Origin of the sequence: Pseudomonas cremoricolorata DSM 17059 = NBRC 16634, from assembly GCF_000425745.1 — a bacterium.
In the GTDB taxonomy this organism is placed as follows: domain Bacteria; phylum Pseudomonadota; class Gammaproteobacteria; order Pseudomonadales; family Pseudomonadaceae; genus Aquipseudomonas; species Aquipseudomonas cremoricolorata.
This window is the reverse complement of record NZ_AUEA01000002.1, coordinates 287,176-479,342: the sequence shown is the minus strand read 5'-3', so window position 1 is coordinate 479,342 and position 192,167 is coordinate 287,176. Positions and strand designations below refer to the sequence as shown.

Here is a 192,167-nt window from a genome sequence, read left to right as displayed (position 1 = left end):
ATTGCCTCCAACATGGCTTCCATCTGTGCTGTTGGTTTCAGTGCTTCCAGGCTGGCTGCCAGTTGGGCCATTGGTTTCAGTGCTTCCAGGGTGGCGATCATCTGGGTTGATGGCTTCAGTGCTTCCAGACTGGCTGCAATGTCCGCCATCGGCGTAACTCTAGCTTGAAGCATAGCTTCGAAGATTGGTCTGGCTGAAACGCCATGGTTAGCCCAGGAGCTGGATGGACTCACCCTGACTTCACGTAAAGGCAGTGATTGAACATGACGAGCTGTGGGGCGGAATGCGTCAAGATGCATTAGGCCCAGGGCAGCCGCTACGTACTCTGCTTTTCTCGCTGACAAACCCCAGTAGCGCGATATGCGTAGTGAAATGGGAGCAATGTATTGGGCTATTGCCAGCGGTTGACCGGAATAGAGAGGGCCATTTTGTTTGGCCTGCGAGCGCAGCTCTTCGTATCCACCATATCCCAATATCTGGGCAAAGATTTGCTGCACCGATGACCGCTTTGGCTTAACAGGCTGGCCGGGATGATGCTTGGCAAGCTTGGAAACAGAGCTCTTGACGCGGCCACTTTCGAAGTCGGCCAATGTAACGGGAATACGAACCATGTAAACACCTCATACAGATGCACAAGATTTATACAGCAGCTGGCGGGCCGTGGTGCACCTGACTAGGGTCAAGTTTCGTATCAAAAAGAAGGGGTGAAGCGGTTGTAGCAGGTTGGTCTCGTATCCAAAGAATTCGCGCAAGGCCAGCAGCACCGAACGAGACCAGTCCGGTATGGCTAAATTCTTGAAGGTCTAAAGAAAATTGTCAAGCTAAATCAGAGCTGCGCTTGCCATCGCGCCACGTTGCATATGAGCCTGATAGTTTGCTGCTAAGCCAAAATTGATCCGGCGCCTGGGAAATTGGAAGACAGCTTTTGGCCGGATACCGATGATGTTCGAGTGATTCTGCTAAGAGAAGGTGGTACATAGTTGGTACGAAGGCGGTGCTAAATGCTGGCAGGTCGCGTAGATCAAGGCTGTTAGCATAAGTAGCCCCAATCCATCATGGGGGCGACCGAGAAGCGGCGGGAGGGTTCGAGGCGTTGGGGTGTGGCTGATTTTGGGGACATGCTGGGTCTGCGTGGTTTGCTGCTGGTCTGAGGCAGCAGCGGTGAGCGGGTAGGGGGTTTTGGATGCGGAGTGGAATCGCTGGTTCGTTCGCGACGAAAGACGGAATTCTAGCAAAAAAGGCATGAGTCAGTTAGGGCGCTACGAGGGTGGCGGGTGAAATCGTTGGGGCTTGCGGCTAACGTGTATTTGCAGCGAGGGCCGATAAGTGGGGCTTGAGTTCTAATGAATGTCATGAACATTAGTGACGAAACGTATTGCCAAATCGTGAAATTCAGCGAAGGGTTCGATGTAAATGCCCTGTGGCTCAACCTGGCCCAAGCGTTATCTCAGTCAGGTTTCGAAGAGCGCAAAACGTTTTTTCTACAGATCTTGCGCAGGCTGCTCACCGAGGGACGGGTCAAGCTGGCGGCTGATTCATTTTTGACCGGCAGCGTTGAGGAACAGGTTGACGCCTACCTCCGAGCCTTTCCCGATGAGGATCAGCTGGATGAAGACATATTTTGGCTCAACAGGAATGGTGAGTGTTGGGTGCCGGGAGGTTTCGTTTGGTGCTTTGAGGATGGTCGCGAGGCGTGGACGTGATTCGATGGCACGCATTGAACCAGCAGAATCGCCCACACATGAAAAACGCGGCGGTCCCATCCATCTGAACCCTCCGATCGGCAGAGTTGCTTATTGATGATTGTGCTTATCGACATGTCGCCAGAATATGACCATGGCCGGCAGCAGGCTGATGTACACCACCAAGCCCAACAAAAGCCCATAGCCTTGTAAGATCGTCTGCCAGCCAGCCTCTCCGGGTGTGTAGAGAAGAAGCTTCAGCTCTTCGGCATATCGGATGGCTATGAACGCGGTGAGAATTGCGAAGCCGCCACGCCGAATCAATAGTTTCGTCCGGTCTTTCGAGTCTAGGTAGGCGAGCAGCAAGGTCGCACTGGCCAAGAGAACGCTCGGATCAATCGAAGCAGTCATTTCAGTCCACCTCATAACTATGGACCGGTAAGCTTAGCGTTACCTTCACGAATATGAACCGCACCTTATCCGTCATCCCAGCTGGAACGTCGGGATCGATCAAAAATAAGGCCGGAAGAGCTTGGCTTGTTTGGTTTTCATGCCAGTCACTTGCGTCGTAAGCGTCCGGCGAACTCACCTTGAGTAAGTCAGGCCAATACTTGCCGGCACTGATGCTGCAGCAACTGCTCCCTCGCTGGCCGGCTGCGTTGGCAGCCGCGTCAGCAAACCTTTGAGCCAGTAGGCATATAGATCATGCCCAGTGATGTGAGCCAAATGGATCAGACCATCGATCCTCACCGGCCAACCGAGTTGTTCAGTTGTAACTCCAGCGCATTGTAAGCTCCTGCTGCCCCGTAACTGGATCATGCGACTCAGCAACAGTTGAAAAACCGCCAGCCTGATAAAATGCTATTGCTCGTTCGTTGGCACTATAGACATTCAGTTCAAGAGCCGTACGTAAGCGCTTGGCCTCTTGCAGTAGCTGTCGCCCCAACCCACGTCCTTGGGCGTGAGAACTGACAAACAACGCTTCTAGACGATTCTCATGCAACGACATAAAACCAAGTACCCGACCTTCGCCTTCAATTACAAAATTTTCGGCTTGTGGTAGATAATGGTCGCGCATGGCACCTAATTGCTCCCGCCAGAACGCTTCAGGAATAAAATCATGTGCCTTGATTGAAGCATCCAGCCACAGATCGAGGACATGGTTAATGTCGCAAGGTTGATAACGCCGGATCATACCGAATTCCTTTAATGTTGTGTTAGTGTCTGAGCAGCGTACATTGCGCAGCTAAAAGGGTGCCCACTTGTGCGGCAGCAACTGCTCTATCTTGCTGTACCGCTGTGTCGGCAGCCGCGTCAGTACATCTTTGAGATAGGCATACGGATCATGCCCATTCATGCGCGCCGACTGGATCAAACTCATGATCGCAGCCGCTCGTTTACCACTGCGTAGCGACCCGGCAAACAACCAGTTCGAGCGCCCGAGTGCCCATGGCCGTATCTGGTTCTCGACCTGATTGTTGTCGATGGGCACAGATCCATCGTCCAGGTAGCGCGTCAGCGCTACCCAGCGTTTCAAGCTGTAATCGAGAGCCTTGGCGATGGCCGAGCCTTCGGGCACGAGCTCGCGCTGGGTCAGCATCCAGTCATGCAGTTTTTCAGCGATGGGAACCGCGTCGCTCTGACGTATTCGTCGGCGGTCTTCTTCGCTCATGTCCTTGGCCTGCCGTTCTATCTCGTAGAGCGCGCCAATCGTCAGAAGGGCCTGCTCGGCCAGCTGACTCTTGTTCGCCGCATGCAAATCGAAGAACTTGCGTCGTGCATGGGCCATGCAGCCAATCTCTACGATGCCCTGCTCGAAACTGGCCTTGTAGCCGGCAAAGTCATCGCATACCAACTTGCCGCGCCAGTCGCCCAGGAAGTTGCGCGCATGCTCGCCTGCACGGCTCGGGCTTAAGTCGTAGACCACGGATTTCAATTCTGCGTAAGCCGTGGTGCTGTAGGCCCACACATAACTTCGATGGGTTTTCTTTTCACCGGGTGCCAACATCTGTACCGGTGTTTCATCGGCGTGGATGACCGGTTGAGCCAGCACCGCTTCACGCAGGGCATTAACAAGCGGTTGAAGTTGCACGCCGGTTTGCCCAACCCAACGTGCCAGCGTCGAGCGTGGAATCGCCAGGCCAGCACGGCCAAAGATCTTTTCCTGTCGGTATAACGGCAGATGGTCAGCGAACTTGGCCACCATCACATGGGCCAGCAGTCCTGCTGTAGGGATACCTTTATCGATGACGTATGCTGGAACCGGCGCCTGTATCAGTGTTTCACAAGCCCGGCAGGCCCACTTTCCACGTACATGCTGCTCAACCGTGAATACACCCGGCGTATAGTCCAGTTTTTCGCTGACATCTTCACCGATGCACTGAAGCTGGCAGCCACACGCGCATTGGGTGTTGTCGGGCTCATGGTGGATAACTGTACGTGGAAGCTGTGGAGGCAGTGGTGCACGCTTCGGTTTTTGGCCTGGTTCTTTCGGGGCGGGATCGGGGTGAAGTGCATTCAACTCCGCCTCGATAGCTTCAAGGTCGATGCTGAGCAAATCATCGAGCAAGCGGCCTTGCTCTGGGCTGATTTGTTCGCTGCGCTTGGCGTACTTATGGCGTTTGAGAACGGCGATCTCGTGCGTGAGTTGCTCGATGATGATCTTGTCGTTCTGGATCTTGCGGCTCATCGACTCGACTTGAGACTGCAATGTCAGCGTCTGCTCAAGCAGCGCACGTAGCTCTGCTGGGGTCAGTTTGTCGAGGTCAGATAAAGAAGTCATGCCGCCAATAATGCCAGAGCAACACACTGGCGGCGATTGGCGGTTAGGCCAATAGTCAGTACTAAAGCCGTGTGATGGTGCTGTTGGCACCCATGCGTTGCCAAGGTAACCCTACGATGAGCGCCTGAACTTGCTCGCTGTCCAATTCCACTTGAGCGCCGTGACGAATGCCCGGCCAATGGAATTTACCTTGGTTGAGTCGACGTGCTGCGAGCCAAACGCCAACGCCATCATGCACCAGCACTTTCATCCGGTTGGCGCGACGATTGGCGAAGAGGTAAGCGCAGTGCGGCTTCGCCGCACCGAAGACCGCAACAACACGGGCCAACGCCGTTTCGGTGCCGGCACGCATGTACATGGGCTCGGTGGCGAGCCAGATCGTATCGATGCGGATCATGTGACGAGACCACGAATGAAACGCGCACAGCCGTCGGGGTCGACAGTGGGCCAAGTCACCGTGAATGTTTGCTGTTTGAATGGAATCTCAATACGCGCCAACGTTGCTTCCAAAGGCTCAGACTCAGGCTTCATCGTCAGTGGCAAGAATGCCGGGAGCGCGTCAGGTTGACGGTCGCGATAGAGCGGTATCCATTTGCGCACCAAGTTGGCATTGATGCCATGGCGCAAGGCGATGCTGGCGATCGACACGTCAGGTTGCAGGCATTCCTGAACAACTTGGGCTTTGAACGGTTTCGGATAAGAGGTGCGCTGGCGCATGGTGATCCTTGCGGTAAGGGCGATGGTGTCCACGTATTTTTTAGGTGGACACCATCGCCCTTAATGCTGGGATTCTGAAGGTGTGTTCGCTGGCCGCTTACCTTGCGTCGACACCTCCAACGGACAAACTGACCTCACGCCATCGAATCAGTTAACCTCGAACCCAACACCTTGACGTACCAACGCCTCCAAGGCAGCCCCCGAATTCTGACCCAGCGTGGTGTAATGCAGTGATGAAGGCACTACTAGCAGGTTCCATCCTACTCGCCAGCACATGCTCGACCGTCACGCTGGCGGCCGATGCCGTGCCCGGCGCTCAAGCTGGTTACGGCCAAGAATTGCAAGGCTTCACATACCCCTTCCCCTTGCATCATTTCGAGTTCACGTCCCAAGGCCAGCCCTTGAAGATGGGCTACATGGACGTGCCGGCGGCAGGCAATTCCAATGGCCGTTCAGTGGTGCTGTTGCACGGCAAGAACTTCTGCGGGGCGACTTGGGAGGACACGATCAAGTCGTTGTCGGCGGCGGGTTATCGTGTGATCGCGCCTGACCAGGTGGGCTTTTGTACGTCTACCAAGCCTGCGGCCTATCAGTACTCGTTCCAGCAGCTTGCCTCGAATACGCGTGAACTGTTGAGCAGCCTGGGCGTTGAGAATGCTGTCGTCATGGGGCACTCGACAGGGGGGATGTTGGCGGCTCGGTATGCGTTGATGTACCCGCAGCAGACCGAGCGGCTGGTGATGGTCAATCCTATTGGCCTCGAGGATTGGAAGGCGTTGGGCGTGCCTTGGCGCAGTGTCGATCAATGGTATGAGCGTGAGCTCGAACTGTCGGCGCAAGGCATTCGTACCTACGAGCAGAACACCTATTACGCCGGGCGTTGGAAGCCTGAGTACGACCGCTGGGTGGATATGCTCGCCGGGCTGAACAATGGTCCGGGGAAAAAGCGCGTGGCGTGGAACTCGGCGCTGATCTACGACATGATTTTCAACCAGCCGGTCTACTACGAACTGCCGAACCTCAAGGTTCCGACGCTGCTGCTGATTGGGGATGCCGACACCACGGCCATTGGCAGCGATATCGCGTCTGCTGAGATCAAGAAGACGCTGGGCAATTACAAGGTGCTGGGTAAAAGAGCCGCGCAGATGATCCCCCATGCACGGCTCGTTGAATTCCCCGGACGAGGGCATGCTCCGCAGATGGAAGATGCCGCGAAGTTCAACCGCACATTGGTGGATGAACTGCACAAGCCGCAGCCGTAGATCAGGCTAGGGTTTCGGTCAGCCACCAAACAGTGCTTTCTGACCGGCATCTGAATTGAATATGCCATCGGCGCTGTGGCCGACCCCCGGAACGATCATCAGCCTCTGCCTGTTGATCACATCGGGCTGCTGCTTAACCAAGTGGCTGTAGTAACTCAACCCTCTGGCCAGCCTGAACGGGCCTTGTGCTTGCGCCGCGCAGCTTTTGTCCAGGGCCGGATGGTTGGGGTCGGTGTCGTTCCCGCCCAATAGATAGGTCACATCCTGTTGGATATAGCGACGTAACAAGGTGGACGCGTCTTTGCTCGAGGCGTAACTGGGCAGGTCATCGAGGCCATACTTCCAGGTGTTATAGGCAGGGCAATCTGCGCTGTTCACGGGCTCTGGACGCCAGGCGTCGAAGTACGCGTAGGACGAGGGATTGGCGACCACGAATCGTACCAGCACCGAATCACCCTCGCCTGCGCGGGGCGGGTGTCGTAATACCGCGTAGCGCTGTACCACCTGGCCGCCTCCAGAATGGCCCGCGATGACGATTTCTTTCAGATTAGGAAACCTGGATCTGTCATTGAGTTTGTCGAGAATGGCATCGAAAACATCGAAGCTGCTCAACGCCGCAGGTGCTAGTGCGCTGTCGCCGGCCATCCAGCTCTGCGAGGTCCATCGCAGGGTGCCCGCTGGCAGAGCGTTTCGCTGAACATCCTGCTGTGCCGGAAATTGTGGCGCTATCAGTAACACCTGGCCTTCTTTGTGGGATCGAGCGATCGCCCTGAGTCCGCTTTCGAAGTAGGTATGGGCATTGCGCAGATGCCCATGGACGATAACTACCGCACTGCGTACCGAGGCCTGTTGCGCGTCTAGCGCGCCCGTCGATTCGTACAAGGCGATGCCGGCGATTCCATTTCTATCGATAGCGAGCCTGCCGGGCACGATCTTTAGGGCGGTCGTATCCCGGGATGCCTCTTTGGGTGCAGCATCCACCGCAGCCATCGATCCGAGGCAGAGGGCAACTGCAAGTAGTGTTGTTTTCATACTGCGTCATCTCGCGGTTTCTGCGGGCCGGCATCGACGCCGTGCCCAAGGCGCAGATCGAATCGGGGCTGTCTATCGGCCTGTCGCGCTGACAACTGCTGCGCCACGTGTTTCTGCTGGCCAGGTGACAAGTGCCGCGGTTCAGCCAGCGCTTGAGCCCATGCTTACCCGGAGATTTATCTGATCGTCCCCTTGGTATCAAAGTAACGTTCCGAACTCAAATCGACATAGGCTTGCTTGATGGAGAAGTCACTGGAACGCTGCTGCATCTTGCTGGAGACTGCACTCAACGTGACGAGAAACTCTTTGCATTGAATCCGGTTTTCCTGAACCTTGTAGCTGAGTCTCTTGAAGGCATAAGCGATCACCGTTTCCGATTCGCTAATCATCATTCCCAGCAATGTGTTGAGCAGCGTATTGCGAATATTCTTTTCTTCATCGGTCATGTCAGTGATGGATTTTGCAATCGATTGCTGGAAGAGCTGTTCGTGCTCGGTTTTCAAGAACGACTCCAGGAATGGAAAGTGATCGCTGTCATCCACCACGCGACACAGCTCACTCATGATGTTCGAACCCGACAGCTCGATGCCCTCCGCTTGCAATGCCTTTATTTTGGAGTCGAGGGCGAGGATCGATCTCAGGTAAGACAGGTGCGTCGAATTGCACTGGTTATGGGAATTCATCACGTCGGTGATTTCTTTCTTGATGATCTCCACGGCCTCGTGCTCATCGCCGATCGAGTAGAGCGATGGGAAGATCGTGTACTTCAGCATTTCGCCTTTTTCATAGAACTCGCCCATGGCGGTGACGCTGTTGGAGAACTGCGCGATGATTTCCGCAGCCGATAGCTGTCCCGATTTCAAACGAGCTGCCAAGTAGGTCTCACCGAGGCGAAGCGGTGTATTGATGGTGTCTTCGATTGAAGTGCTCAACCTCACGAACGCGTTGAACGATTGGGCCATATCGGTAATGGAAGCATTGATATTGTCGATGATGGTCGACCTGGCACTGTCGGCAACTCCGATTTTTCGCTCTTTTCTGGCGTTGGCCCAGAAGGTTCCAGCCGCAATCAGGATGGTTACGCTGGTGGCCAGGTCGATACCCACCTGAACCTTGTCTACCCACATATGAAGATCCTTTCGATAGTGTTTGGTCGATCCGTGAACAGCTCGCCTGGGCTGTGCCATGGCGTTTTGATGTTACCTCGGTTTCAGGGCAGTTTTCCAAGCGCCACATCAAGGCTGGCAGCTGATGCCTACCTTCAATAGGATGGCTGCGAACGCGGGCAGTCGATCTTCGTTAATCGTATCGGCCCATCTTGTTCGGCGCAGGCCATCAACCCGCCAAGGACCCACCGCAATGGACAGCCTCCCCACCCTGCGCACCGACCGCCTCATCCTCAGCCCGCTAACGCTCTCGGACGCCCCCACCATTCAGGCACTGTTCCCCCAGTGGGAGGTGGTGCGCTACCTCAATAGCCGTATCCCATGGCCGTACCCAGGCGACGGGGCGCTGGTGTATGTGCGCGATCTGGCCTTGCCGGCCATGGCTGAGGGGCGGGAGTGGCATTGGATGATTCGTCTGCGTGACGATGCCGAGTGTGTTGTGGGCAGCATCAGCCTGTACGACGAGCCGGGCAACAATCGCGGCTTCTGGCTGGCGCCGCAGTGGTGGGGCCGGGGGTATATGCGTGAGGCGTGCCGGGTGGTGAACCGGTATTGGTTCGAAACGCTGGGGCGGCCTGTGATGCAGGTGCCCAAGGCGGTGGCCAACACCGCGTCGCGCAAGGTCTCGGAACATGAGGGCATGCGCAGGGTGGCGGTGCAGGAGGGCGAGTTCGTTGCCGGGTCGATGAGTGTCGAGATCTGGGAGATGACCCGGGCCGAGTGGCTGAGCAAAGCGGCTGCTACTACTTAGTGTTAGCCGCACAAACGTCCATCGCTTGCGCCAGCACTTCATAGAGTTTGCCATTGCCTGCCTGGGCGACATTGAAACGCAGATAATCCCCCGCCGTCAGCGACTGGCTGAATGCATTGCCTGGCGCCAGTACCACACCGTCTTTCAGGCAAGTTCTGGCCAGTACCGCGGCATCCATGTGCTCGGGCAATTGGCACCAGAGGAACATGCCGGCCTTGGGCATCATCCACGGCTCGATGCCGAGGGCGCTGAGTTTCGGGGCAATTCTTTGTCGTTCTTCGTTGAGCCGGCGGCGGACACTTTCCATGTGTTTTCGGTAACCGCTGTCGGTAATCGCTTGGTGGATGATATCGGCCGCCAGGCGCCCGCCGCCGAACGAGGTGGCGATCTTCAGGTCGACCAGGCGCTCGATCCAGTCACCTCGGGCGGCGATGTAGCCGCAGCGAATCGAAGCGGAGACGGTTTTGGAGAAGCTGCCTATCTGGATGACCCGAGACAAGCCATCGAAGGCGGCGAGGCGGGGTGCGGGAGTGGTTTCGAAATCGGCGAAGATATCGTCTTCGACGATGATCAGGTTGCAGGCGTCGGCCAACTTCAACAGTCGATGCGCCGTCACCGGGGACAGTGTTGCGCCGGTGGGGTTGTGGATGCCGGAGTTGGTGATGTAGAGCCTGGGTGAGTGCGCGGCGAGTGCAGTGCCGAAAGCCTCGATGTCTGCGCCCGTTGTGCTGTAAGGCACGCCCACGACATTGACCCGGTGGGCTTTGAGCAGGGCCTGGAAGTTGAAGTAGCAGGGGTCGTCCACCAGCACGGTGTCGCCCGGTTCGAGGAGGAAACGGCAAATCAGGTCGATAGCCTGGGTGCCCGACTCGGTGAGCATGATCTGCTCAGCCGCAGCGTCGATGCCGCTGGCGGCCAGGCGTCGCGATAGAAATTGCCTGAGCGGGCCGTGGCCAAGGGGTGAGGCGTATTCGGTTAGCTGCGCAGCACTGGCGCGGGCCACGTTGCGCAGGGCCTTGCGTACCCCAGCTTCATAGAGCCAAGCCGGCGGCAGCCAGCCGCAGCCAGGTTTCAACGCATCGGTGGCGGTTTCCAGCGACTGTCGCGAGATCCACAGCGGGTCGACCTGGCGATCGAGCTTCGGCCCGAGTTCGGCGAGCGCCAGGGGCGCCACGGGCCCTTCGACGTAGAAGCCGGAGCCCGGGCGAGCATTGAGTACGCCCTCGGCGACCAGCCGTTCATAGGCTTCCAGCACGGTGGACACTGACACTTGCAGGGTTTGCGCCATGGCTCGGACCGAGGGGATTTTCGTCCCGGGCGTGTAGGAACGAGCGGCAATTCTTGCGTGAACCTCATCCATGACCGCTGCGATTCGCGGGGCGCTGCGCTTCATTGTTTCCTCGACTGTGCGGGTATTTTGGGCATAACAGTTCGGCCAAACTGTTAGGGACTGTACATGGCTTCGCCGAAGCTGTCAGTGCTTTACTCAGCGCAGATTTGGCGAGGACTGAGCAATGCAAAACACAACCCGCGGATGGATCAATGGCTTTATCGGGGTGGCGATATTCGCCGGATCGTTACCGGCGACCCGGGTGGCCGTGGCGGACTTCGATCCGACCTTCCTGACCTGTGCCCGGGCGACGATCGCCGCGCTGTTGGGCGCGCTGTTGTTGCTGATGTTGCGCCCACCGCGACCGGCGCGAGGTGATGTGGCGTCGCTGGTGATCACCGCACTGGGGGTGGTGATCGGTTTTCCGCTGCTGACGGCATTGGCCCTACAGCACGTGACTTCCGCGCACTCCATCGTCTTCGTCGGGTTGTTGCCGCTGTGTACCGCAGGGTTTGCCGTGCTGCGTGGCGGTGAGCGGCCTCGAGCGTTGTTCTGGGTGTTTTCGCTGATCGGTGCAGGGCTGGTCGCGGGCTATGCGTGGCTGGCCGGGGGAGAGGGGGCAGCCGTGGGCGACGCGCTGATGGTTGCGGCGGTGGTGGTGTGCGGTCTGGGCTACGCCGAAGGCGCGAGATTGTCGCGGACCTTGGGCGGCTGGCAGGTGATCAGTTGGGCGCTGCTGGTGGCGTTGCCGTTGATGCTGCTGCTGACCTTGCTCAACTTTCCTGCGGCGCAGGCATTGGCCGAGGTCAGCGCGCCGGCCTGGTTCAGCCTCGGCTACGTGTCACTGTTCAGCATGTTGCTCGGCTTCGTGTTCTGGTACCGAGGGCTGGTTCAGGGCGGCATTGCGGCGGTGGGGCAACTGCAACTGGTGCAACCGTTCCTGGGCCTGGCACTGGCGGCGTTGCTGCTGCACGAGCACGTCAGTTGGATGATGCTGATGGTCACGCTGGGGGCGGTGCTGTGTGTCGCGGGGGCGAAGCGCTATGCGCAATAGGGCGTGTCGAGCTTGACCCAGGCTTATTGAGGATGATCCACACTCCAGTGCTCGAACGCTTCTTTCATCCGTCGCAGCGTCGAGGCATCGGCCGGTATCAGATGCTCGATGCGCAGCGAGGCGACGGTGATGTCCTGCGGCATGCCGAAGGTGGTGAAGGTGGACAGAAAACTCAACTCGCCCTCTGCGCTGTGCACGCGGGTCAGCAGCACGGGGCTGGCGTTTTGTCCTGGCACATCGTGCTGCGGGCGAGGCAGGGTGCTCAGGCGCTGGGCGAGGGCGGGGTTGCCGAGCGCTTCCCGCGAGGCGCGTTGCCAGGCCGTGGCGCGGATCTCCTGGGCATTGACCAGGCGATCGCCCAGGCCGCCGGGGGCGAGCAGGGTTTCCAGCAGGTTCAGGCCCGAGGCCGCGTCGTGCGGCACACCGGCCATCGTCAGTAGCAGCCCGGTACTCACATTGGCGGCGGTGATGTCCCAGTTGCTGTCGATGACGATTGCGGGTGCTGGATCATTGGCTTGCAGGATGTGCGCGATGGCCCCATGCACCATCTCCAGGGCAGGGGCTTGAAGCGGCGTTGCGGCATAGCGCGGCGCGTAGCCTGCGGCGAGAAACACCTCGTTGCATTGCTCCAGCGCGACACCGAGTGCCGACAGTAATGCGTGCAAGGTACTCGGGCTGGGTTTGGCGCGCGCGGTTTCGATGCAACTGAGGTGGCGCTGCGAAACCCCGGCGATCAGCGCCAGGTCGAGCTGGCTGAGCCCAGCCTGTTGGCGCAAATGGCGCAACTGCTGGCCCGCCGTGGTGGCCGGGGCGGGCGCTTTATAGTGTCGCGACGTGTCATCCATGCCAGGCCCTTCCTTGGGTGTTGTCGATGACCTCAGAGGTCATTGAGCGCCGCCAACCCTATCACTACTGTGCCGGCAAACCCTATTCAGGAATCGAACATGGCACTTCGCATGATTGCGCTGGCAGCGCTGGCGCTGTTTTCGCTGTACACCGGCTGGACGATGCTGATCGCCGAACAATCGCTGATCGCATTCGGACTGCAATTGATTTCCCGTCCTGATACTGCCCAAGTTCTGATCGACCTTTATCTGATGGCGGCGCTCGCTTGTGCGTGGTTGCTGAAGGACAACCACTCGCGCGGCAGATCATCGATTGCCGTGTTGCCGTACTTGTTGCTGACGGCGGTGTTCGTGTCCGCGGGCCCGCTGTTGTATCTGGTGGTCAATGGTGTTGATCGAGGTCGCCAGCGATGAACAGCGCATTGTCGGTTTATGCCAGTTGTGCAGTGGTGCTGTTTCTCAAGATGTTTGCTTTGTCGTGCTATCAGGGCTTTTACCGCCTGCGGCATAAAGCGTTCATCAATGTCGAGGACGCCGCTATTTTCCGACGCGCTCCGCGAGCCCAGGAACTTGCACCGGTGATTCGAGCGGGCAGGGCGTGGGCGAATGATCTGGAGAACATTCCGGCGTTCTTTGCCTTGGGCGGGTTGGCGGTGGCCTTGAATGTACCGGCCATGCTCACGGTGTGGCTGAGCCTGGTGTTTACCCTTGCGAGGGTGCTGCATACTGTCGCTTACCTGAGCGGCGTGCAGCCTTGGCGTACGCTGTGTTATGGGGCCGGGGTTCTATGTTTGGCAGGGCTTTGTGCGGGCATTACGTGGGTGGCTATCAAGGCTTGATCGGAAGTTGCCGGCGATGGCTGACGGTGCTTGTGCTGCGCTTCAACCGCGTGGGGCTGCAAGGCAGCCCCAACCGATTGGTCAACGACCGCCTCGGCTCAACTCGCCCAGTCGCCCCGAAATCGACTGCATACCCTTGCCCAGTTCGCGCAAGGCATTGGCGTCGCGTGCACCTTGCTCGCTGGAGGTATGGATACGCACCGCCAGTTCGTTGATTTCGTGGGTGACGTGGCTTTGCTCCTGGGCGGCCACGGCAATCTGCTGCGCGCGCCGGACGATATCGTCGAAGCTTCTGACCGTAGTACCCAGGGTGGAGGCGACGCCGACCGCCTGCTGCACCGATGAGCGCGTGCGTTCGGCGCCGTTTTGCATGGTCGCGACCGCCGAACTCGAGGCTTGGCGAAGTTGCGAAATCATCTCCTGAATCTCGTTGGCGGAGGTTTGTGTGCGGCCGGCCAAGGTTCTGACTTCGTCGGCCACCACCGCGAAGCCACGGCCCTGCTCGCCGGCGCGGGCGGCTTCGATGGCCGCGTTGAGCGCCAGCAGGTTGGTTTGTTGCGAGATGGACTTGATCACCTCCAGCACGCTGCCGACGCGCTCGATGTCCGCGCCCAGTTGCGTGATGGCGTCGGCCGCGCCGGAAATGTCCGTAGCCAGTACTTCGATGAATTGGCTGTTGTCGTTGACCTGATTCTGGCTGTGTTGCGCCTCGTCCAGAGAGCGTTGCGCCGTGTCGGAGCAATCTGACGTGTTGTGCGCCACTTCGCTGGCGCTGGCCGACATCTCGGTGATGGCGGTCGCCAACAAGGTGTTGTCCTGCCGCTGGGTTTCAGCGCGCTCGGCCAGGCCGTGGGACAACTGCGCCAGATCGTTGGCCTGACGCTCCAGGGAAACCGACTCCTCGGCAATGCGGTTGAGCATGTCGCGCAGCGAGCCGGCGTAGCGGTTGACCGATTCGCGCAATGCACCGATTTCATCGGCGCGCAGGATGTCCAGGCGCGCCCCGGCCTGACCGCCTTGCCCCAGGCTGTCGATTTGCCGGGTGGTTTCCTCGAGCTGGACCAACAGGCGTTTGCCGGCCAGCCAGGCGAGACCGAGCAGCAGGCCCATCAGCGGCAGGAGGAACAGCAATATTTGCCCGGTCAGATGATTCGCCAGGCCGACCACGCGCGACTCGGGCGTCACCAGGCCGATGCGCCAGCCGGTGTTGTCCATGGTCGCCAGCGTCACGTAGGCCGGCGTGTCGAGCCGTGCATCGTGGTCAAGCCGGAAGGTCGAGATGGCCGGCAACGTGTCGGCCAGGCGCTCGGCCACAGGCTGCAGCCAGGATTGCTCCTTGCTCAACGCGGCCACGGTCAACAGCGCCTTGCCGGCTTTGCTGTCGGGAAAGAACAGCACGTTTCCCGCGGCATCGACTGCGAACGCGTAGCCGCCGGTAATGCCGCCTTTTTCCTTGAGGAAGGTCGCCAGGCCGTCCAGTTTCAAGTCGATGGTCGCCACACCTGCGAACGTGCCTGCACTCTGGTACGGCACGCTGCACGTAGTCATGGCCACACCGCTGACCGGGTCCTGGTAGGCATCGGACCAGACGCAGCGGCCCGGTGCTGTGGATTTGACCCCGGTGTACCAGGACTCGGCCTGATAGGGCGAGGTGCTGGCATCGTTGTATTCGTCGGAGAAGCTCAGTTTATTGTCGCTGCCACGGGCCCAGAAGAAGCTGCGCCGCTCAGTGCCTGGGGTGAAGGCGTTCGGCTCGGGCCAGACGCCGCCCCCGGCGATGGCCGCATCGCCATGGCTATCGATGATGCCCGCCAGGTTGTCCTGGAACAGGGCCACATCACGCGGCAGGGTCTGCGCCAGAAGGGCCATGGCCGAAGCAGTGCCCTCGATGCGGTTGAGTGGCAAGGCCAGTTCGTTGGTCAGCGCCGCGGCCGACTGCTCGGCCGCTTCGGTGCCAGCGGCCAGCAGCCGCGGCTTGCCGCCCAGGGTGATCACGGCATAGATCGCCACCGCCGTAAGAACCAGCAGCCCCAGAATGGCCAACGTCATGCGCTGCGAAATACGTGCGGGAATCAATGACATCGAAAGGCTCCGAAAACCACGGTCTGATGACCTTGTGTCGGCGGGGCAGGGGCAAAGCTGAAGAGCGGTGGGCGTTTATATTTCCGAGGAGTCAGAGGTGGCGGTGCGCTGGTTGAAAGGGTCGCTTAAACGCTGCTCGCCTGACAGCCCTCTGCCCAGCGCATCGAGGTCATGCCACAGTCAGAGGCTGCCAACAAGTCCGGAAAACTCAAACTCTGCTTTGAACGATGCCCCGTTAATGTGGCGTCGTTGCCTGTGTAACCTGTGCGTGACCGGCGAGACGTTGCCATGCGTGCTCATCGGCGAACTGCGGTTTTTATCGGTATCGAGAACACTCGGCACTGCGTCTTGTAAGGAAAGTCATGAATGGAACTTGCGCTGATTGTCGCGATGAGTATGTTTTCGTTGAGTATGTCCATCTCTCCAGGTCCGGTGAATATGGTCATTGTTGCGTCGGGCGCCACGCATGGTTTCTGGCGAACGTTTCCGTTCGTGTCTGGGGCAACCCTGGGTTTTACCCTGCTGCTTATCGTGGTCGGATTCTGGCTCCTTGAAGTCATGGACGCTTATCCTGTTTTTCTTGAATATCTCGGCGTCGCCGGTTCAGCCTTTATTGTCTATGTTGGATGCCGAATCGCGGCGTCTCGGCCTGATGGGTTCGTTGCAAAGAGTCCTATTCCCACCTTCGTGCAAGGTGTACTTCTTCAATGGCTCAATCCAAAAGCCTGGATCGCATGCGCGTCCGGCGCGGCACTGTTCTCCCGCCCGGGTACCCCGACGTCCCTGATCGTCTTCATGGCGATCTATTTTGTGGTCTGCTATTTATCGCTTGCCGCTTGGGCGGTACTCGGGGACAGGGCATCGATACTTCTGAACAGCGCGCGGCGTATTCGTATCTTCAACCTGACCCTGGGTGCAATGTTGATTGCGACAGCGAGCTATATGATGTACCTGCAGTTTTTCACCGCTCATCCAGCGAGCGGGAGCTGAACGCATCGTACAGGCTATTGATGAGGGTATAGGCCACATTGCTCGTCGCGATGTTTGGCGGCCATACCGCATACACTTTCAGCGGATCCAGCATCCACTCGGGTAGCACAGCGACTACTTCTTTGCGGCGAATACCTTCGTCGCTGAGGTAATCAGGCGGCGCTGCGAGTCCGGTGCCCAGCTGGGCAAGTCGATAGGATGCTTCGACGTTGTCAACACGGATACAGGGCGTGTACTTGATCTGCACCTCTTCGCCGGTTTCCGTGTGGCGAAATAACCGGGTGTCTGGCCGCATGCTCAGACCAATCCACTTCAGCGACGCCAAGTCTCGTGGATGCTTGACTGGCCCGCACTCGGAGAGATACTGCTCAGTCGCGATGACCCGGCGTGGCAGTAGAAACAGGTGACGTGCTTTCAGTGAGCTGTCTGGCAGTTCGCCGATGCGAAACGCCACGTCAATACTCTCGCCAATCAAATCGTGGCGTGTGTCATTGCAGGAAATACTCAGGCGGACATCAGGATAGGCTTTGCTGAACGCGGCGATGTGGCGGGTGAAAGCGCTGTTGATGAACACCGCAGGGATGGAAATGCGCAAGTTGTTCTGCGTCGATATTGAGCGTTGCTTGAATTCGATGAAGCCTTGTTCGTAGAGCTTCAACATGGACCCCGCGGTTTCCATCAACCGCGCGCCATCATGGGTCAACGAGAGCTTGCGAGTATTTCGATAGATCAGTGCACTGCCCAGGTTCTTCTCGAGTCTGGATAAATGCAGACTCGCTGTCGCGGTCGTAAGCCCCAGTGCGGCGGCCCCTCCAGAGATTGACCCAACTTCGGCGATTTTCGCAAATACGATCAGGTAGCGTATATCTTCTATCATCACTGGTTCATCTCATCGGCCCATCGCCGAGGGCTAGCATAGAGCAATGCGTGCCGTGACGCTCAACAGGGCGGGCTTGAACCGGTCACCCGCTCAATACCGCCACACCGCCTGACTCAATACTTGCCCTTGGGGCTTTTCTCGAACTTCCACTCGGTCATCTTCTTTGACGCCAGGAAGCTTTTGCAGGCGGCGATGAATTCGTTGCGGTTCGCGTCCTTCGACAGGCTGGCGAGGTTTTTCTCGTACAACTCGGGGCCGCAGTTTTCCGCGGTTGGCTCGGGCACTTTTTCTTCGGTGCAGCCCGCCAGGAGTGTCACGATACTCAGCGCTGCTGAGAACCTTGCCAATGAGTGACGCATAGTTCCATCCTTTATCAGTCTTGAAGGTCGGGCGTAATCCCGGGGAAGGGTTCAATCCCTGCGGTCTGACAATGTCAGTCTTTGCAGGGGGCTTTTCCGCACATGTACCACATCCGTTCAGTCGATCCTGGGTTGAACACCATGGGGTAGTCGAGACTCAACTGGCCACTTTCATCGGTCAGCGGTGGCGAATTATCCATGTGAATATACGAAGCGGCTTTCATGATCCAGCGGTCGACTTCTGCATTGCCCGAACCTTGGGTCATGACGACCTGAGGTTTGCCGCTTTGCGACGTGAAACGGAACGAAAGGGTGACGCCTTTCTTCGAACCGCTGGCATTGACCGCTTCGGTGATTTCCCGAACAGTCAGGCGAGTCCGGAGCTGGCGCTCGAAAGACCGCAACCAGAATGTTCTGAACTGTTGTTGTTGCTCTTCACTCAGGGGCTGGCCCTGTTGGCGCAGACGGTCCATGGCATTCCAGGCGTCGTCGCCGAAATACGTGATATTCGTGAAGTACAGCGCCATCGCGCCCGGCACGTCTACCGCGCCGCCTTGTCCAGCTTCCAGCAACTTGCCTAGTTCCAGTGCACCTGATTCCCCAGCCAGGCCGAACTCGGTGCGTGCCTTGACGTAGTCGACCGGTTCGCCTTCACCGCGTTTGGCCATTTGCCCAAGCAGCGCGTGGGCGGCTGGCTCGGTTTCGGCCGCCTTCGCGAACAGTTTGCGTGCCTTGCTGAAGTCCTGCTCTTCGTCCTGAAGACCTTCTTGGTAGATCTTGCCCAGAACCATCGTGCAGCGTGCATTGCCGTAGTTCGAATATTTCGTGATGTAACTCAGATTGCGCCAGTCGTAGGGTTTCTCACCGGCCAGCAACAAGCAGCGCAGACCTATAATCGGGTCATCGAAATCTGCAGGTCGGAAAAAGCTCTCGCAGCCGCTGAGTGCGGCGATGATCAATAGCAGGGAAAGCGCTTTAGACATGGGGCGGCGGGGTCCTTGGATGAAACGTACAAACTTGGCGTCCATGCGCACAGGCCATTGTTGCTCAATACCACAGTCGTCACTGACAATGCGTTTCAGGGTTAGTTCTGCGCCTCGACTTCCTGCTTATAGACGCGCAAGCCCCGAGCCTGATAGTTGGCCAGCGCCGCCGGGTGATCGAGGCTGCAGGTGTGTACCCAGACCCGCTCGGTGCCCGGCCATTGCCAGGCCGATTCGAGGGCGTGGCTGAGCAGGGCGCCGCCGAAGCCGCAGCCGAGAAACTGCGGGGCCAGGCCGAAGTAGCGAATCTCGGCATTGCGCTGGTCGGGGCGATACAGCTCGTAATAACCGGCGATGGCGCCGCGGTGATAGGCCACCCAGGTGCGATGGCAAGGTTGCTCGACCAGGGCCTGCCACTGGGCGTCGCTCCATGCCAGCAGATCGCCCCAGCCCCATGAGCCGCCGACCAACTGGTAGAGGAAGCGGTTCAAGGCGGGCTGCGCAACTTCACACTCGACGATCTGCAGATCATCACGCGGCGGTTTGGCCTGCAGCTCGCAGGCCGAGGTCATTTCCAGGTAGTAAGTGATGCACGACGCTGCCATGGACTGCTTGCCCTCGTTCGCAAATGAGCGACGGAGCATGCCACATTCCTACAGCTTGAAGCGCACCCGGATCGTGCTGAGGCCCGTCGATGTGTCGAGGGTGATGGCCTGTTCGCCGTAGCCTGAATAGCTCTTGACCAGGCGCATGCCCAGCCCGGTTCCGCTGGGTTTGGGGTACGTTTCGGGGAAACCGTCGCCTTCGTCGCTGACCTCGATCAGCGCGTCAGGGCCTTGCTTGACCACGTTCACGCAGATCGCACCGCGGCCATACTTCAAGGCATTGGTGACCAGCTCGGAGACCACCAGACCCAGAGGCGCCATGCGCTCGGCGGGCAGCGGGAAGGCGTCGACGGTGCAGGTGATATCAGGGTCGCCGAAGGCTTTTTGCATGTCACCGAGCAGGGCACGCAAGTATTCCGGCGCGCTGACGCCCTGCTCATCGGCGTCCTGGTACAGCCGCTCGTGCACGGCGGCGATGGTCAGCACTCGGTTGGCGGCAATTTGCAGTTGCGCCTTGACGCTTTCTTCGTTGGACAGGTTCGCCTGCAACAACAGCAAGGTATTGACCAGGTGCAGGCTGTTCTTCACCCGGTGGTGGATTTCTTCCAGGTGCAAACCGCTCTCGGTAAGTTGTGTGTTTTGCACATCCACCAGGGCGGCGAGACGAAGTTCCTGTTCATGGCGCTCGGTGATGTCGCGGGAAACCGCAATGATCTTGTCGATCTCGCCATTGTCGGCATAAATCGGTGCGGCCGTGACATCCCACCAGCGAGGTTCGCCCTTGAAGGTTGGGCAGAATGACTCGAAGCGCACCGAATCACCCTTCTTTACTTGCGCCAGCGCACCGATCACCACCTGTTTGGACGCCTCGGGCCAGAGATCGACCCAAGGCCTGCCGGCAACTTTGCCGAAGTCGGCTATTTGCATGCGGCACAGGCCCGCCTCATTGAAAAATTCGACTTCGCCCTGGCAGGAGAGAATCTTCACGCAGTCCGGGCTGGCGTTGAGCACGCTCTCCGAATAAGGGTGTGCGTTCCTGCTTTCCAGTTTCGCCGCCAGACGTTCGATGGCCATGGCGATGATGGTGGCCAGGCCTTCGAGAAACACCAGGTCGCTTTCGATGAAGTCATCGCCGTCACGGCTGTCGACCTCCAACACACCGAAGGTGCCGCTGGCGCCGCGAACAGGCACGTTGATCGCGCGTTTGATGTCGTAGTCGCGCAGCAGGCTCGGCGTGCGAAAGCGCAGCTCCTGGCCCAAGTGGTTGGAGATCACCGGACGGTTGCTGGTGAATGCATAGCCTGCGGGGCTTGCGTCGTCGGCGCCGACGGTGGCGTTGCCAATGTCGGCCTTGTTCCAGCCCACACCATGACTGAGGATGAACAGCGCACTTTCGGGAAGTGGCTGAAGCACTTTGGCGAACTGCGTACCCATGCCCTGCGCGGCTATCGCGCACGCCAGTGTCAGCAAGTCGTCGATGTTGCTCATGTTCAACGATTGGACCGCAAAGCCTACGACCAACTCATGTTGTTTGCGCAAACGCTCATGTGAAACCTGTAGCGCAGCGCGAACGACTTCGTCGGGTGACAGAGTAGGCATAGGAACTTCCGGATTGAGCAAGAGGGGGCGCAAATGCCGGCAATTTACACCCATCGCGTGTGCAGGAATAGTCGTTCCCGTACTGGCCGACCAGATGCATGGGCGTTCATTGCAACACTGCAATTACAAACCATGGATAGCGGCTTCAAATCCGCGCGATGTCACCTGACAGCAACTGCCGGGCAGTGGCCACGATTTGCTCGATGCTCCAGGGTTTTTGCAGAAATGCGACGTTGGCCGGAAGTACGCTACCCAGTTCGACGGCCAGGCCGGTGGTCATTATCACCGGCACCGAGGTCCAGCGCTGACGCACCATCAACACGAAGTCTCCACCGTTGAGCTGACCGGGCAAGGTGTAGTCAGTCACGATCAAGTTGTAGGTCACCTGGGATTGCAACAGATGTATCAGCGCGTCGTCTGCCGTGAGGAACGCCTCGCACTGGGCGCCCAGGTCGGTGAAGATTTCCACCAGAATGCTTTGCAGCAATGCATCGTCTTCGACGATGAGCACCCTGCAGCGGGCGGCTGTGGCATCGCGTAGCGTTTCGATCATGTGCAGCGCTCTCTGCCGATGCTGGCGAATGGGAATCAGGTGCGACAGGGTAGCGCATTACGCCGCTGATGAAGACTGTATGCAGAATTCCCGTGTCCATTCATGCCCGTGCTCAGGCTGTGATCGGCTGCGCAAAAAAACACCGTGTCCAGTGAATGTTTCAAACCGTTACTTGTCGATAGCGTGCGCCTCGAATTTATCATCGCGCCGCACTTTCTCGCTTCTGCTCTTGAGCCTGGCGTTGACGCCTCCGTAACCACGGCGGCGGCCACGCCAGGCCGGGCAGGGGCGTCTGGCAGGTTCGTCCCGCGCCGACGACCGCCTCAACCATCCGACCCCCGATAAGGAGATCTTATGCGCACCCTCAAACTGGCCCTCGCGGCACTGCCTTTCTTCGTTCTTGCCGGCTGCGGCAACGATGCCCTGGATGGCACCTACGAACAGACCACCAAGGTCATGGGCTTCGAATCGCCCAAGCAGACCTGGGAATTCTCCAAGGACTACATCACCGTCAATGGCAGCAAGCTCAAGGTCGATGAGTGGGAGCGCAAGGACGATATCGTCACCGCCCGCAACAAGGACGGCCAGGCGCTGATCAACGTGCGTGTGCTCGACGGCGGCAAGCGTCTGGAAACCGTCGGTGGCAACGAGATGGCAAAGAACATCTTCGTGCGCGTCGACTGATTCAGCCGCTTAGCGATCGGGGCTGCAACGCAGCCCCGATTTCATCCGTCAACGCCAGACACACTTGCCTCACTCGCCCTCGCGTGCCGCCGCCATCTGGTCGTTGAAGCGGTTGAAGAACTCCGTGTAATCCTCCCCGCGTTCTGCAAAACGCAGCGGCTTGACCCGCTCCACCAGAATCTCGTCTGCCTCCGGCGTGTGCTGGAAGATGTCCATGACCTCATCGATGAAGGCCTGCAATGGCATGGCATGGGGATCGTTCGCCTGGCGTTCGCCCATCAGGTGGGTCTGCACGTAGGGCGGGGCCAGTTCGTGAACCCGTATCGCGGTGTCCTTGAGCTGGTAGCGCAACGATTGCGTGTAGGAATGAATCGCTGCCTTGCTGGCGCTGTAGCTTGGGGTCAGCGCCAGGGGCAGAAACGCAAGGCCTGACGACACCGTGACCACCGCCGCATGGGGCTGCTTGAGAAAGTGCGGCACCAGCCAGCCATCCAGGCGAATCGGCCCCAGCAGGTTGGTGGCGATGGTCGTCTCAAGCTCGGTGGCGCCTTCGCGCAGCGATTCGCCGCGCATGATCCCGGCGGCGTGGATCACCGCGTTCAGCGTTGGGTAATCGGCCAGCAGCCGCTGCACGGCACGTTCGCTATCGGCAGCGTCGCTGACGTCCATCACCTGATAGTGCAGGCCAGGGCTGGCGGCGACGGCCTGTTGCAGGACGTCTTCACGGCGTCCGGCGATGATCACCTGGTTACCCAGGGCCAGGAAGGCCTTGGCCAGCTCCAGGCCGATACCGCTGCCGCCGCCTGTGACCAGAAGGGTGTTGCCTGTGGTGTGCATGCTCGAGTCCTCTGCTGCGTGTGGGGTGTTCGGGCTGGGGTACGAAGGTCTGACTATAGCCAGCCGTCGATGACTGCATTGCTATGTATCCGCAACGGTCAGGGAACATCGCTTCGATGGCGCGCCTCCAATGCGCAAACCCACCAGGAGACAACCGCCATGCAACCGGAAACCGCAGGCCAGGAAGAGCAGGGCCCAAGCCAGGTGCCGTTCGTCAACGACCCGCTCAAGCCCGCCAACCACGATGTGAAGCCCGCTGAACCTGATGATGAAGACCCTGAGGTGGAGCCTGAATAGAGCGCTCGCGCTGATGGGCTGCAAGCCGCGGATACGCTGCCATGCACAAGCGTGACCTGCCGCAAAAGCAGTGCCCGGTCTGTGGCCGTCCCTTCACCTGGCGCAAGAAGTGGGAGCGCTGCTGGGACGAGGTGCGCTACTGCTCCGAGCGCTGTCGGCGGCAACGCGGGTCAGCTGATACGTAGCGCTGCGCAGACGGTCGCGAAAGCCGATGTGCCGCCGCGTGCCGAGGGTCCAGGTGCAGGTGGATCGTGAACTTTCCACCGGAGTGCACTCAAACAGGGCTATACACACCAGCCCATCACGATCAAGGAAGCGCTCTATGTCCGACCAGCCGATCTTCTCTGCCGAAGGCGACAGCCTGGCCATGCAGACCGCCGCCGCCAACGCCCAGGCGACGTTCAAGTTCTTCTGGCGCGAGCTGTCGTGGGAAGCGCGGCGAATCGTGCCGGCGCTGGAAGTGGCCGCAGTGAAGATGGCGTTTCTGGTCGACAGCGATGATCCGCGCGCACCCAGTGTGGAAAACATGTGGCTCAACGACGTCGACTTCGACGGTGTGTCGATCAGCGGTGTGCTGCTCAACGAGCCGCAGTGGGTACGCGGCGTCAGCCAGTCCGAGCGGGTGACGCTGCCGTTCGGGCAGCTGGATGACTGGCTGTACGTCAGCCAGGATCAGGTCTACGGCGGCTTCACCATCGATGCCATGCGCAGCGACATGGCCGACGCTGAACGGGCGGAGCACGACGCCGCCTGGGGCCTTGAGTTCGGCGCGCCGGGCGTTGTCCAGCTGGTGCCCGCCAGCCCTGCGCAAGCGTTGGGCCGGGACCTGGACAGCGCCGCTGATCGGCAGACGCTGCAAGCCCTGGAAGCGGGCGACCACCCTATGGCGCTGAACATGCAAGAGAAGGTCGAGGAAGGCCTGCGCCAGTTCCCGCAAATGCTCACCGACGCCGATGACGCGGGTTGGCTGCTGCTGCACCGTGAAGCCCTGGCGGGCAACTACCCGGTGCTGCGCCAATTGCTGCTGCATGGCGCCGACGCATCGGCGCGAACCGCTGCCGGGCATACCCCGGCGCAATTGGCCGAGATCGGCGGCTGGCAGCGCGTTGCCCAGCTGCTGCGCGGCGAGACCTGAACGAAGCGAATGTTCAACGCAGGGTCGCAGCCCCAACACCAAAGAGCCTGAGCGATCCAGTTTTCTCGACTCGGTGAGGGCGCTGCTCGCCCCGCAGCAAGGCGCCTGACCATCGCTGGGGGCGGTCACGTGCGCGTCCTCAGCGAATTAATGAACTCCCGATTTGCTCGCCTGCTCAACTGAGAAATCCCACGAGACAGGCAGGCGATGCTCCCACACAGCGAACAAGGCCAAGGGCCGATCACCTTCGTGCTGATGCACTTCCTCGGCGGTTCGCACCGCACCTGGGGGCCGACCGTTCCTTTCCTCGACCGCACGCACCACTGCGTGGCCCTGAACACGCCGGGTTTTGGCGATGCCCACGATGTGCCGGGCTATTCGGTCAGAGAAATGGCCGATCACATCGACCGCACCATTGGCGAACTCAACCTCAAGCGCTGCATCCTGGTCGGCCATTCCATGACTGGCAAGGTCGCTGTGGTGCTGGCCGCGCGTCGCCCAGAGTACCTGCATGGCCTGGTGCTGGTGGCACCGTCGCCGCCCGGGCCGCAGCCGATGAGCGAGCAGGACCGTGACCAGCAGCGCGAGTACGGCGCCACGCGTGCAGAAGCCGAAGCCTTCGTCGACGATTCGAGCTTCCACCGCCTGCCCGAGCCGTTGCGCGAAGTGGCCATTGCCGATGCCCAGGCCGTCAATCTTGAGGCCTGGCGCGCCTGGGTCGACCACGGCAGCCGGGAAGACTGGCAGGCGCGCATCGGCACGCTGGCGTACCCGGTACTGCTGGTGTGCGGCGCCGACGACGCTCAGGTGCCGGCTGCCGACGAACAACGCCGCACCACCCTTGCGCCATTCCCTAACGGCACCTTGCTGACCCTGCCCGCTGCCGGGCACCTGATGCCGCTGCAGACACCCCAGGCCCTGGCCGAGGTGATGCTCGATTTCGCTGACCGTATCGCTGTGACTATCCCTGAAGGAGAACGTTGATGGACTTAGGCTTGAACAACCGTGTGGCATTGATCAGCGGCGCTTCGGGCGGGATTGGCCTGGCCACCGCGCGTCTGCTGGCCGAGGAAGGGGTGAAGCTGGTGCTGACCGACATGGATCAGCACAAACTGGAGGAATCGGCGAAAGAACTGGGCGGCAATCCGCTGCTGGTCGCCGCTGACATGACCGATCAGGCACAAGTCGATGACCTGGTGCGCCAGGCCGAACTGCGCTTTGGCAAGGTCGACATCGTCGTGCACACCGCAGGCGTCACCGGCGCCAAGGGCGACCCGCTGGAGCTGGCCGATGCCGACTATCAAGAAGCTTGGGAAACCGACTTCTTCAGCGCCGTGCGCGTGGCCCGCGCCACGCTGCCAGCCATGCGCAAGCGCGGCTGGGGCCGGCTGGTGTGCATCACCTCGGAAAACGCCGTGCAGCCCTACTGGGAAGAGGCGGTATACAACGTCGCCAAGGCCGCGCTGGCCGCGTTCATCAAGAACCTTTCGTACAAGGAAGCGGCCTACGGCGTGCTGTGCAACACCGTGGCACCAGCCTTCATCGAAACCGGCATGACCGACGGCATGATGAAAAAGCGCGCCGAAGAGCAGGGCGTGAGCATCGAGGAAGCGATTCAGAGTTTCCTCGAAGAAGAACGTCCAGGCATCGTGCAGAAGCGCCGCGGCCAACCCGAAGAAGTCGCCGCGGCCATCGCGCTGCTGGTCTCCGAGCGCGCCTCGTTCATCAACGGCAGCAACCTGCGCGTCGATGGCGGGTCGGTGCAGAGTGTGCAGAACTGAGGCGAGTCGTTTCCGGCTCGTGCTCGTGCCACCACAAAGCACAGGGCGGTCAATATCGCTGAGCGCTCGGCCGAACTCTGGTGTCTTCAGCCAGTCCACTGGCCCATGCCATTGATTCACGCCTGCTATTGTGAGACCGCCCATGAACACGCTGCACAGCCTGATCGACACTAAAGACCCTGGCCTGCCCGTTTTGCAGGCCCTGATCGATGATGCCGAACGACCTTGCGAGCTGCTGCCACCGGCGAGCGATGCTGCCCAGGTACTGCTGCACCTGAATGTCACTACCCGCTCGTTGCTGGGCGCCGTGGCCTTCGAAACCGGCGGCATCCTTGTAGATCACGGCTGGCTGCGCATCCTCGGCAGCGGACATGAGCGTCTGCCGCGCAACCTCAAGAGCTGCAATACCGATCCGAGCCGCGGCTACCTGCTGATCGCCGACGACGCTGGCGGTGGTTTCTTCGCCCTCAACGGCGGTGGTCTGGGCGCCGATACTGGCGCGCTGTACTACTGGTCGCCCGACGACCTGAACTGGGAAGCGCTGGAGATCGGCTATACGGATTTTCTCGGTTGGGCGCTGAGCGAGCAGTCTCAGCTGTTCTACGAAGGGTTGCGCTGGGCCTCGTGGCAGACCGACGTGCGCGCCATGCGCGCCGATCAGTGCGTGACGTTCTTCCCGTTCCTGTGGACCCGCGAAGGCTCACCTGACGGCAGCGCGCGCAAGGTGGTGAGCGTGGACGAACACTTCGCCCTCAAGCAGGAGTTGGCGCGGCAGTTGGGGGCCGTACAACGCTGAACCCAGGTCCTGCATTGATCGCACACGCTTGAGAGCGGCCGGTTTACGCCAGTGCCAGCGGTTCGATCAGCGTTTCACCGTCATTGCGCACATTGCCCACCGCCGCATTCACGGCGTGCCAGCGAAAATCCGCTGCCACGCGGCAGCCGTCGCGGGCGATGGCCTCGGCCCTCTGCGCCGAGGTGCCGGGGTCGAGCCATTCCCGCGCCAGGGCAGGGCTGAGCACCAGCGGTTTGCGGTCGTGGATGTCCAGCAGCCCTTGGTCGGCGGCGGCGGTGAGGATGACGAAGCCGTCACGTTGATCGCCCGTAGCTGTGCCCGGCGGCTCTGCCAGCGCGGCGAAGAACAGCGGTTCATGCTGGGCGCCGTGGATGTAATACGGCTGCTTGCGCGGGCTGCCGGCGCCGCCGGCCACCCACTCGAACCAGCCATTGGCCGGCGCCAGTGCCCGGCCGTGCGGCCATAGGGCCTGGAAGAAACGCGCGCTGCTCACCGTTTCGGCGCGGGCGTTGATCGGCAGCGGACCCTTGCCGGTGGCCCAGGCCGGCGCCCAGCCCCAGCGCAGGCGATCGACGCTCAGCCCGCCAGGCACCTGGCGGATCACCTCGACGCGGCTGCGCGGAGCGACGTTGTAGCGGTTGATCTGCGCATCGTCATAGCCGTTGATCACCACCAGATCCAGCGCCAGCTGGCGCAGGTAGAAGTCCATGCTTTCGTACAGCGAGTAGCGGCCACACATGCATCACCTCGTGCGTTGGTCGGCTGGCGGCGCGGCGGGATTGACGGCGCAGCGGTGCGCGCAGTTAACTGTACGCATATACAGTTTCTGCTGGAATCCGCGTCATGACCATCACCTTCATCGGCCTGCCGACGGGCGGCCGCCTGCGCATGCCCGTCTATGCCTTTCACATTCCTGCCGGCTTTCCCTCGCCGGCCGCCGACCACCTCGACCGGCCCATCTCGCTCGATGAACTGTTCAGCCTGCGCGCGCCGCACGTGTATTTGGTCAAGGTCGACGGCGACAGCATGCGCGGGGCGGGTATCCATTCCGGCGACCTGCTGATCGTCGACCGCGACAAGCAGGCGAAGCATGGCGATATCGTCATCGCCGCGATCAACGGCGAACCGATGTGCAAACGCCTGCACCAGTGCGCCGACGAGCTCAGCCTGCACTCGGAAAACCCGGCGTTCGTGCCGCGCCGGGTGGGCGAGGGCGATGACCTGGTGATCTGGGGTGTGGTGCGCTACAGCGTGCGCGACCATGCCCAGTGAACGCGTGTTCGCGCTGATCGACTGCAATTCGTTCTATGCCAGCTGCGAGCGGGTGTTTCGCCCCGACCTTGCCAACACGCCGATCGTGGTGCTGAGCAACAACGACGGCTGCATCATCGCCCGCTCCTACGATGCCAAGCCCTACGTGAAGATGGGCGAGCCGTACTTCCAGGCCCGTGAGCGTCTCGAGCGTCACGGCATCGTGGCGTTTTCCTCGAACTATGGGCTGTACGGTGACATCAGCGAGCGGGTGATGACCCTGATCGAGTCGATGGTGCCGGCCTGCGAGGTGTACTCCATCGATGAGTGCTTCGCCGAGCTCACTGGCGTGCCGGGCGATCTGGTCGAGTTGGGTCGGGATATCCGCAGCAAGGTACTGCGTTGCACCGGCATTCCGGTCGGGGTCGGCATCGCCAGCACCAAGACCCTGGCCAAGCTGGCCAACCATGTCGCCAAGCAATATCAGGAGCGCACCGGCGGGGTGGTCAATCTCGCAGACCCGCTCAAGCGCGAGTGGGCCCTGCGCAAGACACCGGTGGAAGACGTATGGGGCGTCGGCAAGCGCCTCACCCGGCACCTGCGCCTGCTCGGCATCCACACGGCCAAGGACCTGTCCGTGGCCGAGCCGCGCCTGCTGCGCCAGCAGTTCAGCGTGGTGGTCGAGAAGACCGCGCGTGAACTGGCCGGCCTGTCGTGCCTGGAACTGGACGACGCCGACGCGCCGAAGCAGGAAATCTGCTGCAGCCGCATGTTCGGCGTGCGCCTTGAACAACTGGCGCCGATCCGTGAGGCGGTGGCCAGCTACACCGGCCGCGCGGCGCAGAAACTGCGCGCCCAGGGTTCGTGGTGCAAGCGCCTGCGGGTGAGCATCCGCACCGGCATTTTCAACCCCCATGAACAGCACCATGCCCAGGCCGCGTTGGTCGAGTTGCCGTACCCGACCAACGACACCCTGCTGCTCACCCGTGCCGCGACCGAGGCGCTGGCCCGGCTCTACCGCCCGGGCTATCGCTACAGCAAGGCGGAGGTGCTGCTGCTCGATTTGTGTCCGGCCGGGCAGTTCAGCAGCGATCTGTTCGCGCCTTCGCAGTCGGCCAGAAGCGAGCAACTGATGGCGGTGCTCGACCAGATCAACGCGCGCTATGGCCGCGAAGCACTGCGCAGCGCCAGCGTGCCCCAGGTGGCCGAGTGGGCGATGCGCCGCGAGCTGATGAGCCAGGCGTACACCACGCGCATGGATCAGTTGTGGCGAGTGCGCTGAAACGCGCGGGCGGGAACGCGTATCGTCGTGTGTCGGTCCAAAGCATCTTGCTGCGGTCGATTGCGCCGTGGCGCCCAAACCCGGCACCGACCCCTCGCACTGGAGATCCCCATGAGCACTTCACGCAGCGACGACAAACGCCCAACCCCCGATACCGCAGAGCACAACGCCTTTTTCCCTTCGCCGTATTCGCTCAGTCAGTTCACCTCGCCCACATCCGACCTCGGCGGCGCCGACTACCCCGCGCCCTACACCGGCGGTCGCTGGAAGGTGCTGGTGATCGGCGCTGATGAGCGTTACCTGCCCACCGACAACGGCACGCTGTTCTCCACCGGCAACCACCCGGTGGAAACCTTGCTGCCGATGTACCACCTCGACAAGGCCGGTTTCGCCCTCGACGTGGCGACGGTATCGGGCAATCCGGTGAAGTTCGAATACTGGGCCATGCCCAGTGAAGACGCCGAGGTCAAAGGCTTCTTCGAGCAGTACCGACCGCAGTTCGCCCAGCCGCGCAAACTGGCCGAGGTGGTGGCCGAGGCGCTGGGCGACGACTCCGACTACATCGGCGTGTTCATCCCAGGCGGCCATGGTGCGCTGATCGGTCTGCCGCAAAGCGAAGCGGTCAGGGCTGTGCTGGAGTGGGCCGTGGCCCACGACAAGTTCATCATTTCCCTCTGCCATGGCCCGGCTGCGTTGCTCGCCGCCGGCATCGGCAAGGACCGCGCCAGCTTCCCGTTCAGTGGCTACAAGCTGTGCGCCTTCCCCGACGTCATGGATGCGCAGACCCCGGACATCGGCTACATGCCCGGGCACCTGACCTGGAAGTTCGGCGAGCGCCTGCAAGCGCTGGGGGTGGAGATCGTCAACCAGGACATTTCCGGCGCCACCGTGCAGGACCGCAAGCTGCTCACCGGCGACAGCCCGTTGGCCGGCAACAACCTCGGCAAGCTAGCCGCCAAGGCATTGCTGGAGGCCGCCAAGAGTGCCTGAAGTCATGCTCTGAAGCGCGGGCCGGACTGACCTGTTCGAGGGCGGTGCCGCGCAGGTGCCGCTCCTTTCAAAGGTACAGAGGCGGGTGCGATGGACGTCATGGCATGCCTCGGCTCTGTACCACGATTTGCGCTCTGGACTGTGCCGCGACGGCTGCGGCGGCGGATGATAGGGTGCCGGGTTCCTGTCCTTTGCCGAGACCTTGCATGGAAGCGCTGATCCGCCTTGCCTGCCTTGAAGACATTGCAGCTATTTTCGCCATCCGTACCGGGGTGGTGGAAAACCACCTGTCCATGGCCGAGTTGGAGGAAATGGGCATTACCCCGGCCGCGATTGCCGAGGCCATCGAAGCCGGACCTTGCGCCTGGGTGGCTGAGGTGGCGGGGGTGGCGGTGGGGTTCTCCATGGTCGACGACGAGGAAGCCTGCCTGTTCGCCGCCTTCGTGCTGCCCGAATATGAAGGCCAGGGCCTGGGCCGGCGTCTGATCGCGGCGGCCGAGCAGCAGTTGTTCGAGCTTCACGCGCGCATCTGGCTGGAGACCGCCGCCGACAGCCGCGCCTGTGCGGTGTACCGGCGCCTCGGGTGGCAGGTGGTGGAAGAGTTGGCGCAAGGCGATGTGCGGTTGGAGAAGGCTCGCAGCTAGCGCTTTTGCGGTTGGCGCGTGGGTGCGGCGTGCCTGAGGTTGGCGCATGTTTCGCGCAAGTCATGGTGGTGTGATCGTGGCAAAGGGCGTTGGTAGCCTGCAGTGGGCCGGCGGGGCCGGCCATCGCGGCTGAACCGCAGCGGCGGACCGTCCGCTACTAAAAGAGCCGCGAAGCTGCTGGAAAGCGCGATGAAGGTTTTTCTTACAAAACTTTCAGCCTTGTGACGTGTCTCTGGTCGCTTTCGGTGCACCTCTGGTCGCCACCGAACAACCGTTTTCGGAGAAAGGTGCCATGCTTTGAGGATGCCATCGGACTGGGCGCGCCAAGATGTCCGGCCGCTGGCACGGAGGGCGACCGTGATCCACGTGACCGTGACGGGGCCGGTACGCCGCAGCTGAACACCGCCAGGTGTGTGCCACTGCAAGGTAGGCGCGCCTGGGTTGCCGAGGTCCGCTGTATGCCTGATGAACTGCACCATCTGCCGTTGATCCATCAAGTCCTGGAGCACGAACGCCACAAGCCTGGCGCGCTGCTGCCCATCCTGCATGCCATTCAGAATGGCCTGGGCTATGTGCCCGACACCGCCGTACCGGAAATCGCCCATGCGCTTAACCTGAGCCTGGCCGAGGTGCGCGGGGTGATCAGCTTCTATCACGATTTCCGCACCACCCCCCCGGCACGCCACACTCTGCGCCTGTGCCAGGCCGAGTCGTGCCGCAGCCGCGGCGCCGAGGCGCTGGCCGCGCAGGTGCGCGAGCAGTTGGGGGTGGATGACCACGGCACCACCGCCGACGGTGCGCTGAGCCTGCGTCCGGTGTACTGCCTGGGCGCCTGCGCCTGCTCGCCAGCGCTGGAACTGGACGGCAAGCTGCATGCGCGGTTGACTCCCGAGCGTCTGCGCGAGCTGGTCGCTGGCTGCATGACGGAGGTGACGGCATGAAACTGTTCATTTCCTGTGATTCCCTGGCCCGTGCGGTGGGCGCCGACGATCTGGTCGAGGCGCTGCTGGGTGAAGCCGAACGCCGCCAGGTGAAGCTGGACATCCAGCGCACCAGCTCGCGCGGGCTGTACTGGCTCGAGCCACTGGTGGAAATCGACAGCGAGCAAGGCCGACTGGGCTTCGGCCCAATCGATAGCGCTGACGCTGCCAGCCTGCTCGATGCCCTGGCCAGCGCTGATTGCCAGCACCCCCAGGCCCTGGGCCTGGTCGAAGACATCCCCTACCTGAAAAGCCAGCAGCGCCTGCTGTTCGCCCGCGCCGGCATCACCCGGCCCACCTCGCTGGACGATTACCGCGCCAACGGCGGCTTCGAGGGCCTGGCCAAGGCCGCATTGATGCCCACCGAGCAGGTGGTCACCGAGGTGCTCGATTCCGGCCTGCGTGGCCGTGGCGGCGCGGCGTTTCCGGCCGGCATCAAGTGGCGCACCGTGCGTGAAGCCCAGGCGACGCAGAAGTACATCGTCTGCAACGCCGATGAGGGCGATTCCGGCACCTTCGCCGACCGTATGCTGATGGAAGGCGACCCGTTCCTGCTGATCGAAGGCATGCTCATCGCCGGCCTGGCCGTCGGCGCCAGCATGGGCTACATCTATGTGCGCTCGGAATACCCGGACGCCATCGCCGCGCTGAACGAGGCGATCATCATCGCCCGTGAAGCCGGCTACCTGGACAGCACCGGCAGTGGCGTGGCCTTCGACCTGGAGGTGCGAGTCGGTGCCGGTGCCTACATCTGCGGCGAAGAAACCGCTCTGCTGGAGTCACTGGAGGGCAAGCGCGGCATCGTCCGTGCCAAGCCGCCACTGCCGGCGCTGGAGGGCCTGTTCGGCCTGCCGACCCTGGTGCACAACGTGCTTACCCTGGCCTCGGTGCCGATCATCATGGCCCGCGGCGCGCAGTACTACCGCGACTTCGGCATGGGCCGCTCGCTCGGCACCTTGCCGTTCCAGCTGGCCGGCAACGTGCGCCAGGGCGGGCTGGTCGAGCGCGCCTTCGGCCTGACCCTGCGCGAGCTGGTGGAAGGCTATGGCGGCGGCACCGCCAGTGGCCGGCCGCTGAAGGCCGCGCAGGTGGGCGGCCCGCTCGGCGCCTGGGTGCCGCCGGAACACTTCGACACCCCACTCGATTACGAAGCCTTCGCCGCGATTGGCGCGATGCTGGGTCACGGCGGGGTGGTGGTGGCCGACCACACCCTCAACCTGGCGGGCATGGCGCGCTTCGCCATGCAGTTCTGCGCCGAGGAATCCTGCGGCAAGTGCACCCCGTGCCGGATCGGTTCGACCCGCGGCATCGAGGTGGTCGACCGCATCATCGCCAGTACCGATGCCGGTGAGCGTGAAGACCACGCCAACCTGCTGCGCGATCTGTGCGACACCATGCAGTACGGCTCGCTGTGCGCCATGGGCGGCATGACCGCCTACCCGGTCGCCAGCGCCCTCAAGCATTTCCCTGCTGACTTCGGTCTGGCCACTCAGGAGGCCGCGCAATGATCAACTACTTCGATCCTGCCAGTGATATCGACCTGGGCACCCCGGCGCGCGAAAGCGCCGTGCAGGTCAGCTTGCTCATCGATGGTCGCAGCATCAGCGTGCCGGCCGGCACCTCGGTGATGCGCGCAGCTGCGCTGATGGGCACCACCATCCCCAAGCTGTGCGCCACCGACAGCCTGGAAGCCTTCGGCTCGTGCCGCATGTGCATGGTCGAGATCGACGGCATGCGTGGCTACCCAGCCTCGTGCACCACGCCGGTCAGCGAGGGCATGGTGGTGCGTACGCAAACCAGCCGCCTGGCCGGCCTGCGCCGCAACGTCATGGAGCTGTACATCTCCGACCACCCATTGGACTGCCTGACCTGTTCGGCCAACGGCAACTGTGAACTGCAGACCGTGGCTGGCCAGGTCGGCCTGCGCGAGGTGCGTTACGGCTACGAGGGCGAGAACCACCTGAGCGAAGCCAAGGACGTTTCCAACCCGTACTTCGACTACGAGCCGAGCAAGTGCATCGTCTGTAGCCGCTGTGTGCGGGCCTGCGAAGACATCCAGGGCACCTTCGCCCTGACCATCAGTGGCCGCGGCTTCGAATCGCGCGTCGCGCCTGCCGGTGGCGACGATTTCCTCAGTTCCGAGTGCGTGTCCTGCGGCGCCTGCGTGCAGGCCTGCCCGACCGCCACCCTGACCGAGAAAAGCCTGGTGCAGCTGGGCCAGCCCGAGCGTGCGGTGATCACTACCTGCGCCTATTGCGGGGTCGGTTGTTCGTTCCGCGCCGAGCTTAAAGGCGACCAACTGGTGCGCATGGTCCCGGACAAGAACGGCGGCGCCAACCACGGCCATGCCTGCGTCAAGGGCCGTTTCGCCTGGGGCTACGCCACCCACCCCGACCGCATCACCAAGCCGATGATCCGCAAGCGCCTGGAAGACCCATGGCAGGAAGTCAGCTGGGATGAAGCGGTGACCTACGCCGCCAGCGAGCTGCGGCGCATCCAGCTCAAGTACGGGCGTGATTCGATCGGCGGCATCACTTCCAGCCGCTGCACCAACGAAGAAGCGTACCTGGTGCAAAAACTGGTGCGCACTGCCTTCGGCAACAACAACGTTGACACCTGTGCCCGCGTCTGCCACTCGCCGACCGGCTATGGCCTCAAGCAGACCTTGGGCGAATCGGCCGGCACCCAGAGCTTCGATTCGGTGATGAAGGCCGACGTGATTCTGGTGATCGGCGCCAACCCCACCGACGCCCACCCGGTGTTCGGCTCGCAGCTCAAGCGCCGCCTGCGTCAGGGCGCGCGGTTGATCGTCATCGACCCACGGCGCATCGATCTGGTCGACTCGCCCCACGCCCGCGCCGAGTTGCACCTGCAACTGCGTCCGGGCACCAACGTGGCCATGCTCAATGCTCTGGCCCACGTCATCGTCACCGAAGGCCTGGTGCGTCAGGACTTCGTCGACCAGCGCTGCGAAACCGAGGCCTTCAACCGTTGGCGCGAGTTCGTTGCGCTGCCTGAGCATGCGCCGGAAGTGCTCGGCCCGACCTGCGGTGTGCCGGCCGAGCAGATCCGCGCCGCCGCCCGGCTGTACGCCACCGGTGGCAATGCGGCGATCTACTACGGCCTGGGCGTGACCGAGCACAGCCAGGGCAGCACCTCGGTGATGGGCATCGCCAACCTGGCCATGGTCACCGGCAACATCGGCCGTGAAGGGGTCGGGGTCAACCCGCTGCGTGGTCAGAACAACGTGCAGGGCTCGTGCGACATGGGCTCGTTCCCCCACGAGCTGCCAGGCTACCGGCATATCTCCAACGAGGCGGTGCGTGCCGAGTTCGAACAGGCCTGGGGCGTGACCCTGCAACCTGATCCGGGCCTGCGCATTCCCAACATGTTCGAGGCGGCCCTCGATGGCAGCTTCAAGGCGCTGTACTGCCAGGGCGAGGACATCGCCCAGAGCGACCCCAATACCCAGCACGTCACGGCCGCGCTGCTGGCCATGGAGTGCGTGATCGTCCAGGACATCTTCCTCAACGAAACCGCCAAGTTCGCCCACGTGTTCCTGCCGGGCAGCTCGTTCCTCGAGAAGGACGGCACCTTCACCAACGCCGAGCGGCGCATTTCGCGGGTGCGCAAGGTGATGGACCCGATGGCCGGCAAGGCCGACTGGGAAGGCACCATGGCCCTGGCCAATGCCCTGGGCTACAAGATGGACTACCGCCATCCCTCGGAAATCATGGATGAGATCGCCCGCCTGACACCGAGCTTCCACAACGTCAGCTACGCCGAGCTGGAGCGCCACGGCAGCTTGCAGTGGCCCTGCAACGAGGCGGCGCCCGACGGCACCCCGACCATGCACATCGAGCAGTTCGTGCGCGGCAAGGGTCGCTTCATGCTCACCGGCTACGTGCCCACCGATGAAAAGGTCAACAGCCGCTATCCGCTGCTGCTGACCACCGGGCGCATTCTCAGCCAGTACAACGTCGGCGCGCAGACCCGGCGCACCGGCAACAACGCCTGGCACGCCGAAGACCGCCTGGAAATCCACCCAAGCGATGCCGAGAGCCGCGGCATCAACGACGGTGACTGGGTGGGGATCGGCAGCCGCTCGGGGCAGACCGTGCTGCGTGCGATGGTCAGCCTGCGGGTGGCACCGGGGGTGGTCTACACCACCTTCCACTTCCCCGAGTCGGGCGCCAACGTGATCACCACCGACAACTCCGACTGGGCCACCAACTGCCCGGAATACAAAGTCACGGCGGTGGAGGTGGCGAAAGTCTTCCACCCCTCCGAATGGCAGAAGCGCTATCAGGACTTCAGCGATGAACAGCGCCGTCTGCTCAAGGATCGCCGTCAACAGCAAGGCAAGGAAAAAGCCGAGGTACGCCGATGAGTACGCACGACAACCTGGTCAAGATGGCCAACCACATCGCCCACTACTTCGACAGCGAGCCTGACCGCGAGCTGGCGGTGCAGGGGCTGAACCAGCACCTGCGCAGCTTCTGGACGCCGGCGATGCTCAAGCAGTTGAGCGAGAAGGCCCAAGGTGAGGCGGCCAACGACCTCGATCCACTGGTGCTGCGGGCACTGCACCGCGCCTGAAAGGAGGGAGGGTGAACGACACGAGGGCCGCAGATGCGGCCCTCGTGCTGCCTGGGGTCAGGACTTGAAGCGCCCGACCAGGGTGTCGAGTTCGCTGGACAGTTGCGAGAGCTTGCCCGAATCGCTCTGCGCGCCATGGGCCAGGCGCTCGACCTGCTGGGCTTCGTCGTAGATCTGCTGGATGTGTCGGTTGATCTCTTCGGCCACGCTGTGCTGTTGCTCGGCGGCAGCGGAAATCTGCAGGTTCTGGTCGCGGATCTCGTTCACCGATTGCTGAATGCCCTCGAAACTGCCGCGGGTGCGCTCGATCGAGGCGACGCTGGTGCGTGACAGCTCCAGGCAGCCGTCCATCTTGCTCGACACCTCGTGGGTCTTGCTCGCCAGGGTGTTGAGCAGCTGGTCGATTTCGGTGGTGGAATCAGAGGTGCGCTTGGCCAGCGCGCGCACCTCATCGGCGACCACGGCAAAGCCCCGGCCTTGGTCGCCGGCACGCGCAGCTTCGATGGCGGCGTTCAGCGCAAGCAGGTTGGTCTGCTCGGCGATGGCGCGGATGGTGCCGAGAATCTGGTTGATGCTGCGGCTGCCTTCCTCCAGCTCGAGCATGGCCTGGGACGACTCGCTGAGCCGTGCGCCCAGGCGGTTGACGCTGTCGGTGGTGACGTCGATCTGCTGCTGTCCCTCGGCCACGCGCTGGTGGCCGCTCTCTGCGGCATTGGCCGCGCTGCTGCACGAGCGCGCTACCTCGTTGGCGGTGGCGACCATTTCGTTGAAGGCGGTGGATACAAGCTCCACGGCCTCGCGTTGGCGTCCGGCGGCATCGTTCATGTTGCCGGCCATTTCGCTGTTGAGCCTCGAGGCGTCCTGCAGGTTGTCCGAAGCTGCGCCGATGCGCTGAATCAACTGGCGGATGGCGGCCAGGAACTGGTTGAACCAGCCTGCCAGTTCGGCGGTTTCGTCCTTGCCTTGAATGTGCAGGTCGTGACGCAGGTCGCCTTCACCCTCGGCAATCGATTGCAGGCCGCTGCTGACCTGGCCGATGGGCCGCACGATCAGCCGGGCGAAGGCCGCTGCCAGCACGGCGAACAACAGCGCCAGGGCGCCGACGATGAATACCGTCAGCCAGGTCATGCGGGTGGCCGCGCTCATCACTTCGCTGGCCTCGATCAGGCCGACGAAGCGCCAGCCCAGGCCCGGCGAGGTCCACACGTTGGCCATGTAGCGCACGCCGTCGATGTCGACCTCGGTCGAGCCTCGCTCGGTGGCGGCCAGTTGCGCGTAGGGCTCGCCCAGGCTCTTGAGCGGCTTGAAGTTATGGCTGGGGTCGCGCGGGTCGACCAGCACCACGCCATCCTCGATCAGCATCACGTAGCCGCTGTCGCCCAGCTTGATGCTGCTGACCAGCTGGCTGAGGTTCTTAAGCGAGACACTGACCACGTATACGCCCTTGGCCGCGCCGCTGGCGTCCTGCAAGGTGCGCGCGGTGCCGACCAGGGCGACGTCGTCTTTCTCGTAGTAGTAGGCCGGGGTGCGCACGGTCTTGCCGGGGCTGGCCATGGCCTGTTTGTACCAGGGCCGGGCGCGTGGGTCGTAGCTGGCCAGTTGCGGATCATCCGGCCACTTGGCATAGGTGCCATCTTCCAGGCCGATCGAGATGATCGCCGCCGCCGGGTGGCTGGCGCCGTAGCGGGCGAACTGCTCGATGACCCGCTGGGCCTCGGCGGGCAGCGCCTGGCTGGCGGCGTCGGCCTTGCGGTAGTCCTTGAGCGTGGTGACCGAGGTGTACACGGGGTCGGTGGCCATCTGCTCGACGTTCTGCGCCGTGGCATCGAAGAACTGGCGCATGTTGCCGTCGATCTGGCGAATCTCGCGGGTGCTGCCGTCGATGAATTGCTCGACTGCCTGATTGCGAATGTTCAGCACCGAGATCACCGCCACCAGGCTCACGGGAATCAGGGCGACAAGGACGAAGGCGAGGATCAGTTTGCTTTTTATTTTCATCGTGACACGTCATCCGTGCAGTGGGGCGAAAGAGCCACGGGTGATGGCTCGTTGCTATCGTCACTGTGTCGGCGGCGTATTGGCAAACATTAGGCGAGCAGGTGTGTACAACTGATCTTTCGATTGTATCGGGGAGGCGGGGAGGCAGCGGCTACCCGGCAGTCGAGGGCCGGGTAGCGGGGGACAGCATCAGAAGGCGAGCTTGCAGCCGATCAGCAGCAGCATGCCGGCCAGGCACGGACGCAGCACCGCGTCGGAAATGCGCCCGGTGAGGTGGCTGCCGAGGTAGATGCCAGGCAGCGAGCCGAGCAGCAGGTAACCGAGCAGCGACCAGTCCATGTTGCCCATGCTGGCATGACCCAGACCTGCAACCAGGGTCAGCGGTACGGCGTGGGCGATTTCCGTGCCGACCAGACGGCGGGTGACCAGGAACGGGTAGAGCAGGAACAGCGCCACCGTGCCCAGCGCGCCTGCGCCGATCGAGGTCAGGGTGACCATGATGCCAAGCACCACGCCGGTGATCACCGTGAGGATGTTCAGCGTGCGGTCGCTCAAGTGGTAGTGATCGCCGGCATGACGATTGGCGAAGGCTTGCAGACGGGATTTGAACAGGATCGCCAGCGCGGTGAGGATCAGCACCACCGCCAGGCCTTGCTTGATGATGGCGTTGAGCGCGGAGGTGTCGGTGTGCAGGGTGCTGAGGAACCACAGCGTCAGTGCCGCGGCAGGCACGCTGCCCAGGCTCAGCCAGCCGGTGATCTTCCAGTCGATGTTCTTGTTGCGGCCATGGACCCAGACGCCGCTGGCCTTGGTGATGGCTGCATAGAGCAGGTCGGTGCCCACTGCGGTTGCGGGGTTGATGCCGAACCAGAGCAGGATCGGGGTCATCAGTGAGCCGCCGCCGACGCCGGTCATGCCGACGATGAAACCTACGATCAGTCCTGCAATGGTGAAACCGAAAGAACCTACATCCATACGCTACTCAATCGTCCAGCTGTGCCCGTTATCGGATGGCAGCCAGCATATAGATTTTTTTATAGCTAAATAGACTTGTTGGTTATGAGCTTATAACAGCCACTTTCTTTGTGGTCTTTGCCCGGCGGTGAAGCGGGGCTGGTGTGCCAGCCCCGTCGCCGGTCAGATGCGGAAGCTGCCGACCAGCTGCTTGAGACGCCCGGCCTGTTGGCTCAACGCGTCGCAATGGCGCAGGGTTTCGTTGAGGTTTTCCACCCCTTGCTGGTTGAGGGCGTTGATCTGGGTGATGTCCAGGTTGAGGCTCTCGACCACGGCGGTCTGCTCTTCGGTGGCGGTGGCCACCGACTGGTTCATGCCGTCGATTTCGCCGATGCGCTGGGTCACGCTGGCCAGCCGCTCACCGGCCTGGTTGGCGACCTGCACGGTCTGCTCGCTGGACACCTGGCTGGTGTGCATGGTGTGCACCGCCTCGCGCGAGCCGACCTGCAGGCTGGTGATCATGCGGTGGATTTCTTCGGCCGATTCCTGGGTGCGGTGGGCCAGGTTGCGCACTTCGTCGGCGACCACGGCGAAACCACGCCCGGCTTCCCCGGCGCGCGCGGCTTCGATGGCGGCGTTCAGCGCGAGCAGGTTGGTCTGCTGGGAAATGCCCTTGATCACGTCGAGGATCTTGCCGATTTCGTCGGTGCTGGCGTTGAGCACTTCGATCTGCTGGCACGATTCGCTGATCTTCTGCGACAGGCTGGTCATCGCGCCAATAGCATCGTCGACCACCTTGCGGCCATCGTTGGCCTGCTCGCTGGCGCCGCTTGCGTGCTGCGAGGCATCGGCGGCGTTGCGGGCGATTTCCTGGGTGGCGGCGCCGAGCTGGTTGATCGCCGCAGCGACGCTGTTGGTGCGCATGCTCTGCTCTTCGGAGCCGGTGATCGAGGCGTTGGAGGCGCCGACCACCTGCTCGGACAAATCATGTACCTGGCGGGTGGCCGAGGCCACTTCGCTGATCGAGGTGTGGATACGCTCGACGAAGCGGTTGAAGGCGTTGGCGACTTCGCCGAATTCGTCCTGCTGCTGCACTTCAAGGCGCTTGGTCAGGTCACCTTCGCCGTCGGCGATGTCACGCATGGCGCGGCCCATGACCGTCAGCGGACGCATCAGCAGCGGAATCAGCAGGCTCAGCAGGGCGGCGATGGCGGCCACGGCGACGAGCATGGCGATGATCGCCGAGGTGCGGAACTTGCTCAGCGCGGCGTAGGCTTTGTCCTTGTCGATGGACAGGCCGATGTACCACTGCGCCGAAGGCAGGCCGTTGACCGGGGCGAACGACATCAGCCGTTCATTGCCATCGAGGCTGACATCCTGCAGGCGGCTGGTCAGTTCCAGGTTCTGCCCGGCATAGATGTCCTTGAGCTGCTTCATCACCAGGGTCTTGTCCGGGGCGACGATCACCTGGCCTTCGCGGTCGACCAGGAAGGCGTGGCCGATGCCGCCGAAGTCGACCGAGTTGATGATTTCCACCAGGGTGTCGAGGGTCAGGTCGCCACCGACCACACCGAGCAATTCGCCGTTGCTGCGGCTTTTCACCGGGGTGGCGATGGTCACCACCATGCCACCGACCGCGCCCATGTAGGGCGGTGTCAGCACGGTCTGCCCGGCGTTGGCCGCAGCGCTGTACCACGGCCGCTTGCGCGGGTCGTAGTCAGACGGCATGGACACGTCTGGACGCTGGGTGAACACACCGTTGGCCTGGCCGAAATAGGTGAACAGGAAGTTGCTGGTGTAGGAGGGCTGGTCGACCAGGCCGGGCAGGGTGTCGCCAGCATTCTGCTGGGCGATGTCCTGGGCCAGGTTTTCCAGCACCAGAATGCGTCCGCTCATCCAGTTCTGCACGCTGCTGGCGGTCAGCTCACCAGACTGCTGCATCGATGACTCGAGGTTCTGGGTGATGGTGCTGCGTTGCAGGTAGTCGTTGTAGAGCGTGAACAGGGCAAACGCGAGCACGACCACTGCGCAGGCGCTGAGGAGAATCTTGTGGCGAAACTTCAGGTTCATGTTTCCAGACCTAGCCATGGGAAGGGGAGGTTGCCATGCGCCGGGGCGCATTAACGAAACCTGTCAGAACAGCTATCGGCACCAAGCGGATTTCTTTAAAAGGTTGGCGCACTAATCTTCCCCTGCGCACGACGAACGGTTGCGCCAGAGCGGTTGCTGGCACCTGTGGTGGGGGTGGCCGCGGCCGCTCATGACATGGACGATAAAGCGGGAGTAATCTGCAATCTGTTCCCGTACACTTCGCAACTGTTCCGGTAATCTTTCCAGGCCTTTTCGTCACACAAGAACAACGACACCTGCGCTTCGAGAACCCGTCATGACCAACCTGCTGCTGTACCAGAAAATCGCCCAGCAACTGGCCGAAGACATCCGCCGTGGCGTCTACCAGCCCGGCGAGCGCGTGCCCTCGGTGCGCAAGATGAGCGCCCAGCTCAATGTCAGCCACGCCACGGTGTTGCAGGCCTACGCCAATCTCGAAGACCAGGGCCTGATTCGCGCGCGTCCGCAGTCGGGCTACTACGTTCACCAGACCCCGGCGCTGACCGCGCAGACCCCCGACATCGCCCGGGTCGAGCGCCCGGGCCTGGTGACCCGCGCCAGCATCATCCAGCAGGTCTTGGCCGAGGCCCGCCGCGATGGCGTGTACGCCTTCGGCGCGGCGGTGCCCAATGTCGACTATTTGCCGGTGCGGGCGCTGCATCAGCAGTTGGCGAAAGTCACCCGCTTCCACAGCCCGCGCGCCTTCAGCTACATGTTCAGCCCAGGCTTCGAGCCCTTGCGCCGGCAGATCGCCATTCGCATGCGCGACGCCGGCGTGCTGGTCGACCCGCGCGAGGTGGTGGTCACCCATGGTTGCGTCGATGCCCTGCAGATGGCCTTGCGCGTGCTGACCCGTCCGGGCGATCTGATCGCCGCCGAATCACCGACCTACTACGGGCTGTTGCAACTGGCCGACCTGCTGGGGCTCAAGGTCATCGAGATTCCCAGCGATCCGTCCACCGGCATCAGCCTGGAAGCGCTGCAACTGGCGGCCAACCAATGGTCGATCAAGGCGTTGGTGCTGACCGCGCGGCTGAGCAACCCCCTGGGCGGCACCATCCCCGAAGAGCGCCAGAAGCAGCTGCTGCGCCTGGCGTCTGACTTCGACATCCAGATCGTCGAGGACGATATCTACGGTGAGCTGATGTTCGAGCAGGGCCGCAGCAAGGCGCTCAAGGCCTTCGACCGTCTCGACCGGGTGATCTACTGTTCGAGCTTCTCCAAAACCCTGTCGCCCGGAGTACGGGTAGGCTGGATGATTCCTGGGCGCTATCAGGATGAAGTGCAGCGCCTGCAAACCTTCACCACCCACTCGGCCTGCAGCGTCACGCAGATGGCGGTGGCCTCGTACCTGGAAAACGGCGGCTATGACCGCCACCTGCGCTATATCCGCCAGGAGTACCGCAAGAACCTCAGCGCCTACCAGCTGGCGGTGCAGCAGCATTTCCCGGAAGGCACGCAAATGACCCGGCCAACCGGGGGCTTCATTCTCTGGGTAAGTTTGCCGGGACGGGTCAATACCCAGGAGCTGCATGTGCGTGCGCTCGAGCAGGGCATAAGCATTGCGCCGGGGTTGATCTTCAGTAATACCGAGCAGTTCAACCACTGTATTCGTATCAACTGCGGCATTCCGTGGAACAAGGAATCGGAGCGGGCGCTGATTACCCTGGGGCTGCTGGCCTTGCAGTTGTGTAAAGAGACGACCGGCGCGGTGGCCTAGGCTTTTTCATAAAGAGCTTGGACTTGCCAGCGCGCGCGCCAGGATAGAGCATAGGCACTTTGCTATTGTGCTGCGGGTGACCATGAAAACGCTACGTTGCATTGCCTTGCTGGTGGGTCTTTCCTCTTTGGCTTCGCTGGCTGGCGTGGTGCAGGCTGCGCAGCCCAGTGGCCAAGGCAGTGCGGCCGTGCAGCCTGCGCCGGCCAAGACGACCTCCAAGGCCAAGCCGGCAGCGTCAGCCAAGACCAATGCCCCGGCCCAGAAGAGCAAGAGCGCGCGCAAGCCGGTGGCCAAAAAGCCGGTCAGCAAGGCTGTCACACAGCCGGTGCCGGCTGCCAAGCTCGACCTGAGCCTGCCCAAGGACATGGTCAAGGATCTCAAGCCCGAGGTGGATTCCTCGCCCGTAGCGCGCACCGCGCTGCTGCCGGCGATGTTCCCTGATACCCCGGGCGGCAGCGACAGCAATTTTCAGCTCAACGGCCGCCTGATCAGCAACGAAATGCAGTTGCAGCTACGCAATGAGTCGCGCCGCGATCTGGAAGGCGCGGCCATCGAGTTCGAATTCAAGCAGTGATCCAGCTGCCGCAGGTCAGAGCGCCGAACTGACTCGGCAGTCACCGGCGGCAGGCGATTTCAAACGGCTGTTTGCCCGGTTACTATCCGGGGGCGCGCGTGCCCCTTCCACTCCAGGAGTTTAGGTTTCGATGAAATGCCGTGAGGGCTGTGGCGCCTGCTGCATTGCCCCTTCCATCAGTTCCGCCATTCCCGGCATGCCCGAGGGCAAGCCTGCGGGTGTGCGGTGTTTGCACCTGTCGCTGGAGAACCTCTGCCAGTTGTTCGGTCAGCCGCAAAGGCCGGCGGTGTGCGGGGGATTCAAGGCTGAGGTGCAGGTGTGCGGCAGCGATCGAGACGAGGCCATCAAGCTGATTGGCTGGCTGGAGCGGATGACCGCAGCGTAAGCGAGTAGATCTTCGACAATAAGGAACAACAGGATGAGATCAGTCAAACGCATTGCACTGCTGTTGAGCGTCGGCGTACTGCTGTCGCCCCTGGCCCAGGCAGAGAACTGGGAAGTGAAGAAGGATGAGGACGGCATCAAGGTATCGCTCAGCGATGTCGCCGGCTCCAAGTACAAGGCCTATCGAGGCGAAACGGTGATCAAGGCACCGTTGGCCAGGGTCGTCGCCGAGCAGGAGAGCGTGACCGCTGCCTGCGCCTGGATTCATGAGTGCAAGATGCAGAAGTTGCTCAAGCATGAAGGTGATCAGGCCTGGACCTACACTCAGTTCAATACGCCTTGGCCGGTGACACCGCGTGATTCGGTGTTGCACATCACCACCTCGCGCGCCGCTGACGGCAGCGTCACGCGAGCCTTCGAGGAAGCGTCCGACTATCTGCCCGAAGAGAAAGGCTTCGTGCGTGTCGCCGAGGTCGAAGGGTTCTGGAAGTTCGTACCCCAGGGCGATAAAACCCAAGTGATCTACCAGGTGCACACCGAGCCGGGCGGCAGTGTGCCGGCGCTGGTGGCCAACAAGTTCGTGGTCGATGCGCCGTTCAATACCCTCAAGCAACTGCGCGCCAAGGTCGAAGGCGGCAAATAACCGGCGAACTGCCCATAAAAAAACCGGCGCTCTAGGGCGCCGGTTTTTTTGGTCTCGAAGAAGCGCTTACTTGCGGTCTTTGAGTGCGGTGATGTCGCGTTGTTGCTCACCGGTGTACAGCTGGCGCGGACGGCCGATCTTGTACGGGCTCGAGAGCATTTCCTTCCAGTGCGAAATCCAGCCGACGGTACGCGCCAGGGCGAAGATCACGGTGAACATGCTGGTTGGAATGCCGATGGCCTTGAGGATGATCCCCGAGTAGAAGTCGACGTTCGGGTATAGCGAGCGCTCGATGAAGTACGGATCGGTGAGGGCGATCTCTTCCAGGCGCATGGCCAGTTGCAGCTGCGGGTCGTTCTTGATGCCGAGCTCGGCGAGCACTTCGTCGCAGGTCTGCTTCATCACGGTGGCGCGCGGGTCACGGTTCTTGTAGACGCGGTGACCGAAGCCCATCAGCTTGAACGGATCGTTCTTGTCCTTGGCCTTGGCGATGTAGGTGTCGATGTTCGACACGTCACCAATTTCATCGAGCATGGTCAGCACGGCTTCGTTGGCGCCGCCGTGAGCCGGACCCCACAGGGCAGCGATGCCCGCGGCGATACAGGCGAACGGGTTGGCACCCGAGGAGCCCGCCAGACGCACGGTGGAGGTGGAGGCGTTCTGCTCGTGGTCGGCGTGGAGGATGAAGATGCGGTCCATCGCCTTGGCCAGCACCGGGCTGATCGGTTTGATCTCGCACGGGGTGTTGAACATCATGTGCAGGAAGTTTTCGGCGTAGGTCAGGTCGTTGCGCGGGTACATCATGGGCTGGCCCATGGAGTACTTGTAGACCATCGCGGCCAGGGTCGGCATCTTCGCGACCAGGCGCACTGCGGAGATTTCCCGGTGCTGCGGATTATTGATGTCCAGCGAGTCGTGGTAGAACGCCGACAGGGCGCCGACCACACCGCACATCACCGCCATCGGGTGAGCATCACGACGGAAGCCGTTGAAGAAGGTCTTCAACTGTTCGTGAACCATGGTGTGGTTCTTTACATTGCTGACGAACTTGGCCTTCTGCTCTTCGTTCGGCAGTTCGCCGTTGAGCAGCAGATAGCAGGTTTCCAGGTAGTCGGACTGTTCAGCCAGTTGCTCGATGGGATAGCCGCGGTGCAGCAGCACGCCCTTGTCGCCATCGATATAGGTGATCTTCGATTCACACGAGGCGGTGGCCATGAAGCCAGGGTCGAAGGTGAAGTGACCGGATGCCCCCAACCCGCGGACGTCGATGACATCGGGACCAACGGTGCCGGTTAAAATCGGCAGCTCGACGGGGGCAGCGCCCTCGATGATCAACTGCGCTTTTTTGTCAGCCATGTGGCCTCCTATTAATGCTTGAAATCATCTGACAGACCCCCCACGCAGGGCCCGCACCACTATAGAGGGATAAATTCAGATGTCAATTTGCCTAAAGGCTGCTTGAAACACTGCCTGAGCCTTGATTTTTCAAGAAATTCCCGCCCATTTACGCCTTTTGCAGGAAGAAGGCAATGCGCTCTTTGGGCGAGACCCTCACGTTGTCATGAGCAGCCTAACTGTCTATACTCGGCAGCCGACTCCCAAGGGCTTTCCCAGGCCCGCTGTGATGGGTGTCGTGCTCTCTGAATGGTGGGTACCTGACCAGTACACTTACCAACAACTTTGCCCTGCTTGCTAGGGGCTCTTCAGTGTGAAAAAAGCCGTGAAAAGCCAACGACCTGTAAACCTAGACCTAAGGACCATCAAACTCCCCATTACCGGCATAACGTCATTTCTTCACCGCGTCTCCGGCATCATCCTCTTCCTGGGACTGGGCATCATGCTTTATGCATTGTCCAACTCGCTGGGTTCCGAGGAAGGCTTCGGCGAAGTGAAGGCGTACATGACCAGCCCGCTGGCCAAGTTCGTGGCGTGGGGCCTGCTGTCTGCCCTGCTGTATCACCTGGTTGCCGGTGTGCGCCACTTGATCATGGACATGGGCGTCGGTGAAACGCTGGAAGGCGGAAGACTGGGCTCGAAAATTATCATCGCCGTTTCCGTGGTGTTGATCGTGCTGGCAGGAGTTTGGATATGGTAACCAACGTCACGAACCTATCGCGTTCGGGCCTCTATGACTGGATGGCGCAGCGTGTTTCTGCGGTCGTTCTCGCGGCTTATTTCATCTTCCTGATCGGATACCTCGTCGCGCACCCGGGCATCGATTATGTCCAGTGGCACGCGCTGTTCTCCAACAACGCGATGCGTATCTTCAGTCTGCTCGCCCTCGTGGCCCTCGGCGCTCACGCCTGGGTCGGCATGTGGACCATTGCCACCGACTACCTCACGCCGATGGCGCTGGGCAAATCGGCAACGGCGGTACGTTTCCTGTTCCAGGCGGTCTGCGGCGTCGCGATGTTCGCGTACTTCGTCTGGGGTGTACAGATTCTCTGGGGTATCTGATTCATGGCTAGTGTTCCTACTATTTCGTTCGACGCCATCATCATCGGTGGTGGCGGCGCCGGCATGCGCGCTGCGCTGCAGCTGGCCCAGGGTGGTCACAAGACTGCCGTGATCACCAAGGTCTTCCCGACTCGTTCGCACACCGTTTCGGCCCAGGGTGGCATCACCTGCGCCATCGCTTCGGCCGACCCGAACGATGACTGGCGCTGGCACATGTACGATACCGTCAAGGGCTCCGACTATATCGGTGACCAGGACGCCATCGAATACATGTGTCAGGAAGGTCCTGCCGCGGTGTTCGAGCTCGACCACATGGGTCTGCCGTTCTCGCGTACCGAGACCGGCCGCATCTACCAGCGTCCGTTCGGTGGTCAGTCCAAGGACTTCGGCAAGGGCGGCCAGGCGGCCCGTACCTGTGCAGCTTCCGACCGTACCGGTCACGCGCTGCTGCACACCCTTTATCAGGGCAACCTGAAAGCCGGCACCACCTTCCTCAACGAGTACTACGCGGTCGATCTGGTGAAGAACCAGGACGGCGCGTTCGTCGGTGTCATCGCCATCTGCATCGAAACCGGTGAAACCCTGTACATCAAGGCCAAGGCCACTGTACTGGCGACCGGCGGTGCTGGCCGTATCTACGCCTCGACCACCAACGCCCTGATCAACACCGGCGACGGTGTCGGCATGGCGCTGCGTGCCGGCGTACCGGTGCAGGACATCGAGATGTGGCAGTTCCACCCGACCGGCATCGCTGGCGCAGGTGTACTGGTCACCGAAGGCTGCCGTGGTGAAGGTGGTTACCTGATCAACGCCCACGGCGAGCGCTTCATGGAGCGTTACGCCCCGAACGCCAAAGACCTTGCCGGTCGCGACGTCGTCGCCCGTTCCATGGTCAAGGAAATCATCGCCGGTAACGGTGTCGGCCCGAACAAGGACCACGTCCTGCTCAAGCTCGACCACCTCGGCGAGGAAGTCCTGCACAGCCGCCTGCCAGGCATCTGCGAGCTGTCCAAGACCTTCGCCCACGTCGACCCTGTGGTCGCGCCGGTTCCGGTCGTACCGACCTGCCACTACATGATGGGCGGCGTTGCCACCAACATTCATGGCCAGGCCATCACCATGGACGCCGAAGGCGTCGACCACATCATCCCGGGCCTGTTCGCGGTCGGTGAAGTGGCGTGCGTATCGGTTCACGGTGCCAACCGCCTGGGCGGCAACTCGCTGCTCGACCTGGTGGTGTTCGGTCGTGCTGCCGGCCTGCACCTGGAGAAGGCGCTGACCGAAGGCATCGAGTACCGCGACGCCAGCGACACCGACGTCGACGTTGCCCTGAACCGTCTGGCCAAGCTCAACGAGCGCACCACCGGCGAAGACGTGGCGACCCTCAAGCGCGAACTGCAAAGCTGCATGCAGAACTACTTCGGTGTGTTCCGTACCGGCGAATACATGCAGAAGGGCATCGCCCAGCTGCAAGGTCTGCGTGAACGAATCGCCAACGTCAAGATCAATGACAAGTCCCAGGCCTTCAACACCGCGCGTATCGAAGCGCTGGAGCTGCAGAACCTGCTGGAAGTCGCTGAAGCGACGGCGATCGCCGCTGAAGCCCGTAAAGAGTCCCGCGGCGCCCACGCCCGTGAAGACTTCGAAGACCGTGACGACGAGAACTGGCTGTGCCACACCCTGTACTACCCGGGTGAGAAGCGCGTCGCCAAGCGTGGCGTCAACTTCGCGCCGAAGACCGTCCCGGCCTTCGAGCCTAAAGTCCGGACTTACTAAGGGGTGGCCGCAATGTTGAAAGTTGAAGTGTATCGCTACAACCCGGATACCGATTCGGCGCCTAAAACCCAGGTGTTCGAAGTCGATACCGGTGGCAAGGACCTGATGGTGCTCGACGTGCTGGCGCTGATCAAAGAGCAGGACGAAGGGTTCTCCTACCGTCGCTCCTGCCGTGAAGGCGTCTGCGGTTCCGACGGCATGAACATCAACGGCAAGAACGGCCTGGCCTGCATCACCCCGCTGTCGGCGGTGGTCAAGGGCAACAAGCTGGTGGTTCGCCCACTGCCTGGCCTGCCGGTGATCCGTGACCTGGTCGTCGACATGAGCATCTTCTACAAGCAGTACGAGAAGGTGAAGCCGTTCCTGCAGAACGACACCCCGGCGCCGGCGATCGAACGCCTGCAGACGCCGGAAGAGCGCGAGAAGCTCGATGGTCTGTACGAGTGCATCCTGTGCGCCTGCTGCTCGACCTCCTGCCCGTCGTTCTGGTGGAACCCCGACAAGTTCCTCGGCCCTGCTGCGCTGCTGCAAGCCTACCGTTTCCTGGCTGACAGCCGTGACACCAAGACCCAGGAGCGTCTGGCTTCGCTGGACGATCCGTTCAGTGTGTTCCGCTGCCGCGGGATCATGAACTGCGTGAATGTCTGCCCGAAAGGTCTGAACCCGACCAAGGCAATCGGTCACGTGCGCAACATGCTGCTGCAAAGCGGCACCTGATTCAGCAAGTGTTGTAACCGCAAGACGCCGAAGCGCGGGTGTTGAACCCGCGCCGAGGTGAAACCCGAGCAAGGGCCCACAAAGCCCCGGCTCGTACCTATGAAGATATGAGACCAGCAGGGGCTTCCGGGCTGGTACCCGGAAAATCTGCAGGATCTTCGGTGGCGTGGTTCAGCCGCGGTATTCGGCTTTCCATGTTTGCTGAGGCGCTTGCCGATCAGTCCCCTAACCGAGGGTGACCAAGCATGCAAGAAAGCGTGATGCAGCGCATGTGGGATAGCGCCCACCTTTCAGGTGGTAACGCTGCATATGTGGAAGAGCTCTACGAGCTTTACCTGCACGACCCTAACGCTGTGCCAGAAGAGTGGCGCACCTACTTCCAGAAGTTGCCCGCCGACGGCAGCACCGCTACCGATGTCTCGCACTCGACGATCCGCGACCATTTCGTACTGCTGGCAAAGAACCAGCGCCGCGCCCAACCGGTATCTGCCGGGAGCGTGAGCAGTGAACACGAGAAGAAGCAGGTTGAAGTGCTGCGACTGATCCAGGCCTATCGTATGCGCGGTCATCAAGCTGCCCAGCTTGACCCGTTGGGGTTGTGGCAGCGTCCCGCACCTGTAGACCTGTCGATCAATCACTACGGCTTGACCAGTGCCGATCTTGATACGACCTTCCGTGCCGGCGACCTGTTCATCGGCAAAGAGGAGGCGAGCCTACGGGAAATCTTCGATGCCTTGGAGAAGACATATTGTCGCACCATCGGCGCCGAGTTCACCCACATCGTCGATTCCGAGCAGCGCAGCTGGTTCCAGCAGCGTCTGGAAAGCGTGCGTGGCCGCCCTGATTTCTCCGCCGACGCGCAGGCGCACCTGCTCGAGCGCGTGACCGCTGCCGAAGGCCTCGAGAAGTACCTGGGCACCAAGTACCCAGGCACCAAGCGCTTCGGTCTGGAAGGCGGCGAGAGCCTGATTCCGATGCTGGACGAAATGATCCAGCGTTCCGGCTCCTACGGCACCAAGGAAGTCGTCATCGGCATGGCCCACCGCGGTCGCCTCAACGTGCTGGTCAACACCTTCGGCAAGAGCCCGCGCGAGCTGTTCGACGAGTTCGAAGGCAAGAAGATGAACGAGCTGGGCTCCGGTGACGTGAAATATCACCAGGGCTTCTCTTCGAACGTGATGACCCCGGGCGGCGAAGTCCACCTGGCCATGGCGTTCAACCCCTCCCACCTGGAAATCGTCTCGCCAGTGGTGGAGGGCTCGGTACGTGCCCGTCAGGACCGTCGCAACGACACCTCCGGTGACAAGGTTCTGCCGATTTCCATCCACGGTGACGCGGCCTTCGCCGGTCAGGGCGTGGTCCTGGAAACCTTCCAGATGTCGCAGACCCGCGGTTTCAAGACCGGCGGCACCGTGCACATCGTGATCAACAACCAGGTCGGCTTCACCATCAGCAACCCGCTGGACTCGCGCTCCACCGAGTACTGCACCGACGTTGCCAAGATGATTCAGGCGCCGATCCTGCACGTCAACGGCGATGACCCGGAAGCGGTGCTGTTCGTCACCCAGCTGGCCATCGACTATCGCATGCAGTTCAAGCGTGACGTGGTGGTCGACCTGGTCTGCTACCGTCGCCGCGGTCACAACGAGGCCGACGAGCCGAGCGGCACCCAGCCGCTGATGTACCAGAAGATCAGCAAGCAGCGCACCACCCGTGAGCTGTATGCCGACAAGCTGATCCAGGCCGGTCGCATCGACGCCGAACGCGCCCAGTCCAAGATCGACGACTACCGCAGCGCGCTGGACAACGGCCTGCACGTGGTCAAGAGCCTGGTCAAGGAGCCGAACCGCGAGCTGTTCGTCGACTGGCGTCCGTACTTGGGCCATGCCTGGACCGCGCGTCACGACACCGGCATCGAACTCAAGACCCTGCAGGAGCTGTCCGGCAAGCTGCTGGAAATCCCTGAAGGCTTCGTGGTTCAGCGTCAGGTCGCGAAAATCTACGAAGACCGCCAGAAGATGCAGGCCGGTGGCTTGCCGATCAACTGGGGCTACGCCGAAACCATGGCCTACGCCACGCTGATCTTCGAAGGCCACCCGGTACGTATCACCGGTCAGGACGTGGGTCGCGGCACCTTCTCGCACCGCCATGCGGCGCTGCACAACCAGAAGGACGCCAGCACTTACCTGCCGTTGCAGAACCTGTACCCGGGCCAGCCGAAATTCGACCTGTACGACTCGTTCCTCTCGGAAGAGGCCGTGCTGGCGTTCGAATACGGTTACTCGACCACCACGCCGAACGCGCTGGTGATCTGGGAAGCACAGTTCGGCGACTTCGCCAACGGTGCGCAAGTGGTGATCGACCAGTTCATTACCAGCGGCGAGCACAAGTGGGGTCGTCTGTGCGGCCTGACCATGCTGCTGCCACACGGTTATGAAGGGCAGGGGCCGGAGCACTCCTCCGCGCGCCTTGAGCGCTACCTGCAGCTGTGCGCCGAGCACAACATTCAGGTGTGCGTCCCGACCACGCCGGCGCAGATCTACCATCTGCTGCGTCGTCAGGTCATTCGTCCGCTGCGCAAGCCGCTGATCGTGCTGACGCCCAAGTCGCTGCTGCGCCACAAGCTGGCCATTTCGACCCTGGAAGATCTCGCCGAGGGCTCGTTCCAGACCGTCATCCCGGAAATCGACACCCTCGAGCCGTCCAAGGTCGAGCGCATCGTGCTGTGCAGCGGCAAGGTCTACTACGACCTGCTGGAAAAACGCCGTGCCGAAGGCCGTGAAGACATCGCCATCGTGCGTCTGGAGCAGCTGTATCCGTTCCCGGAAGACGACCTGGTGGAAATCCTCGCGCCGTACAGCAACCTCAAGGCTGCGGTGTGGTGCCAGGAAGAACCGATGAACCAGGGCGCCTGGTACAGCAGCCAGCACCATATGCGTCGGATCCTCGGTCGCCACAATGCGTCGCTGGTTCTGGAATACGCCGGTCGCGACGCCTCTGCCGCACCTGCCTGTGGTTATGCTTCCAAGCACGCCGAGCAGCAAGAGAAACTGCTGCAAGACGCGTTCACCGTCTAACGCTTAGCGCACTGAAACCGAATTTAAGGAAACACTGCTAATGGCTATCGAGATCAAAGCCCCAACCTTCCCGGAATCGGTTGCCGACGGCACCGTTGCCACCTGGCACAAGCAGCCGGGCGAAGCCGTCAAGCGTGACGAGCTGATCGTCGACATCGAAACCGACAAAGTGGTCCTGGAAGTGCTGGCCACCGCCGATGGCGTGCTGGGCGATATCGTCAAGGCCGAAGGCGACACCGTGCTGTCCGACGAAGTCCTGGGTTCCATCGTCCAGGGCGGCGCTGGCGCTGCGGCACCGGCCGCTGCTGCCCAGGCCTCCGCCGCTCCGGCAGCCGCTGCTGGCGCTGACGCCGGCGAAGACGACCCGGTTGCCGCCCCTGCGGCACGCAAGCTGGCCGAAGAGAACGGCATCGACCTGGCGTCGGTCGCCGGCACCGGCAAAGGCGGTCGTGTCACCAAGGAAGACGTCGTCGCTGCCGTCGCCAACAAGAAGTCGACGCCTGCCGCTGCGCCGGCTGCCAAGCCTGCCGCTGCCGCCCCGGCAGCCGTGGTCACCGCCAACGGCGACCGTACCGAGAAGCGCGTGCCGATGACCCGTCTGCGCGCCAAGATCGCCGAGCGTCTGGTCGAAGCCCAGTCGAACATGGCCATGCTCACCACCTTCAACGAAGTCGACATGACCGAAGTCATGGCCCTGCGTTCGAAGTACAAGGACCTGTTCGAGAAGACCCACAACGGCGTGCGCCTGGGCTTCATGTCGTTCTTCGTCAAGGCGGCGACCGAAGCGCTCAAGCGTTTCCCGGCAGTCAACGCTTCGATCGATGGCAACGACATCGTCTACCACGGTTTCGCCGACGTCGGCGTTGCGGTTTCCAGCGACCGTGGCCTGGTGGTGCCGGTACTGCGTAACGCAGAATCCATGAGCCTGGCGGAAATCGAGAACGGCATCGCCACCTTCGGCAAGAAGGCCCGCGACGGCAAGCTGTCGATCGAGGAAATGACCGGTGGCACCTTCACCATCACCAACGGCGGCACCTTCGGTTCGATGATGTCGACCCCGATCGTCAACCCGCCGCAGGCTGCTATCCTCGGCATGCACAACATCATTCAGCGCCCGATGGCGGTCAATGGTCAGGTCGTCATCCGCCCGATGATGTATCTTGCGCTGTCCTACGATCACCGCCTGATCGATGGCAAAGAGGCGGTCACCTTCCTGGTTACCATCAAGAACCTGCTGGAAGATCCGTCCCGCCTGCTGCTGGACATCTAAACGCTCAGCTGCAAGCTGCAAGCGGCAAGCCCCAAGTTGGGGCTCGCCCGTCTTGGAGCTTGCAGCTTGCTGCTCGAAGCTAAAAAGGAATCTTTTATGACCCAGAAATTCGACGTTGTTGTCATCGGTGCCGGCCCTGGCGGCTATGTGGCCGCTATCAAGGCCGCTCAACTGGGCCTGAAAACCGCCTGCATCGAGGAATACACCGACGCCGAGGGCAAACTGGCCCTGGGTGGCACCTGCCTGAATGTCGGTTGCATTCCGTCCAAGGCGCTGCTCGACAGCTCCTGGAAGTACAAGGAAGCCAAAGAGTCCTTCAACGTCCACGGCATCTCCACTGGCGAAGTGAAGATGGACGTCGCCGCGATGATCGGCCGCAAGGCTGGCATCGTGAAGAACCTGACCGGTGGCGTCGCCACCCTGTTCAAGGCCAACGGCGTGACCTCGATCCAGGGCCACGGCAAGCTGCTGGCGGGCAAGAAGGTCGAAGTCACCAAGGCCGACGGCAGCACTGAAGTCGTCGAAGCCGACAACGTGATTCTGGCTTCCGGTTCGCGTCCGATCGACATTCCGCCGGCTCCGGTCGACCAGAAAGTCATCGTCGATTCCACCGGCGCCCTGGAATTCCAGAGCGTACCGCAGCGTCTGGGCGTGATCGGCGCTGGCGTCATCGGTCTGGAGCTGGGTTCGGTATGGTCGCGTCTGGGCGCCCAGGTGACCGTGCTCGAAGCACTGGACACCTTCCTGATGGCCGCTGACAGCGCCGTCTCCAAGGAAGCGCAGAAGACCCTCACCAAGCAGGGCCTGGACATCAAGCTGGGCGCTCGCGTCACCGGCTCCAGCGTCAATGGCGATGAAGTCGAAGTCACCTACACCGATGCCAATGGCGAGCAGAAGATCACCTTCGATCGCCTGATCGTCGCGGTTGGCCGTCGTCCGGTCACCACCGACCTGCTGGCTAGCGATTCGGGCGTGGACATCGATGAGCGCGGCTACATCTATGTCGACGACCAGTGCGCCACCAGCGTGCCGGGCGTATTCGCCATCGGTGACGTGGTCCGCGGCCTGATGCTGGCGCACAAGGCGTCGGAAGAGGGCATCATGGTGGTCGAGCGCATCAAGGGCCACAAGGCACAGATGAACTACGACCTGATCCCGTCGGTCATCTACACCCACCCGGAAATCGCGTGGGTCGGCAAGACCGAACAGGCTCTGAAAGCCGAAGGCGTCGAAGTCAACGTCGGTACCTTCCCGTTCGCCGCCAGCGGCCGTGCCATGGCTGCCAACGATACCGGTGGTTTCGTCAAGGTCATCGCCGATGCCAAGACCGACCGCGTCCTGGGCGTTCACGTGATTGGCCCGTCGGCGGCCGAGCTGGTTCAGCAAGGCGCGATCGCCATGGAATTCGGCACCAGTGCCGAGGACCTGGGCATGATGGTCTTCAGCCATCCGACCCTGTCCGAAGCGCTGCACGAAGCAGCGCTGGCGGTGAATGGCGGTGCCATTCACGTCGCCAACCGTAAAAAGCGTTAATTATAAGAAACCACGGCGGGCTGCCCGTCGTGAGTCTTGCGTGCACGACTCACCGCGGAATTTTCGCCGGACCAGGTCACCGGGTTTTTCCGGGACTGAGGGTCACAGGTGGCGCGGCACCGGAAACGGCGCAGCGCCGAAGCGCAGTACCTAACGAAGACGGTAAAAAGCATGAATCTTCACGAGTATCAGGGCAAACAGCTGTTCGCTGAATACGGCCTGCCAGTTTCCAAGGGTTTCGCAGTCGACACCCCTGAAGCTGCAGCAGAAGCCTGCGACAAGATCGGTGGTTCGGAGTGGGTCGTCAAAGCCCAGGTCCACGCTGGTGGTCGCGGTAAGGCGGGTGGCGTCAAGCTGGTTCGCAGCAAGGAAGACGCCAAGGCGTTCGCTGCACAATGGTTGGGCAAGAACCTGGTCACCTACCAGACTGATGCCAACGGTCAACCAGTTTCCAAGATCCTGGTCGAGTCCTGCACCGACATCGCCAAAGAGCTGTACCTGGGCGCTGTAGTCGATCGTTCCAGCCGTCGCATCGTGTTCATGGCCTCCACCGAAGGTGGCGTGGACATCGAGAAAGTGGCTCACGAAACTCCCGAGAAGATCATCAAGGCCACCATCGACCCGTTGGTCGGTGCGCAGCCGTTCCAGGGCCGTGAGCTGGCATTCCAGCTGGGCCTGGAAGGCAAGCAGGTTGCCCAGTTCGCGAAAATCTTCGTGGGCCTGGCCAAGCTGTTCAAGGACCACGACCTGGCCCTGCTGGAAGTCAACCCGCTGGTGATCAAGGCCGACGGCGATCTGCATTGCCTCGATGCCAAGATCAACATCGACGCCAACGCCATGTACCGTCAGCCGAAGCTGAAAACCTTCCACGACCCGTCGCAGGACGACGCCCGTGAAGCCCACGCTGCCAAGTTCGAACTGAACTACGTTGCCCTGGAAGGCAACATCGGCTGCATGGTCAACGGTGCCGGCCTGGCCATGGGTACCATGGACATCGTCAACCTGCACGGCGGCAAGCCAGCCAACTTCCTCGACGTAGGCGGCGGTGCCACCAAAGAGCGCGTGACCGAAGCGTTCAAGATCATTCTGTCCGACAGCAACGTCGCGGCCGTTCTGGTCAACATCTTCGGCGGCATCGTTCGTTGCGACATGATTGCCGAAGGCATCATCGGCGCGGTGAAAGAAGTTGGCGTTAAAGTTCCAGTGGTCGTTCGCCTCGAAGGCAACAACGCCGAACTGGGCGCTAAAGTACTGGCAGAAAGCGGTTTGAACATCATTGCTGCAACCAGCCTGACCGACGCTGCTCAACAAGTTGTCAAAGCTGCGGAGGGCAAGTAATGAGCGTCCTGATCAATAAAGACACCAAAGTCATCTGCCAGGGCTTCACCGGCTCGCAGGGCACTTTCCACTCCGAACAAGCCATCGCCTACGGCACCAAGATGGTTGGCGGCGTGACCCCAGGCAAAGGCGGCACCACTCACCTGGGCCTGCCGGTGTTCAACACCGTCAAGGAAGCCGTCGCTGCCACTGGCGCCGACGCCTCGGTCATCTACGTTCCGGCTCCGTTCTGCAAGGACTCGATCCTGGAAGCGGCTTTCGGCGGTATCAAGCTGATCGTCTGCATCACCGAAGGCATCCCGACCCTCGACATGCTCGACGCCAAGGTCAAGTGCGACGAGCTGGGCGTGACCCTGATCGGCCCTAACTGCCCAGGCGTCATCACTCCGGGCGAGTGCAAGATCGGCATCATGCCAGGCCACATTCACTTGCCAGGCAAGGTCGGTATCGTTTCGCGTTCCGGCACCCTGACCTACGAAGCGGTCAAGCAGACCACCGACGCCGGCTTCGGCCAGTCGACCTGCGTGGGTATCGGTGGCGACCCGATTCCGGGTTCGAACTTCATCGACATCCTCAAGCTGTTCCAGGAAGACCCGAAGACCGAAGCGATCGTCATGATCGGTGAGATCGGCGGTTCGGCTGAAGAAGAGGCGGCTGCCTACATCAAGGCCAACGTCACCAAGCCTGTGGTTTCGTACATTGCCGGTGTAACTGCACCTGCTGGCAAGCGCATGGGCCACGCCGGCGCGATCATCTCCGGCGGGAAAGGTACTGCCGACGAGAAGTTCGCTGCCCTGCAGGACGCCGGTGTGAAAACCGTGCGTTCGCTGGCTGACATCGGCAAGGCACTGGCCGAGCTGACCGGCTGGGAAGTGAAGCACTAATACGCAGCACCCCCCACGCAACACAGAAACCACCTTCGGGTGGTTTTTGTGTTTTAGGACGGCCTGTTAGGACGGCCTGTTAGGACGGCCTGTCAGGACAGCCTGTCAGGACGATTCGCCAGTCGTATCGATTGCACCGATCAGCACGATAAGAATTTTCGTACAGACCTTTTCTGCAGCGAAGAGTAGATTTCCCACAGCTTCAGTCGTTTAAACGACAAGAAGAGTCGCACAGCGGACAGGTCGCTCGCTCGCAGTGCGTTCTTGGTGCAAATTCGGTAATCTACGCGCCATTTTGTGCCCGATCCCCAAAAGGGACCGACACGCTAAACGGGTCTGGCTCACCAAGCCGGGCAGCATTTCCCTCATCCATAGGGCAATCCCTTCTCGAATCCCGATTTCAGCAGTGTGGTACTTCCCCAAATGAAAGTGTTAAAAGGCCAGGACATCCTGGCACTTGGCTTCATGACGTTTGCCCTTTTCGTGGGCGCGGGCAACATCATCTTCCCACCCATCGTCGGCCTGCAGGCCGGGCCCAACGTATGGATGGCGGCGCTGGGCTTCCTGGTCACCGCGGTCGGCCTGCCGGTCATCACCGTCGTGGCGCTGGCCAAGGTCGGCGGTGGCATGGACGCGCTGAGCAGCCCGATTGGCAAGTTCTTCGGCGGCCTGCTGGCGGCGGTGTGCTACCTCTCGGTCGGCCCACTGTTCGCCACGCCGCGCACGGCCACTGTGTCGTTCGAAGTCGGTGTCGCGCCGCTGGTCGGTAGCAGCATCGAAGGCTGGTTGGCGCTGTTGATCTACAGCGTGGTGTATTTCCTGATCGTGCTGGCGGTGTCGATGTATCCCGGCAAGCTGCTCGATACCGTCGGGCGTTTCCTGGCTCCACTGAAGATCATTGCGCTGGCAGCGCTGGGCGTCGCCGCCTTCATGCTGCCGGCCGGCGATATCGGCCAGGCGAAGCAGGCCTATGTGAGCGCACCGTTCTCCCAGGGCTTCATCAATGGCTACCTGACCATGGATACCCTCGGCGCGCTGGTGTTCGGCATCGTCATCGTCAACGCCATTCGTTCCCGTGGCGTCGAGTCGCCCAAGCTGATCACCCGCTACGCGATCATCGCCGGGCTCATTGCCGGTGTCGGCCTGGCGCTGGTCTATATCAGCCTGTTCCGCCTTGGCTCGGGCAGCCACTCGATCGCCATGGACGCCGCCAACGGCGCCACGGTGCTGCATGCCTATGTGCAGCACACCTTCGGCTCGCTGGGCAGTGATTTCCTCGCCGTGCTGATTACCGTGGCCTGCCTGGTGACTGCAGTCGGCCTGACCTGCGCCTGCGCCGAGTACTTCAGCCAGATTCTGCCGCTGTCGTACCGGGTGCTGGTGGTGTTGCTCGCCGGATTCTCGTTGCTGGTGTCCAACCTTGGCCTGACCAAGCTGATCATGTTCTCGGTGCCGGTGCTGACGGCGATCTACCCGCCGTGCATCGTCATGATTGCCTTGAGCTTCGTCAACGGCCTGTGGAACTCGCCGGTACGGGTAATGGCGCCGGTGATGCTGGTATCGCTGCTGTTCGGTATCGTCGATGCCATCAAAGGCAGCGAACTTGCCCACTTGCTGCCGGACGCGGCGGCCAACCTGCCGCTGAGCGAGCAGGGCCTGGCCTGGCTGGTGCCGTCGGTGATCGCCCTGGCAGTGTGCTTCACCGTCGATCGACTGCTCGGCAGCCCACGTCAGGCAATCGCCTGATGCGTTGAGCGGCCGCTGCCGGGCCGGTCACAAGCCAGTGGCCCGGTAGCCGATAGCGCGAAAAGACCCTGCATGCCAATGCGGGGTTTTTTTTGTCTGCATCATCGAGTGCACGTGCCTTTTGCGCGAAACATGCGTCGAAAGGCGGTGTAAATCCTGGTTCGTTCACCTGCGCGGAGATGGCATGAGCTTCATCCACAACAACCTGAGCAATTTGCTGGCCGTGTGCTGGTTCGCCCTGGCCTGGGGCGGCTATACCCGCTATGCCATCTGGAAGGCGCGCGACACGGCGTGCCTGGCCAGCGTGCTGCATCTATACCGGGAAGACTGGATGCGCCGCATGCTGCTGCGCGACAACCGTATCGCCGATGCCAGTGTGATCGGCAATCTGGAGCGCAACGCTTCGTTCTTCGCCTCCAGCACGCTGATCATCCTCGCCGGTATCCTCACCGTGCTCGGCGCCTCAGACCGCGCGCTTTCGTTGCTGGCCGATCTACCCTGGGTGCAGCCGGCCTCCCAAGGCATGTCGGAAATCAAGCTGCTGTGCCTGGCGATGGTCTTCGTCTACGCCTTTTTCACCTTCAGCTGGTGCATGCGCCAATACAACTTCGCCGCGGTGCTGGTGGGCTCGGCGCCGATGATCGGCGAGCGCCAAGTCAACGAACTGGAGCGCAAGGCCTTCGCCATCCGTGCGGCGAAAGTACTGTCGCTTGCGGCCAACCAGTTCAACTTGGGATTGCGCGCGTATTATTTCGGCATGGCCTTGTTGACCTGGTTCATCAGCCCGTGGATGTTCATGCTCACCAGTGTCGGCGTGGTGCTGATTCTTTACCGGCGTGAGTTTCATTCCGACGTGTTGGAAGTGATGGTCTTCACGCCCACGCAAAGTTCGCCGGTAGAGCACTCTGCGGACAACTCTGCAAGCGTGAACTGAATCGGTTTAGTTGAAGTTTTCAGGCATAAAAAAACCCGGCCAGGCCGGGTTTTTCTACAAGCAGAATTACTGCTTGGCAGGTTCGGCAGGAACCGAGCCTGGCGGGGTGTTGGTCGGCGAGGAGCTGTCGCGAGCTTCTTCGGCGGCCTTCTGCTGAGCTTCAGCCTGGTCGGCAGCAGCTTTGGCTTTTTCTTCGTTGGCTTCGTTGACTTTGTCCTGAGCGTCACCCATTTTTTCCTGGGCTTTCTCGGAGTGTTGTTGTGCGTCCTGGGCTTTGTCTTCGCTCGCTTTATCGCAAGCGGCCAAGCCCATGGTGGCGGCCAGCATCAGAGCAAAAGCAAAAGGTTTACGCATGAGTGTGTATCTCCATTGGTGGAATAATCGACTTGTACCTTCGAGTTGTACCCCGTGAAAGAAGTTCCACACGGTTCGCACATATACATCTGCACGTCGTTAATGGCGACTGCGCGTTGTTTGTGGCGGGGTCGATCCGGCGCCTGTCGAGCACCCTCTGCGAAGCGTCTGGGCCATCGCCTGGCAACTGATCGACCCGGTGTGAGGACCCTGTCCAGGCGCCGCCCCTTGAAATGCCTCGGCGTGCCCCCATCTGTTGCTCATCCCGCCCTGAATGCAGGCCTTGGCCGTCACGGCGAACCCCGCCAATCGATTGGAGTTTTGAAGACCATGAGTGTCGATACTCAAAAGGAAACCCTGGGCTTCCAGACCGAAGTGAAGCAACTGCTGCACCTGATGATCCATTCCTTGTATTCGAACAAGGAAATCTTCCTCCGCGAGCTGATCTCCAACGCCTCCGACGCCGCCGACAAGCTGCGCTTCGAAGCCCTGGCCAAGCCAGAGCTGTTCGAAGGCGATACCGATCTGAAGATCCGCGTCAGCTTCGACAAGGCCGCCAACACTGTCACCCTGGAAGACAACGGCATCGGTATGAGCCGTCAGGATGTCATCACCCACCTGGGCACCATCGCCAAGTCCGGCACTGCCGACTTCATGAAGAACCTCACCGGTGACCAGAAAAAAGATTCGCACCTGATCGGTCAGTTCGGCGTCGGTTTCTACTCGGCGTTCATCGTCGCCGACAAGGTCGATGTCTACAGCCGTCGTGCCGGCCAGCCAGCCGCCGAAGGCGTGCACTGGTCGTCCAAAGGCGAGGGCGACTTCGAAGTCTCCACCATCGACAAGCCGCAGCGCGGCACGCGCATCGTGCTGCACCTCAAAGCAGGTGAAGACGAGTTCGCCGATGGCTGGCGTCTGCGCAATGTGGTCAAGAAATACTCCGACCACATCGCCTTGCCCATCGAGCTGCCCAAGGAGCAGGCCGAGGCTGCTGAAGGCGAAGAAGCACCCGCCCAAGAATGGGAAACCGTCAACCGTGCCAGCGCCCTGTGGACCCGTCCGCGCAGTGAAATCAAGGACGAGGAATACCAGGAGTTCTACAAGCACATCGGCCATGACTTCGAGAACCCGCTGGCCTGGAGCCACAACAAGGTCGAAGGCAAGCTCGAGTACAGCTCGCTGCTGTACGTGCCGGCCCGTGCGCCGTTCGACCTCTACCAGCGCGAAGCACCCCGCGGCCTGAAGCTGTATGTACAGCGCGTGTTCATCATGGACCAGGCCGAGTCGTTCCTGCCGCTGTACCTGCGCTTCATCAAGGGCGTGGTCGACTCCAACGACCTGTCGCTGAACGTCTCGCGGGAGATCCTGCAGAAAGACCCGATCATCGACTCGATGAAATCGGCGCTGACCAAGCGCGTGCTGGACATGCTCGAGAAGTTGGCCAAGAACGACCCCGAGCAATACAAGGGCTTCTGGAAGAACTTCGGCCAGGTACTCAAGGAAGGCCCGGCCGAAGATTTCGCCAACAAGGAAAAGATCGCCGGTCTGCTGCGTTTCGCCTCCACCCATGACGACAGCGGCGAGCAGAGCGTTTCTCTGGCCGACTACCTGGCACGTGCCAAGGACGGTCAGGACAAGTTCTACTACCTCACCGGGGAGTCGTACGCCCAGGTCAAGAACAGCCCCCACCTGGAAGTCTTCCGCAAGAAAGGCATCGAAGTGCTGCTGCTCACCGACCGCATCGACGAGTGGCTGATGAGCTACCTCAGCGAGTTCGATGGCAAGAGCTTCGTCGACGTGGCCCGTGGTGATCTCGACCTTGGCTCGCTGGATTCCGAGGAAGACAAGAAAGCCCAGGAAGAAGTCGCCAAGGATAAAGAAGGCCTGGTCGAGCGTCTCAAGTCCGCCTTGGGCGACAGCGTTGCCGAAGTGCGCGTCTCCCATCGCCTGACCGATTCGCCGGCGATTCTGGCCATCGGTGAGCAGGACCTGGGCTTGCAGATGCGCCAGATTCTTGAGGCCAGCGGGCAGAAGGTGCCTGATTCCAAGCCGATCTTCGAGTTCAACCCAGGCCATCCCCTGATCGAGAAGCTCGATCACGAGCAGAGCGAGGACCGCTTCGCCGAGCTGTCGCACATCCTCTTCGACCAGGCCGCGCTGGCGGCGGGCGACAGCCTGAAAGACCCGGCGGCCTATGTTCGCCGTCTGAACAAGCTGCTGGTCGAGCTGTCTGCTTGAGTGAATGCAGTTGCTGATCAAAGCCCGCTTCGGCGGGCTTTTTTCATGGTGTCGGCGCAGTAACCGCGCCGGCTACGGTCGAATGCCGAAGGAGTGCAGAATGAGCAAGGTCATCGTCGAATCACTGACTTATCGCCTGTCGGGCGACACCTACGAGAGCCGCCTGGTGTATGCCCCCGGTGCTGGCGAGCAGCCGGCATTGGTGATGGTGCCGAACTGGATGGGGGTTACTGAAGGCGCCGAACGTATCGCCCAGGAGGTGGCCAGCCAGGGCTATGTGGTGCTGATCGCCGACCTGTATGGGCAATCGCTGCGTCCGAGCAATGCCGATGAGGCAGCGGCGGCCATGATGCCGCTCAAGGAAAACCGCATCGAGCTGCGCAAGCGCATGGCTGAAGCCCTGGCGCAACTGCTCGGCCAGGCCAAGGCGCGCCTGGCGCCGGGCAAGACGGCGGCGTTCGGCTTCTGTTTCGGCGGCTGCTGTGTGCTGGAGCTGGCGCGCAGCGGCGCGGATCTACGTGCGGCAGTGTCGTTCCATGGCACGCTGGACACCCCCGATGCCGCTGATGCGCGCAACATCAAAGGTGCGGTGCTGGCGCTGCATGGCGCTGACGACCCACTGGTGCCTGCCGAGCAGTTGCCGGCCTTCGAGGCAGAAATGACCGCCGCCAAGGTCGATTGGCAGTTGCACAGCTACGGCGGTGCGGTGCACTCGTTCACAGATCCCGAGGCCAACGTGCCGGGCACGGCCCAGTACAACCGCAAGGTTTCGGAGCGCGCGTTCAGAGCGATGCACAATCTGTTGGATGAAGTGTTCCAGCGCTGATCGTGCCAGGGCAGGGTGGGGCCTTTACGGCCTTGCCTTGCGCCTGTTGCAGGGTATTGCTGGGCTGAACCGAGCTGCGCGTCGTGCGGTCTACCCAGCTCGAATTCAGACCAGGAAGTTTGCCATGATCGTCCGAGCGCTTGCCGCCACGCTGTGTGTCGGCCTGCTGCTGCAGCCCTGCCAGGCTCGCGAGTACCGTTACAGCGACGCCCATCTGCATTACGTGGATTTCTTCCAGGAAAGCGAAGGCATGCCGGCGCTGCTCGAGGCCATGGACGCCGCCGGCATCGACCAGTCGATGATTTCCGGCATTCCGGTGGCCAAGAAGTGGCATGAAGATGAGCCCAAGCGCCCGCGCTACTACGCTGGCGATGATGCGGCGGCTTATTGGTACAGCGCCACTGACGTGCTGGTCGCTGCGGCGCTGCAAAAGCTCAGCCCCGAACAACGCCAGCGCTTTCATCCGTTTCTGAGCGGTTTCAACCCGGTCGACAAGAACGCTGCCAGCCATATCGAGCGCATGCTCGAGCTCAATCCGGGCTTGTGGCAGGGCATCGGCGAGGTGTTCACCCGCCACGACGACCTAACCGCGCTCACCAGCGGCGACACCCCGCGGGCCAACAACGAAGCGATGAATCGCGTCTATCGCCTGGCCGCCGAGCGTGATCTTCCGGTGCTGGTGCACTCCAACATCACCTCCAAGCGCGAGCGCAACCCGCTGTACCTGGCCGAGATCGAAGAGCCGTTGCGCGATCATCCGCGCACCCGCTTCATCTGGGCTCATGCGGGCAGCAGCCTGGAAATCCATCGGCACCAAACCAAGATGGACTTCCTGCTGCCGACCCTGACGCGCATGCTGGAGAGCTACCCGAACCTCTACGTCGATCTGTCGTGGAGCGTGCTGGAACCGTACCTGTTGGACGACAAGGGCGTGCCGCGCCAGGCTTGGGTCGATCTGGTCAAGCGCTTCCCTGAGCGCTTCATGCTGGGCTCCGATGTGGTCGGGCGCTTTGGCAGCATGGGTGAGCAGATGAAGAGCTTCACGCCGTTTCTCGATGCCTTGCCCGAGGAGGTCGCGCGCAAGGTGGCACGGGACAACTTCCTTGCGGTACTGCCCAAGGCACGGTAACGGCCGCTCGAGCAGCAGAAACGAAAACGCCCCGAACCAGTCGGGGCGTTTTCAGTTCAGCGATCAGATGATCACTTGCCTTCCCAGCGCTTGAGCACCAGGGTGGCGTTGGTGCCGCCAAAGCCGAAGCTGTTGCTCATGACGGTGTTGATCGTGGCGTTTTCCTGGGTCTTGCGCAGGATAGGCAGATCAGCGACCGCTGGGTCGAGTTCGTCGATGTTGGCCGAACCTGCGATGAAGTTGTTTTCCATCATCAGCAGGCAGTAGATCGCCTCGTGTACACCGGCAGCGCCCAGCGAGTGACCGGACAGGCTCTTGGTCGAGCTGATGGCCGGGGCCTTGTCGCCGAACACTTCACGGATGCCCTTGATCTCGGCGACGTCGCCGACCGGGGTGGAAGTGCCGTGGGTGTTGAGGTAGTCGATCGGAGTGTCGACGGTGGACAGCGCCTGCTGCATGCAGCGGATGGCGCCTTCGCCGCTCGGGGCGACCATGTCGTAGCCGTCGGAGGTGGCGCCGTAGCCGATGATTTCGGCGTAGATCTTGGCGCCGCGGGCCAGGGCGTGTTCGAGTTCCTCGACCACCACCATGCCGCCGCCGCCAGCGATGACGAAGCCATCACGGTCGGCATCGTAGGCGCGCGAGGCGGTTTCCGGCGAATCGTTGCGCTTGGTCGACAGAGCGCCCATGGCATCGAACAGGAACGACTGGCTCCAGTGCTCTTCTTCGCCGCCGCCGGCGAAGACGATGTCCTGCTTGCCCCATTGGATCTGCTCCAGCGCGGTGCCGATGCAGTGGGCGCTGGTGGCGCAGGCCGACGAGATCGAGTAGTTGATGCCCTTGATCTTGAACGGCGTCGCCAGGCAAGCGGAAACGGTGCTGCCCATGGTGCGGGTAACCCGGTAGGGGCCAACGCGCTTGACGCCTTTCTCGCGCAGCGTGTCGAGGGCTTCCATCTGGTTCAGCGTGGAAGCACCACCGGAGCCTGCGACCAGGCCGGTACGCGGGCTGGAGACTTGCTCTTCGGTCAGGCCCGAGTCCTTGATGGCGTCCTGCATGGCCAGGTAGGCATAGGCAGCCGCATGGCCGACGAAGCGGAACACCTTGCGGTCGATCAGTTCTTCGAGGTTGAGGTCGATGGACCCGGAAACCTGGCTACGCAGCCCCATTTCCTTGTATTCCGGGTTGTAACGAATACCCGGACGGCTGTTGCGCAGGTTTTCGGTGACGGTAGCTTTGTCATTGCCCAGGCACGAAACGATGCCCAGACCAGTGATAACGACGCGGCGCATGCGAATAACCCTTAGAAATTTTCAGTGGAGGTGAACACGCCGACCCGCAGGCCTTCGGCGGTGTAGATCTCTTTACCATCGACGCTGACCGAGCCATCGGCGATGGCCATGTTCAGCTTGCCCTTGAGGACGCGCTTGAGATGGATGTTGTAGGTGACCTTTTTAGCGGTCGGCAGTACCTGGCCGAAGAATTTCACTTCACCTGAACCCAGCGCACGGCCACGGCCCGGCAGGCCTTGCCAGCCGAGGTGGAAGCCGACCAGTTGCCACATGGCGTCGAGGCCCAGGCAGCCCGGCATCACCGGATCGCCTTCGAAATGGCAGGCGAAGAACCACAGGTCCGGAGTGATATCCAGCTCGGCGACCAATTCACCTTTGCCGTACTTGCCGCCTTCGGCGCTGATGAGGGTGATGCGATCGACCATCAGCATGTTGGGGGCGGGCAGTTGCGCATTACCTGGGCCGAACAGCTCACCGCGACTGCAGCGCAGCAGGTCTTCCCGAGTAAAGGCGTTTTGTTTGGTCATGCGAGCTCCTCAATAACCCCCTGTGGCAGGGGATGAATCTTCCCGGCCATCCCCGAAAGCCATGACGGTCAGGGGCGGCAGCCTACAGGTAGACTATTGCGTTGTGGTGAAAGTCACAGTGCACCTGGCAAATGAAGTACAGGTGTTCACTGAAACGTGCATTTTCAGGTTCTATAGCTGTCCTGTCCAGTGCCAGGCCGAACATTAAGACTGCCGTATTTCTTTATCAATCGCCAGTCGTGACCGTTTGATCCGGCAGCCAGCGTCGTAGCACCTCGAGCAGTTCACTGCGTTTGAGCGGTTTGCTGAGGTAGTCATCCATGCCCGCGGCCAGGCATCGTTCACGGTCGCCCTGCAAGGCGTTGGCGGTCAGAGCGATGATCGGCAACTGCCCCTCAGAACCCAGCGCGCGGATGCGCCGGGTGGCCTCGTAGCCGTCCATCAGCGGCAGGCGGCAGTCCATCAGCACGGCGGCGAAACGCTGTTGTTGAACCCGTTCGAGCGCCTGCTGACCGTCCACCGCTACCCAGGTCTGGAAGCCGAAGCTGCGCAGCATGCCTTCGATGACGCTGCGGTTCACCGGGTTGTCCTCCACCAGCAATATCGGCCGCCCGCCACCGTTCACCGCGTTGCTGGGCGGTGAAGCGCTGACAGCGAGCGCCGGCAGCACCGACAGGGTCAAGGGCATGTCCAGGGTGAAGGTCGAACCCAGCCCGGCGCGGCTTTCACCCTGCAACTGACCGCCCATGCGTTCGGCCAGGGTGCGTGCGATGGACAGCCCAAGGCCCGTGCCGCCATAGCGCCTGGAGATGGAGCTGTCGGCTTGCTGGAAGGCGACGAACATCATTTCCAGGCGGTCGTTGTCGATGCCGATGCCGGTATCGCGCACCGCGCAGGTGAGGTGCACGCGCTGCGCGTCGAGCATTTGCCAGTCGGCCTCTACCGCCACCTCGCCACGCTCGGTGAATTTCAGCGCATTGCCGATCAGGTTGAGCAGGATCTGGCGGATGCGCGTCGGGTCGCCGACCACCTGCAGTTCGTCGCAGCCTGCCGACAACTGCAAACGCAGGTTCAGCCCGCGCTGGCGGGCGCTGTGCTGGAACGACTGCACGCAGCTGCGAATCAGTTCGCCTAAGTTGAAGTCGATCGACTCCAGTTGCAGGGTGGTGCGCTCGATGCGCGAAAAGTCGAGGATGTCGTTGATGACCTTGAGCAGGTGCCCGGTCGATTCGCTGGCCACGCTGGTGTATTCGGCCTGTTCGCGGGTCAACTCGGTGGTGTCGAGCAGTTGCAGCATGCCCAGTACGCCGTTCATCGGTGTGCGCAGTTCATGGCTCATCATGGCCAAAAAATCGGATTTGGCGCGGTTGGCCTGCTCGGCTTCTTCCCGCGCCTGGGTCATCTGCGCCATGGCCTGGCGCTGTTCGTCGCTGGCCTGTTCGAGGGCGAAGGCCAGGTTGTTGATGTGCGCCGCCAGGTGGCCCAGCTCGCTGTCATCGACCACCGGCACATGCGAGGTGAAGTCGCCTTCCTGAATCGCGCGCACCGCTTCGCCCATGTCACTGATCGGCTTGGACAGGCTCATGGCCAGGCGCCGCGCGAGCATGAAGGTGAAGGCCAGGGCGAAGAGGGCGAGGATGCCGGCCTTGATGACGATTTCCTGCTGTCGCTCGCTGAAGGCGTCGTCGGACATGCCGACGATCACCCGGCCCAGGTAGTCGTCGCTGACGTCGCCGGCGTTGCCCGCATTGGGTTGCAGGAAGTCGTTGTCCAGGCGGATCTGCTGCAGGCGAATCGGCGCCTGGAACACCTCCACGCGCTGCGCGCGGTTGGTGCTTTCGTCGGACTGCTCGACATAGACCAGAATGTGATTGCGGCTGTCCTGCACCTCGAGAAAGCGCACATGAGGAATGCTCAGGGTGGCGCGCATCAGGCTTTCCAGCACTTCGTTGTTGCCCGAGATCACCCCATATTCGGAACCCGGCGCGAGCTGGTTGGCGATCAGCTGACCGGTGTGGTTGAGCTCCTGACGCAGGTCTTGCAGGCGCACGAAGGTGAAGAAGCCGATCAGCAGCAAGGTCAGCAGCAGGGCAGGGCCGAGGCTGATGATTTGCGTGCGGGTATGGATATCCCAGCTCAGGCGCTTGCTCATGGGGCGGGTGCTCCTGCGCCGATCGCCAGGGCGGCGGCGGTCGGGTCGATTGGCTCAAGGCCCAGCGCGCGTGCCACCTGCTGGTTGCCGCTGACGCCGAATGGCGTGGGGTAAAGGCTGCGCGGCCAGTGCGCCGTGGGCTGGTCGAGCAGGTGGTCGAGCACCTCCAGCCAGTCGGTCTGGTCGCTGTAGGTACTGGCCAGGGCGCCTGCGCGGACGAAGCCGGCATTGGGGCCGATCAGTGCCATCTGCCGACCATAGCTGCTCAGCAGCAGGGTCTTGACGGTCTTGGGGTTGTACAGCTCGGGATCATCCAGCCCCAGCAGCACATCGCTGCTGCTCAGCAACTGTTGCAAGGGGCGGCTGTCGCGCGGGTCGTCCCAGGCCTTGCTGACCAGTTCCAGGCCCAGGTGGCGGGCCGCCTGCTGCAGCTCGGCGAGCAGGAAGCGGCTGTGCTCGCCGTACAGCACCCCGACGCGCCTGGCTTGCGGCAACAGGTAGTGGGTCAGAGCTAACTGCCGCGCCAGCGGCGGGTCGCTCCACAGCAGGCTGAGGTAGGCCGGGCGCTGCTCGCCCAGGCGCTGCTGGATCTGCACGCGATTGACCCGTAGTGCCAGGGCGGCAGGGCCTGATGTTTCGCTCAGACGCCATTCCAGGGCTGCCGAATCGAGCAGCACCAGGCGGGTGCGTGGGTCGAGCCGGGAGGGGCGGGGCAGCTGCGCGACCGTGCGCAACTGCACGCGGTCGTGTTCGCGGCGCGCCTGCAAGCCCTCGGTGAAACTGCGATAGCCCGATTGCGCCTCGCCGCCGACCAGCAATACCTCATCGTCGGCCAAGCCCGCCAGGGGCCACAGACAAAACGCCAGCCAGCAGAGCAGGCGGCGCATCAGAACTCCAGCTCGGCGCTGAACAGCAGGCGGTGACGGCTGTCGTAGCGATTCTGCTCCAGGGTGATCGGCTGGTTGTCCAGGCGTTGCTGCCACAGCGCAGCCAGCTCGAGCCGCGTGCCGTGAATGCGCAGTTGCTTGGCCAGGCGCAGATCGAGGCGCTCGTAGCGGTACTGATTGAGCGCGTCGTCGCCGTAATAGAACAGGGCGCTGGACCAGCCGCGACCCCATTCGCGCAGCCAGCCGGCCGAGCCGCTGTTGCGCGCGCTCAGGCGGCGGTCGGCGGGGTTGCTGGCCCAGGCATCGACGTAGGCGTAGGTCAGGCGCAGACGATCGCGGGCATTGAGTTGCCAGTCGACCTGCGCCTCGCTGCCGCTGAAGCGGGCCTTGTTGGCGTTGCTGGCGATGAACTGGTTGTTGCGCAGCGGCTCGCTGATCATGCCGGTGATTTCATCGACGAACAGCTTCAGGTCAAGGCTCAGGTCGAGGTCACTGAAGTAGCCGTTGTAGCCCAGCTCGCGGGAACGCATGCGTTCCTGGTCGAGGTTGCCGGGGCCGCGGGTCTTGACGAAATATTCACCGTTCTGCAGGCCGTAGACGTTACGGCTGAGGTTGCGCACGGTGTAGCTCCAGTTGACGTTGTTCTCGAACATGTCCGGCGAACGCACGGCTTCGGAGTACACCGCGCGCAGGCCGTGGCGCGGGGTGATCAGGTAGTTGACCGCCACACGCGGGGTCAGCGAGCTGCCGGTCAGCCGGCTGTTCTCGAACATCGCCCCGCCCTGCACGATCCAGTGCTCGTCGGCGCGCCATTCCAGTTGGCCGAACAGGCGCCAGGTCTGGTCGTCGAGGCTGCCGTTGAAATAGGTGGCCGAATCGGCGCGGTCGTAGCGCAGGTTAGCGCCGCTGAGCAGGCGTACGCTGTCGCTGAGGCTCAGGGTGTCTTGGATTTCCAGGTCGTAGCGGGTCTCGCGGGTGCTTTGGTCGACGTCGCCACAGACCACTTCGCTGGCGCCGCTGCGCCACTGCTGACTGATCGCCTCGACCAGCGCGCGCTGCTCGGCATCGTCGCTCGGCGGCGGATCGTTGGCGCGTCGCGCGACTTGCTCGGCGTAGTTCGGATTGAGCTGCCACAGGCGCGTCAGTTCGGGACTGAAGGCCAGGCTGGCATCGCAGGCGCGCCACACTTGCTGGCGGTCGAAGTGCTGCGCCGAGCCTTGCACGTACAGGCTGTGACCGGCATTGAAATCGATGTTCCAGCGCAGCGAAGCCGCGTAGTCCTTGGCCACGGCATCGGCGTCGGGGCCGCGCTGGGTGACGTAGGGGAACACCGGCTGATAGGTGTAGGGGCGCTGGTTGCTGCCTTCCTTGGCCGCCAGTTGCCAGTCCAGTGACTGCTCAGGGGTCAGGGTGTGGCTGGCGCTGAGGTTGAAACGGGTCAGGCGTCGGCTGTCGCGGTATGGCTGGCCGAGCTGGTCGTGGTCGAAGCCATCGTCGGCCATGCCAGACATCGACAGGCGCAGGTCGCCGCCGTCCCAGCCCAGTCCCTGGCTTGCGTAGAAATCGTCGATGCCGTTTTCGCCGCGGGTGATCTTCAGCCGCGTGCCATGGCTGTCGGCCGGGCGCCGGGTGAGGATGTTGACCACCGCCATCAGCGCGTTGGCGCCGTAGCTGACGGTGTTCGGGCCGCGAAACACCTCGATTCGCTCGATGTCCTCGATGGCCAGCGGGATGTCGCTCCAGTCGACCGTGGCCAGGCCCGCGCGGTACACCGAGCGGCCGTCGATCAGCACCTGCATGCGTCGGGCGTCGCTGACATTGCTGCCGTGGTAGTTGACCGTTGGCTGATTGCCGGCGCCGTAGCCGATCATCATGCCGGGCACCAGGCGCAGCAGTTCAGGGATGTCGCGGGCGCCGCTGGCGTGGATCAGCGCTTCGTCGAGCACGGTCATGCTGCCCGGCACGGCCGCCGGGGACTGTTTCAGCCGAGTGGCGGTCAGAACCTCTGGCAACGCCTGGTCATCGATGAACAGATCGTCGCCCAGCGCCGGCCCGCCGAGCAGGGCAGTGGTGAGCAGCAGCAGGCGGGGGGCAGGGGACGCGCCAATGGCCACGGTACGACCTTGATTCGGGAGTTAGCCGGCTATGGTAAACCAGCCTACGGGTTTTGCCAGTGGCCCTTGGGCACGCGTTGCAGAGGCATCGAGGCGGGCAAGAAGCGCTGGTGAGCGCAGGGCTGGCCCGTATAATGCGCCAGGCGCAAACAACTCAACGGCTTTGATGGATGAACTATGACTGAACAGCAACCTGTCGCGGTGCTCGGGGGCGGCAGCTTCGGCACCGCCGTTGCCAACCTGCTGGCCGAGAACGGTGTGCCGGTACGCCAGTGGATGCGCGATGCGCAGCAGGCCGAGGCGATGCGCGTCAATCGAGAAAATCCGCGCTACCTCAAGGGGGTACGCCTGCATGACGGGGTCGAGCCGGTCACCGATCTGCTGGCCACCTTGCAGGCGTGCGAGCTGATGTTCGTCGCCCTGCCGTCGAGCGCCCTGCGCAGTGTGCTTGCGCCTCATGCGCAGGTGCTGGCCGGCAAGGGGCTGATCAGCCTGACCAAGGGCATCGAGGCGCAAAGCTTCAAGCTGATGAGCCAGATTCTCGAAGAGATCGCCCCCCAAGCGCGCATTGCGGTGCTCTCAGGCCCCAACCTTGCGCGTGAAATCGCCGAGCACGCGCTGACCGCCACGGTGGTGGCCAGCGAAGACGAAGCCCTGTGCCAATGGGTTCAGGACGTGCTGCATGGCCCGACCTTCCGCGTCTACGCCAGCAGCGACCGCTTCGGTGTCGAACTGGGCGGCGCGCTGAAAAACGTCTATGCCATCATCGCCGGCCTCGCGGCAGCGCTGGGCATGGGGGAAAACACCAAGAGCATGCTGATCACCCGCGCGCTGGCCGAGATGACCCGCTTCGCGGTCAGTCAGGGCGCCAACCCGATGACCTTCCTCGGGCTTGCCGGGGTGGGCGATCTGATCGTCACCTGTTCCTCGCCCAAGAGCCGCAACTACCAGATCGGCCAGGCGCTCGGCCAGGGGCTGTCGCTGGCCGAGGCGGTCGAGCGGCTGGGCGAGGTGGCCGAGGGTGTCAACACCATCAAGGTGCTCAAAGCCAAGGCCCAGGAGGTGCAGGTGTACATGCCCCTGGTCGCCGGCCTGCACGCGATCCTGTTCGAGGGACGTACCCTGGAACAGGTGATTGCCCACCTGATGCACGCCGAACCCAAGACCGACGTCGATTTCATTTCCATCAGCGGTTTCAACTGATCCAAGGAGCGACACATGAGCCCAACCCCGGAACGTGGCCAGCACGAATCGCTTTTCCTGCGTGTGCTGTGGATGCTGTTTTTCCTGCTGGTCTGGCACCTGGCCGAACTGATGCTGGGCGCGCTGGTGCTGGTCCAGGTTATCTACCGCCTGGTCTATGGCGCGCCGAATGGCAGCGTGATGAACGCCGGTGACAGCCTCAGCCAGTACCTGGCGCAGATCGGCCGCTTCGGCACCTTCCACACCGAGCAGAAACCCTGGCCGTTCGCCGACTGGCCGGCGCCACGCCCAGCCGAAGGCGAGGCCGCGCACAGCGTCGAGCCGCAGGCGCAGGCCCCGGGCAACCAAGGGCCCAAGCCATGAAGCTGTGGGTGCTGCGCCACGGCGAGGCAGAGCCCACGGCCGCCAGCGACGCGCAGCGGCGCCTGACCCCGGCAGGCCGCGAGCAGGTCCAGCGCAGTGCCGCGCGCCTACTGGGCCAACCCGTGCAGGCAATCTTCGCCAGCCCATACGTGCGTGCCCAGCAGACCGCCGCCCTGGTGCACGCTGCGCTGGGTTTGCCTGAGGCGGTGATCGAGGCGCCCTGGCTGACCCCGGACAGCGACCCGCAGCAGGTCATCGCGCACCTGCAGGGCTGTGGCTACGATCAACTGTTGCTGGTCAGCCATCAGCCGCTGGTGGGGCATCTGGTCAGCCTGCTGCACCAGGGCCATCGCCAGCAACCGGCCGCCATGGGCACCGCGAGTCTGGCCGAGCTTGACGGCGAATGGCCGTTGGCTGGGCTGATGACCCTGCACGCCGTTCATCACCCTTGAGCGCTGCGCAACTGACATTTTTGTCAGTTGCCGGCATTTCCCTGGGCTTGCTAGCGTTCGTACTCAATACGAGGGCGTAGCCCAGGGAAGCACCATCGATGAGCATTCGGTATCTGGAGTTGGCCGGTTCCGCAGACCTGCTACCCACACTGGAAAAGATAGAAAACAACCAGACCCTCGATTTTGCCGAATACCGCCTGCTTCAAGACAGCGCCAACGCCAAGCTCGATCAGTTGTTACGCAAATGCGAACATCCCGAAGATCTTGAACAGCTCCGCCTGACCAGCGTGCGCATGGCGCACTTGCTGCAAAGCAGTTGCCTGGCGCTGCGCCGGCTCGACCTCGCACCGCGCGACAAACGCCTGGCCCGTGAGGCCCTGGCGGCGCAACTGGCCTACATGCAGGCCTGCCTGCAGCGCTCGCTGATCAACTTCGACTGACCCTGCGATGACCTGATTGCCCTCGGCGTTGACCTTTCTGCGCATTGCCGTGCGGCGCTGCCGCGCTGACAATGGGCCATCTTTTCGCCATTGTCCGGTGCGCCATGTCGCAGCAGATCTTCTTCGCCCATGCCAACGGCTTTCCCTCTGCCACCTATGGCAAGTTGTTCGCAGGCCTCGCCCCCGACTACGACGTTCGTCACCTCGAGCAACATGGCCATGATCCGCGCTTTCCGGTGGACGACAACTGGCAGCAACTGGTCGAGGAGTTGCTCTATCACCTGGCCTTGCAGGACGGCCCGGTGTGGGGGGTGGGGCACTCGTTGGGCGGTGTGTTGCACCTGCACGCTGCGCTGCGCGCACCGCAGTTCTATCGCGGCATCGTCATGCTCGATTCGCCGCTGCTGACCCGCCTCGACCAGTGGCTGATTCGCCTTGCCAAGGGTCTGGGGCTGATCGACCGCATCACCCCGGCAGGTCGCACCCTGGGCCGACGCGAAGCGTTTGCCGACCGCGACGCGGCGCGCAGCTACTTTGCCAGCAAGCGTCTGTTCGGCCAGTTCGACCCCGATTGCCTGGAAGCGTATCTGCAGCATGGCCTGCAGCCGGCCGAGCAGGGCGTGCGCTTGCGCTTCGATGCGGCCACCGAAATCAGCATCTACCGCAACATCCCACATGCCAGCCCCAAGCCTGCACGGCAGCTGCAGTTGCCAGTGGCGTTGGTACGCGGCGCCAGCAGCGGCGTGGTGCGGCACCATCACGGCCTGGCCGCGCGCGGCTTGCCCCGTGGTGAATACATCAGCGTGCCCGGCGGGCACATGTTCCCCCTGGAGCAGCCCATCGCCACCGCCGAGTTGCTCAAGGGCCTGTTCGCCCGCTGGACGCAGGCATGAGCATGGCGGTGGAAGAGCTGCGCCTGGACCTGGGCCATATCGAGCTGGCCGCGCATGTGTTCGGCCCCGCCGACGGCCTGCCGGTGATCGCCCTGCATGGCTGGCTGGACAACGCCAATAGCTTCGCGCGCCTGGCCCCGCGCCTGCGCGGGCTGCGGGTGGTGGCGCTGGATCTGGCCGGGCACGGCCACTCGGCGCACCGGCCCCTGGGCGCCAGCTACACCCTGGCCGACTACGCCCATGACGTGCTGCGGGTGGCCGAGCAGCTTGGCTGGCAGCGCTTTGCGCTGCTGGGCCATTCGCTGGGCGCGGTGATCAGCGTGCAACTGGCCGCTGCGCTGCCCGAGCGGGTCAGCCACCTGGCGTTGATCGATGGGCTGATACCGCCGACCGGCGAGCCCGACGACGCTGCCGAGCGCCTGGGCCTGGCCCTTGGCGCGCAACTGCGCCGGGGTGCCGGCCGCAAGACCGTGTACCCGACACTGGATGCCGGCATCACTGCGCGCATGAAGGGGATGGTCGCGGTCAGCCGCGAGGCCGCTGAGCTGTTGGCGCAGCGCGGCCTGATGCCGGTGCCTGGCGGCTACAGCTGGCGCAGCGACAGCCGTCTGACCCTGCCCTCGGCAGTGCGCTTGAGCCAACGGCAGGCCTGGGCCTTCGTCGAGCGGGTGCGCTGCCCGGCTTGCCTGGTGGTGGCCGCAGACGGCCTGCTGCTGGCGCACGATGCACTGCTGCAGCAGCTACCCTTCGAACAGGTGCGGCTGCCGGGTGGTCATCATTTGCACGTGAATGACCAAGCCGGCGCCGTCCTTGTTGCAGACTGTTTCAATCGCTTCTTTGGCTTTCCTTGACTTGCACCCGGCAAGTGCCGAGGCTTGCCGGGTCGATCAGGGAGAGCTCCATGCCAACGCCAGACACTCACACGCATCACACCGGCCATGCATGCCGCCAGGGTGGCCGATGAAAACCGTCGTTTCTCTGCGCAGCGCCCTTGGCCTGTGCCTCGCCTTCAGCAGCCCATGGCTGCTCGCCGAAAGCCTGCCGGTTCCACAGGATGCCAAGGTCGTCGACCAACGCCCGGCGCTGGAACAGGAGCGCGTCTACCCCATGGGGCCGCTGCGCAAGATCAGCGGCCGGCTGCGCCTCGACAACAAGGTCGAAGCGCGCGGCCAGGTCAGTTCGCAGACCTACGAGCTGCCGGTCGAGCGCAGCGCCCGGGAAGCCTTCACCAGTGCTCGCGAAGCCTTGCAGCAAGAGGGCGGTTATCCGCTGTTCTGGTGCCAGGGCCGTGATTGCGGCGAGGCCAGCCTGTGGGCCAACGATGTCTTCGGCAATGCCCGCCTCAATGGTGGCGACGAGCAGCAGGCGTTCATCCTCCTGCGCCGCTCGGCCGAGCAGGCCGACACCCTGGTGGCGTTGTACAGCGTCACCCGCGGCAACCGCCGTGCCTACCTGCATGTCGAGGAGTTCGTCGCCGCCAGCCTGCTGGGTGAACTGTTGCCCACCGCGGCCACCGTGCTGCGCGAAATGCGCGACACCGGCAAGCTCGACTACCCTGATCTGCGCGCGCCACAGCCGGCCTGGGTCGAGTTGCTGGCACGCAGCCTGAACCTGGACAGCACCTTGCGTGCCTCGCTCAGTGGCGATCAGGCCGAGGCCTGGCGTGAGCAACTGATCAAGGCCGGCGTGCGCAGCGCTCGCCTGGAGGTGGGCGATGCGCCGACCGAGGGGCTGCACCTGGAGCTGATCCGCTGAGTAACCTGTCGATGCCCAACAATGACCGTCTGCTGGTGCAAATCCTACTGCTGGCGCTGTTGGGCGCGGCCTTGTGGGTGATGGCACCGTTCATTTCCGCACTGCTCTGGGGGGCCATTCTGGCTTTTGCCAGCTGGCCGCTGATGCGCCTGCTGACGCGGCTGTTGCGGGGCCGCGAGACCCTCGCTGCGGGCCTGCTGACCGGCATGTGGATTCTCCTGGTGGCCTTGCCGCTGGTGTGGCTGGGCTTCAACCTGGCCGATCACATCCGTGATGCCACCGCCTTCGTGCGTGACGTCCAGGTCGACGGCCTGCCGCAAGCACCTTCCTGGCTGGGCGGCATCCCGTTCGTGGGTGAGCGCCTGGTGGCGATGTGGGACACCGTCGATCAGCAGGGCCCGGCCTTGCTCGCCTCGGTCAAGCCGTACCTGGGCCAGACCGGCAACTGGCTGCTGGCGCGCAGCGCGCAGATCGGCGGCGGTATTCTCGAGTTGAGCCTGAGCCTGGTGTTCGTGTTCTTCTTCTACCGCGACGGGCCGCGCCTGGCGGCCTTCGTGCTGCGCCTGTTGCAGCGGTTGATCGGTGAGCGCGCCGAGTACTACCTGGAACTGGTCGCCGGCACCGTGCAGCGGGTGGTCAACGGCGTCATCGGCACCGCGGCAGCGCAGGGCCTGCTGGCGCTGATCGGTTTTCTCATCGCCGGGGTACCAGGGGCGATCGTTCTCGGTCTGGTGACCTTCATGCTCAGCCTGATCCCCATGGGGCCGCCCCTGGCCTGGATACCGGCCACCGCCTGGCTGGTGTGGCAGGGCGAGTACGGCATGGCGGTGTTCCTCGGCATCTGGGGCACCTTCATCATCAGCGGCGTCGACAACGTGCTCAAACCCTACCTGATCAGCCGCGGAGGCAACCTGCCGCTGGTGATCGTGTTGCTTGGGGTCTTCGGCGGCCTGATCGCCTTTGGCTTCATCGGCTTGTTCATCGGCCCGACCCTGCTTGCGGTCGGCTACAGCCTGCTGCTCGACTGGAGCCGGCAGGCCAGTGCCAGGCCGCCCCTCGCGTAACGATCAGTCTCCGCCGACCAGCCAGCATGGGGTCACCACATTGATGCACCTGCCCTGTGCATGTGCACCCATTGGTTGGCTGCCGGCCTCATAGCGTTAGTGAATTTGATGCAACTAGTTGATTTAAATGGCTATTTCAGAGTTGGCCTGAAGCTTGCTCTGACGCTTCCACACTTGGATACAAGATGGAATGCGCCATGCACATCGAGCAATTACCTTTCCTCGGCTGGACCGTCCAGGAATGGGCTGCTGCCTATCGTGAGCAGTCCCTGACCCCGGACACTCTGCTGACGTTGTTGCAGGCGCTGCCTGCGGATGATCCTGCGTGGATAAGCCTGGTCGAGCGCCAGCAACTGGTGCAGCAACTGGCGGAGTTGGAGCAGCGTCTGACGGCGGTACAGGGCGACCTCGCGCAACTGCCCCTGTATGGCGTGCCGTTCGCGATCAAGGACAACATCGATGCGGCCGGATGGACCACCACCGCCGCCTGCCCGGCGTTCGCCTACAGCGCCGAGCGTGATGCCACCGTGGTTCGCAAGTTGCGTGCTGCGGGCGCGATCCTCATCGGCAAGACCAATCTTGATCAGTTCGCCACCGGCCTGGTGGGCACGCGTTCGCCCTATGGTGCAGTGCCCAACAGCTTCGACCCCGACTATGTCAGTGGCGGCTCGAGTTCAGGCTCGGCGTCGGTGGTTGCCCGTGGCTGGGTGGCGTTTTCTCTGGGTACCGATACTGCAGGCTCGGGGCGTGTCCCGGCTGGCTTCAACAACATCGTCGGCCTCAAACCGAGCAAAGGGCTGCTTTCCACCACAGGGCTGGTGCCTGCCTGCCGTACCGTCGACTGCATCTCGGTGTTCGCCCTGACGGTCAGCGATGCGCAAACGGTGGCTGCAATCGCTGGCGGTTATGACGCCACCGATCCCTATTCGCGGCGCAACCCCAACACTGCGCCGGTTGCCGTTGGCAGCAAGATCCGCCTGGCGATCCCTGACTCGCTGGAGTTTTTTGGTGATAGCCACAATCGCGCCGTGTTCGAGCGGTCTCTGGCGGCGTTCGAAGCGTTGGGCGCGCACATCTCCATGATCGATTTCGCGCCCTTCAAACAACTGGCCGAGCAGCTGTACTACGGGCCCTGGGTGGCCGAGCGGACCGTCGCGGTGCGGGACGTGCTGGCGCGCATGCCTGAGGCGGTCGACCCAGTGGTGCGCGGCATCATCGAAAATGGCCGCGCCTACACCGCGTGCGATGCCTATGAGGCCGAATACCTGCGGGCAGCGCTCAGCCGCCAGATCAACGACAGCCTGGCGGGTTTCGACGCACTGCTGGTGCCGACCTCGCCAACCCTGCGCACGCTCGAGCAAATGCGACAAGAGCCGGTGCTGTACAACGCCCAGTTCGGCTATTACACCAACTTCACCAACCTGGCGGATCTTTCCGCCCTGGCGCTGCCCGCCGGTTTGCGCAGCGATGGCTTGCCTGCGGGCATCACACTGATCGCTCCGGCCTGGCATGACCTGGCGTTGGCGGATCTGGGCAAGCGCTGGCAGAACCACCTCGATCTGCCCCTGGGTGCAACGGGGCGTAGCCTGTCCGCGCCGTTGCCACCTTGCACAGGACCGGGCGAGGGGAGTGTGCGCGTTGCGGTGGTCGGCGCTCACCTGACTGGCATGCCGCTGAATTTCCAGCTGACCACGCGCAACGCCGTGCTGGTCGAACAGACCCTGACCGCCGAGCACTATCGCCTCTACGCCCTGCCAGGCACTGTCCCGCCCAAGCCGGGCCTGGCCCGTTCCGACAGCGGCAGCCCGATCATCGTCGAGCTGTGGGACATGCCCATCGCCCGATTCGGCGAGTTCGTCGCCGAGATCCCGGCACCGCTTGGCATCGGCACCTTGAACCTGGCCGACGGGCGCAGCGTGAAAGGCTTCATCTGCGAACCATGGGCACTGAGTGGCGCCCGTGACATCACCCAGTTCGGCGGTTGGCGCGCCTACATCGCCAGCCTGCAGAACGCCTGAATACTCGCCTTCCGGCAAGCGGAAGGATCAGCCAGCCATTGGCGCCATCACAGGGAGCGCAGCATGTTCCAGACCGTCCTGATCGCAAACCGCGGCGAGATCGCCGTGCGTGCCATTCGTACCCTCAAGACCCTCGGGGTCAAGGCCGTTGCCGTGTATTCCGAGCCTGACCGCAATGCCGCGCACGTGCTGATGGCTGATGTCGCTGTCGCCCTGGGTGGCGAGAAAGCGACCGACAGCTATCTGCGGATCGACAAGATCCTCGCCGCCGCGCAGCGAACCGGTGCCCAGGCGATCTACCCAGGCTATGGCTTCCTGTCGGAAAGCGCGGAGTTCGCCGAGGCGTGCGAAGCGGCGGGTGTCGCGTTCATCGGCCCGACCGCCGGGCAGATCCGTGAGTTCGGCCTCAAGCACAGGGCCAGGGAGCTGGCCGCTGCCGCAGGCGTGCCCATGACGCCAGGCTCGGCGTTGCTCGATAGCGTGGAGCACGCCCTGGCAGAAGCCGAGCGCATTGGCTATCCGGTGATGCTCAAGAGCACGGCGGGAGGCGGGGGGATCGGCCTGACCCGCTGCGATGACGCCGCTACCCTGCGTGAGGCCTACGACGGCGTGAAGCGCATGGGCGAGCAATTCTTCCGCGACTCGGGCGCCTTCGTCGAACGCTTCATCGACCAGGCGCGGCACATCGAGGTGCAGATTTTCGGTGACGGCGAAGGCCAGGTCGTGGCCTTGGGCGAACGGGACTGTTCGCTGCAGCGGCGCAATCAGAAAGTGGTCGAAGAAACGCCTGCACCGCACCTGCCGGCCGCGACTCGCCAGGCGCTGCATCGCGCTGCGGTGAACCTCGGGCAGGCGGTGAACTACCGCAGTGCCGGTACGGTGGAGTTCATCTACGAGGCTGCCAGTGACGCCTTCTATTTCCTCGAGGTCAATACCCGCCTGCAGGTCGAGCACCCGGTCACGGAAATGGTCACCGGCCTGGACCTGATCGCGTGCATGTTGCAGGTTGCAGCCGGCGATGCCCTGGACTGGCAGGCGCTGAACCGGCCGCCGCAAGGTTGCGCCATCGAGGTGCGCCTTTACGCAGAAGATCCGCTCAAAGGCTTTCAGCCAAGCCCTGGCACCCTCACCGAGGTGTTCTTCCCTGACGATGTGCGTGTCGACGGTTGGGTGAGCAGCGGAACCGAGGTGTCGGCGTTCTACGATCCGATGATCGCCAAGCTGATCGTGCACGGCGAGAATCGCCAGCAAGCGATCGACAAACTGCAGACCGCGCTGGATGCCACGCGTCTGCACGGCATCGCCAGCAACCTCGACTACCTGCGCCAGATCGTTGCCGAGCCGCGTTTTCTGGCAGGCCAGGTGTGGACGCGCATGCTCGATACCTGTGCTTTCACGGCAAGTGTCATCGAAGTGCTGGAGCCCGGAACCTACAGCAGCGTGCAGGATTATCCTGGCCGTCTGGGGTACTGGAACATCGGCGTGCCACCCTCAGGCCCGATGGATGACTACGCCTTGCGCCTGGCCAACCGGATCGTCGGCAACCATGCGACGGCGGCCGGTCTGGAGTTTACGCTGCAAGGTCCCTCCCTGCGCTTTCACTGCGCTGCGCTAATCGCGCTGACGGGCGCAGAATGCCCGGCGCAGCTCGACGGTGCAGCGATTCCCTACTGGACCCCGGTACAGGTCAACGCTGGCCAGGTGCTCACCCTCGGCCGTGCGCTGGACGGCTGTCGCACCTATCTGGCCGTGCGCAATGGTCTGGATGTGCCGATGTACCTGGGCAGCCGCTCGACGTTCGCCCTGGGCCAATTCGGCGGGCATGCAGGGCGCACCCTGCGTACCGCCGACATGCTGGCCATCTCGCAACCTGAGCGGGCGGCCTGCACCACCCCGGCACCGGTCAGTGCGCCCTGCGCGGCACCGGCCGCGATGATTGCGCAGTACGGCACGACATGGGACATCGGCGTGCTCTACGGTCCCCATGGCGCCCCGGATTTCTTCACCGCCGAGTCCATCGAGACCTTCTTCGCCACGCAATGGGAGGTGCACTACAACTCCAACCGCCTTGGCGTGCGCCTGTCCGGGCCCAAGCCCGGCTGGGCGCGAATCGATGGCGGGGAGGCCGGTCTGCACCCCTCGAACGTACACGATTGCGAGTACGCGATCGGCGCCATCAACTTCACGGGGGATTTCCCGGTGATTCTGGGCAAGGACGGCCCGAGCCTCGGCGGCTTCGTGTGTCCGGTCACCATCGCCAAGGCCGAGCTGTGGAAGGTGGGGCAGGTCAAGCCGGGGGACAAGCTGCGCTTTCATCCGCTCAGCTTCGAGCAGGCACTACAGCTGGAGCAGGCCCAGGAGCGAAGCCTTGCCACGTTGACCGCGGTCAAGGCCCAGACCTTGCCCGTGCCATCGTTGCTGCCCGCGGCGACGTCCTCCGCCGCCATACTGGCCGAACTCGCTGCCGATGACAGCCGCCCGCGGGTCGTCTACCGGCAAGCCGGAGACACCTACATCCTGATCGAGTACGGCGACAATGTGCTCGACATCGCCCTGCGCCTGCGCATTCACCTGCTGATGCAGGCGCTCGATGCACGGCCGTTGCCGGGCATCGAAGAGCTGGCCCCTGGCGTGCGTTCCCTGCAAGTGCGCTACGACGGCCAGGTCTTGCACCAGCGCGCGCTGCTCGAGCATCTGCTCGAGCTTGAACGTGCGCTGGGCGATGTGGCGAACGTGAAGGTGCCGACACGCATCGTGCACTTGCCCATCGCCTTCGAGGACAGCGCCACGCTGGACGCCGTCACCCGCTATCAGGAAACCGTGTGCGCTCAAGCGCCGTGGTTGCCTAACAACGTCGATTTCCTGCAGCGCATCAATGGTCTGGAACATCGCGATCAGGTCAGGGACATCGTCTGTCAGGCCAGCTATCTGATTCTCGGCCTGGGCGACGTCTATCTCGATGCGCCATGCGCGGTGCCGCTCGATCCTCGTCATCGTCTGCTCAGCTCCAAGTACAACCCCGCGCGTACGCACACCGCCGAAGGCACGGTGGGCATCGGCGGCATGTACATGTGCATCTACGGCATGGACTCACCCGGTGGCTATCAACTGGTTGGGCGTACCTTGCCGATCTGGAACAAGTATTCGAAGAACGCGCAGTTCAAGGATGGCAACCCATGGTTGCTGCACTTCTTCGACCAGGTGAAATTCCATCTCGTCGAAGAGGATGAGCTCACCGCGTTTCGTGAGGCCTTCCGCGAAGGGCGCGCCGAGATCCGCATCGAGCAGACCGAGTTCGATTTCGCCCAATACACCCAGTTCCTGCAAACCCATGCACCGAGCATCGCCCAGTTCCAGTCGCGTCAGAAACAGGCGTACGAAGCAGAAGTCGAGCGCTGGAAAGAGGCGGGCCTGGACCAACCATTGGCGCTCGCCGAGCCCATGCCCAGTGAAGAGCCAGAGCAGACTGGGCAGCGGGTCTGTGCCGATCTCAACGGCAATGTGTGGAAAGTGCTGGTCGAGCCAGGGCAAACGGTCAGGGCGGGAGACAAGCTGGTCATCATCGAGGCGATGAAGATGGAGCTCGCGGTACTCGCGCCCGTGGACGGTAGGGTCGCCGCCGTTCGCTGTGTGCCCGGACGGCCGGTGATACCGGGTGATGTGCTGGTCTACCTCGACGCGCAGGCGATGGCCGACGCGTGAACAGCGATCGAGCAGGCCTCGACACCCTGTTCGCCATTGAGTGATCCGCCATGCAGATTTCATCGTTGAAAAAGCCGCCCGTGCGCCCGGAAAACCTGGTCGAACGAATCTACCAGCAGCTCAAGCGCGATATTTTCGAGTTCCGCCTGCTGCCAGGTGATCGCTTCAGCGAAGGGGAGGTGGCCCAGCGCACGGGCGTCAGCCGTACCCCGGTGCGTCAGGCGCTGTATCGCCTCGAACGTGAAGGGTATCTGGAGGTGTATTTCAGAAGTGGCTGGCAGGTCAGACCGTTCGACTTCAACTACTTCGAAGAGCTGTACGACGTGCGCACCGTGCTCGAACTGGCTGCCGTGGGCCGCCTGTGTTCGAGCCAGGCCCACAGCCATCCGGTGCTCGAGGCGTTGAAAGCCACCTGGCTGGTCGCCGACAGCGAGCGCTTGCGCGATGCAGCGACGGTCTCGGAGCTGGATGAGCGTTTCCACTGTGAGCTGGTTGAAGCCACCGGCAATGCCGAAATGGCGCGCCTGCACTTCGAGGTGACGGAGAAGATTCGCATCATTCGCCGACTCGACTTCACCCAGCAGCCGCGTATCGCCGCCACCTACGAGGAGCACGGGCGCATCCTCGGCGCCATCCTCCAGCGTCGTCCAGACCACGCCCAGAAGTTGCTCAAGGCCCACATAGAGGTCAGCAAGAAAGAAGTACGCAAGATCACCCTGCACATGCTGCACGTCGCCCGCCAGCGCGCACAGCTCAAGACGCTGGGTGACTGAACCCTTGATTCAACTGCCGAGCACTGCCCAGAACGCCAACGACCAACACATGGAGCATCTCAATGAAACGTCGCAGTCTGATCAAAGCCTTCACGTTGTCTGCATCGATCGCCGCCTTGGGCCTGACCTGGACCGTCCAGGCCGCCGAGACGATCAAGGTCGGCATCCTGCACTCGCTGTCCGGCACCATGGCGATCTCGGAAACGTCGCTCAAGGATGTGGCGCTGATGACCATCGACCAGATCAACGCCAAGGGCGGGGTGAACGGCAAATTGCTTGAACCAGTGGTGGTCGACCCGGCATCGAACTGGCCACTGTTCGCCGAGAAGGGCCGTCAGTTGCTGACCCAGGACAAGGTCGCGGTGGTGTTCGGCTGCTGGACCTCGGTGTCGCGCAAGTCGGTGCTGCCGGTGTTCGAAGAGCTCAACGGCCTGCTGTTCTACCCGGTGCAGTACGAAGGTGAAGAGATGTCACCGAATGTCTTCTATACCGGTGCTGCACCGAACCAGCAGGCGATCCCGGCGGTTGAATACCTGATGAGCGAAGACGGCGGCGGCGCCCGGCGTTTCTTCCTGCTGGGCACCGACTACGTGTATCCGCGCACCACCAACAAGATCCTGCGCGCTTTCCTGCACAGCAAGGGCGTGGCGGACAAGGACATCGAAGAGGTCTACACCCCGTTCGGTCACGCTGATTACCAGACCATCGTCGCCAACATCAAGAAGTTCTCCGCCGGGGGCAAGACAGCGGTGGTTTCCACCGTCAACGGCGACTCCAACGTGCCGTTCTACAAGGAACTGGCCAATCAGGGGCTGAAGGCCACCGAAGTGCCGGTCATGGCATTCTCGGTGGGCGAAGAAGAGCTGCGTGGCATCGACACCAAGCCACTGGTGGGCCACCTGGCGGCCTGGAACTACTTCGAGTCGCTGGATAACCCGGTGAACCAGAAGTTCGTCGCCGACTGGAAAGCCTACGCCAAGGCCAAAGGTTTGCCGGGCGCCGACAAGGCTGTGACCAACGACCCGATGGAAGCCACCTACGTCGGCATGCACCTGTGGGCGCAGGCGGCGCAGAAGGCGGGCAGCACCGATGTGGACAAGGTCCGTGAGGCGCTGGCTGGGCAGAGCTTCGAGGCGCCATCGGGCTTCACCTTGACCATGGACAAGACCAATCACCACCTGCACAAACCGGTGATGATCGGCGAAATCCAGGATGACGGGCAGTTCGACGTGGTCTGGCAGACCGAAGCGCCGTTGCGCGCGCAGCCTTGGAGCCCGTTCATTCCGGGTAACGAGCAGCGCCCGCAGCATGCCGTGAAAGGGCAGTGATGCCCGGGGCCTGCGCGCTGCTCAGCCGCAGCCCAGGCTCTGAGCGCACACCATCGATCATCTCCACACAGGGACTACGCGCCATGCCCAAGGCCCTCCATCGCCTTTTGCTTTGCCTGTGCCTATGGCTGCCGTTCGCGGCCCAGGCCAGTGATGCGCAAGATTTCGCCAGTGCCAGTGCCAACGACCGTGCGCGTCTGCTGCAGGAGTGGGCGGCGCAGCCTGACCCCGCGCGGCTCGGCTTGCTCGGTTCGCTGCAGCAAGGTCGCCTCGGCCCTGACCAGCCGCGCACGCTACGCCTGAACAACCGCCTGCGCGGTCTGCTGGACAACGCGCTGGCCAGCCAGCGGTTGCTCAGTGACGACGCGCAGGTTCGGCTCCAAGCCGCGCAGCACTTGCAAAGGCGCGCGCAGCCGACCCAGCTCGGCCTGCTTGAAAGGCACCATGCAGCCGAGACCGACCAGGCCGTGCACGCCGCCCTCGGCCTGGCCCTGGCCAATCTGCAACTGGTGGCAGCCGAACCGTCCGTGCGCCTGGCCGCCGTACGCCTGCTGGGAGAGAGCGGCGATCCGCTGGCCCGCACGCGCCTGCAGGCACTGCTCGAACCTGCGGTCGAAAGCGACGAGGGGGTGCGCACCGCAGCCAGGACCAGCCTCGATCAGGTCGAGCGCAAACTGTTGATCGGCGAACTACTCGGCCAGGCGTTCAGCGGTTTGTCACTGGGCTCGGTGCTGCTGCTGGCGGCGCTGGGGCTGGCGATCACCTTCGGCCTGCTGGGGGTGATCAACATGGCCCATGGCGAAATGCTCATGCTCGGCGCCTACAGCACCTATGGGGTGCAGATCTTGGTCCAGCGCTATGCGCCCGGTGCGCTGGAGTTCTATCCGCTGCTGGCCCTGCCGGTGGCGTTCGCGGTGAGTGCCGGGGTCGGCATGCTGCTTGAGCGTACGGTGATTCGCCACCTCTACGGGCGGCCCCTGGAAACGCTGCTGGCGACCTGGGGCATCAGCTTGATCCTGATCCAGGCCGTGCGCCTGATCTTCGGTGCGCAGAACGTCGAGGTCGCCAACCCGGGCTGGCTCTCAGGCGGCGTCCAGGTGTTGCCCAACCTGGTGCTGCCGTGGAGTCGCATCGTCATCATCGGCTTCGCCCTCTGCGTGGCGCTGCTGACCTGGCTGCTGCTCAACCGCACTCGGCTGGGCCTGAACGTGCGGGCGGTGACGCAGAACCGCAACATGGCGGCCTGCTGTGGCGTGCCGACCGGGCGGGTCGACATGCTCGCCTTTGGACTGGGTTGCGGCATCGCCGGGCTCGGCGGCGTGGCGCTGAGCCAGATCGGCAACGTTGGCCCTGATCTGGGCCAGAGCTACATCATCGACTCGTTCCTGGTGGTGGTGCTTGGCGGCGTCGGGCAACTGGCCGGCAGCCTGTGGGCCGCCTTTGGCCTGGGCGTGGCCAACAAGCTGCTGGAACCGCAGATCGGTGCGGTGCTCGGCAAGATCCTCATCCTTGCGCTGATCATTCTGTTCATCCAGAAGCGCCCGCAAGGCCTGTTCGCCCTGAAGGGACGGGTAATCGACTGATGAACCAGCCACTGCTTGTCACTGCCACGCAAAAAGCCGGCCCCCGGCTATCCCTGGTCATCGGCGCCATCGTGCTGCTGACGCTGATCGCACTGCCGCTGCTGTCGCTGTTGCCCGACGGGCATAGCCTGCAGGTCTCGGCGTACATCCTGACACTGGTCGGCAAGATCCTGTGCTACGCCATCGTCGCGCTGGCACTCGACCTGGTCTGGGGTTACGCCGGCCTGCTGTCGCTCGGGCACGGGCTGTTCTTCGCCCTCGGCGGCTACGCCATGGGCATGTACCTGATGCGCGAAGCCGCAGGCGATGGCCTGCCGGCATTCATGAGCTTTCTGTCGTGGCAGGAGCTGCCCTGGTACTGGGCCGGCACCCAGCACTTCGCCTGGGCCTTGTGCCTGGTGGTGCTGGCACCTGGCTCGCTGGCCTTGGTGTTCGGCTACTTCGCCTTCCGCTCGCGGATCAAGGGGGTGTACTTCTCGATCATGACCCAGGCGCTGACCTTTGCCGGGATGCTGCTGTTCTTCCGCAACGAGACCGGCTTCGGCGGCAACAATGGCTTCACCAACTTTCGCAGCGTGCTCGGCTTCGACATCACCGCACCTGGCACCCGCGCTGTGCTGTTCCTGCTCACCGTGGCGCTGCTGGCAGGCAGCCTTTACCTCGGCTGGCGCCTGGCCCAGAGCAAGTTCGGTCGGGTCCTGACCGCCCTGCGCGACGCCGAGAATCGCTTGATGTTCTGCGGTTACGATCCGCGAGGCTTCAAGCTGTTCATCTGGGTGCTCAGCGCCGTGCTCTGTGGCCTGGCCGGGGCGTTGTACGTGCCGCAGGTGGGCATCATCAACCCCGGCGAAATGTCGCCGACCAACTCCATCGAAGCGGCGGTATGGGTCGCGCTGGGCGGTCGCGGCACGCTGATCGGACCACTGCTGGGTGCGGGCCTGGTCAATGGCTTCAAGAGCTGGTTCACCGTGGCGTTCCCGGAAGTCTGGCTGTTCTTCCTCGGCGCGCTGTTCATCGTGGTCACGCTGTACCTGCCCAAAGGGCTGGTCGGCCTGTTGAAGAAAAGGGACGAGCCATGAGACCTGCGCCGATCCATCCTCACTGCATGCTCGAGCCGAGCATCGATGCCGGCCAAGGCCGAGAAGCCATTGGTCTTGGCCATGTGGCTGCGCCGGGTCTGGATGCGCGCCACGGCACGGTGCTGACCCTGGAAGACATCACCGTCAGCTTCGACGGCTTCAAGGCCATCGACGCCCTGGACCTCTACATCGGCGTCGGCGAACTGCGCTGCATCATCGGCCCCAACGGCGCGGGCAAGACCACGCTGATGGACGTCATCACTGGCAAGACCCGTCCCACCCGCGGCAAGGCCTGGTTCGGCGACACCCTCGATCTGACCCGCATGAGTGAAGTGCAGATCGCCCAGGCCGGCATCGGCCGCAAGTTCCAGAAACCCACAGTGTTCGAAGCGCTGACGGTATTCGACAACCTTGAACTGGCGCACAAGACCGACAAATCGGTGTGGGCCTGCCTGGGGGCGCGACTGAGTGATGAGCAGCGCGGGCGCATCGACGAGGTACTCGGCACGATCGGCCTGCAAGCTGCGCGGGGTCGTGCTGCCGGATCGCTGTCCCACGGGCAGAAGCAATTTCTCGAAATCGGCATGCTGCTGATGCAAGACCCACAACTGCTGCTGCTCGACGAGCCAGTGGCCGGCATGACCGACGCCGAGACCGAATTCACCGCCGAGCTGTTCAAGCGCCTGGCCGGCAAGCATTCGCTGATGGTGGTGGAGCACGACATGGGCTTCGTCGGCAGCATTGCCGACCACGTCACCGTGCTGCATCAGGGCCGCGTGCTGGCCGAGGGGTCGCTGCAGCAGGTGCAGGCAGATGAGCGAGTGATCGAGGTCTACCTCGGCCGCTGACACCACACATCGACCCTGACCGGGCGGTGCCTGGGCAGTGGTCATTGGAGCGTTCGAACATGTTGCAAGTAGAAAAGCTTCACCAGTACTACGGCGGCAGCCACATCCTGCGCGGGCTGTCGTTCGACGTGAGGATCGGCGAAGTCACCTGCCTGCTGGGGCGCAATGGCGTGGGCAAGACCACGCTGCTCAAGGTGCTGATGGGTCTGCTGCCGGCAAGGGAAGGGGTGGTGCAGTGGGAAGGGCGCTCGATCACCGACGCCAAACCGCACCGTCGCGTGCAGTCCGGTATCGCCTACGTGCCCCAGGGGCGGGAGATTTTCGCCCGCCTGAGCGTTGAAGAGAACCTGTTGATGGGGCTGTCCTGCTTTACAGGCCCGCAAGCCAGGCAAGTTCCCGCGTTCATCTACGAACTGTTCCCGGTGCTGTTGCACATGAAGCATCGGCGTGGCGGTGATTTGTCTGGGGGGCAGCAGCAACAGTTGGCCATTGGCCGAGCGCTCGCCAGCCGTCCTCGGCTGTTGATTCTCGATGAACCCACCGAAGGCATTCAGCCTTCGGTGATCAAGGAAATCTGCAGCGTGATCAAGTCGCTCGCGGCGCGTGGCGACATGGCCATTCTGCTGGTCGAGCAGTTCTACGATTTTGCCGCCGAACTGGCCGACCAGTACTTGGTCATGTCCAGGGGTGAAATCGTCCAGCGGGGCGCTGGCGCGCAGATGGAGGCCGGGGGCGTGCGCGGGCTGGTCGCCATTTAGGGTGAGGTTCGTTGTGCGCGACGGCACTGGACGACAGCCTGGCGCCCGACGCACGCAAGCCCGTTTTTTTACGCGTCCTTTACGCGTCGCCAGGCGTTTCGCTCTCGCACCTTTACGCACCTGTCTCTGAAAATTCCCCTACGGCATTTAACCCTGGGGGAATCGACCGATGTCCATTATTGACGGTGTGTCGCTGCTGCTGGCAGTGGCGCTGGCGGGGTATCTGCTGGTCGCGCTGCTGCGCACCGGTCGCGAATAGGAGCGGCCATGCACAGCTATGACTATGCCTTGCTGATCGCCTTTTTCGTCCTGTTGCTGGCGCCCGCGGCGTTGCTCGGGCGCTTTTTCTACAAAGTGATGGAAGGCCAGCGCACCTGGCTGTCGCCGCTGCTGGCGCCGCTGGAGCGCGGTTGTTATCGCCTGGCCGGCGTCGATCCCACGCAAGAGCAGAGCTGGCAGCGTTATGCCCTGGCGCTGCTGCTCTTCAACCTGGCGGGCTTCATGCTGCTGCTGGCGATCCTGCTGCTGCAGGGCTACCTGCCGCTCAACCCGCGGCAGTTGCCGGGCCAGGACTGGTCGCTGGCGCTGAACACGGCGGTGAGCTTCGTCACCAATACCAACTGGCAGGCCTACAGCGGCGAAAGCTCGCTGAGCGCGCTGAGCCAGATGCTCGGCCTGACCGTGCAGAATTTCCTCAGTGCCGCCACCGGCCTTGCCGTGCTGGTGGCGCTGTGCCGCGGCATTGCCCGGCGTTCGGCGAGCACCCTGGGCAACTTCTGGGTCGACCTGACCCGCGCCACCCTTTACGGCTTGCTGCCGCTGAGCCTGCTGCTGGCGTTGCTGCTGGTCTGGCAAGGGGTGCCGCAGACCTTCACCGACAGCGTGCAGGCACTGACCTTGAGCGGTGATCGGCAAACCCTGCCGCTCGGGCCGGTGGCCAGCCAGATCGCCATCAAGCAGCTGGGCACCAACGGCGGCGGATTCTTGGGCGTCAACGCCGCGCACCCGTTCGAGAACCCCACGGCCTGGAGCAACCTGTTCGAGCTGGTGGCCATCGTGCTGATTCCGGCGGCGCTGGTGTTCACCTTCGGCCATTACGTCAAGGATCTGCGCCAGAGCCGGGCGATTCTCGGCTGCATGCTGGCGCTGTTCGTGCTCGGCGGCGCCACGGCGTTGTGGGCCGAATACCAGCCCAACCCGGCCTTGCTCGCCCCACAGGTGGAGCAGACCGCACCGCTGGAGGGCAAGGAAGCGCGCTTTGGCACCACCGGCTCGGTGTTGTGGGCGGTAACCACCACTGCCGCCTCCAACGGTTCGGTGAACGCCATGCACGACAGCCTCAACCCGCTGACCGGGCTGGTGACGCTGGGCAACATGATGGTTGGCGAGGTGATCTTCGGCGGCGTTGGCGCCGGGCTCTACGGCATGCTGCTGTTCGTGCTGATCGCGGTGTTTCTTGCCGGGCTGATGATCGGCCGTACCCCGCATTACCTGGGCAAGTCATTGCAGGCCCGCGAGGTCAAGCTGCTGGTGGCGACCTTGCTGGTGATGCCCCTCGGCGCGCTGGTGCTCGGCGCCATCGCGGCGAGCCTGCCAGGTGCGCAAACGGCGCTGAGCAATCCCGGCCCGCATGGCTTCAGCCAACTGCTTTATGCCTATACCTCGGCCACTGCCAACAACGGCTCGGCGTTCGCCGGCTTTGCCGGGAACAGCGTGCTGCACAACCTGCTGCTGAGCCTGGCGATGCTGATCGGCCGCTTTGGCTACATCCTGCCGGTGCTGGCCCTGGCCGGAAGTCTCGCGGCCAAGCGCTGCGCGGCCTGCGGTGCCGACAGTTTCCCCACCCACGGCGTGCTGTTCGCCAGCCTGCTGCTGGTGACGGTGTTGCTGGTCGGCGGCCTGAGCTTTCTGCCGACCCTGGCCCTCGGGCCGCTCGCCGACCACCTCAGCCAAGGTTTCCAAGGAGTCGCCCCATGAACCTGCCTATTGCTGAAACCGGCCCTGCGCTCGACGCCAGTCAGGCCACCCGCTTCAGCCGGCTGTGGCGCCCAGCGCTGCGCCAGGCCTTCGTCAAGCTCGATCCGCGTCAGTTGCGGCGCTCGCCGGTGATGCTGGTGGTGGCCGTCAGCGCGCTGCTGACCAGTGTGCTGAGCGTGCTGCCGGACAGCGGCGTGAGTACCGCCGTGGCCGTGCAGATCAGCCTGTGGCTGTGGTTCACCGTGCTGTTCGCCAACTTTGCCGAGGCGCTGGCCGAAGGCCGTGGCAAGGCCCGTGCCGACAGCCTCAGGGCCGGCAGCCAGGGCCTTACCGCGCGCCGCCTTGAGCGCGACGGGGGCTTTAGCACAGTGCCCGCCGCAACCCTGCGCAAGGGCGATGTGGTGCAGGTGCTGGCCGGTGAGCTGATTCCCGCCGACGGCGAGGTGCTCGAAGGCATCGCCGCGGTGAACGAGGCGGCCATCACCGGCGAATCGGCACCGGTGATCCGCGAATCGGGCGGCGACCGCTCGGCGGTCACCGGCAATACGCGCCTGGTGTCCGATCGGTTGCTGGTGCGCATCAGCAACGACCCCGGCGAGTCGACCGTAGACCGCATGGTGGCCCTAGTGGAGGGCGCGCGGCGGCAGAAGACGCCCAACGAGGTCGCGCTGGATTTGTTGCTGATCGGCCTGACCCTGGTGTTTCTCATCGTGGTGGTGACGCTGCAGCCGTTTGCGCGTCTGTCTGGCGGGGGCTTGCCGTTGATCTTCCTCGCTGCGTTGCTGGTGACGTTGATTCCGACCACCATCGGCGGGCTGCTCTCGGCCATCGGCATCGCCGGCATGGACCGCCTGGTGCGGCTCAACGTCATCGCCCGCTCGGGCCGCGCGGTGGAGGCGGCCGGCGATGTGCAGACCCTGCTGTTGGACAAGACCGGCACCATCACCTTCGGCAACCGCCGTTGCGCGGCCCTGCACTGCGCGCCCGGCATCGCCCCGGCGACGCTGGCCGAAGCCGCGCTGTACGCCTCGCTTGCCGACGACACCGCCGAGGGCAAATCGGTGCTGGAGTACGTGCGTGGCTTGCATACGCTGGTCGAACCTGCGGCTGGGCAGTTCCAGGCCATTGCCTTCAGCGCCGAGACGCGGCTGTCGGGCATCGACCTCGGTCCGCGGCGCTACCGCAAGGGCGCGGTGGATGCGGTGCTGGCCTACGCCGGCCTGCCAGCCGAGCAACTGCCGCCGGCCCTGGCCGTAGAAGTGCAGCGCATCGCCCAGAGTGGCGGCACGCCGCTGCTGGTCTGTAGCGAGCAGCGGGTGCTGGGGGCGATCCACCTCAAGGATGTGGTCAAGCCGGGCATTGCCGAGCGCTTCGCGCAGTTGCGCGCCATGGGCATTCGCACGGTGATGATCACCGGCGACAACCCGCTGACCGCCGCGGCCATCGCCGCCGAAGCGGGGGTCGATGATGTGCTGGCGCAAGCAACCCCGGAGAAAAAACTGGCGCGCATTCGCCAGGAGCAGAGCGAAGGGCGTCTGGTGGCGATGTGCGGCGACGGCGCCAACGATGCCCCGGCGCTGGCCCAGGCCGATGTCGGCGTGGCCATGAACGAAGGCACCCAGGCAGCGCGCGAGGCGGCCAACATGGTCGATCTGGACAGCGACCCGACCAAGCTGCTCGATGTGGTGCAGGTGGGCAAGGCGCTGCTGGTCACCCGTGGCGCGCTGACCACCTTTTCCATCGCCAACGATGTGGCCAAGTATTTCGCCATCCTCCCGGCACTGTTCGCCGCCATCTACCCGCAGCTTGGCGTGCTCAACCTGATGCAACTGCACAGCCCGCAAAGCGCGATTCTTTCGGCCATCGTGTTCAACGCGCTGATCATCGTCGTGCTGATTCCGCTGGCGCTGCGCGGCGTGTCGGTGCGCGCCACCAGCGCTGCGCAGTTGCTGCGGCGCAATCTGCTGCTGTACGGGCTCGGTGGGCTGCTGGTGCCGTTCGCTGGAATCAAACTGATCGACCTGCTGCTCACCGCCTTGCACCTGGTCTGAAGGAGACTGCCATGCTTGCTTCGCTGCGTCCGGCGCTGTGCCTGCTCGCTTTACTCACGCTGCTCACCGGCGGCCTTTACCCGCTGCTGGTCACCGCCCTGGGGCAATGGGCGTTCCCGTATCAGGCCAACGGCAGCCTGCTGCGCGACGCCCAGGGCCAGGTGCGCGGCTCGCAACTGATCGCCCAGCCGTTCAGCGGCGCGCAGTGGTTCCACTCGCGCCCGTCTGCCGGCGACTACGCAACCCTGCCCAGCGCCGCGAGCAACCTGGCGGCGAGCAATCCGCAGCTGGCCGCGCGCATCAAGCGTGAGGCTGCGCTGGAATCGAACCAGGGCCAGGGGCCAGTGCCATTGGCCTTGTTGACCACCTCGGCCAGTGGCCTCGACCCGCATTTGCCACCGGCAGCCGTGGCCTGGCAATTGCCACGCGTGGCAGCGGCGCGCGGCGTGCCGGTGCAGCGCTTGCAAGCGCTGCTCGATCAGGCCACGCTGCGGCCCTGGGTCGGGCCGCCCGTGGTCAACGTGCTGCTGCTCAACCAGGCGCTGGCCGGTCTGGCGTCTACTCCCCATGAAGGATGATCGATGACTGATTCTTCGGGCGCCGCCGCGTCGCGCGCCGCCGTGCCGGGCGCCGCAGCGCTGCGCGCCGATGCACTGCTGACGGCACTGCCAGCTCAGGGGCGGGGCCGTTTGAAGGTGTTTCTCGGCGCAGCCCCTGGCGTCGGCAAGACCTACGCCATGCTTCAGGCTGCCCACGCCCGCCAGCGCCAGGGCGTGAGGCTGCTGGCGGCGGTGGTGCAGAGCCATGGCCGCAGCGAGACCGAAGCGCTGTCGCTGGGCCTGCCGCACGTGCCGCTGCTGCGCCGTGAATACCGCGGCGTGCTGCTCGACGAGATGGACCTCGATGCCGTGCTGGCCGCTGCGCCGCAGCTGGCTCTGGTCGACGAGCTGGCCCACAGCAACGTGCCCGGCAGTCGTCACGCCAAGCGCTGGCAGGATGTGCAGGAACTGCTGGCCGCAGGCATCGACGTCTACACCACAGTCAACGTCCAGCACCTGGAAAGCCTCAACGACAAGGTGCGCGGCATCACCGGCGTACAGGTGCGCGAAACCGTTCCCGACTGGGTGGTGCAGGAAGCCTTCGAACTGGTGCTGATCGACCTGCCGCCGCGTGAGCTGCTCGAACGCCTGCGCCAAGGCAAGGTGTACGTGCCCGAACAGGCGCGGGCGGCCATCGATGCGTTCTTCTCGCAGACCAACCTCGGCGCTCTGCGCGAGCTGGCCATGCAGGCCGCGGCGGCGCAGGTCGATGCCGATGTCGCCCAGGGCTATCGGCAGCGCGGCGAGCAAGCCCCGGCGTTGCAGGGGCGTTTGCTGGTCGGGGTCGATGGCGACGATCAGGCCGAAGCGCTGGTGCGCCACGCCAGCCGGGTCGCCCAGCGCCGGCACTTGCCGTGGAGCGTGGTGCACGTCGAGCGCGGTGCAGCGCGCGATGAAGGCAGCCGGCAGCGCCTGCAAGCGGCCCAGCAACTGGCCGAGCGGCTGGGTGGCGAGGTGGTGGTGCTGCGTGCCAGCGAAGTGGCGCGTACGCTGCTCGGCCACGCTGCCGAGCGCCGCGCCAGCGTGCTGCTGGTGGGGCAGAGCCGGCGACGCCGATGGCGCCGCTGGTTCGCCGGCGGCGTGGCGCAGCGCCTGCTGCGGGAGCCTTCGGGGCTTGAGATCAGCGTGCTCGATGGCGAACCGGTGCGGCCTTCAGCACCGCGTGTCGAGGCTCAGCGCTGGGTCGCCGCGCACTACCTGCTGGCGATCCTCGCCACACTGCTGGCCGCCGGTGTGGCCTGGGCCGTGTCCAGCGTGCTCGAACTGCCGAACATCTCGCTGGTGTTTCTCGCTGCGGTATTGCTTGTGGCGGTGCGCAGCAGCCTGGGCCCGGCGCTGGTTTGCGCGTTGCTGTCGTTTCTCGCCTACGACTACCTGTTCATCGCGCCGAGTTTTTCCTTGAGCATCCGCCGCGAAGAAGACGTGCTGACCTTGCTGTTCTTTCTGCTCATGGCGGCCCTGACCGGCAAGCTGGCTGCACGCCAGCGCCGCCAGTTGCAGGTGCTGCGTGACACCCAGGACGAGACCCGGCAGTTGCTCGAGCTGTCCCAGCACCTGGCGCTTGCCACCGACCGCAAGGCCGTGCTGGCGGCTGCCGTCACCCACTTGGAACAGGCCGCCGGGCAGCCGGTGACGGTGGTGCAGCGCCTCGCCGATGGCGGCTTCAGCCCGCTCAGTGGCCCGGCGCAGCCGTTGCCGGTCAGCGCCCAGGCGGCTGCGCAATGGGCCTGGCAGCACGGCCAGGCCGCAGGCGCCGGCACCGACACGCTTCCCGACAGTCCGTTCTGGTGGTGGCCGTTGCGGGTCGAGGATCGGCCGCTGGCCTTGCTCGGGGTGAAGGTTGCGCCCTCGGCCGCGCTCAGTCGCCGCCGTCTGCGCCTGTTGCGCGGTTTGGCTCAGCCTCTGGCGCAGGCCTTGGCCCGGGTCGAGCTGGCCGAGCAACTGGAGGCCGCGCGCCTGCAAGGGGAAACCGAGCAGTTGCGCAGCGCGCTGCTGGCGTCGGTGTCGCATGACTTGCGCACGCCGCTGACGGCCATGCGCGGCAGCATCGACAGCCTGCTTGCCCTCGACCAGGCGCTGAGCGGCGCCGATCGCCGCGAGTTGCTCGAAGGCACCCGTGATGAGGCTGAACGTCTTGATCGCTACATTCAGAACCTGCTCGACATGACCCGCCTGGGTCACGGCAGCTTGGCCCTGGCGCGCGACTGGGTAGCACCGGCCGATATCGTCGGCAGTGCCTTGCACAGGCTGCGCACACTGCTGGCGCCGCTGCGCGTCGAACGGCAGATGGCTGGCGACCTGCCTCTGCTGTACGTGCATGCCGCGCTGATCGAGCAGGCGTTGGTCAATGTGCTGGAAAACGCCGCGCGGTTTTCGCCGAGCGGGGGCCGCATTGTTCTTCAGGTGATGGTCGAGGGCGAGCAGTTGCATCTGGCGGTCAGTGATCAGGGCCCGGGCATTCCGCTGGCCGAACGCAGCAAGATCTTCGACATGTTCTACACCGCCGCGCGCGGCGACCGTGGCGGGCAGGGCACAGGCCTGGGGCTTGCCATCTGCCAGGGCATGATCGGCGCGCACGGTGGCCGCATCGAGGTCGACGACGGCCTCGATGGCCAAGGTACTTGCATCACTCTATGCTTGCCGCTGCCCGCCCAACCCGATGCTGATACCGAGGCGCCATGAGCCTACCTGCCACCTTGCTGGTGATCGACGACGAGCCGCAGATTCGCAAGTTTCTGCGCATCAGCCTGTGCTCGCAGGGCTACCAGGTGGTCGAGGCCGCCACCGGCCGGGAAGGCCTGGCGCAGGCAGCGCTGGCGCGTCCCGACCTGATAGTGCTCGACCTCGGCCTGCCGGACATGGACGGCCAGCAGGTGCTGCGTGAACTGCGTGAATGGAGCGCGGTGCCGGTGATGGTGCTGTCGGTGCGCGCCAGTGAGGTGCAGAAGGTCGATGCCCTCGACGGTGGCGCCAACGACTACGTGACCAAGCCCTTCGGCATTCAGGAATTTCTCGCCCGGGTGCGCGCCTTGCTGCGTCAGGCCGCCGCCGCGACCACGCCAAGTGGCGGCGGCGAGCCGCTGCTGCGCCTAGGCCCGCTGAGCATCGACCTGGCCCTGCGCAAGGTCAGCCTCGACGGTTGTGACGTCGAGTTGACCCGCAAGGAGTACGCGTTGCTGGCGCAACTGGCGCGGCATCCGGGGCGGGTCATCACCCAGCAGCAGTTGCTCAAGGATATCTGGGGCCCGAGCCATGTCCACGACACCCATTACCTGCGCATCGTGGTCGGCCACCTGCGGCAAAAGCTCGGTGACGACCCGGCGGCGCCGCGTTTCATCGTCACTGAGGTGGGTGTCGGCTATCGCCTGTTGAGCGATTAAGCCTCGCTGGCAGGCTCGAGGAACGCTGCCGCCAGCAACTGCCGCGTGTAGGGGTGCTGCGGGTCGCGGAAGATCTCGTGGGCCGCGCCTTGCTCGACCACCTGACCTTGCTTGATCACCATCAACTGATGGCTGAGCGCCTTGACCACCGCCAGGTCGTGGCTGATGAACAGGTAAGTGAGGTTGTATTTCAGCTGCAGCGAGCGCAGCAGCTCCACCACCTGGCGCTGCACCGTGCGGTCGAGGGCCGAGGTCGGCTCGTCGAGCAGAATCAGCGCCGGCTTGAGCACCAGGGCGCGGGCGATGGCGATGCGCTGGCGTTGGCCGCCGGAGAACTCGTGGGGATAACGGTGACGGCTGGCAGGATCAAGGCCGACTTCCTGCAACGCCGCGATGATTGCCGCTTCGCGTTCCTCGGCCGTGCCGATGCGGTGGATGTGCAAGCCTTCGCCGACGATATCGGCCACGCTCATGCGCGGGCTGAGGCTGCCGAACGGATCCTGGAACACCACCTGCATTTGCCGGCGCAACGGCCGCACCTGGCGCTGGTCGAGGCCATCGAGGGCATGGCCGTCGAAGCGGATGCTGCCTTCGCTCGCGATCAATCGCAAGATCGCCAGGCCCAGGGTCGACTTGCCCGAACCGCTCTCACCGACGATGCCCAGGGTCTGCCCCTGGGGCAGGCTGAAGCCCACGCCATCCACCGCCTTGACGTGGTCGACCGTGCGCCGCAGCAGGCCCTGCTTGATCGGGAACCACACCTTCAGCGCATCGACCTCCAGCAGCGCCGGGCCGACCGCAGTGCTGGCCGGCGCGCCACTGGGCTCGGCGTTGATCAGCATCTGCGTGTACGGATGCTGCGGGGCGCTGAACAGGGTTGCGCAATCGGCCTGCTCGACGATCTGCCCCTGCTGCATCACGCACACCCGGTGGGCGATGCGCCGCACCAGGTTAAGGTCGTGGCTGATCAGCAGCAGCGCCATGCCCAGGCGCGCCTGCAACGATTTCAGCAGTTCGAGAATTTTCATCTGCACGGTGACGTCGAGCGCGGTGGTCGGCTCGTCGGCGATCAACAGCTCCGGCTCGTTGGCCAGGGCCATGGCGATCATCACCCGCTGGCGCTGACCACCGGACAACTCGTGGGGCAGGGCCTTGAGGCGCTTGGCAGGTTCGGGAATGCCGACCAGTTCGAGCAGCTCGAGGGTGCGCGCGGTGGCCTGCTTGCCGGTCAGGCCCTTGTGCAGCAGGAGGATTTCGTTGATCTGTTTTTCGATGTTGTGCAGCGGATTGAGCGAGGTCATCGGCTCCTGGAAGATCATCGCGATGCGATTGCCGCGGATGCGCTGCATGGGCTTTTCGCCCAGGTGCAGCAGGTCCTGGCCCTGGTAGCGGATGCTGCCACTGGGGTGGCGCGCCAGCGGGTAGGGCAGCAGGCGCAGAATCGAATGCGCCGTGACCGACTTGCCCGAGCCACTTTCGCCGACCAGCGCCAGGGTCTCGCCCTTGCGGATGTCGAAACTGATGCCATCGACCACGCGGTTGACCTGCTCGCCGGTGACGAACTCCACCGCCAGGTCGCGGACTTCGATCAGGGTCTGTTCATTCATGTCATTTCCTCGGATCGAAGGCATCGCGGGCGGATTCGCCGATGAACACCAGCAGGCTGAGCATCACCGCCAGCACGGCGAAGGCGCTGATGCCCAGCCAGGGCGCTTGCAGGTTGGACTTGCCCTGGGCCACCAGTTCGCCCAGCGAAGGCGCCCCGGCGGGCAGGCCGAAGCCGAGAAAATCCAGTGCGGTGAGGGTGCCGATGGCGCCGGTGAGGATGAACGGCAGGAAGGTCATGGTCGAGATCATCGCGTTGGGCAGGATGTGCCGGTACATGATCGAGCCATCGCCCATGCCCAGCGCGCGGGCGGCGCGCACGTATTCCAGGTTGCGCCCGCGCAGGAACTCGGCGCGCACCACATCCACCAGGCTCATCCACGAGAACAGCAGCATGATGCCCAGCAGCCACCAGAAATTCGGCTGCACGAAGCTTGCGAGAATGATCAGCAGGTACAGCACCGGAAGGCCCGACCAGATTTCCAGAAAACGCTGGCCGGCCAGGTCGACCCAGCCGCCGTAGTAGCCCTGCAAGGCGCCGGCGATGACGCCGATCACCGAGCTGGCCAGGGTCAGGGTCAGGGCGAACAGCACGGAAATGCGAAAGCCGTAGATCACCCGCGCCAGCACGTCACGGCCCTGGTCGTCGGTGCCCAGCCAGTTATCCAGCGACGGCGGCCCCGGGGCCGGAACCTTGAGGTCGTAGTTGATGCTCTGGTAGCTGAACGGCACCGGCGCCCACAGCACCCAGGCATCGTGCTTGGCCAGCAGTTCGCGGATGTACGGGCTCTTGTAGTTGGCTTCCAGGGGGAATTCGCCGCCGAAGGTGGTTTCCGGGTAGCGCTTGAAGGCCGGGAAGTACCACTGGTCGTCGTAGTGCACGGCAATCGGCTTGTCGTTGGCGATCAGCTCGGCGCCCAGGCTCAGGCCGAACAGAATCAGGAACAGCCACAGCGACCACCAGCCGCGACGATTGGCCTTGAAGCGCTCGAAGCGCCGCCGGTTGAGAGGAGAAAGGGCCATGTCAGTGCTTCCTGCTGGCGAAGTCGATGCGTGGATCGACCAGGGTGTAGGTCAGGTCGCCGATCAGTTTCACCACCAGCCCGAGCAGGGTGAAGATGAACAGGGTGCCGAAGACTACCGGGTAGTCGCGGTTGATCGCCGCCTCGAAGCTCATCAGGCCCAGGCCGTCGAGCGAGAAGATCACCTCGATCAGCAAGGAGCCGGTGAAGAAGATGCTGATGAACGCCGACGGAAAGCCGGCGATCACCAGCAGCATGGCGTTGCGGAACACATGGCCGTAGAGCACCCGCGAACGGCTCAGGCCCTTGGCCTTGGCGGTGACCACGTACTGCTTGTTGATCTCGTCGAGAAAGCTGTTCTTGGTCAGCAGGGTCATGGTGGCGAAGTTGCCGATCACCAGCGCGGTGATCGGCAGCACCAGGTGCCAGAAGTAGTCCAGCACCTTGCCCGTGGTCGACAGCTCATCGAAGTTGTTCGAGGTCAGCCCGCGCAACGGGAACCAGTCGAAATAGCTGCCACCTGCGAACAGCACGATCAGCAGAATGGCGAACAGGAACGCCGGAATGGCGTAGCCGACGATGATCGCCGAGCTGGTCCAGACATCGAAGTGGCTGCCGTGGCGCACCGCCTTGGCGATGCCCAGCGGGATCGACACCAGGTACATGATCAGGGTGCTCCACAGCCCCAGCGAGATCGACACCGGCATCTTTTCCATGATCAGGTCGATGACTTTGGCATCGCGGAAGAAGCTGTCGCCGAAATCCAGCGTGGCGTAGTTCTTGATCATGATCCACAGGCGTTCCGGGGCTGGCTTGTCGAAGCCGTACATGTGCTCGATCTCGGCGATCAGCGCCGGGTCCAGGCCTTGCGCGCCACGGTAGTTGGAGCCGGCCACCGAGACTTCCGCGCCGCCGCCGGCAATGCGGCTGGTGGCGCCTTCGAAGCCTTCGAGCTTGGCGATCATCTGCTCGACCGGGCCACCCGGCGCGGCCTGGACGATGATGAAGTTGATGACCAGGATGCCCAGCAGAGTCGGAATGATCAGCAGCAGGCGCCGCAGGGTATAGGCCAGCATGTCAGTTGCCCTCGGCAGGCGGCGGGGTGGCTTGGCTCACCGCCGGGGTGACGTCCGGCTTGATCCACCAGGTGTTGATGCCCAGGTCGAAAGTCGGCGACACCTCGGGGTGGCCGATGTGGTTCCAGTACGCCACCCGGTAGGTGCTGATGTACCAGTTGGGAATCACGTAGAAGCCCCACAGCAGGGCACGGTCCAGGGCGTGGGCGTGCTCGATCAGCGACTGGCGCGAGTCGGCGTTGATCAGCGACTCCACCAACTGGTCGATGGCCGGGTCGCGCAGGCCGATGTAGTTGCGGCTGCCGGGGTTGTCGGCCGACACGCTCGACCAGTACTCGCGCTGTTCGTTGCCCGGCGAGCTGGACTGCGGGAAGCTGCCGATCATCATGTCGAAATCACGCAGACGAATGCGGGTGATGAACTGCGAGACATCGACCCGGCGAATCACCAGGTCTATGCCCAGTTCGGCCAGGTTGCGCTTGAACGGCAGCAGCACGCGCTCGATGTCTGGCTGGGCGAGCAGAAACTCGATGGTCACAGGCTTACCCTGAGCATCGACCATCTTGTCGTCGACGATCTTCCAGCCGGCCTCCTGCAGCAGGTGATAGGCGGTGCGCTGCTGCTCGCGGATCATGCCGCTGGCGTCGGTGACCGGCGTGCTGAAGGCGGTGGTCAGGGCACGCTCGGGAATCTTCCCGCGCAGCGGTTCGAGAATCGCCCGCTCGGCATCGCTGGGCGCGCCGCGGGCGGCCATGTCGGAGTTCTCGAAATAGCTGTTGGTGCGCTTGTAGGCACCGTTGAACAGCTGCTTGTTGGTCCACTCGAAATCGAACAGTTGGCTCAGCGCTTCACGTACGCGGATGTCCTGGAAAATCGGTCGGCGCAGGTTGAAGACGAAGCCCTGCATGCCGGACGGGTTGCCATTGGGCAGCTCTTCGCGGATCAGCCGGCCATCGCGCACCGCGGGAGTGTTGTAGGCCGTGGCCCAGCTTTTCGCCGTGCGCTCTTCGCGGAAATCGAACTGCCCGGCCTTGAGCCCTTCCAGGGCCACCACGTTGTCGCGGTAGACGTCGAAGGTCATGGCGTCGAAGTTGTACTGGCCGACATTGATCGGCAGGTCCTTGGCCCAGTAGTCCTTGACCCGCTCATAGCGAATCGAGCGCCCCGGCTTGACCTGGGCGACCCGGTACGGCCCGCTGCCCAATGGCAATTCGAGGCTGGCGTGGGTGAAATCCCGCTCGGCGTACCAGTGCTTGGGCAGCACCGGCAGCTGGCCGAGGATCATCGGCAGCTCGCGGTTGCCGCCGTGCTTGAAGTCGAAGCGCACCTGCAACGGCGTTTCCGCCACCACCTGGGTCACGTCGGCGTAGTACTGGCGGTACAGCGGCGAGCCCTGTTTGGTCAGCGCATTGAAGGAAAACACCACATCCTCGGCACGCATCGGCTGGCCGTCGTGGAAACGCGCTTCCGGGCGCAGGTAGAAGCGCACCCAGGTGTTGTCCGGGGCCTTTTCGATCTTGCCGGCGACCAGGCCGTATTCGGTGAACGGCTCGTCACGGCTCTGGGTCATCAGGGTGTCGTAGATCAGCTCGATGCCATCGGCCGGCACGCCCTTGGTGATGTATGGGTTGAGGCTGTCGAAGCTGCCGAAGCTGGACTGGCGGAAGGTGCCGCCCTTGGGCGCCTTGGGGTTGACGTAGTCGAGGTGCTTGAAGTCGGCCGGGTACTTGGGCGGCTCGTCATACAGGGTCAGGGCGTGCTGCGGGGCGGCCACGCCGGGCAGCGCCAGGCAGGCGAGCAACAGGCCTGCGGCCAGTGCGCCGAGGCGGTGGATGGGCATCATGGGGATTTCTCCGGAGTCTTCTTGAGCCACCAGCTGTTCAGCCCGAGGGTATAGGGCGGCGTGGCGACGAAGGCGAAGCGGTTGCGGTACGCCAGGCGGTGATTATCGAGATACCAGTTGGGAATCATGTAGTTGTGCCACAACAGCACGCGGTCCAGGGCACGCGCAGCGGCGACCTGGTCATCGCGGCTCGGCGCAGCCAGCAGGGTGTCGAGCAGGTGATCGACCACCGGGTCGTTGACCCCTGCGTAGTTCTTGCTGCCCTTGATCGAGGCCTGGCTCGAGTGGAAGTACTGCCACTGCTCGAGGCCCGGGCTGAGGGTCTGGCCGAGGGTCATCAGAATCATGTCGAAATCGAACTGGTCCAGGCGCTGCTTGTACTGCGCGCGATCGACCGTGCGCAGCCCGGCGGCGATGCCGATGCTGGCGAGGTTTTCCACGTACGGCTGGAAGATGCGCTCCAGATTCGGATTGACCAGCAGAATTTCCAGGCGCAATTGCCGGCCCCTGGCGTCCACCAGGCGCTGGCCGTCGAGGCGGTAACCGGCCTTGGCGAACAGGCCCAGCGCTTCACGCAGGGTTTGCCGGCGGATGCCGCTGCCTTCGGTCTGGCTGACCTGATAGGGCTCGGTGAACAGCTTGGGCGGCAACTGGTCGCGGAACGGCTTGAGCAGCAGCCATTCCTTGCCCACCGGCAGCCCGGTCGCGGCGAACTCGCTGTTGGGGTAATAGCTGGTCGAGCGCTGATAGGCACTGCTGAACAGTGCGCGGTTGGTCCACTCGAAATCGAGCATCAGCCCCAGCGCCTGGCGCAGGTCGGGGTTGTCGAACGGCGCGCGGCGGCTGTTCATGAACAGCCCTTGGGTCTGGGTGGGAATACGGTGCGGAATCTGCGCCTTGATCACCTGGCCACGGCGCACCGCAGGGAAGTTGTAGCCGTTGGCCCAGTTCTTCGCCTGATGCTCGATGTAGATGTCGAATTCGCCGGCCTTGAACGCTTCGAAGGCCACCGTGGCGTCGCGGTAGAACTCGAATTCCACGCGGTTGAAGTTGTACTTGCCGCGATTGACCGGCAGGTCCTTGCCCCAGTAGTTCTTCACCCGCTCGAACACCAGGCGCCGGCCGGGCTGCACCTCGGTGATGCGGTACGGCCCGCTGCCCAGCGGCGGCTCGAAGGTGGTGGCCTTGAAATCGCGCTTTTCCCAGTAGTGCTTGGGCAATACCGGCATCTCGCCCAGGCGCAGGATCAGCAGCGGGTTGCCGGCGCGCTTGAAGACGAAGCGGATGCGCAGCGGCCCGAGGATGTCGACGCGCTGCACCTCCTGCAGGTTGGTGCGATACAGCGGGTGGCCTTGCTTGAGCAGGGTGCGATAGGAAAACGCCACATCGGCCGCGGTGATCGGCTTGCCATCGTGAAAGCGCGCCTGGGGGCGCAGGTTGAACACCACCCAACTGCGGTCTTCGCTGTATTCCACCGAGCGGGCGATCAACCCATAGCTTGAGGTCGGCTCGTCACCGGAAGGGTCGTACTGGCCGGTGCCGACCATCAGCGTTTCGTTCAGCTCGCTGACCCCGTACTGCTGGAAGTTCGGCGTGGTGACCGGGCTCGAGCCTTTGAAGGTGTAAGGGTTGAGGGTGTCGAAGGTGCCAAAGGCCATGGCGCGCAACGTGCCGCCCTTGGGCGCTTGCGGATTGACCCAGTCGAAGTGGGTGAAGCTGGCTGGGTACTTGAGCGTGCCGAACTGCGCGTATCCGTGGCTTTCGCTCACTGTAGCGCCCGCAGGGAAGCTCAAGGCCAGGCTGATTGACAGCAGGAGGGGACGTATCAAGTCGGCATCCGATCCAGAGGCGTTGGGCTTGGGTCGGGCTACAGTAACAGCTTGTCAGGGATGGAAAAAGAGACCCCGGAAAGGCGTTGCGCCAGGGCTGGCGCGGCATTGCGCGAGGGCATCTGCGCCCCGCGCGGCGGGGCGTGATGAACAGCGGGCACGGTGTTGCCCGAAGCGTGTCAGTGGCCGAGGTAGACGGTCAGGGTCTGGCCGGGTTTGAGCGCCTTGCCGCTGCGCGGATTCCAGCGCTTGAGGTGCTGCATTTCTACGTTGAAGCGCTTGGCCACCAGGTACAGCGAATCGCCCTTGCGTACCTTGTATTGCGTCGAGCGCGTTTGCGCAGCGGCCACACGGTTGGCTGCTGCACTGGGTGCGCTCGGTGCACTGGCGCCGCGCAGGGCAAGCACCTGGCCGGCTCTGAGGCTGCTGCCCGACAGACGGTTCCAGCGCTGGATGTCACGCACCGACACGCGGTTGGCCCTGGCGATGGCGCCGAGGTTGTCGCCACGCTTGACCCGGTAGCTGCGCGCACCGGCTGGAGCCGCCGCCGGCGCCCGGGCTTCGGCGAGGGCGGCCTGGAAGACCGCCTTGTTCGGTTGCAGGCTGACCAGCTGTTCAGCATTCAGGTTGGACAGGCTGGCTGCCAACAACTGCGCCTTGGCCGTCGGCACCAGCAACTGCTGCGGACCATCGACGGTCATGCGCTTCTTGAAGGCCGGGTTGAGCTGGATCAGTTCGTCTTCGTCGATGTCGGCGAAGGCGGCTACCCGCGACAGGTCGAGCCGCTCATTGATCGTGATTGCCTCGAAGTAGGGCTGGTTGGCGATCGGGCTGAGGTTCACGCCATAGGCTTCGGGGGTGTTGACGATCTGCGACAAGGCCAGCAGCTTGGGTACGTAGTCACGGGTTTCCTGCGGCAGTGGCAGGTTCCAGTAATCGGTCGGCAGGCCCAGGCGTTCGTTGCGTTCGATGGCCCGGCTCACCGTGCCTTCGCCGGCGTTGTAGGCCGCCAGTGCCAGCAGCCAGTCGCCGTTGAACATGTCGTGCAGGCGGCTGAGGTAGTCCAGCGCGGCGTTGGTCGAGGCGGTGATGTCGCGTCGGCCATCGTAGAAGTGGGTCTGACGCAGGTTGAAGCTGCGCCCGGTGGACGGAATGAACTGCCACAGGCCGACGGCATGCGCACGCGAGTAGGCCATGGGGTTGTAGGCGCTCTCGATGGCCGGCAGCAGCGCCAGCTCCAGCGGCATGTCGCGCTCTTCGAGACGCTCGACGATGAAGTGCATGTACAGGCTGCCACGCTCACCCAGCGCTTCGACCGAACGCGAGTTGCTGGCGAACCACAGGCGTTGCTGTTCGATGCGCGGGTTGACGTCGATGTCTTGCAGCACGAAGCCTTCGCGCATGCGCACCCAGACATCCTGCGGCGGCGGCTTGACCGCTGGCGCGATCACCCGCGGCGCGGGCCTGTGCTTGATCCGCGCCTGATAGTCGGGCGCGCGAACGCTGTCGGTTTCCGTGACCTTGGGCGCGCTCTGGCAACCCACCAGGGTGGCTGTCAGGGCCAGTGCGCTGGCTTGCGCCAGGCGCCTCAAGGCGAGGGAATGAGAGGTTCTGCGGCTGGACAATGACATCGGCGGGTACGTTCATCCGGGCAAAAAAGTTGGGCGATTCTAGGAACCGCTTCCTGCCTGGTCAACCTTTGCCCCGCCTTCAGATATATCTTGGGGTTATCAGAACTCGTTCTTCCATGACCTCAGGGCAGCAAAAACCGATACGGGAGTGAGGTTTGCGTCGCCCGTCCATTCGTCTGCTTTTTGTTTAACGGATGTTTCAGTGGTGCGTATGAAAGGGTTGGTCTGACGCTCCAGCCCAATGCGCGAGGGCAGGGTGATGCGCTGCTCGGCTCGCAGTCGCTCGACATCCGCCAGACGCTGCTGCAACACCGCGTTGTCGGGCTCGACCGCCTGGGCGAAGCGCAGGTTGCTCAGGGTGTACTCGTGGGCGCAGTACACTTCGGTGCCTTCCGGCAGCGCCGCCAGCCGCTCGAGCGAGGCATGCATCTGCGCCGGGGTGCCCTCGAACAAGCGTCCACAGCCACCGGCGAACAGGGTGTCGCCGCTGAACAGCACCGGCCGAGGAGGCGCACTGTAGAACGCGATATGCCCCAGGGTATGCCCGGGTACTGCCAGCACTTCGAAGTCCAGGCCCAGGGCCTGCACGCGGTCACCGTCGCTCAGCGCCACGTCGCGGGCCGGGATCGACTCCGCAGCCGGGCCGAGCACGCGGGCGCCGGTGGCGGCCTTGAGCGCCTCTACGCCGCCGACGTGATCCTGATGGTGATGGGTGATGAGAATGTCGGTGAGCTGCCACTGGGGGTGCGCACCGAGCCAGTCGAGCACCGGCTGGGCGTCACCTGGGTCGACCACGGCGCAACGCTGTGTGGCAGTATCCTGTAACAACCAGATGTAGTTGTCGGAGAAAGCGGGTAGGGCATCGATCTGTATCATGTGCGGTTATCCGATTCACCTGGCGGGACATGGGGGCATCTTAGCTGCGATGGCGCGGTGCGAGAAACCTTTGACGGAGAGTGCGATGAGCGATGAAGCGTTTGCCCAGGCCGATGCGCAGTGGCTGGAGTTGACTGCCCTGGCCCGCGACTGGTTCAACGGACCTGTGGGGCAATTGATGCTCAGGGAAGAACAGATGCTGCTCGAAGACGAGCTGCAGCGCTTGTTCGGCGGCTTTCTGGTGCACTACGGCCCCTGCGCCGAGGCGCCGCCCAGCGCCCCGCAGGTGCAACGCACGGTGCGTCTGGGGGCGCCGTTCGCCGGGGTTGAAATCGTCTGCGAAGAGCAGGCCTGGCCGCTCAGTGAACATGCCGCCGACGTGGTGGTGTTGCAGCACGGCCTGGATTTCAGCATTTCCCCCCACGGCCTGCTGCGCGAAGCGGCCAAGGCGGTGCGCCCCGGCGGGCACCTGCTGATCGTCGGCATCAACCCCTACAGCGGTTGGGGCCTGCGCCACCTGCTGGGCAAAGGCGCGTTGCGCAAGGCCCGCTGCATTTCTGCCTCGCGCGTCGGCGACTGGCTCAACCTGCTGGGCTTCGCGCTGGAGAAACGCCGGTTCGGGTGCTATCGTCCGCCGCTTGCCTCGCCGGCCTGGCAGCAACGCCTGAGCGGCTGGGAACGCCGTGCCGGTGCCTGGCAGCTAGGCGGTGGCGGGGTCTACGTACTGGTGGCGCGCAAGATGGTGATCGGCCTCAGGCCGCTGCGCCAGGAACGCCGCGAGCCGATGGGCAAGCTGCTGCCGCTGCCCCTGGCCAAGGTCAATCGCCGGCGCAGCGATCGCTCGGCGGCGCCACCGACGGTCGATAACTTCTAGTCAATGAGCGGTACATGAGCGAAAGCATCGAGATCTACACCGATGGTGCCTGCAAGGGCAATCCTGGCCTGGGTGGCTGGGGCGTCCTGATCGTCTACAAGGGCCAGGAAAAAGAGTTGTGGGGCGGCGAGCGCAACACCACCAACAACCGTATGGAGCTGATGGCCGCGATCCAGGGCCTGATGGTGCTGACCCGCGAATGCGACGTGGTGCTGACCACCGACTCGCAGTACGTGATGAAAGGCATCACCGAGTGGATGGTCAACTGGAAGAAACGTGGCTGGAAGACCGCCGCCAAAGAGCCGGTGAAGAACGCCGACCTGTGGCGTCTGCTCGACGAGCAGGTCAACCGCCACAAGGTCACCTGGAAGTGGGTACGCGGGCACATCGGCCACCCCGGCAACGAGCGCGCCGACCAGTTGGCCAACCGCGGCGTCGACGAGCTGCGCTGAGCCCGACACGCGCGACCTCCCTCAGGTACAATCGCCACCTTTCCCGAGATGCACGTTGGAGTCACCACCTGTGGAGCAGCAGCAAGACAAACGTCTGGTCATTCTCGACACCGAAACCACCGGTATGCCGGTCACCGAAGGTCATCGGGTCATCGAAATCGGTTGTGTCGAAGTGGTCGGTCGGCGCCTGACCGGGCGGCATTTCCACGTTTATCTGCAGCCCGACCGCGAAAGTGACGAGGGCGCCATCGGCGTGCACGGCATCACCGACGCCTTCCTGATCGGCAAGCCGCGCTTCGCCGAGGTGGCTGACGAGTTCTTCGCGTTCATCGACGGCGCCACGCTGGTCATCCACAACGCGGCGTTCGACGTGGGCTTCATCAACAACGAATTCGCTTTGGTGGGGCAGTCGCAGCGCGCCGATATTGCTCAGCATTGTCCGATTCTCGACACCCTGATGATGGCCCGTTCGCGCCATCCGGGGCAGCGCAACAGCCTCGATGCGCTGTGCAAACGCTATGGCATCGACAACTCCGGCCGTGAGCTGCACGGTGCACTGCTCGATGCCGAGCTGCTGGCCGATGTCTATCTGGCGATGACCGGGGGGCAGACCAGCCTGTCGCTGGCCGGCAGTGGCGCCGAGCGCCAGGATGGTCAACAGGCGGCGCCCAGTGAGATTCGGCGGGTGCTGGGCCGTCAGCCAGGCCAGGTGTTAATGGCCAGCGCGGCAGAGCTGCAAGCCCATGCCGAACGGCTGGAAGCGGTGGCCAAGGCTGCAGGTGCACCTGCGTTGTGGCAAACCATCGAAGCGGGCTGAAGCGCAGGGTATCCGGTGTGATGGCAAAGCCCAGGCCTTGCCAGCAGACCGGGTAAAGCCACTCAGGGCACGCGAATCAGTTCGACTCCGCTGGCGACCAGTTCGAAGCGGTTTTCCCCCAGATGATTGACCCGATCACCTATCGCCAGGCGGTAGGTGACGATCGGCGCGCCCAGCACATTGCCATCGGCCTGCAGGGTCGACTCCTGGAACTCGTGGACGGGATAGATACGGCCTTCGGCGTCACGGGCGTGGAACTGGCCGACCATTACTGCTGCCATGTGCGAGGAAACCTCTGAAATATGAAGAAATGTCTGTAGCCATAGACCTGTGCGGGCAGCGGTAAGTTTTCCCTGCAAAGGAAAAAAACCCTGAGGCGTAATGGTGGTCATCTATAACTACAGCGTTCCTTTCACAGCAGAGGTTGGAGAGCACCATGAGCCATGAGTATTCCGTAGCGGTTGTCGTCGGTAGCCTGCGCAAGGATTCCTATAACCGCCAGGTTGCGCGGGCGTTGTCTGAGCTGGCGCCTTCGAGCCTGTCGCTGAAGATCGTCGAGATCGGTGACCTGCCGCTGTACAACGAAGATGCCGAAGCCAATGCGCCTGAGGCCTGGAAGCGCTTTCGCGACGAGATTCGCGGCAGCGACGCGGTGTTGTTCGTCACCCCCGAATACAACCGCTCGATGCCAGGGTGCCTGAAGAACGCCATCGACGTCGGCTCGCGTCCCTACGGCGAGAGCGCCTGGGGCGGCAAGCCTGCGGCGGTGGTCAGCGTTTCTCCGGGCGCACTGGGCGGTTTCGGTGCCAACCATGCCGTACGCCAGACGCTGGTGTTCCTCGACATGCCGTGCATGCAGATGCCCGAGGCCTATGTCGGTGGCGCCGCCAACCTGTTCGACGACGCCGGCAAACTCAATGAAAAGACCCGGCCGTTCCTGCAAACCTTCATCGATCGCTTCGCCGGCTGGGTCAAGCTCAACCGCGCCGTCTGAGCCAGGGCTTGTCTGCGCTGCGCCGCTGGGTAAGATGGCCACTACCTGAACCCCGGCGCCCGTTCGATGAGCGACAAAGACACCATCTCCATGCACCTGGTGCGTGAAGCACTGCTGCAAAGCTGCCAACCCGGGCCCGACACCGACTCATTGCTGACCCGCGTCGGTATCGACCCTCGGCAACTGCAGCGGGTCGATGCCCGGGTGCCCAGCCAGACCTACGCAGCGCTGTGGCGCCAACTGGCTCGGCATTGCCGCGATGAATTCTTCGCCATGGATGCCCGCGGCTTGCCCAGCGGCAGCCTGGCCTTCATGGGCCGCGCGAGCATGGCCCAGGCCAGCGTCGGCGAGGGCATCGACACCGCCCTGGCTTACCTGGCGCTGGCACTCGAGGGCTGCAAGCCGCGGCTGGTACGCGAGCACAGCGTGGCCCAGGTGGTGCTGCTCGAAGCGCATCGGCAGCCGGCGCGGGCCTTCACCTACTTCACCCTGTTCATGCTCATTCACGGCCTGGCCTGCTGGTTGGCGGGCCGGCGCATCGCCATACTCGCCGTCGACCTGCGTGCGCAGCAGCCGCAGTACTGCGACGACTATCAGGTGATGTTCTCGGACAACCTGCGCTTCGCCATGCCCAGCACCCGCCTGATCATCGAGGGCAGCTGCCTTGACCAGCCGATCCGCCGTACTGCCGATGAGTTGCAGCAGTTTCTCGCCCAGGCGCCGGGCAACATTCTGGTGAGGTACCGCGACCCGACCAGCCTGGGCCGGCGCATTCGTGCCGACCTGATGCAGCTCGACCCGGCGACCTGGCCAGACGCCGAGCGGCTGGCGCGCACGCTGTGCCTGTCGGTGTCGACCCTGCGCCGTCGTCTGGCCGACGAGGGCCAGACCTACCAGGGTCTGAAAGACAGTGTGCGGCGCGAGCTGGCGGTGGCCTGGCTGGCCGAGCAGGGTGCGGCCATGGAAACCATCGCCGAACGCCTCGGTTATGCCGACAGCAGCTCGTTCTACAAGGCCTTCCGCAAATGGTTCGGCTGCAACCCCGGGCATTACCGCACCCTGAGCGTGAGCGCAGCGAAGCCCTAGCCGCGCAGGGCAACCATTCCTCCTGCTGCCGCGATACACATCCCCGCACTGTGGCGCTCCTTACCAAGAGGAGCTTTCCATGACTCAAACACCGACCCTCGGGCAGCCGGTTCACCCCAGCGACGCCTTCATCCGTTCGCAGTTGTCGCCCTGGCTGACAGAGGCGACACCTGCGCAAATCAATAGCCTGCGCGACCGCTTCAAGGCATACCGCAGCAGCCATGAGCAGGTGCGCGGGGCGACCGTCGAGCTGATTTCCCTGCAAGCCTTCGCCCGCCAGCACTTCCAGGGCTTGCTGGCGGCGTACCTGGGCGCTGACGAAAGCGTCGATCGACTGGAGTGGCTGGTGGTCAAGCCGAGCATTCCCAGTATCGCCTTGCCCGGCTGGACGATCCTGCAACCGCAGTACCGCCGTGAGCCGGCGCTGTTGCGGTTGATGCAGAACTTTCCGGCCAATACCTCGTATTTTCTGGGCACGGGGGTGGTGCGCCCCGGTGGCTATGATCTGCTCGCCAGCGACACCGATGCGCTGATCGCCGACTGTCGCCAGCAGGATATCGGCAGCCGCTATCAGCAACTGCTGGACCGGGTTTTCGTCAACGAGACACTGGAGCTGCTCAGCGCCGACAAACGTGCCGGCTTTCTTCTGGCTGCGCAGATCGCAGCGCTCAAAGGGCAGTTGTCTGCCCCGGCGCATGCGGCGCTGCAACGTCTGATCGAGACGGACCAGGAGCCGTGTACCGAGGCTTGCCTGCACGCTACCGCGAAGCGGGTGAACATGCTCGGACAGCGCCTGGCAGACCTGCTGGCGATCGAGCTGCGCGATGCCGAGGGCACGCTGCACAGCGTCGTGCTGTATCTGCCCAGCGATAGCACGCAGGCCTTCCGTCGCTTCGCCGACTGGGCGGCCCTCACCAACGCGCTATTGGCCGATTTGCGGCGTCCAGGCTACCGCCAGGTATTCAGTCAGCTGGTCGGGCTTGAGCAGCGTCCTGCCTTTTTGATGCTGTTGGGCAAACGTCTGTCGGATGCACGGCCTGATTTGGCGCTGCAGGCCGTGGGCGTCGACGGCGATCTGTTCACCAGCCTCGTGGCAGAGCAGGTCGCCGGCATCCGGGCCGACGCCAAGCTGTTGTTGGTACCCACGGCGCTGGCCGACGCTGGCGCGGCGAAAGCGCGCCACGCGCTGTGGAAGACCGCAGGCCTGAGCCTGGTGACGCTTTCCGGTTTCTTCATTCCGGTGGTCGGTGCGCTGCTGCTCGGGCAGCTTGTGGTCCAGGTTGCCTCTGAAGTGTATGAAGGGGTCGAAGACTGGAGCCACGGGCATCAACATGAGGCCCTCGATCACTTCCTGGGCGTCGCCGAAACGGTCGCGGTGGCAGCGGTAGTGGCGGCGGGTGGCTCGGCTGTCGCGCGCGGCTTCGCCCGCAGTGGGCTGGTCGACACCTTGCAGCCGGTACTGTTGGAAGACGGTAGCAAGCGCTTGTGGTCGCCCGACCGCAGCCCTTACGAGGGACAGCCGGAAGAACCTGTAGCCCTGGAAAACGGCCTGTATGGCGTCGGCGAACAGCGCTGGATGCGTATCGGTCAAGCCTGGTACGAGGTGCACCGTCCTGACCCTGATGGGCCTTGGCGATTGCGTCATCCGCAGCGGCCCGAAGCCTATGGGCCTGTGGTAGAGAGCAATGGTCAGCGCGGCTGGCGCATGCAGCTGTCGCGCCCGCTGGAGTGGCACAACACCGCGCGCATGCTCTCGACCCTGTGGCCGCAGGTGCCGGCGTTGGAGTCGGCGCAGACGCTGCAGGTGCTGCGCATCGCGGGCATGGATGGGGATGAACTGCGCGGCCTGCTGGTCGAGAACCGCCCCGCGCCCGCCAACCTGCTCGACACGTTGCGACGCTTCGATGCACGCAAACGCATCGATCGCTTCTTTGCCCATCTGGCCGAGCAGCACCCGCAGCCGGACAAACAAATTCAAGCCTGGTGCCTTGCCCAACCGGGTATCGCCGGACTCGATGCGCAAGCACTGGGCGATTCGCTGTTGCGTCAGCAGGCTCGCTTCACTCAGCCGCTGCTCGAACACCTGAGCGCGCCGACACTGCCCGAAGACCCCTTGCGCACTTTGCTGCAACGCGACTTCCCAGGCCTGCCTGACCTTTACGCCGAGCAAGCGCTGGAGGGCGTCGAGGATGTGCAGCGCGAGGTCGCGCTGACCGAGCAGCGCGTGCCCTTGGCGCTGGCACGTCGGGCACGCAGTCTGCGGCAACTGGCTCGGTTGAGTCGCGCGGTCGAGGGGCTGACGTTCGACAGTGCCTATGGCGATGACAGTGCCGATCTGGCCGTGGCATTGCTGCGGCGCCTGCCCAATTGGCCATTGGCGCTGAATATCGAAGTGCGCGAGGGCAGTGCATGGGGGCGGCGGGTCGCGATAATGGACCCCCAGGGGCCGGACGCCGCGCTCAGGGTGCTCGCCCATGTCAATGGACGCTTCGAGCTGTACGACGCGCAGATGCAAGCGCTGGACGTAGAGGTCGACGAGCCTGCGGGGTTGTTCGAGGCGCTGGCTGCGCTGCTGGCGCCTGAGCAGACCCAGGCACTGGGTCTGAGTGGGCACGAGCCGGCGGAGCAGTTGCGCGAGCGACTGTTGCAGTCGCTCCCTGTGCAGGCTACCCGTCGTCTGCAATTGCTCGGCTGGCGTGCCGAGGCACCCTGGTTCAATCCCGGTCAGCGTCTGCCCGACGGTCGAGTCGGGTACTTGCTCAGCGGGCGCGGGCAGTCATCGGCTTCGCACAGGATGCTGCGTGAACGCATCCGCGCGCTGTATCCCGGATTCACCGACCAGCGTGTGGAGCGGTATCTGCAAGGCCTGCTCGCGGCCAGTGACTCACCCTTCGAACTGCTCATGCAGCAGGAAGCGAACTACCAGCGCATGGATCACGCGTTGCTTCGCTGGGAAGCCGCGCAAGGTGCGCAGACGACCCAGCGCGCCCGCCAGCAGATGGCTGCCAGGCTGCGCCAGTGCTGGCGCCTGCAGGGAGAGGTGGAGCTGGACAGCAATGACCAGGAACTCGGCATGCGCCTGGATATCAGCGGATTGCCTGTGCTGGAACTGCCTGAGATGCCACAGGAGCTGGAGATGAGCCATGTGTCGGTACTTGTCGTGCGCAGTACGCGGCTACGTGAGGTACCGACCAGCTTCCTGCGTGGATTCAGTGACCTGCGCCGCCTCAACCTTGGCAGTAATGAGCTCAGTCGCATCCCCTCGGCACTGGGCTATCTGAGCCGGCTGCGTATCCTTAACCTCGATCACAACCAGATTCGCGTCGATGAAGCCGGCGAAGGCATTCTGGCGGCGCTGCCACAGTTGTCATCGCTCAATCTGAGTTACAACCCGCTGGGTGATTTCCGTCTGCGCTTCCACTACCTGTCACGGCTGGCCTGGGTAAGCCTGCGTTATTGTCAACTGAGCACCTGGCCCTCGGGGCTCGACCTCTGCGGTTTCCTGGACACTGCGGATTTGCGCAACAACCAACTGAGCGAGATTCCCGACACCACCCTGCAAATGCCCTTGGCCTACCGTCGCACCTTGTTGGTACAGGGCAATCCGCTGCCGGCCGAGCAGTTGGATCTGTTGTTCAGCTTGACCGAGCACGATCAGGCTCATGGCGATGCAACGCTGGGGGCCTCGCACCCATCGGGGCCGGCAGCCACCCGTGAACTGTGGCTGGCCCAAGCGGGCGCAGAGGGGCGTGGGGCGCGCGAGGAGCGCTGGGATCTGCTGTTTGGCCTGCCCCACAGCGGCGGGTTGCTGACCTTGCTCGGCGAGCTGCAGAACACCGCCGATTTCACGGGGGCCGCTGACTACCTGTGCGAGCAGGTGTGGTCGATGCTGACGGCGCTCGAGGCGGACGCCGACCTGCGTAGCCAGGTGTTCGTGCGGGCCAACGAGCCGCTGAGCTGCGAAGACAGTACAGCCGAGCGCTTCAGCGACTTGCAGGTGCTGGTGCTGGAAACCCAGGCGACCGCTGATGCCGCCTACCATGAACGAGGTGCGCGACTGGTCAGCCTGGGTCAGCGGCTGTGGCGCCTGGCAAGGGTCGAGCAGTTCGCCCGCCAGGATATGCTGCAGCGCAGTGCCGAGGGGCGTGGTGTCGACGAAATCGAGGTCAGTCTGTATTACCGCATCCATCTGGCCGAAGCCCTCGATCTACCGTTACAGCCCCGCAGCATGCATTACGCCAGCGTGGCGCGGGTCAGCCCGCAACAGTTGCAGGCGGCGCTGAATTTCGTGCGCAGCGGCGAGACACGCGAAGCGTTGGCCGAGAGCCTCAGCCAGCGGACCTTCTGGCAGCGTTACCTGGACACGAGACATCCTGCGTTATTCAGCCAATTGCATGAGCAATATGCCGATGAAGGCTCGCGCCTCGATGAACAGCAGGACACCCTGGACAGCGAGCAATACCGGCAACGCTGGCAAGTGCTCAGCACGCGTCGGGAAAGTGCCTTGCATGCGCTGCGCGTACGCCTGACCCTGGATGTGCTGGATGAGGAGGCCATCGGCGTCATTCACGTCTGACCCTTGACGGCCAAAGCGGTCAGCGCGCCTGACAGCTTTGGCCATTGCCGCTCTGTACGACCCGCGCGACTATCTTGGTCACGACGGTTCAGCTTCTTTCCTGCCAACCCATCCGCTGCCCATGTTCTCGCCAACCGTCGTCGGGCCTGAAGGACGACACCCATGCTCATTGCCAATACCCCCTTCATCGTCAGCGGTGCCGCCTCAGGGCTTGGCGCCGCCACGGCGCAGATGCTGATCGAGGCCGGCGCTCAGGTGCTGCTGGTCGACCTCAACGCCGCGGCAGTCGAGGCCAAGGCCGCCGAACTGGGCCGCAACGCGCGCTTTGCCGTGGCCGATATCAGTGACGAACACGCCGCCAAGGCTGCGGTGGATGCGGCCGTCGAGGCCTTCGGCGGCCTGCGCGGGCTGGTCAACTGCGCCGGCATCGTCGCCGGCGAAAAAGTGCTCGGCAAGCAAGGGCCGCACGCGCTGGCAAGCTTCACCCGGATGATCAACGTCAACCTGATCGGCAGCTTCAACCTGCTGCGCCTGGCCGCCGCCGCCATGGCCGAAGGCAGCGCCGATGACGGTGGCGAGCGTGGGGTGATCATCAATACCGCGTCGGTCGCCGCCTTCGACGGGCAGATCGGCCAGGCGGCGTACTCGGCCTCCAAGGGCGCCATCGCCAGCATGACCTTGCCAGTGGCGCGGGAGCTGGCGCGGTTTGGCATCCGCGTCATGACCATCGCCCCGGGCATCTTCGAAACGCCGATGATGGCCGGCATGACCGAAGAAGTGCGCAGTTCGCTGGCCGCCGGCGTACCGTTCCCGCCGCGCCTGGGACGGCCAGAGGAATACGCCGCGCTGGCGCGGCACATCATTGAAAACAGCATGCTCAATGGCGAGGTGATCCGTCTCGACGGCGCCTTGCGTATGGCCGCCAAATGACCAAGGACACCCCCATGACCCTCGCTCGCGACCCCATCGTCATCGTCAGCGCCGTGCGAACGCCCATGGGCGGCTTGCAGGGCGAGCTCAAATCCCTCAGTGCACCGCAACTGGGTGCCGCCGCCATTGGCGCCGCGCTCGAGCGCGGTGGCATCGAGCCTGAGGCCGTCGACCAGGTGCTGTTCGGCTGCGTGCTGTCTGCCGGACTCGGCCAGGCACCGGCGCGCCAGGCCGCGCTGGGCGCCGGCCTGCCGGCACAGACCACCTGCACCACACTGAACAAGATGTGCGGCTCGGGCATGCAGGCGCTGATTCTTGGCCATGACCTGCTGCTGGCAGGCTCTGCCGATGTGCTGATCGCTGGCGGCATGGAAAGCATGAGCAACGCGCCGTACCTGCTCGACAAGGCCCGTGGCGGATACCGCATGGGTCATGCTCAGGTGCTCGACCACATGTTCCTCGACGGCCTGGAAGACGCCTACGACAAGGGCCGGCTGATGGGTACCTTCGCCGAGGATTGCGCCCAGGCGCACGACTTCAGCCGCAAGCAGCAGGACGACTTCGCCATCGCCTCGCTGACCCGCGCCCAGCTGGCGATCAGCGACGGGCGCTTCGCCGAAGAGATCGTCCCGGTGCAGGTCACCGAGGCCCGCCAGACCCGTATGGTCAGCGACGACGAGCAGCCGCCCAAAGCGCGCCTGGATAAAATCCCTCAGCTGCGCCCGGCCTTCCGCGAAGGCGGTACGGTGACCGCGGCCAATGCCAGTTCGATTTCCGACGGCGCCGCCGCGTTGCTGCTGATGCGCCGCTCCGAAGCCGAGCGGCGCGGCCTCAAGCCCCTCGCGGTGATTCACGGCCACGCAGCGTTCGCCGACCAGCCGGCGCTGTTTCCCACCGCACCCATCGGTGCCATCGAAAAACTCATGCAGCGCACCGGCTGGCGCCTCGATGAGGTCGATCTGTTCGAAATCAACGAAGCCTTCGCGGTGGTTACGCTGGCCGCGATGAAGCAGCTGCATTTGCCCCACGACAAGGTCAACGTCAACGGCGGTGCCTGTGCGCTGGGACACCCCATCGGCGCCTCGGGTGCACGGATTCTGGTGACGTTGATTGCCGCGCTGCGCCAGCGCAACCTGCGCCGCGGCGTCGCGGCCATCTGCATTGGCGGTGGCGAGGCCACCGCCGTTGCCCTCGAATGTCTGTGATGAGGTGAAGCATGCTGGTCAGCGACGAACAACAACAGATTGCCGATGCCGTGCGCAGCTTCGCCCAGGAGCGCTTGAGGCCCTTTGCCGAGCAGTGGGACAAGGCCCACCGCTTGCCCCGTGAAGCCATCGATGAAATGGCAGAACTTGGCCTGTTCGGCATGCTGGTTCCCGAGCGATGGGGCGGCAGCGACACCGGCTACGTGGCCTACGCCATGGCCCTGGAAGAGATCGCCGCAGGCGATGGCGCCTGCTCGACGATCATGAGCGTGCACAACTCGGTCGGCTGCGTGCCGATCCTGCGCTTTGGCAGTGACGCGCAGAAGCAGCAGTTCCTCACCCCGTTGGCCACAGGCGCCATGCTCGGCGCTTTCGCCCTCACCGAACCGCAGGCAGGCTCCGATGCCAGCAGCCTGAAAACCCGGGCGGGGCGCGACGGCGAGCACTATGTCCTCAACGGCAGCAAGCAGTTCATCACCTCCGGGCAAAGCGCCGGGGTGGTGATCGTCTTCGCAGTCACTGACCCTGAAGCGGGCAAGCGTGGCATCAGCGCTTTCATCGTGCCCACCGACACCCCGGGGTACCAGGTGGTCAGGGTTGAAGACAAACTCGGCCAGCATGCCTCCGATACCTGCCAGATCCAGTTCGATGACGTACGCGTGCCGCTGGCCTACCGCCTGGGCGAGGAGGGCGAGGGGTATCGCATCGCACTGGCCAACCTGGAAGGCGGGCGTATCGGCATCGCTGCGCAGTCGGTGGGCATGGCGCGTGCCGCCTTCGAGGTGGCGCGTGATTACGCCCGCGAGCGGCAGAGCTTCGGCAAGGTACTGGTCGAGCACCAGGCCGTGGCGTTTCGTCTGGCCGACATGGCCACCCGCATCGCCGTGGCGCGGCAGATGGTGCTGCACGCCGCGGCGCTGCGCGATGCCGGAAAACCCGCACTGGTCGAAGCGTCGATGGCCAAGCTGTTCGCCTCGGAAATGGCCGAGCAGGTGTGTTCCGATGCCTTGCAGACCCTGGGCGGATATGGCTATCTGAGCGACTTCCCGCTAGAGCGCATCTACCGCGACGTGCGGGTCTGCCAGATCTACGAAGGCACCAGCGACATTCAGCGCATGGTCATTGCGCGCAACCTCTGAAGGAGCCCCCATGGCATTCGAAAGCATTCTGTTGGACATCCACGGCAAGGTCGGCCTGATCACCCTGAACCGGCCGCAAGCGCTCAACGCCTTGAACGCGCAGATCGTCGCCGAGATCAACCAGGCCCTCGATCAGCTCGAGCGCGACCCGCAGATCGGCTGCGTGGTGCTCACAGGTTCCGCCAAGGCATTCGCCGCCGGTGCCGACATCAAGGAGATGGCCGAACTCGGCTATCCGCAGATCTACACCGAAGACCTGTTCAGCGATGCCGACCGCATCGCCAACCGGCGCAAGCCGATCATCGCCGCGGTGTCCGGGTTCGCCCTTGGCGGCGGCTGTGAACTGGCGATGATGTGCGACTTCATTCTCGCCGCCGACACGGCCAGATTCGGCCAGCCGGAAATCAATCTTGGCGTGTTGCCGGGCATGGGCGGCACCCAGCGCCTGACCCGCGCGGTGGGCAAGGCCAAGGCCATGGAGCTGTGCCTGACCGGTCGCCTGATGGGCGCCGAGGAAGCCGAACGCGCCGGCCTGGTTGCGCGCATCGTGCCGGCTGACGAGCTGCTCGAAGAGGCGCTGAAGGTGGCCGCGAGCATCGCCAGCAAGTCGATTCCGGTGAGCATGATGGTCAAGGAGAGCGTCAACCGCGCCTTCGAAGTCACCCTCAGCGAAGGCGTGCGCTTCGAACGCCGGGTGTTCCACGCAGCGTTCGCCACCGAAGACCAGAAAGAAGGCATGGCCGCGTTCATCGGCAAGCGCGAGGCGCAGTTCAGGGATCGCTGATGGTCTTGGCGCTGCTTGCGCGAGCGATCGGGCCGCAGGGCGGCCCGTCACTGCCTGACGCGTAGCTTCAGGTAGATGAAGCAGCTGTGTCAGGGGCGGGCGCGATTCAAAGCATCCGCCGCAAAACATCCTTGCTCGGGTCGCGGTCAAGGAAGCGGTGTTTCAGCGCGCCGGCAACGTGCAGGGTGATCAGCGCCAGCAGGCTGTAGGCCAGCACCTTGTGCAGCCACTGGAAGACCACGAACCAGTCATCGTTCTTGGGCAGCAATTCCGGCAGATCGACGCCGAAGAAGAATACCCCGTCACTCATGGTGAAGGTGCTCGACATCGAGTAGCCCATCAGCGGTACCACCACCAGCAGCACGTACATCGCCCGTTGCACCAGGCTCGACAAGCTGCGCTCGAACGGCGCCAAGGTCTGCAAGGGGCGGGGGATGTGCGGTGTGCGCAGGCGCACCGCGATCTGCGTCAGCACCAAAAGAAACGCCAGCACGCCGAACGACTTGTGCCAGGGGTAGTAGAGCTCGAACTTGCTGGGTATTTCATCGTCCATGCCGGTCATGTGCCAGCCGGCCCAGAGCAGGCCGAGGATCAGCACGGCGCGGGTCCAGTGCAATACCCGCAGTGAGGTCGGGTAACGGTCGATTGCCGTTCGTTGGTATGCAGTCATCACGGTGTCTCCACGCTTGGCGCAACCTGCGCAATGAACCGACGCCCCGCCGCAGGCTGCTCGCCGGGGCGTGGGCGCAGGGGTCAACTCGGCAGCAGCACCGTGATGACCTTCTCTTCGGTGTAGGCCAGCGCGCCGCTGAACCCGCCTTCACGGCCGATCCCGCTGGTCTTGACCCCGCCCCACGGCAGGTTGGCGTCCAGCGGGCTCCAGCAGTTGATGCCCACGGCACCTGCTTTGATCGCCGCGGCGACGCGGTGCGCGCGCACCAGGTTGCCGGTCCACACCGTGGCGGCCAGACCGTAGGCGGAGTCGTTGGCTAAGGCAATCGCTTCGGCTTCGGTGTCGAACACGATCAGCGTGCCCACCGGGCCGAAGATTTCTTCCTGGGCGATGGCCATGTCATTGCGTGCGTTGGTGAAGATCGTCGGCCGTACGAACCAGCCTTTCTCAGGTGTCGAGACGCCGCCGGCCGCCAGTGTGGCGCCCTGGTCGATGCCCAGCTGAATGTAGCGGTTGACCCGCTCGAACTGCGCCTTCTTCGCCACCGGGCCCATCTGCACGCCGTCCTCGCGCGGGTCGCCGACCTGCACTGCCTGCGCCGCCTCGGCCAGCGCGGCGCCAAAGCGTTCGGCCAGGCTGCGCTGCACCAGGATGCGCGAGCCGGCCGCGCAGACCTGGCCCTGGTTGGCGAACAGGCCCAGGGCGCAGCCGCGCACGGCATCGTCGAAGCTGGCATCGTCGAAGACGATCTGCGGGCTCTTGCCGCCCAGCTCCAACGCCACCTGCTTGAACAGCACGCCGGCGGTGCGCTGAATTTCGCGGCCCGCCTCGGGGCTGCCGGTGAAGCTGATCTTGGCCACCTGCGGGTGTTCGCACAGGGCCTTGCCGACTTCGGCGCCATAGCCGGTGACGACGTTGATCACGCCATCGGGAAAGCCTGCTTCCTGGGCAAGACCCGCCAGGTGCAAGGCCGATTGCGGGGTTTCTTCCGAGGGTTTGATCACCACCGTGCAGCCGGCCGCGAGCAAGGCCGCCAGCTTCCACACGGTGATCATCAGCGGCGAGTTCCACGGCACGATCGCCCCGACCACGCCGACCGGCTCGCGCACGGTGTACGACAGGGTCTTGCTGCCAAAATAGCCGCCGGTGGGGATGGTGCGGCCTTCGAGCTGGTTGGCCCAGCCGGCAGCTGCGCGCAGGTTGGCGATGGCGTTGGGCAGATCCATGCGCCTAGGCTCGATCGGCGAGCGGCCGATGGCGTTGGCGTCGAGGTCGGCCAGATGCTCGCTGTCGCGCTCCACCAGGTCGGCCAGTTTCGCCAAGAGCCGCCCGCGCTGGGCACCGTCGAGCTGGCTCCAGGCGCCGCCCTCGAGCTGGGCATGGGCAGCGGCCACGGCACGTTCGACGTCCTCGGCGTTGCCGCGCGCCGAACTGCCGTAGACCTGTTCGGTGACCGGGTCGATGAGCTCGATGCGCGCACCGCTGCCCTCGACCGACTTGCCTGCGATGAAGTGATTCAGATGCTGAGTCATGGGGGTGTTCCTTGCGAAGTGGGCAGGCTCACGCCTCGAGCGAGGCCAGCGCGTCGCCGAAGATGTCCAGGGCCTTGAAGAACAGCGCCCGCGAGATGGTCAGTGACGGCATGATGCGCATCACGTTGCTGTAGCGCCCGCAGGGAATCATCAGCACGCCGTGGTTCATCAGATAACCCATCAGTTGGCCGATTTTCTCGCCGGCCAGCGGCGTCTTGCTGGCGGCATCTTCGACCAGCTCGATGCCGATCATCAGGCCGCGTCCGCGCACCTCGCCGACCAAGCGGCTGTTGAAGCCACGAATGCGTTCCTGTGCTTCCAGGCCCAAGGCGTGCGCGCGGTTGAGCAGGTCGAGTTCAGGGTCTTGAAGAATGCTGATGTTGGTCAGTGCCACCACCGCCGACAGCGAGTTGGCAGCGAAGGTGTTGGGCATCGAGCCGTCGGGAATCTGCGCGGCCAGGTCCGAGCGCATCATCAGCCCGGCCATCGGCAGGTCGCTGCCGATGCCCTTGCCGAAGGTCAGCATGTCCGGCTTGACCTCGGAATGCTCGACCGCCCACATCTTGCCGGTGCGGCCCGCGCCGGCCTGCACTTCATCGACGATCAGCAGCGCGCCGCTGCGGTCGCAGGCCTTGCGCAGCAGTTGCAGAAATTCAGGCGACGGCGGCACGTAGCCGCCTTCGCCCTGAACCGGCTCGACGATCACCGCAGCGACGTCATCGGCGGCGGTGTAGGGGGTGTTGAGCAGATAGTCGACGTACTCGCCGGCGATCTGCTCGGCGCTCTTGTGGGTGGTGTCGAAGGGGAAACGGTAGGCGTAGGGGTAGGGCGCGTGGATCACCCCGCCCATCTGCGCGCCATAGCCTTTGCGATAGGCGGTGCCGGTGGTCAGCGCGCCGGAGGCATGCCAGACGCCGTGGTAGCCGCCATGGAAGGCGATGATCTGGTGCCGGCCGGTGATGCGCTTGGCGAATTTGACCGCCGCTTCCAGGGCATCGCTGCCGCTTTGCGTGAAGAAGGTGATGCAGTCGCCGCGCAGCCCCGGCGGGGCTATTTCGGACAGCTTGGCCGCCAGCTCGGTGCGCCGCGTGCTGTTGATTTCCAGGGCGTGCATGAGCACTTCGGACTGCTCGCGAATGGCCTGCACCACCTGCGGGTGGCAGCGGCCCACGCTGCTCACGCCGACGCCTGCAGAGAGGTCGATGAAGGTGTTGCCGTCCGGGTCCTTGAAGGTGGCGCCGAAGGCCCGGTCCATGGCGATCGGCATGCGTCCGCCGCCGCGCGCCATCGACTCGGTGCTGGCCGACAGCGCCAGCGCTTCGCGGGTGTTGGGGCCAGGCAGTTCGCTTGAGACGATGCGCGGGGCATCGGCGAAGTGCAGCGCTTCGAGTTGAGCTTCGTTCATGGGGTGTTCTCCGGGGTGGATTCTTCGAATGTCTCGATCATCTACGGCGCCCATTCCAGGGCGGTATCCCGAATCGGCACATGCTGCGCGCAAACCCCCGTTGTTGCGTACCGAGCGTCACAAAACGCTTGCAGGCCGGATGCGGTATGCGAGTATCGAAAAAGACGGCGATCCCAAAAACAATAAAAGTGCTGGAGGCTTGTAATCCCATGCGACATCAGACGATCAGCCATTTTCACGACATCCACGTGCATGCCGCCACGGTTCAGCAGTGGAATCAAGACTACAACCAGCTCACCGCAGGCTCGGCCGAATGCTCGCTGATGCAGCTGACCACCGCCGGCTGCCATGTGTTTCTCGAACAGATCAACCAGCGCGTGGTGCAGAACGGCGTGGCCCCGCGCGGCAAGATGTGTTTTGCCCTGCCGCTGAACGTGCCCGGCTCGATTCGCATGCAGGGGCGCGACGTCGACGAGAGCAGCCTGTTCTTCCTCCACGGTGGCGAGGAGTTCATGTTTCACATGCCCCAGGGCATGCAGCTGCTGTCGATCACCTTCGACCGCGAGCTGTTCGAGCAGGCCCTGGAGCAGACCATGGCTGCCACCGAGCTGCAGCAACTGCTGCGCCAGCCGGTGATTCGCGTATCGCCCCAGCGCTTCGCGCAGACCCGCCGACGCCTGCTGGCGCTGTTCGCCGACACCCTGGCTCAGGATGAACTCGATACCCTGCCTGAGCGTGAGTCGGCTCTGGAGCAGACCATGCTCAGCGAAGTGCTGAAACTGATGATCGACCCGGCCTGTGACAAACAGCAGCGCAGCCCCAGCTCGACGCGCAGTTTCATCGTCGAGAAATGCCACCGCATGGCCCTTGCCCAGTTGCTCGATTCACCCAGTGTGATGGAGTTGTGCCAGCGCCTGCAGGTCAGCCGCCGCACGCTGCAGAACAGCTTCCGCGCGGTGGCCGAAACCACGCCGCTGAACTACCTGCGCTCGGTGCGCCTGAACGGCGTGCGCCGCACCCTGATGTCGACCTGCGCCGCTGAGTTGTCCATCGGCGATGCGGCGGCCAACTGGGGTTTCTATCACCTCAGCCACTTCGCCGCCGAATACGCCGAGCTGTTCGCCGAGCTGCCTTCGCGTACCACCCGCGCCGCGATCCCCGCGCGCCGCTGCGCCTGATTACGGTCGCCAGGACGCGTTTGATTGCCGATTCAGGCTACGGATGAGCGTGGCCTGAAGGCTACGCTAGGGTCGCGCTCACCTTGCCCTTCGCCCTACCGGGCTCGCACTCGACGCGTTGCCGGGGCGACAGCGCATGGGCAGGTGTTGCGCCAGCACTGAGGGCATGCAATGGACAACACGCAGAGGTTGGAGGAGCCGGCGCAGCTTGCGGCGTACGGCCAGAAAATTGTCAGCAGCGGTGTGCTGGGCAAGTCACGGCGCATGATTCGCCTGTTCGAGTTCCTGCTCGAGCGGTCCATCAGCGGCACCACCACCAAGGAAATCGAAATCGCCCAGGTGGTGTTCGGCCGCACCACCGACGTCGACCTGACCGCCGACGCCACGGTGCGCGTGCACATCCACCGGCTGCGCAAGAAACTCGCTGGCGTGCCGGTCGATGAGCACGGCCAGCGGCTGATGCTGCCGCGTGGCGACTACCGCCTGGTGCTCGCTGCTGGCGATGTGCCAGGCCCGGATGAGCTACCGATACCGCAGCATTGGCGGCGCTGGCGCTTTGCTGCGGGCGCGGCCTTGCTGCTGGCGCTCAACGGGGCAGGCTGGGCGTTGTGGGGCGGCCAGGGGCCGCAGGATGCGCGCACCCACAGCCGGTTGTGGCAGGGCGTAGCCAGCGGCTCGGCGCCGGTGCTGGTGGTCTCGGGGGATTTCTATGTGTTCGGCGAGCAGAACGCGGCCGGCGCCATCACGCGCATGGTCGCCGACGAGGCGATCACCTCCAGCGCCGCGCTCGACCAGTACAAACAGCGCGTGCCCAGCCTCGGCCAGCACTACGTCGACATGAACACCTACCACCTGCCCAGCGGCCTGGCTTCGGCGCTGGTGGCGGTGGCGCCGGTGGCCAGCGCCACGCGACCACGCCAGCCGAACCTGGTGAGTAACGTCACCACCTCGCGCTTTACCAACGAAATGCTCAGCAACCACGACATCGTCTATGTCGGGCTGCTCGACAGCCTGGGCGATCTGAAGGAGCCGTTCTTCGACCTTTCAGGGTTTTCGCTGGCCGGCAACGGCGCGGCGCTGATCGACAAGGCCAGTGGCGAGCGCTTCGAGTCGGACTGGGACGAGCCTTCCAGCGAACGCATCATGCGCCACGACTACGCCTACCTGGCGCGCTTTCCCGGGCCTGCGGGCAATCACATCGTGGTGGTCGCCGGGATCATGGACCCGGCGCTGGTGGAAGCGGCCAAGCTGGCCTCCAGCACGCAGGAGCTGGGCCGTTTGCAGGCGGCAGTCGGCGACAGCGCCGCCTTCGAGGCCTTGTACGAGGTGCGCACCTTCGGCCCGTCCAACGTCGCCGCCGAACTGCTCATCGCTCGCCCGCTGGATGTGGGCACGCTGTGGCGCAGTCGCAAGTCAGCGCTGGCCCAGGCACCCAGTGCACAAACGCCTGCAGTGCTTGGGGCTGCATCGAAATAAGGATGCCCCGCCGAATCGAACAGCGATTCGGCGGGGCGGGTGCGGGGCCTCGGCGGACGGCATTCGCCGCGGCCCCGAACGTCAGGGGAGCTCGATGAACAGTTGCGCCTTGTCGCGGCGCACCTTCTTCATGCTCACCAACCAATCGTTGTCGCTGTCACGGTGACCGAGGGCCAGCAGCACGGCGCTGTGCAGGCCCTGCTCGGGCAGTTGCAGCAGCTCATCGACCGCCTGATTGTCGAAGCCTTCCATGGGCGATGCGTCGATGCGCGCTTCTGCGGCTGCCAGCAGGCCGAAGCCCAAGGCGATGTAGCACTGTTTGGCGGCGTGGGCGGTCTGTTGCGCCTGGCTCATGGCGCCGAACGAATCGAGCAGTGACAGCCGGTAATCATCGGTAACGCTGCCGGGCAACTGACGGATGTCGTTGCTGAACTCGAAAAAGCCGTTGATTCGTTCTGTGGTGTAGGCATCCCAGGCGGCGAACACCAGCAGGTGCGAGGCCTGGGTGATCTGCGCCTGGTCGTAGCACAGCGGTCGCAGGCGTGCGCGCAGCGCCGGATCGCGGATGACGAACACCGTGTAGGGCTGCAGGCCGGAGCTGCTGGGGGCCAGGCGGATGGCTTCGAGGATGAAATCGAGCTTGTCCTGGGCGATGGTTTCAGCGGTGTAGCTTTTCGTCGCGTAGCGCCAGTGGAGCGAGTCTAGCAGTGCCATGGGAGTGTCCTTGGGTCGAAAAAGAGCAGCAGCGGCGCGCTGTGTGTGCGCCGCGCTGCCGATCAGGCCCGGCGCGCTCGCTGAGCGTCGCCTGCGGCCTGGATGCAAAGCGGTGCTGCGAAGCGGGTGCCTAGAGGTTGGAGCTTTCGCCTTCCTTCACATGGCGCCACAGCGTCTTGAACGGGTCGAAGTAGAAGCCGCGCAGGGTCCGGTGCGGGTTGTTGTCGCCGTACTCTTCGTCGTTGCAGCCCCAGCGCCAGGTTTCACCTTTCTTGGGCAGGTACAGGGTGCCGAACATCCAGTCCCACAGGGTCAGGATCACCGCGTTGTTCTTGTCCCAGTGGTGCGGCTCCATGCTGTGGTGCAGGTTGTGCATCACCGGGGCCAGCACGATGCGGTTCATCCAGCCGTAGGAAATCGGCATGTGCACATGGGAGAACACGTCGATGACGAAGAAGGCGATGTAGGCGGTGGTGGTGATGGCAGCGATGGTGCCTGGCTGGATCTGGCTGCCGGTGGCGTACAGTACCAGCCCGGTGAAGGCGCCACCGACCACGGCCGGAATGATGTTCAGGCCGAAGAACTCGATCGGGTGCTGGCGGAACAGCGTCCACGGCGTGAGGGTTTCGGCGGTGTGGTGAGGCTTGTGCAGGTGCCACAGGATAGGCGTGGTATGGCACCAGCGGTGCACCCAGTAGCCGACGAAATCCACGCTCAGGAAGTACACCAGAAACTGCACCGCGACCAGCGCCCAGGTCGAGGTGATCAGCGGCGCCCGCGCGCCATATTCAGCGCTGACATAGGCCCCGACGTTGTCGGCGATGGCCAGGCCGTTGATGGCCATGATGCCCACCAGCGGAAAGCCCAGCGCCAGCAGGATGATGCCGTTCCACATGTCCACCCTTGAAGAGGCGTGGTCGTACTGATCGGTGGGGAAGGCGGCCTGTTTCAACGAGCGCAACGTGAGCGGCGTTTCGAATTTCTGCGCAACGATGAACATCACCGCCAACACCGTGACGAACAGCGGTAGCCCGAAGGCCCATAGGCTGAAGATTTCAAGTGTGGGTTCGTAGAACGCGACAATCGATTCCCAGAGTGCCTGGAGTGTCATCGTAAGTACCTCGCCATTGATTCTATTGTTGTTGTGTCGAAGCCATGGGTCGCTTCGAGTCGTCATGCGTGGTCGTGCTCCTGGCACCGGCCTGATCGATCGACGCGGTGCAGCGAGCTGGGGCAATGGTGCCCAGGGCCAGAGACGGCTGAGAAGTTGGCAAACGGTTAACGAACGGTGTTGAAACGTCGGCTGTGTAACGTTTAATTTGCAATGAACATCAATGAAATCATGGGGTTAGCGAAGGGGCGCGGCTGCGCGCGGGGCCTGCGCCAAGGCGCCAATCGATCACCAGGCGCACGCATTGCGCGTGCGCTGGCAGCGATCTGAACGTTCGATCAGCGGGGGGTTACAGCGGAACGAGGCGGTCGATTGGGATTCGAACCTGGCAGGCTCCACTCAACGCTCACTTCGGATACAGCGGCGGCAAACCTGCGCTTTCAGCGGCCGGCAATTGCGTGGCCGCAAGTGCTGGAATATCGCCAATCGCTCGCCACAGCTCGGCGCCTTGCCAGTACTGGCCGGTTTCGCTGTACAGCGCGCCGTTCAAGCTGTCGAGCGCGTCTGACAGCGGCACGAAGCGGGCGGCCATGTCGGCCAGGGTTTCCGGCTGCTGCCGCGCCCAGGCGTCGAGCGCCTGGCGCGTGCCGTGCGGGTCGTTGGCCTGGCAGGCGCGCTTGAGGTCATCGAGCAGGGTGCGTGGGCTGGGTCCGGCCTGGGCCACGCGCAGTACCGCAGGCCGCGAGCGGGCGCGCCACCACAGGGCCAAGCCTGCGACGGTGCTGGCGCCCAACAGCAAGGTTGCCAGTTGCCAGGGCCACAGTACGCCGATGCCGGCACGCGGATCGTTGCCGGGGCTGTCGCCGTCCAGGGCCGGATTGTCCTGCACGATCAGGCTGCGCGCGGGCAGGCTGCTGTGTTCGAGGTGATCTTCGCGGGTGTTCCACCAGGTCACATCGACGGTCGGCAGGTCGATGGCGCCGCTGCGGGTGGGCACCAGCGCCTCGCGTTCTTCGCGGCTGGCGGTCATGCCGCGCTCGCCGAGCTGGTTGCCCAGCACCGGTTGATCGGGGTAGCGGCGCAGGCCGTCGACCTCGGTGGCCGGCAGGGGCGGCAACTGGTTGCTCGACAGCCCCTCGGCGCGCAGCACCACGTTGCGCGTCAGCGAGTCGCCGATTTGCGTGGGTCGCTGGGCAGGGTCGGGGCTCCAGCGTTCCTCGATGCTGACGCTGCGCGCCGGCAGCCACGGCACGTCCTTGGGGTAGTTGGCAGGGATCGGCTTGACCGTCAGCGCGAGGGCGCTGGAGCTGGCCTGCACGGCGCGCCCACCATGGCCGCCCGTGCCTGAGTTGGCACCATCGTCGACGGCGGTGGCGTTGAAGGTCAGCGGCGCCACCTGCAGCAGGCCGCTGTGCTGCGGGTACACCGCGTAGCGAGTTTCGATGACGCCATGGCGCACGCCGTTGATGTCTTTTTCGTAAGTGCGCGACTCGCCCAAGGCCTCGACCCTGGCGTCGTCGGCCTGCACCGCGCTGAGGTGGCTGTCATCGTACAGCGGCACCGAGTGGTAGACGCGCACGGTCAGCACCGCCTGGGCCTGCACGTACACCTCGCTGGCATCCAGGCTGGTTTCGACGAACACCTGGGCGGCGTTGCCGGGGCGGCTGGCATCGGCCTGCAGCACTTGCAGCTCGATGGCCTGGCTGTGCGACTGGCCCAATTGCAATGCTGGAATCACCAGGCTGCCGCTGCGCCGCGGCAGCAGGGTGATGATCCAGCGGGTGCTGGCGCGGGTTTCGCCGTCGAGGGTGTGCAGGCTGTTGAGCTGGCGTGTGCCGCGCACATCGAAGTCGGCCTCGAGGCTCGACAGGTCGGGCTTGCCGAACTGGGTCACGTCCTGGCTTTCGAGAATCAGCTCAAGGGTTTCGCCCGCTTCCACGCGGGTGCGGTCGACACTGGCTTGCAGGGTCGGCTCGGCCTGGGCCAGGGCGGTCCAGAGCAGGCTCAGCAGACACACGGCCAAGGGCTTCATCGTGAGGTTTCCTGATGCAATTGCTGTTCGTACCAGAATTTGCGCCGCAGCAGCTGCGCGGGGTTGTCGGGAATGTCGCGCAGCCATTGTTCCAGTGCCTGACGCTGCTCGGCATCGAGCGCAGTGGCGGCAGGGCGCTGGGGTGAGCTTGCGCCATCATCGTCGCCGGCGGCGTTGCCGGCACCTTCGCCCGGGTTGCCGCTGTGGTTGGCCTGTTGATCGTTGCCTGGGCGCGCTTCATCGCCTGACTGGCCGGGCAGGGGCGTGCCACTGGAGGCGCTGTTGCCTTCGCTTTCGGCACCCGGCGCGCCCTGGCTGTCGCTGCCTGAGGCCTGGGTTTGGCCGCCCGCCTGGCGCTGCTCGATCACCTGCTTGAGCAGCGCCTGGTTGGCCAGCGCCGGTTGCAGGTCGGGCTGACGCTCCAGCGCTTGCTCAAAGGCATCCAGCGCCGCGTCCAGTTCGCCGGCGCGGGCCAGGGCGTTGCCGCGGTTGTAGTGGCCTTGGGCGCTGTCGTCTTCGGCAAACGCTGCAGCGGCATTGGCGAAATCGCCGGCCTGATACAGCGCTACCCCGCGCCACTGGGCGTCGTCGAAGCGCTGCGCCGCCTCGGCCGGCTGCTGTCGTTCGAGCAGGCGCAGCCCTTGCTGGTCGGGGCGCAGCCAGAGGTCGTCCCAGCCCAGGGCGTAGCTGGGTTGCGGCAGCGCCAGCAGCAGCGGCAGGCACAGCAACCAACCACGCCGACCCGCGCAGGCGGCCAGCAGCAACAGCGGCAGCAGCAGCCAGTAGCCCTGGTCGGACCAACTGTCGAGCTGCACCGTCTGGCCGTCGTTGCGCAGCGCCCGCGGCTGATCGAACAGGCCCAGGCCGCGCAGGTCGAGGTCATCGATGCGCGCGTGGCGGTAACGTCCGCCGCTGTCGTTGATGAAGCGTTTGAGCCCTGCGCTGTCCAGCCGCGGCAGCACAATCCCGCCTTGCTCATCCTTGAGGTACTCGCCGTTGCTCTGGCGCACTGGTGCCCCCGCAGCGCTGCCGATGCCGAGCATCAGCAGGCTCGGCCCGTGGCGGCCGAGGGCCTGGCGGATGCCCGCTTGCTCCTGTTCGCTGAGCGACGAGCCGATCAGCAGCAGCCGACCCTGGCCCAGGTCGCTCTGCGCCAGCAAGGCGAGCGCCTTGCGCACCGCCAGGTCGGCACGTTGTCCGGGCTGCGGCATGATCGATGGCTCCAGCGCTTCGAGCAGGTTGCGCGTGGTGCCCAGGTCGTCGGACAGCGGCACCAAGGTGTGCGCGCTGCCGGCGTAGACGATCAGTGCGGTCTGGCTGTCGCGACGTTGCTCGAGCAGGTCGCTGATCTTGCGCCGGGCCTGCTCCAGGCGATTGGGCGGCGTGTCCTCGGCGAGCATCTGTGGGGTCAGCTCGAGCAGGATCACCAGCGGATCGGCCGGGCGCTGGTGCGGTTGTTCGAGCCGTTCCCAGCTCGGCCCGAGCAGGGCCAGCACGGCCAGCAGCCAGGCGCTGCCGAGCAGGATCCACGGCCACTTGCTGGCGCCGCCCTGGCCACCGCCGAGCAGCGCGGCATGAAACTGCGGCGGCAGAATCATCTGCCAGCGCCCGGCGCGCTGGCGCCGGCGCCACAGCCGCAGCAGCAACCAGGCCAGCAGCGGCAGGGCCAGCAGCCACAGCGGGCGCAGCCCATGGGGCAGCAGTTCGCTCATCGCCGGCTCCTCAGGCGCAGGCGCTTCAAGCGCTGGCGCCACTGGGGGTGCGGTTGCAGGAAGCGTGGCCGGCGCAACTGGCGTTGCAGCAGGTTGTCGGGCCACAGCGTGGCGCACACCAGCAGCACGCTGAGCAGCAAGGCCAGGGCCAGCGGCCAGGCATACAAGGCCTGGGCTGCGCGGGCCTGGGTCGGTTGTTGCGCCACAGGTTCGAGCTGATCGAGGGTCTCGCCGATGGCGGCAAGTTCGGCGCCGTCGTGGGCGCGGAAGTAGCTGCCGTGGGTCAGCTCGGCGATCTCGCGCAAGGACGCTTCGTCCAGGTCCAGGCTCGGGTTCAGGCCGAGTAGCCCAGGCGTGCCGCTGGCTTCGGGGTTGGCGCCGATGCCGATGGTGTAGATGCGCACATTTTCCTGGGCGGCCAGACGCGCCGCCGTGAGCGGCGGGATCTGCCCGCCATTGTTGGCGCCGTCGGTGATCAGAATCAGCACGCGGCTCTGCGCCGGGCGTTCGCGCAGGCGCTTGACGGCAAGGCCAATGGCATCGCCGATGGCCGTGTTCTTGCCGGCGATGCCGATCAGCGCTTCATCGAGGAAGGTGCGCACGGTGCGCCGGTCGAAGGTCAGCGGCGCTTGCAGGTAGGCTTCGCTGCCGAACAGGATCAGCCCGACGCGGTCGCCCTTGCGCGCTTGCAGGAAATCACCGAGCAGCGCCTTGACCAGATCGAGGCGGCTGACATCCTCGCCCTTCCATTGCATGTCGGGGTAGTCCATCGAACCGGACACATCCACGGCCACCAGCAGATCGCGGCCACTGGCCGCCACCTGCACCGGCTCGCCCAGCCACTGCGGACGCGCGGCGGCCAGCAGCAGCAGGCCCCAGATCAGCACCAGCGGCGCTTGTTGGCGCCAGCTCGGCAAATGCAGGCGTGCGCGGCGCCCGGCCAAGCTTTCCAGCTCGCGCAGAAAGCCCACCTTGAGCACCGGCTCACCGCTGTCGGCGGCCGGCAGCAGCGCGCGCAGCAGCCACGGCAGCGGCGCCAGCAGCAGTAGCCACGGCCAGGCCAGCTCAAACATGTTTGCGGATCCAGGTTTCCACCGCCTGGCTGAGGCCGGCGATGGCTTTGTCGTCGAGCTTGCACTCGGGCTTGTAGGCGCCTTCGACCAGCACCATCCAGCGCGTCAGGCCAGCCGCCGGGCAGCGGTTGTCGAGAAACGCCAGCCACTGGCGACCGTTGAGGGTATGGCTGTGGGCGCCGGGATAGTGGCTGCGGCACAGGCGCTTGAGCAGGCCATTGAGCTGCTGCAGCCAGGCACCGGCCGGGGCCCCGTCGTAGGGGCGCGGCAGCCGTGCCAACTCGGCCAGGGCCTCGCTGCGCGCCGGGTCCAGGCCTTGCTCGGGGGCCGCCGGCGCCGGCCGCAGCGGTCGCCAGTGGCGCAGCCGCCACAGGCCCCAGCCCACTAGCAGCAGCGCGCCCAGCAGCAGCCACCAGCCCGGTGCCGGCGGCCACCAGCCGATCGCCTGCGGCGCCAGCAGTGGTTGCAGTTCGTCGAGCGGGTTCATCGCACGATGCCCGGGCGCTGGTCGCTCAAGTGCTCGCGCAACTGTTCGATCAGTTCGCGCTGGGTGCTCAGCGGCATCAGCACCACGCGCAGCTTCTGGGCCAGCACTTCCCAGCGCTCGATGCGCGCTTCGGCCTGCTGGTGATAGGCCTGGCGCAGGCCCAGGTCGAGGGTATCGAGCTCGAGCTGTTCATCGCCCTGGGCGAAGCGCAGCAGGCCGGCGGCGGGCAGGGCGTGATCGAGCGGGTCGGCCACCGGCAGTAGCAGCAGGTCGCAATGGCGCGAAAGCATCGACAGGTGCTGCTCGGCCTGCGCGCTTAACGCTCGCTCGTCGCAGATGATGATCGCCAGGCTGCCCGGGCGCAGCACTTCACGCGCGCGGCGCAACGCCAGGCCCAGGCTGTCGTTGCCCGAGGCGACGTCGCTGTGCAGCGCCTGGTTGACCTTCGCCAGGCGGTTGAGCAGTTGCAGCAGGCTCTGCTTGCTGCGCCGCGGCTTGATTTCATGGGGCTCGCTGGCGCCGAACACCAGCCCGCCGATGCGGTCGTTGTGTTCCAGCGCGGCCCAGCCGAACAGCGCGGCGGCCTGGGCGGCGAGCACCGACTTGAGCATCAGCCCCGAGCCGAAGAACAGCCGCTGGCTCTGCTCGATGAGGATGAAGATCGGCCGTTCGCGCTCTTCGTGGAACAGCTTGGTGTGCGGCTCCTGGGTGCGCGCGGTGACACGCCAGTCGATGTTGCGCACGTCGTCACCGGCCTGGTACACCCGCACCTGATCGAAATCCACCCCGCGCCCGCGCAGCTTGGAATGGTGCAGGCCCACCAGCGGGCCGCGCTGGCCGGGGCGGGCGAACAGCTGGATTTCCCGCACGCGGTGGCGCATGTCGATCAGCTCGGCCAGACCGATGCGGATGCCGGGTTCGAGGGAGTGGGTGGCGGGCATGGGCGTCAGGCGACGGCGACGACGTCGAGGATGCGCTGGACGACGCGGTCCTGGTCGACCCCGGCCGCCTCGGCCTCGAACGACAGAATGATGCGGTGGCGCAGCACGTCGAACAGCACCGCCTGGATGTCTTCGGGGCTGACGAAGTCGCGTCCGGCGAGCCAGGCGTGGGCCCGTGCGCAGCGGTCCAGAGCGATCGAGCCACGGGGGCTTGCGCCGTAGGCGATCCAGTCGGCCAGCTCGGCGTCGAACTTGCCGGGGCTGCGGGTGGCGATCACCAGCTGCACCAGGTATTCCTCTACCGCATCGGCCATGTACAGGCCGAGAATCTCTTTGCGTGCCGCGAAGATCGCCTGCTGGCTGACCTGGCGCTCGGGCTTGGTCTCGCCGCCCAGCGCCTCGCCGCGGGCCTGCTGCAGAATGCGCCGCTCGACGGTAGCGTCGGGGAAGCCGATCTTCACATGCATAAGGAAGCGGTCGAGCTGCGCTTCGGGCAGGGGGTAGGTGCCTTCCTGCTCGATCGGGTTCTGCGTGGCCATCACCAGAAACAGCGGCGACAGGTCGTAGGTACTGCGCCCGACGCTGACCTGGCGCTCGGCCATGGCTTCGAGCAGGGCCGACTGTACCTTGGCCGGGGCGCGGTTGATTTCATCGGCCAGCACCAGGTTGTGGAAGATCGGCCCCTGCTGGAACACGAAGCTGCCGGTTTCCGGGCGATAGATTTCCGTGCCGGTGATGTCGGCCGGAAGCAGATCAGGGGTGAACTGAATTCGGTGGAACTGCGCCTCGACGCCTTCGGCCAGTTCCTTGATGGCGCGGGTCTTGGCAAGCCCTGGCGCACCTTCAACCAGCATGTGGCCGTCAGCCAGCAGCACGATCAGCAGGCGATCGACCAGCTTCTCCTGACCCAGGATCTGGGAAGAAAGAAAAGTGCGTAACCCGATCAAGGCGTCGCGGTGTTCCATCGGTGCTGGTTCCTGGGAAAACGCCGGGGGTCGCATGCGCAGCCGCCCTGGCAGGGGCTGCTACTTTAATCCATCCGCAGGGGTGCCGACCAATCGGCGCGGGGCTATTTTCATGTGATTCGCAACCAAAATGATGAAAGCCCCTGCAATACCCGCTGAATTTTCTGATCGTCCGGTTTGACTCATCGGCATTTGCTGCTCTGCCATTCCTGAGCGGACACACGTCATGAATCATTTCAGCGACGCCATCACCCTGCGCATCGGGGTGTTTTTCGATGGCACCGGCAACAACCTCGCCAATGCCCTCCCGGACACCCCAGAGTCGCCAGCACAGCCGCGCAGCGGCAGCTATGCCAACGCACCCAGCAACGTTGCCCTGCTGCACGGCCTGTACCCGCGTGGCGCGCAGCTGCGGGCGGATGTCCATTACCTGAGCCTGTACCTGGAGGGTATCGGCACTCGCCAGGGCGCGGCCGACTCGTTGCTCAGCCAGGCCACCGGGCGCGGTGCCACGGGGGTCGAGGCCCGCGTCGAACAGGCCGTGCAGTGGTTGCGCGAGCAACTGCGCGATTGGCGTCGGCAGTACCCACAGCAGGCGCTGGCGGGGGTCGAGGTCGATCTGTTCGGCTTTAGCCGCGGCGCTGCGGCTGCGCGGCACTGTGCCAACCGATTGGCTGCGGGCGAGGGTGGCAGCGACCCGGCGGTGACCCTGAACTTCATCGGCCTGTTCGACACGGTGGCGGCAATTCTCGACCCACTGGCGCGCACGCCGGCCGGTAAGCAGTTCGGCACGCTGCGCCTGGGCCTGGCCGATGGGATCGCCCGACACGTCGTGCAACTGGCCGCTGCCGACGAGTTTCGCGAGCATTTTCCGTTGGTCGCCAGCGGCAACGATTGCCTGTTGCCAGGGGCGCATTCCGATATCGGCGGCGGCTATCCGGCGCACCTGCGCGAACAGGTGCTGGTGTGCAAGCCCTTCAGCAGCCGGGTACCGGCCAGCCACCGACCCGAGGCGACGGCGGCCTACGCGCAGGCCGCCCGGTGCTTGGCCGAACACCGCCCGCCCGTACAGGCGCAGATGGATCTGCGCACATGGGAAGTCATCGATGAAGACCCCCGCGCACGGCGTGATGCGCCGTACAAACGGGTATTCGCCGCGGTGAGCCAGACGCGCGAAGTGCCAGGGCAGTTGTCGCGGGTGTACCTGAGCATCATGCGTGAGTTGGCGGTGCGTCATGACGTGCCACTGGCGCCATTGCCCGGCGAGTGGCTGGCGCAGATACCGGCGCAGTTGCAGCCGATCAGCCAGGCCTTGCATGCCTACGCCCTGGGTCAGAGCGCCGCGTTGCAACTGACTGGCGCGCAGCGTGAGGTGTTGCAGCGCTACATTCACACCTCGGCACACTGGAACCCGGCGGCAGCGCTGCGTGACGCCAGCCTCGACGCGCTGTTCGTCAATCGCCCCGCAACCGATGGCGTGCGCCAGGTGCATGCCAACCCACTGGGCTAGGCGGCTGGCCGATCACACCTCGCTGATCAGCTCGCCGGTGCCGTCGAGCAGGTTGCGCAGGGTCAGCAGCACTTCGGGCAGGTCGCCGGCCGGGGTGGCGTGGGTGATGTGCAGCTGTGCGTCGCCCTTGAGCGCATCACGGTCACCGGCTGCCACCTCGATGACCAGGTGGGTAGCGCCCAGGGTGACTTTCAGGCCGTCGAGGGTCGAAGGCTCGTCGTCCAGGGTCAGGTCGACGGTGTCTTCGTCGGGGTAGCGGGTGAGCAGGAACATCTGCCCCTTGTCGCTGATGCAGCACAAGGTGGCCATGTTGTCTTCTTCGTCGTCGCAGGGCGTGGCGAGAAATTGTGTCGTGTTTAGCTGCATGATCGGCTCTTCGCTACAAATGAAGGGAATTTTGCCAGCCGGGAAATGCCCAACCGTGCGGCATATTGCCTCACCTTGACCGAATATGTCGCAGCGCTGCAAGCCGTGAGGTCATGCCAGTCGTTAAGCTGCGCAGTCGATGGACACCCGTAAAGGCCCAGCGCCGCAACGCAGGCGCTTTTGCAGATGCCCATCACACGCTGACCGTGCCCGGCACGGCCAACGCCTGGTTTTTGTCCGTCCCGCTGCACGGGTTGGCTATGGTTGATCCGTACGGGGCGCACACGCGCATAGCGTTCCCACGATTAAGAGCCCACGCGGAGTACCACAGATGGCGTTTTTCACCGCAGCCAGCAAGGCCGATTTCCAGCAGCAACTGCGATCGGCCCTGGCCCAGCACATCAGCGAACAAGCCCTGCCACAAGTGGCGCTGTTCGCTGACCAGTTCTTCGGCATCATCTCTCTGGACGAACTCACCCAACGCCGCCTCTCCGACCTGGTCGGCTGCACCCTTTCAGCCTGGCGCATCGTCGAGCGCTTCGACCCCGAGCACCCGCAAGTGCGGGTGTACAACCCCGATTACGAACGCAACGGCTGGCAGTCGACCCACAGCGTGGTCGAGGTGCTGCACCACGACCTGCCGTTTCTGGTCGACTCGGTGCGAACCGAACTGAACCGCCGCGGCTACAGCATCCACACCTTGCAGACCACCGTGCTCAGCGTGCGCCGCGGGGCCAAGGGCGAACTGCTCGAACTGCTGCCCAAAGGCAGCCAGGGCGAGGGCGTGCAGCATGAATCGCTGATGTACCTGGAGATCGACCGCTGCGCCAATGCCAACGAGCTGACCGTGCTGGCCCGCGAGATCGACCAGGTGCTGGCCGAAGTGCGCGTGGCGGTGGCCGATTTCGAGCCGATGAAGGCGCGTCTGCGTGAGGTCGTGGCGCTGGTCGAGCAGAGCCCCTATGCCCCGGCGCAGCACGAGAAAGGCGAGGTCGCAGCGTTTCTCGAGTGGCTGCTGGACAACCACTTCACTTTCCTCGGCTATGAAGAATTCACCGTCACCAGCGACAGCGAAGGCGGGCGCATCAACTACGACGAGCAGTCCTTCCTCGGCCTGCCGTCGCTGCTGCGCGTGGGCCTGAGCGAGCAAGAGCTGCGCATCGAAGACTACGCCGCCGCCTACCTCAACGAGCCGCTGCTGCTGTCGTTCGCCAAGGCCGCGCTGCCCAGCCGCGTGCACCGCCCGGCGTACCCCGACTACGTGTCGATCCGCCAGCTCGACGCCGACGGCAAGGTCATCAAGGAATGCCGTTTCATGGGCCTGTACACCTCGTCGGTGTATGGCGAGAACGTGCATGCCATTCCCTACCTGCGGGTCAAGGTCGCGGAAATCGAACGCCGCTCAGGCTTCGACGCCAAGGCGCACCTGGGCAAGGAACTGACCCAGGTACTGGAAGTGCTGCCGCGCGATGATCTGTTCCAGACGCCGATCGACGAGCTGTTCAACACCGTCATGTCGATCGTGCAGATCCAGGAGCGCAACAAGATTCGCGTGTTCCTGCGCAAAGACCCGTACGGGCGCTTCTGCTACTGCCTGGCCTACGTGCCGCGGGAAATCTACTCCACCGAAGTGCGGCAGAAGATCCAGCAGGTGCTGATGGAGCGCCTCAAGGCCAGCGACTGCGAGTTCTGGACGTTCTTCTCCGAATCGGTGCTGGCCCGTGTGCAGCTGATTCTGCGCGTCGATCCTAAGAACCGCATCGACATCGACCCGCAGCAGCTGGAAAAGGAAGTGATCCAGGCCTGCCGCTCGTGGAACGACGACTACTCCGCGCTGGTGGTGGAGAACTTCGGCGAAGCCCAGGGCACCAACATCCTCGCCGACTTCCCCAAAGGCTTCCCGGCCGGTTACCGCGAGCGTTTCGCCCCGCACTCGGCGGTGGTCGACCTGCAACACGTGGTGGCGCTGAACGACAAACGTCCGCTGGCGATGAGTTTCTACCAGCCGCTCACGCAGATCGGCGAGCGCACCCTGCACTGCAAGCTGTACCACGCCGACACGCCTCTGGCGCTGTCCGACGTGCTGCCGATTCTGGAAAACCTTGGCCTGCGCGTGCTCGGTGAGTTCCCGTACCGCCTGCGCCACACCAATGGCCGCGAGTTCTGGATTCATGATTTTGCCTTCACCTACAGCGAAGGCCTGGACCTGGACATCCAGCAGCTCAACGACGTGCTGCAGGACGCCTTCATCCACATCGTGGGTGGCGACGCCGAGAACGATGCCTTCAACCGCCTGGTGCTGACCGCCGGCCTGCCGTGGCGCGACGTGGCGCTGCTGCGGGCCTACGCCCGCTACCTCAAGCAGATTCGCCTGGGCTTCGACCTGGGCTATATCGCCGCGACCCTGAACAACCACACCGATATCGCCCGCGAACTGACGCGCCTGTTCAAGACCCGCTTCTACCTGGCGCGCAAGCTTACCCAGGATGATCTGGACGACAAGCAGCAGCGTCTGGAACAGGCGATTCTCAGTGCCCTCGATGACGTGCAGGTGCTCAACGAAGACCGCATCCTGCGCCGCTACCTCGACCTGATCAAAGCCACCCTGCGCACCAACTTCTACCAGCCGGACGCCGATGGCCTGGCCAAGTCGTACTTCAGCTTCAAGTTCAACCCCAAGCTGATCCCCGAGCTGCCCAAGCCGGTGCCGAAGTTCGAAATCTTCGTCTACTCGCCGCGCGTCGAAGGCGTGCACCTGCGCTTTGGCAACGTGGCCCGGGGTGGCCTGCGCTGGTCCGACCGCGAGGAAGACTTCCGCACCGAGGTGCTGGGCCTGGTCAAGGCGCAGCAGGTGAAGAACTCGGTGATCGTGCCGGTCGGTGCCAAAGGTGGCTTCCTGCCACGCCGTCTGCCGCTGGGCGGCAGCCGTGACGACATCGCCGCCGAGGGTATCGCCTGCTACCGCATCTTCATCAGCGGCCTGCTCGACATCACCGACAACCTCAAGGATGGCGGCGTGGTGCCTCCGGCCAACGTGGTGCGTCACGATGAGGACGACCCGTACCTGGTGGTGGCGGCCGACAAAGGCACCGCGACCTTCTCCGACATCGCCAACGGCATCGCCATCGACTACGGCTTCTGGCTCGGCGATGCCTTCGCCTCAGGTGGCTCGGCCGGTTACGACCACAAGAAAATGGGCATCACCGCCCGTGGCGCCTGGGTCGGCGTACAGCGCCACTTCCGCGAGCGCGGCATCAACGTGCAGGAAGACCCGATCACCGTCATCGGCGTCGGCGACATGGCGGGCGACGTGTTCGGCAACGGCCTGCTGATGTCCGACAAGCTGCAACTGGTGGCCGCGTTCAACCACCTGCACATTTTCATCGACCCCAATCCCGAGCCGGCCAGCAGCTTCGCCGAGCGCAAGCGCCTGTTCGAGCTGCCGCGCTCGGCCTGGACCGACTACGACGCCAGCCTGATGTCCGAAGGCGGCGGGATCTTCCCGCGCAGCGCCAAGAGCATCGCCATCAGCCCGCAGATGAAAGAGCGCTTCGCCATCACCGCAGACCGCCTGACCCCGACCGAGCTGCTCAACGCGCTGCTCAAGGCGCCGGTCGACCTGCTGTGGAACGGCGGCATCGGCACCTACGTCAAGGCCAGCAGTGAAAGCCACGCCGACGTCGGTGACAAGGCCAACGACGCGCTGCGCGTCAACGGCGACGAGCTGCGCTGCAAGGTGGTGGGCGAGGGCGGCAACCTCGGCATGACCCAGCTGGGCCGGGTCGAGTACGGCCTCAATGGCGGCGCCACCAACACCGACTTCATCGACAACGCCGGTGGCGTCGACTGCTCCGACCACGAGGTCAACATCAAGATCCTGCTCAACGAAGTGGTGCAGGGTGGCGACATGACCGAGAAGCAGCGTAACCAGCTACTGGGCAGCATGACCGACGAAGTCGGCCACCTGGTGCTGGGCAACAACTACAAGCAGACCCAGGCGCTGTCGCTGGCCGCCCGCCGCGCCCGCGAGCGGATCGCCGAATACAAGCGCCTGATGGCTGATCTGGAGTCGCGCGGCAAGCTCGATCGCGCCATCGAGTTCCTGCCCTCCGAGGAACAACTGGCCGAGCGTCTGGCCGCAGGCCAGGGTCTGACCCGCGCCGAGCTGTCGGTGCTGATTTCCTACAGCAAGATCGACCTCAAGGAGCAACTGCTCAAGTCCCAGGTGCCGGATGACGACTACCTGACCCGCGACATGGAAACCGCGTTCCCACCGTCGCTGGTGAGCAAGTTCGCTGAGTCGATGCGTCGCCATCGCCTCAAGCGCGAGATCGTCAGCACGCAGATCGCCAACGATCTGGTCAACAATATGGGCATCACCTTCGTTCAGCGCTTGAAGGAGTCCACCGGCATGAGCGCGGCCAACGTAGCCGGCGCCTATGTCATCGTGCGCGACATCTTCCACCTGCCGCACTGGTTCCGCCAGATCGAAGCGCTCGACTACCAGGTGCCGGCAGACATCCAACTGACCCTGATGGACGAGCTGATGCGCCTGGGCCGGCGTGCCACCCGCTGGTTCCTGCGCAGCCGCCGCAACGAGCAGGACGCCGGGCGCGACACCGCCCACTTCGGGCCGAAGATCGCCCAGCTGGGCCTGAAACTCGACGAACTGCTGGAAGGGCCGACCCGCGAACGCTGGCAGGTGCGCTACCAGAGCTTCGTCGAGGCCGGTGTACCGGAGCTGCTGGCGCGCATGGTGGCTGGCACCACGCACCTGTACACCCTGCTGCCGATCATCGAGGCCTCGGACGTCACCGGCCACGATCCTGCCCAAGTGGCCAAGGCGTTCTTCGCCGTGGGCAGCGCCCTGGACCTGACCTGGTACTTGCAGGAAATCAGCAACCTGCCGGTGGAAAACAACTGGCAGGCGCTGGCCCGCGAAGCCTTCCGTGACGACATCGACCTGCAACAGCGCGCGATCACCATCTCGGTGCTGCAAATGGCCGATGCCCCGCAGGACATGGACGCCCGCGTGGCGCTGTGGATCGAACAGCATCGCGTCATGGCCGAACGCTGGCGCGCGATGCTCGACGACCTGCGCAACGCCACCGGGCACGACTACGCGATGTACGCGGTGGCCAACCGCGAGCTGGTCGACCTGGCGCTGAGCGGGCAGGCGGTGGTGGTGCCGTCCTGAGCGCTGGGTGAAGTGAAAGGTGGCCGGCAGTGATGCCGGCCATCCTCAATGCACTGGGGTCGCTGCGCGACCCTTCTCAGCTTTAGCTGCGAAGGGCCGCAAAGCGGCCCTTTCTCTTGAGTGCCCCACACAGTCGCGAGGCTGTTGGCGAGCGCAAAAAGGGCAGGAGGTGCAACTTTTACAGGCCCCCCACGCCCCCTGTTCAGTGCATCAGTGCGCCGACTGAGCGATCAACTGCCGCAACACGTAATGCAGAATCCCTCCCGCCTTGAAGTACTCCACCTCATTCAAGGTATCGATCCGGCACAACACCTCAAGCTCTTCGCTGTTGCCATCCTCCCGGGTGATGCGCAGGGTCAGCGGCATGGCCGGGCGGATCTGTGCGTCGGTCAGGCCGAGGATGTCGATGCGCTCGTGGCCGGTCAGGCCCAGGCTCTTGCGATCGGCGCCAGCGCGGAACTGCAATGGCAGCACGCCCATGCCCACCAGGTTGGAGCGGTGAATGCGCTCGAAGCTCTCGGCCAGCACCGCTTTCACACCCAGCAGGTTGGTGCCTTTGGCGGCCCAGTCGCGGCTGGAACCGGTGCCGTATTCCTGGCCGGCGATCACCACCAGCGGGGTGCCGGCCTGCTGGTAGCGCATGGCGGCATCGTAGATCGACAGCCGCTCGCCGCTGGGGACGTGGATGGTGTTGCCGCCTTCCTCGCCGCCAAGCATTTCGTTGCGGATACGGATGTTGGCGAAGGTGCCGCGCATCATCACTTCGTGGTTGCCGCGGCGCGAGCCGTAGGAGTTGAAGTCACGCGGCTCGACGCCTTTTTCCCGCAGGTAGCGGCCTGCCGGGCTATCAGCTTTGATGTTGCCGGCCGGGGAGATGTGGTCGGTGGTCACCGAGTCGCCGAGCAGGGCGAGAATGTTGGCGCCGTGCACGTCTTCGATCTTCGGCAGCGGGCCGCCGATGTCGTCGAAGAACGGTGGGTGCTGGATGTAGGTTGAATCGTCCTGCCATACGTAGGTGGCCGCCTTGGGCACTTCGATGGCTTGCCACTGTGCGTCGCCCTTGAACACTTCGGCGTATTCCTTGTGGAACATCGCCGTGCTGACCTTGGCCACGGCATCGGCGACCTCTTGTTGGCTTGGCCAGATGTCCTTGAGGTACACCGGCTGGCCGTGTTTGTCGGTGCCCAGGGCATCGCGTGACAGGTCGGTGCGCACGCTGCCGGCCAGGGCGTAGGCCACCACCAGGGGCGGCGAGGCCAGCCAGTTGGTCTTGACCAGCGGGTGCACGCGCCCTTCGAAGTTGCGGTTGCCGGAAAGCACCGAGGCGACGGTCAGGTCATTGCTGGTGATGGCCGACTCGATGTCTTCGTTGAGCGGGCCGGAGTTGCCGATGCAGGTGGTGCAGCCGTAGCCGACCAGGTCGAAGCCCAGTTGGTCGAGGTAGGGGGTCAGGCCTGCGGCTTCGAAGTACTCGGTGACCACCTTGGAGCCTGGGGCCAGCGAGCTCTTGACCCACGGCTTGCGTTGAAGGCCACGCTCGACGGCGTTCTTCGCCAGCAGGCCGGCGGCCATCATCACGCTGGGGTTAGAGGTGTTGGTGCACGAGGTGATCGCGGCGATCACCACCGCGCCGTCGCGCAGGGCGGGCGAGGCGCTGTCGTCTTCGTCGGGGTAAGTGCCGGCCTGGTCAGCGTTACCCACTGCAACGCCACCGCCGCCTTCACTTTCCAGGCGGCCGACTTCCTTGCCGGCGGCCTTGGGTTGCAGCTCCATGAAACCGTCGAAGGTCTTGCTGACATCTTCCAGGGCCACGCGGTCCTGCGGGCGCTTTGGCCCGGCCAGGCTGGCGCCGACCTCGTTCATGTCCAGCGCCAGGCTGTCGCTGAACAGCGGCTCCTGGCCGGGCTCGCGCCACAGGCCCTGGGCCTTGCAGTACTGCTCGACCAACTGCACGGTTGCATCCGGGCGGCCCGACAGGCGCAGGTAATCCAGGGTGACTTCATCGACTGGGAAGAAGCCGCAGGTGGCGCCGTATTCCGGGGCCATGTTGGCCAGGGTGGCGCGGTCGGCCAAGGGCAACTGCGCCAGGCCGTCGCCATAGAATTCGACGAATTTGCCGACCACACCTTTCTTGCGCAGCATCTGCGTCACGGTCAGCACCAGGTCGGTGGCGGTGATGCCTTCGCGCAGTTTGCCGGTGAGCTTGAAGCCGATCACTTCAGGAATCAGCATCGACACCGGCTGGCCAAGCATGGCCGCTTCCGCCTCGATGCCGCCCACGCCCCAGCCCAGCACGCCCAGGCCGTTGATCATGGTGGTGTGCGAATCGGTGCCGACCAGGGTGTCGGGGAAGGCGTAGGTGCGGCCGTCTTCTTCGCGGGTCCACACGGTGCGGCCGAGGTATTCCAGGTTGACCTGGTGGCAGATGCCAGTGCCCGGCGGCACGACGCTGAAGTTGTCGAAGGCGTCCTGGCCCCAGCGCAGGAAGGCATAGCGTTCGCCGTTGCGCTGCATCTCGATGTCGACGTTCTGCTCGAAGGCCTCATCGCTTGCGTAGTGGTCGACCATCACCGAGTGGTCGATGACCAGGTCGACCGGCGACAGCGGGTTGATGCGCTGTGGGTCGCCACCGGCCTTGGCCATGGCGGCGCGCATGGCGGCCAGGTCGACCACCGCAGGCACGCCAGTGAAGTCCTGCATCAGCACCCTTGCCGGGCGGTACTGGATCTCGCGGTCCGAGCGGCGCTCCTGCAGCCACTGCGCCAGGGCCTTGATGTCGTCGGCGCTGACGGTTTCGTTGTCTTCCCAGCGCAGCAGGTTTTCCAGCAGCACTTTCAGCGACATGGGCAGCTTTTGCAGGTCGCCGAGCTGGCGCGCGGCGTCGGGCAGGCTGTAGTAGTGGTAGGTCTTACCTGCGACGTCGAGGGTCTTCAGGGTCTTCAGGCTATCGAGCGAGGGCATTGCCAACTCCTTCTGCGCCGGTGCCCGGCAATCATGCGAAGGTTGCCGGTGTCACCTCGGTATGACGGCCCGCACGGTACGGGCCTGGCTGAAACTTGAGGCCGGGGCACGCCCGGCCTGACTCTCTTCTGGACCGGCGGGGCGTGTCGCTGGTTCCGATCTTCCTTTATCATTCGCCGCCTTGCCGGCGCTACCTTGCGCTGGCGCAAGGTTGGCGCGCACTGCGCCAGCGCCGTGGAGTGAGACATGAGTACCCTGTTGATGCATTGCCGGCCCGGCTTCGAGGGCGAGGTTTGCGCTGAGATCAGCGAGCACGCTGCACGCCTGGGCGTGGCCGGTTATGCCAAGGCCAAACCGCACAGCGCCTGCGCCGAATTCGTCTGCAGCGAAGACGACGGCAGTGAGCGACTGATGGCCGAGCTGCGTTTCAGCGAGTTGATCTTCCCCCGCCAGTGGGCCCGCGGTCAGTTCGTCGAGCTGCCGGAAACCGACCGCATCAGCGTGCTGCTGGCGCACCTGGCCGAGCTGCCGGTGTTCGGCGGGCTGTGGCTGGAGGTGCTCGACAGCAACGACGGCAAAGAGCTGTCGACCTTCTGCCGCAAGTTCGAAGGGCCGCTGCGCAAGGCGCTGGAAAAAGCCGGGCGGCTGGTCGAAGACCCCGCCAGGCCGCGCCTGCTGCTGACCTTCATCAGCGGCCGGCGGGTGTTCGTCGGCCTGGCCGCGCAGGACAACTCGGCGCTGTGGCCGATGGGCATTCCGCGCTTGAAATTCCCCCGCGAAGCGCCTAGCCGCTCGACCCTCAAGCTGGAAGAAGCCTGGCATCAGTTCATCCCTCGCGAGCAGTGGCCGGCGCGCCTGGGCGACGACATGACCGGTGTCGATCTGGGCGCCTCGCCCGGCGGCTGGACCTACCAGCTGGTCAAGCGCGGCATGCTGGTCACCGCCATCGACAACGGCCCGATGGCCGAAAGCCTGATGGATACCGGCCTGGTGCAGCATCTGATGGCCGATGGTTTTACCTGGAAGCCCAAGCAGCGGGTCGACTGGATGGTCTGCGACATCGTCGAGAAGCCGGCGCGCAGTACTGCGCTGATCGAAACCTGGCTGGGCGAAGGGCTGTGCCGCGAGGCCATCGTCAACCTCAAGCTGCCGATGAAACAGCGCTACCCAGAGGTGCGCCGCCTGCTCGAGCGCATGCAGGCGACCTTCAAGGCACGCCAGGTGCGCGTGTCGATTGCCTGCAAGCAGCTCTACCACGACCGCGAGGAGGTCACCTGCCACCTGCGCCGGCTCGACCTCGCCGGACGCTGACCCCGATTGATGCCATGGAGCCTGAGATGACTGACCTGACCCCAGACGCGGTGCTCGACGCCAGCGGCCTGAACTGCCCGGAGCCGGTGATGATGCTGCACCAGCACGTGCGTAACCTGGCCGCCGGCGGCCTGCTAAAGGTGATCGCCACCGACCCTTCGACCCGCCGCGACATCCCCAAGTTTTGCGTGTTCCTGGGCCATGATCTGGTCGAGCAGCAGGAGCAGGCCGGCACCTACCTGTACTGGATACGCAAGAACGCCGGTTGACGCGGCTGGAAGCCTTACCGCCGAGCGCCTACACTGCGCACCCCGATAAGGAGTGCGCCATGCTCATAGTTGCCGACGAAAACATCCCCCTGCTCGATGCCTTTTTCGCAGGGCTCGGCGAAATCCGCCGCTATCCGGGGCGCGCCATCGATGCAGCCTGCGTCAAGGATGCCGACGTGCTGCTGGTGCGCTCGGTGACCCGCGTCGACCGGCAACTGCTCGAAGGCAGCCGCGTGCGTTTCGTCGGCACCTGCACCATCGGCACCGACCACCTGCAACTCGACTACCTCGCCGAAGCCGGCATCCACTGGCGCAGCGCGCCCGGCTGCAACGCCCGAGGCGTGGTCGACTATGTGCTCGGCAGCCTGCTGACGCTTGCCGAGCTCGAAGGTGTAGCGCTGTCGCAACGGGTCTATGGGGTGGTGGGCGCAGGCGAAGTCGGGGGGCGTCTGGTGCGTGTGCTGCACGGCCTGGGCTGGCGGGTGCTGGTGTGCGACCCGGTGCGTGAGGCGCAGGAAGGCGGCGACTTCGTCAGCCTGGAAACCATTCTTGCGCAATGCGATGTGATCAGCCTGCACCCGCCCTTGCAGCGCGATGGCGAACACCCCACCTGGCACCTGCTCGGCGCTGCGGAGCTGGCACAGTTGCGCCCTGGCAGTTGGCTGATCAACGCGGCGCGCGGGCCGATCGTCGACAACCAGGCGCTGCGGGCGTTGCTTGCCGAGCGTGATGATGTCCACGCCGTGCTCGATGTCTGGGAAGGCGAGCCTGAAGTGAACCTGCAACTGGCCGACCTGTGCACGCTGGCGACCCCGCACATTGCCGGCTACAGCCTCGATGGCCGCCAGCGCGGCACGGCGCAGATCTACCAGGCGCTGTGCCAATGGCGCGGTATTGCGCCCACCGTGCGCCTGGCCGATCTGCTGCCGCCGGTAGCGCTGGCCAAGCTTGAGTTCGCTGCCAGCGCCGAGCTGGACTGGGCGTTGGCTACCTTGTGCCGCGCGGTGTACGACCCGCGCCGCGATGACGCGGATTTTCGTCGCAGCCTGAGCAGCGACACCGCTGAACAGCGCGCCGCCTTCGATCGCCTGCGCAAACACTACCCGCCACGCCGCGAAATCGAAGGCTTGCACGTGCGTATTCAGGGCGAGGCGCCGCAGTTGGCGCAGATGGTCAGCGCCTTGGGGGCGGTGTTGGTCTGAGGGCGCAAGCAAATTGCAGGGTGTTCATTGCAGACCGGCCCTTCGCGGCGTTACCCGCGAAGGGCCGGATGCGACTCATGCCCCAACGCCCGCCGTCACGCTCTTGCGGCTCTGCTCCAGAGCCTGGCAGGCCTGTTGAATCATCTGCTCGGTGATCGGCACTTCGCGGCCTTGGGCGTCGATGATCGAGCCGCAGGGCTGTTGGGGAGCCGGGGTCTGGGTTTTTTGCTGATCGTGGCTGTGCTGAGTGCTCATGTCCTGTCTCCTCTTCAGGTGCTGGCTCACGGTAAGCCGAAGGCGTGACACCGGTGTGTCGGCTTCGGGTCAGGTTGACGACGACAGTGCACCAGAGATGCCGGCCCATGGCTAGTCGCCGATTAGACCGAATGGGCATAGCGCCATCACTGGCCATTACCCTGTGCATCGTCACCAGAATGTGCGACGTCGCCGCGGCTGCCCGAGTTCCGTCAAACAGCTCGGCGTCGGCGACAGCGGTTTACCGAGGCACAGTGGTAGGCTGCACGTCCTTTGCCCCGGATCGACCCCCACCATGTCACAGCCTGCTTCGGCACTTCCTCCGCGCGCCCTGGGCCTGGCCTGGCGCTTCATTCGCCCGTATCGGCGTCAGGTTGTACTGGCGTTGCTGGCGCTGGTGCTCACGGCGCTGGTCACGCTGTCGATGGGCCAAGGTGTGCGGCTGCTGGTCGATCACGGTTTCATGACCGGTTCAGCCGCGCAGCTCAACCGCACCCTGGGCCTGTTCCTGCTGCTGGTGCTGGCCCTGGCGCTCGGCACCTTCAGCCGTTTTTATCTGGTGTCGTGGATCGGTGAGCGCTGCGTGGCCGACATCCGCCGCGCGGTGTTCGAGCACCTGTTGACCCTGCACCCAGGCTTTTTCGAAGACAACCGCAGCTCGGAAATCCAGTCGCGGTTGACCGCCGACACCACGCTGCTGCAGTCGGTGATCGGCTCGTCGCTGTCGATGTTCCTGCGCAATGCCTTGATGGTGGTCGGCGGTGTGGTGCTGCTGTTCATCACCAACGTCAAGCTCACCAGCATCGTAGTGCTGGCCCTGCCGCTGGTGCTGGCGCCGATCCTGCTGCTGGGGCGGCGTGCGCGCAGTCTGTCGCGGCAAAGCCAGGACCGCATCGCCGATGTCGGCAGCTATGTGGCCGAGACCCTGGGCCAGATCAAGACCGTACAGGCCTACAACCACCAGCCGCGCGACCGCGCGTTGTTCGCAGACACCGTGGAAGCGGCGTTCGAGGTGGCGCGCCTGCGCATCCGCCAGCGCGCCTGGCTGATCACCCTGGTGATCGTGCTGGTGCTGGGCGCGGTGGGGGTGATGCTGTGGGTCGGCGGCATGGACGTGATCGCCGGGCGCATGTCGGCGGGCGATCTGGCCGCATTCGTGTTCTACAGCCTGATCGTCGGCAGCGCCGTGGGCACCCTGAGCGAGGTGCTCGGTGAGTTGCAGCGGGCGGCCGGTGCGGCGCAGCGTATCGCTGAACTGCTGGCGGCGCGCCCGCTCATCGTCGCCCCAGCGCTGCCCGCCGAGCTGCCCAGGGCGGTTGGCCTGATCGAGCTGCAAGGGCTGCATTTCGCCTACCCGTCGCGGCCACAGCAGGCGGCCATCGACGGGCTCGATTTGCGCATCGAACCGGGCCAGACCCTGGCCTTGGTGGGGCCGTCAGGGGCGGGCAAGTCGACCCTGTTCGACCTGCTGCTGCGCTTCTACGACCCGCAACGAGGGCGCATCCTGCTCGATGGCCAGCCCATCGCCGAACTCGACCCCGCCACCTTGCGCCGCCAGTTCGCGCTGGTCGCGCAGCAGCCTGCGCTGTTTCGCGGCACGGTAGAGGCCAACCTGCGTTATGGCCGGCCCGAGGCCAGTTTCGAACAGCTCGAGGCGGCCGCGCGCAGTGCCCACGCCCATGAGTTCATCGAGCGCCTGCCGCTTGGGTATCAGACGCTGATAGGCGAGGGTGGTGTGGGGCTGTCGGGTGGGCAACGTCAGCGCCTGGCGATTGCCCGCGCGCTGCTGGTGGATGCGCCGATTCTGCTGCTCGACGAGGCCACCAGCGCTCTGGATGCGCAGAGCGAATACCTGGTGCAGCAGGCGCTGCCGACCTTGATGGCCGGGCGCACCACGCTGGTCATCGCCCACCGCCTGGCTACCGTGCAGCACGCCGAGCGCATCGCGGTGATGGATCAGGGAAGGGTGGTGGCGGTGGGTACGCATGCGCAGCTGATCGAGCAAAGCCCGCTGTATGCACGGCTGGCGGCCTTGCAGTTCGGCGCACGGGAGCTTTAGGCAGACAACAAAAAACCCGCACTGGGCGGGTTTCTTGTAAGGATTTGGTCGGAGAGACAGGATTCGAACCTGCGGCCTTCTCGTCCCGAACGAGACGCGCTACCTGGCTGCGCTACACTCCGATGGAACGAAATCCTACTGCATCGCCTTTTCGCACGCAAGCCCTTGTTGTAAATAAGGTTGTTGTACGAAAAGGCGCGGAATCAGAGCTCCTTGACGGTGCGGATCTGATCCTTGTTGAGGCGGGTACGCTTGCCGTCGAGCTGCTCGAATTCGTAGAAGCCGGAGTCTTCATCGTACTTGGGCGTGTCGACCGCCTGAATCTCGCGGCCATCGTTCAGGGTAATGACGCTCGGCGATGCGCAGCCGGCAAGGGCGCCCATGCCCAGGGCAAGCAGGAAGGCGGGAAGGGTCCGCTTGATCATCGTGTTTCTCCACATCGAGGGTGCTAGGTGTCCGTCAGACGCATGAGGTCTGCGCAAGTTCCTTGCACAGTGCAGCACAGTCGGGGTGTTCTTTCCAGGTCAATGGTTCGTGCTGCCCGCTGTGATATAACCACGGCAACATTTCCTCTGTGATGGACCCCCATGAAAGCCAAGGCAGATACCCCTTTCGTGCCGCTGAACATCGCCGTGCTGACGGTCAGCGACACCCGCACCCTGGACACCGACACCTCCGGCCAGACCTTCGTCGATCGCTTGAGCGCCGCCGGCCACAACCTGGCCGCGCGAGTGCTGCTCAAGGACGACCTGTACAAGATCCGCGCCCAGGTCGCCACCTGGATCGCCGAGGACACCGTGCAGGTGGTGCTGATCACCGGCGGCACCGGTTTCACTGGTCGCGACAGCACCCCTGAAGCGGTCGCCTGCCTGCTGGACAAGCAGGTCGATGGCTTCGGCGAGCTGTTCCGGCAGATTTCCGTACCTGATATCGGCACCTCCACCGTGCAGTCACGCGCCCTGGCCGGCCTTGCCAACGGCACCTTGGTGTGCTGCCTGCCAGGCTCGACCAACGCGGTGCGTACCGGCTGGGACGGCATCCTCGCCGAGCAGCTCGATGCCCGTCACCGTCCATGCAATTTCGTCGCGCACCTCAAGCAGGCCGCGCCGTGTGAAAGCCGTGGCTGAGGCGAGCCAGAACCGGCCATTGATGCCGGTGGAAGAGGCCCTCGCGCAGTTGCTGGCGATGGCCGAAGCCAAGCCGATTCGCGAGGTCGAGCAGGTGGCTCTGGCCGACGCCGATGGCCGGGTGCTGGCTGAGGATCTGGTCTCGAGCATCGACCTGCCGCCGTGGCCCAACAGCGCCATGGACGGCTACGCGCTGCGCCTCGCTGACTGGCAGGGCCAGCCGCTGGCGGTCAGCCAGCGCATTTTCGCCGGCCACGCCCCCGAGCCGCTGCAGCCGGGCACCTGCGCGCGGATCTTCACCGGCGCGCCGCTGCCGGCAGGCGCCGATTGTGTCGAGATGCAGGAAAACGTCGAAGTGCTGGCCGACGGCACGGTACGCCTGCTGGCGAGCCTCACGCCTGAACAGAACGTGCGCCCGCAAGGCCAGGAGGCGCGGGTGGGTGATCAGGTGCTGGCCGCTGGTACTCGGCTTGGGCCGATCGAGCTGGGCCTGGCGGCGACCCTCGGCCATGGTCGCCTGCCGGTGATTCGCCGGGCGCGGGTCGCGGTGTTGTCTACCGGTGATGAACTGGTCGAGCCCGGCCAGCCGCTGGCCGCCGGACAGATCTACAACAGCAACCGGCAGTTGCTGGTGAGCTGGTTGCAGCGCATGGGTTGTGAGGTCACCGACGCCGGTATTCTGGCCGATGACCTGGAACTGACCCGCCAGTGCCTGGCCGGTTTGGGGGATGTCGACCTGATCCTCTCTACCGGCGGAGTGTCGGTGGGTGAGGCCGACTACCTGGGCATCGCCCTGCGCGAAGCCGGCGAGCTGGCCTTGTGGAAGCTGGCGATCAAGCCCGGCAAGCCGCTGACCTTCGGCCATTTCCGCGGCGTGCCAGTGATCGGCCTGCCGGGTAATCCGGCCTCGACTCTGGTCACCTTCGGCTTGCTGGCCAGGCCCTACCTGTTGCGTCGTCTGGGGGTGAGCAAGCTCGAACCGCTGCGCTTCGAGATGCCTGCGGCGTTCGCCTGGAGCAAGGCCGGCAGCCGCCGCGAGTACCTGCGCGCACGCATCGAGCAGGGTCGGGTGCAGATCTACAAGAACCAAAGCTCTGGTGTACTGCGCAGTGCGGCCTGGGCCGATGGTCTGGTCGAGGTGCGCGAAGGCACCACGCCGCAACCGGGCGATGCGGTGAGCTTCATACCCTTCAGCGAGCTGCTCGACTGATCGCCTGTGCGGCCGCCTGCCAATCCCCGGCGGGAAGGCCCGCACAGGTTTTTTCACGCCTAGCGCCTTCGCCATGCAGCAAACTGCCCTTGCGCAGTGTCGAGATTGCCGTAGTACTCACCAACGGAGAAGCGCAATGCAGCAGCGCAAGGCAATGCTGATTTTGCATGGCAAACAGGCCATGAACGAAGACGTACGCAGCGCCGTGGCCCACTGCCGCAAGCGTGGCTGGACCCTGGATGTGCGCCTGACCTGGGAAGGCGGCGACGCTGCCCGGCTGGTCGATGAAGCCCTGCAGGCCGGCTATGGAACGCTGATTGCCGGCGGTGGTGACGGTACCTTGCGCGATATCGCCGAAGCCATGGGCAAGGCGGCGACGCAGGCCAGCCTGGTGCTGCTGCCACTGGGTACCGCCAACGATTTCGCCCGCGCCGCCGGCGTGCCGCTGGAGCCGTCCCAGGCCCTGGCACTGCTCGATCAGCCGGCGCGACCCATCGACCTGGGCAAGGTCGGTGAGCAGTGGTTCCTCAACATGGCCACCGGCGGCTTCGGCAGCCAGGTCACGGCCAATACCTCGGAAGACCTGAAGAAGGTGCTCGGCGGCGCCGCTTACCTGTTCACCGGCCTGAGCCGCTTCAGCGAGTTGCAGGCTGCCTCGGTGGAGCTGCAAGGCCCGGATTTCCACTGGCAGGGCGACTTGCTGGCACTGGGCATCGGCAATGGGCGTCAGGCTGGTGGCGGCCATGAGCTGTGTCCGGAGGCCCTGGCCGATGACGGCCTGCTGGAGCTGAGCATCCTGCCGGCGCCACAGGACATGGTCGGTGCCGTGCGTGAATTGCTGGGCGGCGGTGGCTTGTACGTCCGCGCCCGTCTGCCGTGGGTCGAAATCAAGAGCGCCAAGGGCCTGGACATCAACCTCGATGGCGAACCGCTGCAAGGTGACAACCTGCGTTTCGAGGCGCGCCCCGGCGCGATCAACGTGCACCTGCCGACCAGCTCGCCGCTGCTCAGTCGTCGAGGTTGATGATCTTCTCGCGCACCGCATACAGCACAAGACCTGCGACATCGAAGATGTGCAGACGCTTCATGATCTGGGCCCGGTGAGTCTCCACCGTCTTGATCGACAGACCAAGGCCGGTGGCGATTTCCCGGGTCGACTTGCCGCGCACGATCAGCCGCAGAATCTCCAGCTGCCGCGCGGTGAGGCTGCGCCGCTCGCTAAGGTCGGGGCTGCGCTGCAAGGCCTGGTTGATCACGGTATGGGCGATGGCCGGGCTGAGGTAGCGCTCGTTGTTGCGCAGCGCCAGCAGCGCCTGTTCCAGCTCGCTGGCGCTGGTGTCCTTGAGCAGGTAGCCATGGGCGCCGGCGTGCAGGGCGCGCATGATGGTCTGCGGATCGGTGTGCATCGACAGAATCAGCACCTTGCACGGAGCGCCGGCCTCGCGCAGTTGGGTCATTGCGTCCAGGCCGTTGGTCGAGCGCATCGACAGATCCAGCAGGACGATATCGGCTGCCACCTGTTCGACCAGCGCCAGCAACTGGTGGCCGTCTTCGGCTTCACCGACCACCTGGTAGCCGGGCAGGTCGGCGATCAGCGCGCGAACGCCTGCACGAATCAGCGAGTGGTCGTCGACCAGCAGCAACCTACAGACCATGGCTGACGGGTGTCCGGGCGCGGGGGTGGCTGCGCGGTGGCCACGGCAGACGGGCTTCGATACGCGTGCCATGCCCCGGCTGGCTCGAGAGGCTGAAGGTGCCTTGCAGGGCTTGGGCACGCTCCTGCATGCCTGCCAGCCCACGCTGCCCCAGCAGCTGCGGATCGGCGCCAGGGGTGAAGCCGACGCCGTCGTCCTCGATGCGCAGCAGCAGACCCGCGTCGCTGCGGCGCAGCTCGATGTGCAGGTTGCTGGCGTGGGCATGGCGCAGCAGGTTGGTGACGGCCTCCTGGGTGATGCGAAAGGCCGCCATGCTGATGGCCGTCGGCACGCCGTCCAGGCGCTGCGGGCAATGCAGGGTCCAGCGCACCGGGCTTGCCTGCAGGGTGCGCAGCAGGTGCGCGCGCAGGCTCGCCTCCAGGCCCAGGCTGAGCAGTTGCCGCGGGTTGAGCAGGCAGGTGACGTCGCGCACGTGGGTGAGGGTTTGTTCCAGGGTGCCGCGCAGGGTCAGGGCATGCGGCTTGAGTTCGCCGGGCAGGCGCCGCTGCAGCCAGTCGAGCTGCAAGGTGGCGGCGGTGAGTAGCTGGCCGATATCGTCATGCAGCTCGCGGCTCAGATGCTGACGCTCGCCTTCCTGGACCATCAGCATGCGCTGCGCCAGCTCCTCGGGCAGCAGGCTGATCGCGCGGCGTCGTTGACGCAACAGCCCGAGCACCGCCAGCAGCGCCAGCCCCTGCAACAGCAACACCTCGCCAGGCAAGGCCTGCGCACGCTCCCAGTAGCACAGGTTGGCTGCCAATGACGCCGTGCACAGCAGGCCAGTGACCCGGCGCAACCAAGCGCTGCGCTGACACGGGCGGGAACGGGGCTTGGCACATGACGGCATAGTCAGAGAGATCGCTAATGAGGACGGGACGTTCGGCGGGTGGCATCGGCAGCGCGCCGCAATGCAGTATGGGTGGGGTCAGGAATAATCGATTGGGCGCATGTTATCACTTCGGGTTGGTTTGGTCGCGGCGCCCCCGAAGTGGCGCCGCGCCCAGTATTTACGGGGCACCGGCAGGATTCGACCAAGGCCAATTGCCAGTATTTATGCAGCGTTCAAGTTGCAGCGTAACAACGATAGTTAAGCGGGTTAGTTGTCGCGTTTAATCACCTCTGCGTCTGGCAAGTTGCAACTTAGTCTGGCTGCGAGTGCCACCGGCCATGCGCGCAGGGCATGCCGCAGTCGGCGCTGGCGATCAGGCGTTGCTGTGCATCCAGCGCGCCGGCCAGGTCGTGGAGCAGGCGCAGTTGTTCCTGTTCATCGAGGTCGATGCGGCCGGTCGAGGGGTCGAGCAATTCCAGCTGCCAGGCCAGCAGGTCAAGGCAGGCCTGGGTGCGCAGCAACAGCACTTCGCTCAGGCGCGGCGCCTGACACGCCAACGACAGCAGGTAGCGCAGCGGCTCGGCATAGCGCGTGAGTTCGTCGACCCCGGCCAGCGCCGCGCGTCCTGCCAGCGCGCTGAGTGCCTGTTGCAGGCAATGGCAGGCATCGGCATCGTCGTCGATCAGCTGCAGATGCGCCATGCAGTCTTCGGCAGTGGCCAGCAAACGCCGGGCATCGACAAGAAACGGCCGCAGGGTGGCGGTGTCGGACGGGCGCTGATCCATGCTCAATGGCCCGGCCCACGCGCGGCGGCTGCCGCGCCTTCGAACACTAGTGGCAACAAAGCCTGACTCCTTCCATGCAGTGCGAAGGGCATCACATTAATGGGTAATGGATAGCGCGAATATCAGGTTCGACCCGGTATGGGGTAAGGGTTTCCCCGATGGTCAAGGCTGCGAGCCGCCTGGGCCGGGGCTTGCGTCGGGGTGGATGAAGGGTGTGGCCAGCCCTTGCAGTGCTATTAAAGTGATATCATTGCCACCACCCAGGCTGCGCGTTCCCATCAAGTTAACGCGCATGACGCCGATACAGGGCCAATGACATTTTTTCACCTCAGGGGCAGGGCAATGGCGGGCATTCTCGACACGGTAGATCAGCGCACGCAACTGGTAGGCGAAAACCGCCTGGAAATTCTCATGTTCCGCCTGGCCGGCCGCCAGTTGTTCGCGATCAACGTGTTCAAGGTTCAGGAAGTGCTGCAACTGCCCAAACTGACCCTCATGCCGCAGCGCCACGCATTCGTCTGTGGCGTGGTCAACCTGCGTGGCCAGACCCTGCCGGTCATCGACCTGTCCCAGGCCATCGGCATGCGCCCGCTGCAGCCGGGCCCGGACAGCACGATCATCGTCACCGAGTACAACCGCTCGGTGCAGGCGTTCCTGGTCGGTGGCGTCGAGCGCATCGTCAACCTCAACTGGGAATCGATCATGCCGCCGCCGACCAGCGCCGGTCGTCAGCACTACCTCACCGCCATCACCAAGGTCGACGAGCAGTTGGTCGAGGTGATCGACGTCGAGAAGGTGCTGGCCGAGATCGTGCCGTACAACGCCAAGGTCTCGCGCGAAAAGCTCGACGATCCGTTGCTGGCCAAGGCCCGCGGCCGCGAGATTCTGCTGGTGGACGACTCCAGTGTGGCCCTGGCGCAGTTGCGCGACACCCTGACCCAGCTCGACGTGAAACTGCACGTCGCCAGCGACGGCCTCAAGGCCTTGCGCATGCTCAAGGCCTGGGCCGATGCCGGCGAGGACATCTGCGAGAAGCTGCTGATGGTCTTCACCGATGCCGAAATGCCAGAAATGGACGGCTACCGCCTGACCACCGAAATCCGCAACGATCCGCGCCTGCGTGGCCTGTACGTGGTGCTGCACACCTCGCTGTCGGGCAGCTTCAACGAATCGATGGTGAAGAAGGTCGGCTGCGACAACTTCCTCTCCAAGTTCCAGCCCGATCGCCTGGTGGAGGTGGTGCGTCATCGCCTGTCGCTGGATGTCGCCGAGGCGTGAGCGGTATAAGCTGGGCGTTCGCTGAGCCAGGAGGCGGGGTCCCATGCTGTTGAGTGCGTTGTATCGGTATCCGTTGAAGTCAGGTCAGGCCCAGATACTGGCCGAGTCCTCGGTCGACACCTTGGGCCTGACCGGCGATCGGCGCTGGATGGTGGTGCGCGCCGACAACGGCCAGTTCCTCACCCAGCGCGCCTGGCCGCAGATGACCCAGATCAGCGCGTTGCATCTGCCAGATGGCAGCCTGCGGCTCGAAGCGCCAGGCTTCGCCCCGCTGAACGTTCCAGTGCCGGCGGCGGACGATGCGCTGCGCGGGGTGACCATCTGGCGTGACACCCTGCAGGTGCCCGATGCCGGTGATGCCGCTGCCGACTGGCTCAGCGCACTGCTCGGCAAAGCCCTGCGCCTGGTGCATTGCCCGGCGCACAGGGCGCGTTACCTGCCCAACGGCTACGGCCTGAACAGCGACCGCGCGGCCTTTCCCGACGGCTTCCCGTTGCTGCTGATAGGCCAAGGATCGCTGGATGAACTGAACCGCCGCATCGGTCGACCCATGCACATGCTGCGCTTTCGTCCGAACCTCGTGGTCGAGGGCGCCGAGCCTTTCGCCGAAGACCGCTGGCGGCGCATTCGCATTGGCGACATCACCTTGCGCCTGCTCAAGCCCAGCGTGCGCTGCATCCTCACCACCCTCGACCCCGCCACCGGCCAGCGCAGCCCCGACAAGGAGCCGCTGCTGACCCTCAAGACCTTCCGCGCCCGCGACGGCGATGTGCTGTTCGGCCAGAACCTGGCCGCCGATGGTGAGGGCATGCTCAGGGTGGGTATGTCGGTCGAGGTGCTGGAGTAGACCCTAAAGAAACGCGAACTTGGCGATGAAGATCACGCACAGCACCCACAGGCTCGCGGAAATCTCCCGGTGCCGGCCGGTGCCCGCCTTGAGCGCCACGTAGCTGATGAAGCCCAGCGCGATGCCGTCGGCCACCGAGAAGGTCAGCGGCATCATGATCAGCGTGACGATCGCCGGGATGCAGTCGGTGGCCTCGTCCCAGTTGATGTGCGCCATGCTGCCCATCATCAGCATCGCCACATAGATCAGTGCGCCGGCCGTGGCGTAGGCGGGAATCATCCCGGCCAGCGGGGCGAAGAACATCGCCGCGACGAACAGCAGCCCGACCACCACCGCCGTCAGCCCCGTGCGACCACCGGCAGCCACCCCGGCGGCGCTTTCCACATAGCTGGTCACCGGCGGCACCCCGACCGCGGCGCCGAACACGCTGGAGGCGCTGTCGGCCTTGAGCGCCCGCGAGAGGTTTTCGATGCGCCCATCGGCCTTGACCAGGTTGGCCCGTTGCGCCACGCCCATCAGCGTGCCGGCAGTGTCGAACATGTGCACGAAGAGAAACGCCAGCACCACGCTGATCATGCTCACGTTGAAGACCCCGGCAAGGTCCATGGCCAGCCAGGTCGGCGCCAGGCTCGGTGGTAGCGAGAACACTCCGCCGTACTGCACCAGGCCCAAGCCCCAGCCAATCAGCGTGACGCTGACGATGCTGATCAGAATCGCGCCGAACACCCGGTGATAGCTGAGGATGGCGATCAGCAGAAAGCACAGCGCCGCCAATAGCGGTGCTGGCTCGTGCAGCGAACCGAGCTTGATCAAGGTGGCCGGGCTGGCAACGATGATGCCGGCGGTCTTCAGCCCGATCACCCCGAGAAACAGCCCGACCCCGGCGCCCATGGCATGGCGCAGGCTCAGCGGGATGCTGTTGAGCAGCCACTCGCGCACCCGTGACAGGGTCAGGATCATGAACAGCACCCCGGAAATGAACACCGCGCCCAGGGCGGTCTGCCAGCTGTAGCCCATGGTGCCGACCACGGTGTAGGTGAAGAACGCGTTCAGCCCCATCCCTGGCGCCAGCCCCACTGGCCAGTTGGCGTACAGGCCCATCAACAGGCAGCCCAACGCCGCCGCGATGCAGGTGGCGACGAAGGCGGCGCCATGGTCGATACCGGCATCGGCCATGATGTTGGGGTTGACGAAGATGATGTAGGCCATGGTGATGAAGGTGGTCATGCCGGCGATCAGCTCGGTCCTGACCGTGGTGCCGTGGCGGTGCAGGCTGAACAGCCGTTCCAGCACGCCGGCCGCAGGCGAGCGGGTGCGGTCGGCGGCGGGCGCTTCGGGTTTTTGGCTTTCCACAGCGAATACTCCTCGAATCGTTCTTGTTGTACGGAGCGCAGTCACCCCAGTTTCGAGGCGGCCTGTGAGGGAGGCGACGACCTGGGGATTTGTTGACTACAAGGTCAGGAAGTCGCTCGCTGGATTATGCGTTTGTGTACAAAGAATGCAAATAATGTTTTCTTTTCTGTGTTCAACGGTTGCGGTACAACCGCTGGACAGGCCATTGGCGCACTGCAGAAAGGCCAGAGCCTGTGTACAATGAGCGAATACTTTGGCCCATTACCACCACCCGGTCCTGCCAGGCCCTCCTGCGGCGTCACAAGCGCCAGGAATGCGCCGGCCGATCCTCCTCGCCGAGAGCCCATGAACGAACAGCTGCAACCTCTGAAAAAACCTGTGCGCGCCAACAAGGCCGGTCGCAGTGGTACCCAGGACGACATCGTCTACGCGCATATCTTCGAGGCCATCCTCGAGCAGCGCCTGGCGCCGGGCACCAAGCTCAGCGAGGAAGCGCTGGGCGAGATTTTCGGAGTCAGCCGCACCATCATCCGCCGCGCGCTCTCGCGCCTTGCCCATGAAAGCGTCGTGCTGCTGCGGCCCAACCGCGGCGCCGTGGTGGCCAGCCCCAGCGTGGAAGAGGCGCGCCAGGTGTTCTTCTCGCGGCGCATGGTCGAACGCGCCATCACCGAACTGGCGGTGCAGCACGCCACTGCCGAACAGCTCAGCGAACTACGCCAGATGGTGCGTGAGGAACGCGACAGTTTTTCGCGGGGTGATCGCGGCGCGGGCATTCGCCTGTCAGGCGAATTTCATCTCAAGCTGGCCGAGGCGGCCGGCAATGCACCGCTGGTGAGCTTCCAGCGCAGCCTGGTGTCGCAGACTTCGCTGATCATCGCCCAGTACGAAAGCGGCAACCGCTCGCATTGCTCGTACGACGAGCACATGCAACTGATCGACGCCATCGAGGCCGGTGATGCGCAACAGGCGGTGAGCCTGATGATGCATCACATGGATCACATCGACAGCAAGCTCAACCTCGACGAAGAAAGCGCCTCCGACGACCTCCACGCCGTGTTCTCCCACCTGCTGAAAAAGCCCAAGGCTGCGGCCAAGGGCTGATGCCCACGCCGATGGCTGCAGGGTAATCTGAGCTGGGCCGGCGTTGCCGGCCATCGCGGCTGAAGCCGCTCAGGTGAACTGCGCCATCAATCGCTCAACGCCGATGCACCGAACGCCCCGCCGCAAAGGTTTCGCGCACGGTGCGGTCGTCGCCCAGGGTGGTGAGCACGAACAGGGTTTCCTCGATGCTGGTCGACTGTTGCAGGCGGTAGTCGAGCAGCGGCGTGGCCTTGTAGTCGAGGACCACGAAGTCGGCATCGTTGCCGACGCGCAGGCTGCCGATGCGGTCGTCCAGATGCAAGGCGCGGGCGCCGCCCAGGGTCGCCAGGTACAGCGATTTGAACGGGTGCAGCGGCGCGCCCTGCAACTGCATGACCTTGTAGGCTTCGTTCAAAGTGTTGAGCAGGGAAAAACTGGTGCCGGCGCCCACATCGGTACCCAGCCCCACGTTGACCTTGAAGCGCTCGGCCTGGGGCAGGTTGAACAGCCCACTGCCCAGGAACAGGTTCGAGGTCGGGCAGAACGCCACCGCTGAACCCGTCTCGGCCAGGCGCTGGCATTCCTCGTCGCACAAGTGCACGCCGTGGGCGAACACCGAACGCTCGCCGAGCAGTTCGAAGTGGTCGTAGACATCCAGGTAGCCGCTGCGCTCGGGGAACAGCTGCTTGACCCAGTCGATTTCCTTGAGGTTTTCCGACAGGTGCGTGTGCAGGTAGACGCCCGGGTGCTCTTTGAGCAGGCGTCCGGCTGCGGCCAGTTGCTCGGGCGTGCTGGTGGGCGCGAAGCGCGGCGTCACCGCGTAGTGCAGGCGTCCCTTGCCATGCCAGCGCTGGATCAGCGCCTTGCTGTCCTGGTAACCCGATTCTGCGCTGTCGGTGAGGTAGTCCGGGGCGTTGCGGTCCATCATCACCTTGCCGGCGATCAGGCGCAGATCGAGGCGTTCGGCCTGCTCGAACAGCGCGTTGACCGACTCAGGGTGCACGCTGCCGAACACCAACGCGGTGGTGGTGCCGTTGCGCAGCAGCTCATCGATGAACAGTTTGGCGACCTGGTCGGCATGGGCCTTGTCGGCGAACTGCCGCTCGCACGGGAAGGTGTAGGTGTTGAGCCAATCCAGCAGTTGTTCGCCGTAGGAGCCGATCATGCCGGTCTGCGGGAAATGGATGTGGGTGTCGATGAAGCCTGGGGTGATCAGCGCATCCTGGTAATGCACCACTTCGATGTCGGCGGCAAGCGTCGGCAGCAGCGCGCTGGCGTGGCCCACGGCGCTGATGCGGCCCTGTTCGATGACCAGCAGGCCATCTTCGAAATACTCATGGGAGGCCTGCACGCCGACCTCGGCAGGGTCGGCGATGCTGTGCAGGATGGCGGCGCGGTAGGCTTTGCGGGTAACGGTCATGTCAGGCTCGTCAAAGGGGCGTGGCTGCGCCGTGAAGGCGGCAGCAACTGGGCAATGGGGCCGGCGTTGCAGGCAGCGTCGTGCTGACCGAAACGGGCGTTGTAGGTGGCAATGATTTCCGCGGCGATGGACACGGCGATCTCGATGGGCAGCTTGCCCTTGACCTCGGCCAGGCCCATCGGACAGCGCATGCGCGCCAGCAGCGGGTCGGCAAAGCCGCGCTGGCGCAGGCGATGCTCGAACTTCACGCGTTTGCTGCGCGAGCCGATCAGGCCGAACCAGGTGAAATCATTGCGCTTGAGAATCGCGGCGGTCAGTTCCAGGTCCAGCGCGTGGTTGTGGGTCATGACGATGCAGTAGCACCCAGGCGGCAGCGTGGCGACTTCGTCGAGCGGCTCCTCGCTGACGATGTGCTGCACACCGTCAGGCACCTGCGCGGGGAATTGTTCGGCGCGCGAATCGATCCAGCGCACCCGGCACGGCAACGCGGCGAGCAAGGGTACCAGAGCGCGGCCGACATGGCCTGCGCCGAACACGGCAATCTGCGCCTGCACGCTGATCATCGGCTCGAACAGCAGCACCGTGGCGCCGCCGCAGCACTGGCCGAGGCTGGCGCCGAGGCTGAAGCGCTCCAGGTGCGGCGCACTGCGGCCCTCGGCCAGCAGCTGCCTGGCGATATGCAGGGCCTTGTATTCCAAGTGGCCGCCGCCGATGGTGTCGAACAGCGCGCTGGCGCTGACCACCATTTTCGAGCCGGCATTGCGCGGGGTTGAGCCGCGTTCTTCGATGATAGTCACCAGCACGCACGGCTCACCGCGGCGCTGGTGATCGGCGAGGGCGTTTATCCAGGTGTGCATGTGCTCGTCCCTCCAGAATTCGCGCGGGCAACCGCGTAAGCCATCAGCTGTTCGTGGTGGGCAGCGGCGCTGCGCCGGCTGTGTGCAGCGGGCAGGGGGCAGGCTGTTCAGCCTCGACCGCAGCCCGCGCCTGGCGCATCTGCTCGCAGCCCCACAGCACCCGTTCCGGGGTGGCGGGGGCGTCGATCTGCGGTTGCAGGCGGTAATCGGCCAGGCTCGCCACGGCGTCCTTGAGCGCACACCAGGCGGCGATGCCGAGCATGAACGGCGGCTCGCCCACGGCCTTGGAGTGAAACACCGTGTCTTCCGGGTTCTTGCGCTTTTCCACCAGCTTGACGCGCAGATCTTCCGGCATGTCTGCCACGGCGGGAATCTTGTAGCTGGCCGGGCCATTGGTCACCAGCTTGCCCTTGGCATTCCACACCAGCTCTTCACAGGTCAGCCAGCCCACCCCCTGGATGAAACCGCCCTCGACCTGGCCGATGTCGATGGCCGGATTCAGCGAGTCGCCGACGTCATGCAGCAGGTCGGCGCGCAGCAGCTTGTACTCGCCGGTCAGGGTGTCGATCAGCACTTCCACGCAGGCCGCGCCGAAGGCGTAGTAATAGAACGGCCGGCCGCGCGCCTGGCTGCGGTCGTAGAAGATTTTCGGCGTGCGGTAGAAGCCGGTGCTCGACAGCGACACCTGGGCGAAATAGGCCAGTTGAACCAGCTGTTCGAAGCTCAGCAGTTGCTCGCGAGCACGGATGTGGCCGTTGCGGAACTCGACGTCTTCTTCGCTGACCTGAAAATGCCGGGCGGCGAACTCCACCAGACGCTGCTTGAGGATCTGCGCGGCGTTCTGCGCAGCCTTGCCGTTGAGATCGGCGCCGCTGGAGGCGGCGGTGGGCGAGGTGTTGGGGACTTTATCGGTATTGGTGGCGGTGATCTGGATACGGCTGATGTCGACCTGGAACACCTCAGCCACCACCTGCGCCACCTTGGTGTTCAGGCCCTGGCCCATCTCGGTACCGCCGTGATTGAGGTGGATGCTGCCGTCGGTATAGATGTGAATCAGCGCGCCGGCCTGGTTGAGGAAGGTGGCGGTGAAGGAGATCCCGAATTTCACCGGGGTCAGCGCCAGGCCTTTTTTCAGCACCGGGCTGGCGGCGTTGAAGCGGCCGATGGCGGCGCGGCGTTCGGCGTAGTCGCTGCTGGCCTCGAGTTCTGCAGTGATTTCTTCGAGCAGGTTGTGCTCGACGGTCTGGTAGTAGTGGGTGACGTTGCGCTCGTGCTGGCCATAGTAGTTGGCCTTGCGCACGGCCAGTGGGTCGAGCCCCAGGTGGCGGGCGATGTGGTCCATCACCTGCTCGATGGCGATCATCCCCTGCGGGCCGCCGAAGCCGCGGTAGGCGGTGTTGGAGGCGGTATTGGTCTTGCAGCGGTGGCCATTGATGGTGGCATCGCCCAGGTAATAGGCGTTGTCGGCGTGGAACATGGCGCGGTCGACGATCGAGCCCGAAAGGTCCGGTGAATAGCCGCAGTTGCCGGCCAGTTCCAGCTGTATGCCGTGCAGCCGGCCATCGTCTTCGAAGCCGACGTCGTACTCCACGTAGAACGGGTGGCGCTTGCCGGTCATGCTCATGTCTTCGACCCGCGGCAGGCGCATCTTGGTCGGCTGGCCGGTGAGGTGGGCGATCACCGCGCACAGGCACGCCGGGCTGGCCGCCTGGGTTTCCTTGCCGCCAAAACCACCGCCCATGCGGCGCATGTCGATCACCACACGGTGCATGGCGATGCCGAGAACCTCGGCCACCAGTTTCTGCACCTCGGTGGGGTTCTGCGTCGAGCAGTAGACGATCATCCCGCCGTCTTCGCTGGGCATCACCGAAGACACCTGGGTCTCGAGATAGAAATGCTCCTGGCCGCCGATGTGCAGGCTGCCTTGCAGGCGGTGCGGCGCGCTGGCCAAGGCTGCGGCCGCGTCGCCGCGCTGATGGGTGTGGCTGTCGAGCACGAAATGTTTTTCCCGCAGTGCCTGCACCACATCCAGCACCGGCTCGAGGTCTTCATACTCGATGATCGCTGCCATGGCTGCGCGGCGAGCGGTGTCCAGGTCGCAGGCAGCTACGGCCAGCACTGGTTGGCCGACATATTCCACGGTGTCGATGGCCAGCAGCGGATCGCCGGCCACCACCGGGCCGATGTCCTTCAAGCCGGGTATGTCTTCATGGGTGATGACGATGCGCACGCCCTCGATAGCCAGGCACGGCGCGGTGTCGATGCGCAGGATGCGTGCATGGGCGCGGTCGGAGGTGCGCGCGTAGACGTGCAACTGGTTGGGGAATTCCAGGCGGTCATCGATGTAGATCGCTTCGCCGCTGACATGCTTGTCGGCGCTGTCATGCTTGACGCTGCGGCCGACGCCGGTGCGCAAGTCGTGGCGGAACAGTTCGGCCATTTCGGCCTGGCTCTTGACGTGATGCTCAGACATAGGCGGTCACCCGGGTGGCGATGTGCGGCGATTGCAGCTCGATGAAACACTTGCGCAGCAGGTTCTGCGCGGTCAGCAGGCGGTAGGCCTGACTGGCGCGAAAGTCCGACAGCGGGGTGAAGTCGTCGGCCAGGGCCTGGCAGGCGCGCTCGATGCTGGCCTGGGTCCAGGGTTGTCCGCGCAGCGCCGCTTCGCAGGCACGCGCGCGCTTGGGAATCGCGGCCATGCCGCCGAAGGCCAGGCGCAGGTCTTCGACGTTGCCCTCGTGCAGCTTCAGGTTGAAGGCTGCGCACACCGCGGAGATGTCATCGTCCAGACGCTTGGAGACCTTGTAGGCGCGCAAGGTCCAGGCCTCGCTCGCGCACGGCACGATGACCTGCTCGATGAATTCGCCCGGCTCGCGGGCGGTGACCCGGTAGTCGATGAAGTAATCCTCCAGGGCCAGGCGCCGCTGACGCTGACCCTGACGCAGCAGCAACTCGCTGCCCAAGGCGATCAGCAGCGGCGGCGCGTCGCCGATGGGCGAGGCGTTGCCAATGTTGCCGCCCAAGGTGCCCTGGTTGCGGATCTGCAGTGAGGCGAAGCGTTGCAGCAGGGCGCCGAAGTCTGGGTAGTGCGCGGCGAGTACCGCGTGGCAGTCGCTCAGCGCGGTGGCGGCGCCGATGTGCAGGTGGCCGTCGCGCTGCTCGACACCGCGTAGCTCCGCCACCCCGCCCAGGTAGATCATCACCGGCAAGCGCTTGTGCATCTGCGTGACCTCCAGCGCGAGATCGGTGCCGCCTGCCAGCAGCCGTGCCTCGGGCAGGGCGCTGTACAGCTCGGCCAGCTCGCTCACCGTGCTCGGCAGCAGGCAGCGCTTGTCGGCACTGGCCAGCTCTGCGGTGCCTTGCGGGGCAATGGCCTTGAGCTGGGCGATGGTCTGTTGCTGGCGGGCGTCGAACTGGTCGGAGTTGTCCCCGCTGCAGCACTGCGCCGCGGCGTCGAGAATGGGCCGGTAGCCTGTGCAGCGGCACAGGTTGCCGGCCAGGGCCTGGTGCGCCTGGTGCGTGTCGGCAGCGTCGCTGTTCTTTTGCAGGGCGAACAGCGACATGACGAAACCGGGGGTGCAGAAGCCGCACTGCGAGCCGTGACAGTCGGCCATGGCCTGCTGCACGCTGTGCAACTGGCCCTGGTGCTTGAGGTCTTCGACGCTGATCAGCTGCTTGCCGTGCAGCGCGGCGACGAAGGTCAGGCAGCTGTTGAGGCTGCGGTAGCGCAGGCGTTCGCCGTCGCCGTCATCGATCAGTTCGCCGACCACCACCGTGCAGGCGCCGCAATCGCCGCTGGCGCAGCCTTCCTTGGTGCCGGTCTTGCCCAGGTGCTGGCGCAGGTAGTCGAGCACGGTCATGTTCGGGTCCAGCGCCGGCTCGCTGCGCAGCGTCTGGTTGACGAGAAACTGGATCACGGAGGTGGCCTCGCTGTGAGTTTTTGTTGTTGTAGGGCGGACTCTATGCACGGCTGATTGGGTGGTCAATATTTTTCTGACCTTAAAGTCAGGAAATCAGTCGAAAGGCCGCTCCACACCTTCACCCATCAATGCTGCAAGCATAGTTCGCGCCCAATCCTGTGCCTGCGCGCAAACTCGCACAAAGCGCCACGCCACGCTGCGCCAGGCCGGGGCAAGTGCGCTACAATCGCGCCTTTGCCCGTTCATTGCTTCCCAAGGACACCCATGACGTTCAAGGCGCCGGACAGTCTCTCCGAGCAGATCGCACATCACCTGGCCGAGCGCATCATTCGCGGCGAACTAGCCCCAGGTGAGCGCATTCAGGAGCAGAAGGTCACCCAGGCGCTGAACGTCAGCCGCGGCTCGGTACGCGAGGCGCTGCTGATTCTCGAACGCCGGCATCTGGTCACCATCCTTGCCCGGCGTGGCGCCCACGTGACCCGCCTGGACGAGCGCAGCGTGCGCAGCCTGTGCACCTTGATGGGCGAGTTCTACATCCTGCTGGGCAATGAAGTGGCACGCAAATGGGCCAACGAAGTCGACCTGCTGCCGTTTCTGGCCATCCAGCAGCGCCTGCAGCAGGCCCACGACCGCCAGGACATCAAGACCTTCGTCGCCGAAAGCTTCGCGGTGATGCGCGCCGCCTATCCATTTGCCGACAACCCGTACCTGCAAGAAACCGTCGAGAACCTGCAACCGGCCATGAGCCGCGCCTATTACCTGGCCCTCGACCAGCGCAAGGCCAGCATGATCGACTACCTGGAACTGTTCGCACGCCTGCTCGAAGCGGTGCTGGCGCGTGACCTGCCGCGCATCCGCGAGGTACTCACCGCCTACTGCCAGCGCAGCTGCGAGCTGGTCCTGGCGGCGCTGGCGAAGGGTTGATCGATGCGTCTGAAATGTATCCGCCTGGCCGGGTTCAAGTCCTTCGTCGACCCCACCACCGTCAACTTCCCAAGCAACATGGCCGCCGTGGTCGGGCCCAATGGCTGCGGCAAGTCGAACATCATCGACGCCGTGCGCTGGGTGATGGGCGAAAGTTCGGCGAAGAACCTGCGTGGCGAGTCGATGACCGACGTCATCTTCAATGGCTCGACCAGCCGCAAGCCGGTCAGCCAGGCCAGCATCGAGCTGGTGTTCGACAACAGCGACAACACCCTGGTCGGTGAGTACGCTGCCTACGCGGAAATCTCCATCCGCCGCAAGGTCACCCGCGAGGCGCAGAACACCTACTACCTCAACGGCAGCAAGTGCCGGCGCCGCGACATCACCGACATCTTCCTCGGCACCGGCCTTGGCCCGCGCAGCTATTCGATCATCGAGCAGGGCATGATCTCCAAGCTGATCGAGGCCAAGCCCGAAGAGCTGCGCAACTTCATCGAAGAGGCGGCAGGCATTTCCAAGTACAAGGAACGCCGCCGGGAAACCGAAAGCCGCATCCGCCGCACCCAGGAAAACCTTGCCCGCCTGACCGACCTGCGCGAAGAGCTCGAGCGCCAGCTCGAACGCCTGCATCGCCAGGCCCAGGCGGCCGAGAAGTACCGCGAATACAAAGACCAGGAGCGTCAGCTCAAGGCGCGCCTGGCGGCGCTGCGCTGGCGTGACCTGGACCTGCGCGTGGCACAGCGCGAAGCGGTAATTGCCGACCAGGAAATCGCCTTCGAAGCGCTGGTGGCCGAGCAGCGCAACGCCGATGCCGGTATCGAGCGGCTGCGTGATGGCCATCACGAGCTGTCGGAACGTTTCAATCAGGTGCAGGCACGTTTCTATTCGGTGGCTGGCGATATCGCCCGGGTCGAACAGAGCATCCAGCACGGCCAGCAGCGTCTGCGTCAGTTGCAGGACGACCTGCGCGAAGCCGAACGCAGCCGCCAGGAAACCGAATCGCACCTGGGCCACGACCAGACCTTGCTGGCCACCCTTGGCGAAGAGCTGGAAATGCTCGAGCCCGAGCAGGCCATGAGCCTCGATGCCGCCGAAGAGGCCGCCGCTGCCCTGGAAGAGGCCGAGCTGGGCATGCACGGCTGGCAAGAGCAATGGGACACCTTCAACACCCGCTCCGCCGAGCCGCGGCGTCAGGCCGAGGTTCAGCAGGCTCGCCTGCAGCAACTGGAAACCGGCCTCGAGCGCCTGCTCGAGCGCCAGCGCAAGCTCGCTGACGAGCGCGAACAGCTCGGCGCCGACCCGGAAGACGCGCTGATTCTGGACATGAGCGAGCAGGTGGCCCGCGGCGAGATGCTGCTTGAAGAGTTGCAGGTGGCCGAGCAGCAGGTGGTCGAGCGCCTCGACAGCCTGCGCGAACAGGTGCGCCAGGCCACTACCGAGCAGCAGACCCGCCAGGGCGAACTGCAACGCCTGGGCGGGCGTCTGGCGTCGCTGGAAGCCTTGCAGCAGGCGGCGCTGGAGCCCAGCGCCGGGGCCAGTGACTGGTTGCGCCAGCATGGCCTGCAAGCGGCGCCACGGCTGGCCGAGGGGCTGCGCGTGGAGGCCGGCTGGGAGCTGGCGGTCGAGACCGTGCTCGGCGCCGACCTGCACGCGGTACTGGTGGATGATTTTGCCGGGCTCGACCCAAGCCTTTTGGAAAGCGGTGAGCTGCGCCTGCTGCTCGCTGCCAGCGGCTCGACCGCCGCCCCCGGCAGCCTGCTCGACAAGGTCAACGGGCGCACCGATCTGGCGCCGTGGCTGGCCCAGGTGAGGCCGGTGGAAAGCCTCGAACAAGCCCTGGCCCTGCGCGGCACCCTGACCAGTGGGCAGAGCCTGATCAGCCGTGATGGCTACTGGGTGGGCAAGCATTACCTGCGCGTCAGCCGTGGCGCCGATGCCCAGGGCGGCATGTTGGCGCGGGCGCAGGAAATCGAACAGCTCGATGCCCAGCGCGAGCAACAACACAACGCCCTGGAGCAGGCCGAGCAGCAGTTGGCTGCGCTGGATCAGCAACTGCGCGAGCACGAAGCCCAGCGCGAGCAGCTGCGCCGCCGCAGCCAGGAAGAAAACCGCCAACTGGGCGAGCTCAAGGCGCGCCTGTCGGCCAGTCGCGCCCGTGCCGAGCAACTGCAACTGCGCCGTCAGCGCCTGCAACACGAGCTGGGCGAGCTGGAGCAACAGCGCGAGCTGGAGCTTGAAGCCCTCGGCGAAGCGCGCCTGCTGCTGCAAGAAGCGCTGGAGGTGATGGCCGAGGACACCGAGCAGCGCGAGCAGTTGCTGGCCCGGCGTGACGGCCTGCGCGAGCGCCTCGACCGTATTCGCCAGGAGGCTCGCCAGCACAAGGATCACGCCCATCAACTGGCGGTGCGTCTCGGCTCGCTGCGCGCGCAGCACGAATCCACCCGCCAGGCCCTCGAGCGCCTGACCCAGCAGTCGCAGCGACTGATCGAGCGTCAGGAGCAGCTGAGCCTGAACCTGGAGGAGGGCGCCGCACCGCTGGAAGAACTGAGCATGACCCTTGAGGAACTGCTCGAACGGCGCATGAGTGTGGACGAGGAAATGCGCCAGGCCCGCCTGCACATGGAAGACGCCGACCGTGAGCTGCGTGAGGTGGAAAAGCGCCGCACCCAGGCCGAGCAACAAGCCCAGTTGCTGCGTGGCCAGCTCGAGCAGATGCGCCTGGAAAGCCAGGGCCTGGATGTGCGGCGCAAGACCTTGCAGGAACAACTGCTTGCCGATGGCTACGACCTGCACGGCGTGCTCGCCACCCTCGAGGACGACGCCACCGAGCCTCTCACCGAACAGGCCATCGAGCAGGTCGAAGGGCGCATCCAGCGTCTTGGTGCGATCAACCTGGCAGCCATCGAGGAGTACCAGCAGCAGTCCGAGCGCAAGCGCTATCTGGATGCGCAGAACGCTGATCTGGCCGAAGCGCTGGACACCCTGGAAAACGTCATTCGCAAGATCGACAAAGAAACGCGCAATCGTTTCAAAGATACCTTTGATCAGATAAATGCCGGTTTGCAGGCACTTTTTCCAAAAGTTTTCGGTGGCGGCAGCGCTTATCTGGAACTGACGGGCGAAGATTTACTCGATACAGGGGTGACGATCATGGCCCGTCCGCCCGGCAAGAAGAACAGCACCATCCATTTGCTGTCGGGTGGGGAGAAAGCACTGACCGCACTGGCCCTGGTATTTGCCATCTTCAAGCTCAACCCTGCGCCGTTCTGCATGCTCGACGAAGTCGATGCCCCGTTGGACGACGCCAACGTTGGGCGCTACGCCAGGCTGGTCAAGGAAATGAGCGAGACCGTGCAGTTCATCTACATCACCCACAACAAGATCGCCATGGAAATGGCCGACCAGTTGATGGGCGTCACCATGCATGAGCCGGGCTGTTCCAGGCTGGTTGCCGTGGATGTCGAGGCAGCGATGGCAATGGTCGACGGCTAATGCGGGAAGAATAGGGCCTGTCTTGTAGGGGAATTTCCTGACAAGGCCGACAGACGGTGTAAAGTTTGCCGAGGTCGTGCTAGCTTTATGTCACTCGTTTTACACGCAGCAAAAGCCTTGGCAGAACATAGGCTTGCCGCTACGTGTTAAAGGGCTTTTGAACCCTTTGTTTTTCAGCATATTTTTTTACAGAGGCACGGGAATTACATGGAAATCGGTCTGCGCGAGTGGCTGATCCTGATCGGCATCATTGTCATTGCCGGCATTCTTTTCGACGGTTGGCGCCGCATGCGCGGCGGCAAAGGCCGTTTGAAATTCCGTCTGGACCGCAATTATTCCAACGTCCAGGACGATGAGGGCAGCGCTGAAGTGCTCGGCCCGCCACGGGTGCTCGACACCCACAAGGAACCTGAACTGGATGAAACCGACCTGCCATCGATGAGCGCGTCGGGGCGCGACCGCGACGTCAAGCCCGCCAAGCCCGCCAAGCGCGCCAAGCGCGTCGAACCGCAATCGAGCGAAGCGCCGCTGGCCGCCGAGCCGCGCGAAGCACGCGAGCCGGAGCTGTTCTCTGCCAGTGATGACGATTTCGACGAGTCGCACACCTCGGGCAACGGCTTCGCCGCAGCCTCCAGCCCGGCCAAGGATTTGCCGCCGGTCGACGAAGTGCTGGTGATCAGCGTCATTTCCCGCGATCCAGGCGGTTTCAAAGGCCCGGCATTGCTGCAGAACATCCTGGAAAGCGGCCTGCGCTTCGGCGACATGGATATCTTCCACCGCCACGAAAGCATGGCCGGGCATGGCGAAGTGCTGTTCTCCATGGCCAATGCGGTCAAACCGGGTATTTTCGATCTGGACGACATCGACCATTTCAGCACCCGTGCGGTGAGCTTCTTCCTCGGTCTGCCCGGTCCTCGTCATCCGAAACAGGCATTCGACGTGATGGTCGCCGCTGCCCGCAAGCTGGCCCACGAGCTGGACGGCGAGCTGAAGGACGACCAGCGCAGCGTGCTCACCGCGCAAACCATCGAGCACTACCGTCAGCGCATCGTCGAATTCGAACGCCGCGCCCTGACCCAGAAACGCTGATGCACCCACCGAGTAGATCGGCCCTCGATCTGCTCGCGATGATCGAACCTGAGAGCAGCCCCTGGCTGCTCTTTTGCTTTGCAGAGAACACCGAAGATGACCGCCGAAACCCGAATTCTTGAGCTGCGCACCGAGCTGGATAAGCACAACTACAGTTACTACGTGCTTGACGAGCCGAGCGTGCCCGACGCCGAATACGACCGCTTGTTCAACGAGCTGAAGGCGCTCGAGGCCGAGCATCCGCATCTGGTCACTCCGGATTCGCCCACCCAGCGCGTGGGCGGCGCGGCCTTGGCGGCCTTCCAGCAGATCCGTCACGAAGTGCCCATGCTTAGCCTGGGTAACGCCTTCGAAGAAGCCGACCTGCGTGAGTTCGGTCGCCGCGTCACCGAAGGCCTCGACCTGCCCAGCGCCGACCTGCTCGGCGACGGCGCGGCGGTGGACTACAGCTGCGAGCCCAAGCTCGATGGCCTGGCGGTCAGCCTGCTGTACCGCGACGGACAACTGGTGCAAGGCGCCACCCGCGGTGACGGCAGCACCGGCGAAGACATCAGCAGCAACGTGCGCACCATCCGCAACGTGCCGCTCAAGCTGCACGGCAGCGGCTGGCCGCAGGTGCTGGAAGTGCGCGGCGAGGTGTTCATCAGCAAGGCCGGTTTCGAGCGCCTCAACGCCGCCCAGGCTGAGGTTGGCGGCAAGACCTTCGCCAACCCGCGCAACGCCGCTGCCGGCAGCCTGCGTCAGCTCGACTCGAAGATCACCGCCAGCCGACCGCTGGAATTCTGCTGCTACGGCGTCGGCCAGACTTCCGCGCCCATCGCCCCCAGCCATATCGACACCCTGCAGCAGCTCAAGGTCTGGGGCCTGCCGATCAGCCATGAACTCAAGCACGCCGCCGGCATCGAGGAGTGCCTGGCCTATTACCGTGACATCGGTGAGCGACGCACTGCGCTGGCCTACGAAATCGACGGCGTGGTGTTCAAGGTCAACAGCTTGGCCTCGCAGCGCGAACTGGGCTTTCGCGCCCGCGAACCGCGCTGGGCCATCGCCCACAAGTTTCCGGCGCTCGAAGAGCTCACCGAAGTGCTCGATGTGGAGTTTCAGGTGGGCCGCACCGGCGCGGTGACGCCGGTGGCGCGCCTGCGCCCGGTCAAGGTGGCTGGGGTGACGGTGTCCAACGCCACGTTGCACAACATGGATGAAATCGCCCGCCTGGATGTGCACATCGGCGACACGGTGATCATCCGCCGTGCCGGTGACGTCATTCCGCAGGTGATGCAAGTCGTCCTCGAGCGTCGTCCGGACGACGCCCGCGCCGTGCAGATTCCCAGCCAGTGCCCGGTGTGCGGTTCGCAGGTCGAGCGCACCCAGCTGGTCAAGCGCAGCAAGGGCAGGGCGACCATCAGCGAAGGCGCGGTGTACCGCTGCGTGGGCCGGCTGAGCTGCGCGGCGCAGCTCAAGCAGGCGATCATCCACTATGTGTCGCGACGGGCCATGGACATCGACGGCATCGGCGAGAAGAGCGTCGAGCAACTGGTCGACGAAGGGCTGATCCGCTCCCCGGCCGACCTCTACCAACTGACCTTCGACCAGATAGTGGCGCTGGAAGGCTTCGCCGAGGTGTCGAGCAACAAGCTGCTGGAGGCGATCAAGGCCAGCCAAAAGCCGACGTTGGCGCGCTTCATCTATGCCTTGGGCATTCCCGATGTCGGTGAAGAGACCGCCAAGGTGCTGGCGCGCTCGTTGGGTAGCTTGGCGCGGGTGCAGGTGGCGCTACCGCAGGTGCTCACCTACCTGCCGGACATCGGCCTGGAAGTGGCCTATGAAATTCACAACTTCTTCCAGGACCCGCACAACCAGCAGGTCATCGAACAGTTGCTCGGAAGCGGCATGCAGTTGCAGGACCAAGGCGAGCTGGCGGCCGAGTTCGCTGCCAGCACCACGCTCGCCGGGCTGATCGCCAAGCTCGACATCGCCTCAGTCGGCCCGACCGGCGCAGAAAAACTGGTGGCCAAGCTCGGCTCCCTCGACGCCATCATCGCCGCCGACGGCATCGATTTGCGCCAGGCCCTGTCAGCCAAACCCGCCGAGGCTGTACGGGAATTCTTCAAGGACCCCGAACACCAGCAACTGGCGCGCGCCATCGAGGCCCAACTGCTGGACTTCGGCATGCACTGGAGCAGCGAGAAAAAGACCGCCGAAGGCCTGCCCCTGGCCGGGCAGACCTGGGTGCTGACCGGCAGCCTCGAGCGCATGAGCCGCGACATCGCCAAGGACCACCTCGAAGGGCTTGGCGCCAAGGTGGCAGGCTCGGTGTCGAGCAAGACCCACTGCGTGGTCGCCGGCCCCGGCGCCGGCTCCAAGCTGACCAAAGCCAATGAACTGGGCCTGAAGGTGCTCGATGAAGACGCCTTCATCACCTTCCTTGGCGAGCACGGCATCACCCTCTGAGCCGAGTTCGAAGACAAGTCATTGAGAAATGATGGTTTTTTCTTGAGACAGAGGTTGTAACTTCGCTTCAGAGCGGTACAATGGCGCGGTTCGTCACATGGCGAACCGCGTAGTGGTGGCCCCACCGGTCCCCCCGCAATGATTACCCGTTAACCTGGTCAGATCCGGAAGGAAGCAGCCATAGCGGGAACATCGTGTGCCGGGGTGTGGCTGGTGGGGCTGCCTCCATTATGCAAGTCCTTGAATTCTCAAGGATTTCTCGCTCAAAAATCTCGAAGTGTGACAGCGTTTAGGTACATCTTAGTGGTGCGTCGTGCTGTGCATTCTAAGCTGCTAAAGCCCTCTCTCAAAGCCTTGTCATATTTAGTGGCACATTGGCATTGCTTCGTGTTCTATCGAAGGGTATAAAGAACTCGCTGGGCGTACCGTCCAGGTGCTCTTTAAACATGGTTAAATTCTCTGGGCTTGCAGTTGGTGGTTGGGAAACCGACCAGCTTTGATGTTCGTCAAAGCTACCTCTCCGCACGACCCGTCACTGTGCGCTATCGATACGCGTCACCGATAAACGTCACGCTCCTCACGTCCCCTACGGTTTCGGCCATTACGGTGATGCAGGGCAGCGCTAACGTGATGCTGTGCGTTAAGTCTTTACGGCGAAGCTCTTCACGGTGACGAGATGTGGCGGCGACGGCTTTCCGATCTTGATTTATCAAGATCGGAAAGCAGAACTGTGGTTTGTAGTGGTGTCTTGGTAGTTCCATTCGGCCCGGAATGCTTTGGCGGCGGCAATTTCGCCGGTCAAGGAGCTATACCATGTTGCGATCTAAGAAAGCGGCTAGTCCTCGGACAGAGCTGCAAAAGCACAATAACCAAGACACCCGCGTTACAGTCAATGGCAAGAATTCAAAGAAGGAAAGAGGGAATGGCAGTCGTATAAAGCGCCTTCGTGACGTAGTGAAGGAGCTCGTGATTCGCCAAGCACTTTTGGATCTCTGGGAAAACAAGCTTGAGTACTGGGAGTATGTCTGTGATGCTATGGACAAGCTCATTGGGTTGATCCCATGACGCAGCAAATCACATCATTCGAATTCTGAGGGGCCGATCTACGTATCGGCCCTTCTTCATTTCAGGGTTTGGAATTTGGACGCTCCCAGGTACCCCTTCAGGCCAATTCATAGTGTGAAGTCATTGGCCCTAGCGCTTGGCGAGAGCGAGCAACTGCTTGAAAGGCTGGCCGCCAGAGCTGACCGAATGTACCGCCATGTGCCCCAACAGAAGAAAGTCAAGCCGGGCATGCCGCCTGAGACGCGAGACACGTACGATGCTCATGAGCCTCTCAAGAGAGTGCAACGCAAACTAGTTGACAGACTGTTGTCAAAAGCGGTTTTCCCTGCCTACCTCCATGGCGGGATCAAGGATCGTCAGTCTCCGAGAAGCATCCATAGTAATGCGGCTGTGCATGCAGGATCAAAGTACCTCGTTCTTCAGGATATCCAGAACTTCTACCCGTCTATATCAATGCAGCAGGTTGATGCCTTATTTCGTCAGCTGTTCGGATTCAGCACGCCTGTAGCAACCTTGCTTTCGTCTATATGTACCCGTGAGGGTAGTACTCCCCAAGGCGCTAGCACCAGCGGCTACATTGCAAATTTGTTGTTCTGGGACGTAGAGCCCAAGATAGTAGAAGACCTCATGGGGCGCGGCTTTCAGTACTCCCGATTTGCTGATGACATCACTGTTTCTTGTCGCCATGAGCCGTCATCGGACGAGCTATCCGACATCGTTTCAACCATCACTGGGATGCTGGCTTCCAAAGGGTGTCGCCAGAAGCGTGCGAAGCTTCATATACGTGTTCGTGGTCAGGGCATCAAAGCTGATGACGCAACCTTCCAGCCGGTTACGGTGACAGGATTGAGTGTGTTCAATCCTACACCAGGGCTGACGAAATCGGAGCGTAAATGCATACGCTCAGCAGTTCGGGAGCTTGAGCTAATGAGCGAGGCCGGTAGTCGTTGGCTCGATCTCGAACCGGTCTACAACCGTGCGATGGGGCGGGTGGGGAGACTCATAGCTTGCGGTCATCCAGATGGTAAAGCATTCAAGGGGCGTCTCAATGCTGTGAAGCTGTCGCATCAAACGCCATTACTTGATCGTTACCAGCTAGCGGCGACTGGCGTGGCTGAATCCGCTACTCCACCTGTCGGAGTTGGGCTACGGGAACCTTATTCAGCGGAGCGAGATGGTCCCTTGCCTTGGGACTGATGGGGCATTTCGTGTGAGGAATGTAGCTTCGCTTGCTGACAAAGGGGCCGCAACTCCCCAGCCCCTATTGGCGCCATAATCATAGCAGGGCGCCTCTCTGGGCTTGAAGCTTTGCCACTTCCTTGGACATCGCTGGGGCGTCCCACATAAGCCCCTCAGTGCAAGCAATCCGCATGTCCAGCCAGAACAGTACAACTGAGTTCACAAAGTCTCGCAGCAGTTCAGCGGAAACCAGCATGCCTTTCACGGGCCTCTGAGGTGCTACGGCCATGCCAAACGGCTCGCTATCAGTACCAACCATTGGCCATAACTCAGGGTACATTGCCCTGAGCTTTGCCGCTGAGTCCCCCTCGCCATGCCGACACACGTTCCCTAGTACATGAAGCTTGTCGAGACGGCTGTAAGACTCAAACTCCTCAATTGGCAAGCCGCGTATCTCGTGGAACAACTGGTTCAGTGAAGGCATCTTGCCCGTGACTCCCCACTTGGCGCTTTGTATAAGGTCCACTGTGCTGCCTTTGTGCTTTACCTTCACGCCACAGTAGCAAAGGTAATCGCGTAGCTGCTGCTCCCAAAGCGACTGGATGCCTAAGCATAGCGCCATGCTGGTCTTTGTAATCAGGTGGCGATGATCATGTAGATGGAAGGCAGCAAGCGCTTGATCTTCCTGTTTCGCAATTTCAACGCCTTTCTGTTCTAGGGCTGCCAGCGATGGAATGACCACGAGCGATAAGAAGTCTTCAGCTACCTCGCCGTATTTATTGGCGTAGGCGTCGGCTATGCAGGGTGCCCAAGATGGGTGTGCAGTCATCGGAAGTCCTGTGGGATAGATGGGCCACCACAATAACGGCTAGCTGCCCCTTTTTAAACTGGCCTTTGCCTACACGCAAATATCCCTATGATATCTGGGGTTGAAATATCACGGGGTTCATTTCTGGAAATGAGGCTTCGCAGTGGTGGCTCAGCTCTGACCATCAATCGGGCGGTGCCTAACCCCCACGCCGATCAGCTACCCACTAGCCAGCTAGGATTCCAAAATATCAGGGTACGAAAAAGCCGCCCTGAAGGCGGCTATGAGCGTATGCGGTCGATTGCTGACGTTACGGCATCTGCGTTCGTATCGTGCGTCTGAAGGGCAGTCATTAAGTTATAGTGTATGTGCGTCCACCCACGCTGGCTTACCCACAGCGATAGTTCTTTTAGGGCAGCCCGGATAGCGGATTGACTGATATGCAGCGCTTCCAATGCATCAGATGTAGCAGCGGTCTTGTAATCCATATCGGAGATTTCCCTAAGCTGGCGTTGATGCCGGGTCCCCACAGCTTAAAGGATGATGTGGTTCACTGGCATCAGGGGGGTCTTATGGCTAGGTGCCAACATGGTAGGCTATGCTATCTCAGCCATGGATGAAAGTCATGAAAGTTCCCTCCGACCTCGAAGTCCTCGACGCTATCTACGAAGAGTATTATGAGGCCTTTGCCAATTTTTCCCAAGAGTCAGATGTTTATAATGGCCGTAAAGGGAAAATTCACATGCCCATTGATTGCAAGCTGTTAGCGATGAGGCTTGGTGTCGATTCCGATATCGTTTTCGGTAGGCTTTATTATCACTTAGAACAAAAATATGGATACGCAAGAGATAACGCGCCCAGGGTTGCCTTCTTCTCATTAGCCGTAGGTGAGGATAGGCACTGCGTTAATTTTCCGTTGCTGGCATCTGTCTTGGCTGGGCTTCAGGAAGAGAGTAATAAGTTCAGGCTGGCAACGTGGCTGTCAACATTGGCGATCGTGATTTCTATTGCTGCCCCGCTTCTGGAGTGGATCTATAAATGAGCTTGACTACACAGTTACATTGGTTTACGCCCCTAGCAACCATAGTCGGCGGTGTGATAATTTTCGTGGTAGGGCAAGCGGTGCTCAAGCTGTTCATCGAACCCGTGCAAAATCTAAAGGGAACCATCGGCAGCACTTCTAACACGATGCTTCGTCATCAGGCTAAAATTACCAACGGAATGGAAGATGCAGAAATTTCTGCTAAGATTTACGACCACGCCGCCGAGCTTGTATCAAAAGCTGAGGTAATAATCTGCTACAGGCTTGCAGTTCTAGTCTTCCGGTTGCCTTCGAGAGTTGATGTGCTCAGAGCTGCACGGGAACTCAACGCTATAGGGCAGGCGACAATGGACAAAAGACCTAGCACTACTTATGGAGCCACACCGCCACGCCCGCTGGCTGCTAGAAATAACCATGACTCGCTGAAGCATATCGCAAAGCTTTTACGAGTCAAAACCGCCTATTCATAGCGGTTAAAATTGACATTCCCTAAAATGTTTCTACGGCACCTTACCCTGGCGGGAATATTGGCGGTGTTCTAGAGGGAGAATATCAGAGGGGGCTGGGGAATCTGCTGGAGAGTCCTCGATTAGCCTGGTAGTGCTGGCCAAGTGGCTAAAAATCCTGACAGATGGAGGTCGACTTCAAGTGTGGGCTGTCACTCCCATAGTGGTCAATGGCTCGAATTTCAAAATATCTTGGGGGAGTTAGTGCGCAGGCCCACCGGAACATTTGCTTTAATCGCCTCCTATGAGCATATAGGGGCTATTAGCCGTTGATGTTAAAAGACAACCCAAGGCGAGCCATAAGGCGAGATACAGTCATAGGTTGAAATGCACTTCCCCGTGCTGTGGTTACCCCCTTTGAGTTGAGGCACTGGGCTATGGCCGCAAACGAAGTGCAATCATCGCCAAGCAGTGGCAGCCAGTAGCGCCATGGATGCTTGCGGGCTTCTTTTCGCAGCGCTTCATGATCAAGCAGTGCAGTCAGATCGCGGTGGTCAAATGACAAGCGTGCTTCCTTCGCTGATCCCGCCATGACCTTGATTCCAGCCAACGGGTTCTCAGCGACATACCCGTTCGCCTTGCGCCAGTTCATGAAGGCCGTGAGTTTGCGTGGCCGGTTGTTCACTGTGACGGCTGTGACGGTCTTGTAAGTGCTGGCTGACTCGATCACTTGCCTCAAGGTCTTCCCCTTGAATTCTGGCCGTAACCCGAAGTACTGGGGGCAGCGGCTGAGACGTTCTTTTAGTACGCGAGCTTGCTGGGAATCGAAGGCGTTCGCTGGCATATCGCCAAACAGCTCGAATAGATCGGCTAGGGCACGCTCGACTTCATCCGCACTGACTTGCCGCCACGTGCCACCGCGTTTCCCGTCTTCTATATAGAGTTTGGACAGGGTGGCGAGGGTAGGACCGTCGCTTTGTGGCTTCGCTGTGGCCGCTATGGGTCTTCGTGGTGCAGCCATGGTGATTGGCTGAGGGGTAGAGTCTCGCCACTGCAGCGTTTCAGGGGCTGTCAGAGGATGTTCAGTTAGGTGGTAACGCACTTGCTGAGCTAGAGAGCTGGCAAGGAACAATGCAGCCTGACGTTCTCGCACACGCAGGCATATGCGTAAGGTTTGACGCTGATGGAATAGATGCTTCGGTAGTCGCAGATTAAGGTAGTAAACGGATTGGCGAGGGACGATGTAAGCCATAGGAGAGCACCAGAGTGGACCAATAAGGTGGAACAATTCTGGTCACACCCCAAGCTTTGAGGCCTCATGCTGGATGCCAGTATGGCAGGATGTTCGACGACCTCAATAGCCTCAAACCCTTGCCCCATAAGGCCCGCATTGATTCCCGAGCATGCTTGCATGCCATCTGGTCAGGCCCGGAATGGAGCAGCCATAGCGGGAACATCGTGTGCCGGGGTGTGGCTGGTGGGGCTGCCTCCATTTCAGGCTCCTGAAATGTCTTCTCTCCCCATTGCATCCTCATCCAGCCGGCAACCCCTTGCCCGGCTTGTACGCTTGCGTGCGCCTGTTCTTGCGCTCGCTCACCGCCGCAACCTTCATCAAACGCCGAAACGTCGGACACGCCAGATGATTTTCTTCGGGGCACTGCGCCGCGTGCCGTAGGCCCTTGCTCATGGCTTGCAGTTGGCGAATGCGGGCGTCCAGGGCGTCGGCCTTGTTTGACAGCAGGGCGCGGTCGACTTGCTGTTCGGCGAGCATGGCAGCGATTTCGTCGAGCGAGAAACCGGCGGCCTGGCCTAGAGCGATCAATGCCAGGCGTTCGATGACGGTCGCCGGAAACTGGCGGCGCTGGCCTTGCGCAGACAGCGCAGTGATCAGCCCTTTGTTGGCGTAGTAGCGCAGGGTCGAGGCGGGTACGCCGCTGCGGCGGGCGACGTCGGCAATGTCCATGGGCAGTCCTTGACTTGAAGTTGACTTCAACTTGCATGCTGCGCGGCAGGTTGCTTGTGGTCAATTGTCGGAGACGCTTATGAATACCCTGTCGCTTATGTTCGCCAGCCTGCCGATCAGTGTTGGCGCCACGTTGCTCATGGATGCCTGGACCTGGCTGCTCAAGCGCCGGGGCTTGCGCACCTTCGATTACGCCATGGTCGGGCGCTGGATCGGGCATTGGCGGCGGGGTGTATGGCGGCATGATTCGATTGCCTCTGCGGCGCCGGTCGCATACGAGCGGTTGGCCGGATGGTCGATTCACTACCTGGTGGGTGTGGTGTTTGCACTGGCGTTCGTGCTGCTGGCTGGGGAGGGCTGGCTGATGGCGCCGACGCTGTGGCCTGCGCTTGCGTTCGGCGTTTGTACGGTGCTGCTGCCGCTGTGCGTGATGCAGCCAGCGTTAGGGGCGGGGCTGTTTGCCCGCCGCACGACCACGCCGCTGCGCAATTGCCTGCGCAGTGTGGCGACGCATTCGCTGTTTGGAGTGGGCTTGTTCCTGGCCGCGTGGGTATTACGCGGGTGAATGGCGCTGTGAACTGCGCGACAGTTCACAGCGCGGTGGCTCACGTGTCCAGCTTTACAGCGTCCATTTCAGGCTGAACATCAGGTTGCGCGGATCGCCATAGGTGCCCATGCCGGTGCCGGTGGGAATGCCCTGCCAGTATTTCTCGTCGGTCACGTTGTTGAAGTTGACCCGGCCATCCCAGTGCTCGTCGAAGCGGTACCCGGCCATCAGGCCCAGCACGGCGTAGCTGTCCTGCACGGCGTGGCCGGTGCCGACGCGGTTGTAGGTCTCGCTTTGGGCGAATACGTCAGCGCCGACGCGCCACTTGCTCAGCTCGCCGGTGAGGTTGTAGGTGGTGGCAGCCTTGAACAGGTGCTTGGGTTGTTCCGGGGCGAAACGCTTGTCTTCGTACGTGTCGTCCTTGGTGTACTGGCTCAGCAGCAGGGTGTACGACGCCGAGAAATTCCAGTTCGGCGTCAGCGCACCGGTGAGCTCGGTGTCGATACCGCGGCTGCGCACTTCGCCTGCGGCTGCGTAGCAAGTCACTGACGGGTTGCAGCCTGATACGCTTGAATCCAAGGCGTAGGAGCGGTTCTGCTGGGTCATGTCGAACAACGCAACCGAGGCATTCAGCGCGCCGTTGAAGTATTCGCCCTTCAAGCCGATTTCGTAGCTTTCGCCGGTCATCGGATCGAGCACTTTGCCTGCCCGATCCTGGACTTCCTGGGGCTTGTAGATTTCGGTGTAGCTGGCGTAAGCCGAATACGTGTCATTGAGGTCGTAGATCACGCCGGCATAAGGAGTGAATTCGCGGGTGGTCTTGTAGCTGCTGTTGATCGTATAAGTGCGGCCCGTGGTTTCACTGTCGAAGTCGAACCAACTGACCCGACCACCCAAGATCACGTGTAGAGGATCAATAGGATTCAGGCGAGCGACTGCATAGGCTGCTTTTTCAGTAGTCGTCGATTTTTTAGCGTAAGGCTCCAATTCCGCGTCAGAGGGTTTGCTCACGCTTCCTGGGTCAAACGCATAAATATCAATTGGCGTCGCGCCCGAATAGCCGCCACGGATACGGTAATTTTGTTCGCGCCGGCTGATGCCCATCTGGAATTCATGCTCGCGGCCCATTGCATCGAATGCGCCGCTAAGCGAGGCATCGACGTTGAGGAGGTCATCATCGGTCAGATAGTGGCCTGACGCGGTGCCCAGGTCGTCGACGGACGTATACGGGTAGGCAGTCACGTAATTGGAGAACGTGTCGGACTCGTTCCACATCTTCTGCAGGGCCAGCTTGGTTTTCCAGCCGTTGGCGAAGGTATGGGTGATGTCGCCGAACAGGGTGTAGTTGTCCTGGTCCCAGTAGCCCCACTTGCCTGCCAGGTAGGTCGAGCGCGACAGCCCCAGGTCTTCGCCATTGGGACCGCTGGGCAGGCTACCCCAGTCCGAGGTCTTGTCCTGACGCTGTTTCGAGGCACCAAGGGTGACGGTGGTCGCGGCGTCGAGGTCGGCTTCCAGCACGCCGTAGAACGTCTGGTTCTTGCTTTCCCGCACATCGACGAAGCTGTGGTTGTCGGCATAGGCAGCCACCACGCGACCGCGCACGGTTCCGCTGTCGTTGAGTTTGTTGGAGGCGTCGACTTCGGTGCGGTAGCGATCCCAGCTTCCAGCGCTGGTGGTCACGCTGACCTGGGGCGTGTCGGTGGGCCGCTTGCGCACCAGGTTCAGCGTCGCCGATGGATCGCCGGCACCGGTGGTCAGGCCCGTCGCGCCGCGCACCACTTCGATGCGGTCATAGATCGCCATGTCCGGCGATGCCAGGGTATCCAGGGAGAACGTGCCCATCGAACTGGGCAGGCCATCGAACATGATGTTGTCGATGCGAAAGCCACGGGCGAGGAATTCCTGGCGGTCGGAGCCGAACTTGCGCAGGGTGACGCCGGGGGCAGACTTCACCACGTCACTGAGGTCGTTCAGCCCTTGGTCTTCAATACGCTGGCGGGTGATGACGCTCACCGACTGCGGGGTCTGACGAACCGATAGCGGCAGGCCCGCCGAGGTGCTCATCGCGCCCGTGGTGTACGAGCGGGTGCCCTCGGTGGTCGCCTGGTTCTTCAGGCTGTCAGCGTCGGCGGTGATGGTACTGGCGCCGAGTTCGACCACCTCCGCGGCGTGGACCAGAGCGCTGGCGCTGGCCAGCGAGACGAACAGCGCCAGACGGCACAGGGGGAAACGATTCATGCTGGATAATCCTCAGGCACAGCTCAAGCGGACCTGCGCCGGGAGCAGGGCGAGGTCGAAATTCGATAAGGGAAGAACATCCGTTTCAGGGGGAGGGCACTGGGCCGTCAGTGCAGGCAGAAGGCTATGAGTTTGTGAAAAAAATGTAAATAAAAAGTTTTCGCATTCTCACTTGTATTGCGTTTCGTGCGGCGTGTTACGGTCGAGCCGGGCGCGAGAGCCCACAGCGCGCCGCTCGCCATCGTGCAAGGTGCAATTCTTCCCCCGCTCCGCTAGCATTAGCCCTCTTTGCTCGCTCAGGTTCGACGTTTTTCATGAGTTATCAGGTCCTTGCACGAAAATGGCGTCCGCGCTCGTTCCGCGAAATGGTCGGCCAGACCCACGTGCTCAAGGCCTTGATCAACGCGCTCGACAACCAGCGCCTGCACCACGCCTATCTGTTCACCGGCACCCGCGGGGTCGGCAAGACCACCATCGCGCGCATCATCGCCAAGTGCCTGAACTGTGAAACCGGCATTACCTCAACGCCCTGCGGCACCTGCTCGGTGTGCCGCGAAATCGATGAAGGCCGCTTCGTCGACCTGATCGAGATCGACGCCGCCAGCCGCACCAAGGTCGAAGACACCCGCGAGCTGCTCGACAACGTGCAGTACGCGCCGAGCCGTGGGCGCTTCAAGGTCTACCTGATCGACGAAGTGCACATGCTCTCGAGCCATTCGTTCAACGCGCTGCTCAAGACCCTCGAAGAGCCGCCGCCGTACGTCAAGTTCATCCTGGCCACCACCGACCCGCAGAAGCTGCCGGCCACGATCCTGTCGCGCTGCCTGCAGTTCTCGCTGAAGAACATGACTCCGGAACGGGTGGTCGAGCATCTTCAGCATGTGCTCGGCGCAGAGAACGTGCCGTTCGAGGACGACGCCCTGTGGCTGCTCGGCCGTGCGGCCGATGGCTCGATGCGTGACGCCATGAGCCTCACCGATCAGGCCATCGCCTTTGGCGAGGGCAAGGTGCTGGCAACCGACGTGCGGGCGATGCTCGGCACGCTCGACCACGGCCAGGTGTATGGCGTGCTGCACGCTTTGCTCGAAGGCGATGCGCGGGCGCTGCTCGAAGCGGTGCGCGAACTTGCCGAACAAGGCCCGGACTGGAGCGGGGTGCTGGCCGAAATGCTCAACGTGCTGCACCGCGTGGCCATCGCCCAGGCGCTGCCCGAGGCCGTCGACAATGGCCAGGGCGACCGCGAGCGGGTGCTGGCCCTGGCCCAGGCCTTGCCTGCCGAAGACGTGCAGTTCTATTACCAGATGGGCCTGATCGGCCGGCGTGACCTGCCGTTGGCGCCTGAGCCGCGCGGCGGTTTCGAAATGGTCCTGCTGCGCATGTTGGCGTTCCGCCCCGCGGACAACGACGATGCGCCGAGGCCGGTGCTAAAGCCAGTGGGGATCAGCCAGGCCACAGCTGATTCCACCCAGCCGGTGGCAGACACGATCAAGGCGCCAGCGACGGCACCAGCGCCTGTGGCCGTGTCGATGCCAGCGCCGATGCCCGCGCCTGAAGCCGAGGACGCGCCACCCAGCACCGGCGAAGCCGAGGCTGCGCCGACGCAGGTGGTCGACGTGCCCTGGCAGGTGTCTGCGGCAGATGAGTCCGAGCCCGCAGCCCCGGTGCCATCGCCTGCGACCCCAGGCCCGCCTGCAACGATGCGCAATGATCTGCCACCTCCGATCGACGATGACGAGCCGCCCTTCGACCCTTCGGCGTATGAATCGGCGGGCATGGACCGCGACGGCGACATTCCGCCGGATGAAGATTACGAAGCCGCCTCGGCGGAGCCGGTGGCCTTCAGCTACCTCGACGAGCTGGCCGAGCATGTGCAGGAAGAGGCGCCAGCGGCACCTGCCGAGCCACTGCCTGCGGCGCAGCCGGCCACCGGCCTGGCCCTCGAGTGGCTGGAATTATTCCCGGCGCTGCCGGTCTCGGGTATGACGGGTAACATTGCCGCCAACTGTACGTTGATCTCCAATGACAACGACCATTGGCTGCTGCACCTCGATCCGGCCCAGGGCGCGCTGTTCAACATTACCCAGCAGCGCCGGCTCAACGAGGCGCTGAATCAGCATTTTGGCCGCACCCTGAGCCTGACCATCGAACTGATCCGGCCCGAGCAGGAAACCCCGGCCCAGGCGGCCTCGCGCAAACGCGCCGAGCGCCAGCGTGAGGCGGAAGTGGCGATCGAGCAGGACCCGTTGATCCAACAGATGGTCCAGCGGTTTGGCGCCACCGTGCGGCAGGATACTATTACCCCGGTAGAGTCTCTGGTCAGCCAGGGCACCTGAACGAATAACCATGCGCCCGGTACGCACCGGGCGGCAGCACACACCCAATCGAGGTATTCCCCATGATGAAAGGTGGCATGGCTGGTCTGATGAAACAGGCCCAGCAAATGCAGGAAAAAATGGCCAAGGCCCAGGAAGAACTGGCCAAGGCAGAAGTCACCGGTCAGTCCGGCGCCGGGCTGGTCAGCGTGGTGATGACCGGTCGTCATGACGTCAAGCGCATCAGCCTGGATGACAGCCTGATGCAGGAAGACAAGGAAGTGCTCGAAGACCTGATCGCCGCTGCCGTCAACGACGCCGTGCGCAAGGTCGAGCAGAACAACCAGGAGAAAATGGGCAACATGACCGCCGGCATGCAACTGCCGCCGGGCTTCAAGATGCCGTTCTGATTTTCATTCGTTTGCCACGGGGGAGCAGTAGCCGCAAGGCTGCCGCTCCCTCGCGCGTTTTACCACTCGTCCAGCGCAGGTCCGCCCCATGAGCTTCAGCCCCCTGATTCGCCAACTGATCGACGCCCTGCGCATTCTGCCGGGGGTGGGTCAGAAAACCGCCCAGCGCATGGCCTTGCAGTTGCTCGAGCGTGACCGCAGTGGCGGTGCGCGCCTGGCCCAGGCGCTCAGCCAGGCGATGGAAGGCGTAGGCCACTGTCGCCAGTGCCGTACGCTGACCGAGCAGGAACTGTGCCCGCAATGCGCGGACCCGCGCCGTGACGACACCCAGCTGTGCGTGGTGGAAGGGCCGATGGACATGTTCGCCGTCGACCAGACCGGCTACCGCGGGCGCTACTTCGTGCTCAAGGGCCATTTGTCACCCCTCGATGGCCTCGGGCCTGAGGCCATCGGCATTCCGCAACTGATGGCGCGCATCGAAGAGCAGGGCACCTTTACTGAGGTGATTCTGGCCACCAACCCCACCGTCGAGGGCGAGGCCACTGCGCATTACATTGCCCAGTTGCTCGCCGAGAAGGGCCTGAGCGCCACCCGCATCGCCCACGGCGTGCCGCTGGGCGGTGAGCTGGAGTTGGTCGATGGCGGCACCCTGGCGCATGCCTTTGCCGGGCGCAAGCCGATCGTGTATTGAGAGAACAGCAGGGCGCCGGGTAAACCTACCCCCTACCGGTTTGGCGTAGGAGCGGGTTTACCCGCGAAGGCCGGCGAGGCCGGCCCGAGCCACTGCGGCAACGATACTCAACACTCAGCCAGCGAAAACTCGGTCAGGCAGAAGGTCGGCACGCCGCGGTCTTGCAGGCGCTGCGAGCCTTGCAGTTCTGGCAGGTCGATGATCGCCGCGGCTTCGAACACCTGGGCGCCGGTGCGACGAATCAGCTGGGTAGCCGCCAGCAGCGTACCGCCGGTGGCGATCAGGTCATCGAAGATCACCACTGAATCACCCTCGCACAGGCTGTCGGCATGCACTTCGAGGAAGGCCTCGCCGTATTCGGTCTGATAGCCCTCGGACAGCACATCAGCCGGCAGCTTGCCCTGTTTACGGAACAGGATCAGCGGCTTGTTGAGCTGGTGGGCGATGATCGAGCCGATCAGAAAGCCACGCGCATCCATCGCCCCGATGTGGCTGAACGGCGCTTCGACGTAGCGTTCGATGAACTGATCGGCCACGTAGCGCAGGCCTCGTGGCGACTGGAACAGCGGGGTGATGTCGCGAAAGATGACGCCCGGTTTGGGAAAGTCAGGGACCGGGCGGATCAGGGCTTTGAGGTCGAAGGTGTCGCTGTGCATGTGGCGGGTATCCTGGGAAAAACTGGCGGCCAGTATACCCAGGCTCTGTACGGAAAGCCTTGATACTCGGTGATACTGCGTTGAAAACAGCCTCGGAATGCTCATTTACAACTTGTAAACTCCGCTTCCTCGGCTGTTTTCGCCTTGTCTCACCTTCGTCTCAAGACTCTCCGTACAGAGCCTGATTCACCTCGCCGATCAGGCGTCCATCGAGCCGCCGGCCAGGGCGCACAGCTGGATCGGGTCGAGGATATGCACCTCTTTGCCTTCGGCCTTGAGCAAGCCGTTCTGCTGGAAGCGGGTGAACACCCGTGACACGGTTTCCACCGCCAGGCCCAGGTAGTTGCCGATCTCGTTGCGCGACATGCTCAGGCGGAACTGATTGGCCGAATAGCCGCGGGCGCGGAAGCGGGCCGACAGGTTGACCAGGAAGGTGGCGATGCGCTCATCGGCGGTCTTTTTCGACAGCAGCAGCATCATTTGCTGATCGTCGCGGATTTCCCGGCTCATGACCCGCATCAGTTGGCGGCGCAATTGCGGCAGTTGCACCGACAGCTCGTCGAGGCGCTCGAAGGGAATTTCACACACCGAGGTGGTTTCCTGGGCCTGGGCCGAGACCGGGTAGGCTTCGGTGTCCATGCCCGACAGGCCGACCAGCTCGCTGGGCAGGTGGAAACCGGTGATCTGTTCTTCGCCGCTGTCGCTCAGGCTGAAGGTTTTCAGCGCGCCTGAGCGCACCGCATACACCGAGCCGAAATTATCCCCCTGGCGGAACAGGAACTCGCCTTTCTTCAGAGGACGACCGCGCTTGACGATTTCATCCAGTGCGTCCATGTCTTCCAGATTCAGGGACAAGGGCAGGCACAGGGGGGCCAGACTGCAGTCCTTGCAGTGGGCCTGGTTGTGGGGGCGCAGTTTTACTGGCTCGGACATTTTCTTTCGATCCTTGTGGAAAGCACACATAAGCCGTAAGGGTACCTTACGGTGTGGGCAGTAGCCAGCGTGCGCGGTTGTGGTGCGCCGCGGCCGCGGTCGGCACGGGATGGGGTGTCACCTGGGGAAACGCTTCTTCCGCTGGACCCGAGGCAGGCTGTCCATGCCTGCCGAGGCTCGGCTCGGGTCATATCACCCGCGAGAAGCGCTGTTGCGAGTGCTGCGCCAGGTAGGCGTCGAACACCATGCACACCGAGCGCACCAGCAGGCGTCCGGCCGGCTGCACTTCGATGCGCTGGGCATCGAGGCTGATCAGGCCATCGCGCTGCAAGCGTTGCAGCGCCGGCCATTCGGCAACGAAGTAGCCGCGAAAATCGATGCCGAAGGTGCTTTCGATCTGCTCGAAGTCCAGTTCGAAATGGCAGATCAGCTGTTGGATCACTGCCCGGCGAATGCGGTCGTCGCGATTGCACACCAGCCCCCGCTGGGTCGCCAGTTGCGCGCTCGACAGGCTTTGCTGGTAGATCGCCAGATCGCTGCTGTTCTGGCTGTAGAGGTCGCCGATCTGGCTGATGGCCGAGACGCCCAGGCCGATCAGGTCGCAGTGGCCATGAGTGGTGTAGCCCTGGAAGTTGCGCTGCAAGGTGCCTTCTTCCTGGGCGATGGCCAGCTCGTCGTCGGGCAGGGCGAAGTGGTCCATGCCGATGTAGCGGTAGCCGGCGGCGGTCAGTTGCTCGATGGTGTTGTGCAGCATCTCGAGCTTGGCCGCCGGGGCCGGCAGTTCATTGCTGTCGATGCGCCGCTGGGGCATGAAGCGCTCTGGCAGGTGCGCGTAGTTGAACACCGACAGGCGATCGGGTTGCAGCTGGATGACTTCATCGACGGTGCGCGCGAAACCTTCCGGGGTCTGCTTGGGCAGGCCATAGATCAGGTCGAGGTTCACCGAGCGGAACTGCAAGGTGCGCGCCGCCTCGATCAGAGTGCGGGTCTGCTCCAGGCTTTGCAGGCGATTGACCGCCCGTTGCACGGCAGGGTCAAGGTCCTGCACGCCGAGGCTGACGCGGTTGAAGCCCAACTCGCGCAGCAGGCCCATGGTCGACCAGTCGGCCTCGCGCGGGTCGATTTCGATGCCGTAGTCGCCGGAATCGTCGTCGAGCAGGGTGAAGTGCTGGCGCAGCGTGGCCATCAGCTGGCGCAGTTCGACGTGGCTGAGGAAGGTCGGCGTACCGCCACCGAAATGCAGTTGCTCGACGGTCTGGCGGCTGTCGAGGTGGCAGGCGATGAGCTGGATTTCCTGCTCCAGGCGTTGCAGGTAAGGCTGGGCGCGGGCGCGGTCCTTGGTGATGATCTTGTTGCAGGCGCAGTAGTAGCAGATGTTGGCGCAGAACGGCATGTGCACGTACAGCGACAGCGGGCGCACCGCCCGGCGACTTTCGCGCAGGGCGTGCAGCAGGTCGAACGAGCCCACCTCGCTGTGCAGTTGCAAGGCGGTGGGGTAGGAGGTGTAGCGCGGGCCGCTGAGATCGTAGCGGCGGATCAGATCGGTATCCCAACGCAGATCGTCGAGCATGAGGGTAGTCCCTGGATAGAGCAGCGTGGGGCCGAGTCTAGGGCGCAGGGGTGGCGAGGGTGTTGATTTGCATCAACGGCAAACGGCGGGTAGCACG

The 192,167-nt window shown here is 63.7% G+C and carries 163 protein-coding genes, 1 tRNA gene, 1 other RNA gene and 6 pseudogenes; 100 read left to right on the top strand and 71 right to left on the bottom strand.

The features are described from left to right. Nucleotides 1–611, bottom strand: a 611-nt coding sequence (locus tag H618_RS22705) for a hypothetical protein (RefSeq protein WP_154660616.1), incomplete at its 3' end; no start/stop codon positions are given. A gap of 741 nt (nt 612–1,352) precedes the next feature. Between H618_RS22705 and H618_RS0104525 the strand changes: the two genes are divergently transcribed. Beyond that, nucleotides 1,353–1,703 carry a DUF596 domain-containing protein gene (locus H618_RS0104525; protein WP_033727495.1) on the top strand — a complete coding sequence of 117 codons (351 nt, stop codon included), beginning with the start codon at nt 1,353–1,355 and terminating at the stop codon, nt 1,701–1,703. 90 nt (nt 1,704–1,793) lie between these two features. Here H618_RS0104525 and H618_RS0104520 read toward each other — a convergent pair whose 3' ends face one another. From H618_RS0104520 to tnpA, 5 genes are all read right to left on the bottom strand, one after another. Then, nucleotides 1,794–2,093 carry a hypothetical protein gene (locus H618_RS0104520; protein WP_028693939.1) on the bottom strand — a complete coding sequence of 100 codons (300 nt, stop codon included), beginning with the start codon at nt 2,091–2,093 and terminating at the stop codon, nt 1,794–1,796. A gap of 355 nt (nt 2,094–2,448) precedes the next feature. Continuing rightward, entirely contained in the window at nt 2,449–2,877 is a 429-nt protein-coding gene (locus tag H618_RS22305; RefSeq protein WP_081673703.1) for an N-acetyltransferase, read from the bottom strand. A 51-nt stretch (nt 2,878–2,928) separates the two neighbouring features. After that, nucleotides 2,929–4,464 (bottom strand): IS66 family transposase, encoded by a 1,536-nt coding sequence (tnpC, locus tag H618_RS0104515; RefSeq protein ID WP_028693938.1) that lies wholly within the window; start codon nt 4,462–4,464, stop codon nt 2,929–2,931. Nucleotides 4,465–4,525: 61 nt separating this feature from the next. Continuing rightward, nucleotides 4,526–4,861 carry an IS66 family insertion sequence element accessory protein TnpB gene (tnpB, locus tag H618_RS23090; RefSeq protein ID WP_028693937.1) on the bottom strand — a complete coding sequence of 112 codons (336 nt, stop codon included), beginning with the start codon at nt 4,859–4,861 and terminating at the stop codon, nt 4,526–4,528. Beyond that, the gene (tnpA, locus tag H618_RS0104505) at nt 4,858–5,181 is read right to left on the bottom strand and encodes an IS66-like element accessory protein TnpA (protein WP_028693936.1); all 324 of its coding nucleotides are present in this window, start codon (nt 5,179–5,181) and stop codon (nt 4,858–4,860) included. Before tnpA ends, tnpB begins: the two co-directional genes overlap by 4 nt. A gap of 233 nt (nt 5,182–5,414) precedes the next feature. Between tnpA and H618_RS0104500 the strand changes: the two genes are divergently transcribed. Beyond that, the gene (locus tag H618_RS0104500; RefSeq protein WP_028693935.1) at nt 5,415–6,443 is read left to right on the top strand and encodes an alpha/beta fold hydrolase; all 1,029 of its coding nucleotides are present in this window, start codon (nt 5,415–5,417) and stop codon (nt 6,441–6,443) included. Nucleotides 6,444–6,461: 18 nt separating this feature from the next. Here the strand turns inward: H618_RS0104500 and H618_RS0104495 are convergent, their stop codons facing one another. After that, on the bottom strand, nt 6,462–7,475 hold the full coding sequence (locus tag H618_RS0104495; RefSeq protein WP_028693934.1) for an alpha/beta hydrolase: 1,014 nt from the start codon (nt 7,473–7,475) through the stop codon (nt 6,462–6,464). 8 nt (nt 7,476–7,483) lie between these two features. Here H618_RS0104495 and H618_RS22700 point away from each other — a divergent pair. Then, nucleotides 7,484–7,564: pseudogene (locus tag H618_RS22700) on the top strand (amino acid ABC transporter permease); the annotation flags it as partial. Between the two features lie 87 nt (nt 7,565–7,651). On the opposite strand, the gene H618_RS0104490 reads toward H618_RS22700, so the two are convergent. Next, on the bottom strand, nt 7,652–8,602 hold the full coding sequence (locus tag H618_RS0104490; RefSeq protein WP_028693933.1) for a hypothetical protein: 951 nt from the start codon (nt 8,600–8,602) through the stop codon (nt 7,652–7,654). A 232-nt stretch (nt 8,603–8,834) separates the two neighbouring features. Between H618_RS0104490 and H618_RS0104485 the strand changes: the two genes are divergently transcribed. Beyond that, nucleotides 8,835–9,392: a GNAT family N-acetyltransferase gene (locus tag H618_RS0104485; RefSeq protein ID WP_028693932.1), complete on the top strand. Its 558-nt coding sequence runs from the start codon at nt 8,835–8,837 to the stop codon at nt 9,390–9,392. Here the strand turns inward: H618_RS0104485 and H618_RS0104480 are convergent. Beyond that, nucleotides 9,385–10,785, bottom strand: a complete 1,401-nt coding sequence (locus tag H618_RS0104480; protein ID WP_028693931.1) for an aminotransferase-like domain-containing protein — start codon at nt 10,783–10,785, stop codon at nt 9,385–9,387. The genes H618_RS0104485 and H618_RS0104480 overlap by 8 nt on opposite strands. A gap of 121 nt (nt 10,786–10,906) precedes the next feature. Here H618_RS0104480 and H618_RS0104475 point away from each other — a divergent pair, with 121 nt between their 5' ends. Then, nucleotides 10,907–11,776, top strand: coding sequence for a DMT family transporter (locus H618_RS0104475; protein ID WP_028693930.1), 870 nt, complete (start codon nt 10,907–10,909; stop codon nt 11,774–11,776). 23 nt (nt 11,777–11,799) lie between these two features. On the opposite strand, the gene H618_RS0104470 is transcribed toward H618_RS0104475, so the two are convergent. Continuing rightward, a complete protein-coding gene (locus H618_RS0104470; RefSeq protein ID WP_028693929.1) occupies nt 11,800–12,621 on the bottom strand; it encodes a helix-turn-helix domain-containing protein in 822 nt (273 codons plus the stop codon). A gap of 99 nt (nt 12,622–12,720) precedes the next feature. On the opposite strand from H618_RS0104470, the gene H618_RS0104465 reads away from it, so the two are divergent. Continuing rightward, nucleotides 12,721–13,035, top strand: coding sequence for a hypothetical protein (locus H618_RS0104465; protein WP_028693928.1), 315 nt, complete (start codon nt 12,721–12,723; stop codon nt 13,033–13,035). Then, nucleotides 13,032–13,460: an MAPEG family protein gene (locus H618_RS0104460; protein ID WP_028693927.1), complete on the top strand. Its 429-nt coding sequence runs from the start codon at nt 13,032–13,034 to the stop codon at nt 13,458–13,460. The genes H618_RS0104465 and H618_RS0104460 overlap by 4 nt, the downstream gene beginning before the upstream one ends. An 81-nt stretch (nt 13,461–13,541) precedes the next feature. Here H618_RS0104460 and H618_RS23395 read toward each other — a convergent pair. Continuing rightward, nucleotides 13,542–14,138: pseudogene (locus H618_RS23395) on the bottom strand (methyl-accepting chemotaxis protein); the annotation flags it as partial. A gap of 522 nt (nt 14,139–14,660) precedes the next feature. After that, nucleotides 14,661–15,329 (bottom strand): annotated as a pseudogene (locus tag H618_RS23390) (PDC sensor domain-containing protein); the annotation flags it as partial. Nucleotides 15,330–15,908: 579 nt separating this feature from the next. Between H618_RS23390 and H618_RS0104450 the strand changes: the two are divergent. Further along, nucleotides 15,909–16,532, top strand: coding sequence for a LysE family translocator (locus tag H618_RS0104450; RefSeq protein WP_028693925.1), 624 nt, complete (start codon nt 15,909–15,911; stop codon nt 16,530–16,532). Here H618_RS0104450 and H618_RS0104445 read toward each other — a convergent pair. From H618_RS0104445 to H618_RS21220, 6 genes are all read right to left on the bottom strand, one after another. Further along, on the bottom strand, nt 16,504–17,409 hold the full coding sequence (locus H618_RS0104445) for a LysR family transcriptional regulator (protein ID WP_028693924.1): 906 nt from the start codon (nt 17,407–17,409) through the stop codon (nt 16,504–16,506). The genes H618_RS0104450 and H618_RS0104445 overlap by 29 nt on opposite strands. A 116-nt stretch (nt 17,410–17,525) precedes the next feature. Beyond that, nucleotides 17,526–17,771 (bottom strand): entry exclusion lipoprotein TrbK, encoded by a 246-nt coding sequence (gene trbK / locus H618_RS0104440; protein WP_028693923.1) that lies wholly within the window; start codon nt 17,769–17,771, stop codon nt 17,526–17,528. A 74-nt stretch (nt 17,772–17,845) separates the two neighbouring features. After that, nucleotides 17,846–18,754 carry a tetratricopeptide repeat protein gene (locus H618_RS0104435; RefSeq protein ID WP_033727467.1) on the bottom strand — a complete coding sequence of 303 codons (909 nt, stop codon included), beginning with the start codon at nt 18,752–18,754 and terminating at the stop codon, nt 17,846–17,848. Between the two features lie 101 nt (nt 18,755–18,855). Beyond that, a complete protein-coding gene (locus H618_RS0104430; RefSeq protein ID WP_028693921.1) occupies nt 18,856–19,359 on the bottom strand; it encodes a GNAT family N-acetyltransferase in 504 nt (167 codons plus the stop codon). A 48-nt stretch (nt 19,360–19,407) separates the two neighbouring features. Beyond that, nucleotides 19,408–20,958 (bottom strand): sensor histidine kinase, encoded by a 1,551-nt coding sequence (locus tag H618_RS0104425; protein WP_028693920.1) that lies wholly within the window; start codon nt 20,956–20,958, stop codon nt 19,408–19,410. A gap of 145 nt (nt 20,959–21,103) precedes the next feature. Beyond that, on the bottom strand, nt 21,104–21,511 hold the full coding sequence (locus tag H618_RS21220) for a response regulator (protein WP_050577202.1): 408 nt from the start codon (nt 21,509–21,511) through the stop codon (nt 21,104–21,106). A gap of 354 nt (nt 21,512–21,865) precedes the next feature. Between H618_RS21220 and H618_RS0104415 the strand changes: the two genes are divergently transcribed. Beyond that, nucleotides 21,866–22,195, top strand: coding sequence for a hypothetical protein (locus H618_RS0104415; RefSeq protein WP_028693919.1), 330 nt, complete (start codon nt 21,866–21,868; stop codon nt 22,193–22,195). A 69-nt stretch (nt 22,196–22,264) separates the two neighbouring features. On the opposite strand, the gene H618_RS0104410 is transcribed toward H618_RS0104415, so the two are convergent. After that, nucleotides 22,265–23,032, bottom strand: a complete 768-nt coding sequence (locus H618_RS0104410) for an SDR family oxidoreductase (RefSeq protein ID WP_028693918.1) — start codon at nt 23,030–23,032, stop codon at nt 22,265–22,267. A 159-nt stretch (nt 23,033–23,191) separates the two neighbouring features. On the opposite strand from H618_RS0104410, the gene H618_RS22915 reads away from it, so the two are divergent. From H618_RS22915 to H618_RS0104385, 6 genes are all read left to right on the top strand, one after another. Next, a complete protein-coding gene (locus H618_RS22915; protein ID WP_169338830.1) occupies nt 23,192–23,329 on the top strand; it encodes a hypothetical protein in 138 nt (45 codons plus the stop codon). A 41-nt stretch (nt 23,330–23,370) separates the two neighbouring features. Further along, nucleotides 23,371–23,514 (top strand): DUF2256 domain-containing protein, encoded by a 144-nt coding sequence (locus H618_RS22300; protein ID WP_081673702.1) that lies wholly within the window; start codon nt 23,371–23,373, stop codon nt 23,512–23,514. A 137-nt stretch (nt 23,515–23,651) separates the two neighbouring features. Beyond that, nucleotides 23,652–24,464: a DUF2314 domain-containing protein gene (locus H618_RS0104400; RefSeq protein WP_028693917.1), complete on the top strand. Its 813-nt coding sequence runs from the start codon at nt 23,652–23,654 to the stop codon at nt 24,462–24,464. Between the two features lie 207 nt (nt 24,465–24,671). Further along, nucleotides 24,672–25,448: an alpha/beta fold hydrolase gene (locus tag H618_RS0104395; protein WP_028693916.1), complete on the top strand. Its 777-nt coding sequence runs from the start codon at nt 24,672–24,674 to the stop codon at nt 25,446–25,448. Further along, nucleotides 25,448–26,245, top strand: coding sequence for an SDR family NAD(P)-dependent oxidoreductase (locus H618_RS0104390; protein WP_028693915.1), 798 nt, complete (start codon nt 25,448–25,450; stop codon nt 26,243–26,245). The genes H618_RS0104395 and H618_RS0104390 overlap by 1 nt, the downstream gene beginning before the upstream one ends. Nucleotides 26,246–26,387: 142 nt before the next feature. Continuing rightward, the gene (locus tag H618_RS0104385) at nt 26,388–27,041 is read left to right on the top strand and encodes a DUF2625 family protein (protein ID WP_028693914.1); all 654 of its coding nucleotides are present in this window, start codon (nt 26,388–26,390) and stop codon (nt 27,039–27,041) included. A gap of 43 nt (nt 27,042–27,084) precedes the next feature. Here H618_RS0104385 and H618_RS0104380 read toward each other — a convergent pair whose 3' ends face one another. Continuing rightward, nucleotides 27,085–27,780 carry an SOS response-associated peptidase family protein gene (locus H618_RS0104380; protein WP_028693913.1) on the bottom strand — a complete coding sequence of 232 codons (696 nt, stop codon included), beginning with the start codon at nt 27,778–27,780 and terminating at the stop codon, nt 27,085–27,087. 104 nt (nt 27,781–27,884) lie between these two features. On the opposite strand from H618_RS0104380, the gene H618_RS0104375 reads away from it, so the two are divergent. The 8 genes from H618_RS0104375 to H618_RS0104340 all read left to right on the top strand — a co-directional run bounded on the left by H618_RS0104375 (nt 27,885) and on the right by H618_RS0104340 (nt 36,787). Continuing rightward, nucleotides 27,885–28,313, top strand: coding sequence for a LexA family protein (locus H618_RS0104375; RefSeq protein ID WP_028693912.1), 429 nt, complete (start codon nt 27,885–27,887; stop codon nt 28,311–28,313). Further along, nucleotides 28,303–29,574, top strand: a complete 1,272-nt coding sequence (gene umuC / locus H618_RS0104370; RefSeq protein ID WP_028693911.1) for a translesion error-prone DNA polymerase V subunit UmuC — start codon at nt 28,303–28,305, stop codon at nt 29,572–29,574. Before H618_RS0104375 ends, umuC begins: the two co-directional genes overlap by 11 nt. Before the next feature lie 111 nt (nt 29,575–29,685). After that, nucleotides 29,686–30,564: a glyoxalase III HchA gene (gene hchA / locus H618_RS0104365; RefSeq protein ID WP_028693910.1), complete on the top strand. Its 879-nt coding sequence runs from the start codon at nt 29,686–29,688 to the stop codon at nt 30,562–30,564. Between the two features lie 206 nt (nt 30,565–30,770). Continuing rightward, nucleotides 30,771–31,208, top strand: a complete 438-nt coding sequence (locus H618_RS0104360) for a GNAT family N-acetyltransferase (protein ID WP_028693909.1) — start codon at nt 30,771–30,773, stop codon at nt 31,206–31,208. A gap of 458 nt (nt 31,209–31,666) precedes the next feature. Continuing rightward, on the top strand, nt 31,667–32,149 hold the full coding sequence (locus tag H618_RS0104355) for a formate dehydrogenase subunit gamma (protein ID WP_028693908.1): 483 nt from the start codon (nt 31,667–31,669) through the stop codon (nt 32,147–32,149). Then, the gene (locus tag H618_RS0104350) at nt 32,146–33,696 is read left to right on the top strand and encodes a formate dehydrogenase beta subunit (RefSeq protein ID WP_033727465.1); all 1,551 of its coding nucleotides are present in this window, start codon (nt 32,146–32,148) and stop codon (nt 33,694–33,696) included. Before H618_RS0104355 ends, H618_RS0104350 begins: the two co-directional genes overlap by 4 nt. Then, nucleotides 33,693–36,578: a formate dehydrogenase subunit alpha gene (gene fdhF, locus H618_RS0104345; RefSeq protein ID WP_028693906.1), complete on the top strand. Its 2,886-nt coding sequence runs from the start codon at nt 33,693–33,695 to the stop codon at nt 36,576–36,578. The genes H618_RS0104350 and fdhF overlap by 4 nt, the downstream gene beginning before the upstream one ends. Continuing rightward, on the top strand, nt 36,575–36,787 hold the full coding sequence (locus tag H618_RS0104340) for a formate dehydrogenase subunit delta (protein WP_033727464.1): 213 nt from the start codon (nt 36,575–36,577) through the stop codon (nt 36,785–36,787). The genes fdhF and H618_RS0104340 overlap by 4 nt, the downstream gene beginning before the upstream one ends. A gap of 57 nt (nt 36,788–36,844) precedes the next feature. On the opposite strand, the gene H618_RS23385 is transcribed toward H618_RS0104340, so the two are convergent. From H618_RS23385 to H618_RS23370, 5 genes and pseudogenes are all read right to left on the bottom strand, one after another. Next, nucleotides 36,845–37,612 (bottom strand): methyl-accepting chemotaxis protein, encoded by a 768-nt coding sequence (locus H618_RS23385; protein WP_425414165.1) that lies wholly within the window; start codon nt 37,610–37,612, stop codon nt 36,845–36,847. A gap of 87 nt (nt 37,613–37,699) precedes the next feature. Then, nucleotides 37,700–38,785: pseudogene (locus H618_RS23380) on the bottom strand (HAMP domain-containing protein); the annotation flags it as partial. Between the two features lie 189 nt (nt 38,786–38,974). Beyond that, on the bottom strand, nt 38,975–39,760 hold the full coding sequence (locus H618_RS0104330) for a sulfite exporter TauE/SafE family protein (RefSeq protein WP_028693903.1): 786 nt from the start codon (nt 39,758–39,760) through the stop codon (nt 38,975–38,977). A gap of 162 nt (nt 39,761–39,922) precedes the next feature. After that, the gene (locus H618_RS23375) at nt 39,923–40,663 is read right to left on the bottom strand and encodes a methyl-accepting chemotaxis protein (protein WP_425414164.1); all 741 of its coding nucleotides are present in this window, start codon (nt 40,661–40,663) and stop codon (nt 39,923–39,925) included. Between the two features lie 117 nt (nt 40,664–40,780). Beyond that, nucleotides 40,781–41,809: pseudogene (locus H618_RS23370) on the bottom strand (HAMP domain-containing protein); the annotation flags it as partial. A gap of 316 nt (nt 41,810–42,125) precedes the next feature. On the opposite strand from H618_RS23370, the gene H618_RS0104320 reads away from it, so the two are divergent. The 4 genes from H618_RS0104320 (at nt 42,126) to H618_RS0104305 (ending at nt 45,169) form a co-directional block, all read left to right on the top strand. Then, nucleotides 42,126–43,568 carry an aminotransferase-like domain-containing protein gene (locus H618_RS0104320; protein ID WP_028693901.1) on the top strand — a complete coding sequence of 481 codons (1,443 nt, stop codon included), beginning with the start codon at nt 42,126–42,128 and terminating at the stop codon, nt 43,566–43,568. 82 nt (nt 43,569–43,650) lie between these two features. Further along, a complete protein-coding gene (locus H618_RS0104315) occupies nt 43,651–44,142 on the top strand; it encodes a hypothetical protein (RefSeq protein ID WP_028693900.1) in 492 nt (163 codons plus the stop codon). Between the two features lie 130 nt (nt 44,143–44,272). Further along, nucleotides 44,273–44,527 (top strand): YkgJ family cysteine cluster protein, encoded by a 255-nt coding sequence (locus H618_RS0104310; protein ID WP_028693899.1) that lies wholly within the window; start codon nt 44,273–44,275, stop codon nt 44,525–44,527. A gap of 33 nt (nt 44,528–44,560) precedes the next feature. Further along, nucleotides 44,561–45,169 (top strand): START domain-containing protein, encoded by a 609-nt coding sequence (locus H618_RS0104305; protein ID WP_028693898.1) that lies wholly within the window; start codon nt 44,561–44,563, stop codon nt 45,167–45,169. Between the two features lie 66 nt (nt 45,170–45,235). Here H618_RS0104305 and gltA read toward each other — a convergent pair whose 3' ends face one another. Beyond that, a complete protein-coding gene (gene gltA, locus H618_RS0104300; protein WP_028693897.1) occupies nt 45,236–46,525 on the bottom strand; it encodes a citrate synthase in 1,290 nt (429 codons plus the stop codon). A 352-nt stretch (nt 46,526–46,877) separates the two neighbouring features. Here gltA and sdhC point away from each other — a divergent pair, with 352 nt between their 5' ends. From sdhC to H618_RS0104245, 11 genes are all read left to right on the top strand, one after another. Then, the gene (sdhC, locus tag H618_RS0104295; protein WP_033727462.1) at nt 46,878–47,264 is read left to right on the top strand and encodes a succinate dehydrogenase, cytochrome b556 subunit; all 387 of its coding nucleotides are present in this window, start codon (nt 46,878–46,880) and stop codon (nt 47,262–47,264) included. Beyond that, complete coding sequence (gene sdhD, locus H618_RS0104290) at nt 47,258–47,626, top strand: succinate dehydrogenase, hydrophobic membrane anchor protein (protein ID WP_028693895.1); 369 nt, start codon at nt 47,258–47,260, stop codon at nt 47,624–47,626. The genes sdhC and sdhD overlap by 7 nt, the downstream gene beginning before the upstream one ends. A gap of 3 nt (nt 47,627–47,629) precedes the next feature. Continuing rightward, nucleotides 47,630–49,402 carry a succinate dehydrogenase flavoprotein subunit gene (sdhA, locus tag H618_RS0104285; protein ID WP_028693894.1) on the top strand — a complete coding sequence of 591 codons (1,773 nt, stop codon included), beginning with the start codon at nt 47,630–47,632 and terminating at the stop codon, nt 49,400–49,402. A gap of 12 nt (nt 49,403–49,414) precedes the next feature. Beyond that, entirely contained in the window at nt 49,415–50,119 is a 705-nt protein-coding gene (locus tag H618_RS0104280; protein WP_028693893.1) for a succinate dehydrogenase iron-sulfur subunit, read from the top strand. A 245-nt stretch (nt 50,120–50,364) separates the two neighbouring features. Beyond that, nucleotides 50,365–53,196 (top strand): 2-oxoglutarate dehydrogenase E1 component, encoded by a 2,832-nt coding sequence (locus H618_RS0104275; RefSeq protein WP_028693892.1) that lies wholly within the window; start codon nt 50,365–50,367, stop codon nt 53,194–53,196. 40 nt (nt 53,197–53,236) lie between these two features. Beyond that, nucleotides 53,237–54,466 (top strand): 2-oxoglutarate dehydrogenase complex dihydrolipoyllysine-residue succinyltransferase, encoded by a 1,230-nt coding sequence (odhB, locus tag H618_RS0104270; protein WP_028693891.1) that lies wholly within the window; start codon nt 53,237–53,239, stop codon nt 54,464–54,466. A gap of 96 nt (nt 54,467–54,562) precedes the next feature. Beyond that, nucleotides 54,563–55,999 carry a dihydrolipoyl dehydrogenase gene (gene lpdA / locus H618_RS0104265; protein WP_028693890.1) on the top strand — a complete coding sequence of 479 codons (1,437 nt, stop codon included), beginning with the start codon at nt 54,563–54,565 and terminating at the stop codon, nt 55,997–55,999. Between the two features lie 171 nt (nt 56,000–56,170). Further along, nucleotides 56,171–57,337 carry an ADP-forming succinate--CoA ligase subunit beta gene (gene sucC, locus H618_RS0104260; RefSeq protein ID WP_028693889.1) on the top strand — a complete coding sequence of 389 codons (1,167 nt, stop codon included), beginning with the start codon at nt 56,171–56,173 and terminating at the stop codon, nt 57,335–57,337. Continuing rightward, complete coding sequence (gene sucD / locus H618_RS0104255; protein WP_028693888.1) at nt 57,337–58,221, top strand: succinate--CoA ligase subunit alpha; 885 nt, start codon at nt 57,337–57,339, stop codon at nt 58,219–58,221. The genes sucC and sucD overlap by 1 nt, the downstream gene beginning before the upstream one ends. A gap of 423 nt (nt 58,222–58,644) precedes the next feature. Beyond that, nucleotides 58,645–59,967, top strand: a complete 1,323-nt coding sequence (brnQ, locus tag H618_RS0104250) for a branched-chain amino acid transport system II carrier protein (protein ID WP_028693887.1) — start codon at nt 58,645–58,647, stop codon at nt 59,965–59,967. A gap of 184 nt (nt 59,968–60,151) precedes the next feature. Then, nucleotides 60,152–60,901 (top strand): DUF599 domain-containing protein, encoded by a 750-nt coding sequence (locus H618_RS0104245; protein WP_028693886.1) that lies wholly within the window; start codon nt 60,152–60,154, stop codon nt 60,899–60,901. 66 nt (nt 60,902–60,967) lie between these two features. Here H618_RS0104245 and H618_RS0104240 read toward each other — a convergent pair whose 3' ends face one another. After that, nucleotides 60,968–61,255: a hypothetical protein gene (locus H618_RS0104240; protein WP_028693885.1), complete on the bottom strand. Its 288-nt coding sequence runs from the start codon at nt 61,253–61,255 to the stop codon at nt 60,968–60,970. Between the two features lie 330 nt (nt 61,256–61,585). On the opposite strand from H618_RS0104240, the gene htpG reads away from it, so the two are divergent. From htpG to H618_RS0104225, 3 genes are all read left to right on the top strand, one after another. Further along, complete coding sequence (gene htpG, locus H618_RS0104235; protein ID WP_028693884.1) at nt 61,586–63,493, top strand: molecular chaperone HtpG; 1,908 nt, start codon at nt 61,586–61,588, stop codon at nt 63,491–63,493. 100 nt (nt 63,494–63,593) lie between these two features. Continuing rightward, nucleotides 63,594–64,319 carry a dienelactone hydrolase family protein gene (locus H618_RS0104230; protein ID WP_028693883.1) on the top strand — a complete coding sequence of 242 codons (726 nt, stop codon included), beginning with the start codon at nt 63,594–63,596 and terminating at the stop codon, nt 64,317–64,319. Nucleotides 64,320–64,443: 124 nt separating this feature from the next. Then, nucleotides 64,444–65,448, top strand: a complete 1,005-nt coding sequence (locus H618_RS0104225; RefSeq protein WP_028693882.1) for an amidohydrolase family protein — start codon at nt 64,444–64,446, stop codon at nt 65,446–65,448. 71 nt (nt 65,449–65,519) lie between these two features. Here the strand turns inward: H618_RS0104225 and fabB are convergent, their stop codons facing one another. From fabB to H618_RS0104200, 5 genes are all read right to left on the bottom strand, one after another. Continuing rightward, nucleotides 65,520–66,740: a beta-ketoacyl-ACP synthase I gene (fabB, locus tag H618_RS0104220; protein ID WP_028693881.1), complete on the bottom strand. Its 1,221-nt coding sequence runs from the start codon at nt 66,738–66,740 to the stop codon at nt 65,520–65,522. A gap of 11 nt (nt 66,741–66,751) precedes the next feature. Beyond that, nucleotides 66,752–67,267, bottom strand: coding sequence for a 3-hydroxyacyl-[acyl-carrier-protein] dehydratase FabA (gene fabA / locus H618_RS0104215; RefSeq protein WP_028693880.1), 516 nt, complete (start codon nt 67,265–67,267; stop codon nt 66,752–66,754). 226 nt (nt 67,268–67,493) lie between these two features. Continuing rightward, nucleotides 67,494–69,419, bottom strand: a complete 1,926-nt coding sequence (locus tag H618_RS0104210) for a response regulator (protein WP_028693879.1) — start codon at nt 69,417–69,419, stop codon at nt 67,494–67,496. Then, nucleotides 69,416–70,306, bottom strand: coding sequence for an ABC transporter substrate-binding protein (locus tag H618_RS0104205; protein WP_028693878.1), 891 nt, complete (start codon nt 70,304–70,306; stop codon nt 69,416–69,418). The genes H618_RS0104210 and H618_RS0104205 overlap by 4 nt, the downstream gene beginning before the upstream one ends. After that, nucleotides 70,306–72,414 carry a TonB-dependent receptor plug domain-containing protein gene (locus H618_RS0104200; RefSeq protein WP_425414163.1) on the bottom strand — a complete coding sequence of 703 codons (2,109 nt, stop codon included), beginning with the start codon at nt 72,412–72,414 and terminating at the stop codon, nt 70,306–70,308. The genes H618_RS0104205 and H618_RS0104200 overlap by 1 nt, the downstream gene beginning before the upstream one ends. 183 nt (nt 72,415–72,597) lie before the next feature. Here H618_RS0104200 and H618_RS0104195 point away from each other — a divergent pair, with 183 nt between their 5' ends. From H618_RS0104195 to H618_RS0104090, 22 genes are all read left to right on the top strand, one after another. Beyond that, on the top strand, nt 72,598–73,623 hold the full coding sequence (locus tag H618_RS0104195) for an NAD(P)H-dependent glycerol-3-phosphate dehydrogenase (protein ID WP_028693876.1): 1,026 nt from the start codon (nt 72,598–72,600) through the stop codon (nt 73,621–73,623). A 15-nt stretch (nt 73,624–73,638) separates the two neighbouring features. After that, nucleotides 73,639–73,986 (top strand): DUF4389 domain-containing protein, encoded by a 348-nt coding sequence (locus H618_RS0104190; protein ID WP_028693875.1) that lies wholly within the window; start codon nt 73,639–73,641, stop codon nt 73,984–73,986. Then, nucleotides 73,983–74,438, top strand: coding sequence for a phosphohistidine phosphatase SixA (gene sixA, locus H618_RS0104185; protein WP_028693874.1), 456 nt, complete (start codon nt 73,983–73,985; stop codon nt 74,436–74,438). Before H618_RS0104190 ends, sixA begins: the two co-directional genes overlap by 4 nt. Nucleotides 74,439–74,536: 98 nt before the next feature. After that, nucleotides 74,537–74,878, top strand: coding sequence for a hypothetical protein (locus H618_RS0104180; protein ID WP_028693873.1), 342 nt, complete (start codon nt 74,537–74,539; stop codon nt 74,876–74,878). Nucleotides 74,879–74,982: 104 nt separating this feature from the next. Continuing rightward, a complete protein-coding gene (locus H618_RS0104175; RefSeq protein ID WP_028693872.1) occupies nt 74,983–75,771 on the top strand; it encodes an alpha/beta fold hydrolase in 789 nt (262 codons plus the stop codon). Next, on the top strand, nt 75,768–76,622 hold the full coding sequence (locus H618_RS0104170; RefSeq protein WP_028693871.1) for an alpha/beta fold hydrolase: 855 nt from the start codon (nt 75,768–75,770) through the stop codon (nt 76,620–76,622). Before H618_RS0104175 ends, H618_RS0104170 begins: the two co-directional genes overlap by 4 nt. A gap of 109 nt (nt 76,623–76,731) precedes the next feature. Next, nucleotides 76,732–77,526 (top strand): DUF4892 domain-containing protein, encoded by a 795-nt coding sequence (locus tag H618_RS0104165; protein ID WP_028693870.1) that lies wholly within the window; start codon nt 76,732–76,734, stop codon nt 77,524–77,526. Between the two features lie 11 nt (nt 77,527–77,537). Further along, nucleotides 77,538–78,590, top strand: a complete 1,053-nt coding sequence (locus H618_RS0104160) for an AI-2E family transporter (RefSeq protein ID WP_028693869.1) — start codon at nt 77,538–77,540, stop codon at nt 78,588–78,590. 197 nt (nt 78,591–78,787) lie between these two features. Beyond that, the gene (gene atzF / locus H618_RS0104155; RefSeq protein ID WP_028693868.1) at nt 78,788–80,608 is read left to right on the top strand and encodes an allophanate hydrolase; all 1,821 of its coding nucleotides are present in this window, start codon (nt 78,788–78,790) and stop codon (nt 80,606–80,608) included. 63 nt (nt 80,609–80,671) lie between these two features. Next, nucleotides 80,672–84,310, top strand: a complete 3,639-nt coding sequence (gene uca / locus H618_RS0104150; protein ID WP_028693867.1) for an urea carboxylase — start codon at nt 80,672–80,674, stop codon at nt 84,308–84,310. A 50-nt stretch (nt 84,311–84,360) separates the two neighbouring features. Next, nucleotides 84,361–85,083: a GntR family transcriptional regulator gene (locus H618_RS0104145; protein WP_028693866.1), complete on the top strand. Its 723-nt coding sequence runs from the start codon at nt 84,361–84,363 to the stop codon at nt 85,081–85,083. Between the two features lie 62 nt (nt 85,084–85,145). Continuing rightward, a complete protein-coding gene (gene urtA, locus H618_RS0104140) occupies nt 85,146–86,411 on the top strand; it encodes an urea ABC transporter substrate-binding protein (RefSeq protein ID WP_028693865.1) in 1,266 nt (421 codons plus the stop codon). 83 nt (nt 86,412–86,494) lie between these two features. Further along, on the top strand, nt 86,495–87,994 hold the full coding sequence (gene urtB / locus H618_RS0104135; protein WP_028693864.1) for an urea ABC transporter permease subunit UrtB: 1,500 nt from the start codon (nt 86,495–86,497) through the stop codon (nt 87,992–87,994). Further along, nucleotides 87,994–89,073 (top strand): urea ABC transporter permease subunit UrtC, encoded by a 1,080-nt coding sequence (gene urtC, locus H618_RS0104130; RefSeq protein ID WP_028693863.1) that lies wholly within the window; start codon nt 87,994–87,996, stop codon nt 89,071–89,073. The genes urtB and urtC overlap by 1 nt, the downstream gene beginning before the upstream one ends. Next, nucleotides 89,070–89,921 (top strand): urea ABC transporter ATP-binding protein UrtD, encoded by an 852-nt coding sequence (urtD, locus tag H618_RS0104125; RefSeq protein ID WP_211232350.1) that lies wholly within the window; start codon nt 89,070–89,072, stop codon nt 89,919–89,921. The genes urtC and urtD overlap by 4 nt, the downstream gene beginning before the upstream one ends. Before the next feature lie 59 nt (nt 89,922–89,980). Then, nucleotides 89,981–90,679 (top strand): urea ABC transporter ATP-binding subunit UrtE, encoded by a 699-nt coding sequence (urtE, locus tag H618_RS0104120; protein ID WP_028693861.1) that lies wholly within the window; start codon nt 89,981–89,983, stop codon nt 90,677–90,679. Nucleotides 90,680–90,848: 169 nt separating this feature from the next. After that, complete coding sequence (gene kdpF / locus H618_RS21215) at nt 90,849–90,938, top strand: K(+)-transporting ATPase subunit F (RefSeq protein ID WP_033727453.1); 90 nt, start codon at nt 90,849–90,851, stop codon at nt 90,936–90,938. 8 nt (nt 90,939–90,946) lie between these two features. After that, entirely contained in the window at nt 90,947–92,656 is a 1,710-nt protein-coding gene (gene kdpA / locus H618_RS0104110; protein ID WP_028693860.1) for a potassium-transporting ATPase subunit KdpA, read from the top strand. Further along, nucleotides 92,653–94,707 carry a potassium-transporting ATPase subunit KdpB gene (gene kdpB / locus H618_RS0104105; RefSeq protein WP_028693859.1) on the top strand — a complete coding sequence of 685 codons (2,055 nt, stop codon included), beginning with the start codon at nt 92,653–92,655 and terminating at the stop codon, nt 94,705–94,707. Before kdpA ends, kdpB begins: the two co-directional genes overlap by 4 nt. Before the next feature lie 11 nt (nt 94,708–94,718). Continuing rightward, nucleotides 94,719–95,285 (top strand): potassium-transporting ATPase subunit KdpC, encoded by a 567-nt coding sequence (kdpC, locus tag H618_RS0104100; RefSeq protein WP_028693858.1) that lies wholly within the window; start codon nt 94,719–94,721, stop codon nt 95,283–95,285. A gap of 3 nt (nt 95,286–95,288) precedes the next feature. Continuing rightward, nucleotides 95,289–97,988 carry a sensor histidine kinase gene (locus H618_RS0104095; protein ID WP_050577201.1) on the top strand — a complete coding sequence of 900 codons (2,700 nt, stop codon included), beginning with the start codon at nt 95,289–95,291 and terminating at the stop codon, nt 97,986–97,988. Next, the gene (locus H618_RS0104090) at nt 97,985–98,686 is read left to right on the top strand and encodes a response regulator (protein WP_028693856.1); all 702 of its coding nucleotides are present in this window, start codon (nt 97,985–97,987) and stop codon (nt 98,684–98,686) included. Before H618_RS0104095 ends, H618_RS0104090 begins: the two co-directional genes overlap by 4 nt. Here the strand turns inward: H618_RS0104090 and H618_RS0104085 are convergent. From H618_RS0104085 to gloB, 7 genes are all read right to left on the bottom strand, one after another. Further along, on the bottom strand, nt 98,683–100,293 hold the full coding sequence (locus H618_RS0104085; RefSeq protein ID WP_028693855.1) for an ABC transporter ATP-binding protein: 1,611 nt from the start codon (nt 100,291–100,293) through the stop codon (nt 98,683–98,685). The genes H618_RS0104090 and H618_RS0104085 overlap by 4 nt on opposite strands. Nucleotide 100,294: 1 nt before the next feature. Then, nucleotides 100,295–101,314, bottom strand: a complete 1,020-nt coding sequence (locus tag H618_RS0104080; RefSeq protein ID WP_028693854.1) for an ABC transporter permease — start codon at nt 101,312–101,314, stop codon at nt 100,295–100,297. A 1-nt stretch (nt 101,315) separates the two neighbouring features. Then, nucleotides 101,316–102,389: a microcin C ABC transporter permease YejB gene (locus tag H618_RS0104075; RefSeq protein WP_028693853.1), complete on the bottom strand. Its 1,074-nt coding sequence runs from the start codon at nt 102,387–102,389 to the stop codon at nt 101,316–101,318. Nucleotide 102,390: 1 nt separating this feature from the next. After that, nucleotides 102,391–104,232, bottom strand: a complete 1,842-nt coding sequence (locus H618_RS0104070; protein ID WP_028693852.1) for an extracellular solute-binding protein — start codon at nt 104,230–104,232, stop codon at nt 102,391–102,393. Continuing rightward, nucleotides 104,229–106,061 (bottom strand): extracellular solute-binding protein, encoded by a 1,833-nt coding sequence (locus tag H618_RS0104065; protein ID WP_050577199.1) that lies wholly within the window; start codon nt 106,059–106,061, stop codon nt 104,229–104,231. Before H618_RS0104065 ends, H618_RS0104070 begins: the two co-directional genes overlap by 4 nt. 179 nt (nt 106,062–106,240) lie before the next feature. Further along, the gene (locus H618_RS0104060; protein ID WP_028693850.1) at nt 106,241–107,692 is read right to left on the bottom strand and encodes a lytic transglycosylase domain-containing protein; all 1,452 of its coding nucleotides are present in this window, start codon (nt 107,690–107,692) and stop codon (nt 106,241–106,243) included. A gap of 99 nt (nt 107,693–107,791) precedes the next feature. Next, nucleotides 107,792–108,568, bottom strand: a complete 777-nt coding sequence (gene gloB / locus H618_RS0104055) for a hydroxyacylglutathione hydrolase (protein WP_028693849.1) — start codon at nt 108,566–108,568, stop codon at nt 107,792–107,794. 85 nt (nt 108,569–108,653) lie between these two features. On the opposite strand from gloB, the gene H618_RS0104050 reads away from it, so the two are divergent. From H618_RS0104050 to dnaQ, 3 genes are all read left to right on the top strand, one after another. Beyond that, nucleotides 108,654–109,442: a class I SAM-dependent methyltransferase gene (locus tag H618_RS0104050; RefSeq protein WP_028693848.1), complete on the top strand. Its 789-nt coding sequence runs from the start codon at nt 108,654–108,656 to the stop codon at nt 109,440–109,442. A 14-nt stretch (nt 109,443–109,456) separates the two neighbouring features. Beyond that, nucleotides 109,457–109,894: a ribonuclease HI gene (gene rnhA, locus H618_RS0104045; protein ID WP_028693847.1), complete on the top strand. Its 438-nt coding sequence runs from the start codon at nt 109,457–109,459 to the stop codon at nt 109,892–109,894. A gap of 70 nt (nt 109,895–109,964) precedes the next feature. Further along, the gene (dnaQ, locus tag H618_RS0104040) at nt 109,965–110,711 is read left to right on the top strand and encodes a DNA polymerase III subunit epsilon (RefSeq protein ID WP_028693846.1); all 747 of its coding nucleotides are present in this window, start codon (nt 109,965–109,967) and stop codon (nt 110,709–110,711) included. Between the two features lie 62 nt (nt 110,712–110,773). On the opposite strand, the gene H618_RS0104035 is transcribed toward dnaQ, so the two are convergent. Then, nucleotides 110,774–110,992: a hypothetical protein gene (locus tag H618_RS0104035; protein WP_028693845.1), complete on the bottom strand. Its 219-nt coding sequence runs from the start codon at nt 110,990–110,992 to the stop codon at nt 110,774–110,776. A 155-nt stretch (nt 110,993–111,147) separates the two neighbouring features. Here H618_RS0104035 and H618_RS0104030 point away from each other — a divergent pair, with 155 nt between their 5' ends. From H618_RS0104030 to H618_RS0104000, 7 genes are all read left to right on the top strand, one after another. Next, complete coding sequence (locus H618_RS0104030) at nt 111,148–111,705, top strand: NADPH-dependent FMN reductase (protein ID WP_028693844.1); 558 nt, start codon at nt 111,148–111,150, stop codon at nt 111,703–111,705. A gap of 66 nt (nt 111,706–111,771) precedes the next feature. Next, nucleotides 111,772–112,791, top strand: coding sequence for an AraC family transcriptional regulator (locus H618_RS0104025; RefSeq protein WP_028693843.1), 1,020 nt, complete (start codon nt 111,772–111,774; stop codon nt 112,789–112,791). 79 nt (nt 112,792–112,870) lie between these two features. Next, nucleotides 112,871–117,367 carry an NEL-type E3 ubiquitin ligase domain-containing protein gene (locus H618_RS21210; RefSeq protein ID WP_050577198.1) on the top strand — a complete coding sequence of 1,499 codons (4,497 nt, stop codon included), beginning with the start codon at nt 112,871–112,873 and terminating at the stop codon, nt 117,365–117,367. 162 nt (nt 117,368–117,529) lie between these two features. Then, complete coding sequence (locus H618_RS0104015; protein WP_028693842.1) at nt 117,530–118,297, top strand: SDR family NAD(P)-dependent oxidoreductase; 768 nt, start codon at nt 117,530–117,532, stop codon at nt 118,295–118,297. 14 nt (nt 118,298–118,311) lie between these two features. Continuing rightward, entirely contained in the window at nt 118,312–119,502 is a 1,191-nt protein-coding gene (locus H618_RS0104010; RefSeq protein WP_028693841.1) for an acetyl-CoA C-acyltransferase, read from the top strand. 11 nt (nt 119,503–119,513) lie between these two features. Further along, nucleotides 119,514–120,641: an acyl-CoA dehydrogenase gene (locus H618_RS0104005; protein WP_028693840.1), complete on the top strand. Its 1,128-nt coding sequence runs from the start codon at nt 119,514–119,516 to the stop codon at nt 120,639–120,641. Between the two features lie 10 nt (nt 120,642–120,651). Next, the gene (locus H618_RS0104000; RefSeq protein WP_028693839.1) at nt 120,652–121,425 is read left to right on the top strand and encodes an enoyl-CoA hydratase; all 774 of its coding nucleotides are present in this window, start codon (nt 120,652–120,654) and stop codon (nt 121,423–121,425) included. A 106-nt stretch (nt 121,426–121,531) separates the two neighbouring features. Here the strand turns inward: H618_RS0104000 and H618_RS0103995 are convergent, their stop codons facing one another. The 3 genes from H618_RS0103995 to H618_RS0103985 form a co-directional block, all read right to left on the bottom strand. Continuing rightward, nucleotides 121,532–122,095, bottom strand: coding sequence for a cytochrome b (locus H618_RS0103995; protein WP_028693838.1), 564 nt, complete (start codon nt 122,093–122,095; stop codon nt 121,532–121,534). An 83-nt stretch (nt 122,096–122,178) separates the two neighbouring features. After that, nucleotides 122,179–123,630, bottom strand: a complete 1,452-nt coding sequence (locus H618_RS0103990; protein WP_028693837.1) for an aldehyde dehydrogenase family protein — start codon at nt 123,628–123,630, stop codon at nt 122,179–122,181. Between the two features lie 28 nt (nt 123,631–123,658). After that, the gene (locus H618_RS0103985; protein ID WP_028693836.1) at nt 123,659–125,035 is read right to left on the bottom strand and encodes an aspartate aminotransferase family protein; all 1,377 of its coding nucleotides are present in this window, start codon (nt 125,033–125,035) and stop codon (nt 123,659–123,661) included. 209 nt (nt 125,036–125,244) lie between these two features. On the opposite strand from H618_RS0103985, the gene H618_RS0103980 reads away from it, so the two are divergent. Next, the gene (locus H618_RS0103980) at nt 125,245–126,213 is read left to right on the top strand and encodes a helix-turn-helix domain-containing protein (RefSeq protein ID WP_028693835.1); all 969 of its coding nucleotides are present in this window, start codon (nt 125,245–125,247) and stop codon (nt 126,211–126,213) included. Nucleotides 126,214–126,384: 171 nt separating this feature from the next. After that, complete coding sequence (locus tag H618_RS21205; protein ID WP_050577197.1) at nt 126,385–127,689, top strand: helix-turn-helix domain-containing protein; 1,305 nt, start codon at nt 126,385–126,387, stop codon at nt 127,687–127,689. A gap of 81 nt (nt 127,690–127,770) precedes the next feature. Here H618_RS21205 and H618_RS0103970 read toward each other — a convergent pair whose 3' ends face one another. From H618_RS0103970 to H618_RS0103935, 8 genes are all read right to left on the bottom strand, one after another. Further along, nucleotides 127,771–128,403: an NAD(P)H-dependent oxidoreductase gene (locus H618_RS0103970; RefSeq protein WP_028693834.1), complete on the bottom strand. Its 633-nt coding sequence runs from the start codon at nt 128,401–128,403 to the stop codon at nt 127,771–127,773. Nucleotides 128,404–128,533: 130 nt separating this feature from the next. Next, a complete protein-coding gene (locus H618_RS21200) occupies nt 128,534–129,514 on the bottom strand; it encodes a sterol desaturase family protein (protein ID WP_050577196.1) in 981 nt (326 codons plus the stop codon). Nucleotides 129,515–129,920: 406 nt separating this feature from the next. Continuing rightward, a complete protein-coding gene (locus tag H618_RS0103960) occupies nt 129,921–131,546 on the bottom strand; it encodes a BatD family protein (RefSeq protein ID WP_028693833.1) in 1,626 nt (541 codons plus the stop codon). Beyond that, nucleotides 131,543–133,258 (bottom strand): VWA domain-containing protein, encoded by a 1,716-nt coding sequence (locus H618_RS0103955; protein WP_028693832.1) that lies wholly within the window; start codon nt 133,256–133,258, stop codon nt 131,543–131,545. The genes H618_RS0103960 and H618_RS0103955 overlap by 4 nt, the downstream gene beginning before the upstream one ends. Beyond that, nucleotides 133,255–134,331 (bottom strand): vWA domain-containing protein, encoded by a 1,077-nt coding sequence (locus tag H618_RS0103950; protein WP_028693831.1) that lies wholly within the window; start codon nt 134,329–134,331, stop codon nt 133,255–133,257. Before H618_RS0103950 ends, H618_RS0103955 begins: the two co-directional genes overlap by 4 nt. Continuing rightward, nucleotides 134,324–134,818 (bottom strand): DUF4381 domain-containing protein, encoded by a 495-nt coding sequence (locus tag H618_RS0103945; RefSeq protein WP_028693830.1) that lies wholly within the window; start codon nt 134,816–134,818, stop codon nt 134,324–134,326. The genes H618_RS0103950 and H618_RS0103945 overlap by 8 nt, the downstream gene beginning before the upstream one ends. Then, entirely contained in the window at nt 134,815–135,759 is a 945-nt protein-coding gene (locus H618_RS0103940; RefSeq protein WP_028693829.1) for a DUF58 domain-containing protein, read from the bottom strand. The genes H618_RS0103945 and H618_RS0103940 overlap by 4 nt, the downstream gene beginning before the upstream one ends. A gap of 5 nt (nt 135,760–135,764) precedes the next feature. Next, the gene (locus H618_RS0103935; protein ID WP_028693828.1) at nt 135,765–136,724 is read right to left on the bottom strand and encodes an AAA family ATPase; all 960 of its coding nucleotides are present in this window, start codon (nt 136,722–136,724) and stop codon (nt 135,765–135,767) included. Nucleotides 136,725–136,950: 226 nt separating this feature from the next. Here H618_RS0103935 and H618_RS0103930 point away from each other — a divergent pair, with 226 nt between their 5' ends. Continuing rightward, nucleotides 136,951–138,234 carry a phospholipase effector Tle1 domain-containing protein gene (locus H618_RS0103930; protein WP_028693827.1) on the top strand — a complete coding sequence of 428 codons (1,284 nt, stop codon included), beginning with the start codon at nt 136,951–136,953 and terminating at the stop codon, nt 138,232–138,234. 12 nt (nt 138,235–138,246) lie between these two features. Here the strand turns inward: H618_RS0103930 and H618_RS0103925 are convergent, their stop codons facing one another. Next, entirely contained in the window at nt 138,247–138,600 is a 354-nt protein-coding gene (locus H618_RS0103925; protein WP_028693826.1) for a hypothetical protein, read from the bottom strand. Nucleotides 138,601–138,931: 331 nt separating this feature from the next. Between H618_RS0103925 and H618_RS0103920 the strand changes: the two genes are divergently transcribed. After that, complete coding sequence (locus H618_RS0103920; RefSeq protein WP_028693825.1) at nt 138,932–143,797, top strand: NAD-glutamate dehydrogenase; 4,866 nt, start codon at nt 138,932–138,934, stop codon at nt 143,795–143,797. Nucleotides 143,798–144,007: 210 nt separating this feature from the next. On the opposite strand, the gene acnA is transcribed toward H618_RS0103920, so the two are convergent. Further along, nucleotides 144,008–146,758, bottom strand: coding sequence for an aconitate hydratase AcnA (gene acnA / locus H618_RS0103915; protein ID WP_028693824.1), 2,751 nt, complete (start codon nt 146,756–146,758; stop codon nt 144,008–144,010). Nucleotides 146,759–147,004: 246 nt separating this feature from the next. Here acnA and rlmM point away from each other — a divergent pair, with 246 nt between their 5' ends. Genes rlmM through pdxB form a run of 3 tightly spaced genes read left to right on the top strand, consistent with a single transcriptional unit; the run spans nt 147,005 to nt 149,540 of the window. After that, a complete protein-coding gene (rlmM, locus tag H618_RS0103910; protein ID WP_028693823.1) occupies nt 147,005–148,069 on the top strand; it encodes a 23S rRNA (cytidine(2498)-2'-O)-methyltransferase RlmM in 1,065 nt (354 codons plus the stop codon). Nucleotides 148,070–148,095: 26 nt separating this feature from the next. Beyond that, complete coding sequence (gene tusA / locus H618_RS0103905; protein ID WP_028693822.1) at nt 148,096–148,338, top strand: sulfurtransferase TusA; 243 nt, start codon at nt 148,096–148,098, stop codon at nt 148,336–148,338. Nucleotides 148,339–148,397: 59 nt separating this feature from the next. Next, complete coding sequence (gene pdxB / locus H618_RS0103900) at nt 148,398–149,540, top strand: 4-phosphoerythronate dehydrogenase PdxB (protein WP_028693821.1); 1,143 nt, start codon at nt 148,398–148,400, stop codon at nt 149,538–149,540. Nucleotides 149,541–149,615: 75 nt separating this feature from the next. On the opposite strand, the gene H618_RS0103895 is transcribed toward pdxB, so the two are convergent. Continuing rightward, nucleotides 149,616–149,795: a PA1571 family protein gene (locus H618_RS0103895; RefSeq protein WP_028693820.1), complete on the bottom strand. Its 180-nt coding sequence runs from the start codon at nt 149,793–149,795 to the stop codon at nt 149,616–149,618. A gap of 295 nt (nt 149,796–150,090) precedes the next feature. On the opposite strand from H618_RS0103895, the gene H618_RS0103890 reads away from it, so the two are divergent. Beyond that, a complete protein-coding gene (locus H618_RS0103890; protein ID WP_028693819.1) occupies nt 150,091–151,854 on the top strand; it encodes an ABC transporter transmembrane domain-containing protein in 1,764 nt (587 codons plus the stop codon). Nucleotides 151,855–151,899: 45 nt separating this feature from the next. Here H618_RS0103890 and H618_RS0103885 read toward each other — a convergent pair. Then, nucleotides 151,900–151,976 (bottom strand) — tRNA-Pro (locus H618_RS0103885). Nucleotides 151,977–152,057: 81 nt separating this feature from the next. Next, entirely contained in the window at nt 152,058–152,279 is a 222-nt protein-coding gene (locus tag H618_RS0103880; protein ID WP_028693818.1) for a YgdI/YgdR family lipoprotein, read from the bottom strand. 162 nt (nt 152,280–152,441) lie between these two features. On the opposite strand from H618_RS0103880, the gene moaB reads away from it, so the two are divergent. The 3 genes from moaB (at nt 152,442) to yegS (ending at nt 155,215) form a co-directional block, all read left to right on the top strand. Beyond that, nucleotides 152,442–152,981 carry a molybdenum cofactor biosynthesis protein B gene (gene moaB, locus H618_RS0103875; protein WP_028693817.1) on the top strand — a complete coding sequence of 180 codons (540 nt, stop codon included), beginning with the start codon at nt 152,442–152,444 and terminating at the stop codon, nt 152,979–152,981. A gap of 22 nt (nt 152,982–153,003) precedes the next feature. Continuing rightward, nucleotides 153,004–154,191 (top strand): molybdopterin molybdotransferase MoeA, encoded by a 1,188-nt coding sequence (locus H618_RS0103870; RefSeq protein ID WP_050577195.1) that lies wholly within the window; start codon nt 153,004–153,006, stop codon nt 154,189–154,191. Nucleotides 154,192–154,327: 136 nt separating this feature from the next. Continuing rightward, the gene (gene yegS, locus H618_RS0103865; protein WP_028693815.1) at nt 154,328–155,215 is read left to right on the top strand and encodes a lipid kinase YegS; all 888 of its coding nucleotides are present in this window, start codon (nt 154,328–154,330) and stop codon (nt 155,213–155,215) included. Here yegS and H618_RS0103860 read toward each other — a convergent pair. The 3 genes from H618_RS0103860 to H618_RS21195 form a co-directional block, all read right to left on the bottom strand. Continuing rightward, on the bottom strand, nt 155,199–155,846 hold the full coding sequence (locus H618_RS0103860; RefSeq protein WP_028693814.1) for a response regulator: 648 nt from the start codon (nt 155,844–155,846) through the stop codon (nt 155,199–155,201). The genes yegS and H618_RS0103860 overlap by 17 nt on opposite strands. Beyond that, nucleotides 155,836–156,732, bottom strand: coding sequence for a sensor histidine kinase (locus H618_RS0103855; RefSeq protein ID WP_028693813.1), 897 nt, complete (start codon nt 156,730–156,732; stop codon nt 155,836–155,838). The genes H618_RS0103860 and H618_RS0103855 overlap by 11 nt, the downstream gene beginning before the upstream one ends. Nucleotides 156,733–157,025: 293 nt before the next feature. Then, nucleotides 157,026–157,499: a hypothetical protein gene (locus H618_RS21195; protein ID WP_050577194.1), complete on the bottom strand. Its 474-nt coding sequence runs from the start codon at nt 157,497–157,499 to the stop codon at nt 157,026–157,028. 342 nt (nt 157,500–157,841) lie between these two features. Between H618_RS21195 and H618_RS0103845 the strand changes: the two genes are divergently transcribed. Beyond that, nucleotides 157,842–158,777 (top strand): chemotaxis protein CheV, encoded by a 936-nt coding sequence (locus H618_RS0103845; protein WP_028693812.1) that lies wholly within the window; start codon nt 157,842–157,844, stop codon nt 158,775–158,777. A gap of 43 nt (nt 158,778–158,820) precedes the next feature. Then, nucleotides 158,821–159,624 (top strand): MOSC domain-containing protein, encoded by an 804-nt coding sequence (locus H618_RS0103840; RefSeq protein ID WP_028693811.1) that lies wholly within the window; start codon nt 158,821–158,823, stop codon nt 159,622–159,624. A gap of 3 nt (nt 159,625–159,627) precedes the next feature. Here the strand turns inward: H618_RS0103840 and H618_RS0103835 are convergent, their stop codons facing one another. Further along, the gene (locus H618_RS0103835; protein ID WP_028693810.1) at nt 159,628–160,977 is read right to left on the bottom strand and encodes an NCS2 family permease; all 1,350 of its coding nucleotides are present in this window, start codon (nt 160,975–160,977) and stop codon (nt 159,628–159,630) included. A gap of 345 nt (nt 160,978–161,322) precedes the next feature. Between H618_RS0103835 and H618_RS0103830 the strand changes: the two genes are divergently transcribed. Next, nucleotides 161,323–162,078, top strand: a complete 756-nt coding sequence (locus tag H618_RS0103830) for a GntR family transcriptional regulator (RefSeq protein ID WP_028693809.1) — start codon at nt 161,323–161,325, stop codon at nt 162,076–162,078. Nucleotides 162,079–162,172: 94 nt separating this feature from the next. Here H618_RS0103830 and guaD read toward each other — a convergent pair whose 3' ends face one another. The 4 genes from guaD to xdhA are packed head-to-tail and all read right to left on the bottom strand — an operon-like array spanning nt 162,173 to nt 168,251. Further along, nucleotides 162,173–163,477, bottom strand: coding sequence for a guanine deaminase (gene guaD, locus H618_RS0103825; RefSeq protein WP_028693808.1), 1,305 nt, complete (start codon nt 163,475–163,477; stop codon nt 162,173–162,175). Next, entirely contained in the window at nt 163,474–164,334 is an 861-nt protein-coding gene (xdhC, locus tag H618_RS0103820) for a xanthine dehydrogenase accessory protein XdhC (protein ID WP_028693807.1), read from the bottom strand. Before xdhC ends, guaD begins: the two co-directional genes overlap by 4 nt. Before the next feature lie 43 nt (nt 164,335–164,377). Continuing rightward, a complete protein-coding gene (xdhB, locus tag H618_RS0103815; RefSeq protein ID WP_028693806.1) occupies nt 164,378–166,807 on the bottom strand; it encodes a xanthine dehydrogenase molybdopterin binding subunit in 2,430 nt (809 codons plus the stop codon). Continuing rightward, entirely contained in the window at nt 166,800–168,251 is a 1,452-nt protein-coding gene (xdhA, locus tag H618_RS0103810; protein WP_028693805.1) for a xanthine dehydrogenase small subunit, read from the bottom strand. Before xdhA ends, xdhB begins: the two co-directional genes overlap by 8 nt. Nucleotides 168,252–168,518: 267 nt before the next feature. Here xdhA and H618_RS0103805 point away from each other — a divergent pair, with 267 nt between their 5' ends. The 7 genes from H618_RS0103805 (at nt 168,519) to H618_RS22290 (ending at nt 178,472) form a co-directional block, all read left to right on the top strand. Beyond that, a complete protein-coding gene (locus tag H618_RS0103805) occupies nt 168,519–169,178 on the top strand; it encodes a GntR family transcriptional regulator (RefSeq protein WP_028693804.1) in 660 nt (219 codons plus the stop codon). A 3-nt stretch (nt 169,179–169,181) separates the two neighbouring features. Next, entirely contained in the window at nt 169,182–172,670 is a 3,489-nt protein-coding gene (gene smc, locus H618_RS0103800) for a chromosome segregation protein SMC (RefSeq protein WP_028693803.1), read from the top strand. Between the two features lie 207 nt (nt 172,671–172,877). Next, entirely contained in the window at nt 172,878–173,759 is an 882-nt protein-coding gene (gene zipA / locus H618_RS0103795; protein ID WP_028693802.1) for a cell division protein ZipA, read from the top strand. A 96-nt stretch (nt 173,760–173,855) separates the two neighbouring features. Continuing rightward, entirely contained in the window at nt 173,856–176,210 is a 2,355-nt protein-coding gene (ligA, locus tag H618_RS0103790) for an NAD-dependent DNA ligase LigA (RefSeq protein WP_028693801.1), read from the top strand. A 122-nt stretch (nt 176,211–176,332) separates the two neighbouring features. After that, an RNA gene (gene ffs, locus H618_RS22295) (signal recognition particle sRNA small type) lies at nt 176,333–176,429 on the top strand. Nucleotides 176,430–177,023: 594 nt separating this feature from the next. Then, nucleotides 177,024–177,275: a hypothetical protein gene (locus H618_RS0103785; RefSeq protein WP_028693800.1), complete on the top strand. Its 252-nt coding sequence runs from the start codon at nt 177,024–177,026 to the stop codon at nt 177,273–177,275. 114 nt (nt 177,276–177,389) lie between these two features. Continuing rightward, entirely contained in the window at nt 177,390–178,472 is a 1,083-nt protein-coding gene (locus H618_RS22290; protein WP_245586746.1) for a reverse transcriptase family protein, read from the top strand. Nucleotides 178,473–178,551: 79 nt separating this feature from the next. Here H618_RS22290 and H618_RS0103775 read toward each other — a convergent pair whose 3' ends face one another. Beyond that, complete coding sequence (locus H618_RS0103775) at nt 178,552–179,283, bottom strand: hypothetical protein (RefSeq protein ID WP_028693799.1); 732 nt, start codon at nt 179,281–179,283, stop codon at nt 178,552–178,554. A 604-nt stretch (nt 179,284–179,887) separates the two neighbouring features. On the opposite strand from H618_RS0103775, the gene H618_RS0103770 reads away from it, so the two are divergent. Both H618_RS0103770 and H618_RS22695 read left to right on the top strand, forming a co-directional pair. Continuing rightward, a complete protein-coding gene (locus H618_RS0103770) occupies nt 179,888–180,304 on the top strand; it encodes a hypothetical protein (protein WP_028693798.1) in 417 nt (138 codons plus the stop codon). Continuing rightward, complete coding sequence (locus H618_RS22695) at nt 180,301–180,774, top strand: hypothetical protein (RefSeq protein ID WP_154660614.1); 474 nt, start codon at nt 180,301–180,303, stop codon at nt 180,772–180,774. Before H618_RS0103770 ends, H618_RS22695 begins: the two co-directional genes overlap by 4 nt. A gap of 439 nt (nt 180,775–181,213) precedes the next feature. Here H618_RS22695 and H618_RS22280 read toward each other — a convergent pair. Further along, a pseudogene (locus tag H618_RS22280) lies at nt 181,214–182,002 on the bottom strand (site-specific integrase); the annotation flags it as partial. Between the two features lie 279 nt (nt 182,003–182,281). After that, entirely contained in the window at nt 182,282–182,713 is a 432-nt protein-coding gene (locus tag H618_RS0103760) for a helix-turn-helix domain-containing protein (RefSeq protein ID WP_028693797.1), read from the bottom strand. 79 nt (nt 182,714–182,792) lie between these two features. Between H618_RS0103760 and H618_RS0103755 the strand changes: the two genes are divergently transcribed. Beyond that, entirely contained in the window at nt 182,793–183,278 is a 486-nt protein-coding gene (locus tag H618_RS0103755) for a DUF2938 domain-containing protein (RefSeq protein WP_028693796.1), read from the top strand. A 54-nt stretch (nt 183,279–183,332) separates the two neighbouring features. On the opposite strand, the gene H618_RS0103750 is transcribed toward H618_RS0103755, so the two are convergent. Then, nucleotides 183,333–185,498 carry a TonB-dependent siderophore receptor gene (locus H618_RS0103750; protein WP_028693795.1) on the bottom strand — a complete coding sequence of 722 codons (2,166 nt, stop codon included), beginning with the start codon at nt 185,496–185,498 and terminating at the stop codon, nt 183,333–183,335. 314 nt (nt 185,499–185,812) lie between these two features. Between H618_RS0103750 and dnaX the strand changes: the two genes are divergently transcribed. The 3 genes from dnaX to recR all read left to right on the top strand — a co-directional run bounded on the left by dnaX (nt 185,813) and on the right by recR (nt 188,911). Continuing rightward, a complete protein-coding gene (gene dnaX / locus H618_RS0103745; protein ID WP_028693794.1) occupies nt 185,813–187,831 on the top strand; it encodes a DNA polymerase III subunit gamma/tau in 2,019 nt (672 codons plus the stop codon). 62 nt (nt 187,832–187,893) lie between these two features. Continuing rightward, complete coding sequence (locus H618_RS0103740) at nt 187,894–188,220, top strand: YbaB/EbfC family nucleoid-associated protein (RefSeq protein WP_028693793.1); 327 nt, start codon at nt 187,894–187,896, stop codon at nt 188,218–188,220. Between the two features lie 88 nt (nt 188,221–188,308). Next, nucleotides 188,309–188,911: a recombination mediator RecR gene (recR, locus tag H618_RS0103735; protein WP_028693792.1), complete on the top strand. Its 603-nt coding sequence runs from the start codon at nt 188,309–188,311 to the stop codon at nt 188,909–188,911. 107 nt (nt 188,912–189,018) lie between these two features. Here recR and H618_RS0103730 read toward each other — a convergent pair whose 3' ends face one another. From H618_RS0103730 to hemN, 3 genes are all read right to left on the bottom strand, one after another. Next, on the bottom strand, nt 189,019–189,567 hold the full coding sequence (locus H618_RS0103730; protein ID WP_028693791.1) for an adenine phosphoribosyltransferase: 549 nt from the start codon (nt 189,565–189,567) through the stop codon (nt 189,019–189,021). A gap of 198 nt (nt 189,568–189,765) precedes the next feature. Then, nucleotides 189,766–190,500, bottom strand: a complete 735-nt coding sequence (gene fnrA / locus H618_RS0103725) for a Crp/Fnr family transcriptional regulator FnrA (RefSeq protein WP_028693790.1) — start codon at nt 190,498–190,500, stop codon at nt 189,766–189,768. A gap of 187 nt (nt 190,501–190,687) precedes the next feature. Beyond that, on the bottom strand, nt 190,688–192,070 hold the full coding sequence (gene hemN / locus H618_RS0103720) for an oxygen-independent coproporphyrinogen III oxidase (RefSeq protein WP_028693789.1): 1,383 nt from the start codon (nt 192,068–192,070) through the stop codon (nt 190,688–190,690). Nucleotides 192,071–192,167: the final 97 nt, after the last annotated feature.

Excerpts from the sequence above, each read along its gene's own strand:
- H618_RS0104525 (WP_033727495.1), top strand. The coding sequence starts at position 1,353 with ATGAACATTAGTGACGAAACGTATTGCCAAATCGTGAAATTCAGCGAA.
- H618_RS0104520 (WP_028693939.1), bottom strand. The coding sequence starts at position 2,093 with ATGACTGCTTCGATTGATCCGAGCGTTCTCTTGGCCAGTGCGACCTTG.
- H618_RS22305 (WP_081673703.1), bottom strand. The coding sequence starts at position 2,877 with ATGATCCGGCGTTATCAACCTTGCGACATTAACCATGTCCTCGATCTG.
- tnpC (WP_028693938.1), bottom strand. The coding sequence starts at position 4,464 with ATGACTTCTTTATCTGACCTCGACAAACTGACCCCAGCAGAGCTACGT.
- tnpB (WP_028693937.1), bottom strand. The coding sequence starts at position 4,861 with ATGATCCGCATCGATACGATCTGGCTCGCCACCGAGCCCATGTACATG.
- tnpA (WP_028693936.1), bottom strand. The coding sequence starts at position 5,181 with ATGCGCCAGCGCACCTCTTATCCGAAACCGTTCAAAGCCCAAGTTGTT.
- H618_RS0104500 (WP_028693935.1), top strand. The coding sequence starts at position 5,415 with ATGAAGGCACTACTAGCAGGTTCCATCCTACTCGCCAGCACATGCTCG.
- H618_RS0104495 (WP_028693934.1), bottom strand. The coding sequence starts at position 7,475 with ATGAAAACAACACTACTTGCAGTTGCCCTCTGCCTCGGATCGATGGCT.
- H618_RS0104490 (WP_028693933.1), bottom strand. The coding sequence starts at position 8,602 with ATGTGGGTAGACAAGGTTCAGGTGGGTATCGACCTGGCCACCAGCGTA.
- H618_RS0104485 (WP_028693932.1), top strand. The coding sequence starts at position 8,835 with ATGGACAGCCTCCCCACCCTGCGCACCGACCGCCTCATCCTCAGCCCG.
- H618_RS0104480 (WP_028693931.1), bottom strand. The coding sequence starts at position 10,785 with ATGAAGCGCAGCGCCCCGCGAATCGCAGCGGTCATGGATGAGGTTCAC.
- H618_RS0104475 (WP_028693930.1), top strand. The coding sequence starts at position 10,907 with ATGCAAAACACAACCCGCGGATGGATCAATGGCTTTATCGGGGTGGCG.
- H618_RS0104470 (WP_028693929.1), bottom strand. The coding sequence starts at position 12,621 with ATGGATGACACGTCGCGACACTATAAAGCGCCCGCCCCGGCCACCACG.
- H618_RS0104465 (WP_028693928.1), top strand. The coding sequence starts at position 12,721 with ATGGCACTTCGCATGATTGCGCTGGCAGCGCTGGCGCTGTTTTCGCTG.
- H618_RS0104460 (WP_028693927.1), top strand. The coding sequence starts at position 13,032 with ATGAACAGCGCATTGTCGGTTTATGCCAGTTGTGCAGTGGTGCTGTTT.
- H618_RS0104450 (WP_028693925.1), top strand. The coding sequence starts at position 15,909 with ATGGAACTTGCGCTGATTGTCGCGATGAGTATGTTTTCGTTGAGTATG.
- H618_RS0104445 (WP_028693924.1), bottom strand. The coding sequence starts at position 17,409 with ATGATAGAAGATATACGCTACCTGATCGTATTTGCGAAAATCGCCGAA.
- trbK (WP_028693923.1), bottom strand. The coding sequence starts at position 17,771 with ATGCGTCACTCATTGGCAAGGTTCTCAGCAGCGCTGAGTATCGTGACA.
- H618_RS0104435 (WP_033727467.1), bottom strand. The coding sequence starts at position 18,754 with ATGTCTAAAGCGCTTTCCCTGCTATTGATCATCGCCGCACTCAGCGGC.
- H618_RS0104430 (WP_028693921.1), bottom strand. The coding sequence starts at position 19,359 with ATGGCAGCGTCGTGCATCACTTACTACCTGGAAATGACCTCGGCCTGC.
- H618_RS0104425 (WP_028693920.1), bottom strand. The coding sequence starts at position 20,958 with ATGCCTACTCTGTCACCCGACGAAGTCGTTCGCGCTGCGCTACAGGTT.
- H618_RS21220 (WP_050577202.1), bottom strand. The coding sequence starts at position 21,511 with ATGATCGAAACGCTACGCGATGCCACAGCCGCCCGCTGCAGGGTGCTC.
- H618_RS0104415 (WP_028693919.1), top strand. The coding sequence starts at position 21,866 with ATGCGCACCCTCAAACTGGCCCTCGCGGCACTGCCTTTCTTCGTTCTT.
- H618_RS0104410 (WP_028693918.1), bottom strand. The coding sequence starts at position 23,032 with ATGCACACCACAGGCAACACCCTTCTGGTCACAGGCGGCGGCAGCGGT.
- H618_RS22915 (WP_169338830.1), top strand. The coding sequence starts at position 23,192 with ATGCAACCGGAAACCGCAGGCCAGGAAGAGCAGGGCCCAAGCCAGGTG.
- H618_RS22300 (WP_081673702.1), top strand. The coding sequence starts at position 23,371 with ATGCACAAGCGTGACCTGCCGCAAAAGCAGTGCCCGGTCTGTGGCCGT.
- H618_RS0104400 (WP_028693917.1), top strand. The coding sequence starts at position 23,652 with ATGTCCGACCAGCCGATCTTCTCTGCCGAAGGCGACAGCCTGGCCATG.
- H618_RS0104395 (WP_028693916.1), top strand. The coding sequence starts at position 24,672 with ATGCTCCCACACAGCGAACAAGGCCAAGGGCCGATCACCTTCGTGCTG.
- H618_RS0104390 (WP_028693915.1), top strand. The coding sequence starts at position 25,448 with ATGGACTTAGGCTTGAACAACCGTGTGGCATTGATCAGCGGCGCTTCG.
- H618_RS0104385 (WP_028693914.1), top strand. The coding sequence starts at position 26,388 with ATGAACACGCTGCACAGCCTGATCGACACTAAAGACCCTGGCCTGCCC.
- H618_RS0104380 (WP_028693913.1), bottom strand. The coding sequence starts at position 27,780 with ATGTGTGGCCGCTACTCGCTGTACGAAAGCATGGACTTCTACCTGCGC.
- H618_RS0104375 (WP_028693912.1), top strand. The coding sequence starts at position 27,885 with ATGACCATCACCTTCATCGGCCTGCCGACGGGCGGCCGCCTGCGCATG.
- umuC (WP_028693911.1), top strand. The coding sequence starts at position 28,303 with ATGCCCAGTGAACGCGTGTTCGCGCTGATCGACTGCAATTCGTTCTAT.
- hchA (WP_028693910.1), top strand. The coding sequence starts at position 29,686 with ATGAGCACTTCACGCAGCGACGACAAACGCCCAACCCCCGATACCGCA.
- H618_RS0104360 (WP_028693909.1), top strand. The coding sequence starts at position 30,771 with ATGGAAGCGCTGATCCGCCTTGCCTGCCTTGAAGACATTGCAGCTATT.
- H618_RS0104355 (WP_028693908.1), top strand. The coding sequence starts at position 31,667 with ATGCCTGATGAACTGCACCATCTGCCGTTGATCCATCAAGTCCTGGAG.
- H618_RS0104350 (WP_033727465.1), top strand. The coding sequence starts at position 32,146 with ATGAAACTGTTCATTTCCTGTGATTCCCTGGCCCGTGCGGTGGGCGCC.
- fdhF (WP_028693906.1), top strand. The coding sequence starts at position 33,693 with ATGATCAACTACTTCGATCCTGCCAGTGATATCGACCTGGGCACCCCG.
- H618_RS0104340 (WP_033727464.1), top strand. The coding sequence starts at position 36,575 with ATGAGTACGCACGACAACCTGGTCAAGATGGCCAACCACATCGCCCAC.
- H618_RS23385 (WP_425414165.1), bottom strand. The coding sequence starts at position 37,612 with ATGAACGATGCCGCCGGACGCCAACGCGAGGCCGTGGAGCTTGTATCC.
- H618_RS0104330 (WP_028693903.1), bottom strand. The coding sequence starts at position 39,760 with ATGGATGTAGGTTCTTTCGGTTTCACCATTGCAGGACTGATCGTAGGT.
- H618_RS23375 (WP_425414164.1), bottom strand. The coding sequence starts at position 40,663 with ATGCGCACCAACAGCGTCGCTGCGGCGATCAACCAGCTCGGCGCCGCC.
- H618_RS0104320 (WP_028693901.1), top strand. The coding sequence starts at position 42,126 with ATGACCAACCTGCTGCTGTACCAGAAAATCGCCCAGCAACTGGCCGAA.
- H618_RS0104315 (WP_028693900.1), top strand. The coding sequence starts at position 43,651 with ATGAAAACGCTACGTTGCATTGCCTTGCTGGTGGGTCTTTCCTCTTTG.
- H618_RS0104310 (WP_028693899.1), top strand. The coding sequence starts at position 44,273 with ATGAAATGCCGTGAGGGCTGTGGCGCCTGCTGCATTGCCCCTTCCATC.
- H618_RS0104305 (WP_028693898.1), top strand. The coding sequence starts at position 44,561 with ATGAGATCAGTCAAACGCATTGCACTGCTGTTGAGCGTCGGCGTACTG.
- gltA (WP_028693897.1), bottom strand. The coding sequence starts at position 46,525 with ATGGCTGACAAAAAAGCGCAGTTGATCATCGAGGGCGCTGCCCCCGTC.
- sdhD (WP_028693895.1), top strand. The coding sequence starts at position 47,258 with ATGGTAACCAACGTCACGAACCTATCGCGTTCGGGCCTCTATGACTGG.
- sdhA (WP_028693894.1), top strand. The coding sequence starts at position 47,630 with ATGGCTAGTGTTCCTACTATTTCGTTCGACGCCATCATCATCGGTGGT.
- H618_RS0104280 (WP_028693893.1), top strand. The coding sequence starts at position 49,415 with ATGTTGAAAGTTGAAGTGTATCGCTACAACCCGGATACCGATTCGGCG.
- H618_RS0104275 (WP_028693892.1), top strand. The coding sequence starts at position 50,365 with ATGCAAGAAAGCGTGATGCAGCGCATGTGGGATAGCGCCCACCTTTCA.
- odhB (WP_028693891.1), top strand. The coding sequence starts at position 53,237 with ATGGCTATCGAGATCAAAGCCCCAACCTTCCCGGAATCGGTTGCCGAC.
- lpdA (WP_028693890.1), top strand. The coding sequence starts at position 54,563 with ATGACCCAGAAATTCGACGTTGTTGTCATCGGTGCCGGCCCTGGCGGC.
- sucC (WP_028693889.1), top strand. The coding sequence starts at position 56,171 with ATGAATCTTCACGAGTATCAGGGCAAACAGCTGTTCGCTGAATACGGC.
- sucD (WP_028693888.1), top strand. The coding sequence starts at position 57,337 with ATGAGCGTCCTGATCAATAAAGACACCAAAGTCATCTGCCAGGGCTTC.
- brnQ (WP_028693887.1), top strand. The coding sequence starts at position 58,645 with ATGAAAGTGTTAAAAGGCCAGGACATCCTGGCACTTGGCTTCATGACG.
- H618_RS0104245 (WP_028693886.1), top strand. The coding sequence starts at position 60,152 with ATGAGCTTCATCCACAACAACCTGAGCAATTTGCTGGCCGTGTGCTGG.
- H618_RS0104240 (WP_028693885.1), bottom strand. The coding sequence starts at position 61,255 with ATGCGTAAACCTTTTGCTTTTGCTCTGATGCTGGCCGCCACCATGGGC.
- htpG (WP_028693884.1), top strand. The coding sequence starts at position 61,586 with ATGAGTGTCGATACTCAAAAGGAAACCCTGGGCTTCCAGACCGAAGTG.
- H618_RS0104230 (WP_028693883.1), top strand. The coding sequence starts at position 63,594 with ATGAGCAAGGTCATCGTCGAATCACTGACTTATCGCCTGTCGGGCGAC.
- H618_RS0104225 (WP_028693882.1), top strand. The coding sequence starts at position 64,444 with ATGATCGTCCGAGCGCTTGCCGCCACGCTGTGTGTCGGCCTGCTGCTG.
- fabB (WP_028693881.1), bottom strand. The coding sequence starts at position 66,740 with ATGCGCCGCGTCGTTATCACTGGTCTGGGCATCGTTTCGTGCCTGGGC.
- fabA (WP_028693880.1), bottom strand. The coding sequence starts at position 67,267 with ATGACCAAACAAAACGCCTTTACTCGGGAAGACCTGCTGCGCTGCAGT.
- H618_RS0104210 (WP_028693879.1), bottom strand. The coding sequence starts at position 69,419 with ATGAGCAAGCGCCTGAGCTGGGATATCCATACCCGCACGCAAATCATC.
- H618_RS0104205 (WP_028693878.1), bottom strand. The coding sequence starts at position 70,306 with ATGCGCCGCCTGCTCTGCTGGCTGGCGTTTTGTCTGTGGCCCCTGGCG.
- H618_RS0104195 (WP_028693876.1), top strand. The coding sequence starts at position 72,598 with ATGACTGAACAGCAACCTGTCGCGGTGCTCGGGGGCGGCAGCTTCGGC.
- H618_RS0104190 (WP_028693875.1), top strand. The coding sequence starts at position 73,639 with ATGAGCCCAACCCCGGAACGTGGCCAGCACGAATCGCTTTTCCTGCGT.
- sixA (WP_028693874.1), top strand. The coding sequence starts at position 73,983 with ATGAAGCTGTGGGTGCTGCGCCACGGCGAGGCAGAGCCCACGGCCGCC.
- H618_RS0104180 (WP_028693873.1), top strand. The coding sequence starts at position 74,537 with ATGAGCATTCGGTATCTGGAGTTGGCCGGTTCCGCAGACCTGCTACCC.
- H618_RS0104175 (WP_028693872.1), top strand. The coding sequence starts at position 74,983 with ATGTCGCAGCAGATCTTCTTCGCCCATGCCAACGGCTTTCCCTCTGCC.
- H618_RS0104170 (WP_028693871.1), top strand. The coding sequence starts at position 75,768 with ATGAGCATGGCGGTGGAAGAGCTGCGCCTGGACCTGGGCCATATCGAG.
- H618_RS0104165 (WP_028693870.1), top strand. The coding sequence starts at position 76,732 with ATGAAAACCGTCGTTTCTCTGCGCAGCGCCCTTGGCCTGTGCCTCGCC.
- H618_RS0104160 (WP_028693869.1), top strand. The coding sequence starts at position 77,538 with ATGCCCAACAATGACCGTCTGCTGGTGCAAATCCTACTGCTGGCGCTG.
- atzF (WP_028693868.1), top strand. The coding sequence starts at position 78,788 with ATGCACATCGAGCAATTACCTTTCCTCGGCTGGACCGTCCAGGAATGG.
- uca (WP_028693867.1), top strand. The coding sequence starts at position 80,672 with ATGTTCCAGACCGTCCTGATCGCAAACCGCGGCGAGATCGCCGTGCGT.
- H618_RS0104145 (WP_028693866.1), top strand. The coding sequence starts at position 84,361 with ATGCAGATTTCATCGTTGAAAAAGCCGCCCGTGCGCCCGGAAAACCTG.
- urtA (WP_028693865.1), top strand. The coding sequence starts at position 85,146 with ATGAAACGTCGCAGTCTGATCAAAGCCTTCACGTTGTCTGCATCGATC.
- urtB (WP_028693864.1), top strand. The coding sequence starts at position 86,495 with ATGCCCAAGGCCCTCCATCGCCTTTTGCTTTGCCTGTGCCTATGGCTG.
- urtC (WP_028693863.1), top strand. The coding sequence starts at position 87,994 with ATGAACCAGCCACTGCTTGTCACTGCCACGCAAAAAGCCGGCCCCCGG.
- urtD (WP_211232350.1), top strand. The coding sequence starts at position 89,070 with ATGAGACCTGCGCCGATCCATCCTCACTGCATGCTCGAGCCGAGCATC.
- urtE (WP_028693861.1), top strand. The coding sequence starts at position 89,981 with ATGTTGCAAGTAGAAAAGCTTCACCAGTACTACGGCGGCAGCCACATC.
- kdpF (WP_033727453.1), top strand. The coding sequence starts at position 90,849 with ATGTCCATTATTGACGGTGTGTCGCTGCTGCTGGCAGTGGCGCTGGCG.
- kdpA (WP_028693860.1), top strand. The coding sequence starts at position 90,947 with ATGCACAGCTATGACTATGCCTTGCTGATCGCCTTTTTCGTCCTGTTG.
- kdpB (WP_028693859.1), top strand. The coding sequence starts at position 92,653 with ATGAACCTGCCTATTGCTGAAACCGGCCCTGCGCTCGACGCCAGTCAG.
- kdpC (WP_028693858.1), top strand. The coding sequence starts at position 94,719 with ATGCTTGCTTCGCTGCGTCCGGCGCTGTGCCTGCTCGCTTTACTCACG.
- H618_RS0104095 (WP_050577201.1), top strand. The coding sequence starts at position 95,289 with ATGACTGATTCTTCGGGCGCCGCCGCGTCGCGCGCCGCCGTGCCGGGC.
- H618_RS0104090 (WP_028693856.1), top strand. The coding sequence starts at position 97,985 with ATGAGCCTACCTGCCACCTTGCTGGTGATCGACGACGAGCCGCAGATT.
- H618_RS0104085 (WP_028693855.1), bottom strand. The coding sequence starts at position 100,293 with ATGAATGAACAGACCCTGATCGAAGTCCGCGACCTGGCGGTGGAGTTC.
- H618_RS0104080 (WP_028693854.1), bottom strand. The coding sequence starts at position 101,314 with ATGGCCCTTTCTCCTCTCAACCGGCGGCGCTTCGAGCGCTTCAAGGCC.
- H618_RS0104075 (WP_028693853.1), bottom strand. The coding sequence starts at position 102,389 with ATGCTGGCCTATACCCTGCGGCGCCTGCTGCTGATCATTCCGACTCTG.
- H618_RS0104070 (WP_028693852.1), bottom strand. The coding sequence starts at position 104,232 with ATGATGCCCATCCACCGCCTCGGCGCACTGGCCGCAGGCCTGTTGCTC.
- H618_RS0104060 (WP_028693850.1), bottom strand. The coding sequence starts at position 107,692 with ATGTCATTGTCCAGCCGCAGAACCTCTCATTCCCTCGCCTTGAGGCGC.
- gloB (WP_028693849.1), bottom strand. The coding sequence starts at position 108,568 with ATGATACAGATCGATGCCCTACCCGCTTTCTCCGACAACTACATCTGG.
- H618_RS0104050 (WP_028693848.1), top strand. The coding sequence starts at position 108,654 with ATGAGCGATGAAGCGTTTGCCCAGGCCGATGCGCAGTGGCTGGAGTTG.
- rnhA (WP_028693847.1), top strand. The coding sequence starts at position 109,457 with ATGAGCGAAAGCATCGAGATCTACACCGATGGTGCCTGCAAGGGCAAT.
- H618_RS0104035 (WP_028693845.1), bottom strand. The coding sequence starts at position 110,992 with ATGGCAGCAGTAATGGTCGGCCAGTTCCACGCCCGTGACGCCGAAGGC.
- H618_RS0104030 (WP_028693844.1), top strand. The coding sequence starts at position 111,148 with ATGAGCCATGAGTATTCCGTAGCGGTTGTCGTCGGTAGCCTGCGCAAG.
- H618_RS0104025 (WP_028693843.1), top strand. The coding sequence starts at position 111,772 with ATGAGCGACAAAGACACCATCTCCATGCACCTGGTGCGTGAAGCACTG.
- H618_RS21210 (WP_050577198.1), top strand. The coding sequence starts at position 112,871 with ATGACTCAAACACCGACCCTCGGGCAGCCGGTTCACCCCAGCGACGCC.
- H618_RS0104015 (WP_028693842.1), top strand. The coding sequence starts at position 117,530 with ATGCTCATTGCCAATACCCCCTTCATCGTCAGCGGTGCCGCCTCAGGG.
- H618_RS0104010 (WP_028693841.1), top strand. The coding sequence starts at position 118,312 with ATGACCCTCGCTCGCGACCCCATCGTCATCGTCAGCGCCGTGCGAACG.
- H618_RS0104005 (WP_028693840.1), top strand. The coding sequence starts at position 119,514 with ATGCTGGTCAGCGACGAACAACAACAGATTGCCGATGCCGTGCGCAGC.
- H618_RS0104000 (WP_028693839.1), top strand. The coding sequence starts at position 120,652 with ATGGCATTCGAAAGCATTCTGTTGGACATCCACGGCAAGGTCGGCCTG.
- H618_RS0103995 (WP_028693838.1), bottom strand. The coding sequence starts at position 122,095 with ATGACTGCATACCAACGAACGGCAATCGACCGTTACCCGACCTCACTG.
- H618_RS0103990 (WP_028693837.1), bottom strand. The coding sequence starts at position 123,630 with ATGACTCAGCATCTGAATCACTTCATCGCAGGCAAGTCGGTCGAGGGC.
- H618_RS0103985 (WP_028693836.1), bottom strand. The coding sequence starts at position 125,035 with ATGAACGAAGCTCAACTCGAAGCGCTGCACTTCGCCGATGCCCCGCGC.
- H618_RS0103980 (WP_028693835.1), top strand. The coding sequence starts at position 125,245 with ATGCGACATCAGACGATCAGCCATTTTCACGACATCCACGTGCATGCC.
- H618_RS21205 (WP_050577197.1), top strand. The coding sequence starts at position 126,385 with ATGGACAACACGCAGAGGTTGGAGGAGCCGGCGCAGCTTGCGGCGTAC.
- H618_RS0103970 (WP_028693834.1), bottom strand. The coding sequence starts at position 128,403 with ATGGCACTGCTAGACTCGCTCCACTGGCGCTACGCGACGAAAAGCTAC.
- H618_RS21200 (WP_050577196.1), bottom strand. The coding sequence starts at position 129,514 with ATGACACTCCAGGCACTCTGGGAATCGATTGTCGCGTTCTACGAACCC.
- H618_RS0103960 (WP_028693833.1), bottom strand. The coding sequence starts at position 131,546 with ATGAAGCCCTTGGCCGTGTGTCTGCTGAGCCTGCTCTGGACCGCCCTG.
- H618_RS0103955 (WP_028693832.1), bottom strand. The coding sequence starts at position 133,258 with ATGAGCGAACTGCTGCCCCATGGGCTGCGCCCGCTGTGGCTGCTGGCC.
- H618_RS0103950 (WP_028693831.1), bottom strand. The coding sequence starts at position 134,331 with ATGTTTGAGCTGGCCTGGCCGTGGCTACTGCTGCTGGCGCCGCTGCCG.
- H618_RS0103945 (WP_028693830.1), bottom strand. The coding sequence starts at position 134,818 with ATGAACCCGCTCGACGAACTGCAACCACTGCTGGCGCCGCAGGCGATC.
- H618_RS0103940 (WP_028693829.1), bottom strand. The coding sequence starts at position 135,759 with ATGCCCGCCACCCACTCCCTCGAACCCGGCATCCGCATCGGTCTGGCC.
- H618_RS0103935 (WP_028693828.1), bottom strand. The coding sequence starts at position 136,724 with ATGGAACACCGCGACGCCTTGATCGGGTTACGCACTTTTCTTTCTTCC.
- H618_RS0103930 (WP_028693827.1), top strand. The coding sequence starts at position 136,951 with ATGAATCATTTCAGCGACGCCATCACCCTGCGCATCGGGGTGTTTTTC.
- H618_RS0103925 (WP_028693826.1), bottom strand. The coding sequence starts at position 138,600 with ATGCAGCTAAACACGACACAATTTCTCGCCACGCCCTGCGACGACGAA.
- H618_RS0103920 (WP_028693825.1), top strand. The coding sequence starts at position 138,932 with ATGGCGTTTTTCACCGCAGCCAGCAAGGCCGATTTCCAGCAGCAACTG.
- acnA (WP_028693824.1), bottom strand. The coding sequence starts at position 146,758 with ATGCCCTCGCTCGATAGCCTGAAGACCCTGAAGACCCTCGACGTCGCA.
- rlmM (WP_028693823.1), top strand. The coding sequence starts at position 147,005 with ATGAGTACCCTGTTGATGCATTGCCGGCCCGGCTTCGAGGGCGAGGTT.
- tusA (WP_028693822.1), top strand. The coding sequence starts at position 148,096 with ATGACTGACCTGACCCCAGACGCGGTGCTCGACGCCAGCGGCCTGAAC.
- pdxB (WP_028693821.1), top strand. The coding sequence starts at position 148,398 with ATGCTCATAGTTGCCGACGAAAACATCCCCCTGCTCGATGCCTTTTTC.
- H618_RS0103895 (WP_028693820.1), bottom strand. The coding sequence starts at position 149,795 with ATGAGCACTCAGCACAGCCACGATCAGCAAAAAACCCAGACCCCGGCT.
- H618_RS0103890 (WP_028693819.1), top strand. The coding sequence starts at position 150,091 with ATGTCACAGCCTGCTTCGGCACTTCCTCCGCGCGCCCTGGGCCTGGCC.
- H618_RS0103880 (WP_028693818.1), bottom strand. The coding sequence starts at position 152,279 with ATGATCAAGCGGACCCTTCCCGCCTTCCTGCTTGCCCTGGGCATGGGC.
- moaB (WP_028693817.1), top strand. The coding sequence starts at position 152,442 with ATGAAAGCCAAGGCAGATACCCCTTTCGTGCCGCTGAACATCGCCGTG.
- H618_RS0103870 (WP_050577195.1), top strand. The coding sequence starts at position 153,004 with ATGCCGGTGGAAGAGGCCCTCGCGCAGTTGCTGGCGATGGCCGAAGCC.
- yegS (WP_028693815.1), top strand. The coding sequence starts at position 154,328 with ATGCAGCAGCGCAAGGCAATGCTGATTTTGCATGGCAAACAGGCCATG.
- H618_RS0103860 (WP_028693814.1), bottom strand. The coding sequence starts at position 155,846 with ATGGTCTGTAGGTTGCTGCTGGTCGACGACCACTCGCTGATTCGTGCA.
- H618_RS0103855 (WP_028693813.1), bottom strand. The coding sequence starts at position 156,732 with ATGCCGTCATGTGCCAAGCCCCGTTCCCGCCCGTGTCAGCGCAGCGCT.
- H618_RS21195 (WP_050577194.1), bottom strand. The coding sequence starts at position 157,499 with ATGGATCAGCGCCCGTCCGACACCGCCACCCTGCGGCCGTTTCTTGTC.
- H618_RS0103845 (WP_028693812.1), top strand. The coding sequence starts at position 157,842 with ATGGCGGGCATTCTCGACACGGTAGATCAGCGCACGCAACTGGTAGGC.
- H618_RS0103840 (WP_028693811.1), top strand. The coding sequence starts at position 158,821 with ATGCTGTTGAGTGCGTTGTATCGGTATCCGTTGAAGTCAGGTCAGGCC.
- H618_RS0103830 (WP_028693809.1), top strand. The coding sequence starts at position 161,323 with ATGAACGAACAGCTGCAACCTCTGAAAAAACCTGTGCGCGCCAACAAG.
- guaD (WP_028693808.1), bottom strand. The coding sequence starts at position 163,477 with ATGACCGTTACCCGCAAAGCCTACCGCGCCGCCATCCTGCACAGCATC.
- xdhC (WP_028693807.1), bottom strand. The coding sequence starts at position 164,334 with ATGCACACCTGGATAAACGCCCTCGCCGATCACCAGCGCCGCGGTGAG.
- xdhB (WP_028693806.1), bottom strand. The coding sequence starts at position 166,807 with ATGTCTGAGCATCACGTCAAGAGCCAGGCCGAAATGGCCGAACTGTTC.
- H618_RS0103805 (WP_028693804.1), top strand. The coding sequence starts at position 168,519 with ATGACGTTCAAGGCGCCGGACAGTCTCTCCGAGCAGATCGCACATCAC.
- smc (WP_028693803.1), top strand. The coding sequence starts at position 169,182 with ATGCGTCTGAAATGTATCCGCCTGGCCGGGTTCAAGTCCTTCGTCGAC.
- zipA (WP_028693802.1), top strand. The coding sequence starts at position 172,878 with ATGGAAATCGGTCTGCGCGAGTGGCTGATCCTGATCGGCATCATTGTC.
- ligA (WP_028693801.1), top strand. The coding sequence starts at position 173,856 with ATGACCGCCGAAACCCGAATTCTTGAGCTGCGCACCGAGCTGGATAAG.
- H618_RS0103785 (WP_028693800.1), top strand. The coding sequence starts at position 177,024 with ATGTTGCGATCTAAGAAAGCGGCTAGTCCTCGGACAGAGCTGCAAAAG.
- H618_RS0103775 (WP_028693799.1), bottom strand. The coding sequence starts at position 179,283 with ATGACTGCACACCCATCTTGGGCACCCTGCATAGCCGACGCCTACGCC.
- H618_RS0103770 (WP_028693798.1), top strand. The coding sequence starts at position 179,888 with ATGAAAGTTCCCTCCGACCTCGAAGTCCTCGACGCTATCTACGAAGAG.
- H618_RS22695 (WP_154660614.1), top strand. The coding sequence starts at position 180,301 with ATGAGCTTGACTACACAGTTACATTGGTTTACGCCCCTAGCAACCATA.
- H618_RS0103760 (WP_028693797.1), bottom strand. The coding sequence starts at position 182,713 with ATGGACATTGCCGACGTCGCCCGCCGCAGCGGCGTACCCGCCTCGACC.
- H618_RS0103755 (WP_028693796.1), top strand. The coding sequence starts at position 182,793 with ATGAATACCCTGTCGCTTATGTTCGCCAGCCTGCCGATCAGTGTTGGC.
- H618_RS0103750 (WP_028693795.1), bottom strand. The coding sequence starts at position 185,498 with ATGAATCGTTTCCCCCTGTGCCGTCTGGCGCTGTTCGTCTCGCTGGCC.
- dnaX (WP_028693794.1), top strand. The coding sequence starts at position 185,813 with ATGAGTTATCAGGTCCTTGCACGAAAATGGCGTCCGCGCTCGTTCCGC.
- H618_RS0103740 (WP_028693793.1), top strand. The coding sequence starts at position 187,894 with ATGATGAAAGGTGGCATGGCTGGTCTGATGAAACAGGCCCAGCAAATG.
- recR (WP_028693792.1), top strand. The coding sequence starts at position 188,309 with ATGAGCTTCAGCCCCCTGATTCGCCAACTGATCGACGCCCTGCGCATT.
- H618_RS0103730 (WP_028693791.1), bottom strand. The coding sequence starts at position 189,567 with ATGCACAGCGACACCTTCGACCTCAAAGCCCTGATCCGCCCGGTCCCT.
- fnrA (WP_028693790.1), bottom strand. The coding sequence starts at position 190,500 with ATGTCCGAGCCAGTAAAACTGCGCCCCCACAACCAGGCCCACTGCAAG.
- hemN (WP_028693789.1), bottom strand. The coding sequence starts at position 192,070 with ATGCTCGACGATCTGCGTTGGGATACCGATCTGATCCGCCGCTACGAT.